At 65.8% G+C, this 224,040-nt stretch carries 212 protein-coding genes, 5 tRNA genes, 3 rRNA genes, 3 pseudogenes and 1 riboswitch (2 of these 224 only partly in view); of the genes and pseudogenes, 110 read left to right on the forward strand and 113 right to left on the reverse strand.

What is annotated here, in order from left to right:
- The 7 genes from HSX14_RS25050 to HSX14_RS25080 all read left to right on the forward strand — a co-directional run.
- Positions 1-1,232, forward strand: partial view of an acyl-CoA synthetase gene (locus HSX14_RS25050; RefSeq protein ID WP_173172809.1) — the 3' portion only. The gene continues 676 nt to the left of window position 1, outside the view; 1,232 of the gene's 1,908 nt are visible here — the last part of the coding sequence; the start codon falls outside the window, past its left edge; its stop codon occupies positions 1,230-1,232.
- A 293-nt stretch (positions 1,233-1,525) separates the two neighbouring features.
- Complete coding sequence (locus HSX14_RS25055; RefSeq protein WP_111263770.1) at positions 1,526-2,464, forward strand: GGDEF domain-containing protein; 939 nt, start codon at positions 1,526-1,528, stop codon at positions 2,462-2,464.
- 74 nt (positions 2,465-2,538) lie between these two features.
- Complete coding sequence (locus tag HSX14_RS25060; protein ID WP_173172807.1) at positions 2,539-3,699, forward strand: dipeptidase; 1,161 nt, start codon at positions 2,539-2,541, stop codon at positions 3,697-3,699.
- Between the two features lie 158 nt (positions 3,700-3,857).
- A complete protein-coding gene (gene rhlB, locus HSX14_RS25065) occupies positions 3,858-5,336 on the forward strand; it encodes an ATP-dependent RNA helicase RhlB (RefSeq protein WP_197970202.1) in 1,479 nt (492 codons plus the stop codon).
- A 273-nt stretch (positions 5,337-5,609) separates the two neighbouring features.
- A complete protein-coding gene (locus HSX14_RS25070; protein ID WP_173172803.1) occupies positions 5,610-6,566 on the forward strand; it encodes an ornithine cyclodeaminase family protein in 957 nt (318 codons plus the stop codon).
- On the forward strand, positions 6,563-7,687 hold the full coding sequence (locus tag HSX14_RS25075) for an NAD(P)/FAD-dependent oxidoreductase (protein ID WP_173172801.1): 1,125 nt from the start codon (positions 6,563-6,565) through the stop codon (positions 7,685-7,687). The genes HSX14_RS25070 and HSX14_RS25075 overlap by 4 nt, the downstream gene beginning before the upstream one ends.
- Before the next feature lie 73 nt (positions 7,688-7,760).
- Positions 7,761-8,402: a helix-turn-helix transcriptional regulator gene (locus HSX14_RS25080; protein WP_173172799.1), complete on the forward strand. Its 642-nt coding sequence runs from the start codon at positions 7,761-7,763 to the stop codon at positions 8,400-8,402.
- Positions 8,403-8,620: 218 nt separating this feature from the next.
- Here the strand turns inward: HSX14_RS25080 and HSX14_RS25085 are convergent, their stop codons facing one another.
- Entirely contained in the window at positions 8,621-9,397 is a 777-nt protein-coding gene (locus HSX14_RS25085; RefSeq protein WP_173172797.1) for an ABC transporter substrate-binding protein, read from the reverse strand.
- Between the two features lie 322 nt (positions 9,398-9,719).
- Between HSX14_RS25085 and HSX14_RS25090 the strand changes: the two genes are divergently transcribed.
- The 3 genes from HSX14_RS25090 (at position 9,720) to HSX14_RS25100 (ending at position 10,625) form a co-directional block, all read left to right on the forward strand.
- Complete coding sequence (locus HSX14_RS25090; RefSeq protein WP_173172795.1) at positions 9,720-9,884, forward strand: hypothetical protein; 165 nt, start codon at positions 9,720-9,722, stop codon at positions 9,882-9,884.
- Between the two features lie 67 nt (positions 9,885-9,951).
- The gene (locus tag HSX14_RS25095; protein ID WP_173172793.1) at positions 9,952-10,203 is read left to right on the forward strand and encodes a type II toxin-antitoxin system Phd/YefM family antitoxin; all 252 of its coding nucleotides are present in this window, start codon (positions 9,952-9,954) and stop codon (positions 10,201-10,203) included.
- A complete protein-coding gene (locus HSX14_RS25100) occupies positions 10,203-10,625 on the forward strand; it encodes a type II toxin-antitoxin system VapC family toxin (protein WP_173172791.1) in 423 nt (140 codons plus the stop codon). The genes HSX14_RS25095 and HSX14_RS25100 overlap by 1 nt, the downstream gene beginning before the upstream one ends.
- Before the next feature lie 5 nt (positions 10,626-10,630).
- Here the strand turns inward: HSX14_RS25100 and moaE are convergent, their stop codons facing one another.
- From moaE to HSX14_RS25130, 6 genes are all read right to left on the reverse strand, one after another.
- Positions 10,631-11,083, reverse strand: a complete 453-nt coding sequence (gene moaE / locus HSX14_RS25105) for a molybdopterin synthase catalytic subunit MoaE (RefSeq protein ID WP_173172789.1) — start codon at positions 11,081-11,083, stop codon at positions 10,631-10,633.
- 2 nt (positions 11,084-11,085) lie between these two features.
- On the reverse strand, positions 11,086-11,334 hold the full coding sequence (locus HSX14_RS25110) for a MoaD/ThiS family protein (RefSeq protein ID WP_173172787.1): 249 nt from the start codon (positions 11,332-11,334) through the stop codon (positions 11,086-11,088).
- 2 nt (positions 11,335-11,336) lie between these two features.
- A complete protein-coding gene (gene moaC / locus HSX14_RS25115; protein ID WP_173172785.1) occupies positions 11,337-11,807 on the reverse strand; it encodes a cyclic pyranopterin monophosphate synthase MoaC in 471 nt (156 codons plus the stop codon).
- A gap of 116 nt (positions 11,808-11,923) precedes the next feature.
- The gene (locus tag HSX14_RS25120; RefSeq protein ID WP_111260092.1) at positions 11,924-13,315 is read right to left on the reverse strand and encodes a PhoH family protein; all 1,392 of its coding nucleotides are present in this window, start codon (positions 13,313-13,315) and stop codon (positions 11,924-11,926) included.
- Positions 13,316-13,646: 331 nt separating this feature from the next.
- Positions 13,647-14,777, reverse strand: coding sequence for a polysaccharide deacetylase family protein (locus HSX14_RS25125; protein WP_173172783.1), 1,131 nt, complete (start codon positions 14,775-14,777; stop codon positions 13,647-13,649).
- Between the two features lie 56 nt (positions 14,778-14,833).
- Positions 14,834-16,000 carry a tetratricopeptide repeat protein gene (locus tag HSX14_RS25130; RefSeq protein WP_228723648.1) on the reverse strand — a complete coding sequence of 389 codons (1,167 nt, stop codon included), beginning with the start codon at positions 15,998-16,000 and terminating at the stop codon, positions 14,834-14,836.
- 326 nt (positions 16,001-16,326) lie between these two features.
- Between HSX14_RS25130 and yaaA the strand changes: the two genes are divergently transcribed.
- The 19 genes from yaaA (at position 16,327) to HSX14_RS25225 (ending at position 37,433) form a co-directional block, all read left to right on the forward strand.
- A complete protein-coding gene (gene yaaA / locus HSX14_RS25135; RefSeq protein WP_173172778.1) occupies positions 16,327-17,106 on the forward strand; it encodes a peroxide stress protein YaaA in 780 nt (259 codons plus the stop codon).
- A gap of 746 nt (positions 17,107-17,852) precedes the next feature.
- Positions 17,853-19,163, forward strand: coding sequence for a GDP-mannose 6-dehydrogenase (gene algD, locus HSX14_RS25140; RefSeq protein ID WP_031288261.1), 1,311 nt, complete (start codon positions 17,853-17,855; stop codon positions 19,161-19,163).
- 116 nt (positions 19,164-19,279) lie between these two features.
- Complete coding sequence (alg8, locus tag HSX14_RS25145) at positions 19,280-20,761, forward strand: mannuronan synthase (RefSeq protein ID WP_173172776.1); 1,482 nt, start codon at positions 19,280-19,282, stop codon at positions 20,759-20,761.
- Between the two features lie 26 nt (positions 20,762-20,787).
- Positions 20,788-21,957 (forward strand): alginate biosynthesis protein Alg44, encoded by a 1,170-nt coding sequence (locus tag HSX14_RS25150; protein WP_111260088.1) that lies wholly within the window; start codon positions 20,788-20,790, stop codon positions 21,955-21,957.
- A gap of 40 nt (positions 21,958-21,997) precedes the next feature.
- Complete coding sequence (algK, locus tag HSX14_RS25155; protein WP_173173116.1) at positions 21,998-23,347, forward strand: alginate biosynthesis TPR repeat lipoprotein AlgK; 1,350 nt, start codon at positions 21,998-22,000, stop codon at positions 23,345-23,347.
- Between the two features lie 10 nt (positions 23,348-23,357).
- Complete coding sequence (locus tag HSX14_RS25160; RefSeq protein WP_173172774.1) at positions 23,358-24,809, forward strand: alginate export family protein; 1,452 nt, start codon at positions 23,358-23,360, stop codon at positions 24,807-24,809.
- 28 nt (positions 24,810-24,837) lie between these two features.
- Positions 24,838-26,397, forward strand: coding sequence for a mannuronan 5-epimerase AlgG (algG, locus tag HSX14_RS25165; RefSeq protein ID WP_173172772.1), 1,560 nt, complete (start codon positions 24,838-24,840; stop codon positions 26,395-26,397).
- Between the two features lie 11 nt (positions 26,398-26,408).
- Positions 26,409-27,839 carry an alginate O-acetyltransferase gene (locus HSX14_RS25170; protein ID WP_173172770.1) on the forward strand — a complete coding sequence of 477 codons (1,431 nt, stop codon included), beginning with the start codon at positions 26,409-26,411 and terminating at the stop codon, positions 27,837-27,839.
- Between the two features lie 14 nt (positions 27,840-27,853).
- Complete coding sequence (locus HSX14_RS25175; RefSeq protein ID WP_173172768.1) at positions 27,854-28,960, forward strand: mannuronate-specific alginate lyase; 1,107 nt, start codon at positions 27,854-27,856, stop codon at positions 28,958-28,960.
- Positions 28,961-29,132: 172 nt separating this feature from the next.
- Positions 29,133-30,689 (forward strand): MBOAT family O-acyltransferase, encoded by a 1,557-nt coding sequence (locus HSX14_RS25180; protein ID WP_173172765.1) that lies wholly within the window; start codon positions 29,133-29,135, stop codon positions 30,687-30,689.
- A gap of 11 nt (positions 30,690-30,700) precedes the next feature.
- Positions 30,701-31,849 (forward strand): alginate O-acetyltransferase, encoded by a 1,149-nt coding sequence (locus tag HSX14_RS25185; RefSeq protein ID WP_173172763.1) that lies wholly within the window; start codon positions 30,701-30,703, stop codon positions 31,847-31,849.
- Positions 31,850-31,935: 86 nt separating this feature from the next.
- Positions 31,936-32,580 (forward strand): alginate O-acetyltransferase AlgF, encoded by a 645-nt coding sequence (locus HSX14_RS25190; protein WP_173172761.1) that lies wholly within the window; start codon positions 31,936-31,938, stop codon positions 32,578-32,580.
- A gap of 140 nt (positions 32,581-32,720) precedes the next feature.
- Positions 32,721-34,166 carry a mannose-1-phosphate guanylyltransferase/mannose-6-phosphate isomerase gene (locus HSX14_RS25195; protein WP_173172759.1) on the forward strand — a complete coding sequence of 482 codons (1,446 nt, stop codon included), beginning with the start codon at positions 32,721-32,723 and terminating at the stop codon, positions 34,164-34,166.
- Between the two features lie 169 nt (positions 34,167-34,335).
- A complete protein-coding gene (locus HSX14_RS25200; protein WP_173172757.1) occupies positions 34,336-34,800 on the forward strand; it encodes a multidrug transporter in 465 nt (154 codons plus the stop codon).
- A 51-nt stretch (positions 34,801-34,851) separates the two neighbouring features.
- Positions 34,852-35,691: an SDR family oxidoreductase gene (locus tag HSX14_RS25205; RefSeq protein WP_173172755.1), complete on the forward strand. Its 840-nt coding sequence runs from the start codon at positions 34,852-34,854 to the stop codon at positions 35,689-35,691.
- 23 nt (positions 35,692-35,714) lie between these two features.
- Entirely contained in the window at positions 35,715-36,056 is a 342-nt protein-coding gene (locus tag HSX14_RS25210) for a hypothetical protein (RefSeq protein WP_173173114.1), read from the forward strand.
- Positions 36,057-36,281: 225 nt separating this feature from the next.
- On the forward strand, positions 36,282-36,575 hold the full coding sequence (locus HSX14_RS25215; RefSeq protein WP_173172753.1) for a hypothetical protein: 294 nt from the start codon (positions 36,282-36,284) through the stop codon (positions 36,573-36,575).
- Between the two features lie 27 nt (positions 36,576-36,602).
- Positions 36,603-37,139 carry a GNAT family N-acetyltransferase gene (locus HSX14_RS25220; RefSeq protein WP_173172751.1) on the forward strand — a complete coding sequence of 179 codons (537 nt, stop codon included), beginning with the start codon at positions 36,603-36,605 and terminating at the stop codon, positions 37,137-37,139.
- A 57-nt stretch (positions 37,140-37,196) separates the two neighbouring features.
- Positions 37,197-37,433 (forward strand): hypothetical protein, encoded by a 237-nt coding sequence (locus tag HSX14_RS25225; RefSeq protein ID WP_173172749.1) that lies wholly within the window; start codon positions 37,197-37,199, stop codon positions 37,431-37,433.
- On the opposite strand, the gene HSX14_RS25230 is transcribed toward HSX14_RS25225, so the two are convergent.
- Both HSX14_RS25230 and HSX14_RS25235 read right to left on the reverse strand, forming a co-directional pair.
- Positions 37,430-37,747, reverse strand: a complete 318-nt coding sequence (locus HSX14_RS25230; RefSeq protein WP_069559401.1) for a cupin domain-containing protein — start codon at positions 37,745-37,747, stop codon at positions 37,430-37,432. The genes HSX14_RS25225 and HSX14_RS25230 overlap by 4 nt on opposite strands.
- Positions 37,744-38,649: a DMT family transporter gene (locus tag HSX14_RS25235; protein WP_142014771.1), complete on the reverse strand. Its 906-nt coding sequence runs from the start codon at positions 38,647-38,649 to the stop codon at positions 37,744-37,746. The genes HSX14_RS25230 and HSX14_RS25235 overlap by 4 nt, the downstream gene beginning before the upstream one ends.
- 150 nt (positions 38,650-38,799) lie before the next feature.
- Here HSX14_RS25235 and HSX14_RS25240 point away from each other — a divergent pair, with 150 nt between their 5' ends.
- On the forward strand, positions 38,800-39,672 hold the full coding sequence (locus HSX14_RS25240; RefSeq protein WP_173172747.1) for a helix-turn-helix domain-containing protein: 873 nt from the start codon (positions 38,800-38,802) through the stop codon (positions 39,670-39,672).
- 656 nt (positions 39,673-40,328) lie between these two features.
- Here the strand turns inward: HSX14_RS25240 and HSX14_RS25245 are convergent.
- Together HSX14_RS25245 and HSX14_RS25250 are read right to left on the reverse strand one after the other, a co-directional pair.
- Positions 40,329-41,285, reverse strand: coding sequence for a PA2778 family cysteine peptidase (locus HSX14_RS25245; protein WP_173172745.1), 957 nt, complete (start codon positions 41,283-41,285; stop codon positions 40,329-40,331).
- Positions 41,285-41,683: a PA2779 family protein gene (locus tag HSX14_RS25250; RefSeq protein ID WP_173172743.1), complete on the reverse strand. Its 399-nt coding sequence runs from the start codon at positions 41,681-41,683 to the stop codon at positions 41,285-41,287. The genes HSX14_RS25245 and HSX14_RS25250 overlap by 1 nt, the downstream gene beginning before the upstream one ends.
- 150 nt (positions 41,684-41,833) lie before the next feature.
- Here HSX14_RS25250 and HSX14_RS25255 point away from each other — a divergent pair, with 150 nt between their 5' ends.
- The 4 genes from HSX14_RS25255 (at position 41,834) to HSX14_RS25270 (ending at position 46,505) form a co-directional block, all read left to right on the forward strand.
- On the forward strand, positions 41,834-42,343 hold the full coding sequence (locus tag HSX14_RS25255) for a sigma-70 family RNA polymerase sigma factor (protein WP_173172741.1): 510 nt from the start codon (positions 41,834-41,836) through the stop codon (positions 42,341-42,343).
- Complete coding sequence (locus HSX14_RS25260; protein ID WP_173172739.1) at positions 42,343-43,305, forward strand: FecR domain-containing protein; 963 nt, start codon at positions 42,343-42,345, stop codon at positions 43,303-43,305. The genes HSX14_RS25255 and HSX14_RS25260 overlap by 1 nt, the downstream gene beginning before the upstream one ends.
- Positions 43,306-43,413: 108 nt before the next feature.
- Positions 43,414-45,957, forward strand: coding sequence for a TonB-dependent receptor (locus tag HSX14_RS25265; protein WP_228723495.1), 2,544 nt, complete (start codon positions 43,414-43,416; stop codon positions 45,955-45,957).
- 224 nt (positions 45,958-46,181) lie between these two features.
- Complete coding sequence (locus tag HSX14_RS25270) at positions 46,182-46,505, forward strand: DUF3509 domain-containing protein (RefSeq protein WP_173172737.1); 324 nt, start codon at positions 46,182-46,184, stop codon at positions 46,503-46,505.
- 22 nt (positions 46,506-46,527) lie between these two features.
- Here the strand turns inward: HSX14_RS25270 and HSX14_RS25275 are convergent, their stop codons facing one another.
- The gene (locus tag HSX14_RS25275; RefSeq protein ID WP_173172735.1) at positions 46,528-47,019 is read right to left on the reverse strand and encodes a phosphate-starvation-inducible protein PsiE; all 492 of its coding nucleotides are present in this window, start codon (positions 47,017-47,019) and stop codon (positions 46,528-46,530) included.
- A 269-nt stretch (positions 47,020-47,288) separates the two neighbouring features.
- Here HSX14_RS25275 and HSX14_RS25280 point away from each other — a divergent pair, with 269 nt between their 5' ends.
- The 3 genes from HSX14_RS25280 (at position 47,289) to HSX14_RS25290 (ending at position 49,435) form a co-directional block, all read left to right on the forward strand.
- Entirely contained in the window at positions 47,289-47,552 is a 264-nt protein-coding gene (locus tag HSX14_RS25280; RefSeq protein ID WP_173172733.1) for a YebG family protein, read from the forward strand.
- 168 nt (positions 47,553-47,720) lie between these two features.
- Positions 47,721-48,605, forward strand: coding sequence for a sterol desaturase family protein (locus HSX14_RS25285; RefSeq protein WP_173172731.1), 885 nt, complete (start codon positions 47,721-47,723; stop codon positions 48,603-48,605).
- Between the two features lie 182 nt (positions 48,606-48,787).
- Complete coding sequence (locus HSX14_RS25290) at positions 48,788-49,435, forward strand: transglycosylase domain-containing protein (RefSeq protein WP_173172729.1); 648 nt, start codon at positions 48,788-48,790, stop codon at positions 49,433-49,435.
- 133 nt (positions 49,436-49,568) lie between these two features.
- On the opposite strand, the gene HSX14_RS25295 is transcribed toward HSX14_RS25290, so the two are convergent.
- Positions 49,569-50,249, reverse strand: coding sequence for a helix-turn-helix domain-containing protein (locus tag HSX14_RS25295; RefSeq protein ID WP_173172726.1), 681 nt, complete (start codon positions 50,247-50,249; stop codon positions 49,569-49,571).
- 807 nt (positions 50,250-51,056) lie between these two features.
- Here HSX14_RS25295 and HSX14_RS25300 point away from each other — a divergent pair.
- A complete protein-coding gene (locus tag HSX14_RS25300) occupies positions 51,057-51,509 on the forward strand; it encodes a BRO-N domain-containing protein (RefSeq protein ID WP_173172724.1) in 453 nt (150 codons plus the stop codon).
- A 287-nt stretch (positions 51,510-51,796) separates the two neighbouring features.
- Here HSX14_RS25300 and HSX14_RS25305 read toward each other — a convergent pair whose 3' ends face one another.
- From HSX14_RS25305 to HSX14_RS25345, 9 genes are all read right to left on the reverse strand, one after another.
- On the reverse strand, positions 51,797-52,900 hold the full coding sequence (locus tag HSX14_RS25305) for a response regulator (protein ID WP_173172722.1): 1,104 nt from the start codon (positions 52,898-52,900) through the stop codon (positions 51,797-51,799).
- Positions 52,901-52,911: 11 nt separating this feature from the next.
- On the reverse strand, positions 52,912-55,581 hold the full coding sequence (locus tag HSX14_RS25310) for a hybrid sensor histidine kinase/response regulator (RefSeq protein ID WP_173172720.1): 2,670 nt from the start codon (positions 55,579-55,581) through the stop codon (positions 52,912-52,914).
- The gene (locus tag HSX14_RS25315) at positions 55,582-56,646 is read right to left on the reverse strand and encodes a SpoIIE family protein phosphatase (protein ID WP_173172718.1); all 1,065 of its coding nucleotides are present in this window, start codon (positions 56,644-56,646) and stop codon (positions 55,582-55,584) included. It lies immediately after the preceding gene.
- A gap of 3 nt (positions 56,647-56,649) precedes the next feature.
- Positions 56,650-57,024 carry an STAS domain-containing protein gene (locus tag HSX14_RS25320; RefSeq protein ID WP_173172716.1) on the reverse strand — a complete coding sequence of 125 codons (375 nt, stop codon included), beginning with the start codon at positions 57,022-57,024 and terminating at the stop codon, positions 56,650-56,652.
- Between the two features lie 9 nt (positions 57,025-57,033).
- The gene (locus HSX14_RS25325) at positions 57,034-58,170 is read right to left on the reverse strand and encodes a PAS domain-containing protein (RefSeq protein ID WP_197970203.1); all 1,137 of its coding nucleotides are present in this window, start codon (positions 58,168-58,170) and stop codon (positions 57,034-57,036) included.
- Between the two features lie 267 nt (positions 58,171-58,437).
- Positions 58,438-59,544, reverse strand: coding sequence for a dihydrolipoamide acetyltransferase family protein (locus HSX14_RS25330; RefSeq protein ID WP_173172712.1), 1,107 nt, complete (start codon positions 59,542-59,544; stop codon positions 58,438-58,440).
- Positions 59,545-59,562: 18 nt separating this feature from the next.
- The gene (locus HSX14_RS25335; protein ID WP_173172710.1) at positions 59,563-60,561 is read right to left on the reverse strand and encodes an alpha-ketoacid dehydrogenase subunit beta; all 999 of its coding nucleotides are present in this window, start codon (positions 60,559-60,561) and stop codon (positions 59,563-59,565) included.
- Positions 60,554-61,648, reverse strand: coding sequence for a pyruvate dehydrogenase (acetyl-transferring) E1 component subunit alpha (pdhA, locus tag HSX14_RS25340; RefSeq protein ID WP_173172708.1), 1,095 nt, complete (start codon positions 61,646-61,648; stop codon positions 60,554-60,556). The genes HSX14_RS25335 and pdhA overlap by 8 nt, the downstream gene beginning before the upstream one ends.
- A 121-nt stretch (positions 61,649-61,769) precedes the next feature.
- Positions 61,770-62,789, reverse strand: a complete 1,020-nt coding sequence (locus HSX14_RS25345) for a Leu/Phe/Val dehydrogenase (protein WP_173172706.1) — start codon at positions 62,787-62,789, stop codon at positions 61,770-61,772.
- 123 nt (positions 62,790-62,912) lie between these two features.
- On the opposite strand from HSX14_RS25345, the gene HSX14_RS25350 reads away from it, so the two are divergent.
- Complete coding sequence (locus HSX14_RS25350) at positions 62,913-63,722, forward strand: SirB1 family protein (protein WP_173172704.1); 810 nt, start codon at positions 62,913-62,915, stop codon at positions 63,720-63,722.
- A 219-nt stretch (positions 63,723-63,941) separates the two neighbouring features.
- Here HSX14_RS25350 and HSX14_RS25355 read toward each other — a convergent pair whose 3' ends face one another.
- The 3 genes from HSX14_RS25355 to HSX14_RS25365 form a co-directional block, all read right to left on the reverse strand.
- Entirely contained in the window at positions 63,942-66,491 is a 2,550-nt protein-coding gene (locus HSX14_RS25355) for a LuxR C-terminal-related transcriptional regulator (RefSeq protein WP_173172702.1), read from the reverse strand.
- Positions 66,492-66,677: 186 nt separating this feature from the next.
- Positions 66,678-68,045, reverse strand: a complete 1,368-nt coding sequence (locus tag HSX14_RS25360; RefSeq protein WP_173172700.1) for a DUF1329 domain-containing protein — start codon at positions 68,043-68,045, stop codon at positions 66,678-66,680.
- 19 nt (positions 68,046-68,064) lie between these two features.
- On the reverse strand, positions 68,065-69,858 hold the full coding sequence (locus tag HSX14_RS25365) for a DUF1302 domain-containing protein (protein ID WP_173172698.1): 1,794 nt from the start codon (positions 69,856-69,858) through the stop codon (positions 68,065-68,067).
- A gap of 293 nt (positions 69,859-70,151) precedes the next feature.
- Here HSX14_RS25365 and HSX14_RS25370 point away from each other — a divergent pair, with 293 nt between their 5' ends.
- From HSX14_RS25370 to HSX14_RS25380, 3 genes are all read left to right on the forward strand, one after another.
- Positions 70,152-70,883 (forward strand): helix-turn-helix domain-containing protein, encoded by a 732-nt coding sequence (locus HSX14_RS25370; RefSeq protein WP_173173112.1) that lies wholly within the window; start codon positions 70,152-70,154, stop codon positions 70,881-70,883.
- A gap of 127 nt (positions 70,884-71,010) precedes the next feature.
- Positions 71,011-72,417: an NAD(P)/FAD-dependent oxidoreductase gene (locus tag HSX14_RS25375; protein WP_173172696.1), complete on the forward strand. Its 1,407-nt coding sequence runs from the start codon at positions 71,011-71,013 to the stop codon at positions 72,415-72,417.
- A 56-nt stretch (positions 72,418-72,473) separates the two neighbouring features.
- Positions 72,474-72,818 (forward strand): cupin domain-containing protein, encoded by a 345-nt coding sequence (locus tag HSX14_RS25380; RefSeq protein WP_173172694.1) that lies wholly within the window; start codon positions 72,474-72,476, stop codon positions 72,816-72,818.
- A gap of 214 nt (positions 72,819-73,032) precedes the next feature.
- Here HSX14_RS25380 and HSX14_RS25385 read toward each other — a convergent pair whose 3' ends face one another.
- From HSX14_RS25385 to HSX14_RS25420, 8 genes are all read right to left on the reverse strand, one after another.
- The gene (locus tag HSX14_RS25385) at positions 73,033-73,803 is read right to left on the reverse strand and encodes a crotonase/enoyl-CoA hydratase family protein (RefSeq protein WP_173172692.1); all 771 of its coding nucleotides are present in this window, start codon (positions 73,801-73,803) and stop codon (positions 73,033-73,035) included.
- 122 nt (positions 73,804-73,925) lie between these two features.
- Positions 73,926-74,837 (reverse strand): SDR family oxidoreductase, encoded by a 912-nt coding sequence (locus HSX14_RS25390; RefSeq protein ID WP_111260043.1) that lies wholly within the window; start codon positions 74,835-74,837, stop codon positions 73,926-73,928.
- Positions 74,838-74,958: 121 nt separating this feature from the next.
- Positions 74,959-75,210: a hypothetical protein gene (locus tag HSX14_RS25395; protein WP_173172690.1), complete on the reverse strand. Its 252-nt coding sequence runs from the start codon at positions 75,208-75,210 to the stop codon at positions 74,959-74,961.
- A gap of 134 nt (positions 75,211-75,344) precedes the next feature.
- A complete protein-coding gene (locus HSX14_RS25400; protein ID WP_173172688.1) occupies positions 75,345-75,875 on the reverse strand; it encodes a DUF1569 domain-containing protein in 531 nt (176 codons plus the stop codon).
- Complete coding sequence (locus tag HSX14_RS25405; protein ID WP_173172686.1) at positions 75,872-76,756, reverse strand: alpha/beta fold hydrolase; 885 nt, start codon at positions 76,754-76,756, stop codon at positions 75,872-75,874. The genes HSX14_RS25400 and HSX14_RS25405 overlap by 4 nt, the downstream gene beginning before the upstream one ends.
- Entirely contained in the window at positions 76,756-77,520 is a 765-nt protein-coding gene (locus HSX14_RS25410; protein WP_173173110.1) for a class II aldolase/adducin family protein, read from the reverse strand. The genes HSX14_RS25405 and HSX14_RS25410 overlap by 1 nt, the downstream gene beginning before the upstream one ends.
- 119 nt (positions 77,521-77,639) lie before the next feature.
- On the reverse strand, positions 77,640-78,326 hold the full coding sequence (locus HSX14_RS25415; protein ID WP_173172684.1) for an LrgB family protein: 687 nt from the start codon (positions 78,324-78,326) through the stop codon (positions 77,640-77,642).
- The gene (locus tag HSX14_RS25420) at positions 78,316-78,696 is read right to left on the reverse strand and encodes a CidA/LrgA family protein (protein WP_173172682.1); all 381 of its coding nucleotides are present in this window, start codon (positions 78,694-78,696) and stop codon (positions 78,316-78,318) included. The genes HSX14_RS25415 and HSX14_RS25420 overlap by 11 nt, the downstream gene beginning before the upstream one ends.
- A gap of 98 nt (positions 78,697-78,794) precedes the next feature.
- On the opposite strand from HSX14_RS25420, the gene HSX14_RS25425 reads away from it, so the two are divergent.
- Positions 78,795-79,685: a LysR family transcriptional regulator gene (locus tag HSX14_RS25425; RefSeq protein ID WP_173172680.1), complete on the forward strand. Its 891-nt coding sequence runs from the start codon at positions 78,795-78,797 to the stop codon at positions 79,683-79,685.
- A 22-nt stretch (positions 79,686-79,707) separates the two neighbouring features.
- Here the strand turns inward: HSX14_RS25425 and HSX14_RS25430 are convergent, their stop codons facing one another.
- Positions 79,708-80,160 carry a flavodoxin gene (locus tag HSX14_RS25430; protein ID WP_173172678.1) on the reverse strand — a complete coding sequence of 151 codons (453 nt, stop codon included), beginning with the start codon at positions 80,158-80,160 and terminating at the stop codon, positions 79,708-79,710.
- Positions 80,161-80,262: 102 nt separating this feature from the next.
- Between HSX14_RS25430 and HSX14_RS25435 the strand changes: the two genes are divergently transcribed.
- Positions 80,263-80,706 carry a PAS sensor domain-containing protein gene (locus HSX14_RS25435; RefSeq protein ID WP_021217027.1) on the forward strand — a complete coding sequence of 148 codons (444 nt, stop codon included), beginning with the start codon at positions 80,263-80,265 and terminating at the stop codon, positions 80,704-80,706.
- Positions 80,707-80,898: 192 nt separating this feature from the next.
- On the opposite strand, the gene HSX14_RS25440 is transcribed toward HSX14_RS25435, so the two are convergent.
- Positions 80,899-81,849, reverse strand: a complete 951-nt coding sequence (locus HSX14_RS25440) for a MerR family transcriptional regulator (protein WP_173172676.1) — start codon at positions 81,847-81,849, stop codon at positions 80,899-80,901.
- 283 nt (positions 81,850-82,132) lie between these two features.
- On the opposite strand from HSX14_RS25440, the gene HSX14_RS25445 reads away from it, so the two are divergent.
- The 7 genes from HSX14_RS25445 to HSX14_RS25475 all read left to right on the forward strand — a co-directional run bounded on the left by HSX14_RS25445 (position 82,133) and on the right by HSX14_RS25475 (position 86,079).
- On the forward strand, positions 82,133-82,702 hold the full coding sequence (locus HSX14_RS25445) for an antibiotic biosynthesis monooxygenase (RefSeq protein ID WP_173172674.1): 570 nt from the start codon (positions 82,133-82,135) through the stop codon (positions 82,700-82,702).
- 206 nt (positions 82,703-82,908) lie between these two features.
- Positions 82,909-83,619 (forward strand): dihydromonapterin reductase, encoded by a 711-nt coding sequence (gene folM, locus HSX14_RS25450; protein WP_043239913.1) that lies wholly within the window; start codon positions 82,909-82,911, stop codon positions 83,617-83,619.
- A 22-nt stretch (positions 83,620-83,641) separates the two neighbouring features.
- Entirely contained in the window at positions 83,642-84,202 is a 561-nt protein-coding gene (gene folE, locus HSX14_RS25455; RefSeq protein ID WP_111260031.1) for a GTP cyclohydrolase I FolE, read from the forward strand.
- 2 nt (positions 84,203-84,204) lie between these two features.
- Positions 84,205-84,576 carry a dihydroneopterin triphosphate 2'-epimerase gene (gene folX / locus HSX14_RS25460; RefSeq protein ID WP_031286921.1) on the forward strand — a complete coding sequence of 124 codons (372 nt, stop codon included), beginning with the start codon at positions 84,205-84,207 and terminating at the stop codon, positions 84,574-84,576.
- 100 nt (positions 84,577-84,676) lie between these two features.
- Positions 84,677-84,970: a DUF1244 domain-containing protein gene (locus HSX14_RS25465; protein ID WP_111260030.1), complete on the forward strand. Its 294-nt coding sequence runs from the start codon at positions 84,677-84,679 to the stop codon at positions 84,968-84,970.
- A complete protein-coding gene (locus tag HSX14_RS25470; protein WP_173172672.1) occupies positions 84,967-85,305 on the forward strand; it encodes a HopJ type III effector protein in 339 nt (112 codons plus the stop codon). Before HSX14_RS25465 ends, HSX14_RS25470 begins: the two co-directional genes overlap by 4 nt.
- A 171-nt stretch (positions 85,306-85,476) precedes the next feature.
- A complete protein-coding gene (locus HSX14_RS25475) occupies positions 85,477-86,079 on the forward strand; it encodes a putative glycolipid-binding domain-containing protein (protein WP_173172669.1) in 603 nt (200 codons plus the stop codon).
- Between the two features lie 105 nt (positions 86,080-86,184).
- On the opposite strand, the gene trxB is transcribed toward HSX14_RS25475, so the two are convergent.
- Positions 86,185-87,141 (reverse strand): thioredoxin-disulfide reductase, encoded by a 957-nt coding sequence (trxB, locus tag HSX14_RS25480; protein WP_173172667.1) that lies wholly within the window; start codon positions 87,139-87,141, stop codon positions 86,185-86,187.
- A gap of 276 nt (positions 87,142-87,417) precedes the next feature.
- On the opposite strand from trxB, the gene cysZ reads away from it, so the two are divergent.
- Both cysZ and HSX14_RS25490 read left to right on the forward strand, forming a co-directional pair.
- Positions 87,418-88,167 (forward strand): sulfate transporter CysZ, encoded by a 750-nt coding sequence (gene cysZ / locus HSX14_RS25485; RefSeq protein WP_173172665.1) that lies wholly within the window; start codon positions 87,418-87,420, stop codon positions 88,165-88,167.
- A gap of 68 nt (positions 88,168-88,235) precedes the next feature.
- Positions 88,236-89,450: a glycosyltransferase family 4 protein gene (locus HSX14_RS25490; protein ID WP_373874637.1), complete on the forward strand. Its 1,215-nt coding sequence runs from the start codon at positions 88,236-88,238 to the stop codon at positions 89,448-89,450.
- Here HSX14_RS25490 and HSX14_RS25495 read toward each other — a convergent pair whose 3' ends face one another.
- The 5 genes from HSX14_RS25495 to HSX14_RS25515 form a co-directional block, all read right to left on the reverse strand.
- Complete coding sequence (locus HSX14_RS25495; protein ID WP_173172661.1) at positions 89,451-90,410, reverse strand: DegV family protein; 960 nt, start codon at positions 90,408-90,410, stop codon at positions 89,451-89,453. It abuts the gene before it with no gap.
- Positions 90,411-90,596: 186 nt separating this feature from the next.
- Positions 90,597-91,706 (reverse strand): NADH:flavin oxidoreductase, encoded by a 1,110-nt coding sequence (locus HSX14_RS25500; protein ID WP_173172659.1) that lies wholly within the window; start codon positions 91,704-91,706, stop codon positions 90,597-90,599.
- A 59-nt stretch (positions 91,707-91,765) separates the two neighbouring features.
- The gene (locus tag HSX14_RS25505; protein ID WP_173172657.1) at positions 91,766-92,356 is read right to left on the reverse strand and encodes a TetR/AcrR family transcriptional regulator; all 591 of its coding nucleotides are present in this window, start codon (positions 92,354-92,356) and stop codon (positions 91,766-91,768) included.
- Between the two features lie 494 nt (positions 92,357-92,850).
- Complete coding sequence (locus HSX14_RS25510) at positions 92,851-93,333, reverse strand: glutathione peroxidase (RefSeq protein WP_173172655.1); 483 nt, start codon at positions 93,331-93,333, stop codon at positions 92,851-92,853.
- Positions 93,334-93,470: 137 nt separating this feature from the next.
- Positions 93,471-93,956, reverse strand: a complete 486-nt coding sequence (locus tag HSX14_RS25515) for an FKBP-type peptidyl-prolyl cis-trans isomerase (protein WP_111260020.1) — start codon at positions 93,954-93,956, stop codon at positions 93,471-93,473.
- Between HSX14_RS25515 and HSX14_RS25520 the strand changes: the two genes are divergently transcribed.
- From HSX14_RS25520 to HSX14_RS25535, 4 genes are all read left to right on the forward strand, one after another.
- A complete protein-coding gene (locus tag HSX14_RS25520; protein WP_173172653.1) occupies positions 93,925-94,254 on the forward strand; it encodes a DUF3565 domain-containing protein in 330 nt (109 codons plus the stop codon). The two genes, HSX14_RS25515 and HSX14_RS25520, sit on opposite strands and share 32 nt — an antisense overlap.
- Entirely contained in the window at positions 94,254-95,438 is a 1,185-nt protein-coding gene (locus HSX14_RS25525; protein WP_173172651.1) for an acetate kinase, read from the forward strand. The genes HSX14_RS25520 and HSX14_RS25525 overlap by 1 nt, the downstream gene beginning before the upstream one ends.
- A 9-nt stretch (positions 95,439-95,447) precedes the next feature.
- A complete protein-coding gene (gene pta / locus HSX14_RS25530; RefSeq protein WP_173172649.1) occupies positions 95,448-97,526 on the forward strand; it encodes a phosphate acetyltransferase in 2,079 nt (692 codons plus the stop codon).
- A gap of 164 nt (positions 97,527-97,690) precedes the next feature.
- Positions 97,691-98,599: a 1-acylglycerol-3-phosphate O-acyltransferase, YihG family gene (locus HSX14_RS25535; RefSeq protein ID WP_173172647.1), complete on the forward strand. Its 909-nt coding sequence runs from the start codon at positions 97,691-97,693 to the stop codon at positions 98,597-98,599.
- 223 nt (positions 98,600-98,822) lie between these two features.
- On the opposite strand, the gene HSX14_RS25540 is transcribed toward HSX14_RS25535, so the two are convergent.
- The 6 genes from HSX14_RS25540 to HSX14_RS25565 all read right to left on the reverse strand — a co-directional run bounded on the left by HSX14_RS25540 (position 98,823) and on the right by HSX14_RS25565 (position 107,834).
- Positions 98,823-99,134 (reverse strand): EthD family reductase, encoded by a 312-nt coding sequence (locus HSX14_RS25540; RefSeq protein ID WP_173172645.1) that lies wholly within the window; start codon positions 99,132-99,134, stop codon positions 98,823-98,825.
- A 143-nt stretch (positions 99,135-99,277) separates the two neighbouring features.
- Positions 99,278-101,413, reverse strand: coding sequence for a putative bifunctional diguanylate cyclase/phosphodiesterase (locus HSX14_RS25545; protein ID WP_173172643.1), 2,136 nt, complete (start codon positions 101,411-101,413; stop codon positions 99,278-99,280).
- Entirely contained in the window at positions 101,394-105,140 is a 3,747-nt protein-coding gene (locus HSX14_RS25550; protein WP_173172641.1) for a response regulator, read from the reverse strand. The genes HSX14_RS25545 and HSX14_RS25550 overlap by 20 nt, the downstream gene beginning before the upstream one ends.
- A gap of 194 nt (positions 105,141-105,334) precedes the next feature.
- Positions 105,335-106,039: a YiaD family glycine zipper/OmpA-like lipoprotein gene (locus HSX14_RS25555; RefSeq protein ID WP_173172639.1), complete on the reverse strand. Its 705-nt coding sequence runs from the start codon at positions 106,037-106,039 to the stop codon at positions 105,335-105,337.
- An 82-nt stretch (positions 106,040-106,121) separates the two neighbouring features.
- Positions 106,122-106,766, reverse strand: a complete 645-nt coding sequence (locus tag HSX14_RS25560) for an MBL fold metallo-hydrolase (protein WP_173172637.1) — start codon at positions 106,764-106,766, stop codon at positions 106,122-106,124.
- 48 nt (positions 106,767-106,814) lie between these two features.
- Entirely contained in the window at positions 106,815-107,834 is a 1,020-nt protein-coding gene (locus HSX14_RS25565) for an AraC family transcriptional regulator (RefSeq protein WP_173172635.1), read from the reverse strand.
- Positions 107,835-107,957: 123 nt separating this feature from the next.
- Here HSX14_RS25565 and HSX14_RS25570 point away from each other — a divergent pair, with 123 nt between their 5' ends.
- Positions 107,958-108,791, forward strand: a complete 834-nt coding sequence (locus HSX14_RS25570) for a metal-dependent hydrolase (protein ID WP_111260008.1) — start codon at positions 107,958-107,960, stop codon at positions 108,789-108,791.
- A gap of 335 nt (positions 108,792-109,126) precedes the next feature.
- On the opposite strand, the gene HSX14_RS25575 is transcribed toward HSX14_RS25570, so the two are convergent.
- Together HSX14_RS25575 and HSX14_RS25580 are read right to left on the reverse strand one after the other, a co-directional pair.
- Positions 109,127-110,068: an alpha/beta fold hydrolase gene (locus HSX14_RS25575; RefSeq protein ID WP_173172633.1), complete on the reverse strand. Its 942-nt coding sequence runs from the start codon at positions 110,066-110,068 to the stop codon at positions 109,127-109,129.
- Between the two features lie 70 nt (positions 110,069-110,138).
- Positions 110,139-110,807, reverse strand: coding sequence for a TetR/AcrR family transcriptional regulator (locus HSX14_RS25580; protein WP_173172631.1), 669 nt, complete (start codon positions 110,805-110,807; stop codon positions 110,139-110,141).
- A gap of 86 nt (positions 110,808-110,893) precedes the next feature.
- Here HSX14_RS25580 and HSX14_RS25585 point away from each other — a divergent pair, with 86 nt between their 5' ends.
- A complete protein-coding gene (locus tag HSX14_RS25585; protein ID WP_373874636.1) occupies positions 110,894-111,748 on the forward strand; it encodes a hypothetical protein in 855 nt (284 codons plus the stop codon).
- Between the two features lie 4 nt (positions 111,749-111,752).
- On the opposite strand, the gene HSX14_RS25590 is transcribed toward HSX14_RS25585, so the two are convergent.
- From HSX14_RS25590 to HSX14_RS25605, 4 genes are all read right to left on the reverse strand, one after another.
- Positions 111,753-114,491 (reverse strand): winged helix-turn-helix domain-containing protein, encoded by a 2,739-nt coding sequence (locus tag HSX14_RS25590; protein WP_173172627.1) that lies wholly within the window; start codon positions 114,489-114,491, stop codon positions 111,753-111,755.
- 148 nt (positions 114,492-114,639) lie between these two features.
- Entirely contained in the window at positions 114,640-116,007 is a 1,368-nt protein-coding gene (locus HSX14_RS25595; protein WP_173172625.1) for a DUF1329 domain-containing protein, read from the reverse strand.
- Positions 116,008-116,033: 26 nt separating this feature from the next.
- Complete coding sequence (locus tag HSX14_RS25600; RefSeq protein ID WP_173172623.1) at positions 116,034-117,941, reverse strand: DUF1302 domain-containing protein; 1,908 nt, start codon at positions 117,939-117,941, stop codon at positions 116,034-116,036.
- Positions 117,942-118,186: 245 nt separating this feature from the next.
- Positions 118,187-119,869 carry a fatty acid--CoA ligase gene (locus tag HSX14_RS25605; protein WP_173172621.1) on the reverse strand — a complete coding sequence of 561 codons (1,683 nt, stop codon included), beginning with the start codon at positions 119,867-119,869 and terminating at the stop codon, positions 118,187-118,189.
- Positions 119,870-120,049: 180 nt separating this feature from the next.
- Here HSX14_RS25605 and HSX14_RS25610 point away from each other — a divergent pair, with 180 nt between their 5' ends.
- Positions 120,050-121,225, forward strand: a complete 1,176-nt coding sequence (locus HSX14_RS25610) for an acetyl-CoA C-acyltransferase (protein WP_173172619.1) — start codon at positions 120,050-120,052, stop codon at positions 121,223-121,225.
- 76 nt (positions 121,226-121,301) lie between these two features.
- On the opposite strand, the gene HSX14_RS25615 is transcribed toward HSX14_RS25610, so the two are convergent.
- Positions 121,302-122,486, reverse strand: coding sequence for an MFS transporter (locus tag HSX14_RS25615; protein ID WP_173172617.1), 1,185 nt, complete (start codon positions 122,484-122,486; stop codon positions 121,302-121,304).
- Positions 122,487-122,575: 89 nt separating this feature from the next.
- Between HSX14_RS25615 and HSX14_RS25620 the strand changes: the two genes are divergently transcribed.
- Positions 122,576-123,358, forward strand: coding sequence for an AraC family transcriptional regulator (locus tag HSX14_RS25620; RefSeq protein ID WP_173172615.1), 783 nt, complete (start codon positions 122,576-122,578; stop codon positions 123,356-123,358).
- 109 nt (positions 123,359-123,467) lie between these two features.
- On the opposite strand, the gene HSX14_RS25625 is transcribed toward HSX14_RS25620, so the two are convergent.
- A complete protein-coding gene (locus tag HSX14_RS25625) occupies positions 123,468-124,097 on the reverse strand; it encodes a LysE family translocator (protein ID WP_173172613.1) in 630 nt (209 codons plus the stop codon).
- Between the two features lie 77 nt (positions 124,098-124,174).
- Between HSX14_RS25625 and HSX14_RS25630 the strand changes: the two genes are divergently transcribed.
- From HSX14_RS25630 to HSX14_RS25650, 5 genes are all read left to right on the forward strand, one after another.
- Entirely contained in the window at positions 124,175-125,140 is a 966-nt protein-coding gene (locus HSX14_RS25630; RefSeq protein ID WP_173172611.1) for a 2-hydroxyacid dehydrogenase, read from the forward strand.
- Between the two features lie 49 nt (positions 125,141-125,189).
- Positions 125,190-126,185, forward strand: a complete 996-nt coding sequence (locus HSX14_RS25635) for a methyltransferase (RefSeq protein WP_173172609.1) — start codon at positions 125,190-125,192, stop codon at positions 126,183-126,185.
- A gap of 163 nt (positions 126,186-126,348) precedes the next feature.
- A complete protein-coding gene (locus HSX14_RS25640) occupies positions 126,349-127,746 on the forward strand; it encodes an amino acid permease (protein ID WP_420803762.1) in 1,398 nt (465 codons plus the stop codon).
- Positions 127,747-127,796: 50 nt separating this feature from the next.
- Positions 127,797-127,916, forward strand: a riboswitch (yybP-ykoY riboswitch).
- A 94-nt stretch (positions 127,917-128,010) separates the two neighbouring features.
- Positions 128,011-128,589 (forward strand): TMEM165/GDT1 family protein, encoded by a 579-nt coding sequence (locus tag HSX14_RS25645; protein ID WP_173173108.1) that lies wholly within the window; start codon positions 128,011-128,013, stop codon positions 128,587-128,589.
- Between the two features lie 113 nt (positions 128,590-128,702).
- Positions 128,703-129,149, forward strand: a complete 447-nt coding sequence (locus tag HSX14_RS25650; RefSeq protein WP_111260954.1) for a ketosteroid isomerase-related protein — start codon at positions 128,703-128,705, stop codon at positions 129,147-129,149.
- A gap of 209 nt (positions 129,150-129,358) precedes the next feature.
- On the opposite strand, the gene HSX14_RS25655 is transcribed toward HSX14_RS25650, so the two are convergent.
- The gene (locus HSX14_RS25655; protein WP_173172605.1) at positions 129,359-130,174 is read right to left on the reverse strand and encodes a M48 family metallopeptidase; all 816 of its coding nucleotides are present in this window, start codon (positions 130,172-130,174) and stop codon (positions 129,359-129,361) included.
- 1,346 nt (positions 130,175-131,520) lie between these two features.
- On the opposite strand from HSX14_RS25655, the pseudogene HSX14_RS31740 reads away from it, so the two are divergent.
- Positions 131,521-131,577: pseudogene (locus HSX14_RS31740) on the forward strand (hypothetical protein); the annotation flags it as partial.
- A 201-nt stretch (positions 131,578-131,778) separates the two neighbouring features.
- Positions 131,779-132,483: a methyl-accepting chemotaxis protein gene (locus tag HSX14_RS31745; protein WP_416367183.1), complete on the forward strand. Its 705-nt coding sequence runs from the start codon at positions 131,779-131,781 to the stop codon at positions 132,481-132,483.
- A gap of 233 nt (positions 132,484-132,716) precedes the next feature.
- Here the strand turns inward: HSX14_RS31745 and HSX14_RS25665 are convergent, their stop codons facing one another.
- Genes HSX14_RS25665 through HSX14_RS25675 form a run of 3 tightly spaced genes read right to left on the reverse strand, consistent with a single transcriptional unit; the run spans position 132,717 to position 133,796 of the window.
- The gene (locus HSX14_RS25665) at positions 132,717-133,331 is read right to left on the reverse strand and encodes an SOS response-associated peptidase (protein WP_173172601.1); all 615 of its coding nucleotides are present in this window, start codon (positions 133,329-133,331) and stop codon (positions 132,717-132,719) included.
- A gap of 22 nt (positions 133,332-133,353) precedes the next feature.
- Positions 133,354-133,614: a putative signal transducing protein gene (locus HSX14_RS25670; protein ID WP_173172599.1), complete on the reverse strand. Its 261-nt coding sequence runs from the start codon at positions 133,612-133,614 to the stop codon at positions 133,354-133,356.
- On the reverse strand, positions 133,614-133,796 hold the full coding sequence (locus HSX14_RS25675; RefSeq protein ID WP_173172597.1) for a CPXCG motif-containing cysteine-rich protein: 183 nt from the start codon (positions 133,794-133,796) through the stop codon (positions 133,614-133,616). The genes HSX14_RS25670 and HSX14_RS25675 overlap by 1 nt, the downstream gene beginning before the upstream one ends.
- A 104-nt stretch (positions 133,797-133,900) precedes the next feature.
- On the opposite strand from HSX14_RS25675, the gene HSX14_RS25680 reads away from it, so the two are divergent.
- Positions 133,901-135,064: a 1-acyl-sn-glycerol-3-phosphate acyltransferase gene (locus HSX14_RS25680; RefSeq protein ID WP_173172595.1), complete on the forward strand. Its 1,164-nt coding sequence runs from the start codon at positions 133,901-133,903 to the stop codon at positions 135,062-135,064.
- A gap of 75 nt (positions 135,065-135,139) precedes the next feature.
- Here the strand turns inward: HSX14_RS25680 and HSX14_RS25685 are convergent, their stop codons facing one another.
- Together HSX14_RS25685 and HSX14_RS25690 are read right to left on the reverse strand one after the other, a co-directional pair.
- Positions 135,140-135,427: a hypothetical protein gene (locus tag HSX14_RS25685; RefSeq protein WP_173172593.1), complete on the reverse strand. Its 288-nt coding sequence runs from the start codon at positions 135,425-135,427 to the stop codon at positions 135,140-135,142.
- Positions 135,428-135,606: 179 nt separating this feature from the next.
- Complete coding sequence (locus HSX14_RS25690) at positions 135,607-136,191, reverse strand: YajG family lipoprotein (protein WP_021222263.1); 585 nt, start codon at positions 136,189-136,191, stop codon at positions 135,607-135,609.
- Positions 136,192-136,361: 170 nt separating this feature from the next.
- Between HSX14_RS25690 and HSX14_RS25695 the strand changes: the two genes are divergently transcribed.
- Positions 136,362-136,598, forward strand: a complete 237-nt coding sequence (locus tag HSX14_RS25695) for a hypothetical protein (protein ID WP_228723496.1) — start codon at positions 136,362-136,364, stop codon at positions 136,596-136,598.
- Positions 136,599-136,940: 342 nt separating this feature from the next.
- Complete coding sequence (mqo, locus tag HSX14_RS25700) at positions 136,941-138,464, forward strand: malate dehydrogenase (quinone) (RefSeq protein ID WP_173172591.1); 1,524 nt, start codon at positions 136,941-136,943, stop codon at positions 138,462-138,464.
- Positions 138,465-138,615: 151 nt separating this feature from the next.
- Here mqo and HSX14_RS25705 read toward each other — a convergent pair whose 3' ends face one another.
- The 3 genes from HSX14_RS25705 to HSX14_RS25715 form a co-directional block, all read right to left on the reverse strand.
- A complete protein-coding gene (locus HSX14_RS25705; RefSeq protein WP_173172589.1) occupies positions 138,616-139,923 on the reverse strand; it encodes a WD40 repeat domain-containing protein in 1,308 nt (435 codons plus the stop codon).
- 100 nt (positions 139,924-140,023) lie between these two features.
- The gene (locus HSX14_RS25710) at positions 140,024-140,311 is read right to left on the reverse strand and encodes a PA4642 family protein (protein WP_111260964.1); all 288 of its coding nucleotides are present in this window, start codon (positions 140,309-140,311) and stop codon (positions 140,024-140,026) included.
- A gap of 63 nt (positions 140,312-140,374) precedes the next feature.
- Positions 140,375-140,896: a hypothetical protein gene (locus HSX14_RS25715; protein WP_173172587.1), complete on the reverse strand. Its 522-nt coding sequence runs from the start codon at positions 140,894-140,896 to the stop codon at positions 140,375-140,377.
- A 129-nt stretch (positions 140,897-141,025) separates the two neighbouring features.
- Here HSX14_RS25715 and dauA point away from each other — a divergent pair, with 129 nt between their 5' ends.
- The gene (gene dauA, locus HSX14_RS25720) at positions 141,026-142,750 is read left to right on the forward strand and encodes a C4-dicarboxylic acid transporter DauA (RefSeq protein ID WP_173172585.1); all 1,725 of its coding nucleotides are present in this window, start codon (positions 141,026-141,028) and stop codon (positions 142,748-142,750) included.
- On the opposite strand, the gene HSX14_RS25725 is transcribed toward dauA, so the two are convergent.
- Positions 142,738-143,208, reverse strand: coding sequence for a WbuC family cupin fold metalloprotein (locus tag HSX14_RS25725; RefSeq protein ID WP_173172583.1), 471 nt, complete (start codon positions 143,206-143,208; stop codon positions 142,738-142,740). The genes dauA and HSX14_RS25725 overlap by 13 nt on opposite strands.
- 4 nt (positions 143,209-143,212) lie before the next feature.
- Complete coding sequence (locus HSX14_RS25730) at positions 143,213-143,770, reverse strand: hypoxanthine-guanine phosphoribosyltransferase (protein WP_173172581.1); 558 nt, start codon at positions 143,768-143,770, stop codon at positions 143,213-143,215.
- A 268-nt stretch (positions 143,771-144,038) separates the two neighbouring features.
- On the opposite strand from HSX14_RS25730, the gene upp reads away from it, so the two are divergent.
- Positions 144,039-144,677, forward strand: coding sequence for a uracil phosphoribosyltransferase (gene upp, locus HSX14_RS25735; RefSeq protein ID WP_021222254.1), 639 nt, complete (start codon positions 144,039-144,041; stop codon positions 144,675-144,677).
- Positions 144,678-144,680: 3 nt separating this feature from the next.
- Complete coding sequence (locus HSX14_RS25740) at positions 144,681-145,958, forward strand: uracil-xanthine permease family protein (protein ID WP_173172580.1); 1,278 nt, start codon at positions 144,681-144,683, stop codon at positions 145,956-145,958.
- A gap of 53 nt (positions 145,959-146,011) precedes the next feature.
- Here HSX14_RS25740 and HSX14_RS25745 read toward each other — a convergent pair whose 3' ends face one another.
- From HSX14_RS25745 to HSX14_RS25755, 3 genes are all read right to left on the reverse strand, one after another.
- Entirely contained in the window at positions 146,012-147,370 is a 1,359-nt protein-coding gene (locus tag HSX14_RS25745; protein WP_173172578.1) for a spinster family MFS transporter, read from the reverse strand.
- Between the two features lie 125 nt (positions 147,371-147,495).
- Positions 147,496-148,521: a ferrochelatase gene (hemH, locus tag HSX14_RS25750; RefSeq protein WP_173172576.1), complete on the reverse strand. Its 1,026-nt coding sequence runs from the start codon at positions 148,519-148,521 to the stop codon at positions 147,496-147,498.
- A complete protein-coding gene (locus HSX14_RS25755) occupies positions 148,518-149,429 on the reverse strand; it encodes a TIGR01777 family oxidoreductase (protein WP_173172574.1) in 912 nt (303 codons plus the stop codon). The genes hemH and HSX14_RS25755 overlap by 4 nt, the downstream gene beginning before the upstream one ends.
- Before the next feature lie 200 nt (positions 149,430-149,629).
- Between HSX14_RS25755 and HSX14_RS25760 the strand changes: the two genes are divergently transcribed.
- From HSX14_RS25760 to HSX14_RS25810, 11 genes are all read left to right on the forward strand, one after another.
- Complete coding sequence (locus HSX14_RS25760; RefSeq protein ID WP_173172572.1) at positions 149,630-150,619, forward strand: NAD(P)/FAD-dependent oxidoreductase; 990 nt, start codon at positions 149,630-149,632, stop codon at positions 150,617-150,619.
- A 193-nt stretch (positions 150,620-150,812) separates the two neighbouring features.
- On the forward strand, positions 150,813-151,778 hold the full coding sequence (locus HSX14_RS25765) for a YbgA family protein (RefSeq protein WP_173172570.1): 966 nt from the start codon (positions 150,813-150,815) through the stop codon (positions 151,776-151,778).
- Between the two features lie 2 nt (positions 151,779-151,780).
- Entirely contained in the window at positions 151,781-152,740 is a 960-nt protein-coding gene (locus tag HSX14_RS25770; protein ID WP_173172568.1) for a MerR family transcriptional regulator, read from the forward strand.
- A complete protein-coding gene (gene phrB / locus HSX14_RS25775; RefSeq protein ID WP_173172566.1) occupies positions 152,728-154,158 on the forward strand; it encodes a deoxyribodipyrimidine photo-lyase in 1,431 nt (476 codons plus the stop codon). The genes HSX14_RS25770 and phrB overlap by 13 nt, the downstream gene beginning before the upstream one ends.
- Positions 154,155-154,577: a nuclear transport factor 2 family protein gene (locus HSX14_RS25780; protein ID WP_173172564.1), complete on the forward strand. Its 423-nt coding sequence runs from the start codon at positions 154,155-154,157 to the stop codon at positions 154,575-154,577. The genes phrB and HSX14_RS25780 overlap by 4 nt, the downstream gene beginning before the upstream one ends.
- Entirely contained in the window at positions 154,574-155,338 is a 765-nt protein-coding gene (locus tag HSX14_RS25785; protein WP_173172562.1) for an SDR family NAD(P)-dependent oxidoreductase, read from the forward strand. The genes HSX14_RS25780 and HSX14_RS25785 overlap by 4 nt, the downstream gene beginning before the upstream one ends.
- The gene (locus HSX14_RS25790; protein ID WP_173172560.1) at positions 155,335-156,582 is read left to right on the forward strand and encodes an NAD(P)/FAD-dependent oxidoreductase; all 1,248 of its coding nucleotides are present in this window, start codon (positions 155,335-155,337) and stop codon (positions 156,580-156,582) included. Before HSX14_RS25785 ends, HSX14_RS25790 begins: the two co-directional genes overlap by 4 nt.
- Positions 156,579-157,379, forward strand: a complete 801-nt coding sequence (locus tag HSX14_RS25795; RefSeq protein WP_173172559.1) for a DUF1365 domain-containing protein — start codon at positions 156,579-156,581, stop codon at positions 157,377-157,379. Before HSX14_RS25790 ends, HSX14_RS25795 begins: the two co-directional genes overlap by 4 nt.
- On the forward strand, positions 157,366-158,637 hold the full coding sequence (locus tag HSX14_RS25800; protein WP_173172557.1) for an SAM-dependent methyltransferase: 1,272 nt from the start codon (positions 157,366-157,368) through the stop codon (positions 158,635-158,637). The genes HSX14_RS25795 and HSX14_RS25800 overlap by 14 nt, the downstream gene beginning before the upstream one ends.
- The gene (locus HSX14_RS25805; protein WP_173172555.1) at positions 158,630-159,139 is read left to right on the forward strand and encodes a DUF2878 domain-containing protein; all 510 of its coding nucleotides are present in this window, start codon (positions 158,630-158,632) and stop codon (positions 159,137-159,139) included. The genes HSX14_RS25800 and HSX14_RS25805 overlap by 8 nt, the downstream gene beginning before the upstream one ends.
- Positions 159,140-159,186: 47 nt before the next feature.
- On the forward strand, positions 159,187-159,510 hold the full coding sequence (locus HSX14_RS25810) for a YkgJ family cysteine cluster protein (RefSeq protein ID WP_111260982.1): 324 nt from the start codon (positions 159,187-159,189) through the stop codon (positions 159,508-159,510).
- Between the two features lie 225 nt (positions 159,511-159,735).
- Here the strand turns inward: HSX14_RS25810 and HSX14_RS25815 are convergent, their stop codons facing one another.
- The 6 genes from HSX14_RS25815 to hemA form a co-directional block, all read right to left on the reverse strand.
- Positions 159,736-160,251 carry an acyloxyacyl hydrolase gene (locus tag HSX14_RS25815; protein ID WP_173172553.1) on the reverse strand — a complete coding sequence of 172 codons (516 nt, stop codon included), beginning with the start codon at positions 160,249-160,251 and terminating at the stop codon, positions 159,736-159,738.
- Between the two features lie 110 nt (positions 160,252-160,361).
- A complete protein-coding gene (gene murI / locus HSX14_RS25820; protein ID WP_173172551.1) occupies positions 160,362-161,159 on the reverse strand; it encodes a glutamate racemase in 798 nt (265 codons plus the stop codon).
- Complete coding sequence (locus HSX14_RS25825) at positions 161,152-161,907, reverse strand: molybdopterin-synthase adenylyltransferase MoeB (protein WP_173172549.1); 756 nt, start codon at positions 161,905-161,907, stop codon at positions 161,152-161,154. Before HSX14_RS25825 ends, murI begins: the two co-directional genes overlap by 8 nt.
- Positions 161,901-162,731, reverse strand: a complete 831-nt coding sequence (gene prmC, locus HSX14_RS25830; protein ID WP_173172547.1) for a peptide chain release factor N(5)-glutamine methyltransferase — start codon at positions 162,729-162,731, stop codon at positions 161,901-161,903. Before prmC ends, HSX14_RS25825 begins: the two co-directional genes overlap by 7 nt.
- 1 nt (position 162,732) lies before the next feature.
- The gene (gene prfA, locus HSX14_RS25835; protein ID WP_173172545.1) at positions 162,733-163,815 is read right to left on the reverse strand and encodes a peptide chain release factor 1; all 1,083 of its coding nucleotides are present in this window, start codon (positions 163,813-163,815) and stop codon (positions 162,733-162,735) included.
- On the reverse strand, positions 163,812-165,086 hold the full coding sequence (gene hemA, locus HSX14_RS25840) for a glutamyl-tRNA reductase (protein ID WP_111260988.1): 1,275 nt from the start codon (positions 165,084-165,086) through the stop codon (positions 163,812-163,814). The genes prfA and hemA overlap by 4 nt, the downstream gene beginning before the upstream one ends.
- A 185-nt stretch (positions 165,087-165,271) precedes the next feature.
- Here hemA and HSX14_RS25845 point away from each other — a divergent pair, with 185 nt between their 5' ends.
- From HSX14_RS25845 to ychF, 9 genes are all read left to right on the forward strand, one after another.
- Positions 165,272-166,999 carry a tetratricopeptide repeat protein gene (locus HSX14_RS25845; protein WP_173172543.1) on the forward strand — a complete coding sequence of 576 codons (1,728 nt, stop codon included), beginning with the start codon at positions 165,272-165,274 and terminating at the stop codon, positions 166,997-166,999.
- Between the two features lie 3 nt (positions 167,000-167,002).
- Positions 167,003-167,620 carry a lipoprotein insertase outer membrane protein LolB gene (gene lolB / locus HSX14_RS25850; protein ID WP_173172541.1) on the forward strand — a complete coding sequence of 206 codons (618 nt, stop codon included), beginning with the start codon at positions 167,003-167,005 and terminating at the stop codon, positions 167,618-167,620.
- A 7-nt stretch (positions 167,621-167,627) separates the two neighbouring features.
- The gene (ispE, locus tag HSX14_RS25855) at positions 167,628-168,479 is read left to right on the forward strand and encodes a 4-(cytidine 5'-diphospho)-2-C-methyl-D-erythritol kinase (protein WP_173172539.1); all 852 of its coding nucleotides are present in this window, start codon (positions 167,628-167,630) and stop codon (positions 168,477-168,479) included.
- 35 nt (positions 168,480-168,514) lie between these two features.
- Positions 168,515-168,589, forward strand: a tRNA-Gln gene (locus HSX14_RS25860).
- A 54-nt stretch (positions 168,590-168,643) separates the two neighbouring features.
- Positions 168,644-168,718: transfer RNA gene (locus HSX14_RS25865), tRNA-Gln, on the forward strand.
- A gap of 87 nt (positions 168,719-168,805) precedes the next feature.
- A complete protein-coding gene (locus HSX14_RS25870) occupies positions 168,806-169,747 on the forward strand; it encodes a ribose-phosphate pyrophosphokinase (protein ID WP_021220434.1) in 942 nt (313 codons plus the stop codon).
- Between the two features lie 107 nt (positions 169,748-169,854).
- Complete coding sequence (locus tag HSX14_RS25875; RefSeq protein WP_173172537.1) at positions 169,855-170,463, forward strand: 50S ribosomal protein L25/general stress protein Ctc; 609 nt, start codon at positions 169,855-169,857, stop codon at positions 170,461-170,463.
- A gap of 34 nt (positions 170,464-170,497) precedes the next feature.
- Positions 170,498-171,082 carry an aminoacyl-tRNA hydrolase gene (gene pth / locus HSX14_RS25880; RefSeq protein WP_111260993.1) on the forward strand — a complete coding sequence of 195 codons (585 nt, stop codon included), beginning with the start codon at positions 170,498-170,500 and terminating at the stop codon, positions 171,080-171,082.
- A 40-nt stretch (positions 171,083-171,122) separates the two neighbouring features.
- Positions 171,123-172,223, forward strand: a complete 1,101-nt coding sequence (gene ychF / locus HSX14_RS25885; RefSeq protein WP_111260994.1) for a redox-regulated ATPase YchF — start codon at positions 171,123-171,125, stop codon at positions 172,221-172,223.
- A 59-nt stretch (positions 172,224-172,282) separates the two neighbouring features.
- Here the strand turns inward: ychF and HSX14_RS25890 are convergent, their stop codons facing one another.
- The 7 genes and pseudogenes from HSX14_RS25890 to HSX14_RS25920 form a co-directional block, all read right to left on the reverse strand.
- Positions 172,283-172,669 (reverse strand): carboxymuconolactone decarboxylase family protein, encoded by a 387-nt coding sequence (locus HSX14_RS25890; RefSeq protein WP_043245635.1) that lies wholly within the window; start codon positions 172,667-172,669, stop codon positions 172,283-172,285.
- Entirely contained in the window at positions 172,662-173,072 is a 411-nt protein-coding gene (locus HSX14_RS25895; RefSeq protein WP_173172535.1) for a MerR family transcriptional regulator, read from the reverse strand. Before HSX14_RS25895 ends, HSX14_RS25890 begins: the two co-directional genes overlap by 8 nt.
- Positions 173,073-173,141: 69 nt before the next feature.
- A pseudogene (locus HSX14_RS25900) lies at positions 173,142-174,481 on the reverse strand (dihydroorotase).
- A 101-nt stretch (positions 174,482-174,582) separates the two neighbouring features.
- Positions 174,583-174,981 (reverse strand): annotated as a pseudogene (hisI, locus tag HSX14_RS25905) (phosphoribosyl-AMP cyclohydrolase); the annotation flags it as partial.
- Positions 174,978-175,847 carry a metal ABC transporter solute-binding protein, Zn/Mn family gene (locus HSX14_RS25910; protein WP_173173104.1) on the reverse strand — a complete coding sequence of 290 codons (870 nt, stop codon included), beginning with the start codon at positions 175,845-175,847 and terminating at the stop codon, positions 174,978-174,980. The gene HSX14_RS25910 and the pseudogene hisI, both read right to left, overlap by 4 nt.
- Before the next feature lie 17 nt (positions 175,848-175,864).
- Complete coding sequence (locus HSX14_RS25915; protein ID WP_043245644.1) at positions 175,865-176,725, reverse strand: metal ABC transporter permease; 861 nt, start codon at positions 176,723-176,725, stop codon at positions 175,865-175,867.
- The gene (locus HSX14_RS25920; RefSeq protein ID WP_173172531.1) at positions 176,725-177,393 is read right to left on the reverse strand and encodes a metal ABC transporter ATP-binding protein; all 669 of its coding nucleotides are present in this window, start codon (positions 177,391-177,393) and stop codon (positions 176,725-176,727) included. The genes HSX14_RS25915 and HSX14_RS25920 overlap by 1 nt, the downstream gene beginning before the upstream one ends.
- Positions 177,394-177,612: 219 nt before the next feature.
- Here HSX14_RS25920 and HSX14_RS25925 point away from each other — a divergent pair.
- Positions 177,613-177,689 (forward strand) — tRNA-Met (locus HSX14_RS25925).
- Between the two features lie 123 nt (positions 177,690-177,812).
- Here HSX14_RS25925 and HSX14_RS25930 read toward each other — a convergent pair.
- Positions 177,813-178,079 (reverse strand): hypothetical protein, encoded by a 267-nt coding sequence (locus HSX14_RS25930; protein WP_173172529.1) that lies wholly within the window; start codon positions 178,077-178,079, stop codon positions 177,813-177,815.
- Positions 178,080-178,717: 638 nt separating this feature from the next.
- On the opposite strand from HSX14_RS25930, the gene HSX14_RS25935 reads away from it, so the two are divergent.
- The 5 genes from HSX14_RS25935 to HSX14_RS25955 all read left to right on the forward strand — a co-directional run bounded on the left by HSX14_RS25935 (position 178,718) and on the right by HSX14_RS25955 (position 183,750).
- Positions 178,718-180,577 carry a 3'-5' exonuclease gene (locus HSX14_RS25935; protein WP_173172527.1) on the forward strand — a complete coding sequence of 620 codons (1,860 nt, stop codon included), beginning with the start codon at positions 178,718-178,720 and terminating at the stop codon, positions 180,575-180,577.
- A gap of 76 nt (positions 180,578-180,653) precedes the next feature.
- A complete protein-coding gene (locus HSX14_RS25940; RefSeq protein WP_173172525.1) occupies positions 180,654-180,962 on the forward strand; it encodes a DUF4031 domain-containing protein in 309 nt (102 codons plus the stop codon).
- 45 nt (positions 180,963-181,007) lie between these two features.
- Positions 181,008-182,045, forward strand: coding sequence for a thymidylate synthase (locus HSX14_RS25945; protein ID WP_173172523.1), 1,038 nt, complete (start codon positions 181,008-181,010; stop codon positions 182,043-182,045).
- Positions 182,017-182,814, forward strand: a complete 798-nt coding sequence (locus HSX14_RS25950) for a hypothetical protein (protein WP_197970204.1) — start codon at positions 182,017-182,019, stop codon at positions 182,812-182,814. Before HSX14_RS25945 ends, HSX14_RS25950 begins: the two co-directional genes overlap by 29 nt.
- The gene (locus HSX14_RS25955) at positions 182,815-183,750 is read left to right on the forward strand and encodes an alpha-glutamyl/putrescinyl thymine pyrophosphorylase clade 3 protein (protein WP_173172521.1); all 936 of its coding nucleotides are present in this window, start codon (positions 182,815-182,817) and stop codon (positions 183,748-183,750) included.
- On the opposite strand, the gene HSX14_RS25960 is transcribed toward HSX14_RS25955, so the two are convergent.
- The 3 genes from HSX14_RS25960 to HSX14_RS25970 form a co-directional block, all read right to left on the reverse strand.
- Positions 183,747-184,838, reverse strand: coding sequence for an ImmA/IrrE family metallo-endopeptidase (locus HSX14_RS25960; protein WP_173172519.1), 1,092 nt, complete (start codon positions 184,836-184,838; stop codon positions 183,747-183,749). The two genes, HSX14_RS25955 and HSX14_RS25960, sit on opposite strands and share 4 nt — an antisense overlap.
- Before the next feature lie 1,578 nt (positions 184,839-186,416).
- Entirely contained in the window at positions 186,417-186,620 is a 204-nt protein-coding gene (locus HSX14_RS25965) for a hypothetical protein (protein WP_173172517.1), read from the reverse strand.
- Positions 186,613-186,885, reverse strand: coding sequence for a DNA-binding protein (locus tag HSX14_RS25970; protein WP_173172515.1), 273 nt, complete (start codon positions 186,883-186,885; stop codon positions 186,613-186,615). The genes HSX14_RS25965 and HSX14_RS25970 overlap by 8 nt, the downstream gene beginning before the upstream one ends.
- Before the next feature lie 166 nt (positions 186,886-187,051).
- Between HSX14_RS25970 and HSX14_RS25975 the strand changes: the two genes are divergently transcribed.
- Both HSX14_RS25975 and HSX14_RS31445 read left to right on the forward strand, forming a co-directional pair.
- Positions 187,052-187,237 carry a DNA-binding protein gene (locus HSX14_RS25975; protein WP_228723498.1) on the forward strand — a complete coding sequence of 62 codons (186 nt, stop codon included), beginning with the start codon at positions 187,052-187,054 and terminating at the stop codon, positions 187,235-187,237.
- A 128-nt stretch (positions 187,238-187,365) separates the two neighbouring features.
- Positions 187,366-187,500: a hypothetical protein gene (locus HSX14_RS31445; protein ID WP_274384325.1), complete on the forward strand. Its 135-nt coding sequence runs from the start codon at positions 187,366-187,368 to the stop codon at positions 187,498-187,500.
- An 81-nt stretch (positions 187,501-187,581) separates the two neighbouring features.
- On the opposite strand, the gene HSX14_RS25985 is transcribed toward HSX14_RS31445, so the two are convergent.
- On the reverse strand, positions 187,582-188,049 hold the full coding sequence (locus HSX14_RS25985; protein WP_173172511.1) for a hypothetical protein: 468 nt from the start codon (positions 188,047-188,049) through the stop codon (positions 187,582-187,584).
- A 200-nt stretch (positions 188,050-188,249) separates the two neighbouring features.
- Here HSX14_RS25985 and HSX14_RS25990 point away from each other — a divergent pair, with 200 nt between their 5' ends.
- The gene (locus HSX14_RS25990) at positions 188,250-190,028 is read left to right on the forward strand and encodes an acyl-CoA dehydrogenase C-terminal domain-containing protein (protein WP_173172509.1); all 1,779 of its coding nucleotides are present in this window, start codon (positions 188,250-188,252) and stop codon (positions 190,026-190,028) included.
- 236 nt (positions 190,029-190,264) lie between these two features.
- Here HSX14_RS25990 and HSX14_RS25995 read toward each other — a convergent pair whose 3' ends face one another.
- The 6 genes from HSX14_RS25995 to HSX14_RS26020 all read right to left on the reverse strand — a co-directional run bounded on the left by HSX14_RS25995 (position 190,265) and on the right by HSX14_RS26020 (position 194,247).
- On the reverse strand, positions 190,265-190,615 hold the full coding sequence (locus tag HSX14_RS25995) for a hypothetical protein (RefSeq protein WP_173172507.1): 351 nt from the start codon (positions 190,613-190,615) through the stop codon (positions 190,265-190,267).
- A 157-nt stretch (positions 190,616-190,772) separates the two neighbouring features.
- Positions 190,773-191,288, reverse strand: a complete 516-nt coding sequence (locus tag HSX14_RS26000) for a hypothetical protein (protein ID WP_173172505.1) — start codon at positions 191,286-191,288, stop codon at positions 190,773-190,775.
- A gap of 22 nt (positions 191,289-191,310) precedes the next feature.
- Positions 191,311-191,649 (reverse strand): hypothetical protein, encoded by a 339-nt coding sequence (locus tag HSX14_RS26005; RefSeq protein ID WP_173172503.1) that lies wholly within the window; start codon positions 191,647-191,649, stop codon positions 191,311-191,313.
- A 63-nt stretch (positions 191,650-191,712) separates the two neighbouring features.
- Positions 191,713-192,156, reverse strand: coding sequence for a hypothetical protein (locus tag HSX14_RS26010; RefSeq protein WP_173172501.1), 444 nt, complete (start codon positions 192,154-192,156; stop codon positions 191,713-191,715).
- A gap of 103 nt (positions 192,157-192,259) precedes the next feature.
- Complete coding sequence (locus HSX14_RS26015; RefSeq protein WP_173172498.1) at positions 192,260-192,694, reverse strand: hypothetical protein; 435 nt, start codon at positions 192,692-192,694, stop codon at positions 192,260-192,262.
- 158 nt (positions 192,695-192,852) lie between these two features.
- Positions 192,853-194,247: an amino acid permease gene (locus HSX14_RS26020; RefSeq protein WP_173172496.1), complete on the reverse strand. Its 1,395-nt coding sequence runs from the start codon at positions 194,245-194,247 to the stop codon at positions 192,853-192,855.
- 455 nt (positions 194,248-194,702) lie between these two features.
- Between HSX14_RS26020 and HSX14_RS26025 the strand changes: the two genes are divergently transcribed.
- Positions 194,703-195,398 carry a hypothetical protein gene (locus HSX14_RS26025; RefSeq protein WP_173172494.1) on the forward strand — a complete coding sequence of 232 codons (696 nt, stop codon included), beginning with the start codon at positions 194,703-194,705 and terminating at the stop codon, positions 195,396-195,398.
- A 125-nt stretch (positions 195,399-195,523) separates the two neighbouring features.
- Here HSX14_RS26025 and HSX14_RS26030 read toward each other — a convergent pair whose 3' ends face one another.
- The 3 genes from HSX14_RS26030 to can form a co-directional block, all read right to left on the reverse strand.
- Positions 195,524-196,357: an AraC family transcriptional regulator gene (locus tag HSX14_RS26030; protein ID WP_173172492.1), complete on the reverse strand. Its 834-nt coding sequence runs from the start codon at positions 196,355-196,357 to the stop codon at positions 195,524-195,526.
- Between the two features lie 110 nt (positions 196,358-196,467).
- Entirely contained in the window at positions 196,468-197,376 is a 909-nt protein-coding gene (locus HSX14_RS26035; RefSeq protein WP_173172490.1) for a DMT family transporter, read from the reverse strand.
- Between the two features lie 4 nt (positions 197,377-197,380).
- Positions 197,381-198,025 carry a carbonate dehydratase gene (gene can / locus HSX14_RS26040; RefSeq protein ID WP_173172488.1) on the reverse strand — a complete coding sequence of 215 codons (645 nt, stop codon included), beginning with the start codon at positions 198,023-198,025 and terminating at the stop codon, positions 197,381-197,383.
- Positions 198,026-198,293: 268 nt separating this feature from the next.
- On the opposite strand from can, the gene HSX14_RS26045 reads away from it, so the two are divergent.
- Positions 198,294-198,641, forward strand: coding sequence for a hypothetical protein (locus tag HSX14_RS26045; RefSeq protein ID WP_173172486.1), 348 nt, complete (start codon positions 198,294-198,296; stop codon positions 198,639-198,641).
- 3 nt (positions 198,642-198,644) lie between these two features.
- Here HSX14_RS26045 and rimI read toward each other — a convergent pair whose 3' ends face one another.
- From rimI to HSX14_RS26080, 7 genes are all read right to left on the reverse strand, one after another.
- Positions 198,645-199,097, reverse strand: coding sequence for a ribosomal protein S18-alanine N-acetyltransferase (gene rimI / locus HSX14_RS26050; protein WP_111264230.1), 453 nt, complete (start codon positions 199,095-199,097; stop codon positions 198,645-198,647).
- A complete protein-coding gene (locus HSX14_RS26055) occupies positions 199,094-199,909 on the reverse strand; it encodes an energy transducer TonB (protein ID WP_173172484.1) in 816 nt (271 codons plus the stop codon). Before HSX14_RS26055 ends, rimI begins: the two co-directional genes overlap by 4 nt.
- The gene (locus HSX14_RS26060; RefSeq protein WP_173172482.1) at positions 199,906-201,456 is read right to left on the reverse strand and encodes a 2-isopropylmalate synthase; all 1,551 of its coding nucleotides are present in this window, start codon (positions 201,454-201,456) and stop codon (positions 199,906-199,908) included. Before HSX14_RS26060 ends, HSX14_RS26055 begins: the two co-directional genes overlap by 4 nt.
- A 157-nt stretch (positions 201,457-201,613) precedes the next feature.
- Entirely contained in the window at positions 201,614-203,935 is a 2,322-nt protein-coding gene (locus tag HSX14_RS26065) for a DUF6160 family protein (RefSeq protein WP_173172481.1), read from the reverse strand.
- 12 nt (positions 203,936-203,947) lie between these two features.
- Entirely contained in the window at positions 203,948-204,538 is a 591-nt protein-coding gene (locus tag HSX14_RS26070; RefSeq protein WP_173172479.1) for a DUF6160 family protein, read from the reverse strand.
- Positions 204,528-205,556, reverse strand: a complete 1,029-nt coding sequence (locus HSX14_RS26075) for a hypothetical protein (protein WP_228723499.1) — start codon at positions 205,554-205,556, stop codon at positions 204,528-204,530. The genes HSX14_RS26070 and HSX14_RS26075 overlap by 11 nt, the downstream gene beginning before the upstream one ends.
- A gap of 2 nt (positions 205,557-205,558) precedes the next feature.
- Positions 205,559-206,599: a DUF6160 family protein gene (locus HSX14_RS26080; RefSeq protein WP_173172475.1), complete on the reverse strand. Its 1,041-nt coding sequence runs from the start codon at positions 206,597-206,599 to the stop codon at positions 205,559-205,561.
- 331 nt (positions 206,600-206,930) lie between these two features.
- On the opposite strand from HSX14_RS26080, the gene HSX14_RS26085 reads away from it, so the two are divergent.
- The 5 genes from HSX14_RS26085 to mksF all read left to right on the forward strand — a co-directional run bounded on the left by HSX14_RS26085 (position 206,931) and on the right by mksF (position 213,362).
- Positions 206,931-207,572 carry a hypothetical protein gene (locus HSX14_RS26085; RefSeq protein ID WP_173172473.1) on the forward strand — a complete coding sequence of 214 codons (642 nt, stop codon included), beginning with the start codon at positions 206,931-206,933 and terminating at the stop codon, positions 207,570-207,572.
- Positions 207,573-207,797: 225 nt separating this feature from the next.
- Positions 207,798-208,406 (forward strand): hypothetical protein, encoded by a 609-nt coding sequence (locus tag HSX14_RS26090; protein WP_021220394.1) that lies wholly within the window; start codon positions 207,798-207,800, stop codon positions 208,404-208,406.
- 183 nt (positions 208,407-208,589) lie between these two features.
- Positions 208,590-209,837: an Mks condensin complex protein MksB gene (mksB, locus tag HSX14_RS26095; protein ID WP_173172471.1), complete on the forward strand. Its 1,248-nt coding sequence runs from the start codon at positions 208,590-208,592 to the stop codon at positions 209,835-209,837.
- Positions 209,827-210,531 (forward strand): Mks condensin complex protein MksE, encoded by a 705-nt coding sequence (gene mksE / locus HSX14_RS26100; RefSeq protein ID WP_111264237.1) that lies wholly within the window; start codon positions 209,827-209,829, stop codon positions 210,529-210,531. Before mksB ends, mksE begins: the two co-directional genes overlap by 11 nt.
- On the forward strand, positions 210,528-213,362 hold the full coding sequence (gene mksF / locus HSX14_RS26105) for an Mks condensin complex protein MksF (RefSeq protein ID WP_173172469.1): 2,835 nt from the start codon (positions 210,528-210,530) through the stop codon (positions 213,360-213,362). The genes mksE and mksF overlap by 4 nt, the downstream gene beginning before the upstream one ends.
- Positions 213,363-213,421: 59 nt before the next feature.
- Here mksF and HSX14_RS26110 read toward each other — a convergent pair whose 3' ends face one another.
- From HSX14_RS26110 to msrP, 10 genes are all read right to left on the reverse strand, one after another.
- Positions 213,422-215,713, reverse strand: a complete 2,292-nt coding sequence (locus tag HSX14_RS26110) for a PqiB family protein (RefSeq protein ID WP_173172467.1) — start codon at positions 215,711-215,713, stop codon at positions 213,422-213,424.
- Positions 215,706-216,329: a paraquat-inducible protein A gene (locus tag HSX14_RS26115; protein ID WP_173172465.1), complete on the reverse strand. Its 624-nt coding sequence runs from the start codon at positions 216,327-216,329 to the stop codon at positions 215,706-215,708. The genes HSX14_RS26110 and HSX14_RS26115 overlap by 8 nt, the downstream gene beginning before the upstream one ends.
- Positions 216,316-216,978: a paraquat-inducible protein A gene (locus tag HSX14_RS26120; RefSeq protein ID WP_173172463.1), complete on the reverse strand. Its 663-nt coding sequence runs from the start codon at positions 216,976-216,978 to the stop codon at positions 216,316-216,318. The genes HSX14_RS26115 and HSX14_RS26120 overlap by 14 nt, the downstream gene beginning before the upstream one ends.
- Positions 216,979-217,380: 402 nt before the next feature.
- Positions 217,381-217,496 (reverse strand): 5S ribosomal RNA (gene rrf / locus HSX14_RS26125).
- Between the two features lie 131 nt (positions 217,497-217,627).
- Positions 217,628-220,519: ribosomal RNA gene (locus tag HSX14_RS26130) — 23S ribosomal RNA — on the reverse strand.
- Positions 220,520-220,753: 234 nt separating this feature from the next.
- Positions 220,754-220,829, reverse strand: a tRNA-Ala gene (locus HSX14_RS26135).
- A gap of 27 nt (positions 220,830-220,856) precedes the next feature.
- Positions 220,857-220,933 (reverse strand) — tRNA-Ile (locus HSX14_RS26140).
- 95 nt (positions 220,934-221,028) lie between these two features.
- Positions 221,029-222,565 (reverse strand): 16S ribosomal RNA (locus tag HSX14_RS26145).
- Together the 16S, 23S and 5S rRNA genes with 2 tRNA genes alongside form the textbook arrangement of a ribosomal RNA operon.
- A gap of 539 nt (positions 222,566-223,104) precedes the next feature.
- On the reverse strand, positions 223,105-223,731 hold the full coding sequence (gene msrQ / locus HSX14_RS26150) for a protein-methionine-sulfoxide reductase heme-binding subunit MsrQ (RefSeq protein WP_173179244.1): 627 nt from the start codon (positions 223,729-223,731) through the stop codon (positions 223,105-223,107).
- Positions 223,731-224,040: the end of a protein-methionine-sulfoxide reductase catalytic subunit MsrP gene (gene msrP, locus HSX14_RS26155; protein ID WP_173179242.1), read on the reverse strand. Its footprint extends 698 nt past the window's final position; only the last 310 of its 1,008 coding nucleotides appear in the window; its start codon lies off the right edge, out of view — the gene reads right to left on this strand; the stop codon is at positions 223,731-223,733. Before msrP ends, msrQ begins: the two co-directional genes overlap by 1 nt.

A 224,040-nucleotide genomic window follows, 5' to 3' on the forward strand; every position in this document is an offset into this window, starting at 1 on the left:
CCGGCGGCACCACCGGCACGCCGAAGCTCGCGCCGCACAGCCACCGCAACGAGGTGGCGATGGCGATGATCCTCGCCTACACCATCAACCTCGGCCCGGGCGACGTGACCCTCTGCGGCCTGCCGCTGTTCCACGTCAACGGCGTGATGGTCACCGGCCTCGCTCCCTTCTTCAGTGGCGCGCAGGTCCTGCTGGCCACGCCCCAGGGCTACCGCAACACCGCGCTGATCCAGAACTTCTGGACGATCATCGAGCGCTACCGGGTGAGCTTCTTCAGCGGCGTGCCCACCATCTATGCCGGGCTCTTGCAGGTGCCCAGCGAGGGCCACGACCTCTCCAGCCTGCGCTACGCCCTGTGCGGCGCGGCACCGATGCCGGTGGAGCTGATCCGCCAGTTCGAAGCCAAGACCGGCCTCACCCTGATCGAGGGCTACGGCCTCACCGAAGGCACCTGCGGCAGCTGCGGCAACCCCAGCGCGGGCGAACGTCGGCCAGGCTCCATCGGCCTGCGCATGCCCTACTGCGAAGTGGCGATCAAGGTGCTCGACGAACAGGGCGCCTTCCTCCGCGATGCGCGGGCCAACGAGATCGGCAACGTCTGCCTGCGCGGCATCACCGTGTTCAAGGGCTACCTGCAGGCCGGCAAGAACGCCGGCATCTGGGTGGATGGCGACTGGTTCAACACCGGCGACCTGGGCCGCATGGACGCCGACGGCTACATCTGGCTCACCGGCCGCAGCAAGGACCTGATCATCCGTGGCGGCCACAACATCGACCCGCAGATGATCGAGGAAGCCCTGCACGGCCACCCCGCCGTGGCCATGGCCGCCGCCGTCGGCAAGCCCGACGAGAAGGCCGGCGAGCTGCCGGTGGTCTACGTCCAGCTCAAGCCCGGCCAGCAGGCCAGCGAGGCCGAGCTGCTGGCCCACGCCGCCGACCACGTGCCGGAGCGCGCGGCGGTGCCCAAGGACGTGTGGATCATCGACGCGCTGCCGGTCACGGCGGTGGGCAAGACCTTCAAGCCGACCCTGCGCCACGACGCCATCCGCCGGGTCTTCGAGCAGGTACTGGCGCCGCTGGCCCCCGGCCTCAGCGTCGAGGTGCGTGCCGACGACCGCCACGGCCAGCTCGCCCACATCCGCGTGCCCGACCTGCACGACCAGCGCCGCTCCGCCCTGGAGCAACGGCTGGCCGGCTTCGCCGTGCGCTACGAGTTGCACCAGGAGGCCTGACGCCTCACGCCCCCGGTGCACGGCCGGGGGCGGAATTCCCCGCAAGGCCCGCCCCAGGGCCTCTGCCGCCCCGCTCGAACGAGACCACTTCCGCAGAAATGCACATTGTCCGACACGATTGCCCGGGAATGTGACGCTGCTACTGTTTCCAAACCACTGGTCGGCCTACCTTGCGCCAAGCATTGAAAGCCGTTGGGGGCGGGCATAAGGTCGATAACGGTTTTCAACGCAAAGACATGGAGTGTTTTGCGATGCCAGCTCACCCAGTTGCTACCCCAGGTCAGATGTAGCCCATGAAGAATGCGCACTGGCAGGCCGATCCACAGCTGCTCGGACGTCAGCGACTGTTCCAGAACGTCGCCGCCAACAACCTGCAGCAGATCCTGCAGGAGTTCGCCGCCTGCGACCTGGAAAAGGGCGAGGTCCTGCTCTCCCCCTTCAACCGCAACCAGTACCTGTACCTGCTGCTCGATGGCCAGTTGCAGGTCTACCTGGGTTCGCTCGACAACCAGCCGATGTCCACCCTGGAAGCCGGTGATTGCGCGGGCGAGATCAGCTTCATCGACAACGACCACCCTTCCGCCTACGTGGTCGCCACGCGCCCCAGCACCGTCCTGCGCCTGCACCGCGAGGCGCTGTCCAAGCTGTTCCAGCAATCGCCGCAGATGATGCAGAACCTCCTGGAGCTGCTCTGCGAGCGCGTGCGCACCGGCAACCGGATCATTCTCGACACCGAGCAGAACGCCAACGTCGACACCCTCACCGGCCTCTACAACCGGCGCTGGCTGGAACACATCTACGAGCGCGAGAGCACCCGCTGTGCCTTCAATGGCCACCCCATGTGCCTGCTGATGCTCGATGTCGACCATTTCAAGGCCTACAACGACCGCCACGGCCACCTGGCCGGCGACTACGCCCTATGCCTGGTGGCCCACACCCTGCGCAACCAGCTGCGGCCCAAGGACAGCATGGCCCGCTTCGGCGGCGAGGAATTCGTCATCCTGCTGCCCGAGATCGCCGTGGAGGAGGCGCGCAACATCGGCGAAAGGCTGCGCATGAGCCTGGAGCAGGTGCCCTCCTTCTATTCGCCGGTGGGGATACTGCCCGGCGTCACGGTTTCCATCGGCCTGACCCAGATGCAGCCCAAGGACGACCTGCAGGACCTCATCGCCCGCGCCGACGCCGCCCTCTATAAGGCCAAGTTGCAGGGGCGTAACTGCCTTAACGGCTAAGCCCTGCTGCAGCGCGGCGAGGGCCTTGCTAGAGTTCCGGGCCACTACAACAACGAAGCCCGGAAGCTCCCTCAATGCGCAAACTCCTGATCCTGCTGGTACTGGTCGTGATCGGCCTGGCGGTGTTCTTCACCTTGCCCAGCGTGCTCGACCGGCGGATGAACAGCGTCGAGTCCCCCGCTCCCTACCCGGCCAGCGAGGCCGCCAACAAACTGCACGAGAAACTGTTCATCGCCGACCTGCACGACGATGCCCTGCTCTGGCAGCGCGACCTGCTGGAACGCCACGACTTCGGCCACAGCGACCTGCCGCGCCTGCTCGAAGGCAAGGTCGCGCTGCAGGTGTTCTCCACCGTCACCAAGACCCCGCGTGGCATCAACTACGACAGGAACGACGCCGACAGCGACAACATCACCGTGCTCGCCATGGCCCAGCGCTGGCCGCCACGCACCTGGAGCAGCCTGCTGGAACGCGCGCTGTACCAGGGCGAGAAGCTCGCCGCGGCGGCCAAAGGCAGCGACGGCAAGCTGGTGCAGGTGCGCACCCGCGCCGACCTCGAGACCTTCATCGCCGCCTGGAAGAAGGACCCGAACCGCGTCGCCGCGATCCTCGCCACCGAGGGCCTGCACCCGCTGGAAGGCAAGATCGAGAACGTCGACCGCCTGTATGACGCGGGCTTCCGCATCACCGGGCTGACCCACTTCTTCGACAACGAGATCGGTGGCTCCGCGCACGGCATGGAGAAAGGCGGCCTGACCCGCTTCGGCCGCCGTGTGGTCGCCCACCTGGAAGAGAAGAAGATGATCATCGACCTGGCCCACGCCTCGCGCGCGCTGATCGACGACGTGCTGGAGATGGCCGAGCGCCCGGTACTGGTTTCCCACGGCGGCGTCGAAGGCACCTGCCCCGGCCCGCGCAACCTCAGCGACGACCACGTCAGGCGCATCGCCGCCACCGGCGGGGTGATCGGCATCGGCTACTGGGAAACCGCCGTCTGCGACACCTCGGTCAAGGCCATCGTCAAGGCCATCCGCTACACCAGCGACCTCGTGGGCGTCGACCACGTCGCCCTGGGTTCGGACTTCGACGGCACCATCCATGCGCCCTTCGACACCACCGGCCTGCCCCAGCTGACCCAGGGCCTGCAGGAAGCCGGCTACAGCGAGGGCGACATCGCCAAGATCATGGGCGGCAACGTCCAGCGCCTGCTCCTGGCGAGCCTGCCCACCGAGTGACGTCCCACGCGCCGCCCCCAGGGGCGGCGCCTCCCTGTAGCGCCGAAAGGCCCGGAACAGAGCGGCTGCCCACGACAATCCGCCAGGGCACTTCGCCGCGATGACATCTTGCTTTACACTGGCGCCCGTTCATTCCTTAACCAATCGACGAGATGACCGTGCTCAAAGCACTCAAAAAAATCTTTGGCAAGGGCGAAGAGCCCGTCTCCGGCGTCGCCCCGACCGCCCCGGCCACCCAGGCCCCGACTCGCACCGAGAGCGAAAAACGCCCCGCCCAGCCCAAGAAGGCGCCGCGCGCCCCGGCTGAAAAACCCGCCACCCCCGCCGCTGCCGAGCAGGCCCCCCGCGCCGAGAAGAAGCCCCGCAGCGACAAGCCCCGGACAGACAAGCCGCGCCGCGAGCGCCCGCCCAAACCGGTGGACACCTGGAAGCTGGAAGACTTCGTGGTGGAGCCGATGGAAGGCAAGACCCGCTTCCACGACTTCAAGCTGGCACCGACCCTGATGCACGCCATCCACGACCTGGGCTTCCCCTACTGCACGCCGATCCAGGCGGGCGTACTGGGCTTCACCCTCAAGGGCCAGGACGCCATCGGCCGCGCCCAGACCGGCACCGGCAAGACCGCCGCCTTCCTGATCTCGATCATCACCCAGCTGCTGCAGACCCCGCCGCCGAAAGAGCGCTACATGGGCGAGCCCCGCGCGCTGATCATCGCGCCGACCCGCGAGCTGGTGGTGCAGATCGCCAAGGACGCCCAGGCCCTGACCAAGTACACCGGCCTGAACGTGATGAGCTTCGTCGGCGGCATGGACTTCGACAAGCAGCTCAAGCAGCTGGAGTCGCGCTTCTGCGACATCCTCGTGGCCACCCCCGGCCGCCTGCTGGACTTCAACCAGCGCGGCGACGTGCACCTGGACATGGTCGAGGTGATGGTGCTGGACGAAGCCGACCGCATGCTCGACATGGGCTTCATCCCGCAGGTCCGCCAGATCATCCGCCAGACCCCGCCCAAGGGCGAGCGCCAGACCCTGCTGTTCTCCGCCACCTTCACCGATGACGTGATGAACCTCGCCAAGCAGTGGACCGTCGAACCGGCCATCGTCGAGATCGAGCCGGAGAACGTCGCCAGCGACACCGTCGAGCAGCACGTCTACGCCGTCGCCGGCAGCGACAAGTACAAGCTGCTCTACAACCTGGTCGCCCAGAACAACTGGGAACGGGTGATGGTCTTCGCCAACCGCAAGGACGAGGTGCGCCGCATCGAGGAACGCCTGACCAAGGACGGCATCAGCGCCGCCCAGATGTCCGGCGACGTGCCCCAGCACAAGCGCATCAAGACCCTGGAAGGCTTCCGCGAAGGCAAGATCCGCGTACTGGTCGCCACCGACGTCGCCGGCCGCGGCATTCACGTCGACGGCATCAGCCACGTCATCAACTTCACCCTGCCGGAAGACCCGGACGACTACGTGCACCGCATCGGCCGTACCGGCCGTGCCGGCACCAGCGGCACGTCCATCAGCTTCGCCGGCGAGGACGATGCCTTCGCCCTGCCGCCGATCGAGGAACTGCTGGGTCGCAAGATCAACTGCGAAACCCCGCCCGCCGAGCTGCTCAAGTCGGTGCCGCGCAAGCACTGATCGCAACGGTCGCGCACAGAAAAGGCGAAGCCCCCGGGCTTCGCCTTTTTCATTTCCGCCCCACACATCAGCAGGCACAGGCCGAGCGGGGCGTAGGGTGGGCCGGGCGGCGCTCCGCTTCAGCCTACCGCCTCTCCTTTCCCCCAAGACACCCTTCCCCTCGCAGATGGAATTTTCACCCAGGCGCCATTTCCTTGCGCCCTGTCGCCCGCCCCTTGCCGATCAAGACAATAAATTCCAATATGGACAAATTGTTTATATCGGAGCCCCACCATGTCCAGCGTCCTCCCCCTGGTCGTCCCTTCTGCCGAAGCCGAACGCCTGCTGCAACGCATCGACGTGCAGGACGCCCTGCGCCGCATGTTCCTCGACCTCGCCGCCGGTGACGCGGTGCAACCGGCGCAGCAACTGGTGGAATTCCCCGGTGGCGGCGACTTCATCAACTACCTCGGCGTGCTGGCCCGCGAGCAGGTCTACGGGGTCAAGACCTCGCCCTACCTGCCGCGCCCGGATGGCGCCGTGGTCACCGCCTGGACCCTGCTGATGTCCATGGCCAGCGGCCAGCCGCTGATGCTCTGCGACGCCGCCACCCTGACCACCGAACGCACCGCCGCCACCACCGCCGTGGCGGTCGATGCCCTGGCCCCGGCCGGCGTCACGCAGCTGGCGGTGATCGGCAGCGGCGCCGTGGCCCGCGCGCATATCCGTCATTGCCTGGCCCTGCGCCCCTGGCAGCAGGTGCGCGTGTACTCGCCACGCCTCCTGCCCGACAGCGAGCGTGCCGAAGGCCTGCGTGCCCTCGACCCGCGCGTGGAAGTCTGCGCCACCCAGGACGCCGCCCTGGCCGACGCCGAGGTGATCCTGCTGTGCACCTCGTCCGCCGCCCCGGTGCTGGACCCACGCCAACTCGGCCGCGCCACGCTGGTCACCTCCATCAGCACCAACGCCCCGCGCGCCCATGAAGTGCCGCCCCAGGCCCTGGCGGAAATGGACGTCTATTGCGACTACCGCGCCACCACGCCCGGCAGCGCCGGCGAGATGCGCATCGCCGCCGAACAGCACGGCTGGAACGTCGACGCACTGCGCGGCGACCTGCCCGAACTGCTCGCCGACCGCGCACCACGCCCCGACTACAGGCGTCCGGTATTCTTCCGCTCCATTGGCCTCGGCCTCGAAGACGTCGCCCTGGCCAACGCGCTCTATCACCTCAAGTGCGAGGAATCGGCATGAACCAGGTGGACTTCATCATCATCGGTGCGGGCATCGCCGGCGCCTCCACCGGCTACTGGCTGTCCCGCCAGGGCAAGGTCGCCGTGCTGGAACGCGAGGAGCACCCCGGCTACCACTCCACCGGCCGCTCCGCCGCGCTCTACACAGTCGCCTACGGGACGCCCCAGGTGCGCGCCCTGACCGGCGCCAGCCGGGCCTTCTTCGACAACCCGCCGCAAGGCTTCAGCGAACACCCCATCCTCACGCCCCGGGGCGAGATGGTGGTGGACTTCAACAACGACCCGGATGAATTGCGCCGCCAGTTCGACAGCGCCCGCGAAAGCGTTCCCGAGGTGCAACTGCTGGACGCCGACCAGGCCTGCGCCCTGGTGCCCGTGCTGCGCCGGGAAAAGGTCTTCGGCGCCATGCTCGACCCCAGCGCCGCCGACATCGACACCGACGCCCTGCACCAGGGCTACCTGCGTGGCATCCGCCGCAACGGCGGCAGCATGCACACCGGCCATGAGGTGCGGGCCATCAGCCGCGAGGCGGACCTGTGGCGCGTCACCACCGGCCAGGGCGAGTTCACCGCGCCCGTGCTGGTCAACGCCGCCGGCGCCTGGTGCGACGGCCTCGCCACCCTCGCCGGCGTGCGCCCGCTGGGCCTGCAACCGAAACGCCGCGCAGCCTTCATCTTCGCCGCGCCGGAAGGCGTCGACAGCCATGCCTGGCCGGCGCTGGTGAGCCTGGACGAATCCTTCTACTTCAAGCCCGACGCCGGCATGCTGCTGGGCTCGCCGGCCAACGCCGACCCGGTGGACGCCCACGACGTGCAGCCCGAAGAGCTGGACATCGCCCTGGGCATCTACCAGATCGAGGAGCACACCCACATGAGCATCCGCCGCCCCGCCCGGACCTGGGCCGGGCTGCGCTCGTTCTTCGCCGACGGCGACCTGGTGGCCGGCTACGACGACCAGGCGCCGGGCTTCTTCTGGGTCGCCGGCCAGGGCGGCTACGGCATCCAGACCTCGGCAGCCATGGGCGAGGCCAGTGCCAGCCTGATCCTGCGCCAGCCGCTGCCGGAACACCTGGGCCGCTTCGGCCTGAATGCGGCGATGCTCTCCCCGGCCCGCCTCAGGTGACGCCCGGCGCGCTTTGCGCCACACTCGCCCGGCCGCGCCAAGGGGGCGCGGCCAAGCCTTTGCGGAGCCTTCCATGACGCCTCGTCCCGATCCGGCATTCGACAACTTCCGGGCCATAGCCGACGGCATCGCCACCCTGTTCTTCCCCCATGCCGAGGTGGTGGTGCACGACCTGCGCACGCAGAAGGTCGCCTACATCGCCAACAACATCTCCAAGCGCAGCATCGGCGACGACGCGGCCCTGGAAGACATGCTTGAGGATGGCGGCGAGGAGCGGAACATCGGCCCCTACGAGAAGCTCAACTGGGACGGGCAGAAGATCCGCTCCGTCAGCACCGTGCTGCAGGACGCCAAGGGCAAGCCGCTGGCAGTGCTGTGCATCAACCTCAACATCTCGCTGTTCGAGAGCGCCAAGGCGGCCCTGGACCTGTTCCTCGCCCCGGGCAAGCTGATCCCCCAGCCCGACGCGCTGTTCCGCGACGACTGGCAGGAACGCATCAACACCTTCCTGCACAACTGGATGCGCCAGCGCCAGCTCGGCCTCAACCTGCTCAGCCGCGAGCACAAGCGCGAGCTGGTCCTGGCCCTGCACGCCGAGGGTGCCTTCAAGGGCAAGAGCGCGGCCAACTACGTCGCCAACGTCCTCAACATGGGCCGCGCCACCGTCTACAAGCACCTGCGCGAACTCAAGGAAGAACCCGAAACCGATATGTAGTGGCGCATTCATTCGCCCAGCGGTGCCGCGCACCGGCCACTCCAGGCGATCTCGAAACCGCCGGGTTGCACCCGACCTACGGCCCACACCCTGTGGGAGCGAATTCATTCGCGATCGGGCTCACCGGCAAACGTTGGGCCTCGCTGCGCTCGGCGCCAACCTACGGGCGCTCCTCACGCCGGAAACCCGGGCGGCGTATCGCACCGCCCCGTTCCACCTCAATCCCCGTAGATGTCGAAGTCGAAGTATTTCGCCTGGATCTTCTGGTAGGTGCCATTGGCGCGCAGGGCGGTGATGGCCGCGTCGAGCTTGTCGCGCAGTTCGGCATCGCCCTTGCGCACGGCGATGCCGGCGCCCTCGCCGAAGTAGTGCGGGTCCTTCAGCACCGGGCCGACGAACTCGTAGTCCTTGCCGTTATCCGTCTTGAGGAAGCCTTCGTTGAGCGGGAAAGCGTCCGCCAGCACCGCATCCAGGCGCCCGGAGAGCAGGTCCAGGTAGATCTCGTTCTGGGTGCTGTAGCGCACCACCTTCACACCCTTGGGCTCGAGCACCTCGGTGGCGAAACGGTCGGTGGTGGTGGAACGCTGGGTGCCGACGGTCTTGCCCACCAGCTGGGCGAAGTCATCGCTCACCGCACTGCCCTTCTTCATCGCCAGGCGCGCGGGGCTGTAATAGTACTTGTGGGTGAAATCCACCGACTTGCGACGCTCGTCGGTGATGGTCATGGACGACAGGATGGCATCCACCTTCTTCACCTTCAGCGAGGGGATCAGGCCATCGAACTCCTGTTCGATCCACTGGCACTTGACCTTCATCTCCTCGCACAGCGCATTGCCGATGTCGTAGTCGAACCCCTCGATCTGCCCTGCCGGGGTCTTGTAGGCGAACGGCGGATAGGCGGCCTCGATCCCCAGGCGCAGGGGCTTGTCGGCGGCGAACAGGCTGGATGCCACGAGGCTCAGGGCGATACCGCCGAGCAGTACGATTTTCTTCATGGTGCGACTCCCGCGATGCATAGCTGGGCCCGCCAGGACGGTGGGCCGGTTCGTGTGGGCGTTGATGGAGGGCAGAGAAGCGCAGCCGGAAGAACTCCAGCCGCCGAGTGGACCGCGATCGAGAAAGGTAGCGTGCATGGCGCAGCCCTGATTTGTACTTATTTGTCCACTCTGGACTTATTCGTACAAATCGTCAATCGCCGTCCAGCTCATTTCCACGCCCCGATGGCCGCGCCGATCCAACGCAAATGACCCGCGTCAGCACGCGGGCGCGCAGCGGCAACTAGTCTGGAATCAGGTCCCGGACGCAATGGAGAACAGCATGGACAACGTGCACATCATGATCGGCCTGCTCGTCGCAGGCTTCCTCATGCTTGGCATCGGCTTCAGCAACCGCGAGAGGGAATGGGGAGTCTGGTTGACAGGCCTGGGCACGGCCTCGATGTTCGCGCCCATCCTATTGAAGATGTACATCGAGCTGGGCTGAGCCTTTCGGACTACGACCAACGAACTCATGTAGTAACATCTCTACATTTCTTCGGAGGACGATTCCCATGCCTACCACCCTCTCCAGCCGCGAGTTCAACCAGGACACCAGCGGCGCCAAGAAAGCAGCCCTGTCCGGCCCGGTATTCATAACGGATCGCGGCAGGCCCTCCCACGTACTGATGAGCATCGAGGACTACCAGGCCCTCGCCGGTCACCAGGCGAGCATCGTCGAGTTGCTGGCCATGCCTGCCGACGCCGAAGTGGAGTTCGACCCGCCCCGCGCCGAGATCAATCACAAGCCGGCGGACCTCGACTGATGTTCCTGCTCGATACCAATGTCGTTTCCGAACTGCGCAAGGCCCGCCAGGGCCGCGCCGATCAAGGCGTGGTCACCTGGGCCGGTTCGGTGAACGCCAAGACGCTCTACCTTTCGGCCATCAGCCTGATGGAACTGGAAACCGGTGTGCTGGGCATCGAGCGCAAGGATGCCGCTCAGGGTGCGCTGCTGCGTACCTGGCTGAACCAGCAGGTGCTGCCCGGTTTCGCCGGCCGGGTACTCGCGGTGGACGCCACCGTCGCGCTGGCCTGTGCGCGCCTGCATGTGCCGGACCGGAAAAGCGAGCGGGATGCGCTGATCGCCGCCACCGCCCTGGTCCATGGACTGACGGTGGTGACGCGCAACCTTGCGGACTTCGAAGGCACGGGCGTGCCGTTGATCAATCCCTGGAGCCAGGGCTGAGTAACTCAGCCTTCCCAGCGCCGCGCCGCCGCCTGGTCGCTGCAGCGCCCTTCGACCCAGCGCGGGCCTTCGGCGGTGTCTTCCTTCTTCCAGAAGGGGGCACGGGTCTTGAGGTAGTCCATGATGAAGTTGCAGGCGTCGAACGCCGCCTGGCGGTGGGCGCTGGCGGTGCCGACGAAGACGATCGGCTCGCCCGGTTCCAGGCGGCCGATGCGGTGGAGGATGTCGACCTTGAGCAGCGGCCAGCGCTGCCGCGCCTCCGTGGCGATCTTCTCCAGGGCCTTCTCGGTCATGCCCGGGTAGTGTTCGAGGAACATCCCGGAAACATCCTGGCCCTCGTTGAAGTCGCGCACATAGCCGACGAAGCCGACCACCGCGCCGACGCCGACGTTGGCCGCATGCAGGGCGTTCAGCTCGGTGCCGGGGTCGAAGGCCGCGGCCTGTACGCGAATGCCCATGCTCAGCCCCCGCTCACGGTGGGGAAGAAGGCGACCTCGTCGCCATCGGCCAGGGCCTCGTCGAGGCTGCACAGCTCCTGGTTGCGGGCGCACATCAGGTTCTGCTCGTCGAGCACCTCCCACACGCCGCCACGGCCCAGCAGGCGGCGGCGCAGGTCATCCAGCTTCGCGAACGCCGGGTCCCAGGCGAGCTGCTCGCCATCGAGGCCGAGCGCTTCACGGTAACGGGCGAAATACTGCACGCGAATCATCTTCACTCCCCGGCCTGGTAATGGCCGCTCTTGCCGCCGAGCTTTTCCAGCAGGCGGACGCTTTCGATGGTCATGCCGCGATCCACCGCCTTGCACATGTCGTAGAGGGTCAGGGCGGCGACGCTGGCGGCGGTCAGCGCTTCCATTTCCACTCCGGTCTGCCCGGCCAGCTTGCAGCGGGCGACGATGCGCACCGCGTCGTCGCCCTCGGCGCTGAGTTCGACCTTGACGCTGGTGAGCATCAGCGGGTGGCACAGAGGGATCAGGTCCGAGGTCTTCTTCGCTGCCTGGATGCCGGCGATGCGCGCCACGGCGAACACGTCGCCCTTGGGGTGGCCGCCGGACTGGATCATGGCGAGGGTTTCGGGGCGCATGCGCACCCGCGCTTCGGCCGTCGCCTCACGGGCGGTCACCGCTTTTTCGGTGACGTCGACCATGCTGGCGCGGCCTTGGGAATCGAGATGGGTCAACACGGCTTGGCTCCTCTGGCGGGCACCACGAAAGGGCCCGCAGGAGGCGGATTGTATACAAATCCCAGGATTATCGAAGGCCTTTCGCCGGGCGGATCGCTCCGCCCGGCGGCCGTTCGTCACATGTGGGTTTCGGCGTATTCCGCCAGCACCGAGCGGGGCACGCCCTGCAGGGTGATGTGCACGCCATGGGGGAAGTCCTTGAAGCGCTCGGTGAGGTAGGTCAGGCCGGAGCTGGGAGCGGACAGGTAGGGGGTATCGATCTGCGCCAGGTTGCCCAGGCAGATCACCTTCGAGCCGGTGCCGGCACGGGTGATGATGGTCTTCATCTGGTGCGGCGTCAGGTTCTGGCACTCGTCGATCAGGATTAGGCTCTGCTGGAAGCTGCGCCCGCGTATGTAGTTGAGGGATTTGAACTGCAGCGGCACCTTGCTGAGGATGTAGTCGACGCTGCCATGGGTGCTCTCGTCGTCCATGTGCAGGGCTTCGAGGTTATCGGTGATGGCGCCCAGCCAGGGCTCCATCTTCTCGGCCTCGGTGCCGGGCAGGAAGCCGATCTCCTGGTCCAGCCCCTGCACGCTGCGGGTGGCGATGATGCGCCGGTAGCGCTTGCTGACCATGGTCTGCTCGATGGCCGCCGCCAGCGCCAGGATGGTCTTGCCGGAGCCCGCCGCACCCGAGAGATTGACCAGGTGGATGTCCGGGTCGAGCAAGGCGAACAGCGCCAGGGCCTGGTAGATGTCACGCGGGCGCAGGCCCCAGGCTTCCTGGTGCAGCAAGGGTTCCTGGTGCAGGTCGAGGATCAGCAGCTCATCGGCCTTGATGCCCTTGATCCAGCCGACGAAGCCCTGCTCGTCGACGATGAACTCGTTGACGTGGACCGCCGGCAGGTTGTCGGTGAGTTGCACGCGGTGCCAGGTGCGGCCGTGGTCCTGGCGGGTCTCCACCTTGCTCACGCGCTCCCAGAACGAGCCGGCCATGGTGTGGTAGCCACGGGAAAGCAGCGAGACGTCGTCCACCAGTTGGTCGGTGTGGTAGTCCTCCGAGTCGATGCCGCAGGCGCGCGCCTTCAGGCGCATGTTGATGTCCTTGGTCACCAGCACCACGGCCATGCCCGGGCGGCGGGTCTTCAATTCCACCAGTTGGTTGATGATCTTGTTGTCGTTCAGGTCTTCGGGCAGCCAGGTGATGGGGGCTGCGCTCTTGCTCATGAGTATCGAGAGGAAGCCGCAGGGGCCGCTCTTTTCCCGCTGGATAGGTACGCCGTGCTCCACTTGCTCGGGCGAGGCCTCGCCCAGGATCTTGTCGATCAGCCGGATGGCCTGGCGGCATTCGGCGGCTACGCCTTGCTTGCCCGTCTTCAGCTTGTCGAGTTCCTCCAGCACGGTCATGGGGATGGCCACGTGGTGTTCTTCGAAGTTGAGGATGGCGTTGGGATCGTGGATCAGAACGTTGGTATCGAGGGCGTAGAGGGTTGGAGCGGTGGGGCGGGCGCGTCCGTGATCATCCATACTCGGTCACCTTCTTGTCGGTCCGGGCGACGGAATGCCATGACGGCTCTCCGCCGAGGAAGGACCACCGTCCCCATCTGGCCGGGTCATGCCGGTCGCCAAGGGAGCCCGAGAAGCAGAGGTGAGGGCCTGGGGCCGCCACCTGTCTTCAGGATTCGGCGGTCTGATTCGTTAATAACCCAATACGGATGACAGAAAAAAGTACTTTTTCACCGCCGGCCGCTTTTTTTTCCAGGCGACGAAAAACCCTTGGCGCCATCCCTGGCCGTCGCTAAAGTCGAAAGTCCTGTCACCGCTCTTCCCGCATTCCGACCGCCCCGGTCACCCTTCCCTACCGATACGCCCGACAATCTTCCCAGGTCAGCCCCGCCGCGCCCGTTTGCGCGTGCAGCCAGGGCACCGCCGTCTGCGCCTTGGCGTGGATGTCGTGGAAGAGGATCACGCCACGCCGCCACAGCAGCATCAGGCTGAGCACGCGCTGGCCGGCCACGTCGCCGCTGATGCGGGCGTTCCAGTCCTGGGAATCGATGTTCCACAGCGCCACGCGCAGCCCCTGCCCGGCGAAGAAGGCGCCGCTGTCGGCCTGGCGCTGGCCATAGGGCGGGCGGAACAGCGGAACGGCCCTGTCCGGCAGCGCCTTGCCCAGCAGCGCCTGCACGCGGGTCACCGAGTCCTGCCACTGATCCCAGCTGGCGTGGGACTTGTGCTCCCAGCCGTGGGAGGCGACGCACTGGCCGGCATAGAGCGCGTTCAGTGCCTCGGGCGAGGTCTTCTGCAGGCGCGCCTGCAGGCTCTGGCCGAGGACGAAGAAGGTGCCGTTGACGCCGTTCTCCCGCAGCCAGGTGGTGATGCGGTCGCTGTGGCCGCCCACCGGCGCCGGGCCATCGTCGAAGGTCAGCAGGAAGTGCCGGTCCGCCAGCTCCTCGCCGTTGCGCTCCTGCGCGGAGAACAGGCCGATCTCGCTGCTGATCCGGGGGAACAGCGCGGCCAGGCGCATCTCTTCGTCGAGGTAGACCTGGTGGAAGCGGCGACTGGCCTCGGCCCAGGCGAAGAAGGGCGAATCCGGCGCCACATCGAAGCGCTTCGCCTGCTCGCGCAGCGCGGCCTCGTCGCTCGCCGGCGGGCAGAAGGGGCTGGCCGCCGAGCAGCCCTGGCTGGCCAGCCGATAGTTATCCACAAGGCGCGCCCAGAAATGCCTGCGCACCGTGTCGATCCCATTGAGGTTGACCGCCTTCAGGTCCAGGCGCCGCTGCCAGGCGCCGGCATCCAGCGTCTCGCTCTGCAGCAGGGCCTGGGCGAACACCAGGATCTCCGCCCGCGAGGCATCGTCGAAGGCCGCCGGGCTGTCCAGCGCGGCGGGCCAGGTGCTGCGGTCGAGGGTGGCGACCGCCCGAGGGCCGGCGGCCTGGGCAGCGCCTGCGCCAAGGGCCAGGACGAGCCCCAGGGAAATGACTCTGAACATGAACCTGCACTCCAATGAAAAACGCGCCCCGAAGGGCGCGCTGGTGTCGGGGAAGATCAGTGGCGATCCTGGACCCGCTGGATCGCCTTGTCGTACACCGGGTTGGCCTTCTGCTCCTTGGCCAGGTGGTAATGGCGCAGGGCGTCGTCGAACTGCTCGGCCTCTTCATAGATGCGCGCGATGTTGTAGTAGGAGCTGGCACGCACGGTGGCCGCGCTGGCACCGCTGGCCAGGGCGATGGCCTTGCGGTTGGCCCAGATGGCCTCGGCGGTGCGGCCGGCCTTCTGGTAGGCCAGGCCCAGGTTGCTGTAGGCCTGGCCGAAGTTGGCATTGAGCTCGATGGCCTGGCGATAGAGGTCGATGGCCTGGTCCAGCTTGCCGTCGTGGTAGGCGGCTTCGCCCTGCTTGTTCAGCGCCTTGGCGTCGCCCTGGGCGGCCTGGGTCACGGCCTGGGCGGCCACGTCCTGGCCATTGCCCAGCAGCGGCTCGATGTCGCCGAGCACGTAGTTGGCGTCCTCGGCCTTGCTGCCTTCGAGGGTGTTGATGTCCTGGAAGTCGCCGTTGCCGGACAGGCGGAACACCTTCCACAGGTTGCCGCGCTGGTCCTTCGGCACGTAGTAGGTGCGCACCAGGGACTGGCCGACATAGACGAAGACCTTGGCCTGGCTGGCCGACAGTGCCTTGGACGACGGGTTGTTGATGTTGGTGAAGTCATGCACCGCGTACACATAGCTCTCGCCGAAGCGCTTCTTGTGCAGGGTGATGGTTTCCGGGCCGAAGCTGTCGGTGTCGTCCACGTCCAGGTCGGCGTCGGTGCCTTCCTTGGCGTCGAAATAGATGTGGTTGCCGGGGAAGGCGATGTGCGAATCGAGGTCCGCCGGGGTCTCGCCCCAGCTCAGCACGATGCGCATGCCGTCCAGGTCCTGCATCACCGGGCTCACCGCGTAGGTCATGCCCTTGCACGGGCACTTGGCGACGAGGTTTGAGTAGCCGGGCTTCTTGATGATCAGCAGGCTGTCGGCGTCGTCGGCGAAGGCGCTGTCCAGCGTCACCTGGCCCTGGGCGTCGGTCTTGCCGCTGGCGGTCTGCGCGCCGTTCTTCTGCACCAGCACCTCGGCGCCTTCGATCTTCTGGTCCTTGACCACGGCGCTGAGCACTTCGATGGGCAACTGCTCGGCCTGGGCCAGGACGGCACCGGAACCCAGCAGCAGGGATAGGGCGATTCTCGAGAGGGTCTTCACTGCGACCTCCTTGTCAAAGTGGATGAGAGGGGGCCGGCGCACGCGCCGGGCGCCGCACTATAGCGCAACGCCCCGGGCGCCGGATGTGATGCGTGGCAACCGGGCAAGGGAAAGGGCTCGGACAACGGTTGGGCTGAAGCCGAACCTGCGGCAGAGCCAAATAGCGATGCCGCCTGTCCCGATGGAGAGCCTGCGCGCAGCGAGACACCGGCCCTCGCGGGACGCACCGACAGCGTCAATCGTCCCCATAGGTGGAGCCCACCGCCGCAAATCCCTAGAATCGCCTCATTCCCGAAGGAGACGAATCGATGCTGCTGGTGATTTCCCCCGCCAAGACCCTGGACTATGAAACCCCGCCGGTGACCCCGCGCCACACCCTGCCCCAGCACCTGGACCACGCCCAGGAACTGATCCAGCAACTGCGCACCCTGGCCCCGAGCGACATCGCCGAGCTGATGCACCTGTCCGACAAGCTCGCCGGCCTCAACGCCGCGCGCTATGGCAGCTGGCACCCGGCGTTCACCCCCGAGAACGCAAAGCAGGCACTGCTGGCCTTCAAGGGCGACGTCTATACCGGGCTCGACGCCGAGAGCTTCGCCGAAGCCGACTTCGACTTCGCCCAGCGCCACCTGCGCATGCTCTCCGGCCTCTACGGCCTGCTGCGCCCACTGGACCTGATGCAGCCCTACCGCCTGGAGATGGGCACCAAGCTGGCCAACGCCCGGGGCAAGGACCTCTACGCCTTCTGGGGTGATCGCATCAGCACCTGGCTCAACCAGGCACTGGCCGAACAGGGCGACGACATCCTGCTCAACCTCGCCTCCAACGAATACTTCAGCTCGGTGAAGCGCAAGGCCCTCGATGCCCGCATCATCGACACCGAATTCAAGGACCTGAAGAACGGCCAGTACAAGATCATCAGCTTCTACGCCAAGAAGGCTCGCGGCCTGATGGCCCGCTACGTGATCAAGGAACGCCTGACCGACCCGCAAGGCCTGAAGGACTTCGACTACCAGGGCTACCGCTACAGCGCCGAAGCCTCCTCGCCGGACAAGCTGGTATTCCTCCGCGACACCCCGCAGGACTGATTTCCCCGCCTCGTTTCCCACCACAACCTGCCATTGGTTGGGCGGCTCCGCTGCGAGTCGTCCAATCGGCGAAGTTTCCTCCTCCCGCCATTTCTGCGCGCCGGCCCGGTGCCATCACCTTTAATCGCCGCTGGAACTAACGTACCGCCTGCCTCACAACTGGCCAGGGAACTTCCGCGCCGTTGCGTAAACAGCGCGCAGGCTCTAGCACGGGCGATAGCGAACTACCGCTGCGCTTGCATCCATTAAATACAGGGAACTTTTTCGGCCCGTTGAAACACCCGAAGTTTGCCATCAAGGTGCAATTACAAATGGCCGTAGTCGATGAATTGCAACAAATCAAATTGATGACGAACGGTAGGAACTATCCGAAAACCCGAACACTCATAACCCCGACGCTTAATTCTTCACGCAATATTTCAGCGTGATTCCAAACTGCCCCCATGTATCGGAATGCTCCGAGGGGGAAGTTGTGCGCCAGAAACGAAACAGGCGAACTAAGAGGAGAAGTTGGACACAGGATCGACTGACAAGAACCAGGGACAAGAGCCAGTAAGGTAATCAGTCCAGGAAACCTTGGAGCCAGCGAATTCACAGGCTCCGCTTCAGGTACCCGCAGTTTCGGTGCCAGGTGTTTGTCATGCCTGCACGCAGCTGAAAGTTACGAATTGAATGTAACGGCTGCAAAACGGAAGTGGCGATTATGCCACCAATTAACAGCGTGCTAAATGGATGAGGTGAATGCGATGCGTATCAGCATCTTTGGTTTGGGCTATGTCGGTGCAGTATGTGCCGGTTGCCTGTCGGCTCGTGGTCATGAAGTTGTCGGTGTAGATGTCTCCACCACCAAGATCGACCTGATCAACAACGGGAAGTCCCCCATCGTCGAACCCGGGCTCGAAGAGCTCCTGCAGCAAGGCCGCAAGACCGGCCGCCTGCGCGGCACCACCGATGTCGCCGCCGCGGTCCGCGACACCGAAGTCTCCTTCATCTGCGTCGGCACCCCGAGCAAGAAGAACGGCGACCTGGAACTGGACTACATCGAAGGCGTCTGCCGCGAGATCGGTTTCGCCCTGCGCGACAAGTCCGAGCGCCACACCGTCGTCGTCCGCAGCACCGTGCTGCCGGGCACCGTGATGAACGTGGTCATCCCGATCATCGAGGACTGCTCCGGCAAGAAGGCCGGCGAAGACTTCGGCGTCGCGGTGAACCCCGAGTTCCTGCGCGAAAGCACCGCGATCAAGGACTACGACTTCCCGCCCATGACCGTCATCGGCGAACTGGACAAGGCCTCCGGCGACCTGCTGGAAACCCTGTACCGCGAACTCGACGCACCGATCATCCGCAAGGAAGTCCAGGTCGCCGAGATGATCAAGTACACCTGCAACGTCTGGCACGCCGCCAAGGTCACCTTCGCCAACGAGATCGGCAACATCGCCAAGGCGGTGGGTGTCGACGGCCGCGAAGTGATGGACGTGATCTGCCAGGACCACAAGCTCAACCTCTCCAAGTACTACATGCGCCCCGGCTTCGCCTTCGGCGGCTCCTGCCTGCCCAAGGACGTGCGCGCCCTCAACTACCGCGCCAGCTCCCTGGACGTCGAGGCCCCGCTGATCGGCTCGCTGATGCGCAGCAACGCCTACCAGGTGCAGAAGGCCTTCGACATCATCGCCGCCCAGGAGAAACGCAAGGTCGCCCTGCTCGGCCTGTCCTTCAAGGCCGGCACCGACGACCTGCGCGAGAGCCCCCTGGTCGAACTGGCCGAGATGCTCATCGGCAAGGGCTTCGACCTGCGCATCTACGACCGCAACGTCGAGTACGCACGCGTGCACGGCGCCAACAAGGACTACATCGAATCGAAGATTCCCCATGTGTCCTCCCTGCTCGACAGCGACTTCGACGGCGTGGTCGGCGATGCCGACATCATCGTCCTCGGCAACCGTGACGAGCTCTTCGCTCCGCTGGCGCAACGGGCGCCCGAAGGCAAGCGCGTGATCGACCTGGTGGGCTTCATGCCCAAGGCGACCAACGCACAGGCCGAAGGCATCTGCTGGTAATCCCGGACACCAGCTTCTAAGCGCAACGCAAGTGATGAACCTCGGGTCGGCGAACAACAAGAAGCCGCGCCCACGCCCGAGGTTTGTCCGGCGCCAACGACGGAATGGATAATCGTATGGACAAGCTCAAGCTAAGCCTCAACGAGGCGGCGGGTTGGCTTTTCTACCTGACGGGCCTGGGGCTGCTCGCACTGGCCCTGCCCAAGTCGGTCTTCGACCCCGACTCCAAGCATTTCCTGCTGCTGATCGGCCTGGTCGGCATCTGGCGCTACTCCATGGGCGGCCTGCATTTCATCCGCGGCATGCTGTTCCTCTATGTGGTCTACCCGCACTACCGGCGCAAGGTCCGCAAGCTGGGCGAAGCGGCGGACCCGTCCCACGTGTTCCTGCTGGTGACCAGCTTTCGCATCGACGCGCTGACCACCGCCATGGTCTACCGCTCGGTGATCCAGGAAGCGATCGACTGCGGCTACCCCACCACCGTGGTGTGCTCGATCGTCGAGCTGTCCGATGAACTCCTGGTCAAGGGCCTGTGGGCGAAGATGAACCCGCCCGAGCACGTCACCCTCGACTTCGTGCGCATCCCCGGCACCGGCAAGCGCGACGGCCTGGCCTACGGCTTCCGCGCCATCTCCCGGCGCCTGCCGGACGAGAACGCCGTGGTCGCCGTGGTCGATGGCGACACCGTGCTCGCCGAAGGCGTGGTGAAGAAGACCGTGCCCTGGTTCAAGCTCTTCCCCAATGTCGGCGGCCTCACCACCAACGAGTTCTGCGAGGTGCGTGGCAGCTACATCATGTCCGAGTGGCACAAGCTGCGCTTCGCCCAGCGCCATATCAACATGTGCTCCATGGCGCTCTCCAAGCGGGTGCTGACCATGACCGGGCGCATGTCGGTGTTCCGCGCCAAGGTCGTGACCGACCCGGACTTCATCGCCGACGTGGAAAGCGACCACCTGGACCACTGGCGCCTCGGCCGCTTCCAGTTCCTCACCGGTGACGACAAGTCCAGCTGGTACAGCCTGATGCGCCTGGGCTACGACACCTTCTACGTGCCGGACGCGGCGATCAACACCGTCGAGCACCCGCCGGAGAAGAGCTTCATCAAGGCCAGCCGCAAGCTGATGTTCCGCTGGTACGGCAACAACCTGCGGCAGAACTCCCGGGCCCTGCGCCTGGGGCCGAGCCGCCTGGGCTGGTTCACCACCCTGGTGCTCAGCGACCAGCGCGTATCGATGTGGACCTGCCTGCTGGGCCTGGCCGTCGCCATCATCGCCAGCATCAAGTACAGCATCGCCTACCTGCTCGTGTACCTGCTGTGGATCGGTCTCACCCGCTTCATCCTCACCCTGCTGCTGAGCGTTTCAGGGCACCACATAGGGCCGGCCTACCCGCTGATCCTCTATTACAACCAGATCGTCGGCGCTCTGGTGAAGATCTACGTCTTCTTCCGCCTGGACCAGCAGTCCTGGACGCGCCAGAACACCAAGCTCAACCGTGATCTCGCCAGCTTCACGCGCTGGTTCAACACCTGGTCCTCACGCGCCATGACCTTCACCGCAACCAGCGTATTCGTCGCCACGCTGATGGCGTTCGTGTGACAGAACTTGAATAGGAAATCCAAGCCATGAATACAGCCGTCAACGTCAATGTGGTGCACGAATCCGAAGCCCAGCGCCAGCACGCCCGGGTCAAGATACCGGCCAAGATCCGCTACCTGGCCAACAACGAACGGGTCGAGCACCGCCTGCTCGACCTCTCCGCCGGTGGCTTCTCCTTCCAGACCGGGCCCAAGCACCGCGCCCAGGTCGGCGACTACCACCAGGGCCGCATGCTGTTCCAGCTGGACAGCCTGACCCTGGGCCTGGACGTCGAATTCCAGGTGCGCACCGTGGACCTGGACAGCGGCCGCGCCGGCTGCCAGTTCCACAGCCTCAAGCCGCGCGACATCGCCACCCTGCGCTACCTGATCAGCGCCCACCTGTCCGGTGAGGTGATCAGCGCCGGCGACATGCTCAACACCCTGCAGCGCGAGAACTTCACCAAGCCGCGCAAGAACGGTGGCAACGGTGGCGGCATGGGCGTGTTCGGCCGCCTCAAGGCGGTGACCTTCAGCGCCGGCCTGTTCATCGTCGGCCTGGCCGCCTTCGGCTTCATCTTCAAGTCCCTGTACGGCCTGTACTTCGTGACCCACGCCGAGTCCGGCATGGTCGCCGTGCCCAGCATGCAGGTCACCATGCCCCGCGAAGGCACCGTGCAGAGCCTGATCGGCGGCGAAGGCACCACCGTGGACAAGGGCGCCCCCATCGCCTCCTTCTCCGCCACCATGCTGGAGATGCTCAAGGGCCACCTGACCGACGACCAGCTCACCCCGGCCAACGTCGAGGAACTGTTCGGCAAGCAGATGAAAGGCACCCTGACCAGCCCCTGCAACTGCAAGGTGGCGCGCCAGCTGGTCGCCGACGGCCAGTTCGCCGGCAAGGGCGACGTCATCTTCGAACTGGTGCCCCAGGACTTCGAAGCCACCGTCAGCGCCCGCTTCCCCTACCGCAACTTTGCCCAGGCCAAGCCCGGCGCCAGCGTCACCTTCCAGGTGGCCGGCGAAGACAGCCCGCGCCACGGCAAGATCATCAGCAGCAGCCTGATCGACAGCGGCCTGTCCTCCGACATCCGCGTGGTGATCCAGCCCGACCAGACCCTGGACAGCAAGCTCGCCGGCCAGCCGGTGGAAGTCAGCATCGACCGTGGCCCGTCCTTCGACTGGATGATCGACCGCGCCCTGGCGGCCGGTTTCTGAGGAGGGACCCGCAGTGGCGACATTCCCATCCCGTTACCTGATGCTCGGCGCCGCGGTCGCGCTGGCCGGCTGTGCCGGCCTGCCCGACCAACGCCTGGCCAACGAAGCGCTCAAGCGTGGCGACACCGCCACCGCCGAGCGCAACTACCGCCAGCTGGCGGACCTGGGCTACGTCAGTGCCCAGGTCGGCCTCGCCGACCTGCAGGTCAACAGCGGTGACCCGGAGCAGATGCGCCAGGCCGAGCAGATCTACCGCCAGGCCATGGACGAATCCCCGCGCGCCAAGGCCCGCCTCGGCAAGCTGCTGGCGCGCAAGCCCGACGCCACCCCGGCCGAGCGCCAGGAAGCGGCCAAGCTGCTGGATGAAGCCTTCAAGGCCGGCGAGCCGAGCAGCCTGCTGCCCCTGGTGATGCTCTACCTGACCTTCCCGCAGGACTTCCCCGGCGTGAACGTGCAGCAGCGCATCGCCCAGTGGCGCGCCGACGGCCAGCCCGAAGCCGAGCTGGCGCAGATCCTCTTCTATCGGAGCCAGGGCACCTACGACCAGCACCTGGGCGAGATCGAGGACATCTGCAAGCGCACCCTGACCCAGGCCGACGTCTGCTACGTCGAGCTCGCCACCGTGTACCAGAAGCAGGGCAAGGCCGAGGAACAGAAGGCCCTGGTCGCCCAGCTGATGAACGGCTACCACGCAGGCGTCATTCCCGCCCAGCGCGTGGACTCGGTGGCCCAGGTGCTGGCCGACGCCGAGCTCGGCGGCAAGCCCGACGAAGGCAAGGCCCAGGAAATGCTCGAAGAGATCGCCCCGACCTACCCCGCCGCCTGGGTCAGCCTCGCCAAGCTGCTCTACGAGTACCCGGGCCTGGGCGACATCGACAAGATGATGGAGTACCTCGACCACGGCCGCGAAGCCGCACTGCCGCGCGCCGAGCTGCTGCTGGGCCGCCTCTACTACGAAGGCAAGCTGCTGCCGCAGGACCCGCGCAAGGCCGAGGAACACCTGATGAAGGCCGCGCCCACCGAGCCGGCCGCCAACTACCTGCTGGGGCAGATCTACATCCGCGGCTACCTCGGCGACATCTACCCGGACAAGGCGCTGGACTACCTGCTGAGCGCCGCGCGCAGCGGCCAGATCAACGCCGACTTCGCCCTCGGCCAGATGTTCGCCCAGGGCAAGGGCATCCAGCCCAACCTGGTCAATGCCTACGTCTTCAGCCAGCTCGCGCTGCCCAAGAATACACCCCAGGCCACCGAACTGGCCCAGGCGGTGGAACAACAACTGCAGCCTGCGGAACGCGCCCGGGCCGAGCAGCTGCTGCGCGAGGAGCGTCAGCTCCGAGGCGCGGCCCTGCAGGACGCCGCCCAGATGCAAGCCATGCAGACCCCTTGAAGGAACCGCTATGAAATTCAATCTCTGGACGAACGCAAGCCTGGGCCTGGGCATGACGCTGATCACCGCGAGCAGCGCCTTCGCCGTGCAGATGAGTGACAAGAACTTCGGCCTCGACATCAAGATCACCGCGCAGTCCGAAGACGACCGCGACCTCGGCACCCAGAAGGGCGGCGACGTCAACGGCATCGGTCTCGACCTGCGTCCCTGGGTCTACGGCCAGCGCGGCGAGTGGAGCGCCTTCGCCATGGGCCAGGCGGTGACCGCGACCGACATCGTCGAGACCGACACTATCGAATCCAGCGACATCGACAGCGAATCCAGCCAGAACAGCGACGGCCGCGAACCCGACAAGAGCTACCTCGCCCTGCGCGAATTCTGGGTCGACTACGCCGGCCTCACCGCCTACCCGGGCGAGCACCTGCGCTTCGGCCGCCAGCGCGTACGCAGCGAAGAAGGCACCTGGTGGGACACCAACATCGAGGCCCTGCGCTGGACCTTCGACACCACCCTGCTGACCGCCAACGTCGGCGTCGCCGAGCGCTTCAGCGAGTACCGCACCGACATCGACGAACTGGCCCCCGAGGACAAGGACCGCCAGCACTTCTTCGGCGACGTCGCCACCCAGTGGATGCCCAACCACTGGGTCGGCCTCAAGCTCCACCACAGCCGCGACAACGGCAGCCTGCCCGACAACGGCGAAGTGGTGGACCCGCTCGACAAACGCTACACCGGCGACCTCACCTGGCTCGGCATCAATGCCGACAACGGCTTCTTCGACCGCCGCTCGCCCGAGACCCTCAACTACTGGGCCCAGGCCACCTGGCTCACCGGCGACATCGACGAACTGAACCAGACCGTGGTCGGCAACGACCGCCTCGCCAACGGCTCGCGCAACGTCGACGTCGACGCCTGGGCGCTGGACCTCGGCCTGCGCTGGAATATCAACGACCAGTGGAAGGTCGGCGGTGCCTACGCCCGTGGCAGCGGCGGTGGCGACGACGACAGCTCCGAGCAGTTCCGCCAGACCGGCATGGAGAGCAACCGCTCCAACTTCACCGGCACCAACTCGCGCATGCACCGCTTCGGCGAAGCCTTCCGCGGCGAGCTGAGCAACCTCCAGGTGGGCACCGCCTTCGCCTCCTGGCAGCTGCGCGAGGACTACGACGCCAGCGTCGTCTACCACCGTTTCTGGCGTGTCGACGACAACCAGGACGTCGGCCAGGCCGGGATCATCGCCCCGCTGGAGGACGGCGAGAAAGACGTCGGCCAGGAGCTCGACTTCGTCGTCACCAAGTACTTCAAGCAGGGCCTGCTGCCCGCCTCGATGGCCGAGCACATGGACGACGCCTCCGCGCTGGTGCGTTTCCGTGGTGGCGTGTTCAAGCCGGGCGATGCCTATGGCAGCGGCACCGACTCGCTGATGCATCGCGCCTTCGTCGACTTCATCTGGCGCTTCTGAGGCCGCCATGCGCGAAGGGAGAACAGCCATGAGAAACCCCATCGGAACCCCACTGCCGCTCAGCGGAGTGGTACTTGGCGCGCTGCTCATCGCAGCGCCCTGGGCCCAGGCCGCCGAACCGGCCAAGGAGCTCAAGGAAACCAAGAACTACACCGTCACCAGCGCGCCGGTGGACCAGCTGCACCTGGACGCGCCCACGCTGCCCGACCTCTCCGGCTATACCGCCCAGGCGGTGGAAGCGAAGATCGACCGCTCGAAACAGGGCAAGGTCGTGGTGCGGCGCATGCTGCAACAGGACGCCCTGAAGGACTTCATCGGCGGCAACGAGCGCATGCGCGAATGGGTCACCCGCCAGCGCGGCATGCCCCAGGCGATCTTCATCGAGGGCGGCCACGTCACCCCCGCCGACATCGCCAAGGCCCTGCCCGACAGCCAGTTCAGCGAGACCGAGCCGGGCGTGTACATCGCCCGCCTGCCCGTGGTGGTGGCCCAGGACGCGAACCTCGAGATCGGCAAGGACACCAAGGACTTCCGCCTCTCCCAGGAGCGCGGCGCCTTCCTGGTCAACGACGGCAAGCTGTTCATCACCGGCACCCGGCTGACCGCCTGGCGCGAGCAGGACAAGACGCCGGCGACCTTCCGCACGCCCGACGAATTCCGCCCCTTCCTGGTCTCCTGGGGCGGCAGCGAGCTGTACATCGTCGGCAGCACCGTCACCAGCCTCGGCTACAACAACTCCAAGTCCTACGGCGTCTCCATCACCCAGTACACCCCCGGCATGCACGCGCGCCTCAAGCGCCCGGAACCCACCGGCTGGCTGGTGGATTCGGAGTTCGTCGACCACTGGTACGGCTTCTACTGCTACGAGGCCCGCGACGTGGTGATCAAGGGCAACACCTACCGCGACAACATCGTCTACGGCATCGACCCGCACGACCGTTCCCACGGCCTGATCATCGCCGAGAACACCGTGTTCGGGACCAAGAAGAAGCACGGGATCATCATCTCCCGCGAGGTGGACGACAGCTGGATCATCAACAACAAGACCTACGACAACAAACTCTCGGGCATCGTCATCGACCGCAACTCGGTCAACAACCTGGTGGCCTACAACGAGGTCTACCAGAACCATGCCGACGGCATCACCCTGTACGAGAGCTCCAACAACCTGTTGTGGGGCAACAAGATCGTCAACAACCAGCGCCACGGCATCCGCCTGCGCAACAGCGTGAACATTCGCCTGTACGAGAACCTCGCCATCGCCAACGGGCTGACCGGCGTGTACGGGCACATCAAGGACCTGTCCGATACCGACCGCGACATCGAGCTCGACCCCTTCGACACCAAGGTCTCGATGATCGTGGTCGGCGGCAAGCTCGCCGGTAACGGCTCCAGCCCGCTGTCCATCGACTCGCCGCTCTCCGTGGAGCTCTACCGCGTGGAGATGCTCGCCCCGAGCAAGTCCACCGGCATCAGCTTCGCCGGCGTGCTGGGCGAGAAACAGGAAGAAATCCTCGACCTCATGGTGCGCCGCAAGAAAGCGGTGCTCATCGACCCCGTCGAAAGCCAGGCCGAACTCCAGGATTGAGGCAACAGATCATGCACAAGAACAGCACCCGTTGGTTCGCCCCCTCCGCCCTGGCCGCCGCCCTGCTGGCCGGCGCCCACACCGCCCAGGCGGCCGAACCGCAGTACAGCGTGCAGCGCACCGGTCCGCTGTGCGCCACGGCGCAGAACCCGAACACCTACAACACCAAGTACCTGAGCTTCTTCACCGCCCTGGTGCAGGCCAAGGACGACTGGTTGTTCCGTTCGCGCAACGACCTGCGCACCGACTTCGGCACCACCCCCTACGGCTACAGCGAGTTCAAGCGCCTGCGTGACGCACTCAAGGCCAAGGGCATCGAGCTGATGGTGGTCTACCAACCCACCCGCGGGCTGATCAACCGCGAGAAGCTGACCGATGAAGAAAAGGCCCGCTTCGACTTCGAGCTGGCGAAGAAGAACTACCTCAAGACGGTGGAAGACTTCCGCAAGACCGGCATCTGGGTCACCGACCTCTCGCCGCTGTTCGACGAGAAGGGCGTGGACACCGACTACTACTTCAAGGCCGACCACCATTGGACCCCGGCCGGCGCCGACCGCACCGCCAAGCTGGTGGCCGAGACGCTGAAGGAGATGCCCGGCTTCGCCGACATCCCCAAGAAGGAGTTCTCCAGCAAGGTCGTCGGCCTGCTGCCCAAGGCCGGCACCCTGCACAAGACCGCCGGCCAGCTGTGCGGCACCACCTACGCCACCCAGTACGTCGACCGCTACGAGACCGAAGCCTCGGGCGACGCCGGCGGCGACAGCCTGTTCGGCGACGAGTCGAACCCGCAGATCGTCCTGGTGGGCACCAGTAACAGCGGCCCGGCGTACAACTTCGGCGGCTTCCTGCAGCAGCACAGCGGCGCCGAGGTGCTCAACATGGCCGTCAGCGGCGGCGGCTTCGACAGCGCCCTGCTGCAGTACATGAGCAGCAAGGAATTCCACGAGAACCCGCCGAAGATCATCGTCTGGGAATTCGCCACCCACTACGACATGGCGCAGAAGAGCTTCTACCGCCAGGCCGTACCGCTGGTCGACAACGGCTGCGAAGGCCGGAAGGCGGTGATGCACAACAAGGTGAAGATGAAGCCCGGCGCCAACGAGGTCTTCGTCAACGGCCAGAACGCGCCGGTGAAAGACATCCGCAGCGGCGACTACCAGGTCGACCTGACCTTCAGCGACCCGTCCGTGCACGAGTCCAAGGCCACCATCTGGTACCTCAACGGCCGCCGCGAGAACTTCAAGATCGAGCAGAGCGACCGCGTCGACACCGGTGGTCGCTATGTCTTCGAACTGCGCGACGACCCCGATTGGCGGGACCTGAACGTCCTCGCCCTGGAAATCCACAGCCCCGAAGAAATGCCGGAGAACCTCAGCGTCGACGTGACCCTGTGCAAGCGACCCGGCAACGGCGGCGACACCCTCACGGCCAAGGCCGAGTGAGGAAGGAGGTCCCCATGAAGCATCCACTCAGCCTGCTCGCACCCTGCCTGCTCGGCGGCTGCCTGCTCGTCGGCCAGGCGAGTGCCGCCGACCTGGTGCCGCCACGCGGCTACTACGCACCGGTGGATATCGACGACAAGAAGCCCGAGGCCTGCAAGGCGCCGCCGCAGCCGTACACGGCCAAGCTCGACTTCCGCAGCAAGTACGAAGGCTCGGACAAGGCCCGCGCGACCCTCAACCCGGAAGCCGAGAAGGCTTTCCGCGAGAAGACCGCCGACATCACCGAGATGGAGCGCGGCGTGAACAAGATGGTCATGGTCTACATGCGCGAAGGGCAGCGTCCGCAGCTCGAATGCGCCCTGCAGTGGATGACCAGCTGGGCCCAGGCCAACGCCCTGCTCAGCACCGAGTACAACCACACCGGCAAGTCGATCCGCAAATGGGCGCTGGGCAGCCTGTCCTCCGCCTACCTGCGGCTGAAGTTCTCCGACAGCCACCCGCTGGACGCCTACAAGAGCCAGACCCAGGTCATCGAATCCTGGTTCTCGCGCCTGGCCGACCAGACGGTGCACGACTGGAGCGGCCTGCCGCTGAAGAAGATCAACAACCACTCCTACTGGGCCGCCTGGTCGGTGATGGCCACGGCCGTCGCCACCAACCGCCGCGACCTGTTCGACTGGTCGGTGGATCAGTTCCGCGTCGCCGCCAGCCAGGTCGACCAGGACGGCTTCCTGCCCAACGAGCTCAAGCGCCGGCAACGCGCCCTCGCCTACCACAACTACAGCCTGCCGCCGCTGGCGATGATCGCCGCGTTCGCCCAGGCCAACGGCGTGGACCTGCGCGAGGAGAACAACGGTGCCCTGCGCCGCCTCGGCGAGAAGGTCATCGCCGGCGTCGACGACCAGGAGCCCTTCGACGACAGGACCGGCGAGGACCAGGACATGGACGAACTGGGGAAACACGCCAAGTTCGCCTGGCTCGAGCCCTGGTGCGCCCTCTACGGCTGCAAGCCCGACACCGTGCAGTGGAAGGACTCCATGGGCCCCTACAAGACCTTCCGCCTGGGCGGCGACATCACCCAGGTCTTCCACCCGAAGAAGGAGGGCGGCAGCGGTAGCTGATGCAGCGCCCTCCCCTTCCGGGAGGCGCCTTTGGGAATCAACCGACCGCGCAGCAGACGCGGCGGCGCAAGGATTTGAACGCCACACCCTGGGGAGGGAATGGCGGGTCGCACACCGGGCTGGAACGTCCGGCGGCGGCCCAGAAAGTTGACGTACAAGTGGAGAGACTCGGATGGTCTTTTCTTCAAACGTGTTCCTGTTCCTGTTCCTGCCGATCTTCCTCGGCTTGTACTACCTGGTCGGGACGCGCTATCGAAACCTGCTGCTGCTCGTCGCCAGCTACGTGTTCTACGCCTGGTGGCGGATAGACTTCCTCGCGCTGTTCGCGGCGGTCACGGTGTTCAACTACTGGATCGGCCTGCGCATAGGCGCCGCCGGGGTCCGCACGAAGACGGCGCAGAAATGGCTGATCCTCGGCGTGGTGGTCGACCTCTGCGTGCTGGGCTACTTCAAGTACGCCAACTTCGGTGTCGACAGCCTCAACGCCATCGTCACCTCGTTCGGCATGGAGCCCTTCGTCCTCACCCACATCCTGCTGCCGATCGGTATCTCGTTCTACATCTTCGAGTCCATCAGCTACATCATCGATGTGTACCGTGGCGACACCCCGGCGACCCACAACCTGATCGACTTCGCGGCCTTCGTGGCGATCTTCCCGCACCTGATCGCCGGCCCCGTGCTGCGCTTCCGCGACCTGGTCGACCAGTTCAACCACCGCACCCACACCGTCGACAAGTTCGCCGAGGGCTGCACCCGGTTCATGCAGGGCTTCATCAAGAAGGTCTTCATCGCCGACAGCATCGCGCCCATCGCCGACCACTGCTTCGCCCTCTCCGACCCGACCACGGGGGATGCCTGGCTCGGCGCACTGGCCTACACCGCGCAGCTGTACTTCGACTTCTCCGGCTACAGCGACATGGCCATCGGCCTCGGCCTGATGATGGGCTTCCGCTTCATGGAGAACTTCAACCAGCCCTACATCAGCCAGTCCATCACCGAGTTCTGGCGGCGCTGGCACATCAGCCTCTCCACCTGGCTGCGCGACTACCTGTACATCAGCCTGGGCGGCAACCGCGGCACCACCTTCCAGACCTACCGCAACCTGTTCCTCACCATGTTGCTGGGCGGCCTGTGGCACGGCGCCAACTTCACCTACATCATCTGGGGTGCCTGGCACGGCATGTGGCTGGCGATCGAACGCGCCCTGGGCGTCGACGCCGCGCCGCGCGTGCTCAACCCGCTGCGCTGGGCCTTCACCTTCCTCCTGGTGGTGATCGGCTGGGTGATCTTCCGCGCCGAAAACCTCGACGTCGCCTGGCGCATGTACGCCGCCATGTTCAGCTTCGGCGAACTGGGCCTCTCCGAGCTCAACCGCGCCCAGCTGACCAGCCTGCAGATCGCCACCCTGGTGCTGGCCTACGTGGTGCTGGCCATCTTCGGCATCCGCCAGTTCTACACCAAGCCCCTGGCCGGTGCGCCCAAGGCCCGTGCCGAGGAACACATCGACGCCAACGGCCCGGCCACCGCCCAGCCGCGCACCCAGCAGGGCGGCGCCAATGACCCGGCGGCCATCGCCTACTCGCCGAGCGGCGGCCTGGTCTGGCAGCAGGCCTGGATGACCCAGCTGCCGATGCTGGCGACCCGCATCGCCCTGCTGGTGCTGTTCGCCGCCTCGATCCTGAAGCTCTCGGCGCAGAGCTTCTCCCCCTTCCTCTACTTCCAGTTCTGAGGAGCGCGATCATGAGCAGAACTGCAAACACCCTCTACATCGTCGTCTTCGCCGGCATGCTGCTGGCCCTGAGCCTGTGGTCCATGCGCGGCATCGTCGGCTTCAGCGTCGCCAAGGAGACCACCGTGCTCAATGGCAAGCTGGCCCATGCCTTCGAGAAGCACTACGACGACCAATTCCCGATCAAGCAGATCGGCACCAACCTCTGGGCGCTGGTGGACTTCGGCCTGTTCGGCGAAGGCCGCCAGGGCGTGGTCATCGGCAAGGACGGCTGGCTGTTCTCCGACGAGGAGTTCGACCCCGTCGCCGACGGCAACCGCCACCTGCAGGAGAACCTGGCGCTGGTCCAGGGCGTGCGCGACGAGCTGGCCAACCGGGGCGTGACCCTGGTGCTGGCAATCGTGCCGTCCAAGTCGCGCCTGTACCCCGAGTACACCGGCGATGCCCGGCCCACCGCCCTGCGCCAGGACCTCTACGCGCAGTTCCGTGGTGCCGCGCGCAAGGCCGGGATCATCGCCCCGGACCTGCTCGGCACCCTGGAGCAGGCCAAGAGCAACGGCCAGGTCTTCCTGCGCACCGACACCCACTGGACGCCCCTGGGCGCCGAGGTGGTGGCCAACACCCTGGGTGAGACCGTGCGCAGTGCGGCGCCGCTCTCGGGCGACGCCCAGGAGTACGTCACCGAGGCGGTGAAGAACGAGGACTACAAGGGCGACCTGACCCGCTTCCTGCCCCTGGACCCGATGTTCGAGAACCTGATGCCGGCCCCCGACAAATTGCAGAAACGCGAGACCCGGGCCGCGGTCGAAGGTGAGGCCAGCGGCGACTCCCTGTTCGCCGACAGCACCGTCCCGGTGGTGCTGGTGGGCACCAGCTACAGCGCCAACCAGAACTGGAACTTCGCCGGTGCGCTGCGCCAGTCGCTGCAACGCGACCTGGTCAACCACGCCGAGGATGGCCACGGCCCGATCCTGCCGATGCTCAAGTACCTCAAGAGCGACGAGCTGAAGGACGCCGCTCCGCAACTGGTGATCTGGGAATTCCCCGAGCGCTACCTGCCCATGCCCAACGACCTCAGCGAATTCGACCCGCAGTGGATCGCCGAGCTGCGCAAGGGCGGCAACCCCGGCGAGCGCCTCGCAGCCACCGCCGCCAACTGAAACCCGGCAGTGAGGGCCCGCCCCGCGAGCCCTCGACGACTGTGGCCCCACCGGGCCATTTCAAGAAAGAAAGATGGAGGAACACCATGAACCGACAGAAGAAACGTAACTGGACGTCGTACGCCTGCGCCATCGCCCTGGGCCTCGCCGCCGTGCATGCACAGGCCGACGAGGGCGGGCTCTACGGGCCCCAGGCACCCAAGGGATCGGCCTTCGTCCGCGCCTACAACGCCGGCAGCAGCGAACTCAGCGTCAACGTCGGCAACACCGCGCTGAACGATGTCGCCCCGCTCGGCTCCAGCGACTTCAAGTTCCTGCCCGCGGGCAACTACAGCGCCCAGGTCGGCGCCACCAACCTGCCGGTGAAACTGGAAGCCGACCGCTACTACACCCTGGTCAACCAGCCGGGTGCCGAACCCAAGCTGGTGGAAGAGCCGCCCTTCAAGAACAAGCAGAAGGCCCTGCTGCGGGTGCAGAACCTCTCCGACGCCAAGCTCACCCTGAAGACCGCCGACGGCAAGACCGCCGTGGTCGAGGACGTGGCCGCCCAGGGCCGTGGCGAGCGCGAGATCAACCCGGTGAAGGTCAACCTCGCGCTGTTCGACGGCACCCGCAAGGTCAGTGACCTCAAGCCCGTCTCGCTGCAGCGCGGCGAAGTCGTCTGCCTCTACATCACCGGCAGCGGCGGCAAGCTCTCCCCGGTCTGGGTCAAGCGCCCGGCCGAATCCTGATGTACCCGGCCCGGGGCTCGCGCCCCGGGCGAACGCTTCGTACCCGCCGCACGAGACAGTGGGACTACAAGACAGAAATCAGTGATCGATGTGATGAGCAACCTATCCACAAACGATGAACGATTCTAGGAGATACACCCATGATTCCTGTGATCCTCTCTGGCGGTAGCGGCTCCCGACTCTGGCCCCTTTCGCGCAAGCAGTACCCCAAGCAGTTCCTGGCCCTGACCGGTGACCACACCCTGTTCCAGCAGACCCTGGAACGCCTGAACTTCGACGGCATGCAGGCCCCGGTGCTGGTGGCCAACAAGGATCATCGCTTCATCGTCCAGGAGCAGCTGGACGCCATCGGCATCACCCCGCAGGCCATGCTGCTCGAACCCTTCGGCCGCAACACCGCGCCCGCCGTCGCCATCGCCGCCATGCAGCTGCTGGCCGAGGGCCGCGACGAGCTGATGCTGGTGATGCCGGCCGACCACGTGCTGGAAGACCAGCGCGCCTTCCAGCAGGCCCTGGCCCTGGCCACCATCGCCGCCGAGAAGGGCGAGATGGTGCTGTTCGGCGTGCCCGCCCTGCGCCCCGAGACCGGCTACGGCTACATCCGTGGCAAGGACTCGGCCGGCAGCCTGCCGGACGGCATCAGCCGCGTCGCCCAGTTCGTCGAGAAGCCCGACGCCGAGCGTGCCCAGCAGTACGTGGATTCCGGCGACTACTTCTGGAACAGCGGCATGTTCCTGTTCCGCGCCAGCCGCTTCCTCGACGAGCTCAAGCACCACGACGTGGACATCTACGACACCTGCCTGCTCGCCCTGGAACGCAGCCAGCGCGACGGCACCACGGTGACCATCGACGCCGCCACCTTCGCCTGCTGCCCGGACAACTCCATCGACTACGCGGTGATGGAAAAGACCCAGCGCGCCTGCGTGGTGCCGCTCTCCGCCGGCTGGAACGACGTCGGCAGCTGGAGCTCGATCTGGGAAGTGCACGACAAGGACAAGGACGGCAACGTCACCAAGGGCGACGTGGTGGTGCACGACAGCCACAACTGCCTGGTGCACGGCAACGGCAAGCTGGTGTCGGTGATCGGCCTGGAGGACATCGTCGTCGTCGAGACCAAGGACGCCATGATGATCGCCCACCGCGACCGCGTGCAGGACGTCAAGAAGCTGGTCAACGAACTGGACGCCCAGGGCCGCACCGAGACCCAGAACCACTGCGCCGTGTACCGCCCCTGGGGCTCGTACGACTCGGTGGACATGGGCGGCCGCTTCCAGGTCAAGCACATCACCGTCAAGCCCGGCGCGCAGCTCTCGCTGCAGATGCACCACCACCGCGCCGAGCACTGGATCGTGGTCTCCGGCACCGCCGAGGTGACCTGTGACGACAAGACCTTCCTGCTCACCGAGAACCAGTCGACCTACATCCCCATGACGGCGGTGCACCGCCTGACCAACCCCGGCAAGATCCCCCTGGAGATCATCGAGGTGCAGTCCGGCAGCTACCTGGGCGAGGACGACATCGAGCGCCTGGAAGACGTCTACGGCCGCAGCGACTCCGTCACCGTGAGCCATGTGACAGCACGCTGAGCCTCCTTCCCCCATCGGGAGGCCCATTCCCCCTGTGCCAGCAGGGGGAATGGCGTGCGCCAACCCAAGGGGGCCCCGCCGGGCCCCCGCGCCCGGCACCTCCACCCAACCGCATCGCCCCGGCGTAATGCGCTAGCATTGAGCCCCTCCAATCCCCACGGGCGTCCCCATGCTGATCGGTGCGATCCTCACCCTGACCTGGCTGATACTGGTCATCCGCCAACCCGCCAAGGCCCTGCCCATCTCGCTGGTCGCCGTGCTCGGCATCGGCCTGGTCGCCGCCTGGGTGCTCTGGGAAGAGCGCGTGGTGGACCGCCAGCTGGCGCTGCTCGACGTCCGCGTCGCCTACGCCCCCGACGCGTGCCCCGCCGACCGCCCGCTGCAGATCCGCGTGCACAACGGCAGCAGCACCACCCTGCTGGACCTCGCCTGGGTGATCCAGGCCTACCGCCCGGGCGACGCCATCAACCTCACCCAGTCGGCCTTCGATGCCGAACGCTCCCTCGGCCCGCCGCGCCTGCAGGCCGGCGCCGACTGGAGCCACTGCCTGCCCGTGCCGCCCCTGCGCAGCGGCTACCGCCCGCAGACCCTGGAGTTCCGCGCCGAGCGATTACATGGCAGATTCGCCGACTGATGCGCGAACCGCCCTGCCTCCATCACAACAAGACCAACAAGGAACCCAGCAATGAGCCAACCCGTCGCCCTCATCACCGGCTGCTCCAGTGGCATCGGCCGCGCCCTGGCCGATGCCTTCAAGCAGGCCGGCTACAGCGTCTGGGCCTGCGCGCGCAAGGCCAATGACGTCGACGCGCTGAACGTCGCCGGCTTCACCGGCGTGCAGCTGGACGTCAACGACGAGGCCGCGGTGGCGCAGCTGGGCGAGCGCCTGCAACGGGAGATCGGCCGCCTCGACGTGCTGGTCAACAACGCCGGCTACGGCGCCATGGGCCCGCTGCTCGACGGCGGCACCGACGCCCTGCGCCGGCAGTTCGAGACCAATGTCTTCTCCCTGATCGGCCTGACCCGCGCCTGCTTCCCCGTGCTGCGCGCCAGTCGCGGCCTGGTGGTCAACATCGGCAGCGTCTCCGGCGTGCTGGTCACCCCCTTCGCCGGCGCCTACTGCGCCTCCAAGGCCGCCGTGCACGCCCTCTCCGACGCCCTGCGCCTGGAACTCGCCCCCTTCGGCATCGACGTGATGGAAGTGCAGCCCGGCGCCATCGCCTCCAGCTTCGGCGCCAACGCCAGCCGCGAGGCCGAGGCCGTGATCGCCGAAGGCTCGCCCTGGTGGCCGATCCGCGACGGCATCCGCGCCCGCGCCAAGGCCTCCCAGGACAACCCCACCCCCGCCACCGAATTCGCCCGCGACCTGCTCGTCGCCGCCCAGCGCCACCCGCGCCCGCGCCTGCTGCGCCTGGGCAATGGCAGCCGCGCCCTGCCGCTGCTCGCCGCGCTGCTGCCCAAGGGCCTGCTGGAGTCGGTGCTGAAGAAACGCTTCGGCCTCGACGTCGCCCTGGAGCGCCCGTGAACGACCCACGCCCCGCCTTCCCGATGCGCTACGCCATCGGCGGCGTCGTGCTGGCGATGGCGCTCAACCTCGCCCTGCGCAGCCTGGTCAAGGTCGGCGGCCTGCTCGCCACCCTGATCATCGCCGGCGCCGTCGCCCTGCTGCTCGCCGGGACCTTCCGCCTCATCCAGCGCCGCGCGCCCAGCCGCGGCGAGGCCTGGCGCATCCTCCTCGGCTACGGAGCCCTGCTCGGCGTCCTCTACCTCGGCCTGCTCGGCATGATGACCCTGCAGGACCAACCCAGCCCCATGGCCGTCTTCCTGTTCTTCCTGCACTACCTCTGCTACCCCGTCCTCGCCTGGCTCACCCTCCTCCCCCGCCGCTGACGCCCCGCCCGTTGGGCCTCGCTGCGCTCGGCGCCAACCTACGACCTCACCGCTGGTGGGTGCTGCTCTTTGCATCCACCAACGGCCTCTTCCCGAGCATCACGGCCTCAGGCTATAAACGCGACCTGCCGGCAAGCCCGTCGGTGGAAAAGGAGCGGCAGGATGCAGGGAAGGCTAGCCGTACCGATATTGGCTACCACGATTCTTACCGGGTGCCATGCCTACATGACCGTAGAGAGCACCATCGACCCTCAGCTGTTCGAACACTCTCATTGCGAATTTTTCATGCGCAGTTCGACAGGCCTGAAATCCTCATCGGAGATCACGCAGCCCGTATTCGTGGATGGAATGCTCACGCCGCCTGACGAAGACATGTACACCGTGAGGGTCGACTGTAAGGCACCGGATGGCACGCTACTCGCCAGCCGGCAGGAAATAACGACATTAGGCGGCTATGGGGCCTCAACGCTGTACATGGGCCTTATCAGCGACACCCAAGATGCACCGGCCCAGCCCTGATAACGCCGTCTCACGAAGGACCACCCCATGCACCTGCGCCCCCTCGAACTGCCACGCGACGCCGAAGCCCTGAGTGCCTTCGAGGCCGGCTACGACACCTCTGTCATCTACCGCGTGGAGCGGCAGGACCTGGCCTTTGCGCTGGTCGAGGAACGCCGCGCCGAGCCCTTTCGCAAGCGCTACGACGCCGGGGGGTTCGCCGAGGATGTGGAGGACGCGGACTTCACCGTCGCCGCCGAAGCCGAGGACGGCAGCCTGGCCGGGTTCGCCTGCGTGCGCCTGGACGAGTGGAACCGCAGCGCCGAGTTGAGCGCGCTGTTCGTCGCGCCGGCCTGCAAGGGCCAGGGACTGGGCCGGCGGTTGCTGGAGCAGGCAACGGCGTTCGCCCGCAGCAGCGGCGCGCGCTGTCTGTGGCTGGAGACCCAGAGCAGCAACCACCCCGCCATCGGCTTCTACCTGAAATCCGGCTTCGCCTTCAGCGGCCTGGACACCGCGCTCTACGACCCGCGCGAGACCGCGCCCGAGGAAGTCGCGCTGTTCTTCAGCCAGCCCCTGGAGACTTGAAAAACGTTGGAACCGTCGCGCTCCCCGCCTCACTAAAAAGAGAACAAGGGGGATCCGATGGACTATCTCGACCTGCTGCAATGGCCGGCCATGCTGGTCACCGTGACCGCCGCCTGGCTGATCGGCTCGAAGACACCCGCCCGGCGCCACATCGGCTTCTGGGTGTTCCTGGCCAGCAACGCCCTGTGGATCGCCTGGGGCCTGCACGCCCACGCCTGGGCGCTGATCGTCCTGCAACTGTGCCTCGCGGCGATGAACCTGCGCGGGGCGAAGAAGGCCGACGAGGCGAGCTAGACGCTGCCTTCGCGCTCCACCACCAGGATGCGCGCCACCCCGCGGGGGTGCGCCACGTGCTCACAACCCGGCCCTGCATGGAACAGGTCGCCCACGCCCAGCAGCACCGCGTGCTCCTCGCCGCCCTCGCGGTAGCGCATCTCCACCTCGCCATCGAGCACCACGAAGACTTCGCTGCCGTCGTTGACGTGCCAGATGTACGGCTGGTCGGTCCAGTGCAGGCGCACCGTGGTGCCGTCGAGGTTGGCGATGTCCAGCGCGCCCCAGGCGCGCTCGGCGGTGAAGTCGCGGCTGCGGACCACGCGCTGGCTCATGCGCGGCTCCCCAGGGGCGCGGCGGCCACCGGCGCCTTCGGCTTGCGGAACACCAGCAGGTTGCCGGCCATCACCAGTACCAGGCCGAGCAGCGCCGGGGCGGTCCAGGCATAGCCTTCGGCGAAGGCCGAGATGTTCAGCGCCACCACCGGGAACAGCACCGTGCAGTAGGCCGCGCGCTCCGGCCCCATGCGCCCGACAAGGGTCAGGTAGGCGGTGAAGCCGATCACCGAACCGGGGATCGCCAGGTACAGCAGCGAGCCGAGGTAGCGCGGGCTCAGGTCCAGGGTGAAGGGCGTGCCGCTGGCCAGGCACCCCAGGGCCAGTAGCGAGGCGCCGTAGAACATGCCCCAGGCGTTGGTGGTCAGCGGCCGGTAGCCGGCCTTCTGCTGCAGGCTGGAGAGCATGTTGCCGGCGGAGAAGCACAGCGTGCCCAGCAGCGCCAGGCCGAGGCCCAGCCAGGTTTCGCGGCTGGCCTGGTGGCCGGCCAGCTCGGGCCAGAACAGCAGCGCCAGCCCGGCCAGGCCCAGGGCGCCGCCGGCCAGCACGTTGGCGGCGATGCGCTGGCCGAAGAACACCCGCGCATTCAGCGCGTTCCACAGGGTGGCGGTGGAGAACACCACGGCGATCAGTCCGCTGGGGATCCACTGGCTGGCGGTGTAGAAGCACATGAAGTTGACGCAGAACAGGCACAGGCCCTGGGCCAGGCAGATCGCCTGCGCGCGGCCGTCGAGCTTCTGCAGGCGGCGGCTGAGCAACAGGATGGCGAACAGCACCACGGCGGCCAGGGCGAAGCGGTAGGCGATGGACACGGGGATCGCCACCTCGCCCATCTGCAGCTTGATGGCGATCCAGGTGGTGCCCCAGATCAGGACGGTGAGCAGGTACAGCGAGAGATTCATGGCGGTCATCCGGGCGGTGCGTCGTGTGGCCAGTCTCCCGCGCAGCCCGTCGGCGCGCTTGCAAAAACTTGCGCTTATCTGCGCCGCCCCGCTGCGTCGCGCGGGCGCCCGCGCTAGCATGAACACCCAAGCCCCGCGGTTGCCCCGAGCATGTCCTCACTCCTGCAGAACCAGGTCTTCCAGTCACTCGCCAGCTCGCCCCATGCCCGTCTTGAGCATGCCGCCGAACTGGGCGATGGCATGGGCGCGGCGCTGTGGAGCAACCACCACGACGCCCGCGACTACCAGGGCACCCGCCTGCACACGCTGTCGTGCTACCTGGCCGGCGGCACCGGCACCTTCCGCCGCGAGCGCCCGGACACCAAGGGCGCCCCGGACAAGCTGTGCATCCTCCCCGCCGGGCACGAGTCCTCCTGGGTGATCAACGGCGAGATCCGCCTGGCGCACCTGTACATCGCCCCGGCGCAATTCGCCCACGCCGCCGTGACCCTGCTGGACCGCGAACCGCGCGAGCTGGAGATGCGCGAAGCGACCTTCCTCGACGACGCCGAGCAGGCCGCACGCTTCCACCGCCTGATCCGCCTGGACTGGAACGAACCCGGCGAGCGCATGCTTACCAGCAGCCTCGCCCACGAGATGCTCGGCCACACCCTGCTCACCCAGGTCGGCCTGCGCCAGGGCCCCCAGCTCAAGGGCGGCCTCGCCCCGGCCGTGCGCAAGCGGCTGATGGACTACATCGACGAACACCTGGCCGAGCCGCTGAGCCTGGGCGAACTGGCGGCCTTCTCGGCGCTCTCGGAATACCACTTCGCGCGGATGTTCCGCGAAAGCTTCGGCCTGCCGCCGCACCAGTACGTCCTCGCCCGGCGCCTGGCCCACGCCCGCCACCTGCTGGCCCGCACCGCCCTGCCCCTGGGCGACGTCGCCCTCGCCTGCGGCTTCGCCAGCGCCAGCCACTTCAGCAACCGCTTCCGCAGCGCGGTCGGTGGCACGCCAGGGGAATACCGGGCGGCGATGGGGTGATGTACACGTAGCTCTCAGGGGGCCCCATCCGCCTCATTCGGCGAGGACTTTCTCCGTAGGGTGTGCCGCGCGCACCGAGACGATCAGGCGAACCTCGCGCCATCAGTTGAGCGATGAAGTGGCGCCGCTGGGCGAATGATTTGGCTATGTCTGCGTTGAGTGTTGCTAGAAGGTTTCGAGCCCAGCTGATTGCTGAGCTCTGCTGATAGTTTTTGTTTCGCCCCCCCCGGGCGAGTCTCTTTTGGCAGTCGCCCCAAAAGAAACCAAAAGGGCTTGCCCCATCATCCGGCCCGACTGCGTCGGGTGCCCTCACTCCATCGTCGCTCCGGGGGCCGGCGCGAAGGGCCATCCATGGCCAGTCGCGCCTCTCGCGGCATCCATGCCACTCGTCCCCCTGCGCAACGACTGCGTTCGGCCTCCTGGAGGGGCGTTGGCGGCTGCTCCAACTTTCTTCGCTCAAATCCTCACATTGCTGTACGCACCAGCCCAGCGTGCACGTGGCGACGACTTTCGTAGATGGGTAGAGCAAAGCGAAGCCCATCGGGAGGGGATGCAGGAAATCCATCGGCATCCAGAAAACACCGTGCTTGAAAGCTTGCCTTGAAACCACAACAGCTAACGCAGAAATAGCCAATGAATTCGCCCCTACAACGAGATCATTGCCCCCCGCATGCCGGCACGGCTTCACAGCGGCCGCCGGCCTTGGCTCCGGCATCCAGCGGCGCGGCCATGCGCGCATCGTCGGGGGCCAGTTGGCGGGCGCAGGCGCGGGCCTGCTCGGCCTGGCCCGGGCAGCCGCGTTCGGCCAGCAGCTCGGAGAGGTTGAACCAGCCCAGGGCGTAGTCCGGCTTGCGGGTGATGCTCTGGCGCAGGGCCTTCTCCGCGCCCTCGCGGTCGCCCTCGGTGTAGCGCGCGTTGGCCAGGGCGAACAACGGCAGGGGCTCGCGGTACCAGTGCCCGGAAGCCGTGAGATAGGCCCGTTCGGCACGCTCGCGCTGGCCGGTCTGCTCGAGGTCGCTGGCGCCCTGCATCCAGGCCTCCAGGCGCGGCTCGGCCGGCAGTTGCTCGGGGGGCAGGGTCACCACCGCCCAGCGCTCGGCGCGCGCCCAGGTGCGATCGAAACTGCGCAGGTCGGTGACCCAGCGCCGTGTGGTGGCCGAACGCAGCACCAGCTCGTCCTTCGCGCGGTCATAGCCGACCACCACCGCGAAGTGCCATTGCGGGTACCAGTCGAGGCCGAGGTTCTGCATCACCAGCACCGGGTTGCCCGCCGCCACCTGGGCCAGCAGGGCATCCAGGCTGGGTTGCAGCGGGTAGACCAGCATGCCGCTCTGCCGCGCCGCGGCCACCAGTTCCAGCTTGAGGCTGCCGCGCCGCTCGGGGAGGTAGACCTTGGGCACCAGCGCCTCCGGCGAGGTCGCCACGCCGCGGTGCACCAGCACCGTGGCCAGCGCCGCCGGGCCGCACTGGTAGTCCTCCTGCGGGTAGAAGGGCACGTCCGCGAGCTCGATGCGCTCGGGCAGCCGCTCGCTCTGCGGGGGCAGCAGCGGGCCGCTGGCGCAACCGGTGAGCAGTACGGCCAGGGCGAGGAGCCCCGGCCGCAGCACGCGCATCAACGGATGCACTTGATGAAGCTGAAGATGTCCGTGGCGCAGAGCATGTCGGTGATGATGAAGATCACCAGGAACAGCACGATGATGCCGACCACGCCGGCACCGGCGGGCTCCTGCTGCAGCTGCTGGTTGAACTGCGCCAGCTCGGCCGGGGTGAGGCTGTTGATGCGCGCCTCCACCTGCTCGCGGGGCACGCCGTATTCCTGCAGCTTCTTCTGCACGTCCTGGTTGTCGAGCATGCCGCGCAGCTGCGCGCGGTCGACCTGTTGCTGCTGTTCCTGCAACGCCTGGGGCGTGCCGATCATGGCGGCCTGGGCCAGCGGCACCTGGGCGAAGAAGGTGAGTTGGCTGGCGACCAGCACGGCGGCGAGGCGGCGATGGGTGGCGGGACTGAGCATGGTGGTTCTCCTGGATCGAGTTGTTGTGATCGATTGACCCGCGCCTCGCTTCCCGGGTTCCACCCGCCGATTGCGCAACGGCCACGGCACAAATAGAATGCGAAGCATTCCTATTTGATCCATCCCCGAATCCCCCTCCCGGAGCCCTCCTTGACCAGCAGCCAGGCCGCCCCCGAGCAGGCGTTGCACAAGCTCTACAGCGACCACAGCGGCTGGCTCCGGCACTGGCTGCAACGCAAGCTCGGCTGCCCGCAGAGCGCCGCCGACCTGGCCCAGGACACCTTCCTCAAGGTGCTGCTGGGGCGCGAGGCGCATCGCATCCTCGAACCCCGGGCCTTCCTCACCACCCTCGCCAAGCGCGTGCTGGCCAACCACTACCGTCGCCAGGACATCGAGCGCGTCTACCTGCTGGCCCTCGCCGCGCTGCCGGAGGACGAGGCCCCCAGTGAGGAAGCACGCGCCATCATCCTGGAGACCCTGGTGGAACTGGACCGCCTGCTCGACGGCCTGCCGCCCCAGGCCAAGAAGGTCTTCCTGCTGGCCCAGGTGGACGGCTGCACCTACGCCGAGATCGCCGAGCAGCTCGGCCTTTCCCTCTCCAGCGTCAAGCGCTACATGGCCAAGGCCGCCGAGCGCTGCTACTTCGCGGAGTACCTCTGATGGCCCTGCGCAAGAGCGGCGAGCCACGCATCGCCCCCGCCGTCGCCGCCCAGGCGGTGCAGTGGCTGGTGGAGCTGCAGGACGGCACGCCCTCGCGCCAGCGCCAGGACGACTGGCAACGCTGGCGCGCCGCCGACCCGGAGCACGAGCGCGCCTGGCAGCGCATCGAGTCGGTCAACCGGGGCCTGCGCGGGTTGAACACCCCCACCGCCCTCGCCGCCCTGGATGCCCCCACCTCGCGCAGCCGACGCGAGGCCCTGAAGCTGCTCACCCTGCTGGTGATCGCCGGTGGTGGCGCCCTGGCGGTGAGAAACAGCGAGCCGCTGCTGGCCCTGCGCGCCGACCAGAGCACCGCCGTGGGCGAGCGGCGCCACCTGACCCTGGACGATGGCTCGACCCTGTCGCTGAACACCGACAGCGCGCTGGACATCCGCTTCGACGCCCGCCAGCGCCTGCTCCACCTGCGCCAGGGCGAGATGCTGGTGGACGCGGTGGACGAGGCACGCCCGCTGCGGGTGGAAACGCCCCAGGGGCTGGTCCTGCTCAATGGCGGTCGCCTTGCCGTACGCCTGCAGGACAGCCGCAGCCAGGTCAGCCTGTTCGCCGGCGATGCCCAGGTGTTCAGCCATGGCCAGCGCCTGGCGCTGCACCCCGGCCAGCGCCTGGACCTCGACGCCCGTGGCAGCGGGGCGGCCCAGGCGGTGGACGAGAACAGCGTGGCCTGGATCAACGGCATGCTGGTGGCCAGTTCCATGCGCCTGGGCGACTTCCTCGCCGAACTCGGCCGCTACCGTCACGGACGCATCGGCTGCGACCCGGCCATCGCCGACCTGCGCCTCTCCGGCACCTACCCGCTGGACCACACCGACAGCATCCTCGCCCTGCTGCCGCGCACCCTGCCGGTGGAGGTGCGCAGCGTCACCCGCTACTGGATCAGCGTGCACCCCAGGGCCGCCTCCTGAGCCGCGCATCGGCCCCGTGAAAAAAATCTCCACCGACCTGAACCTTTTTCCCGGCCTCGCGTGACAGGGAAGGCAGAACCCCCTTTCCCTCTTTCGACGAGTGCCGCCATGAACGCCGACCCGACCCTCCGCCGCTTCACCCGCACGCCCCTGGCCCGCGCCCTGCAACCGCTGCTGCTGGGCCTGAGCCTGGCCGCCGCCGGGCTGCCCGCCATCGCCGGCGCCCAGGATGCGGTGATCGGTGCCGACCAGCGCCAGGCCTTCGACATCCCGGCCGGCGCCCTGGAGCCCGCGCTCAACCGCTTCGGCCGCGAAGCCGGGGTGCTGCTGGCCTTCAGCCCGGAGCTGACCCAGGGCCGCAGCACCCAGGGCCTGAAGGGCGAGTTCGCCGTGGCCGAGGGCCTCGACCACCTGCTCGCCGGCAGCGGCCTGCGCGCCGAGTCCGCCGAAGGCGGCTTCAGCCTGCACACCGCCTCCGACGGCGCGACGCTGGAGATCGACCGCCAGGTGGTGATCGGCTCCCGCGCGCCGGTGAGCATCAGCGAGCTGCCGGGCACCGTGTGGGTGATCGACAGCCAGCAACTGCAGGAGCAGACCAAGGCCGGCGTGCCCTTCAAGGAAGCCCTCGGCCAATTGATCCCCGGCATGGACATCGGTCCCCAGGGCCGCACCAACTACGGCCAGAACATGCGCGGCCGCAGCGCCCTGGTGATGATCGACGGCGTGTCGCTGAACAGCTCCCGGGGCATCAGCCGCCAATTCGACTCCATCGACCCGTTCAACATCGAGCGCATCGAAGTGCTCTCCGGCGCCAGCGCCGTGTACGGCGGCGGCGCCACCGGCGGCATCATCAACATCGTCACCAAGCGCGCCGAGGCGGGCGAGGCGCGCTTCACCAGCGAAATCGGCGTACGCAGCGGCTTCGAGACCCACCAGGACCACGACTGGCGCGTGGCCCAGTCGGTCGGCGGCGGCAGCGAGCAGGTCAAGGGCCGCGTCTCGGTGGCCTACCAGAAGAACGGCGCCGCCTACGATGGCAACGGCGACCAGGTGATGCTCGACATCACCCAGACCGACCTGCAGTACAACCAGGCGGTGGACGTGATGGGCAGCCTGGACTTCGCCTTCGACAACGGCCAGACCCTGAACCTGGGCATGCAGTGGTACGACTCCGGCTACGACGGCGAGAAGGGCGTGAACCTGGGGCGCAACTTCCAGGGCCTGCGTGGCCAGACGCCCTTCGAAGTGGAAGGCGGCGCCAACTTCGACCGCGAACCGCACACCGAGCGCCGGCAGTTCAACGCCACCTGGCACGTGCCGGAAGTGCTCGGCCACGACTTCTACCTGCAGGCCTACTACCGCAGCGAGGAAATGGCCTTCCAGCCCTACCCTTCCATCACCTTCGCCAGCGGCGCCATCGACACCAACCGCTCCTACTATTCCGCCTCGCAGCAGGACACCGACTTCTTCGGCCTCAAGTCCGTGCTGGTCAAGGAATGGGACCGCGTCAGCCTGACCTACGGCGCCGACTTCGAGTGGGAGAGCTTCGACTCCGACCAGGCCCTGTTCAACCTCGATACCGCCGCCAACACCGGCGGGCTGGTGGCCGACGAGTACGCCCGCGTCGGCCGCTACCCGGGCATCGACACCGACAGCAAGTCGCTGTTCGCCCAGGCCAGCTGGAAGGCCACCGACGACCTGACCCTGTCCGCCGGGGTGCGCCACCAGCGCATCGGCAATGACGTCGGCTCCTTCGTCGCCGCCGCCCAGCAGATCCAGATCAGCAAGGGCAACGGCACCAGCGCCGACGCCGTGCCCGGCGGCTCGAAGGACTACCAGGTGGACCTCTACAACGTCGGCGCCGTCTACAAGCTGAGCAAGGCGCAGCAGCTCTGGGCCAACTACTCCGAGGGCTTCGAGCTGCCCGACCCGGCCAAGTACTACGGCCAGGGCAGCTACACCCTGGTGGGCAACCACTGGAGGCTGGGCCGCCACGTCAACGTCGAGGACTCCGCCCTGGACGGCATCAAGACCAAGCAGGTGGAACTCGGCTGGCGCCACTACGCCGACGGCCTGGACGCCCAGCTGGCGGCCTTCTACGCCTGGTCGGACAAGAGCATCACCTACAACCGCACCACCCTGCTGGTGGAGCAGCTGGACAACAAGAAGCGCAACTACGGCCTCGAGGGCCAGGCCACCTACTGGCTGGACGACAACTGGCAGATCGGCACCAGCGCCCTGGCCATCCGCTCCCAGCAGAAGATCGCCCAGCGCTGGCAGAAGCAGGACGTCACCGCCGCCAGCCCGTCCAAGCTCACCGCCTTCGCCGGCTGGCAGGACGGCGAGACCAGCCTGCGCCTGCAGGCGGTGCGCAGCTTCAACCTCAGCGACGACGGCAACGTCCTGGCCAACGGCACTTTCGACGGCAACGACCACAGGATCGACGGCTACACCACCTTCGACTTGCTGGGCAGCCAGGCCCTGCCGGTGGGCACGCTGAACTTCGGTATCCAGAACCTGCTGGACAAGGACTACACCACCGTCTGGGGCCAGCGCGCCCAGGTGTTCTACGGCACCAACGCCACCGCCGACCTGTTCGACTACCACGGCCGTGGCCGCACCTACAGCCTGAGCTACAGCGTCGAGTTCTGAGCCGCCTGGCACCGTACCCGGGCTGAAGCCCGGGACCGGCCTCCCCCGGCAACCCCGGACTGAAGTCCGGGCTACCCCTCATCAGAGTCCTGACCGAACGACCCGGATTTGGCCGTTTGCGACAGGCGTCGTGAAACCGGCTTTCCGTTCGTCCAATGGGATCGAACTTTGCAGAGCCAGCCTCAGTCAATCGCTCCATGCGTCAACAACTCAGGTAGCTCGCCATGTACAACCCCTTTCAGATTCTGACCGACGCCTTCCAGGCCGATTACCGGGTCAACCTCAGCCTGGAGCGCCTGGACGGCAACATCATGCTCACCCTGGCCGATGAGACCGGCGTGGTCGCGCGGCGCATGATCAGCCCCGCGCAGCGCAACGATCCGAAGCGCCTGGAGCGGGTGATCGAAAGCATCCGTTTTGGCATCGCCATCGAAAAAGGGCACAACGTCGGGGAAATGCTCAGCGCCATGACGGGAGGCAAGGCCCTCCCCACGCTGATCGAGCGCCAGCCCGGTCGGGTCACCGGCCCCCTCGCCGTCGGTATCTGAGCGCCCTCACGGGCGCTCGTGCTCAGGCTTCCTCTTCGCCACCGCGCGCCACCTGCAGGCGCCGCCTCGGGTTCACGCTGTCACTGGCCTCCGAGGGGAATCGCGACGAGGCGAAGCGCACCACCAGGATCGACAGCGCCAGTAGCAGGATCGCACCGCAGACATACACGATGCTCTCGTCGGGGCGGTTATGGTGCGAAACGTCGGAGATCAAGAGGCGCGTCAGCGCGGTGATCGCCACGTAGATCAGAAAGCGCACCGGCATGTGGTTGGTCTTGAAGTAGATCCCCACCATCGCCCCCAGCTCCAGGTAGATGAACAGCAGCAGGATGTCATCCACCGTGATGTGCCCCTTCTCCACCATCCCCAGGAATGCCACCACCGCCGCCCAGGCGGTGATCCCCCCGATGGCGAACAGCGCCAGGTAGTGGAAGCTCTCCACCAGCAGGTTGCCCAGCGACTCGGCCAGCCCGTGCACGTTGCCGCGCAGCTCTTCAGCCCATTTGATTTTCACGATCCAGCTCCTCGGTACGTCTTGGTGGCGATGGTGCATCACCGGGATGACGATCCGACCTTGCAGGATGGAGGCCAGCGGTCCCGGCCCAATGAGATGCGCGGGTGCGACCAGACGCCACGGGACAGGTTGTCGCAGGGGCCGACGAGCAGCAGGACGTTGTGGCTGGCATGGCCTATGAATGACATCTGTTGACGGAGAAATCCGACCCATATACTGTACGCACATCCAGTATCTTACAGACCGATTTCAAAGGTGAGAGGTGATGAATGGCCGTCGAAGTGGTGTACCGCAGCAGCCGCGACCCGGAGCGCTTGTTCATGGATAAAGCCGAAGCCGACCGTTACGACAAGATGCTCGAACTGGCCGAGTCCCTGGCCACCGTCCTGCACAAGGCCGTGCCTTCGCTGAGCGAACAGCAGGTCGAGGACCTGGGCATCTACATGGCGCGCAACCGCGACATCTTCGCCCGCGCCTTCAAGAACCAACCCGACGCCCTCGCCGAACTGGACGTCGTCCCCGCCGAGGAATGACCCGAACACCCCTCATTGCAGGCATGCCCGTCCTGCACCGAGCCCGCTGCCCCAGCGGGCTTTTTTTATGCTGCGCGAAAGAACGCGCGGGCAGCTTGCGCCGTTTGTTCAAGCGCCCGGTGGCAGCTCGCCGCCAAGCTGGAGGCTCGATATTCAGGAGCTTCCACCATGCGATCAGTGTTCGCCCGCCTCTACGCCCCCGGTTTTCTCTTCGGCTTCCTCGCCCTGGCCCTGTGGATGAGCGAGCGCCTGCCGCTACCCTGGCTGCTGGCGCTGGTGCCGGTCGCCGTTGCCGCCTCCTTCATCGCGGAAGCCTCGATGCCCTATGAAAGGGCCTGGAACCACAGCCACCACGACCGCCTGCGCGATGCCCTGCACGCCGTGGTCAACGAAGCGCTCAACTGCCTCGGCATCCTGGCGATCCCCCTGAGTGCGGCGCTACTCCCCGACGCCGGGCTCTGGCCCCGTCACTGGCCGCTGGCGCTGCAACTGCTGGCCGCCATCGTCGTCGCGGACCTCGGCATCACCCTCATGCACTACGCCAGCCACCGGGTGGGTTTCCTCTGGCGCCTGCACGCCGTGCACCACAGCGTGAAGCGCATGTACGGCTTCAACGGCCTGATGAAGCACCCGCTGCACCTGGGCTGCGAGGCCCTGGCCGGCACCCTGCCGCTGTTGCTCCTGGGCATGCCCGAACAGGTCGCTGCCCTCCTCGCCCTGGCCATCACCCTGCAGCTGCTGCTCCAGCACAGCAACGTCGACATGCGCCTCGGCGCCCTGCGCCACCTGTTCGCCTGGGCGCCGGTGCACCGCTTCCACCACATGAAGTACGGCCGCGCGGGCGATGTGAACTTCGCCCTGTTCCTCAGCATCTGGGACCGCCTGCTCGGCACCGCCTTCCACAGCGACTACCCCATGCGCGGCGACGACCTGGGCATCGGCAGCCGCCCCGACTACCCCGACGCCTACCTCGCGCAACTGGCCGAACCCTTCCGCGAAAGCACAGGCGAACACCCCGCACCGGAGGCGCCACGGGGGTTGATGCGTTCGTAGGGCGCCGAACTCCGCGTAGGAGCCTGTACAAGGGCAGCGCAGCGGCCCCTGCCCAAAAACGGGCGAATGAATTCGCCCCTACACCGATGCAACCTGCTGCAATGGAGCCCGCCCCGCGATCTGCTTCGTGCCCTATAGAAGCGATCTCCCTTAGGATGCGCACTCGTACACAGGGATGAACGATGCGAACACGAACCTACACACCCGCCTCGATCGCCATGGCCTTCGCACGCTGGCTCCTACAGCTGCTGCTCGTGCTGCTGCTCATACCGGTGGGTGCCTACCTTCTCTTCGTGGTCACCCGTTTCCTGCCAGCCAAGTCAGAGCTGGATGCGAGCCTGGTGCCTTACCGGGGGCCGGAGCCACACCTGCGGATGTTGAGAGGTATCGTCTGGGCAAGCGTCCAGGGCAATCCCGCACGTCCCACCCCTCTTCATTGGTTGGATGGGCCGGACGCAAGGATCACCGGGCAGGTCGCACGCTTCATCACGGCCAAGGAAGACCTCTACCGCTCCAGTCTGTGGCGCCATCTGGACGGCATCGCGTGGCAACTGTCGCTGAATATCAGCTACGACCCCGAGGCGATGGCGGCTCTGTGGAGTGCACAGGTCATCTCACCTGCAGGAAAAGGGATGGAGGCGACCGCCTTGCACTACTTCGAACGCCCTCTTCGCGAGCTGGATTGCCATGACCTGGCGGCTTTGGTGGTGATGGTCCGTGCGCCCAGACACTTCGTCCCAGGCTCGGAGGCTTCGGAGCGTTTCATCCGCGCGGCAGGCCTGGAGGCCGCCTGTGGACAACCGGTAACGGACAGCGCAGACGCATCGTAAAGCGGGTGTCCCCCCGCGAACCCCATGATCACACCGCATGAAAGGTCGCCGTAGGGTGGGCTTCAGCCCACCAACACAGCACCGCGTGGGCTGAAGCCCCCTGCGATTGCTCCGTTCCCCTGTAGGGGCGACTTCAGTCGCCCAGCAGGCGCAGTTGCAGGTTGCCGAGGTTGCGGTCGGCGCGGATGCCGAAGGTGGCGCGCATGGTGCGGGAGAAGTGGGAGGCGTCGGCGAAGCCGGCGCCATGGGCGGCCAGGGTGAGGGACTGGCCTTCCAGCGCCAGGCGCACGGCGAGGCGCAGCCGGCGCCAGAGCACCAGGCGGCGGACCGACAGGCCGACCTGCTCGCCGAACAGCCGCTCCAGCTGGCTCAGAGACAGGCAGGCGCGGTTGGCCAGGGCCTGGGCGCTGACCTTGTCGGCCAGCAGCTCGTCCACCTCGCCCAGGGCCCGTTGCAGGCGAGCGTCCAGCATCGGGCGCGGCGCGGCGAGCAGGCGTTCGGCCAGGGCCTGCAAATCCGGGCCGGCGTCGGCCACCAGCGCCAGCAATGCCTGCGGAGCGAAGGCCAGGGGTTCGGCGTAGACGGCCAGCAGTACCTGCCCAGGCAAGGCCAGCGCGTGCTCGCGCATGGACTCCACCAGCACCGCCTGGCCGACCACCGGCTCGCCCTCCACACGCAGATGAACCTGGGCCTCGCGGGCGAGGAGGACCTGGTGGGCGTAATGGGCATGGGGGCGGGTGTCGCCATTGGCGCCGTCGATCAGGCAGAAGTCGTGGGCCAGCCAGAGGGCGCCTTGCCAGGGGGATTCGATCATCGGGGGACATGTTGTCGGTTGCGGGGTGAACAGCTTCAGGGGGCGAGGCGCCAAGGGCAAGAGCCGGCGGCGATGTCGGGTTGATGCCGTCGATCACGGGGCCTTGTAGGGGCGACTTCAGTCGCCAAGGGCGGCGCAGCGACCCCTGCCCAAAAGCGGGCGAATGAATTCGCCCCTACACCGATGCAACCGGCAGCAATGGCGCTCCGTAGTAGGGTGGGCCGGGCGGCGTTCCGCTTCAGCCCACCAACACAGGCACTGCCGGTTGCGGGGCGGACAGCATTGGGGGGCGGAGGCCGATAGGGCAAGAGGAAGCTGCCGAGCCCAAGCCCATTGCAGTTCGAAGGTCGTCTGCCTAGGGTGCTGTCCTTGTCGATTTGCCTGGCGTTATGGCGGGTCGCGTGAGGAGACCTTCGGGTCTGCCGGTTCCCATCTTGCCGGTTCGCTAACCTCACGCGCTCCGCCTCCTTTCATCGCCATCTTCTGACATGCAAACGGGACGATCTTCCCAGCAGTCCGATTGTTCGAGTGGCACCCCCTCCCTATCCTCCGGCGGTCGCGGTCAATCCCGCGACCGGGCGTTGACGGCCCGAAGAGATGGCGCATCGTGCCCACTGGCACATGTGGAAGGCGGCGTATGCCTTTTTTGTGCCTGCAAACCTCCACATCGCTCAATGGCGGACTGCGCGGGGAGACCCTCAGGTCTGCCGGTCTACATCTCGCCGGTTCGTCAACCCCGCGTGGTCCGCCACCCTTACCTTGACGAAACAGAGTGGCGGCTCCTGTACCCGGAGATGGAGCTTCACCATGCACGGTGCATTTATCCCCCTCACCTTCTACCGCCACAACCGCCCGCTGCGCGCGCTGATGCTGGACAACCAGCCCTGGTTCGTCGCAGAGGATTTCGCCCGTATCCTTGGCATGCAGCATCCGCAGACCCTGCACCGTCGCCTTGGCAGCGACCATGCACGGCGCGTGTTCCTCGCCTGCGCCAGCGGCCTGGAGGAACCGGTGGATGTGATCAGCGAGGCTGGCCTGTACAAGGCGCTGGTGCGCTTCGGCCACCCCGAGAACCCGCACCTGGAGCGCTGGCTCAATCGCCAGGTGATTCCCACGCTGCGCGATGCCCATGCGTGTGACCGCCAGGTGCCGCGTCGCGTGTTGCTGGCCTGGCAGGGCACGCGGGTGGTGATGCTCGACTGGCAGGGGGAACTCTGGGTGCCGCTGGAGGACATGCCGAGTCTGGTGCACCCGGGCTAGGCAGGTCACTTTTGTGGGAGCGGTTTCAACCGCGAAGGCCCGTGCGCCGGGCCTGATCGCGAATGAATTCGCTCCCACGGGGAAGACCCGTACTGCTCGATCCTCCCCGGGCTGAAGCCCGGGCTACGGGCATGCCGGTCTTCTTGTGGGAGCGGTTTCAGCCGCGAAAACTCCGTGCCAAGCCAATCGCGAATGAATTCGCTCCCACGGGGAAGACCCGTGCCGCTCGGTATTCCCCGGGCTACGGGCATGCCGCCTGCTGCGGGAGCGGCCTGGAGCCCCTTGGCCTAGTCGTCGTGGAAGCGCCGGGCGATGTCCTGGAACTGGGGGTGGATGCGGGCGAAGGCGTCGGTGATGTCCGGGTCGAAGTGGTTGCCACGCCCCGCGAGGATGATCGGCACCACGTCCTCGTGGGGCATGGCGGCTTTGTAGCAGCGCTTGCTGATGAGCGCGTCGTACACGTCGGCCAGGGCCATCAGCCGGGCGGAAAGGGGGATATCGTCACCGGCCAGCCCGCTCGGGTAGCCGCTGCCGTCCCATTTCTCATGGTGGTGGCAGGCGATCTCCTTGGCCAGGCGCAGGAACTCCACTTCCACCCCCAGGGCCTCCTCGGCGTGGACGATGGCTTCCTTGCCCAGGATGGGGTGGTTCTTCATCTGGGCGAATTCCTCGGGCTCCAGCTTGCCGGGCTTGAGCAGGATCCGGTCCGGCACGCCGACCTTGCCGATGTCGTGCAGAGGGGCGGACTTGAACAGCAGGTCGATGGTCTTGGGCGTGAGCTCATCCTGGAAGCGCGGGTGGTCGCACAGCTCCTCCGCCAGCAGCTTCACGTAGTGCTGGGTGCGCAGGATGTGGTTGCCGGTCTCGTTGTCGCGGGTTTCGGCGAGGGAGGCGAGGGAGTGGATGGTGATGTTCTGGATCAGCTCGTTCTCCCGGGTACGCCGCTCCACCTCCTGTTCGAGGTAGGCGTTCTGGTTGTAGAGCAGGTCCCGCGCGGTCTTCAGCTCCAAGTGGTTGCGCACCCGGGCGAGCACGATGGCGGGGGTGATGGGCTTGTGGATGTAGTCCACGGCGCCGAGGGCCAGCCCGTGGGCCTCGGCGCTCTCCTCCACCTGGGCGGTGAGGAAGATCACCGGCACGCCGCGCGCCTGGGGGATTTCCTGCAGCGCCTGCATCACCTGGTAGCCGTCCATGTGGGGCATCACCACGTCGAGGAGGATGAGATCCACCCGGGTGCCCGAGGTGAGGATGTCCAGGGCCCGCTGGCCATTGATGGCGACCTTGACCCGGTAGTGGGGCCCCAGCAGGGCGCTGAGCAGCGAGAGGTTCTCCGGCGTGTCGTCGACCACCAGCAGGGTGGGTTTGCTGTCGGGATCCATCAGGTTGAGCATCGAAGGTGACCTCACTCCATATTGAACAGGTCGGGCCTGGCGGCCCGGAGCTGGTGCAGATGTGCCAGGGCATCGGTGAAGCGGAACTGCGTCATGGCCTCCGCCATGGCCGGCGCAGCCCCGCCCAGGGCATCGTCGAGCGATGGCCGGTGCTGCTGGAACAGGGCCAGGGCATCGGCGTCGTCATCGGCCAGCAGGGCCGTCAGCCGTGCCAGCAGGCCGGGCATGTCGGGTGCCTCCTGCCCGGGCGGGGTGGCGTCCTCCGCCGGCAGCAGCGCCTGCAGGCCCTCGGCCAGGCGCTGTTGCAGCTGCACGCCTTCCTCGGCCAGGGGCAGCAGGCCGCCGAGGTCTTCCTGCCCGGCCAGGGCACCTTCGAGCCGGGCGGAGAGTTCCCGCAGCGACTCGGCGCCCAAGGTGGCGGCGATGCCCTTGAGGGTGTGGGCGTGACGGTGCGCCTCCTCCCGCTGGCCGGCCCGCAGGGCGGTGACCAGGTTCTGCATGGGCTGGCTGCCCTGGCGGGCGAAGCTGCGCAGCAGGTCCTCGTACCACTGCCAGTTGTGCATCAGGCGCTGCAGCGCCGTCTCGGCGTTCAGGCCCAGTGCCTTCAGCGGCCCCAGCCACTGCGCCGGCGAGGCCGGTTCCGGGGCCGGCGGCTCGCTCGGCGCCTCGGCCTGGTGGGCGAAGGCGGGAAGCCAGCGCAACAGGGCGGCATAGAGTTTCTCGGGGTCGATGGGCTTGGCGATGTGGTCGTCCATGCCGGCCTCCAGGCAGCGCTCGCGGTCGCCGGCCATGGCATTGGCCGTCATCGCCAGGATCGGGATGCGCCCTCCGCCCTGCTCGCGCTCGCGCAGGCAGCGGGTCGCGGCCAGCCCGTCCATCACCGGCATCTGCATGTCCATGAGGATCAGGTCGACGGGCACCTGGGCGGCCATCTCCACCGCAATGGCGCCGTTCTCGGCCACCACGACGTCGGCGCCGACCAGCCGCAGCAGCCCCTTGGCGACCTGCTGGTTCAGCTCGTTGTCCTCGGCCAGGAGAATCCTCGCGCCGTCGAAACGCTGGGGCACGGGCGGGCCGGCGGTGCGCTGCGGCAGGGAGGTCGCCTGCTGGCCGAACAGGCCGATGAGGGTGTCGAACAGCACGGAGGCGCACACCGGCTTGACCAGCACCCGGTCGAACCCGGCGCCTTCGGCCTCGCGGAACACCTGTTCGCGGCCGTAGCCGGTGACCATGATGCGATGGGGCCGGCTGGTCATGCCGCGCGCGATGAGCCGGCGCCCGGTCTCGATGCCATCGAGACCCGGCATGTGCCAGTCCAGCAGCACCACGTCGTAGGGGCGCCCGTCCTGCTCGGCGGCAGCGATCATCTGCAGCGCCTGCTGGCCCGACTCGGCCGTGTCCACGGCGAAGGTCATGCTGCCGAGCAGGGTGGCGAGGATGTTGCGCGCGCTGGCGCTGTCGTCCACCACCAGCATGCGCCGGCCGCGCAGGTCCAGGCTCGGCAGGTAGCGGGCGCGCCGACGCCCCCGGCCGAGCCGGGCGGTGAACCAGAAGGTGCTGCCCTGGCCCGGCTCGCTGTGCACGCCCACCTCGCCCCCCATCAGTTCCGCCAGGCGCCGCGAGATGGCCAGGCCCAGCCCGGTGCCGCCGTATTTGCGGGTGGTGGAGGTGTCGGCCTGCTGGAAGGACTGGAACAGCCGCTGCTGCTGCTCCGGGCTCATGCCGATGCCGGTGTCCTGCACGGAGACGTGCAGCAGCACTTCCTCCGGCCAGGTCTCCAGGCAGTGGACCTTGACCAGGATCTCGCCCTGCTCGGTGAACTTGACCGCGTTGTTGGCGTAGTTGATCAGGATCTGCCCCAGGCGCAGCGGGTCGCCGAGCAGCAGCGTGTCCAATCGATGGTCGATCTCGAACAGCAGTTCGATGCCCTTGGCCTCGGCCTTCTCTCCCACCAGGGTGGCGAGGTTCTCCAGCACGTGGTCGAGGTCGAACTCGATGCGCTCCAGGTCCAGCTTGCCGGCCTCGATCTTCGAGAAGTCGAGGATGTCGTTGATGATCCCCAGCAAGTGCTGGGCCGAGCGCTGGATCTTGCTGAGGTAGTCGAACTGCTGCGGGTCGAGGGGGCTCTGCAGGGCGAGGTGGGCCATGCCGAGGATGGCGTTCATCGGCGTGCGGATCTCGTGGCTCATGTTGGCGAGGAAATCGCTCTTGGCCCGGGTGGCGCTTTCCGCCAGGACATAGGCCTGCTCCAGCTCCTGGTTCTTGGCCTGCATCAGGGCGAACAGTTCGTCGCGGGAAGGCTCGGCGAACTGCTGGCGCATGCGCTGCTGCAACTCGCCATCGGGCCAGCGTGGCAGCCGGCAGGACAGGGCGAGGCTGTTCTCCGCCAGGACGAGCAGGCGGACGCCGCCCTGCACGGCCCCGGGCAGCGGGGGCTGCAGCGGCTGGTCCGCCGACAGGCCGAGCCCCAGCTCCTGGGCCCTGTCGTCCAGCCACAGTTGCAGGCGCAGGGCGGGTACGGTGGCCGCCAGTTGACGCACCAGCTCGGAGGTGGTGCTCGCCAGCGGCGCCAGGAAGGTGGGGTGCGGGTCGATGCAGGCGAGCACCTGCGCGACCTTGCGCCGGGCCGCCAACGCGGCGGCCGGGCCATCGAGGGTGATGTCGCCGACCACGTGTCGCATCTAGCCGCCCTCGCCTGCCAGCACGCGCAGCACGATGCAGCTCGCATCGTCGGTGCTGCGCCCGCTGTGGGTGATGACCTGGTGGGCCAGTGACGCGGGATCGGCGCCCAGGTCGAGCAGGCCGTCGCGCAGGTTCAGCGTCTCGCTGACCCCGTCGGAATACAGCATCACGACATCCCCGGAATCGATAGGCTGGCGTTGCAGCAAGGGCGTGGGATAGCGCTCGCCGAGCACGCCGTCGCGGGAGACGCCGCGCCAGGCCTCGCGGCCACGCAGGCAGATGCGGGTGTTGCCGATGCCGGCGTAGCTCAGCTCGCCGCGCTCGCCGTTGACCAGCGCCACGCCGGCCGCCGCGCCACGGGTGCCGATGCAGTGCTGGTGCAAAAGCTGCAGCAGGCGGGTGGGCTCCTGCTCCGGGGTCTGCTGCAAAACCGCCTCGAGGGCATGGGCCAGCTGGTGGGCCGAGGCGCCATGGCCGCTGACGTCGATCAGCACCAGCGACACCCCGTCCGGCCCCGCCCGCATGAAGGCCAGGTCACCGGAAACGCGCTCCGGGTGGCAGGGGCGGTTCTCGCTGGCCCATTCCAGTTGCAGGCCCGCCCGCCCCGCGCCCGGCTTCGGCAGGGAGAGACGCGCGGTATTGGGGGCCGGCCCCAGCCACTTGCGCGCCAGTACCTGCGTACCGCCCTCCGGCGGCAGGGTGATGGACAGCTCGGACATCATCCGGCGCACGCCGGGCAGCCCCAGCCCCAGTGTGCCCGAGGTGCTGTAGTGGTCCTGCACGGCCTTGTGCACATCCTCGATGCCGGGGCCCTGGTCACGGGCGACGATGTCGATGCAGGGGCGCCCTTCGGCCTGGTTGAGGGCCAGCGTCACCTCGCCCTTCACCGCGTACTTGAGGATGTTGCTGCCAAGCTCGGACACCACGGTGGAGAGCATCGCGCGGTCCACCTCGGACAGGCCGGCAAGGAAGGGCAGCCGGCGCACCGACATCACCGCCAGGTGCAGGTCCACGTCGTGGCGCAACGGGTAGCGGGCCTCCCTGGCGTCCCGTTCCCCGGCCATGGCCTAGGCCGCTCCCTTGCAGCTGCGCGCGTGGGCCAGGGCGTCGTCCATGTCGATGAAGCAGCGCAACGGCCCGGGGTCGGCATCGGCCAATGCGAGGAAGGCAGCGATCCCGGGATTCAGGCCGACCAGCAGGCAGTTCGCGCCGAGCAGGCGGCACACGTCGGCCACCTTGCGCACTTCCTTGAACTCGTGGTGGTCGAGCAGCGTGACCGCCGAGAAATCCAGCACCACGGCATGCTGGCGCCCCGAGAGCAGGCGTTGCGACAGCACCTGCGTGAAGCGCTGCATGCTCTCGTCGCCCAGATCCGGGCGCATGCTGACGACGATGCAATCGGCGACGTCGGCGATGCCCAGGTCGTTGCTTTCCAGCTCCATGACCGCCTCCTAGAGCGCGGACCCGACTCGCTTGAGGGCGATCTCGAAGGCGTCGCGCAGGGTGGCGGTGGTGCGGATGTCGCCCACCGAGACGCCCAGCTCCACCATGGTCCGGGCGATGGCCGGGGACACCCCGGAGATGATCGCCTCGCAGCCCATGAACTGGGTGGCCTTGGTGATCTTGATCAGCTGGTTGGCGACACCGGTGTCCACCGTGGCGACGCCGGCGATGTCCAGCACGAAGACCCGGGCGCGGGTCTCGGCGATCTTGGTCAGCGACTTGTTCATCACGTCGGCGGTGCGCATGGAGTCGATGATGCCCACCAGCGGCAGGAGGAGGATGCCGTCCCAGATGGGGGTGACCGGGGTGGACATCTCCTGCAGCGACTTGTGCAGCTCCTCGCGCACCCGGGCGGCTTCCTCGGCCTCCTCCATCGCCTGCTTGAGGCGGCGGTTCTGCTCGACCTGGGCGGTGATGTCGGTGGCGAACTTGACGATCTTGCAGGGCTTGCGGTCCAGGTCCAGCACCGGGTTGTAGGAGCCTTGGATCCAGACCTCGTGCCCGTCCTTGGCCACCCGGCAGAACTCGCCGGCCAGGTATTCGCCGCGCCGCAGGGTGTCCCAGAAGGCGCGGTAGTCCGCCGATTGGGCGTAGTCCGGGTCCACCAGGAGGCGGTGGTGCTGGCCCTTCAGTTCCTCCAGCTGGTAGCCCACGGTCTCCAGGAAGCGCGGGTTGGCGTCGAGGATGGTGCCGTCCAGCGCGAACTCCACCTTGCCCATCACACGGCTCAGGGCATTGATCTGGCCTTCGAAGTTGGCGGTGACCTGCTTCTTCTCGGTCAGGTCGATGGCGTATTCGAGGATGCGCTGGGTGCGCCCCTCGGCATCGCGCAGCGGGCAATAGCCGCCACGCAGCCAGACGTCCCGCCCCTGGCTGTCGCGGTAGTGGAGCTCCCCTTCCCAGGCCTGGCCGTTGCGCAGGTTCTCCCAGAGCGCCTCGTAGGCCGGGGCGCGGCTCTCGTCAGGAGGAAGCAGGATGCGATGGGACTGACCGCGGAGGTCGGCCAGGTCGTACCCCGTGATACGGAGGAAGCGTGGATTGGCGTCCAGTATCCGGCCGTCCGGGGAGACCTCCAACCGGGTCATCACCTGATCGACGGCGCCCAACTGGGCCTGAGCAAAGGCAAAAGCAGAAGCAGAAGCAGAGTCGAACTGATCAGAGGAAGCTTGAACGTCCATGGTCTCTCCGAAAGGAAGAGGTGTTGACTCAGGGCTACAGGAGTTATAGCCCAGCGGCAGCGATTGCGAGGGGGCAGCGCCGACCGCCCGACCGGCGCTTCGCCGGGGGCAATGGAACAGGCTCCGGATCGGCGCGCGCGGTGCTCGGTCGCCCCGTCCCTGGGGCGCGAGGGGTCAGGGTTGCTCCAGCGCCACCACCAGGGCCTTGAGGAAGCGCGCGGCCTCGCCGCCGGTGACGGCACGGTGGTCGAAGGTCAGCGACAGCGGCAGGATCGGGTGCACCGCCGGCTTGCCCTCCCAGGCCACCACTTCGTCGCGGATGCCACCCGCACCGATGATCGCCACCTGGGGCGGCACCACCACGGGGTTGGCGTAGCGGCCGAACAGGGTGCCGAAGTTGGACAGGGTGAGGGTCGCGCCCATCATTTCCTGCGGTGGGATGGAGCGCGCCTGGACGTCCGCGCGCAGCCGCGCCATGCCGGCCCTGAGGTCTTCGGCGCTGCGCCCGCCGACATCCCGCAGCACCGGGACGAACAGGCCGTCGGGGGTGTCGACGGCGATGCCGAGGTCGAGCTTGTCGTGCCGGCGGATGGACAGCACGCGGCCGTCGAACCAGCTGTTGAGGATGGGCTCGGCCTCGCAAGCGGCGGCGATGGCCTTGCCGAGGCGGATCAGCGGGTCACGCGCCAGCGCCCAGCGGTGCAGGTCGGCGTCGCCGTAGATCGTCACCGGCACCACCTCGGCGTGGGAACGCGCCATGTTGATCGCCATGCTGCGGCGCACACCGCGCAGGCGCTCGCCACCGAAGCGGTCGCGGGCGCTCTGCGCGGCGGCCTCGACATCGGCCCGGGTGACCAGGCCGTCCGCACCGCTGCCCTGCAGGCCGGCCAGCTCGACGCCCAGCCGTTGCGCCAGCTGGCGCACCGCCGGGGTGGCACGGGGCGCGAGGTGTTCGCGGGTGGACGGCGCGGCGCCGACGAAGAAGACATCGGCGCGCGCATCGCCACCGCCCTCCAGGCGGCCGACCACGGTGCCGGCGTCGCTGTCCTCGCCCTCGTAGGCCAGCAGCGGCTCGCCGACATGGAGGATGTCGCCCTCGCGACCGAACAGCTTGGCCACCACGCCGTCCTGGGGCGCGGGGATGTCCACCAGGGCCTTGGCGGTTTCCACCGAGACCACCAGCTGGTCGGCATGCACGCTGTCGCCGGCCTTGATGTGCCACTCGACGATCTCGGCCTCCTGCAGGCCTTCGCCGAGGTCGGGCAGTTTGAAATGTTTCATGGTCGTCTCCTCGGCTCGTCAGGCGTAGTCCAGCACCCGTTCGCAGGCCGCGAGGATGTCCTCGGGGCTGGGGATGTAGAGCGGCTCCAGGCGGTACAGGGGCGGCGGGATGTCCGGCGCGGTGACGCGCTGGATCGGCGCCTGCAACTCGAGCAATGCCCGTTCGTAGAGGCTGGCGGCGATCTCCGCGCCCACCCCGCAGGAGCGCGGCGCCTCGTGCACGATCACGCAGCGCCCGGTCTTGCGCACCGAGGCTTCGAGGGTGTCGAGGTCCAGTGGCTTGATGCAGGCGACATCGATCACCTCGGCGCTGATGCCCTGCTCCTCCAGGCGCTGGGCGGCCTGCAATGTCTCGTGGACGCTGGCGCCCCAGCTGACGAGGGTGATGTCGCTGCCCTCGCGCAGGGTGAAGCAGCTGTCCAGGGGCAGGCGCTGGCCGTCGTCCACCAGCGGTTGCGGGTTCATCCGGTACAGCCGCGTAGGTTCGAGGAAGACCACCGGGTCCGGGTCGTCGATGGCTGCCAGCAGCAGGCCGTAGGCGCGGGCCGGCGATGAGGGGATGACCACGCGCACGCCGGGGATCTGCGCGAAGATCGCCTCGGTGCTCTCGCTGTGGTGCTCCGGCGCACGGATGCCGGCGCCCATGGGGCTGCGCAGCACCATGGAGCAGCCGAGGCGGCCCCGGGTGCGGTTGCGCATGCGGCTGGCGTGGGACACCAGGTGCTCCATGGCGGCGTAGATGAAGCCGAGGAACTGGATCTCCATCACCGGCTTCAGGCCCTGGGCGGCCATGCCGACGCAGAGCCCGGCGATCATGGTTTCCGCCAGGGGCGTGTCGATCACCCGCTTGAAGCCGAAGGCCTCGCGCAGGCCGAGGGTGGCGCGGAACACGCCGCCGTTGACGCCGACGTCCTCGCCCAGCACGACGACGTTCTCGTCCTCTTGCATGGCGCGGTGCAGGGCCAGGTTGACGGCCTCCAGCAGGGCGCGCCTTTCCAGGGTCACGGGCTTATTCATGGCGGTTCACCTCGCGGCGGGCGGCACGCTCCAGGAGCATTTCGCGCTGCTCGGCCAGGGGTGCCGGCCAACTGGCATAGACATGGTCGATGACGGACTCCACCGGCTGGGTGCCGGCCGACTCGAAGCGCTCCACCGCCGCCTGGACCTCCTTCTGGCACTCGGCGATCAGCGCCTGCTCGCGGCCCTCGTCCCACACCGCATTGGCGGCGAGGTAGGCCTGCAGGCGCTTGATGGGTTCCTCCTGCCAGGCCTTCTTCACCTCGTCGGCGCTGCGGTAGCGGGTGGCGTCGTCGGCGGTGGTGTGGTCGCCCAGCCGGTAGCTGATGCATTCCAGCAGCACCGGGCCCTTGCCGTGGCGGGCCCGGTCCAGCGCCGCGCGCACGCGGTCGTAGACGGCGAGCATGTCGTTGCCGTCCACCTGCTCGCCGGGGAAGCCGGCGCCGATGGCCTTCTGCGCCAGGGTGGCGGCGCCGCACTGGATGCTGCGCGGCACCGAGATGGCCCACTGGTTGTTGTTGACCACGAAGACCATGGGCAGCTGCCAGGCGCCGGCGACGTTGAGGGCTTCGAGGAAGTCGCCCTTGCTGGTGGCGCCGTCGCCGCAGGTGGTGACGGCGACACGGTGCTGACCACGGATCTTGAACGCGGTGGCCACGCCGCAGGCGTGCAGGGCCTGGGTGGCGATGGGCACGCAGAGCGGGAAGTCCTGCGCCACCGCCGGGTCGGCATAGGCGCTGCCGCGTTCGTCGCCGCCCCAGTAGAGGAGGATTTCCTCCATGCGCACGCCGCGCATGAGCTGCACGGCGGTGTCGCGGTAGTAGGGCACCAGCACGTCCTCCTCGCGCATCAGGCTGCCGATGGCTACGCCGATCGCCTCCTGGCCGAGGGTCGGCGCGTAGGTGCCGATGCGGCCGGTGCGCTGCAGGGCCACGGCCTTCTGGTCGAACAGGCGGGTCAGGACCATCTGCCGATAGAGCCGGGTCAGCAGGTTGAAGTCGTCGGCCCAGGCGGGCAGCTCGCCGAGCAGGCGCCCCTCGGGGTCCAGGTGGCGCGTGTAGGGGATGTCGATCCGTGGGTTGTGCATGTCACTCCTCCTCACCTCGTGGGTGCTTCAAGGGTGGCGGCGTTCGTGGCGCCGCATGGGGGACGGTGGGCCGGATCACGGCCCTGGTCCCGGCTCCCGCGACGGGCGCGGGAGGCCCTGCTCAACGGTAGAGCAGGCGCTCCGCCAGGGCATCGGCGACGCGCGCGGGTGAGCGCTTGTCGGCCTGGGCGTGGGCGTAGATTTCGGTCAGGCGCTGACCGATGCGCGACAGGTGCGCGGTGATGGCGGGCAGCTCGTCACCCTTGTGCCTGAGGGCGACGTAGATGAGCCCGCCGGAATTGATCACGTAGTCCGGGGCGTAGAGGATGCCGCGGGCCTCCAGCCCGTCGGCGCTGTCGGCGCTGGCCAACTGGTTGTTCGCCGCTCCCGCCACCGCCGCGCAACGCAGCTGGGGGATGGTCTGCGGGTTGAGCACGCCACCCAGGCCACAGGGCGCGAGGATGTCGCAGGGCGTGGTGAGCAGCGCTTCGCTGGCCACCGGCTGGGCGCCCAACTGCTCCACCGCCAGTTGCACGCGACCGGGGTCGAGGTCGCTGACCAGCAGCTCGGCGCCGGCCGCCACCAGTTGCTCGGCCAGGGCGAAGCCGACGTTGCCGAGCCCCTGGATGGCCACGCGCAGGCCTTCGAGGTCGTCGCTGCCGAGGCGCGCCCGGGCGCTGGCGCGGATGCCGGCGAACACGCCCATGGCGGTGTGCGGCGAGGGGTCGCCGGCGGAACTGGTGCTGGTGACGTGGCGGGTCTGTTGGGCGATGCAATCCATGTCGGCGCTGGAGGTGCCGCTGTCCACCGCGGTGATGTAGCGCCCGCCCAGGGACTCGATCATGCGGCCGAAGGCTTCGAACAGCGCGGCGCGGTTATCCACATGGGCGGGGCGCATGATCACCGCCTTGCCACCGCCCTGCTCGAGGCCGGCGAGCGCGGCCTTGTAGCTCATGCCCTGGGCGAGGCGGATGGCGTCGCGGATGGCGCTTTCTTCATTGGGGTAGGCCAGGTATCGGCAGCCACCCAGCGCCGGGCCGAGCCGGGTGTCGTGGATGGCGATGACGGCACGGAGCCCGGTAACCGGGTCCTGGGCGAGGTGCAGCGCTTCGAGCCGCGCGGCCTCCATCATGCTGAACATGGCGAGCCCCTTGCTGACTTTAGGAGCCAGTATAGGCGTCAGCCGCCGCAGCGGGTCGCCGCCCGCCCACTGGACGAAAATCCAGGGGCCGGCTACAAACCTGAGGCGAACTGGAGATGTCTCATGACCCCGCGCCAACACTGCCTCGCCTGCCTTGAAGCCGACCCGCCCGCGACCCTGGAAGCGGCGTTGTGGATCGCCGCCGAGCATGACCCGGCAGTGAGCCCGGCGACGCTGATGCGCGATGTCGCCGGCCTCGCCCAGCAGGTGGCCGCCGGCCTGCCGCAACTCCCGGCGATGGAGCTGGCGCAACCGCTGTTGCGCCGCCTGAGCGAACTGGACTTCAACGAGGACGACGACCAGCCGCTGCGCCCCCGTGCCGCGCTGCTGGACCAGGTGTTGCTGCGCCGCCGCGGGCAGCCGTTGTCCCTCGCCCTGCTGGCCCTGGAACTGGCCCGGCGCCTGGACGTGCCGCTGGTGGGGGTGAACTTCCCCGGGCACTTCCTGTTGCGCGTGCCCGGTGCCGATCACCTGCTCGACCCCTGCGGCGGCCGCCGCCTCTATACCCGCGACTGCCGCGAGCTGCTGCTGCGTACCCTGGGGCCCAAGGCCGAACTCCAGGCCGGCCACCTGCAACCCTGCGACGCCCGCGAACAGCTGCAACGGCTGTCACGCAACCTGCGCCAGCTGCACCTGCAGGCGGAGAAGCCGCTGGAGGCGCTGAAGGATGCCGAACGGGTGCTGGAGCTCGGCACCGCCAACCTGGTGGACCACCTCTCCCGCGCCGACATCTACAAGCAGCTGGAGTGCCCCCAGGCCGAACGCTTCGACCTGCAACGCGCCCTGCTGCTCTGCGAAGACCCCGCCCAGCGCCTGCTGCTGACCCAGCGCCTGGAGCAGCTGGGACATGCGGCGGCGCCGGCGTTGCATTGACGGTGGCCTGTCGCTTCGGGGCGACGGGTTTCGCTTCGCTCTCGCCATCCTGCGAACTGCGCGCCACCCTACAGAAAGCAGCGGTGGGCTGAAGCCCACCCTACGCCCCCCCTACTCCACCTTGTGCGCTGAGTAGGAAGGGTAGAGCCCCGCGAAACCCATCGTTCCATGGCAAGGGGCTTGACCCCATCTCCCTTCTCCAACGACCACGCGGCCGGACTACATCAAGCCCAGCGCCTTGGCGTGGGCGACCGCCTGGGTGCGGCGCTTGACGCCGAGCTTGCCGTTGATGCGCCGGGCGTGGGTCTTGACGGTGTGCAGGGAGATGAACAGGCGCTCGGCGATTTCCTGGTTGGAGCTGCCCTGGGCGATCAGCCCGAGCACTTCCAGCTCGCGCTGGCTCAACGGGCCACCGGCGAGGCTGTCGTCGGGCGCCTCGCCCGGGTCCATGTCCAGCGCCTTGAGCATGGCCGGCTGGCGCAGCTGCAGCTCGCGCAGGGGCTGTTGCAGGTTGAACTGTTCGGCCAGGGTCAGCCCGTCGCGCAGGGTGGCGGCGGCCTGGGTCAGGTCGCCACCGAGGTATTCGGCCTCGGCCAGGGCCAGGTGGATTTCCACTTCCAGGGCGTGCATGCCGTTCTCCCGGGCCTTGTGCAACTGGCCCAGCAGGCGCTGGCGGGCATTGAAGGCCTCGCCTTCGTAGAGCTCGGCCAGGGCCAGCTGCCACTCGATGCGCGGGATCAGGTCGAGGGTCGCCGGCGGTGGCTGCACCGCGTTCTCGCCACGGAAGTGCCGCAGCACCCGCAGCAGCGCGTGGCGGGCCTGGCCGGCACGGCCCTGCATCAGCAGCAGGCTGCTGCTGACCTGCAGGAGCACGGCTCGGTAGACCCGCTCGGGAATGTGGCGCATCTGCATCAGCCGCTCGGCTTCGCGCAGGCGGTCGAAGGCACGGTCGAACTCGCGGCGGTTGGCGTCCAGCGTGGCCAGGCCGAGGTAGCCGAACAGAGCACGGTAATCGCCGCAGTTGCGCGCTTCCTGCAGCCCGTACTGGTAGTGCTTGCAGGCCTCCTCGTCACGCCCCTGGCGCAGGGCCAGGCGACCGCGACGCAAGGCCAGGCGGCCGAGCAGCGGGCTGGCGTTGCGGCCCTGCCCCATGAGGAATTCCTGGGCGCGTTCGAGTACCGCGTCGGCACGCAGCAGGGCGCCGCGGTGCTCCAGCAGCTGCGAGTGGTCCAGTTCGAGGAAGGCCTCCAGCAGCAGGCTGCCATGGCTGCGCGCCAGCAGCAGGGCTTCGCGGCTCAGTTCCTGGGCGGCGTCCAGGTCGCCGGCCAGCAGCGCCTGCTGGGTGAGGCCGGAATAGCAGATCAGCTTCTGCTCCCAGGCGTCGTCGCCCAGGGTCGCCAACGCCTCGGTCAGGTGCAGGCGCGCGCCGGGGCCGTCGCCCTGCAGGTGGGCGAGCAGGCCGTACTGGGCCTGCCAGTAGGCCACCAGCTCGCGCTGCCGCTCGGCATCGGGCTGGGGCAGGAAGCGGCCCTGTTCGGCGATGCACTGGGCGGCCTCGTCGAGCTTGCCGGAAAACAGCAGCGCACCGGCCAAAAGGCGCAGGGAGTGCGGGGAAACCAGCAGCAGCCCCTCCTCCACTTCCTTGTGCAGGCGCAGCAGCAGGGCGACGTTGCGCCCCTGGAACAGGTGCTGGACGCCGAAGTGCTGCAGCAGGCTCACGGCGGCCTCGGGCTGCTCGGCTTCCAGCGCGTGCTCGGCGGCGGCCTGCCAGTCGCCTTCGGCGGCGAACCACTGGCAGGCGCGCAGGTGCCAGCCGCGCCCGGAATGGGCGTCGCGGTTGCGCATCTGCATCGCCAGCGGGGCGAAGATGCGGAACCAGCCGGGGGCATCGCCCAGGGGCTCGATGAAGCTGCCCAGGGCGTCGAGGTCACGCAGCAGCCGGGCGCCTTCGCCGGGGCCGAAGAGGTGTTCGCACAGGGCGGCATTGAAGCGCGGCAGGTGCGCGAGGGCGAGCCAGGCCTCGGCCTGCTCGGGGCCGAGGCCGGCGAAGAGTTCATGGTCGAGGTAGGCGGCCAGGGTGGCGGAATGGCCGCCGCGCTGCAGCGGGTCGGCGAAGCCCCAGTCCACCGGTTCCAGCAGCGCCATGCGCACCCCGGCGCACCAGCCGCCGGTGCTTTCCAGCAGGCGCGCCGGTGCATCGTTGGGCCAGCCGTGGCGCGACGGTTCCAGCAGCCGGGCCAGCTCCTCGGCCTCCAGCGCCAGGGCGGCGGCGTCCAGTTCCAGCAGCTCGCCGTCGATCAGGAGGCGCGGCAGGTTGCAGGCCGGGCGCCGCCGGCCGCTGATCCACCAGCGCAGCGCCGGGCTGCTGGTGGTCAGCAGGCGGTCGAGGCAGGCATCGAGTTCGGGGTTGGGCTGGCGGCAATAGTCGTCGAGGATGATCCAGCCGGGCGTCGTCCACTGGGCCAGGGCGCGCTGCACGCTGGTTTCGTCCGACTCCTCCAGCCCCATGACCGCCGCGAGGCCGGCACACAAGCCCGCCGGCGAGAGGGCCACGCCTCCCAGCGGCAACCAGTGCACCGAGTGATCGGCCGGGCAGCGCTGCACGCATTCCATCAGCAACACGCTCTTGCCACTGCCGGCGGGGGCGCAGAGCAGGCGCAGGCGCGCCGAGGAGGCGACCAGGGCGTCGCACAGGCGCGGCCGCGGGACATGCAGCGCAGGCAGGCGCGGCAGGTAGGCGTGGGAATCGAAACGGGTCATGGCGGACATGCGGCACGCCTCAGTTGTTCTTGTTCGGGCTGCTCGGGGCGCCAGCCTAGGCCTCTGCGGCGCGCACCTTGAAGGATCATTCAGGGCACTGATCCACGCTCATAAAAAAGGCGGCCAAAGGCCGCCTCGCAAGGGAGCATCACGACAACAAGATAGGTACACGCACATCCCTGTGCGTGTGGGGCATCAGCGCACGCCGGCGTTGCGCAGGGCGGCCGGGGTGTAGTCGGCGGCCTTGCCGACGAAGCCGAATTCGAAGCTGTGCTTCTCTTCGTTCTTCATGCCCAGGGCCAGGTAGCGGCCGGCGATGATGTCGTACAGGGCCTCCAGGGTGTAGGCCGGCACCTGCTGGTTGTAATAGAACTGGGCGTGACCCTCGGCGACGCGCCACAGCTGGCCACGGCCGTCGTAGTGATCGACCAGGGCGACCTGCCAGCTGTCTTCGTCGATGTACATGTGGCGCTTGGCGTAGATGTGGCGCTCGCCGCTCTTCACGGTGGCGACCACTTCCCATACGCGATGCAGCTCGTAGCGGGTCAGGTCCTGGTTGATGTGGCCGGCCTTGATCACGTCGTCGTACTTGAGCGAGGGCGAGTCCAGCTTGTAGCTGTTGTAGGGGATGTACATCTCCTTCTTGCCCACCAGCTTCCAGTCGTAGCGATCCGGGGCGCCGGAGAACATGTCGAAGTTGTCGGAGGTGCGCAGGCCGTCGGAGGCGGTGCCCGGGCCGTCGTAGGCGACCTGGGGCGCACGGCGCACACGGCGCTGGCCGGCGTTGTAGATCCACGCCAGGCGCGGTTCCTTCACCTGGTCCAGGGTCTCGTGCACCAGCAGGACGTTACCGGCCAGGCGCGACGGCGCGGTCACCTGCTGCTTGAAGAACAGCAGCACGTTCTCGCCCTTGCCTGCCGGCAGGTCCGGCATCTCCTGGGGCACGGCCACTTCTTCCTCGAAGCGGATCGGCGTGTAGGAGCCGTTCACCTGGGGCGTGGCCTGGGTGATGATCCGGCGCAGGTTGCCGCCACGGTAGCGGGTGATGTGGTTCCAGATCACTTCCACGCCGTTCTTCGGGATCGGGAAGGCGTAGTAGCGGCTGTCGGCGAAGTTGGCCAGGCCGTTGCCGTCGTTGATCGGCTGCACGGTGACGGCGCTTTTCTTCGCCGCCTCGTTGACCGCGGCGGGTACCGCGACGGTGCGGTGGGTCGGGTAGACCGGGATCTTGTAGGTCTCGGGGTAGCGCTTGAACATCGCCACCTGGCCGTCGGACAGCTTGTCCTTGTACTGGTCGAGGTTGGCGGCGGTGATGGTGAACAGCGGTTTCTCGCTGGCGAAGGGGTCGGCGAGGAAGCCCTTGGCGTCCACCGCGCCGGCGTCCTTGCCGATGCCACCGGTCCACTCGGGAATGCTGCCGTCGGCGTTGCCGGCCTTCTCCGCACCCAGCGGGGTGAGGCTGGTGCCGAGCTTGGCCGCTTCATCGGCGGACACGGCGGCCATCACGTTGGCGGCGAGCAGGCTGAGGACCAGGGCGGTGCTGTGCAGGATCGTCTTACGCATAGTCATGTTCTCTGTTCACTCAGAAGTTCATGCCGAAGCTGAGGGCGAGGAAGTCGCGGTCGACCAGGGTGTTGTACTTGCCACCGAAGAAGTCCGTGTAGCTGAGGCTGGCGGTGTAGGTGTTCTGGTAGTCGGCATCGACACCGATGCTCAGCGCCTTGGCACCCTCGTTGAACAGGCCGTTGGGGCCGTAGCCGTCGACGTCATGGGACCAGGCCACGTTCGGCTTCAGGTTGATGCCGGCGATGACGTTGCTGTAGTCGAGGATGGCGCGGGTGCGGTAGCCCCAGGAGGTGCTGGTGACGAAGCCGTGGGTGTCGCCACCGAAGCCGTAGGCGCCATACACCGAGTCGCGGCCGTAGCGCAGCTCGCGGGCGTTCTCCAGGCCGCCGACGTGCACCACGCCGACCTCGCCCACCAGGGTCAGGCGCTCGGCACCCAGGACCTGGTCGATGAAGTGGGTCAGGGTGGTCTGGGCCTGGGTGATTTCCTTGCGCTTGTAGCCAGTGTTGTCGGCGCCCGGCGCAGTGGCGATCGGCGAGGCGGTGCCGCCGGCGATCGGGTTGACCAGGGCCAGGGTCACGTCGTTGGTGTTGAGCTGGATCGGCGCGTTCGGGCGGTAGCTGATCTCGCCGCTCCAGGCCGTGCCGGTGGGCAGGGTGGTGGAGAAGCTCAGGCCGTAGAGCTGGATGTCCTCGGGGTATTCCAGGTAGTAGCGGCCATTGCCCAGCATGGTGCTCTGCGCCAGGCCCGCCCCGGAGCCGGGGACGATGCCGTTGGCGGTGCCGATGATGCCGGGCAGCGCGGCGAGAGTCGCGGCGCCAGCCGTCTTGGTGCCCACGAACGGCGTGCGGCTGTGATAGTTCATGAAGTACAGGCCGTACTCGGTCTCGTCGCCCAGCCAGCGCAGGGCTGCGCCGAACTGGCCGCTGTCACGGGCGTCGCGGTCGCCGGCCCGGGGCAGGATCACGCCCTCGGAGGTGACGTCGAAGCCCTGGCCGAAGGCGGCGGCGATGGGTTGCAGCGGGGCGATGGCCGGGGAGCCCACGGTGTAGCCGGTTTCGCAGCCGTCGGCAGCCACGTCGCCACCGAAGAAGGTGCCGCAGTTGTCCAGGACGGTCTGGTCCCATTCCAGTTGATAGAAGGCCTCGACGCTGAGCTGGTCGGTCAGGGTCTGGGACAGGTAGAACATGTTGACCGGGATCAGGCCCTCCTTGATCTCCGCGCCGGGGCGGCGGAAGGCGGAGACGTCGACCGGGTTGATCGAGTTGATGCTGTTGCCGATGAAGGTGCTCTCGCCCCAGCTCACCACCTGCTTGCCCACGCGCACGTTACCCGGCAGGTCGGCGATGCTGTAGTTGTGGTAGACGAAGGCGTCGAGCAGTTGGGCGCCGGCGGACTTGGAGCCTTCCTTGCGGTTGTGGTCGCTGATGTCCTTGAACTGGCGGTTCTCGTCCTTCAGTTCGAAGTCGTACCAGTACTTGCCACGGACGAAGACGCCGGTGTCGCCGTACTTCAGCTCCAGGTCGTGGATGCCCTTGAAGATCTTCGAGAAGGTCTCGCCCTTCTTGAAGTTGAGGCGACCGTCGTCACCGGTGGACGACTGGCCCTTGCCGCCGTTCACGGTGCTGACCAGATCCGGGTCGGCGCCGCGCATGGACCAGCTGGCGCCGATGGACAGCGAGGAGTCGAACTGCCCTTCGATCTCGCCGATGTTGAAGTTGACGGCGTGGGCCTGGGTGGCAAATCCCATGGCTACGGCGGCGGCCAGCGCGTGCGGCCGGAAAACTGCGCGCATTGTTGTTTTTGTCATGCGGCTTTCCTGGTTGGTGAAGGAGGAGCACACCCTAACCAGTCACCCGCACAGGCGATAAGCGCACCAAGGAGGGATTCATCCTGTAGCTCGAAAGAGTGAATCCATGCTCTGGAACACTCCTTGCCGGCCCATTATCCGGCGGCGCTATGGCACACCATCGAGAGCATGGATGGAACTTCGGTCTCCCCCTACCCTCGCGGCCAGCGCTTTGGCATCCTGAGCCACTTGCCGATTCCCGAACGACCATGACCGAGCACGATCACGAAACCGCCGCCACCCGCGAAGTGGTGATGCGTTACCACCTCAGCTGGAAGGACCGCGATATCGATGCGGTGCTGGCGCTCTACCACCCCGACGTGGAATACAACGACTACTTCCAGAACCGCCGCCTGCACCTGGCGGAGCTCGGCGACTATGTGCGCGCCACCATGCCCAGCGGGCCGGACGAGTTCCTGGTGCACAGCGACCGCATCCGTGTCGACGGCGACACCGCGTTCATCCAGTACAGCCTGCGCCTGGGCCACAGCGGTACCTTTCGTACCAGCGAGGCCATTACCGTGCGTGACGGCCTGATCTGGCGGATCAACGAATACGCCCTACTGATCCAGGCCAAGGCCGAGCCCGGCGACCGCGTGCAGCGCCCCGCCGCCAGCCGCCTGGGGCTCTCGGCCCGCCAACTGAGCCTGCTGGCGCGGGACCTGGAGGACTACTTCCAGCACAGCCAGCCCTACCTCGACCCGGCGCTGGACCTGCACCAGGTGGCCGCCGCCACCGGCTACACGCGCAACCAGATCTCCTACCTGCTCAACCAGATGCTCGGCCAGAGCTTCTACCAATACGTCAACCAGGCACGCCTGCAGCATCTGCTGGCGCAGCTGGAGCGGGGGCCGGCCTCGCCGCGCATCGACGAGATGGCCTTCGCCGCCGGGTTCAACTCGCTGTCGGCCTTCTACCGCTGCTTCCGCCAGCACACGGGGCTCTCGCCGAAGGCCTACCTCAAGCAGCTGCGCGAGAACGGCTAGGCGCCGCTCGCCGCACCGTGCGCCATTCGCCTGCGCATCGAGTCCCGGCGTGCACGCACGCACGACAACGCCCGCGCCAGCTTCTAGTCTTGCCGCCATCCGAACCTTTCCAACTGGGAGCCCCGCTATGCCGGCCTGGCAATCGATCAGCCTGTGGATGGACCAGCTCGACGAGCCGCTCACCCCACGCCCCGCCCTGGGCGGCAGCCTGGAGGTGGATGTCGCCATCATCGGCGCCGGCTACACCGGCCTGTGGACCGCCTACTACCTCAAGCGCGAGGCCCCCGAGCTGCGCATCGCCATCCTCGAGGCCGAGATCGCCGGTTTCGGCGCCAGCGGGCGCAACGGCGGCTGGCTGATGGGCAACCTGCTGGGCGAGGACCGCGCCCTGGCCAAGCTCTCCCGCGAGGAGCGCCGCGCGTCCTTCGACCTGCTCCACGGCATCCCCGACGAAGTGGCCGAGGTGCTGCAGCGCGAAGGCATCGACTGCGACTACCGCAAGGGCGGCGTGCTCTATTGCGCGGCCCGCTACCCCGAGCAGGAAGTGCGCCTGCGCCAGCAACTGCGCGACCTGCACGCCGAAGGCCTGGGCGAGGACGACTACCGCTGGCTGACGCCGCCCGAACTGGGCCGGCAGATCCGCGTGGCCGGCGCCCTGGGCGGCATCTTCACGCCCCATTGCGCCACCATCCAGCCGGCACGCCTGGTGCGCGGCCTGGCCCGCACCGTCGAGCGCATGGGCGTGCAGCTGTTCGAGCAGAGCCGGGTCACCGACTGGCAGCCCGGGCGCATCACCACCCTGCAGGGCGAGGTGAAGGCCCACTGGGTGGTGCCCGCCATCGAAGGCTATGCCGCCGCCCTGCCCCCTCTCGGTCGCTACCAGTTGCCGGTGCAGAGCCTGCTGGTGGGCACCGAGCCGTTGCCGGAATCCACCTGGGCCGAGATCGGCCTGGAACAGGGCCAGGCCTTCAGCGAGAACAGCCGTCAGGTGACCTACGGCCAGCGCACCGCCGACAACCGCCTGGTTTTCGGCGCCCGCGGCGGCTACCGCTTCGGCGGCAAGCTGCGGGAGAACTTCCAGCTCGACGACGACGAGATCGCCCTGCGCCGCTACCTGTTCGGCGAACTGTTCCCGATGCTGCGCAACGTGCGCCTGACCCACAGCTGGGGCGGCAACCTGGGCATGGCGCGGCGCTTCCAGCCACACATGCTGGTGGACCGCGCCAGCGGCATCGCCCTCTCCGGCGGCTACGGCGGCGAAGGCGTGGGGGCGACCAACCTCGGCGGTCGCACCCTGGCCGACCTGATCCTCGGCCGCGAGACCCTGCTCACCCGCCAGCCCTGGGTGCTGGGCGACGGGCCGCTGACGCGCCTGTCCGCCTGGGAACCGGAGCCCTGCCGCTGGCTCGGCTACAACGCCATCATCCGCAGCTTCGTCCACGAGGACCGAGTGCTGGCCAACCCCCAGAGCGCCCCCTGGCGCCGCGCCCTGGCCAGCCGCCTGGCCGGGTTCATGGAAAGCCTGATGCGCTGAGCCCGGCAATGCCGGCCCCCGCGCACCGACACGACCACCAGACTGGAAGCCCTTGCATGAAAGCCACCCTGCTGAAGAACACCCACGATCTGCAACTCTCCGCGCCGGCGCCGGTACCCGTGCCGGTCGGCGAGCCCGTGCCGCACACCCGCGTGCACTCGGTGGAGCGCACCGACGGCGTGGAAACCGGCGTCTGGGAATGCAGCCCCGGCAAGTTCCGCCGGCAGATCCTCGAGCAGGAGTTCTGCCACTTCACCCACGGCAGCTGCACCTTCACCCCGGACGGCGGCGAGCCCATCGAGATCAAGGCCGGCGACGCCCTGCTGCTGCCCGCCAACAGCCTGGGCGTCTGGGACGTGAAGGAAACCCTGCGCAAGACCTACGTGATCATCAGCCGCTGAGCCCGGCGGCGTGGCCCGGGAGTGCTGCGCGCTCCCGGGCGAATGAATTCGCCCCTACGGGGGAAGCGCCGTGGCAGATGCCAGGCGTAGGATGGAGGTCGCTCTTTACCTCCACCAAGCGAATGCCATCGGTCACACCGAGCCTGCCGATTCGCGGTTGAAACCGCTCCCACGGACGGTGTTCAGCGAATGAATCCGTGCCCACAACCCGCCGTCAGGAAAACTGCCCGTGGCGCCCCTTGCCGCCGCTGAACGCCTGGGCGCCAGCGCGGGTTTCGCCGCTGTGGATAACCGCGAGGCCGCCTTGGAATTCGTTGGCGATGGCCGCCTCGAACGGCAGTTGCCACTGGGCATAGGCGCTGGCGCGGTCGGCGAGCATGCAGCGCTGCGGGAAGGCGGCGATCTCCAGGGCCAGCCGCTGCGCCGCCTCCCGTGCCGAGCCGGGCGGCACCACGCGGTTGGCCAGGCCCATGGCGAGCGCTTCGTCGGCCAGGACCGGGCGGCCGGTGAGGATCAGGTCCAGCGCCCGCCCCTGGCCGACGATGCGCGGCAGGCGCACGGTGCCGCCGTCGATCAGCGGTACACCGAAGCGCCGGCAGAACACGCCGAGCACCGCGTCCTCGGCCACCACTCGCATGTCCGCCAGCAGCGCCAGCTCCAGGCCGCCGGCCACGGCATGGCCCTCGATGGCCGCGATCAGCGGCTTGGCCAGCTGCATGCGGCTCGGCCCCATGGGCCCATCGCCGTCCACTTCCAGGCGGTTGCGCCGCTCGCCGTCCTCGGCCACCGCGCCCAGGTCCGCGCCGGCGCAGAAGGTGCCGCCCGCGCCGGTCAGCACCGCTATACGCGCCTCGTCGTCCGCCTCGAAGGCACGCAGGGCATCGGCCAGCGCCTCGGCGGTGGGCCGGTCGACGGCGTTGCGCACCTGCGGGCGGTCGATGGTCAGGGTGGTAACGGGGCCGTTCTTCTCGACTCGGATGCTCATCGGGATTCCTCGGGTTGAAACGCGGGCATGAAAAAGGCCGGCAAGGTTGCCGGCCTTCAACATAGTGCGGCCCCGGGGAGATGTTCAGCCCGCTGGCGGAACTCCCAAGGAGTCTGGCGGGATCAACCCACGTATTTCTGCAGGTTGGCCATCATTTCCTTCAGCGCTTCGACGTTGTCAGCCGGGTGGGCGGCGCCTTCGAAGTCGCAGATCTGCTTCCAGCTGGCGGCCACGTCTTCGACGCTGAAGCCTTCGCGCGGGTCGAAGCCGGCGCCCAGGCTGCGTTCCCAGCGCACCTTGCCGATCCAGCCGCCGCCCACTTCGAACAGGCCGGAGGTTTCCTGGCACTGCTCGCTGCCGAGGTAGACCACCAGCGGGCTGACCAGCTCGGGCTTGAGCTGCTCGAACACCTGCGGCGGGATCAGGCCTTCGGTCATGCGGGTGCCGCCGGTGGGGGCGATGGCGTTGACCAGGATGTTGTTCTTGCGGCCCTCGATCGCCAGGGTGCGGGTCAGGCCGTAGAGGCCGAGCTTGGCCATGCCGTAGTTGGACTGGCCGAAGTTGCCGTAGATGCCGGAGGTGGACGAAGTGAAGATCACCCGGCCGAAGCCCTGCTCGCGCAGGTGCGGCCAGGCGGCGCGGGTCACCTTGTACGCGCCTTCGACGTGGACCTTGTAGACCAGGTCCCAGTCGGCGTCGTCCATCTTGTGGAAGGTCTTGTCGCGCAGGATGCCGGCGTTGTTCACCACCACGTCGATGCGGCCGAAGCTGTCGAGGGCGGTCTGCACGATCTTGTCGCCGTCGGTGACCGAGTCATGGTTGGCCACGGCGGTGCCGCCCGCTTCGCGGATCTCGGCCACCACGCGGTCGGCCGCCGAGGCGTTGGCGCCTTCGCCGTGGGTGCTGCCGCCCAGGTCGTTCACCACCACCTTGGCACCATGCTTGGCGAACAGCAGCGCATGGGCGCGGCCAAGGCCACCACCGGCGCCGGTGACTATGACCACTTTGTCTTCGAAACGGATCGACTCGCTCATGCAATGGACTCCAGGGCAGTTTTTGGTATCGGCCGAGTTTCCTGCAGCCCGGCCCCGCCCTACAAGGAAGGCAGCGGGCATGAATGGTGGCTGATAACGCCAGGGGATGACTCCGGGGCCGTCACTCGAAGGGCATGAAGATCCGCCCCCGCGGCCGCAGCTTGAACAGCCACCAGCCATGAAAGGTGCAAAGCAGCGTCAGCGCCAGGCAGGACACGAACGCGCCCGCCGCCGCCCACCAGATGCGCGGGCTGCTCTCGTAGTAGCAGCCGTAGAACACCAGGCCGATGCTGCCCAGCAGGAGAAGAAACGCGAGGGGCCGCCCCGGGCCCTGGACGAAGGGGTGCAGCAACACCAGCAGCTTGTACAGCATGGCGATCTCCAGACGCCGGGCACGGGCCCGGCGAAACGTCGTTGAATGGAGTCGCGATGCTAGGAGACCCGGCCAGCCGCGGCTGCCGGGGGATTCCGACAGGGGCTGACGGATGCCTCGGATAATCGACCGCCCTACGCCGGTCGGATCAGGCTCAGGTGGTCGTAGAGGTGCATCACATGGGCCCGGGCGTAGTCCGCAGGGTCCAGCGCGCCATAGGCGAAGTGGTCCCTGAGCTCGCCCCGGTAGCTGGCGAAATCGGCGAAGGCCCGTTGCAGCCGGGCCAGCGCCTGGGCCTGGGATGCGGGCTGGTCGAGGGGCTGGGCCCCCGGAATCGCCTCGTCCAGCGCGTGGCGCATGGCGCCGCGTGTCGCGAACACGCCGAAGGCCAGGGGCCCGACGCTGCCACGGAACCAGGCCGGCTTGAGTTCGGGGTAACCGCTCATGGAGTACTCGATGCTCTGCGCGCAGTGGTTGAACACCTCGGCCGGGCTCCAGCCGCGAACGCTCACCAGCGCCCTGTCGGCCAGGCCCGCCAATACCCGCTGGGCGTCGGCCAGGTCGGTGGCGCCGGGCTGCGCTCCGCGGGGCAGCGCCCAGAAGCCGGCTCCGACACCGGCCACGCCGGCGACGGCGGTCAGTTTCAGCAGTTGCCGGCGCTTCACGAACGCACCTCCAGCCCCTGGCGGAAGGCCAGGTAGTGCTCCAGCACCGCTTCGGGCGCCTCGGTCTGCGGGTAGTGGCCGATGCCGTCGAGCAGCACGGTGTCCGGTTGCGGGATCAGCTCGCGGTAACGCGCCACCATGTGCGCCCCGGAGATCGGGTCCACCGCGCCGTCGATCACCCGCAGCGGCAAACCGCCCTTCTGCATGGCGGCCACCCAGCGGTCGCGCTGCTCGCGCCGTTCGGGGATGTAGCGGATCAGCCGGTGCATGACGCGCGGCCCCTGCTGCTGGGCGATCAGGCTCCAGAAGTCGTCCAGTTCCGCCTCCGAAGGCTGGGTCGCGGGGCCGAACACCTTGCCGAAGTTGGCCCCCAGCTTGGCGCGGGAGAACCCACGGCCGATCAGCGGCCCCAGGGGGCTGAGCAAGAGCTTCTGCACCAGCACCGGGCGGTGCGTCTCGGGGAACAGGCCGCCGTTGAGGAACACGCAACTGCCGAGCACGCAGCGCCCCTCGTGGTGCCGCGCCACCAGCTCCTGGGCGACGCTGTCGCCATAGTCGTGGGCCAGCAGGTGCACCGGCCCGGTGATGCCCAGGTGGCGCAGCAGCGCCAGTTGCAGGTCGGCCTGCTCCAGCAGCCGGTAGTCGTGGCCACGGGGCTTGTCGGAGTCGCCGAAACCGAGCATGTCGCAGGCGATCACCCGGTAGCGCTCGGCCAGCGGACCCCAGATGTAGTGCCAGTCCCAGGAGGCCGTGGGGAAGCCATGGATCAGCAGCAGCGGCTCGCCCTGCCCGGCTTCCCAGTAGCGGATGCGGTGGCGGTGGAACGGCAGGTCGCGTCCCTGGGCGCGCCAGTCGCCCAGGGGGATGCCCGGCAGGGCCATCAGTCGCGGTACCCGGGGTTCTGCAGGTCCAGCTTGCGTAGCAACGCCGGCCAGGGCAGCGCGCCGCCCATGCCGGAGGAGGTCTTCATCACGCCGGCGATCATCGCCCGGGCGCCGTCGAGGATCTGCCGCGGGATGTGGATGAGTTCGGCGCCGCCGCTCTGGGCCATCACCTGGATCTCGCAGGCGCGCTGCAGGGTGAACATGCCGAGGAAGGCGTCGGCGATGCTGCCGAAGGCGGTGAGCAGGCCGTGGTTGGGCAGGATCAGGAAGTTGGCGTTGCCCAGGTCGGCCTGCAGGCGGGCCTTCTCCTCGTGGTTCAGCGCCACGCCTTCGTACTGGTGGTAGGCCAGGCTGGCGAGCACGAACAGCGACTGCTGGGACAAGGGCAGCAGGCCCTGCTTCTGCGCCGAGACGGCGATGCCGGCGGGGGTGTGGATGTGCAGCACGCAGGCGGCGTCGTGGCGCACCTCGTGCACGGCGCTGTGGATGGTGTAGCCGGCCGGGTTGATGTCGTAGGGGCTGTCCATCAGCTTGTTGCCGGCCAGGTCCACCTTCACCAGGCTGGAGGCGGTGATCTCGTGGAACATCAGCCCGTAGGGATTGATCAGGAAGTCCTCGGTGCCCGGCACCTTGGCGGAGATGTGGGTGAAGATCAGGTCGTCCCAGCCGTACAGGGCGATGAGCCGGTAGCAGGCGGCGAGGTCGACGCGGGTCTGCCACTCGGCGGCGGAGACCTGGTCCTTGACGGAGTTCGGGTGCAGGGGTTGGGCAGCGGTCACGGCGATCACCTCGGTTCTTGTTGTGTGCGATGACCCAGGAGTCTAGCGAGGGTGCGGCGATCCGATAGTCGCCTTGGCAGCCAACCGAATGACCGCAGGAGTCAGAGCAGCAACGCCACCACAGGCGCGGCGAAGAGGTTGAGCAGGCCCATCAGCACCATCACCAGGCCGGCCACGGTGCCCTCCTCGCGGCCCACCTCCTGGGCCCGGCTGACGCCCGCGCCGTGGGCGCCGACGCCGAACAGCGCACCCCGTGCCAGCGTGCTGCGCAGGGGCAGCCAGCGGATCAGCAGGCTGCCGGCCAGGGCGCCGAAGACGCCGGTGATCATCACGAACACCGCGGTGAGCTCCGGCACGCCACCCAGCCCCTGGGCCAGCGGCATGGCGAAGGGTGTGGTGATCGAGCGCGGCACCAGCGACAGGCTCACCGAGCTCTCCAGGGCCAGCGCGTGGGCCAGCCACCAGGAACTGGCGATGGCGACGCTGCTGCCCATGAGCATGCCCAGGGACAACGCCGGCCAGTGCCGCGCCAGCAGGGCGCGCTGCTGCCAGATGGGCACGGCGAAGGCCACGGTGGCCGGGCCGAGCAGCAGCATCAGCCAGTGGGTGGCGCCGGAATACTCGGCGTAGCCGGTGTGCAGCGGCACCGCCACGGCGAGCAGCAGCGCCGGCACCAGGATCAGCGGCGACAGCAGGTAGCGCCCGCTGCGCCGATACAGCCAACGGCTGAGCAGGTAGCCGCCCAGGGTCAGCGCCAGCCAGAACCAGGACATGGGCTCAATGTTCACGGCTGTCGCTCCAGCGGCAGACGAATTCGACGGTCAGTGCGGTGGCGAGCATCACCAGCAGGGTGCTGGCGCCTATCACCAGGAGGATGCGCCAGCCCTCGCTGCGCAGCAGGGCGCCGTAGTCCAGCAGGCTCATCAGGGCGGGGATGAAGAACAGCAGCATCTCCGCCATCAGCAGGCCGGCGCCCAGTTGCAACGCGGCCGGCTGCACCCGGCCGCTGGCGAAGGCGGCGAGCAAGAGACCGAGGCCGATCACCCCGCCCGGAATCGGCCAGGCGAGCCAGGTGGCGATCTGGCAACCGAGGACGTAGAGGCCGATGAGCACGGCGAGCTGCAGGCAAAGGCGGGAAAGGTGCACGAGACGAGGCATGGCGGGCGACTCCGGGACTGGTCACCAGCTTAGGGCGGCGCCTATCATCCCAAAAGCGAATTGTTCGACTTGCAGCCATTCGAAACTGGAATACTTCAATGGAATTCAACCAGCTCCGCAGCTTCGTCGAGGTCGTCCGCCAGGGCGGCTTCACCCAGGCCGGGCGTGCCCTGCATGCCACCCAGTCGACCATCAGCAAGCAGGTCGCGCAGTTGGAACAGCGTCTCGACGTGCAACTGCTCGAACGCAACGGCCCGCACCTGCGCCTCACCGAGGCCGGCGCGCTGGTGCTGCGCCGCGCCGAGGAGATGCTGCGCCTGCGCCAGGACCTGCAGAGCGAGCTGCACGACCTCAGCCAGCTGAAACGCGGCGAGTTGCGCCTGGGCCTGCCGCTGCTGGGGGGCGAGGTGCTGTTCGCCGAGCTGTTCAGCGAATACCGGCGGCGCTACCCGAACATCAACGTGCACCTCGCCGAGGGCGGCAGCAAGCTGCTGGAGCAGGCCATCCTGCAGGGCGATCTGGAACTCAGCGGCAGCCTCACGCCCACCGATCCGGCGTTCGACCACCAGCCGTTCTGCAACGAGCCGCTGGACGTGCTGCTGCCGGCCGACCACCCGCTGCACGACCAGCAAAGCCTGGCCCTGGCGCAGCTCGCCGACTCGGCCTTCCTGCTCTACCAGCAGAGCTTCACCCTCAACGACCGCCTGCTGCAGGCCTGCAAGCAGGCCGGCTTCACCCCGCGCGAGGCCGGGCGCAGCGGCCAGGCGGATTTCCTCGCCGCGCTGGTGGCGGCCGGACAGGGGGTGGTGCTGCTGCCGCGCATCGTCGCCCGCCAGCTGGAACGGCCGGGGATCATCCGGCTGCCCCTGCGCGAACCGGACCTGCGCTGGGACATCGCCTTCGTCTGGCGACGCGGCGGCTACCTGTCGAAGGCGGCGCAGGCCTGGCTGGCGTTGTTGCGTGAGAAGGGACCGCTGGCCAGGCCCTGACCGAGCCGTGGCCGCGGAAGGATCAGGCGCCGCGCAGGGCCTGGATGAGCCCGGCGATCCAAGGCTCGGCGTCGACTTCGGGGGTCACGGTCTCGCTGGAGTCCACGCGCAGCATCTCCACGACTTCACGGATGCCCAGCTCGGCGTAGAGCTCGCGCACCTGCTCGCCACCCCCGCAGAACAGGTCGTAGCTGGAGTCGCCCAGGGCCAGCACGGCGCCGGGGCGGCCACGCCAGTCGGGGAGCTGGTCACGGATGCTGTGGTAGAGCGGCAGCAGGTTGTCCGGCAGTTCGCCCATGCCGGTGGTCGAGGTCACGGTGAGGAAGGCGTCCGGGGCGAAGGCCTTGAGCTCGTCGAGCCCCATGTGGGCCTTGTGCCAGGCCTCGAAACCGGCGGCCTTGAGCAGGCGCTCGGCATGGCGGGCAACTTCTTCGGCGGTGCCATAGACCGACCCGGAGAGAATGGCGACTTTCATGACAACTCCTGAAACGTTGGCAAACGGCGCGCATTATGCCGCAAGTGGAAAGCCTGGGCCGATGTCTTAGAATCTCGGAGCCACCGAACCGAGAGCCACTACATGATCAACGCCAAGCTGCTGCAACTGGTGATCGATGCGTCCAACGACGGCATTGTCGTCGCCGAGCAGGAGGGCGAGGACAACATCCTCATCTACGCCAACCGCGCCTTCGAGCAACTCACCGGCTACGCCCGCGACGACATCCTCTATCAGGACTGCCGTTTCCTGCAGGGAGAGGACCGCGACCAGGTCGCCCTCGCCGCCATCCGCCAGGCGATTCGCAAGGGCGAACCGTGCCGGCAGATCGTGCGCAACTACCGCAAGGACGGCAGCCCCTTCTGGAACGAGCTGTCGATCACCCCCGTGTTCAACGAGGGTGACCAGTTGACCTATTTCATCGGCATCCAGAAGAACGTCACGCCCGAGATCGAGGCACGGCAGCGTGTCCGCGAGCTGGAGGCGGAAGTGGCGGCCTTGAAGGCGGAGCTGGCGGCCAAGGGCTGAGCTGCCGAGCCGGAACGAGACGCCCCGCGCGAGGCGGGGCGTCTTGTGGGAATAAAAGACCGGCGGCCGAAGAGGAACAAGGAGGGGGACGCGTTGGCGGCCGGTTGCGCAGTTGGAAGGCTCACCACCAATTCTTGTACATAAAATAGATTTGTACAGGAATCGCATCGAAAATTTTTAGACCGCGTCGAATCAGGTGTCCAGGTGCCCCGCGAGGAACTGCGCCAGGCGCCGCTGCATCGAGCGGCCGTCGCTGCCCAGGCAGGCGACGGGCGAGCCATCGAGGCTGTCCCCCAGGAGGTACGCCGCCTCACCGGCCAGGGCCAGGGGGCAATCGAGGGTCAGGGCCAGACGTGACAGGCGGCTGGCCGCATCGTCCTGCGGCGGGTGGTTGGAGAAGAGCACCAGCGCCTGGGGCCGCATCTTCTCGCAGACCAGCGCCAGCTCCTGGAGGGGTTGCTCGAGCCCCAGGACGCTGACCGCCACCTCATCGCTGCCCATCAACAGGCCGGCCACCAGCAGCTCCAGTTCGCGGCATTCGCCGGGAATGGGCGCCAGCAGCACACGGTCATCGGCGAGATTGCGCGCCAGCTGCAGGCGCTGCAGCACCCGCGCGCGCAGGAAGGCGTCGAGGAAGGCCCATTCGCTGGCCGCGCCGTATTCATCCTGGCGCAGCAATAGGTCGCGCCACACCGGCATGAGGACATCCTGGAACGCCACCGGGACCGGGTAGGTGGAGAACACCTGGCCGTAGAGACGCTCCACGCCCGCTTCGTCGAAGCTCGCCAGGACCCGGCGCAGCTGCGCCTGGAGTTCGACCCACTCGGCGCTCGCCACGCCCTGGTAGGCCGGCACCGCCGGTGCCTTGGCCTGGGCGCTGCGGGCCAGGATGGTGCCCACCTTGCTCACCGCGACGCCGCGGTCCATCCAGGCGAGGATGTTGCGCACCGCCTCGATGTCGGCGAAGGAATAGAGGCGATGGCCGCTGTCGGTGCGGGTCGGCTTGATCAGGCCATAGCGTCGCTCCCACGCACGCAGGGTGACCGGGTTGACGCCAGTGAGGCGGGAAACCTCGCGGATGGGGAACAGTTCTTCCTGCTGCATGGCGATATCGGCCTGAGGGGCGGCGGCGGGTTCGATCATGATCGGCTGCGGTGGATGGACGATGCGGCTGAGTTTAACCCAGCACGGGCCTTACGCTCGAATGCATGTCTGACGGGCGGGCGCACCAGCCTGGTGCGATGTGCGCCAGCCGACGCGGCGCCAGCGACCGGCTGTCCGCCTGCAACCCGCGAGGAGACGTACCCCTGGAGATTTTTGGCGAATCCGGAATAATCCTTGCCTCTTCGAATACGCAGCCCATCACCCCGGGCTGCGTTTCGCGCCCCGCCTACCCGGCCGGGTGCCCGTTCAGTGGAGATACACGATGTCTGCCGACCCCGTCACCCTCATGGTGGCGCGCCGCGTTTCCCGCGAGCGCTATTCCGATTTCATGGCCTGGCTGCGCGAAGGCGAGCAACTGGCTGCCGACTTCCCCGGCTACCTCGGCTCCGGCGTGCTCGCGCCGCCTCCTGAAGACGACGAATTCCAGATGATCTTCCGCTTTGCGGACGAGTCGACCCTGTCGGCCTGGGAGCACTCCGCTTCGCGCCGCGCCTGGCTGGAGCGCGGCGCCGGCCTCTTCGAGCAGCCCCATGAACACCGCGCCCTGGGCCTGGACGCCTGGTTCGGCAGTGCCGATCGCCGCCCGCCACGCTGGAAGCAGAGCGTGGCCATCTGGCTGGCGTTCTTCCCGGTGTCGCTGGGTTTCAACCTGTGCTTCGGTCCCTGGCTGGCCGACCTGCCGCTGGTCCTGCGCATCTTCCTCAGCACCCTGGCGCTGACGCCGCTGATGACCTACTGGTTCATCCCGCTGTCCACCCGCCTGCTGGCCCTCTGGCTCAACGCACCCGCCCCCCGCACCCGCCGCCCGGGCGCCACCGCTCCCTCGCGATAACGTCACAAAGGTTGTACAGGCACAACACCTGTACAACCACGAAACGCGCCCACCTTCTCTATAACCCCACATAAATCAAGGCCTTGACTGAAATAGCAGTCGGAATTCGTATTTTTGGGGCGCCAACAATTGTACAAATACGGGCATCTGGTATAAGTTTTCAGCATTCCGCCCTCCCCCGGGCATCGTCCTGCCTCGAGGCCCCCATGAGCCCTTCGGCCGCTCCCATCCTGATCACCGGCGCCAGCCAGCGCGTGGGCCTGCATTGCGCCGAGCGCCTGCTGGACGACGGCCAGCCGGTGATCATCAGCTACCGCACCGAGCGCGATGGCGTGCACCGACTGCGTGAGCGCGGGGCCTGCGTGATCGCGGCGGACTTCTCGGACGAAGCCGGGATCCTCGCCTTCATCGAACGTCTCAAGGCCGCCACACCGCACCTGCGGGCCATCGTGCACAACGCCTCCGACTGGCTCACCGAAGCCCCCGGCCACGAAGCCGAGGCCTTCCAACGGATGTTCAGCGTGCACATGCTGGCGCCCTACCTGATCAACCTGCACGCCGAGGCGCTGCTGCGCCACGGTGGTCCGGCCGACATCGTCCACATCAGCGACGACGTGGCGCGCAAGGGCAGCGAGAAGCGCATCGCCTACTGCGCCAGCAAGGCCGGGCTGGACAACCTCACCCTCTCCTTCGCCGCCCGCTACGCCCCGGCCATCAAGGTCAACGGCATCGCGCCGGCGCTGGTGATGTTCAACGACAACGACGACGCGGCGTACCGCGAGAAGACCCTGGCCAAATCCGCGCTGGGCATCGAGCCGGGCGCCGAGGTGGTCTACCAGGGCCTGCGCTACCTGCTGGACAACCCCTACGTCACCGGCACCACCCTGACACTGAACGGTGGCCGTCACCTCAAGTGAGGCGGCCGCGAGGAAACCATCGATGAGCGAACAACTGCCCCACCATTACCGGGAAATCCTTCTCGGCCTGGGCGAAGACCCGCAGCGCGAAGGCCTGCTGGACACCCCCAAGCGCGCCGCCAAGGCCATGCGCTACCTGTGCCACGGCTACGAACAATCGCTCGACGAGATCGTCAACGGCGCGCTGTTCGCGTCCGACAACGACGAGATGGTCATCGTGCGGGACATCGAGCTCTATTCCCTCTGCGAGCACCACCTGCTGCCCTTCATCGGCAAGGCCCATGTGGCGTACATTCCCACCGGCAAGGTGCTGGGGCTGTCCAAGGTGGCGCGCATCGTCGACATGTTCGCGCGCCGGCTGCAGATCCAGGAGAACCTGACCCGGCAGATCGCCGAAGCGATCCGAAGCGTGACCGGCGCGGCCGGAGTGGCCGTGGTCATCGAGGCCCAGCACATGTGCATGATGATGCGTGGCGTGGAGAAGCAGAATTCGCAGATGCTCACCTCGGTGATGCTCGGCGCCTTCCGCGAGAGCTCGACGACCCGTCACGAATTCCTGCAACTGATTGGACGGAGCAAGTAACAATGCCGCGACTGGAGCCCGGAATGGCGCGAATCCGCGTCAAGGACCTGCGCCTGCGCACCTTCATCGGGATCAAGGAAGAAGAGATCCTCAACAAGCAGGACGTGCTGATCAACCTGACCATCCTCTACCCCGCCGTGGAGGCCGTGGAAGGCAACGACATCGAGCACGCGCTCAACTACCGCACCATCACCAAGGCGATCATCCGCCACGTCGAGGAGAACCGCTTCGCCCTGCTGGAGCGCCTGACCCAGGAGATCCTCGACCTGGTCATGGCCAACCCCAGCGTGCGCTACGCCGAAGTGGAAGTGGACAAGCCCCACGCCCTGCGTTTCGCCGAGTCGGTGTCCATCACCCTCGCCGGCCACCGCTGAGGCAACCCCTTGATGCCCGGCCGCTCGCCGGGCATTGCCGCAGCCGCGAGCCACTCTTATCATCCCGGCGCACCCGCCACCCGAGCCCAGGAGTACTGCGATGAACGAGCAAGAACGCCTCGAACTCGAAGCCGCCGCCTTCCGCCAACTGGTCCAGCACCTGCGCAGCCGCCCGGACGTGCAGAACATCGACCTGATGAACCTCGCCGGCTTCTGCCGCAACTGCCTGTCCAAGTGGTACAAGGCCGCCGCCGACGACCTCGGCGTCGAAGTCACCCCCGACCAGGCCCGCGAAGAGGTCTACGGCATGCCCTATGCAGACTGGAAGGCCAAGTACCAGAAAGAAGCCAGCGCCGAGCAGCAAGCGGCCTTCAACAAAGCGAACAAAGAATGACCCTGATCGATTTCCGCGCCCGCCTGCGCAGCGGCCAGCACGCCTTCGCCGACACCCTGGCGTTCATCGCCGCCGGCTACGACTACCAACCCACCGCCTTCGCCAACGGCAAGGTGGAGAACGCCGCCGGGCAGAACGAGGGCTCCTGCAAGACCCTCGGCCTGGCCCTGCTCGAAGGCCTCGGCCTGGAAGAGGCGCTGCTGGCCTTCGGCGAGCACTACCGCGCCGTCCTGGCCACGCCGCAAGGCAGCGACCACGGCAACATCCGCGCCCTCATGGAAACCGGACTGGCCGGTGTCCGCTTCGACGGCGAACCGCTCAAGCGCAAGGCCTGAGGCGGTGCCGGGCAGCGCTCCGGGCTGCTGCTCATCTGTCAGAGAAAGCTGACATACGTCACAAAGGGAACAACGTATCCTGCGCGACGTAACGGGAACACCAGGGACGGTGTCCTACGCATATACGCCCGTTGTGCGTTCCCCTTCCCGTGCAGTTTCGGAGTCGCATGGATGCAACAGACCCTCGTTTGGAAACCCTGGACCAACCCCGGCATCGAGAACCTGCGCCTGCATGTCGACAGCGCCGGTATCCACGCCAGCAGCCACCTCATGCTCAGTGCCGGCGGACAGAGCTTCGCCGCCACCTACGTGCTCGACTACGACCCCTGCTGGCGCTTCCGCAGCCTGTGGATAAAGGTCGACAACCATGGCCAGGCCAGCCTGCGCCTGCAGCGCGACATCCGTGGCCAGTGGCGCCTGGACGGCCAGCCGCGCGGTGACCTCGACGCCTGCCAGCAGGTGATGCTCTCCGCCAGCCCCTTCACCCATACGCCGATCCTGCAGCGCAGCGCCCTCGAATGCGGCCAGAGCGAGGAGGTGCAGATCGCCTTCATCGACCTGCCCAGCCTCGCCGTGCAGGCTCGCAGCCAGCGCTATCAATGCCTGCGCCGGCAAGCGGAACAGACCCTCTACCGTTGCGAACCCCAGGGCCGGCACAGCACTGAACTTGCCCTCGACCCCAACGGCCTGGTGCTCAAGGCCAGCGACCAGTTCCTGCGCATCAGCGCCCGCACCCTGAGCCTGGACGAATTGCCCATCAGTACCCTGGTGTGAATCCCGCGCCATGAAAAAGCCCCGCCGAAGCGGGGCTTTTTGTTCACGAGGATGACGTGCACCCTAGGTTGGCGCCGAGCGCAGCGAGGCCCGACACCTGGACAGTCACACTCCTCGGACCTCGTCGAGATACCGCTCCACATCCAGCGCCGCCATGCACCCGGCACCCGCCGAGGTGATGGCCTGGCGATACACGTGATCGGCCACGTCGCCCGCCGCGAACACGCCGGGGATGTTGGTGGCGGTGGCATTGCCGTCGCGGCCGCCGTTGACCACCAGGTAGCCGTCGCGCAGGGCCAGTTGCCCGTCGAACAGCGAGGTGTTGGGCGTATGGCCGATGGCGACGAACAGGCCGTCCACCTTGAGTTCGTCGGCACTGCCGTCGTTGTTGCGCAGGCGCACGCCGGTGACGCCCATGTCGTCGCCCAGCACCTCCTCCACCTGGGCGTTGAGCTTGAGCACGATGCGGCCTTCGGCGATGCGTGCCTTGAGCTTGTCCTGGAGGATCTTCTCGGCACGGAAGGTCTCGCGGCGATGCACCAGGGTCACCCGGCTGGCGATGTTGGCCAGGTACAGCGCCTCCTCCACGGCGGTATTGCCACCGCCCACCACCGCCACTTCGCGGTTGCGGTAGAAGAAGCCGTCGCAGGTGGCACAGGCGGACACACCCTTGCCCATGAAGCGCTCCTCCGACGACAGCCCCAGGTAACGGGCGCTGGCGCCGGTGGCGATGATCAGCGCGTCACAGGTGTAGGTGCCGCTGTCACCGCGCAGGGTGAAGGGCTTGCCGGCGAGGTCCACGGCATTGATGTGGTCGAAGACGATCTCGGTCTCGAAGCGCTCGGCGTGCGCCTGCATGCGCTGCATCAGCGCCGGGCCGGTGAGGCCGTGGGGGTCGCCGGGCCAGTTGTCGACTTCGGTGGTAGTGGTCAGCTGGCCGCCGGCCTGCATGCCGGTGATCAGCAGCGGCTTGAGGTTGGCACGCGCGGCATAGACGGCCGCGCTGTAACCGGCGGGGCCGGAGCCGAGGATGATGACCCGTGAATGGCGCGTGGCGGACATGACTGACACCTCGTGAAATAAAAGGAGGTCACTGCGGGCACTTGGGGAAGGCTTTGGAAGTGCAGCGACCTCGCGAACCGCCGGGGCCGGCGGGATGAGCGCCCGGGCCCCGAAATTGCTGGCAAGGCTATCGGGCGCCACCCGGGCACGGAAATATGCATTCCTTATCCCGACCATAGGGCGGTCCTATCGCTGGATGGGAAGCGCGACGCAGCCGCTTTTACCGGTCACGCAAAGCCGGTAAGGTCGCGCCATGTCCACCCTCTGGAGTCCTCGATGCCCGCCCCCGCCCTGTCCGGCCCGCAATACCTCGGCGAAGGCCTGAAACTCATCCTCAGCCCCGGCCTGCGCCTGTTCGTGCTGCTGCCGCTGACGCTCAACCTGGTGCTGTTCATCGCCCTGATCGGCTTCGCCATGCAGCAGTTCAGCGGCTGGGTGGATGCCTTCATGCCCAGCCTGCCGAGCTGGGCGAGCTTCCTCGAATACCTGATCTGGCCGCTGTTCGTGATCCTGGTACTGCTGCTGGTGTTCTTCAGCTTCACCATGATCGCCAACATCATCGCCGCGCCCTTCAACGGCTTCCTGGCCGAGAAGGTGGAAGTGGTGGTGCGCGGCCAGGACGACTTCCCCCCCTTCAGCTGGGCCGAGCTCACCGCCATGGTGCCGCGCACCGTGGGACGCGAGCTGCGCAAGCTGGGCTACTTCCTGCCTCGGGCCATCGGCCTGCTGATCCTCAGCTTCATCCCCGGGGTGAACCTGGTGGCGACGCCGCTGTGGTTCCTCTTCGGCGTGTGGATGATGGCCGTGCAGTACATCGACTACCCGGCGGACAACCACAAGCTCGGCTGGAACGAGATGCTTGCCTGGCTGCGCGAGAAGCGCTGGCAGAGCCTGGGCTTCGGCGGCTCGGTGTACCTGGCGCTGCTGATCCCCTTCGTCAACATCGTGATGATGCCCGCCGCCGTCGCCGGGGCCACCCTGTTCTGGGTCCGTGAAGGCGGCGAGAAGGCCCTGCCGCAGGCCTGAACCACCCCGCCCCGGCCGCTCGCGCCGGGGCTGTCACCCAGCCGTCATACAAATTTCACACTGGCTACATGGCGCTGATCGACACTGCATCCATGAGCCTGCTGCCCCTGAACATCTCGCTGATCAGCGAAACCTTCCTGCCGGAGATCAACGGCGTCGCCAATACCCTGGCGCGCCTGTGCGACGGCTTGCGTGCCCGTGGCCACCGCCTGCAACTGGTGCGCCCGCGCCAGGCTTGCGACCAGGGGGTCAAGAGCAGCGACGAGCTGCTGCTGGTGCGCGGCTGGCCACTGCCCGGCTACCCCGGCCTGCAATGGGGCCAGTCGAGCCTGCACAAACTGCTCGCGCGCTGGAAGCGCAAACGCCCGGACGTGCTCTACATCGCCACCGAGGGCCCGCTCGGCCTCTCCGCCCTGCGCGCCGCGCGGCGCCTGGGCATCCCGGCGATCAGCGGCTTCCACACCAATTTCCAGCAGTACACCGGGCACTACGGCGTCGGCCTGCTGACCCGCCTGATGACCAACTACCTGCGCTGGTTCCACAACGCCTCGCAACTCACCCTGGTGCCCAGCGCCAGCCAGAGCGAGGAACTGCGGCGTCGCGGCTTCGAGCGCCTGGCGCTGCTCTCGCGCGGCGTCGACGGCCAGCTGTTCAACCCGGCCCGGCGCTGCGCCGCATTGCGTGAATCCTGGGGCCTGGGGCCGGACGACATCGCCGTGCTGCACGTGGGCCGCCTGGCGCCGGAGAAGAACCTCAAGCTGCTCGGCCCGACCTTCCGCGCCCTGCAGCAGGCTTATCCACAGAAGACCATGAAGCTGATCCTGGTGGGCGACGGGCCGCAGCGTGCGCAACTCCAGGCGGAGCTGCCGGACGCCCTGTTCCGTGGCCTGCAGCGGGGCGAGGAGCTGGCCAGACACTACGCCTCCAGCGACCTGTTCCTGTTCCCCAGCCTCTCCGAGACCTTCGGCAACGTGGTGCTCGAAGCCCTCGCCTCCGGGCTCGGCGTGGTGGCCTTCGACCAGGCCGCGGCGGCGCAGCACATCCGCCACGGGCACAACGGCGCACTGGCGATGCCGGATGTACCGGTGACCTTCAGCGATGCCGCCTGCTGGCTGCTGGAAGACAGCGAGACCCTGCGCCGGGTGCGCCTGAACGCGCGCCAGCATGCGGGCCGCCAGGGCTGGGAAGCGATCATCCAGCAGTTCGAGCAGCACCTGCACAACGTCCACAAGGCGCCGCCCGAGCCCCAGACGGCACCGGGGCTAGACCGCCTGCAGCGCTGATCAGCCGAAGGGACGGGGCGGCGCGGCGAAGGCCAGGCTCAGGGCGCCCTTGCCCAGGTTGATGGCCCCGGTGGGGCTGAGCATCGCCACCTGCAGGTTCACCTCGCGCTGGGCGCAGGTCGCCTCCAGCTGGGCGAACCCCGGCAGGTCGCGCACCACCGACAGGTCACCCGCATAACTCAGGCACAGCTGCGGCGCCAGCAGCTCGCCGGCCAGTACCTGGGCGGTGGCGTGGGCCAGCAGCTTCTCTGCCGCGCGTTCGAAGCTCGGCGCCAGCGAAACGGGCTTGTCCTCGCCCTGCTGCACGCTGATCACCGGTTTCACGTCCAGCAGCGAGCCCAGCCCCAAGGCCGCGCCGCGCATGCGGTCGAGCAGGCCGCCGCGCTCACCCTTCTGGAAGCCGCGCCGGCGCAGGTGGCCGAGGTCGTCGGCGATGAGGAAGGTGCAGACGCTTTCCGACAACTGCTCCAGGCGCGCACGCACGGCGCTCGGGTGGGCGCCACCGGCGAGCAGCCGGGCCGCCTCGGCTGCGAGCACGGCACTGCCGGCGAACATGCTGCGGCCATCCACCACGCGCATGGCGAAGGGGCTGTTGAGGCCGGCCTCGGCACGGCGCTCACGGTAATGCTGGAGCAGGCCGAAGGAGGCCTGGGTGGCGTGCTCGAAGATCGAGCTGCGCAGGCTGGAGATGGTCAGGCAGATGACGTGGTCGTAGGCGGTCACCAGCTCTTCGAGGAACCACTGCTGCATCTCCGCCACCGACAGCGCATCGCTGTGGTCCTCGGGGGCGACGCTGGCCAGCTGCTCGGCATAGAACTGCCGCGTGGCTTCCGGCACGCGACGGTCCACCAGGGCGTCCCGCCCCAGGTGGATACGGATCGGCAGCACACGGATGCCGTGGGCGGCGAGGAATTCCTGAGGCAGGTCACAAGTGGCATCCACTACCAGTCCAGTGCGCATGACGACTACTCCTTCGGCCGGTGAACCGGCGCTTGTTGTGATGTTCGCGACCATGCGCCTTCCACCCGGCCAAGTCAGCCCAACCGATTGAGGGTTCGACGGGATATCGCGAGGCATAAAAAAGCCCCGCACGAGACGGGGCTGGAAATGGGTGCGCCGGCCAGGCCGGCGCACCGGGGGTCATGCTCAGACCAGGCTGGTCAGGGCGTCGCGGCTGAACGGCAGGATGTCCTGCATGCGGCCTTCGCGGACCTTGGTCGCCCAGTCCGGGTCCACCAGCAGGGCGCGGCCCACGGCCACCAGGTCGAACTCCTCCTTGTTCAGGCGCTCCAGCAGGCCTTCGATGTTGGCCGGCTGGGCGACCTTGTCGGTCTTGACCATGAACTGCAGGAACTCGCCATCCAGACCGACGCTGCCGACGGTGATGGTGGGCTTGCCGGTGAGCTTGCGGGTCCAGCCGGCCAGGTTGAGGTCGGAGCCGTCGAACTCCGGCTCCCAGAAGCGGCGGGTGGAGCAATGGAAGATGTCCACGCCGGCATCGGACAGCGGCTTGAGGAAGGCGCCCAGCTCCTCGGCGGTCTGCACCAGGCGGGCGGTGTAGTCCTGCTGCTTCCACTGGGAGAAGCGGAAGATGATCGGGTAGTCCGGGCCTACGGCCTCGCGCACGGCCTTGATCACCTCGATGGCGAAGCGCGAGCGGTTGGCCAGGCTGCCGCCGTAGCCGTCGGTGCGCTGGTTGGTGCCTTCCCAGAAGAACTGGTCGATCAGGTAGCCGTGGGCGCCGTGCAGTTCCACGCCATCCATGCCGATGGCCTTGGCGTCACGCGCAGCCTGGGCGTAGGCGGCGACGACCTCGTCGATGTCCTGCTGGGTCATGCCGTGGACCACCACCTGGCCGTCCTTGAGCTTCTCGCTGGGGCCGTAGCCGGGGACGCTGGCGTCCGGCTCGGTGCCCAGGCGACGGACGTTACCCACGTGCCACAGCTGCGGGACGATCTTGCCGCCTTCGGCGTGCACAGCATCGACCACCTGCTTCCAGCCGGCCAGGGCGTCCTCGCCGTAGAAGCGCGGGACGTGGGGGTAACCGTTGGCGGCCTGGTGGCCGATGGTGGTGCCTTCGGTGACGATCAGGCCGACGCCGGCCGCGGCACGGCGGCGGTAGTACTCGACCACCTGCTCGGTGGGCACGCCGCCCGGGGAGAAGGAGCGGGTCATGGGCGCCATCACCACGCGGGTCGGCAGCTCCAGGGCGCCGAGGCGGAAGGGGGCGAACAGGGCGTCTACGGATGCGGTCATCGGGGTCTCCTGATTCCGGCCAAGTGACCGGTCGTCTCGTTTATGGGCTTTTTAGGGCGTCACACCCGCAGCAGGCGCTGCAGGCGGGTCATGAAATCCAGCAGCGGCCGGGCGCCGGCACCGACCTTGAGGCGGGTGAGCACGCCCTGCCAGGCGTTGGCGATGAAGCCGGCGAGGTTGGCGCAGTCTTCGTCGGCCGGGAGCTCGCCGGCACGCTGGGCCTCTTCCAGGCAGGCCTGGAGGATGTCCGCCGAGCGCTGCAGGATGGCGTCCACCTGGGCACCGATGGCCGGCGACAGTTCGGCCATCTCGAAGCTCAGGCTGCCGATGAAGCAGTGGTATTCCAGCTTCTCGTGGCGGGTGAAGTGGCTGACCAGTTCACCGTAGTAGTCGAGCACCCGCTGGCATGGGCTTTTCGCCGGGTCGGAGAGCGCCTGGGCATAGCGCTCCAGTCGCGGCGCGTAGAGGTAGTCCAGCGCCTGCAAGGCGAAATCCTCCTTGCTGGCGAAGTAGTGGTAGAAGGACCCCTTGGGAATCCCCGCCGCCTGGACGATCTCCTGCACACCGGTGCCGTGGTAGCCCGAGCGGGTCATCACGCCGGTGCCCTTGGCCAGGATCAGGTCACGCTTGTCGAGTCGGATGCTGTTCATGGCGGCGAGCATATGACCGGTCGTCTCGCTCGGCACAGCACTATTGATCAGGGTGATTTTGGGTCAGAAAGCAGGCGCGGCTTACCCGAGGGTAATGCCCTGTCGTTGAGGTAATCAGGTGCGGGCCGATCGCGAACGAATTCGCTCCCACAAGGGCGACGGCGCTGCGCACCGCTTGGCGACTGAAGTCGCCCCTACAAAGGCCCCCAGCCGTCACGGACATGACCGATGTGTAGGGTGGAAGTCGCTTTTTACTTCCACAAGGCGGAGTTGGGGGATGCGCCGTGGATTGGCCGTAGGGCGGGTAAAACCCGCGAAGAAGTGGGCAAGGAGTTGTCGGGTTGCACCCGACCTACGCACTGGGCCAGAAGAGCGGTGGGCTGAAGCCCACCCTACGAAGAGCGTTGCAGCCCTGGCTCGGAGACCGGGAAATGGTGGATGAGAAGAGCGCCATCCGCCCTACACAGGTCCCACCGTCGAGCAGGGGGAACGACTCAACCCAGCGCCTTCTCGATGGCCAGCACCAGCGCGGGATCATCCGGGGCGGTACGCGGGGAGAAGCGTGCCAGCACGCGGCCGTCCTGCCCGACGAGGAACTTCTCGAAGTTCCAGGTGATGTCGCCGGGGAACTCGGCGCCCTCTCCCGCCAGCAGGCGATACAGCGGATGACGCCCCGGCCCGTTGACCTCCAGCTTGCTGCCCAGCGGGAAGCTGACGCCGTAGTTGAGGCTGCAGAACTCGCGGATCTCGTCCTCGCTGCCCGGCTCCTGGCCGGCGAACTGGTTGCAGGGCAGGCCAAGCACGGTGAAGCCCTTGTCGCGGTATTGCTGGTAGAGCTTTTCCAGCCCGGCGTATTGCGGTGTCAGCCCGCACTTGGAGGCTACGTTGACCACCAGAACCACTTGCCCCTTGTAGGGCGCCAGAGGCAGCTCCTGACCGTCGAGGGCACGCAGGTTGAGGTCGTGGAATGCACTCATGACAAACTCCTGGATCGTCGCAAGGGGAACAACGCAGCGGGACAAAAAAGGCGCCCGTAGGCGCCTTTTCGGTTGATCAGAGCTTAGCAGCCCAATGGCGACAGAGCGTTGCCGCAAGTCGCCTGGCCGCTCGCCGATCAGTGGTGGTGACCGCCTTCGCCATGGATATGGCCGTGGGCGATCTCTTCGGCGTTGGCTTCACGCACGTTGACCACTTTCACGTCGAAGTTCAGGCGCTGGCCGGCCAGCGGGTGGTTGCCGTCGACGGTCACGTCGTCGCCGTCGATGTCGCGGATGGTGACGATCTGCATGCCGCCGTCCGGGCCGGACGCATGGAACTGCATGCCGACTTCCAGTTGATCGACGCCTTCGAACATGGCGCGGCTCAGGGTGGCGACCAGCTCGGCGCTGTATTCGCCGTAGGCTTCCTCGGGCTCGATGGCGACCTTGATCGCATCACCGGCCTGCTTGCCTTCCAGGGCCTTTTCCAGGCCGACGATGATGTTGCCGGAACCGTGCAGGTACACCAGCGGAGCGCCGCCAGCGGAGCTGTCGATGACCTCACCGGCGTCGTTGGTGAGCGTATAGTCGATGGAGACAGCCTTGTTGGCGGCAATCAGCATGGTGCGAGACCTTTTGGAGAAGATTGAAGAACGTGCAAGTCTAACTGCCAAGTCGGCCGATTGCGACCCGAAGGCTGACGGACGGATCGTACGCTTGCTTGACTTCCGCCAGGATGACGAAGGCCACTGGGTGGCAGTCTTGTCCTGCGGCCACACCCAGCACCTGCGCCACCAGCCGCCCTGGCAATCGCGCGCCTGGGTGCTGGACCTGGCACAGCGCGAAGCACGGCGCGGGCAGCCCTTTTCCTGTGGCTGGTGCGCCCGTGGCACGGACCCCGAAACTACCAAGGAGCAATGATGCCCTCACGCAACATTCTGGTGATCAACTGTGGCAGCTCGTCGATCAAGTTCGCCCTGGTCAGCGAGGCCCATTCGCAATTCCCCCTGTTCGGCATCGCCGAGCGCCTGGGCAGCCGCGACGCCGAACTGCGCTGGCAGCGCGGCGGCGACAAGGACAGCCTGATGATCCCCAACGGCGACTACCGCGTCGCCCTCTCGCAGTTGCTCCCCCTGGTGCAGGCGGCCACCGGCGGCAAGCTGCACGGCATCGGCCACCGCGTGGTGCACGGCGGCGAGCGCTTCACCTCGGCGCAGCGCCTGGATAGCGAGGTGATCGCCGCGATCCGCGCCATCGCTCCCCTCGCCCCGTTGCACAACCCGGCGGCGCTGCAGGGCATCGAGGCGGCCATGAGCGTCTACCCGCAATTGCCCCAGGTGGCGGTGTTCGACACGTCCTTCCACCAGAGCCTGCCCGAGCACGCCTACCGCTACGCTGTGCCGGAACACCTCTACCGCGACCACGGCGTGCGCCGCTACGGGTTCCACGGCACCAGCCACCGCTACGTCAGCCACCGCGCGGCGGAGATCGCCGGGCTGTCCATCGGCGACAGCAGCTGGCTCAGTGCACACCTGGGCAATGGCTGCTCCACCTGCGCCATCGTCGACGGCCAGAGCCGCGACACCAGCATGGGCCTGACGCCCCTCGAAGGCCTGGTGATGGGCACGCGCAGCGGCGACATCGACCCCAACCTGCACGGCCACCTGGCCAGCACCCTGGGCTGGAGCCTCGAAGAGATCACCCGCGTGCTCAACAGCGAGAGCGGCCTGAAGGGGCTGTCCGGGCTCTCCAACGACATGCGCGCCCTGGAACAGGCCCGCGAGCAGGGCCACCCCGGCGCCACCCTGGCCATCGAGGTGTTCTGCTACCGCCTGGCCAAGAGCCTCGCGGCCATGAGCTGCGCCCTTCCCCAGCTGGACGGCCTGATCTTCACCGGCGGCATCGGCGAGAATTCGCCGCTGATCCGCAGCAAGACGGTGACGCACCTGAAGCTCTTCGACCTGGCCATCGACAAGGAAGCCAACGCCCGCTGCATCCGCGGCATCGCCGGCCCGATCCACAAGTACGGTCATACGCGCATCCTCGTGGTCCCGACCAACGAGGAGCGGCAGATCGCCCTCGACACCCTCGCCCTGCTCAACTAAGGCGGCTCCATGCATACATTCTTCATCGCCCCCACCGGTTTCGGCGTCGGCCTCACCTCCATCAGCCTGGGCCTGGTGCGTGCCCTGGAACTGGCCGGCCTCAAGGTCGGCTTCTACAAACCCATCGCCCAGCCCCACCCGGGCGATCGCGGCCCCGAGCGCTCCAGCGAACTGATCGCCCGGACCCACGGCCTCACCCCGCCCAAGGCGCTGGAGCTGTCCCAGGTCGAGCGCATGCTCGGCGACGGCCAGCTCGACGAGCTGCTGGAAGAGATCGTCAGCCGCTACCAGCAGGCCGCCGAGGGCAAGGACGTGGTGATAGTCGAGGGCATGGTGCCCACCCGCCACGCCAGCTACGCCGCACGGGTCAACTTCCACCTGGCCAAGAGCCTCGACGCCGAGGTGATCCTGGTCTCGGCGCCGGAGAACGAGACCCTCACCGAGCTCTCCGACCGCATCGAGATCCAGGCCCAGCTGTTCGGCGGGCCGCGTGATCCGAAGGTGCTCGGGGTGATCCTCAACAAGGTGCGCGAGGCCGACTTCGCCCAGCAGATCCGCGAGAACTCCTCGCTCCTGCGCAGCGACGACTTCCGCCTGCTCGGCTGCATCCCCTGGGAAGACGAACTGAACGCCGCGCGCACCCGCGACGTGGCCGACCTGCTCGGCGCCCGGGTGATCAACGCCGGCGACTACGACCAGCGCCGCGTGCAGACCATCGTCCTCTGCGCCCGCGCCGTACCCAACACCGTGCCGCTGCTCAAGCCCGGCGTGCTGGTGGTGACCCCGGGCGATCGCGACGACATCATCCTCGCCGCCAGCCTCGCCGCCATGAACGGCGTGCCGCTGGCCGGCCTGCTGCTGTGCAGCGACTTCCCGCCGGACCCGCGCATCATGGAGCTGTGCCGTGGCGCCCTGCAGGGCGGCCTCCCGGTACTCGCCGTGGCCACCGGCTCCTACGACACGGCCACCAACCTCAACCGCATGAACAAGGAAATCCCGGTGGACGACCGCGAGCGCGCCGAGAAGGTCACCGCCTTCGTCGCCCGCTTCCTCGACCAGGACTGGCTGCGCGACCGCTGCGGCACCCCGCGCGAGCTGCGCCTCTCGCCCCCGGCCTTCCGCCACCAGCTGGTCAAGCGCGCGCAGCTGGCCGACAAGCGCATCGTCCTGCCCGAGGGCGCCGAACCCCGCACCGTGCAGGCCGCCGCCATCTGCCAGGCGCGGGGCATTGCCCGCTGCGTGCTGCTGGCCAAGCCCGAGGACGTGCAGGCGGTCGCCGTCGCCCAGGGCATCGTCCTGCCCGAGGGGCTGGAGATCCTCGATCCCGACCTGATCCGCCCGCGCTACGTCGAGCCCATGGTCGAGCTGCGCCAGGGCAAGGGCCTCAACGCACCCATGGCCGCCGCACAGCTGGAGGACAGCGTGGTGCTGGGCACCATGATGCTGGCCCTGGACGAAGTCGACGGCCTGGTCTCCGGCGCCGTGCACACCACCGCCAACACCATCCGCCCGGCCCTGCAGCTGATCAAGACCGCGCCCGGCTACAAGCTGGTGTCCTCGGTGTTCTTCATGCTCCTACCGGAGCAGGTGGTGGTCTACGGCGACTGCGCGGTGAACCCCGACCCGAGCGCCGCCGAGCTGGCCGAGATCGCCCTGCAGAGCGCCGACTCCGCCGCTGCCTTCGGCATCGAGCCCAAGGTGGCGATGATCAGCTACTCCACTGGCGACTCCGGCAGCGGCGAGGAAGTGGAGAAGGTCCGCGAGGCGACCCGCCTGGCCCGTGCCGCGCGCCCCGACCTGCTGATCGACGGCCCGCTGCAGTACGACGCCGCCGCCATCGACAGCGTCGGCCGGCAGAAGGCGCCCAACAGCCCGGTGGCCGGCCACGCCACGGTCTTCGTGTTCCCCGACCTGAACACCGGCAACACCACCTACAAGGCGGTGCAGCGCAGCGCCCAGGTGATCAGCGTCGGGCCGATGCTGCAGGGCCTGCGCAAACCGGTGAACGACCTCTCCCGTGGCGCCCTGGTGGACGACATCGTCTACACCATCGCCCTCACCGCCATCCAGGCGGCGACCCGAAGCTGAGCACCGCGCCCGGCGGGTGGCCGCGCTGCCCGACCGGGCGGTCACCCTTGCCGCTTGCAGTTCAGTGAACAGGCGTTAACCTGTGCCACCACTGGCCCCGCCGCGTGCGCGGCATCCCCTCAACAGGGCGGCACAGACCGCCCGGAAACGAGGTCCCGACCTTCATGCTGAGCTTTCTTCCCGCCTTCGTTCGCGGCGTACTCGCCTCCCTGCTGCTGGCGCTCAACACCCTGTTCTGGTGCTGGCCGCTGTTCGCCGTCACCCTGCTCAAGCTGATCCTGCCGTTCCGCCCGGCGCGCCTGGCGCTGAACTGGGTGGTGAACTTCATCCACGAAGCCTGGGTGACCTGCAACAAGGGCTGGATGAACCTGGTGCGCGATACCCGCTGGAAGGTGGAAGGCCTCGACGGCCTCGACTACCAGCACTCCTACCTGGTCACCAGCAACCACCAGAGCTGGGTGGACATCCTGGTGTTGCAGTACGTGCTCAACCGCCGCATCCGCCCGCTGAAGTTCTTCCTCAAGCAGGAACTGATCTGGGTCCCGGTGATCGGCCTGTGCTGGTGGGCGCTGGAATTCCCCTTCATGAAGCGCTACTCCAAGGCCTACCTGGCCAAGCACCCGGAGAAGAAGGGCAAGGACCTGGAAACCACCCGCCGCACCTGCGACAAGTTCCGTGACAACCCGGTGGGCATCTTCAACTTCCTCGAAGGCACGCGCTTCACCGAGGGCAAGCACCGCGAACAGGCCTCGCCCTTCAAGTACCTGCTCAAGCCCAAGGCGGGCGGCATCGCCTTCGTCCTCGACGCCATGGGCGAGCAGATGCAGGCGCTGCTCAACGTCACCATCCACTACCCGGAAGGCAACCCGAGCTTCTGGACGCTGATGGCCGGCGAAATCCCCGAGGTGATCGTGCGCATCCAGGCGATGCCGATTCCCCAGGAATTCATCGGCCGCAGCTACGACCAGGACGAGAACTACCGCAAGACCTTCCAGCTCTGGGTCAACCAGCTGTGGGAAACCAAGGACGCCGAGCTGGAGCAGCTGCACCGGCAGTTCCCGCCGAGCCGCTGAGGCATCGCCCCGGAACGCGAAAAGCCCGCCTATCGGCGGGCTTTCTCGTCGTGGATACGTCTGTTCGATGGTCTCCGCGTTCGCGGGAGTGGCAGGCCATGCGGAGCATCCCGCAACACCGTCATCCCCGCGCACGCGGGGACCCACTAAAAGCCCCGCGCGGCAGACCGAGCCCGGCTCCGCTGGGCCTCGCTGCGCTCGGCACCCACCTACGGGGCCTGTCTCAGCCCGACAGCACCTCGTCCACCTGCAGCAGCGGGGCGATGTTGGTGTAGCGCGGGATGTCCTCGTTGATCGCCTGGCCGTTCTTGCGCAGTGTCGCCTGCAGGCTGTCGATGGACTTGATCCAGATGTTGGCCAGGCACAGGAAGGGCGCGGCCGAGCCATCGCCGGAAGCGAGCCCCTTGCGCACTTCGACCCTGACCAGGTTGTCCCCCAGCATCTCGCTCACCATGGGGATGTGCGTCTTGAGGTAGTAATCGAAATCGAAGGTGCCGCCCTCGTTGTTCGGATAGGCCACAAACAGGCAATACATGGGAAAACTCCTTGGGTTGGCCGGCTGCACGGGCGCGCCGTGGGGCAAGTGTAGGACGCCCCATGAGGGGCGCTTGCCATCATTTGGTCGTAGTCGCGGATGGGCATGTGGGCGGCGCCCGCGCCGGGCGCCGCGCCTTGGCTTCAGCTCTGCGGCTTGAAGCTCGCCCAGTCCACCTGCAGCGGGAAGTTCTCCGCCTTGGCCACCGGCAGCCCGGGGGAAACCAAAAAGCCCTGCATGATCGAGCAGCCATGGTCGATCAGCCAATCGCGCTGGGCCAGGGTCTCCACCCCCTCGGCGATGACCTCCAGGCCCAGGTGGCTGCCCAGGTCGATGATGGTGCTGACCACGGCGGCGTCGCGCGGCGACTCCAGCATGTTGGAGATGAACAGCCGGTCGATCTTCAGCGTGTCCAGCTCGAAGTGGCGCAGGTAGGCGAGCGACGAGTAGCCCGTGCCGAAGTCGTCGATGGCGATGCGCACGCCCAGCTCGCGCAGCTGGCGCAACTGCTCGCGGGTGTTATCCAGGTCCTGCATCAGTGCGCTCTCGGTGACCTCCACCTCGATCTGCGACGGCTTCAGCCCGTGCGTCACCAGCACCTCACGCAGGGCGTCCACCAGCGTCGGCATGCCGAACTGCACCGGGCTGAAGTTGATGCTGATCACCAGGTCCTCGCCGAAACGCTCGCGCCACTGGGTGCACTGGCTGACCCCCTGTTCGAGGATCCAGTCGCCCAGGCGGTTGATCAGCCGGGTCTCCTCCAGCAGCGGGATGAACACGTTCGGCGCGACCGTGCCGGCGACCCGGTGCTCCCAGCGCAGCAGCGCCTCGAAACCGCGCAGGCGACCGCTGTCGAGGTAGATCTGTGGCTGGTAGACGAGCACGAAATCATCCTGCTCGATGGCGTTGCGCAGGCTTTCCTCCAGCATCAGCCGCGACCGGGCGCGGCCATTCATCTCCGGGGAGAAGAAGCGGTACTGCTGGCGCCCGGCGCGCTTGGCCTCGTACATGGCGATGTCCGCGGCGCGCAGCAGGCCGTCCACCGTCTGCCCGCACTCGGGGAAGCAGGCGATGCCGACGCTGGCGCCGAGGGTGATGTCGATGCCGTCGATGCGGTAGCGCACCGAGACCAGTTCGATCAGCTTCTCGGCCACCCGCGCCGCGTCCTCCGGGTGCTCCAGAGAATCGATCAGCGCGGTGAATTCGTCGCCCCCCATGCGCGCGAGGATGTCGTAGGGGCGCAGGCAGGTCTTGAGCTGCTCGGAGACGCGCCGCAGCACCTGGTCGCCGGCATCGTGGCCGAGCGAATCGTTGATGCGCTTGAAGCCATCGAGGTCGAGATAGAGCACCGCCATGCGCTTGCCACTGCGCTCGATGCGCGCCAGTGCGGCGTCCAGGGCCTGGTGGAAACCGCGGCGGTTGAGCAGGCCGGTGAGCGCATCGGTGATGGCCTGGGATTCCAGCTGCGCGTGCAGCTGGCGCACGGTGGACATGTCCAGGCTGATCACCACCATCGAGCGCTGCGCCCTTGGCAGCGGCGCGCAGGACAGCGCCACCGGCAGGGTGCTGCCGTTGAGGGTGTTGAGCACCGCGTCGTGCAGGCGATAGGGCTCGCCGCGCTTCCAGTGGCGATAGAACTCGGAGAGGCGCCAGTCGCCGACGATCTCGGGACTGGCGATCAGCGAGAGGAAGCTGCCGCCCTCCAGGTCGGTGACCGAGCCCTGCAGCATCAGCGCCATGGCCGGGTTGGCGAAGTTGACGATGCCGTCCTCGCCGACCACGAGGATGCCCTCGGCGGCGTTCTCCAGCACCGAGGCGTTGAACGCGCGCGCGCTGTCCAGCTGCTGGGTCAGCTGCAGCAGGTCACGGCGGTTGCGCTCGTGTTCCAGCAGGGACTGCACCTTGTGCCGCAGCACCTGCGGGTCGAAGGGCTTGAGGATGAAGTCCACCGCGCCGCTGGCGTAGCCGCGCAACACGGCTTCCTGGGTATGGGCGATGGCGGAGATGAAGATGATCGGGGTGTAGCGCGTGTGCGGGCTGCCGCGCATCAACCGGGCGACCTCGAAGCCGTCCATCTTGGGCATCTGCACGTCGAGCAGCACCAGCCCCACCTGCTCCTCCAGCAGCACCTGCAGGGCCGCCTCGCCGGAATCGACGGTGCGCACGTCCCAGGTGGAGTCTTCCAGCACCGCCTCCATGGCGGCCAGGTTCTCGTGGCGGTCGTCGACCACCAGGAGGATGTTCTCGGGCCCCTTGAGCTTAGGCAGTGGCTGCGTCATTGCTGCCTCCGGATACGTCCAGCCAGCGATGGAGCAGGTCGATCAGTTCCTGGCGGCTCACGGGCTTGGCCAGGTAGTCGTCGGCACCTGCGGTAATGCATTTCTCCCGGTCACCCTTCATCGCATGGGCCGTGAGCGCGATGATCGGGATGTTGCAGCCGTGCTCGTCCTTGAGCAGGCGGGTTGCGGTGTATCCGTCCATGTTGGGCATCGCCATATCCATCAGAATCAGGTCGAAGGGTTCACGCTGGTAACACTCGATGGCCTCCAGGCCATCCCGCGCGGCGCTGACTTCGAGGCCGACCTCGTCCAGCAGCGCACTGAGCGCATAGATATTGCGTACGTCGTCATCCACCAGCAGCACCCGCAGGCCATGCAGCGAAGTACGCCCCGCGCTGCCCGGCGCCTCGCCCGCCAGGGCACGCACGCTGCCGAGGAATCCCTGGACCGCCGAACCGAGCTCCCGGAGGTCATCACCCGACTTGCGCACCACCACCGCCGAATAGCGGCGCAGGCGCTGCAGGCTCTGCAAGGTGACGTCCACCCCAGTGTTGATCACCACTCGCGAGTCAGCCAGCGGACGCTGTCGATCGAGGCTGTCGAGCAGGTCGAAACCGTCCTGGTCGGGCAGGTCCAGGTCCACCACCAACGCGGAGAAATTCCCGTCCGCGTAGGCCTGGCGCGCCCCCTCGGCGCTGCTGGTGGCGGTCACGGAGAAGCCCAGCTCTTCCAGGTGGTCGCGGTAGTGATCACGTTCGATGGCGACGTCCTCCACCAGCAGCAGGCGATGTGGCTCCGGCGGCGCGCTGGCCTCCAGGTCATCGAAGACCCGCTCCAGGTCCTCGCGTCCGATGGGTTTGACCAGGTAATGGGTGGAATCGTCCAACCAATCGGTCGGCTGCGGCACGCAGGAGATGATGTGCACCGGCGTGGTGCGGTGCAGAGGCTGGCTGCGCAGGCGGCGGAAGATCTGCCAGCCGCTGACGTCGGGCAGGAGGATGTCGAGGATCACCGCCGCGAAGCGCTCCTGTTGCAGCAGGGCGACGGCCTGCCGACCGCTGCCGCAGAGCACCGTGGCGTAGCCGTGGCCCTGCGCGGCCTCGGCGATGACGCTGGCGAAGCCGCCGTCGTCCTCGACGATGAGCACCGCCGGCCCCTCGCCGGCGCGCACCGGCCCGTGCTCGCCGGGGGCGTCCTTCTCCTCCTCGATGGCGACCGCCACCGGCAGCTCGACGATGAAGCTCGAGCCCTGCCCCGGCTGGCTGACGATGCGGATCTCGCCGTCGAGCGCGAGCACCAGCTGGCGGGTGATGGCCAGGCCCAGCCCGGTGCCGCCGAAGCGCCGGCTGGTGGAACCGTCGATCTGCTGGAAGGCCTGGAAGATGCGCTCGTGCTGTTCGGGCGGGATGCCGATGCCGGTGTCGCGCACCGTGAAGCGGATGATCTCGCGGCCATCGCCGTCGGTCCTGTCGACCAGGCCGATGCTGAGCTCGACCTCGCCCTGCTCGGTGAACTTGAGGGCGTTGGACAGCAGGTTGCGCAGGATCTGGTGCAGGCGCACCCGGTCGCTGTGGATGACCCGCGGCACGCCCGCCTCCACCTGGGTGATCAGGCGCAGGGCCTTGATCTCGGCCATCGGCCGCAGGCTGGCGTCCAGCTCCACCAGCATGTCCTGGACGTTGAGCGGCTCCAGCTTGAGCTGCATCCGCCCGGCCTCGACCTTGGCCAGGTCGAGCACGTCGTTGATCAGTTGCAGCAGGTCGCTGCCGGCGCGGTGGACGATATCGGCGTGGCGGGACTGTTTTTCGGTGAGGTTGCCGGCGCTGTTCTGGCGCAACTGGTCGCTGAGGATGAGGATGCTGTTGAGCGGCGTGCGCAGCTCGTGGGACATGTTGGCGAGGAATTCGGACTTGTAGCGATTGGCCAGGATCAGTTGCTCGGCCTGGTCACGCAGGCGCTGCTCGGCGGCCTTGCGCTCGCTGATGTCGATGACCACCGCCTGCACCCAGGTCTCGCGGCCGCTGCGGATCGGCGACAGGCCGACCTCGAGGGGGATCATGTGGCCATCGCGGTGCTGGCCGAACAGCTCGCGGTTGTTGCCCATGCGGCGCGGCTCGGGGTTGCGCTGGAAACCCTCGCGCAGCCCTACGTGGGCCTCGCGCAGGGCCTCGGGCAGCAGGCGTTCGACGGTGGCGCCGAGCAGCTCCTGGCGGCTGTAGCCGAACATGTGCTCGGCCTGGCGGTTGACCATGACGATGCTGCCGCGCAGGTCCACCAGGATGATGGCGTTGGGCGCCGCCTCCACCACCAGGCGGAAGCGCTCCTCGGCGGTGCGCCGCGCCTGCAGGTCCATCAGGTTGATCAGGTAGCGCGTGCCGTCGCGCTGCTGCAGCGAGGTCAGGCTCAGGGCCACCAGCCCCTGGCTGCCATCATCGCGCTGGCTGACGAACTCGGCGGCACCATCGCCATCGCCCTCTCCCCGCAGGCGCTCATCGTCGAGCGTCTCCAGGCGCGGCAGGAAGCGGCGCACGCGCTGCCCGGACAGCAGCTCCGACTCGCAGCCGAGCAGTTCGCCGGCACTGCGGTTGGCCATTTCGATGCGCCCCTGCACGTCGCACAGCAGGGTCGCCACCGGCAGGCGCTCGACCAGGACGCGCAAGCGCTCCTCCCGCTCGCGCAAGAGTGCCGAAGCCTGGTCGCTGGCGCTCAGCTCACGCTCGCGCAGGTAGAGATAGCCCCCCACCAGCAGGGACAGCAGCACCACGGCGGCGAGCCCAGTCCACAGGCTGTAGCTGAGCCGACCGTCGACCAGCAGCGCCTCGTATTCGGGGGTGCTGCTCAGGGTCATCATCCAGGTGCGGCCGAACAGCTGGAGCTGGCGCCGTTCCTCGAAACGCGGCGGCGGGCCGCCGTCGTCGGCCGCCGCGAGCAGGGGGACCTGGGCTTCGACGTCGCTGAGGCCGACGCGGTACAGGCGTCCCCGGTTGCCGAGGATGCCTTCTACCAGGTCGTGCAGGCGGAAGGCCCCGGCCACCGCGCCGATGAAGGCCTCGCGCCGCTCCTCCACCGTGGTGACCGGCGCGTCGGGGCGGTACACGGGCATGTACAGCAGAACGCCGCTCTGCTGGTCCTGTTCGGTTTCCTGCTTCAGCCGCACGGGGCCGCTGAGGCGCGCATCGCCACTCTCCCGGGCCGACTGGATGGCCTGGGCACGCACCGGCTCGCTGAGCATGTCGAAGCCCAGGGTGCGGCGGTTGCGCCAGTCCAGCGGGCTGGTGTAGTCGACGATCAGGTACTCATCGCGCGGCCCGGGCGGGAACACGCGGAAGTCGCGGCGGCCATCGGCCTGGGTGGAGCCGACGTAGTCATTGAGCTCGTCGCCCCTGAGGAAGCGACTCCAGGCCAGGGCCTGGATGCCGGGGTAGCGGTCCTGGAGGTGCAGCTGGTCGGCCGCCTTGGCCCACTCGTCCGGTTGGACGTCGGAGCTGCCCACCAGCAGGCCGGACATCCCCCGCAGCACCATTTCGTAGGCACTCATGCGGGTCGCGAGGCGCTCGGCGATCTCTTCGCTTTCCAGGCTGAAACGCCGCTGGTACTCCGCCTGGTGGCTGCTTTCCAGGGACAGCCATTGCCACAGCACCAGGCCCCCGAGCCCCACCAGCAACGCCAGGGCCACAGCCAGGGGCAGCCAGGGTTTCCTCGCGGAGGTGCCGGTTCGCTCGTCCATGCATGCTCCTGTCCGTTCCTTCTCCGGAGGCGTGCTTTTCCTGAGCCTCCAACCGGCCAAACGGGGCGCGTGAGGCGCCCTGTTTCGGCAGTCTAGTCAGGAATCTGCAGCATGGCCTTGCGCCAGCAGGGAGACGACGGACGGCATCAAACGACAAGGCCCCCGAATGGGGGCCCTGCACGCGAGCGGTGGGATCAGTAGCCCTGTTGCTGGGGCACCTGGGCGTTGGGCAGCGGGGTCAGCTTGATCTCCACGCGACGGTTCTGCGAACGGCCGGCCTCGGTGGCGTTGCTCGCCACCGGCTGGTCCGGGCCCATGCCGCGCGAGCTCAGGCGGGCACCGTTGACGCCCTGGGCCATCAGGTAGTTGGCCACGCTCTGCGCGCGCAACTGCGAGAGGTTGACGTTGTACTGGTGGCTGCCGGTGCTGTCGGTGTGGCCGACGATCTCGATGCTGTTCTGGTCGTACTGCTTGAACGAGTTGGCCAGGTTGTTCAGCGGCGTATAGAAGTTGCTGGCGATGTCTGCCGAGTTGGTGGCGAAGGTGATGTTGCCGGGCATCACCAGATTGATGTTGTCGCCCTGGCGCTGCACCTGCACGCCGGTGCCTTCCATGCTGCGACGCAGCTCCGCCTCCTGCCGATCCACGTAGTAGCCATAGCCCGCGCCAGCGGCGCCGGCCACAGCGGCGCCGATCAGCGCCCCCTTGCCACGCTTGTCGTGGTTGATGGCAGCACCGGCGACGGCGCCGGCCAACGCGCCCAGGCCGCCGTAGGTGGCGGTCTTGCTCATGCCCTGGCGGGGCGCCTGGCCCTGGTTCTCGTAGGGGTTCTGCGAAGCACAGCCCGACAGCAGGGCGACGGCGGTAGCGGCGATGATCAGGCGACGCGTGGTGAACATGGACTTTCTACTCCTGAATTCTCGTCAGTCCCGATGGACTGACGACGATTAGAGCATGGCCCATGCTGGAAATTCCGTGGCCTCAGGCACGGATGAACGGGTTTTCGCGCATCTCGTCGCCCAGCCGGGTGTCCGGGCCGTGGCCGGTGACCACGGTGGCTTCCTCATCGAGGCTGTAGAGGCGCTGGCGGATGGAGCGCTCGATGGTGGCGTAGTCACCGCCCCACAGGTCGGTGCGGCCGATGCCACGGCGGAACAACGTGTCACCGGCGATCAGCAGGCGCGCCTCGGGGAACCAGAAGCTCATGGAACCCGGCGTGTGCCCGGGGGTGTGCAGGGCCACGCCGCAGCCGCAGGCCAGTTCCTCGTCGTCGGCCAGCCACTGGTCGGGCGCCGGCACCGGCTTGTAGGGCACGCCGAACATGCGGCACTGCATCTCCAGGTTGTCCCAGAGGAACTGGTCGTCCTTGTGCAGGTGCAGGGTGGCGCCGGTGGCTTTCTTCAGCTCGCCGGAGGCCAGGAAGTGATCCAGGTGCGCGTGGGTGTGGATGATGCTGACCAGCTTCAGGCCGTGGGCCTCCAGCCGCGCGATGATCTGCTCGTGATTGCCGCCCGGGTCGACCACGATGGCCTTCTTGCTGATGGGGTCGCCGATCAGCGTGCAGTTGCACTGCAACGGGCCGACGGGGAAGGTCTCGCGGATCAGGGTGGGTTGCGCTGTGGTCATTGCCGGTCCTCCAGGCCAGGTCGCCGGCCTCTGTGCGGGCCGGTCGGATCAGGGGTCAGCACGATAATCGCTGGGCAGCTTGCCCGTCCATTTCTTGAAGGCGCGGCGGAAGTTGGAGGGGTCGCTGAAGCCCAGCAGGCTGGCGATCTCGAACAGCGGCAGGTGGGTGGTGGTGAGATATTGCAGGGCCAGGCCCTTGCGCACCTCGTCCTGCACCTGCTGGTAGCTGGTGCCCATGGACGCCAGGTGGCGGCGCAGGCTGCGCCCGCTCGTGTGCAGCGAGCGCGCGGCGCTGTCGAGGTCGGGGAAGTCGCCGGGGCGGGCCAGCAGCAGGCGGCGTACCCGGGTCAGCAGGGCGTCCTGCACGTCGAGGGTGGCCAGCAGCGCCTCGCATTGCTGCTCGCACATCTGCACCGTCGCCGGGTTGGCCAGGGCCATGGGGCGGTCGAGGTAGTGCTTGGGCAGGGTCATCCAGTGGTAGGGCTGCTCGAACTCGACCGGGGCGCCGAACACCTCGACATAGCGCGCGGCGTAGGCCGGCGCCGGGTGCGCGAAGCCCACGCGCAGGCCGTGCAGCTCCTCACCCAGGAGAAAGCGGGCGATGGTGCAGAAACTGGTCATCAGCCCCTCCCCGGCGAAACGCCCGAGGGGCCCCATGGGGAAGGATTCGACGGCACGCATCTGCAGGTCATCGCCCTGCTCCACCAGCTCCAGTTCGTAGGCGAGGCCCAGCACCCGGTAGTACTTCATGGCGAACTGCAGGGCACGCCCCAGGTTGGCGCTGGAGAGCACCGCGTAGCCGAGGATGCCGTGTGTGGAGACGTTCAGCCGCTGGCCGAGCACCAGCCCCAGTGCCGGCTCGTTGCACAGCACCAGGGCGGCGCTGGCCAGGAGGTTGAAGTCGATGAAGGACAGGCGGCCATTGGGGCTCTGGAGGATTTCCGGTCGCACCCGGGCCTGGGCGAGCAGGGTTTCGCGGGCTACGCCCAGCTCTTCGGCGAGGGCCAGCAGCGCCTCGGCATAGGCGACGGGCACCAGTTCGGCAGAGAAGGTCAGCGGTTGCTTCATGAGTATTCTTGTTGTCGGCCGTGGCCAGATATGACCCGATGATTGGCAGAAGATAACCTTGTCCGACAAAACCCGGCAAGCCAAAGTTGGAGCGTGGTTTCTGCATAGACTCAGGGAGTCCCCATGACCAGCACGACCCCAGAAGGATTGGTAATCCGACCGCGACACATGGATTTCGACCTACCCAATCCGCTGCCGCGCCACTGGCACAGTGGCAATGCCTTCAAGACCCACCTGTTCGACGCCATGTCGGTGCTCTTCCCCGATGGCGAACGCTTCTTCATCGACTCGGTGCGCAACTTCCGCGAGGAGATCACCGACCCGGTGCTCAAGGAGCAGATCCGCGGCTTCATCGGCCAGGAAGGCCACCACAGCCGCGAGCACCTGGAATACAGCAACCGCCTGCGCGACCTCGGCTACGACATCGGCCGCATCGAGCGCCGCGCCCAGGCGCGCATCCGCTACACCCAGAAGAAGTTCTCCAAGCGCCGCCAGCTGGCCGCCACCGCGGCCCTGGAGCACATCACCGCGATCATGGCCGACGGCCTGCTGAAGAACCCCGAGCACATCGCCGGCGCCCACCCGACCCTGGCCCGCCTGTGGCGCTGGCACGCGCTGGAGGAAACCGAGCACAAGGCGGTGGCCTTCGACGTCTACAACCAGGTCTGCGGCAGCCGCAAACTGCTGCGCCGGGCGATGATCATGGGCACCTTCTTCTTCATGCTCGACACCCACCGGGGCCTCATCCACATGCTCAAGCGCGACGGCCTGCTGTGGAACTGGCGCGTCTGGCGCGACGGCCTGAGCTGGATGTGGGGCAAGAACGGCATGTTCCGCCAGTTGATCCCGGCGTACATGGACTTCTTCAAGAAAGGCTTCCACCCCTGGCAGCACGACAACCTCGAACTGCTGCACAAGACCCGCGAGGAATTCGACGGCGTGCCTGCGGCGGCGTGATTCCTCGGTGTTAACGCTACGGCCCTTCGGGGCCGTTTTCGTTTTGGAGGTGGAAGGGCTTCGCGAGCAGAGCTCGCTCCTACGGGTAGGCCGTGCCTACAAAAAGCTCGAAGCCCCGTCGTAGGGTGTGCTGCGCGCACCGGGAAGGTGGAGCGCACATTCATCCAGAACCAGGCGAAGACGTTGGAGCAGAGAGAGCGGTGGCTGAAGCCCACCCTACGCCCACCCCGCCCACCCCACACCATCCTGTGATTCTGCGCCCACGGAAAAACGCTGCTCACCGGGAAGTTATCCACAGCCGGGAGCAGCACTCGGTCGAGCATCGCTAGCGGGCGTCAGCCCTGCAGGAAGCGCAGCGCATCCGCAGCCGTCTGCTCGGGGATCTCCTCCATGGGGATGTGCCCGACGCCGGGGTAGGTACGCACCTGGATGCCCGGCAGGTCGCGCTGCCATAGCGGTACATGCTTGGGCGAGATCCAGCGGTCGCGCTCGCCCCACATCAGCAGGGTCGGCGCCTTGATCGCGGCGACGCGCTGGCCGGTGCCTTCCAGTTCGTCCTTGTTCACCTTCAGCAGCACGCGGAAGATTTCCATCATCGCGCGGCGATTGCCCGGGCGGCGGCTCAGGTCGTAGTAGCGATCGACGACGCCGGGCTTGATCCGCCCGGGCTCGCCATAGACTTCCTTGATGCCCTGGGCGATCAGCGCGCGCGGCATCCACATCGGCATGGCCACGGTGGAACCGGGCAGCGCGGCGGAGGCGATCATCCAGGGCACCTTGCGCATCTGGTAGCCGGCCGGGTCGATCAGCACCAGTTTTTCCACCCGCGAAGGCTGTGCCAGGGCGAAGTTCCAGGCGATGTAGCCGCCCAGGGAGTTGCCGGCGATGGAGGCCTTGTCGATACGCAGGTGGTCCAGCAGCAGGCCGAAGATGCGGATCATCCGCTCGCCGGAATAATCGCCATTGCGCTTGGGACCGGTGAGGCCGAAGCCGGGCACGTCGAAGCGGATGATGCGGTAGTACGGGGCGAAGGCCTGCACCCAGCCGTCCCAGGTGTGCAGGGACGCGACCACGCCATGGATCATCACCAGCACCGGCTTGTCGCGGCTGCCTTCGTCACGGTAGTGGACGTTGAAGCCGTCCAGCTCGATGAAGCGCGAGCCGCTGTCGGGGCTGGCGTAGCGCGCCTTCAGGCGATCCAGGGGCAGGGAGCCGAAGCCCAGGCGGGAGAACCCGACCGCGAGCGGTGGCGACATCGGCAGGCTGGTAGCGGACATGCGGGCACCTCGTGATTGTTATTGTCGAGGGCCTTATCAGATCACGGGGTCGCGCGCCCCGCGCCCCAACCTAGGTAGAGCGTGGATGCAGGGCGGCGATCAGGAGGTCGCCCAGCACCGTGCGGGCGTGTTCGATGCGCTGGCGGCTGGCGGCACCGCCGAGCAGGTCCATGGAAGCGGCCTCCAGGGCCCAGATCAGCGCGCGGAAGGTCAGCGGGTCCACCACCTGGCCGGTGGCCTGGAGGCGTTCGGCGAGCAGCGCGGCCATTTCCAGGTGAGCGCGCTGGCGGTGGGCGGCCAGGGGCGAGTCGGTGCGCATGGCCTCTTCCTGCATGAGGCGGATGATCGGCCCCACGGCCAGGTGGTAGTCGAAGAAGCAGCGCACCATGTCGCGCAGCCAGGCCTCGTCGCTGCCGGCGGCGGCGCGCATGCCGCGGAAGCGGTTGAGCAGCAGCACCACGGCGGTCTGGTAGATGCTTTCCAGCACATCCATCTTGCTGGAGAAATGCTTGTAGAAGGTACGCCGCGATACCTGCGCGGCTTCCAGCAGGTCGTTCACCGTGGTCTCGCCGATGCCCTTGCGGGCGAACACCGGGATGGCCGCCAACTGGATATTGGTGCGCAGCAGGTGCCCCACCAGCGGGCCTTCCGCCTCGGCCTGCTGGCGCGCCACGGCGCCATAGCCGCCGAGGTCCTCGAACACCGCGAAGATCGCCCCGCGCTCGCTCTCTTCCACCATCCGTCCCCCAACCAAGGCGCGGGTGACGGCACGCCACGGCCCCGTTACTCTTGGCGCGCCCCTTCCCGCTGGAATCTTCCGTGCCGATGAAGCTATCACGCCGCCTGCCGTGGCCGCTGGCCATCCTTTTGCTGGTCCTGGCGCTGCCCGCGTCGACCGCCGAGCTGTTCTACCTGGGGCAGAAGATTCCCGACATCCAGCGCCCCTGGAACAGCCACGACTACCAGCAACTGATAGAAGCGCTGGACAAGGTCGACCGCACCCAGGTCAACGCCCTGCCCCGGCGCAGCGGCGAATTCACGGGGCCCATCTACACGCGCATGGTCAGCGAGGAGAACTTCAAGCCGCAGCTGAACATCTACGCGCCCCTGGAGCTGCGCCAGAACGAGGCGCGCGAGGTGCTGTTCCGCCTCAAGGAGCTGATGCGCCTGTACTTCGACTTCAAGGCCGCGCAGCAACCCTATGGCGCCGAGGCGCTGGGGCTGATGAGCTATTCGATGCGCCAGCAGGCGATCCTCTTCACCCTCACGGTGGAGTTCTGGATGACCCTTTCGGAGAGCGAGCAGAGCAAGCCGGTGCGCCTGCAGGGCCTGCAGGAAACCAAGGAGGCGGCGGCGATGCTGACGTCCAGCGCACTGGACTACCTGGGGCTGACCAGGCAGTTCAACCGCGAGGACCTGGTGCTCTATGCCGCCGAGCTGGGCAAGCAGATGCCGGAGCTGTTTATCCACCTGCGCAGCGATGTGCGCGCGCAACTGATGGCGCGCGTGGGGGAGCTGGCGGAAAAGCACCCCTACGCGGAGGTGCGCAGCAGCATGGCCGACCTGCTGCCGGTTCTGGCGGCCATCCAGCAGGACGTCGAGCAGCAGTTGGCCAAACCCGTGCCGGCCGGCAAGCCGAAGCCGGCCCTGGATCTCTCCGCGCCTGCGCCGCTGCCGTAGCGGTTCAGCGCAACAGGCCGAGGGCCTTGGCCCGCGCCACCGCCTGGGTGCGTCGTTCCACCCCGAGCTTGCCGTTGATGTGGCGTGCGTGGGTCTTGACCGTGTGCAGGGAGATGAACAGCCGCTCGCTGATCTCCTGGTTGGAACAGCCCTGGGCGATCAGTTGCAGCACCGCCAGCTCGCGGGTGCTCAACGCATCACCGCCGGCCAGTGGCGCCTCGCTGGCAGCCGGCGCTTGCGCTTCCGGCAACAACGCCAGCAATGCCGCAGCCTCAGGGGCCGAGCGCACCAGCAGTTGCTCGCGCAGCCAGGGGCCCTGGTGCGACAACAGCTCATGGAAGGGCAGCAAGGCGCCGCCGGGCAGCGACTCCAGGGCACTGCCCAGCAATGCGAGGGCGTCCTTGTCGCGCCCTCCGACACGCAGCAAGTGCGCCAGGTGCAGTTGCGCCACCTGGGCCATGAGCGCGCCGCCACTTTCCTTGGCCCGCTGCACCAGCGCACGCAGACGCCGTTCGGCCTCGCCGCTGCGCCCTTCGATCCGGGCCAGGGCGGCCTGCTGCAATTCGATGTGCAGCGGCAGCTGCGGATGGAATTCGGGGGCAGCGGCGGCCTGCTCGCCGCTGTAGGTTTCCGCCAGGCGCGAAAGCCAGGCCGAGGCCAGTTCGACCTGCCCCTGCACCAGCCAGAGTTCGCACTTCACCAGGGTGACCATGGCCAGGTAGTACACCGGCGGCACGTCCCAGATGTGCATCAGCCGCTCCGCCTCGGCGAGCAGGGCGAAGGCTGCCGACAGGCGCCCTTCACGGCCCTCCAGGCTGGCCAGCACGCTGTAGCCGATCAGCAGGCTGATGTCGCGGCAGGCACGCGCCTCGGCGATCCCGGCCAGCAGGCGGCTGCGCGCGGCCTGGGGCTGCAGGCGTACGCAGAGCAGGTAGCCCTCGTAGATCATCAGCCGCGCACGGGCGGCGTAGAAGCGCTGGGACGGCAGGCCACTCAGGCGCTCCTGGCCCTGGTGCACTTCCTCCAGCGCGCGAAGGATCTCGCCACGGGCCTGCAACACCCGCGCGCGGTCGTAGTGGGCCAGGGCCTCGAACAGCGGGTTGCCGATGCGCTGCGCCAGCTCCAGCGCCTCGCGATTGAGGCCACGGGCGCGCCACAGGTCACCCCGGGCGACGGCGATGTTGGCAAGGGTGGACAGGCACAGCAGGCGCTGGCCGTAGCGCTCCTGGGACAGGGCGGTGAGCGCCTCGGCGCAATGCCGCTCGGCGAGGACGATGTCGCCACGGCCCCGGGCGATGACGCCGCTCAGGGCCAGCCACTGGGCGATCAGGCCCTGCTGCGTCTGGGCGTTGGGTGCCGGCAGGAAGCGCGCGAGCTGGGCACCCAGCTCCTCGGCGGCGTCCAGCTGGCAGGCCAGGGCCAGGGCCATGCTGTAGAGCATGATCAGGCGCGGCGTGCTCACCAGCAGGCTGTCGGGCAGGTCCATCTTCCAGCGCAGCAGCATGGCGATGTTCTGCTCGGCCAGCAGTTGCTCCTCGGAGAGGTTCTGCACCAGGCTGGCGGCCACGTCCGGCTGGCCCGCGCGCAGGGCCTGCTCGATGGCTTCGTCCAGCAGACCCTGGGCGCTGAACCAGCGGCAGGCACGCAGGTGCAGGCTGGCCAGGGGAATGGTCGCGGCGTGGGCCGGGCGGGCCCGCAGCAGGTCGGAAAACAGGTGGTGGTAGCGGAACCAGTGGCCGTGCTCGTCCAGCGGCACCAGGAACACCTGGTGGGCCTGCAGGTGCTGGAGGATGCCGGCGCTGCCGTGCCCGTCGCGCACCGCGTCGCACAGCTCGGCGCAGAAGCGGTCGAGGCAGGCGGTCTCATAGAGGAAGGCCTGCACCTCGGCACTCTGCCGGTCGATCACCTCTTCCAGCAGGTATTCGCGGATCAGCCCCTCGTCACCGTGGGGGCCGCGCGCCAGGGCATGTGTGTCGCCCTCGTCCTGGCTCGCCAGCAGCCACAGGCGCAGGCCGGCAGCCCAGCCCTCGCTGCGCTGCAACAGGTTCTCCAGGTGCGCGCCATCCAGGCGGGCGCCCTGGGCCTGGAGCAACGCGGTGCTCTCGGCGTCGGTCAGGCGCAGGTCGTGTTCGTTGAGTTCCACCAGCTGCCGCGACAGGCGCAGGCGCGCCAGGTGCCAGTCGGGACGCTGGCGGCTGGTGACCAGCAGCACCAGGCCCTCGGGCAGGTGGTTGAGGAAGAATTGCAGGCAGCGGTCGAGCACCGCGCCCTGGGCCAGGTGGTAGTCGTCGAGCACCAGCAGCAGCGGTTGCCGGCGATCCAGGCGCTGGCCGAGTTCGTCGAGCAGGCCGTCGAGCCACTCCTCGAAGGCGAAGGGCTGGTGGCGCTGGCGCATCTTCAGCAGGCCCATGGCCTCTTCGCCCATGCCCGGGAAGAACTGGCGCAAGCCATCGAGCAGCCGTTCAAGGAAGCGCCCGGGGTCGATGTCGCGTCGCCCCAATCCCAGCCAGAGCGCCTGCCAGCCATCCGGCAGGCCCTCGCAGAACTCGATGGCGAGCGAGCTCTTGCCGAACCCGGCGGGCGCGCTGACCAGCAGCAGGCGTCCCCCCAGGCCTGCGGCCAGGCGGTCGCACAGGCGCGGGCGCGAAAGGTGCCCGGCCGGCAGCGGGGGACGGAAAAAGCGTTCGCCGGCTACCGGGACGGCAGCGGGCGCAAAGGAACGCGAACTGGATAGATCGGTCATCAACCCGGCTTCTAGGAATGGTTATGCCGCGGGGGCGTGAGCGCTGAGGCAGCCTAGCCTTTCGGTCCGCCCATTTGTAGTCCCTTGGGAAAGTACAGACAAGAAAAAGCCGGCCCGAAGGCCGGCTTGTTTACGCGGTATTACAGGATCAACGGACGCCAGCCTGACGCAGGGCCGCCGGGGTGTAATCGCTTTCCGAAGCGCTGTAGTTGAAGTCGTAGGACTGTTTCTCCTCGTTCTTCATGCCCAGGGCTAGGTAGCGACCGGACAGCAGGTCGTACAGGGTTTCCACGGCGTACCAGGGTACTTGCTTGTCGTAGTAGTACTCCGAGTGGGCCTCGGCGACGCGCCACAGGGTGCCACGGCCGTCGTAGTGGTCGATGGCGGCGGCTTGCCAGGTGTCCTCGTCGATGTAGAAGTCACGCTTGGCGTAGATGTGGCGCTCGCCGGCCTTCAGGGTCGCGACAACGTGCCACACGCGGTGCAGCTCGTAGCGGGTCAGGTCCTGGTTGATGTGGCCGGCCTTGATGATGTCGGCGTACTTCAGCTTCGGCGAGTCCAGGCGGTAGCTGTTGTAGGGGATGTAGATCTCCTTCTTGCCTTCCAGCTTCCAGTCGTAGCGGTCCGGCGCACCGTTGTACATGTCGAAGTTGTCGGAGGTGCGCAGGCCGTCGGCGGCGGTACCCGGGCCGTCGTAGGACACCTGCGGGGCGCGGCGGACGCGACGCTGGCCGGCGTTGTACAGCCACGCCAGGCGCGGCTCCTTCACCTGGTTGAGGGTCTCGTGCACCAGCAGCACGTTACCGGCCAGGCGCGACGGAGCGGTCACGCGCTGCTTGAAGTAGAACAGCACGTTGCTCGGCTTGCTCGGGTCGTAGTCCTTCAGCTTGTCGCGGAAGGTGAACTCGTCCTGGAAGTAAACCAGGCTGTAGGAGCCGTTCGGCTGCGGGGTCGCCTGGGTCACCAGGCGACGCACGCTGCCGCCGCGGTAGCGGGTGATGTGGTTCCAGATCGCTTCCAGGCCGTTCTGCGGGATCGGGAAGGGGTTGGCGGTCTTGAAGTTCTCGAGGCCGTTACCACCCTCCACCAGCTTGGTGTTGGCCGCATTCTCCTTGGCCGCCGCGATCACGTCCGCCGGTACGGTGGCCGTCCGGTGGGTGGTGAACACCGGCATCTTGTAGGTTTCCGGGTAGCGCTTGAACATCGCGTACTGGCCGGGGGTCAGCTTGTCCTTGTACTGCTCGACGTTCTGCGCGGTGATGGTGAACAGCGGCTTCTCGCTGGCGAAGGGATCGGAAACGAAGCCCTTGTCGTCCACCGGGCCGGCGTTCTGCGGCAGGCCGCCGGTCCACTCGGGGATGGTGCCATCGGCATTGCCGGCCTTCTCCGCACCCAGCGGGGTCAGGGTGGAGCCGATCTTGGCCACCTGGTCGGCCGGGGCCGCCGCCATGACGGCGGTGGCCAGCAGGGACAGCGCCAGCGCACCGGTTTGCAGAAGAGTTTTTGTTGTTTTCATTGTGATTCCTTGTCTTCCGGAGCCGCTTAGAAGTTCATGCCGAAGCTGAGCGCGAGGAAGTCGCGGTCAGTGTTGGTGTTGTAATCACCGCCAAAGAAATCGGTGTAGGCCAGGCTGGCGGTGTAGGTGTTCTGGTACTCGGCATCCACACCCAGGCTGACCGCCTTGTTGCCTTCGTTGAATACACCGTTGGGGCCGTAGCCATGAACGTCATGGGACCAGGCGATGTTCGGCCTCAGGTTGATACCTGCGAACACATCGTTGTAATCCCATACGGCACGGGCGCGGTAACCCCAAGAGTTGCTGGTAACGAAGCCGTCGTCTTCGCAGTACTTGGTGAGATTCTTGGCAGTTGCGCTACCAAGGGTGCTCAGGTTGAGCGCGCGGCACTGGTTATTCGGCAGCGGGCCAGGGCCATATACCGGGTCACGGCCGTACCGAGCGGTGCTCGTACTTTCAAGACCACCGACGTGAGTGAAGCCGACCTCGCCGATCAGAGTCAGGCGCTCGGCCCCCATTACCTGATCAAAGAAGTGGGTAAAGGTCGTCTGGAGCTGACTGATTTCCTTGCGGCGATAGCCATGCTGAACGGTGTCAGGACGACCGGTAAGAACCGACGCGCTGGGGTTCAGAGGAGACAGGCCAGAATAAAGAATGTCAGTCGTGTTCAGTTGCACCGGAGCGTTCGGACGGTAGCTGAACTCACCGCTCCACGCCGTACCTGTGGGCAACGTGGTAGAGAAGCTCAAGCCATAGAGGCGAATGTCTTCCGGGTACTCCATGAAGTACTTGCCGTTACCCGCGACGACAACGGGGAGCAGCGTAGGAACCAGGCCAGCCGGGATGCCAGCCCCAACCAGAGCAGCGCCGCTGTACGCACCGGCAGGGGCACCGATGCCACTGAAGATCGGCGCACGGCTGTGGTAGTTCATGAAGTAGGCACCGAACTCGGTGTCTAGAGCTTCGGAGAAGTAACGAAGCGCTGCACCCCACTGCCCACTGTCTCGCGCATCCTCGTCCCCTGCTCGACGTACGACAGCACCTTCGTCGGGGCTGCCCCACTGAACGCCACGGGACTGAAGGATATTGATGATGCCGGTCTGCTGAGCCGGAGTCAGACCCGCTCCCGCCAGAGCAGTGCGCAAACCGTTCCTGGTACGCAGAACCGCAAAGTTGCTATCGCAACCATCCGCAACGACATCGGGCTGAGCGAAGAAGGTGCCGCAGTTATCCACAACGGTCTGATCCCACTCCAGTTGATAGAACGCTTCAGCTGAAAGGTTCTCGGTCAGGCTCTGGGACACATAGAACATGTTGACCGGAATCAGACCCTCTTTCACTTCCGCGCCAGGACGGCGGAAGGCGGAGACGTCGATCGGGTTGATGGAGTTGATGCCGTTCTGAATGAAGGTGCTTTCACCCCAGCTCACCACCTGCTTGCCCAGACGTACGGAGCCCGGCAGGTCGGCGATGTTGTAGTTGTGGTAGATGAAGGCGTCGAGGATCTGGCCACCGGAAGACTGCGCAGCCTCTTTGCGGTTGCTGTCGTCGATGTCCTTGAACAGGCGGCTCTCGTCCTTCAGTTCGAAGTCGTACCAGTACTTGCCACGGACGAAGACGCCGGTGTCGCCGTACTTCAGCTCCAGGTCGTGGATGCCCTTGAAGATTTTCGAGAAGGTCTCGCCCTTCTTGAAGTTCAGGTGGGAGTCGTCAGAGGTCTGCGACAGGCCGTCACCGCCGTTGTTCACACCGATCAGGTCCTTGTCCGCACCGCGCATGGACCAGCTTGCACCGACGGACAACGAGGAATCGAACTGCCCCTCGATCTCGCCGATATTGAACGTTACGCCGAATGCCGGGGCGGCGAGAGTGGATGCGAGGCTGACGGCCATTGGCAGTCGGGCCAGGCGCCAGAACGGTTTTCTTGTTGTCATCGACGCTACTCCATGTGTGTTTTTTTGTTATGGATTGGTGCGGACTATAGCCAGGAGGTAGTAGTGCTTGATCCCTCTAAAGTGTGATTTGCAGTCCGGCGAGCACTCTGGCCCGCAGGTTTGCAGACTAGCCCGATCTGGCGATTGGTAAAGCCGGGGGTGAGCTGGCGCGGAGCCAGCAATAAACAAGCCAAGCGTTTGCTTGGTAGACAGGCCGGGCCTTGTAGGACCCGGCCTACAGCGGCTCAAAGAGCGGAGAGGAAGGTGCTACCCGTGGCCTGCCACTGGGCGATATCGACGCGGATGCGTTTCTTGTCCAGTTTGCCGACGCTGGTCTTGGGAATTTCAGTAACAACGGCGATCTGGCTGGGAATGGCCCATTTATTGATGTGACCTTGCTCTACGAAAGGCTTGAGGTGCTCCTTGAGCGCCTTGGCGTCCAGGGCCTGGCCTTCACGCAGCACCAACAGGGCGAAGGGGCGTTCGCCCCACTGCGGATCGGGCACGCCGACCACCGCCACTTCGCGCACCGCCGGGTGCCGGCTGACCAGGTCCTCCAGCTCCAGGGAGGAGATCCACTCGCCGCCGGTCTTGATCACGTCCTTGATGCGGTCGCGGATGTCGATGAAACCCATGCTGTCGAGGGTGGCGACGTCGCCGGTGTGCAGCCAGCCACCTTCCCACAGCTCCAGGCTCTTCTCCGGCTCGCGGAAATAGCCCTGGGTCAGCCAGGGCGCACGCAGCACCAGCTCGCCCTGGGATTCGCCGTCGGCGGGAAGGAAGGCGCCCTCGGCGTCGATGACCGCGGCATCCACCAGCGGCACCGGCACGCCGGCCTTGATGCGGTAGGTGGTGCGCTCATCCTCGCTGCCGGCCAGCAGTTCGTCGTTCATGTGCGCGCAGGAGATCATCGGGCAGGTCTCGGACATGCCGTAGGCGGCCGTCAGGTGGATGCCGCGTGCCTTGGCCGCGTCGTACAGCGAGCGGTTCAGCGAACTGCCGCCGATGATCAGCTTCCAGCCACCGAAGTCCACGCCCTGCGCGGCCTTGGCGTTCATCACCATCTGCAGGATGGTCGGCACGCAGTGGGAGAAGGTGACCTTCTCGCGACGCCACAGCTCCACCAGCAGCTCGGGGTCGTAGCGGCCGGGGTAGACCTGCTTCACCCCCAGCATGGTCGCCACGTAGGGCACGCCCCAGGCGTGCACGTGGAACATCGGGGTGATGGGCATGTAGACGTCATCGTTGGCCATCAGCCGCGGGCTGTGCACCGAGCCCATCATGCTGGCCATGGCCATGGTGTGCAGCACCAGTTGGCGGTGGGTGAAATACACACCCTTCGGGTTGCCGGTGGTGCCGGTGGTGTAGAAGGTGGTGGCCAGGGAGTTCTCGTCGAAATCGGGGAAGTCGTAACGGGTGGAGGCCCCGGCCATCAGCGTCTCGTACTCGCCGACGAGGTTCGGCAGGTCGGCGCTCTTGTCGGCCGCGTCGGTCAGCAGGAGGGTCTTCTCGACCGTGGTCAGCTGGCCCTCGATGGCCTTGTAGATCGGCACGAACTCGCTGTTGACCAGCACGAAGCGGTCCTCGGCGTGGTTCATGGTGTAGAGGATCTGGTCCGGTGAGAGGCGGATGTTGATGGTGTGCAGCACCGCGCCGATCATCGGGATGGCGAACATGCACTCCAGGTAGCGGTGGCTGTCCCAGTCCATCACCGCCACCGTGTCACCCGCCTTCACACCGGCCTCGGTGAGCAGGTTGGCGAGCCGCGCGACGCGCTCGTTGAAGGTCGCATAGCTGTAGCGGACCAGATCGCGGTAGACGATTTCCCGGGTCTTCTCGTAGCGGCTGCCGGAAAGCAGCAGGCCTTTGATCAGCAAGGGATACTGGTAGGCGTTGTCGGCCGGTTTGATGACTCGGGTCTGCACCATGGAAATGCACCTGCGCGCGAGGATGTAGTTATTGATTTCCCAGCACTCTAGGGCGCTGCGTCCAGGCATAAATCAGTCAAAAGAATGATTTGTACGTGACCCTTTGGCCACTTTCGGTCACGAGATAGAATCGACCCCATCGGCCAGTCTCGGCCCATCACCCGAAGAGGTAGGAACAAGATGTCTGAGATCGTAATCGTCAGCGGCGCCCGCACTCCGATGGGCGGCTTCCAGGGCAGCCTCGCCGGCGTATCCGCCGTCGACCTGGGCGCCCTGGCGATCCGTGAAGCCGTGGCCCGCGCCGGTATCGACGCCGCCGACGTGCAGGAAGTGATCATGGGTTGCGTGCTGCCCGCCGGCCTCAAGCAGGGCCCGGCCCGCCAGGCGTCGCTGAACGCCGGCCTGCCCGCCGCCACCGGCTGCACCACCATCAACAAGCTCTGCGGCTCCGGCATGAAGGCCGTGATGCTGGCCCACGACCTGCTCAAGGCCGGCACCAACAGCGTCATGGTCGCCGGCGGCATGGAGAGCATGTCCAATGCTCCCTACGTGCTGGAGAAGGCCCGCACCGGCCTGCGCATGGGCCACGGCGAGATCAAGGACCACATGTTCCTCGACGGCCTGGAAGACGCCCGCACCGGTCGCCTGATGGGCTCCTTCGCCCAGGAGACCGCCGACAAGCACGGCATCATCCGCGAGGAGATGGACGCCTACGCCATCGAGTCCCTCAAGCGTGCCCAGGCCGCCATCGCCGAGGGTGCCCTCGCCGCCGAGATCGTCCCGGTCACCGTCACCACCCGCAAGGGCGAGACCCTGGTGAAGGACGACGAGCAGCCGCTGACCGCCAACCTCGACAAGATCCCGACCCTGCGCCCGGCCTTCCGCAAGGACGGCACCATCACCGCCGCCAACGCCAGCTCCATCTCCGACGGCGCCAGCGCCCTGGTGCTGATGACCGCCGAGGAAGCCCAGCGCCGTGGCCTCAAGCCCCTGGCGAAGATCGTCGGCCACGCCACCCAGAGCCAGGACCCGAGCGAATTCACCCTCGCCCCCATCGGCGCCATGACCAACCTGTTCAGGAAGACCGGCTGGAGCAAGGACGACGTGGACCTGTTCGAGATCAACGAAGCCTTCGCCATGGTCACCATGCTCGCCATGCGCGAACACGGCCTCGACCACGCCAAGGTCAACGTCTACGGCGGCGCCTGCGCCCAGGGCCACCCGGTGGGCTCCACCGGCTCGCGCATCATCCTCACCCTGATCAACGCCCTGCGTAACAAGGGCGGCAAGCGCGGTGTCGCCTCGCTGTGCATCGGCGGCGGCGAAGCCACTGCGGTGGCGGTGGAACTGCTGTAACCCGCCCGCGCAGCCAACCAAAAGGGGCTCCCGGACCAACGTCCGGGAGCCCCTTTTCATTCCGCCCGGACGCGCCTCAGGCGGGCACCGCCTTGGGCGCGTGGGCCGGCGTCCTCGGGAAGGCCAGCGCCGCCGCGAAGGTCAGCGCACCGAACACCGCCAGCACCAGGTACAGCCCCACCAGCCCATGGCGCGGTTCGATGAAGGCGATCATCGGGATGGCCGCCGCACTGGCGCCGAAGGACAAGAAGTAGCGCAGCGCGAAGACCCGCGCCTGCCACTGCGGCGCGACGAAGTTCGCCACCATCGCATCGTTCACCGTCACCTGGCCGAACACCGCGAACATGAAGGCGGCGCCCAGGGCGATCACCGCCCAGCCATCGGCATAGGCCATGGCCACCAGCAACGGCCCCTGGCAGAGGGTCATCACCACGAACGGCAGCTTCAGGCTGTAGCGATCCAGCACGCGGCCCATCAGCAACTGCGCCACGGCACCGAAGGCGTAGGCGATGCTGACCACGATGCCGAGGCTTTCCGGCGAGGCGAACAGGTCCACCAGGCGCTCCTGGAACAGCTTCGGGTAGGTCATGGTCGAGGCATTGAAGATCACCCCGCCGGTGGCCGTCACCAGCGCCAGCACACCGAACACCAGGCGCATCGACACCTGCCCCGCCCCGCCAGCCCGATGGGTGCCGGCCGCTGCGACGGGAGACGCCTCGTCCCGCACGCAGAGGGCGAACCACACGCCAATGGCCACCGACAAAGCGCCCGGCAGGATGAACGCCGCGCGCCAGCCGAAATGCGCGGTGAGAAAGCCCGTGACCAGCGCCGAGAACGCCACGCCCAGGTTGCCCCACATGCCGTTGATGCCGATTTCGCGACCACGGTTCTGCGCATGGGCCACCAGCATCGCCGTGCCCACCGGGTGGTAGATGGCGGCGAACACGCCCATCAGCGTCAGCCCCGCCACCAGCATCGGCGTGCTCTGGCTCAGCCCGGTGAAGATCGCCGCGCCGCCGATGCCGAGGAAGAACGCCAGCATCATGTGCCGGCGGCTCCATTTATCCCCCAGCCAGCCGGCCGGTAGCGAGCAGGCCCCGAAGGCGATGAAGCCGCCGAGGGACAACCCGATCAGTTCGGCGTACGACAGCTCGAAGGTGGCGGTCATGCCCAGCACGGCGGCGGGGAAGATGAGCATGAACATGTGGTCGATGATGTGGGCGGCGTTGACGAAGCGGATGACGGTACGCGGTCGGTTCATGGCAGTTTCGCTGCTGTTTGGTTGTTGTGGACCGCCATGCTAGGTTGGCCGCCCAGCCACGTTCTGCCAAAAAGATCATCGGATCGGCCATGTTCATCGACCATCTGCCCCAGGGCCGGATCGGCGCCGTCGCCCTCGACTACCCCGACGGCGCCCATGTCGACCTGCACCTGCACAGCCAGGCGCAATTCCTCTACGCGGCGCAGGGGCTGATGCGCCTGGTCACCGAGGCCGGCGCCTGGGTCATCCCGCCGACCCGCGCGGTGTGGATCCCACCGGGCATCGAGCACCAGATCTTCATGTCCGGGCAGGTGCAGATGCGCACCCTCTTCATCGCCGCCGAAGCCGCACCACCGAGCCTCGATGCCTGCTGCGTGCTGGCGGTACCGCCGCTGCTGCGCGAGCTGATCCTGCGCCTGGTGGCGCTGGAGGCCGGCGATACCGATGACGAACACCGCAGCCTGGTGCAGCGCCTGATCCTCCACGAGATCGCCGCCCTGGAGCGCATGCCCCTGCACCTGCCGATGCCTCAGGATCGTCGCCTGCAAGCCATCTGCCTGGAGCTGCTGGAAACCCCGGAGAGCACCCGCACCCTCGACGACTGGAGCCTGGAGGTGGGCGCCAGCACCCGCACCCTGAGCCGGCTGTTCGCCCAGGAACTGGGCATGAGCTTCAACGACTGGCGCCAGCAGCTGCGCCTCACCGAAGCCCTGCCGCGCCTGCTCGCCGGGCACGGCGTGCAGCAGGTCGCCCACGACCTGGGCTACGGCAGCGGCCGCGCCTTCAGCGCCATGTTCCGCCGCCTGCTGGGGGAAAACCCGAGGGAATACGTGGCCAGCCTGGGGTTGCTGGCGACGCTGGAGAAGGAGTGAGAAGAGCCCGGATTGAAGTCCGGGCTACGGGGTTGGACGTAGAGCGGTGAAGGGCTTCGCGAGCACAGCTCGCTCCTACGGGGAGCACCCTGCGTTGCGGTGCAGCCCGTTACTTCATCGAGGTGAACGCCAGCTTGACCCCGAGCCCCACCAGCACGGCGCCCATCAGCCGGTCGAACCAATGGCCCATGCGGGCGAAGCCGCTGCGCACGCGCTGCTGGCTGAACAGCAGCGCCACCAGGCAGAACCAGATGGCCGTGGCGCAGGCCAGGTAGAGGCCGTAGCCGGCCTGGATGGCCAGCGGGGTGTGCGGATTGATGACCACGGTGAACAGCGAGAGGAAGAACAGCGTCGCCTTGGGGTTCAGCCCGTTGGTGATGAAGCCGGTGACGAAGGCCCCGCGCGGGCTGCGCTCGGCGGCGGTCGGCTCGGCCTCGGTGGCCATCGGGTCGGCCGGCTTGGCGCGCAGCGCCTTGATGCCGATGTACAGCAGGTAGGCCGCTGCCAGCCATTTCAGGGCATTGAACGCCACGATGGATTGGGAAACGATCAGCCCGATCCCCAGCAGCGAATAGGCCACATGGACGAAAATGCCGGTGCCCACGCCGATCGCCGTCCAGGTGCCGGCACGGCGACCATGGGCGACGCTCTCGCGTACCACGATGGCGAAATCCGGGCCGGGGCTGGCCACGGCCAGCAGGTGGATCAAGGCAACGGTGAGGAATTCCGCCCAGTACATGCGACCTCCTGAGAATGGGTTGAGCTGATAGGCTGGCAACCTTACGCCTACATCTGCCTCGGAAAAAGGTACAGCTGATGACCAACAGCCTCCGCGCGGTCTTCCTCGACCACGCCTCCCTCGATCTCGGCGATCTCGACCTCACGCCATTGCGCCAGCAGTTCGCCGAACTGGAGCTGCACGACCAGACCGGCCACCGCGATGTCGTCGGGCGCCTGCGCGGCGCCCAGGTCGCCATCAGCAACAAGGTGACCATCGATGCCGCCGCCATCGCCGAGCTGCCGGATCTGAAGCTGATCCTGGTCAGCGCCACCGGCACCAACAACATCGACCTCGCCGCCGCCCGCGCCCGTGGCATCACCGTCTGCAACTGCCAGGGCTACGGCACCCCGTCCGTGGCCCAGCACACCCTGATGCTGCTGCTCAACCTGGCCACCCGCTTCGTCGACTACCGCGAAGCCGTACGCCAGGACCACTGGCAGAAGGCGACCCAGTTCTGCCTGCTGGACTTCCCCATCGTCGAACTGGAGGGCAAGACCCTCGGCCTGCTCGGCCACGGCGAACTGGGCAGCGCCGTGGCGCGCCTGGCCGAAGCCTTCGGCATGCGCGTGCTGCTCGGCGCCCTGCCCGGCCGCCCGCCTCGCGCCGACCGCCTGCCCCTGGCGGAACTGCTGCCCCAGGTGGACGCCCTGACCCTGCACTGCCCGCTCAACGAGCACACCCGCAACCTGATCGACGCCGAGCAACTGGCGCTGATGAAGCCGGGCGCTTTCCTGGTCAACACCGCGCGCGGCGGCCTGGTCAACGAGCACGCCCTGGCCGACGCCCTGCGCAGCGGCCACCTGGGCGGTGCCGCCACCGACGTGCTGACCCAGGAGCCCCCGAAAGACGGCAACCCGCTGCTGGCCGTGGACATCCCGCGCCTGATCGTCACCCCGCACAACGCATGGGGCAGCCGGGAGGCGCGCCAGCGCATCGTCGTGCAGATGGCGGAAAACCTCGAGGCCTGGCTGAAGGAAACGCCTCGCCGCACGGTCAGCTAAGGCCTACAAGATTCTGATAAAATTCGCGGCTTTTATCAGGATCTACCCCATGGACCCGCGCAGCGAAGTACTGCTTCGACAGGCCGACCTGTTCCTCGGCCCGCTGCTCCTGGCGGGCCTTCCCGCCGACGACCTGCTGGGCGAACTGCCCCAGGCACGCGGCTGGACCTGGCACGCCGGTGAGCAGGCCGCCCTGGACGCCCGCTTCCCCGGGCGTTGCGAATTCACCGTCAACGCCCCCGACGCCCCCTTCGAAGCCGCCGTGCTGTTCCTGCCCAAGTCCCGCGAGCTGACCGACTACCTGCTCAGCGCCCTGGCCGCGCGCCTGCCCGGCAAGCCGCTGTACCTGGTGGGCGAGAAGCGCGCCGGCATCGAACGCGCCGCCCGCCAGCTGGAACCCTTCGGCAAGCCGCGCAAGCTCGACAGCGCCCGCCACTGCCAGCTGTGGCTGGTGCAGGTGGAGCAGGCACCGGCGACCCCGGACCTGGAGGCCCTGGCCCAGCGCTACAGCCTCGAACTGGCCGACGGCCCGCTGCAGGTGGTGAGCCTGCCCGGCGTGTTCAGCCATGGCCGCCTGGATCGCGGCAGCGCGCTGCTGCTGGACAACCTGGCCAAGCTGCCCACCGGCAAGGTGCTGGATTTCGGCTGTGGTGCCGGGGTGCTCGGCGCTGCGCTCAAGCGACGTTATCCACAGAGCCAGCTGGTGCTGCTGGATGTCGACGCGTTCGCCGTCGCCGCGAGCCGCCTGACCCTGGCCGTCAACGGCCTGGATGCCGAAGTGATCGCCGGCGACGGCATCCACGCGGCGCCCAAGCTGCTTTCGGCCATCGTCAGCAACCCGCCCTTCCACCAGGGCGTGCACACCGACTACCAGGCCAGCGAGACGCTGCTGCGCGAAGCCGGGCGCCACCTGCTGGTGGGGGGTGAACTGCGCCTGGTGGCCAACAGCTTCCTCAAGTACCAACCCCTGATCGAACAGGCGTTCGGCGGCTGCCGCACCCTGGCCGAAGGGGAGGGTTTCCGCATCTACAGCGCCCGCCGCTGACAGGCGGGCACCCGCGCACCCTTCATACTCGAGCGGCACCCGATAGCCGCAACACGCCCGGCGAAGAACCGGGCATCTGGAGTTTTTCTTGACTGACCTCGACACTGCCGCCCCCACTGCCAGCAGCGGCCTGCACCGTTCGCTGAAGCCACGCCACCTGAACATGATCGCCATCGGCGGCTCCATCGGCACGGGCCTGTTCGTCGCCTCGGGCGCCACCGTGGCCAACGCCGGCCCGGGCGGCGCCCTGCTCGCCTACGCGTTGATCGGGGTGATGGTGTACTTCCTCATGACCAGCCTCGGCGAAATGGCCGCGCACATGCCGGTTTCCGGCTCGTTCAGCACCTATGGCAGCCGATTCGTCGACGATGGCTTCGGTTTCGCCCTGGGTTGGAACTACTGGTACAACTGGGCGGTGACCATCGCCGCCGAACTGGTGGCCGCGCAGCTGATCATGAGCTTCTGGTTCCCAGACACCCCGGGCATCTATTGGAGCGCGCTGTTCCTGGCGCTGATGTTCCTGCTCAACGTCATCTCGGTGAAGGGGTTCGGCGAAAGCGAGTTCTGGTTCGCGCTGATCAAGGTGGTCACGGTGGTGATCTTCATCGTCATCGGCCTGGCCACCATCTTCGGCGTGATGAGCGGCATGGAATCCCCAGGCTTCAGCAACTTCACCCAGGGCGATGCGCCCTTCGTCGGCGGCCTGCAGGCCATGGTCGGGGTGGCGATGATCGCAGGCTTCTCGTTCCAGGGCACCGAGCTGATCGGCATCGCCGCCGGCGAATCGGAGAACCCGCGCAAGAACCTCCCCATCGCCATCCGCCAGGTGTTCTGGCGCATCCTGATGTTCTACATCCTGGCGATCTTCGTGATCGGCATGCTGATCCCCTACACCGACCCGAGCCTGCTGCAGAACGACGCCAGCGACATCAGCGTCTCGCCCTTCACCCTGCTGTTCGAGCGCGCCGGCTTCGCCGCGGCCGCCGGGGTGATGAACGCGGTGATCCTCACGGCCATCCTCTCGGCCGGCAACTCCGGGATGTACGCCTCGACGCGGATGCTCTACACCCTCGCCATGCAGGGCAAGGCGCCGCGCCTGTTCGCCCGCGTCTCCGCCAGCGGCGTGCCGCGCAACGCCCTCTACGCCACCACCCTGGTGGGCGCGCTGTGCTTCTTCACCGCCGCCTTCGGCGAGTCGACCCTCTACACCTGGCTGCTCAACACCTCGGGCATGTGCGGCTTCATCGCCTGGCTGGGCATCGCCATCTCCCACTACCGCTTCCGCAAGGGCTACCTCTTGCAGGGCGGCCGCCTCGAAGACCTGCCCTACCGCGCCAAGCTGTTCCCCTTCGGCCCGCTGTTCGCCTTCGCCCTGTGCCTGGTGATCACCCTCGGGCAGAACTACGAGGCCCTGGTGGGCGAGCGCATCGACTGGGCCGGGCTGACCGCCACCTACATCAGCCTGCCGCTGTTCCTCGCCATCTGGTTCGGCTATCGCCTGAAGAACGGCAGCCGCACCGTGCGCTACGCCGAGATGGACGTGCGCGCCACGGACAGCTGACCAACAGCGCAACGGCGGGCTTGCCGGGCACGCCCGCCTTGTGCAAAATGCGCCCCGTCCTAGGGGAGTAGTCTCCCGCGAGCGCCCTGCTCGCCAGGCACGCGTCAACATACTTGGTCCACAGACCATGGCGCGTGCGACCCAAGCCTGCCTAGACAGGCCAGCGGTTTGACAAGACCTATGACACACACAACCTGACCCGGGGCGGGCAGATTGCGTGTGTCATGGTGATTAGTCGACCCGCCCCCCGTAGGAACCCTGATGCTGGAATCCCTGTTCGTCCCCACACTGATCGTCGCCCTGGCGGAAATCGGCGACAAGACGCAGCTGCTCGCCCTGCTGCTGGCCGCGCGCTTCCGCAAGCCCTGGCCGATCATCTGGGGCATCGTCGCCGCCACCCTCGCCAACCATTTCGCCGCCGGCGCCGTGGGCAACTGGGTCGCGAGCTTCTTCTCCGCCGCCACCCTGAGCTGGATCCTCGCCGCCTCCTTCGTCGCCGTGGCCCTGTGGACGCTGGTTCCCGACAAGCTGGACGACGACGAGGAATCCGGCCTGAAGAAATACGGCCCCTTCCTCACCACCCTGATCGCCTTCTTCCTCGCCGAGATGGGCGACAAGACGCAGGTCGCCACGGTGATGCTGGCCGCCCAGTACCCGCACTTCATCCTCGTGGTGGCGGGCACCACCCTGGGCATGCTGCTGGCCAACGTGCCGGTGGTGCTGGCCGGCAACTTCGCCGCCGACAAGCTGCCGCTGACCCTGATCCGGCGCCTGGCGGCCGCCGCCTTCGGTGCCCTGGCCCTCTACGCCGTGTACAAGGCGCTGACCCTCGGCGCGGCCTGAGCCGCGTCACCGGCCTGACGCCAGTTCGCTGGCGTTTCGGCCAATGGCAGCGCCGCGCCAACTGGTAGATTCCTCGCCCTACTGCCGGCCCGGCCAGGGAGGAGGAAAAGCAGATGACGTCGACCGACGACCGCAAGCGCGTGGCGCGCCAGCATATCGACCTGTCCTGGAACAAGGGGCGCGTGGCGCTGGCCGAGCAGCTGCAGAGCAAGGACTTCCTCTACAAGAGTTCGTTCATGCCCGGCCCGCTGGACGGCGAGGGCTACCGCGAGATGGTGCTGAAGATCCGCGATGCCATGCCCGACCTGGAAGTGGTGGTGGAGGAGTGCATCGCCGAGGACAGCCACGTCTTCACCTGGTGCACCCTGATCGGCAGCATCCACAAGCCGGCCCTCGGCTACCCGCCCAGCGACCGCATCCTCAGCATTTCCGCCATGGCCTTCTGGACCTTCAACAGCCGGGGCGAGGTGCAGGAGATCTGCACCATGTTCGACATGGAAAGCTTCCGCGCCCAGCTCGGCCTGAGCAATCGCGCCTACGCGGAAAAAGCCCTGCCCTGATCCGCCCTCCGCCGTAGCCCGGGCTTCAGCCCGGGACGCCCCGCCCGACGCGCTCAGAGATAACCGTTCTCACCGAACCAGCGAATGGTCCGAGGCCGGTGGCGCCAAGGACTGCGATCTTCACGGGAAAGCCTCGATCCAAAGCACGCCGCCTGCGTTATGCAGGCGGCGGCGAGCAGTCTAGGTCGGCCTTTCCAGGCCCGCCAGCGTCACTTGCCCTTGGCTTGCTGGTAGAACGGCATGACCTTGGGAATGGCCGCCTGGAGGGAGGCGATACGCGAGCTGGAGGACGGGTGGGTGCTCATGAACTCCGGCGGTGCGCCTTCGCTGGCCTTGCTCATCTTCTGCCACAGGCTGATGGCGGCGTTGGGGTTGTAGCCGGCGCGGGCGGACAGCTCGAGGCCGATCAGGTCCGCCTCGTTCTCGTTGGCGCGGCTGTTGGGCAGGGTCATCAGGTATTCCACGCCGGTGTTGGCCAGTTGCAGACTCTCGTTGCCTGCCCCCAACAGTGAACCCAACTGGGTCCCCATCTGCACGGCATAGGCCTTGGACATCGCCTCGCGGCCGTGCTCGCGCAGGGCGTGGGCGATCTCGTGGCCCATCACCGCCGCCAGCTCGTCGTCGGTGAGCTTGAGCTGATCGATCAGGCCGCTGTAGACGATGATCTTGCCGCCCGGGCCGCAGTTGGCGTTGAGCTCCTCGCTGTCGATCACGTTGGCTTCCCAGGCCCAGCTGCCGGCATCGGGACGGAACACCGTGGTCTGGGCGATCAGCCGCTTGGCGATGGCCGAGACGCGCTTGGCGTCCGCGCTGTTCTTGTCCAGCACGCCCTGCTGCGAGGCCTCGGAAAGGGTCTGCTGGTAGGACTGCGCGTACATCTGGTTGACCTGCTGCTCGGACAGCATGCTGAACATGTACTGCTTGCGCTCGACGCCGACCGCACCGCCGCTGGTGGTGTTGACCGCCTGGCATCCCGCCAGCAGCAGGGGCAGCGCAAGGCTGCCGATGATGTGAGACTTCGCCACTGTGACTCTCCTTTGAAAACTGCGCCGTACTCTATGCCTGCGCCACGACCCGGAGCAACCGCATCCCTTGCCATCCAGCGACTTGCGTTCTTTTCTTGTGAAGCAGGCTCATGCTTCGGCGACTGTCGGCCGATATGCCATGGACACAGGCTGTACCTGAGACTCCGGGAGTTCCCATGAAATTCAGATCGATCCAGTTTTCGGTCGCGACGCTGGCCGGCGCCAGCGTGCTCGCCGTGGTTGTGGCCCTCGTGCTCTATGCGCTGTTCGCCGGTGCACGCACCCAGGAGCTGGTACAGACACGCACCCAGGCGCTGCTGGAGCAGATCATCAGCGAACGCCTGATCAGCCTGGCCGCCTCCCAGGTCGCGGACATCCAGCGCGAACTGGCCTACCCGATGACCGTGGCCAGCAGCCTGGCGCAGACCAACGCCCTGGCCGGCGAGACCGACGAGAGCGGAGCCGTGGCGATGGACAGCAGCCGCCCGGAGATGATCAACCTGCTGCACCACATCCTCGCCAACAACCCCAAGCTGCTGGACGCCTATATCGGCTGGGAACCCAACGCCTTCGGCGAGGATGCCAACTTCGTCAACCAGAAAGGGCATAACGCTGTCGGCCGCTTCATTCCCTGGTGGTACCGCGACGCCAGCGGCAAGCTGGTGATGGACGTGCTGGGCGATACCCTGGAAAGCGTCAAGCCGCTGCCCACCGGCGTGCGCGAAGGCGAGTACTACCTCTGCCCGCGCGACACCAAGCGCCCCTGTGTGATCGACCCGGCGCCCTACGACATGGGCGGCAAGATGGTGATGCTGGCCTCCTTCAACGCACCGATCCTGGTCAAGGGCCAGTTCCGCGGCATCGCCGGCGCCGACCTCTCCCTCGACTTCATCCAGCAACTGCTCACCAGCGCCAACCAGAAACTCTATGGCGGCGTCGGCGAGATGGCCCTGCTCTCCAGCAACAAGCGCCTAGTGGCCTACACAGCCGACGCCAGCAAGCTCGGCGAGCCGGCGGACCGGGTGCTGGGCAGCGCCGTGGCGGACAACCTGCGCTCCCTCCAGGGCGACCAGCCCGCCTACGAGATCGATCGCGACAGCGGCCGCATCCTGCTGCTGGTGCCGTTCAAGGTGGCCGATACCGATGCCACCTGGTACCTCAGCCTGAACATGCCGCTGGAAACCGTCATGGCGGACCTGCACAAGCTGGAAAGCGACCTCTCCAGCCAGCGTGACGAGGACATCTTCGGCATGACGGTGGTGGGCCTGCTGATCGCCGCCCTCGGCCTGGTGGTGATCTGGTTCGTCGGCTTCGGCATCGCCAGCCCGCTGCGGCAGATGGTGACCATGCTCGACGACATCGCCCAGGGCGAAGGCGACCTCACCCGCCGCCTGCACTCCGATCGCGCCGACGAGCTGGGCTCCATCGCCAGCGGCTTCAACACCTTCCTGGCCAAGCTGCAGTCGATGATCAGCCAGGTAGTGAGCTCGGTGCAGAAGGTCAGCGACTCCTCGGAGCACACCGCCGACATCGCCATCCGCACCAACCAGGGCGTGCAGAAACAGCTGGCGGAGATCGAGCTGGTGGCCACCGCCGTCCACGAGATGACCGCCACCGCACAGGACGTGGCGCGCAACGCCACCCTCGCCGCCGAGGCCGCCAGCCATGCCGACCAGGCCGCCAACCATGGCAAGCGCATCGTGCAGAGCACCACCGAGGCCATCACCGCCCTGGCCGGCGAGATCAGCCGCGCCGTGGGCGTGGTGCAGAACCTGGCCAAGGACAGCGAGAACATCAACGCCATCCTGGTCGCCATCCGGGGCATCGCCGAGCAGACCAACCTGCTGGCGCTCAATGCCGCGATCGAAGCCGCCCGCGCCGGCGAGCAGGGCCGAGGCTTCGCCGTGGTGGCGGACGAGGTGCGCAACCTGGCGCAGAAGACCCAGCAGGCCACCGAAGAGATCCAGACCATGATCCAGCAGCTGCAGCAGGGCACGCGGGACGTGGTCAAGGTGATGCAGGACAGCCAGGACAAGACCGACACCAGCGTGCAGTCCGCCAGCGAGGCGGCCCATGCGCTGGAATCCATCACCCAGGCGGTGTCGGTGATCAACGACATGAACACCCAGATCGCCAGCGCCGCCGAGGAACAGAGCGCGGTGGCCGAGGACATCAACCGCAACGTCACCAACATCGGCCAGGTGGCCAACGAAGTGGCCGGCGGCGCCGACGAGGCCTCCCAGGCCAGCGCCGAGCTGACCAAGCTGGCCGAGCAGCAGCGCCGGTTGATCAATCAGTTCAGGGTGTAGCGCTTCAACCCGTGCATGGGGCGGGTTCATTCGCGAATGAATTCGCTCCCACCGGCTCTTCCCCGCCACCACGCCTGTAGGGGCGACTTCAGTCGCCAAGGGCAACGCAGTTGCCCCCTTCCCTTCGCCTGTCCCGCATGAGTCCGATGAGCAGCCCTGCGGGCTGCCGGGCGAATGAATTCGCCCCTACAAGGCACGCCCTGTAGCCCGGGCTTCAGCCCGGGAAGATTCGATCACGCGGGCGTCAGGCACTCCGGCCCATCCAGCTTGGGGTCGTTGACCAGGGTGGCCAGCGCCCGCTCACGCAGGGGGGGCGAGGCCGCGGTGAGCATCGCGCGCAAGTCGTCGGGGGCCGTGTCAGCGGCCAGCCAGGCCTGCTGGCCGGCCTCGTCCAGTACCAGCGGGCGGCGCAGGTCGGCGGCGGGGCGGGTGATCATCGCCAGGCTCAGGTACTCGGCATCGCCCACCGGAAAGGGCTCCCAGAGCGCGGCGAAATGCAGCAGCGAGGTCTCGCCGCTGACCCAGTACGGCCGCTTGCGCACGCCACGCCATTCATAGAAGCCGTTGGCAGGGATCAGGCAGCGGCGCTGCCGGAAGGCATCGCGGAACATCGGCTGCTCGACCAGGGTTTCGGCGCGGGCGTGGGCGGGGGTCTTCGAAAGGTCGGTGAGCCAGGCCGGGGTCAGGCCCCAGCGGGCCAGGTCCAGGCGGCGCTCGCCGGCCTGCTCGCGCAGCATCAGCACCCGTGCGCCGGGCGCCAGGTTCCAGTGCGGCTGCTGCTCGGCGGGGAAGCCGGGCAGCGCGGCGAAAGCGGGCGACCAGCGAAACAGGGCGAAGCGTCCGGACATGGGGCGAGGGGCTCGGGCAGGTTCAGCACAGCAGGGCGCCGGGGTAGCTGTCGGGCTCGTCGCCCGGCACGGGTTGCGCGGCATTGTACGCGGCGATCAGCAGCCGTGCCCGGTCGGCGTCCTCGTCCTCCACCAGCAGGCCCAGCAGCCCCATCAGCGGCAGTTCGCCGATACCGCCCAGCAGGTGCCCGCCCGCCAGGTGGGCCTCGACGCCCTCGCTGGCGAGCATGCCCAGGAGCAACTGCGCCTCGATCAGATCACCCGGCTCGTAGATGCGCTGCATCAGTCGTCCTCCCGGCCTACGTCCAGGCTCCAGTCCTCGCCATCGGTGGCCAGCGCGAAGACGATGGGCCGGCAGCACACCGGGCAATCCTCGATGTACTGCTGGTCGCCTGCGGAAAGGTCGAGGACCGCTTCCACCGGTTCGCCGCAATAGGGGCATTCATAGGCCTGGGTTTCCAGCATGCGAAACTCCCGTGTGACTTGGGCGTATAATCGCCGGTCTATTTCAGGCCCCGTGATTCGGGGCTCCACCCTTATCTCCAGCCGCAGCACAACAAGAGAACACGATGGGCGAATTCGAAGCCATCCGACCCTACGACGATGCCGAGGTGGCCGAGGTGCTCGCGCGCCTCTCCGCCGACCCGGCCTTTCTCGGCGCCCTCACCCGTTTTCGTTTCCCCCGCCTGGCAGGCCCGCTCGGCTGGCTGCTCAAGCCTGTTATAGCTCATCGCCTGCGCCGCGAGTTCCATGGCATCGCCTCGGTCACTGCCCTGCAGGACAAGATCGAACCCTATGTCGACCGCACCATCGAGCGCGCCACCGACGGCGTGACCTACTCGGGCGTGGACAAGCTCACGCCCGGCAGCCCTTACCTGTTCGTCGCCAACCACCGCGACATCGTCATGGACCCGGCCTTCGTCAACTACGCCGTGTACCACGCCGGGGTGCCCACACCGCGCATCGCCATCGGTGACAACCTGCTGCAGAAGCCCTTCGTCAGCGACCTCATGCGCCTGAACAAGAGCTTCATCGTGCACCGCAACCTGGCGGGCCGGCGCGAGAAACTGGCGGCCTTCCAGCTGCTGTCCGCCTACATCAACCACTCGATCCGGGTGGACGGCCAGTCGATCTGGATCGCCCAGGCCGAGGGCCGCGCGAAGGACGGCGACGACCGCACCGATTCGGCGATCCTCAAGATGTTCCACATGAGCCGCAAGGACGAGCCCTTCGCTTCGGTGATCCACGACCTGCACGTGGTGCCGGTGTCGATCAGCTACGAATACGACCCCTGCGACCTGGCCAAGGCTCGCGAGCTCTACATCCGCGCCACCACCGGCAGCTACGAGAAGGCGCCGGGCGAGGACGACACCAGCATCGCCCTGGGCATCACCGGCTACAAGGGCCGGGTACACATCGCCTTCAACGACGAGATCCGCGAGGACATCGGCGACGCCAAGCTGCTGGCCGCGGAGATGGATCGCCGCATCCTCGGCGGCTACCGCCTGTTCCCCGTGCACTACCTGGCCTACGCCCTGTGGAGCGAGCGCGACCCGGCGCTGGCGGTGCCGAAACTGGAAAGCCTGTTCGGCAACGACGAGATCGCCCGCGCCCGCGCCGAATGGCAGAAGCGCCTCGATGCGTGCCCCGAGGAACAGCGCCCCTGGCTGGTGTTGCAGTACGCGACGCCCGTGCGCAACCAGTACCGCATCAAGGCCGGCCTGCCGCTCTGATCGTTGCGCGCAATGCAAAACGGCGACCCCAGGGTCGCCGTTTTCATGTGCATCGGGGCGCTGCCCGCGATGGCCTCAAAGCTGGGTGCTGGCCCAGGAAACGCCCAGCGCCACCGCCAGGCTGAAATAGCCGAAGGCATAGAAGAAGCGGTTGAGCCGCAGGGTGGACTCGTCCGGCATCAGCGCTGGCTGCGCCACGCCCTCCAGTTCGCTGTCGGCGGCCAGGCGGCCGGCGACACGCTGTTCGCGCAGGCGGGTGGCGACCAGCAGCCAGGCGCCGACCAGGGCGAAGAACAGCGCCAGGGCGTTGACCACCTGATGGGGATGGGCGAGGTAGGCAGACCAGAGGTCCTGCAGGGACATCTTCAACTCCGAGCAGGCGCGGCCTGCGAGGTGGAAATGCGGCCGCGCGGGGAGCGGGCCATCCGGATTCGGCGGCGAGTCTACCCGAGCACCCCGCCTCCCTGCTGCGTTTCCGACGAATCGCGCGGGCAAGAAAAAGCCCGGCGCGAGGGCCGGGCTCCTTCACAGCGGGTAGTGCCTCACTGCGCCAGCATCTGCCCGATGGTCGGGTCCTTGAAGGCGCGGGTCAGGGCATCGCTGAGCACACCGGAAACCAGCTTGGTGTTGGTTTCCTGGTTCGGCGCGGTGCCGAACTGCTGGGCCAGCGACGCGCTGTAGCGGCCGCTGTAGCGACGGCTGGCGTTCTGCACGTCGACGCGGAAGGTGGCGCTGATATCGGCCTTGGTCACGTAGACGCCTTCCTTGGGCGACTGGTACTTCAGGTCGGCCAGGGTCAGGGTCAGCTGCGGCGCATTGAAGGCATTGGGCGAAGGCGTGAAGCCCAGCAGGCGCACGGCGGCCTCGGCCTCGGTCTGCAGGCGCGGCAGGATGTCCTGGCCCTGGACGGTGATGTTGCTGGTGTCCGCATAGAGGCCACCACGGGTGCCGAGCACCGGGGAAGAACGGCCGTCGGCGACGCGAACCACCACCGGCTGGCCTTGGCCGACGGGGGTCAGCGGGCCGGTGAGCTTGGGTTGCGGGCTGAGTTGTTGCGGGCTGAGGGCACAGCCGACCAGGGTCAGGCTGAGGCCGGCCAGCAGGCCGAGCAACGCGCGATTCAGCATGCTTGTTTCTCCAGGTTGGACGCGGAAGGCCGGGAGTATAACCAGCCGGCACGCCTACTGACAGAGCGCTGGCAGTGGCCTGGAATCAGACCGCCGGGAAGCTTGCCGGGTTCCTGTAATGCCCTTGTCACGCGGGGGTGGGATAAAGCGGCGTACCCAAGGAGAAAGCCATGATGATGTTGCTCTGGTCCCTGTTCGCCCCCCGCGCCAAGATCCGCTGCTTCGCCCTGCTCGACGACAAGGGCGCCTGCCTTGGCTTCCATCAGAGCGCCGAAGCCCCCGCCCGTGGCAACTGGGTCGAGGTCCGCGAGCCGCGCCTGTCCTGGATCGGCCAGCCTCTTCCGACCGCCGCCCCGCTCAAGCGGGTCGTCCGGCAGGCACGCGGAGCGCGAGCGTTGGCGGCCTGACCGATGGATGAATAAAAGTCACGTACAAACGCTCATTTCCCCCGATTTCTTCGCTACAATCGCCCCCCGATTATAAGGTCGTCTCCTGATCGGGCCTCGCAACACCGGCCGATGCACTCGCTCGGCACCCGCACAGCCCCACAGAGAGCCGTCCACTTTCGCGCTGCCATTGCTGGCCTGCCGCACCTTCCGCCCGAAATGCAGATTCTTTTGCATGGACGCAGCGCAACTCCGCGCTGATGGAAGCGGCCTGCCCCCGGTAGGCGATTCTTTTGAGGTTCACGTCTCCAAAAGAGCGTGAGATGACGGTTTTTCACTACTTCACGAGAGAGTGGCGAGCAAATGGCGCAAGACGATTACCAAGCAGTGGACGTGTTGCTGGTCGGGGCCGGCATCATGAGCGCCACACTGGCGGTCCTGCTGAAGGAACTCGATCCGGGCATCAAGCTGGAAATCGCGGAACTCCGCGAATCCGGTGCCATCGAGAGCTCCAACCCCTGGAACAACGCGGGTACCGGCCACGCCGGCCTGTGCGAGCTGAACTACACCCCCCAGGCCGCCGATGGCTCCATCGACATCAAGAAAGCGGTCCTGATCAACACCCAGTTCGAAGTCTCCAAGCAGTTCTGGTCCTACCTGAGCGGCAAGCAAGGCTTCGGTTCGCCGCGTGACTTCATCAACTCCGTGCCGCACCTGTCCTTCGTGCGCGGCAAGGACATCCCCTTCCTCAAGACGCGCTTCGAGGCCATCACCAAGCACCACGCCTTCGCCCATATGGAGTACTCGGAAGACCGAGCCACCCTGGCCGAATGGATGCCGCTGATGATGCCCGGCCGCCCCGCGGACGAAGCGGTCGCCGCCACCCGCGCGGCCAATGGCACCGACGTCAACTTCGGCGCCCTGACCAACCAGCTGCTGCAGTACCTCGCCACCCAGGCCGATACCCGCGTCAGCTACTTCCAGAAGGTCACCGACCTCAAGCGCACCGACGAGGGCTGGAAGGTCAGCATCAAGAACACCCAGAGCGGCGCCAGCCGTGAAGTCTCCGCGCGCTTCGTGTTCCTCGGCGCCGGCGGCGGCGCGCTGCCGCTGCTGCAGCTGTCGGGCATCCCGGAAGGCAAGGGCTTCGGCGGCTTCCCGGTGAGCGGCCAGTGGCTGCGCTGCGACAACCCCGAAGTGGTCAAGCACCACCAGGCCAAGGTCTACAGCCAGGCCGAAGTGGGCGCCCCGCCGATGTCCGTGCCGCACCTGGACACCCGCGTGGTCGACGGCAAGAAGTCCCTGCTGTTCGGGCCCTACGCCGGCTTCACCACCAAGTTCCTCAAGCACGGCTCCTTCCTCGACCTGCCGCTGTCGGTCCGCCCGAGCAACCTCGGCCCGATGCTGGCCGTGGCGCGCGACAACATGGACCTGACCCGCTACCTGATCAAGGAAGTGATGCAGTCCCAGGAACAGCGCCTCGATGCCCTGCGCAAGTTCTACCCGGAGCTCGATCCGGCCGACTGGCGCCTGGAAGTGGCCGGCCAGCGCGTGCAGATCATCAAGAAGGACGCCAAGAAAGGCGGCATCCTGCAGTTCGGCACCGAGCTGGTGGCCGCCGAGGACGGCAGCATCGCCGCCCTGCTCGGCGCATCGCCGGGTGCCTCGGTGACCGTCTCGATCATGCTCAACCTGATCGAACGCTGCTTCGCCGAGCAGGCCCGCTCGGCCGAGTGGAGCGCCAAGCTGAAGGAAATCTTCCCCGCCCGGGAGAAGGAACTGGAAGCCGACGCCGAGCTCTACCACCGCGTCAGCCAGGAGTCGGACGCCCGCCTGGGCATCGCGACCGCCAAGCCGGCCGAAGCCAGCGCCGCCACCGCGGGCTGAGCTTCAGCGCCATGAAAGAACCGCCCCTCGGGGCGGTTTTTTCGTTCCGGGCCGGACCTCCAGGCCATGTGGGAGCGGTTTCAACCGCAAAGGTCCGGGCACGGACCCGATCGCGAATGAATTCGCTCCCACAAGGACCGGCTGACAATGATCACCAGGCCAGCGGTGTTTCCTCGCCCTTCCAGAACAGCCAGCGCCGGCGTTCGTGGTGTTCGCCGGTGCCGATCTGCCACTCCGGACGGCCGACATCCAGGTCGATGATGGCGATGATCCCGGCGTAGCTGGAGGCCACCAGGGTGCGGCCATCGGCGGAGAGGTCGATGGCGCAGAGGGTCGAGCCGAGGAAGTGCTGCCAGACGGGGTTACCCGCCGCGTCGACGCAGCGCAGGTAGCCGTAGGCATCGCCGAGGATGAAGCGATCGCCCCGGGAGGCGCCGGCGTAGACCCGTGCGCCCGCCTCCACCAGCGTCACCCCGTCCACCTCCTCGTAGTAGTCCGAATCCAGCCCTGGCGCGCGGGCCAGGTCCACGGCGATGGTGCCGCCGTTGTAGAAATGACAGGCGTTGAAGGCGACGCTGCGGCCATCGCCGCTGAACAGCGCGAAGTGCGGGTACTCGCCATGGGGGCCGATGGCCGCGACCGGCTGCAGGTCGGCATCGAACAGGTGGTGACGTCCGTCCTGGGCGCCCACCGCGATCCACCGGCCATCGGCCGATACCGCGCCGTGCTCCATGCTCAGCCCCGTGGAATAGGGCGGGTCGTAGTCGGTGGCCTCGGCGTATTCCCGGAGCGATGCGTTGTCCGGGTACAGGCGGCGCGCGCCTTCCTGTTCCAGCACGAAGATGCCGGAGCCGCTCACCAGCAGCACCCGGCGGCCGTCCGGGAAGGGCTGCAGCCGCGTGGGGCGCGGCGTCTCGGCAAAGGCTTCCAGCTCCACGCCCTCGGGCGCGTCCTCATCGCCTCGCGGCCAGGGGCATCGCAGCACCACCGGGCCGTCCCAGCCATCACGCACTTCCACATCCGTTTCCCGCGCCAGCGCGTAGAAACGGCGGTTGGGGCAGGCCCCGAAGAAGGCCAGCCCCGGTACATCCTCGACCCGATCACCGACGATGCGCACCACCCGCCCCGGCTCCCAGGTGGCGCCGATGCGCGCGACGATGGAGCCATCATCGAGCAGCGCCAGCAGGGGGATCGCCTGGCCCTTCTCGTCGAGCACCTCGTTCAGCGGCGCATGGGCCGGCGGCCAGGTCGCCTGCAGCCCGTCCAGGCGGCCGCTGCGGTTGGCCTCGCGCAGCGCCTCCAGCAGCGCCGGGACCAGCTTCTCGCGCCCGGCGGAGCTGGGTTCGTCGCCCACGTTGTCCCAGCCCTCGCGCAGGCCCTTCTCGATATAGGCATTGATCGCGCGGGCATAGGCGATGGTCTGCCGCTGCCAGTGTTGCGATGCGTCTTCCTTGCTCATGTGCACCTCCTCGTGCGTGCGCTGGGTCACTGTTTTCGCCAGGCCCAGAAAAGCAGAAACCCGCTCGAAGGCGGGTTCCTGTGGATGGGTTCTTGCCGGATCAGCCCCGGGCGGCCTGGACCGCCTCGATGTAGGGCTCGGCCAGGCGCTGGTCCTTGATCAGGGCGATGAAGTCGTTGCCCTGGGCGTCCTTGGCCGCGAGGTCGTAGCCGGCCTCGAGGAAGAACTGCAGGAAACGCTCGAAGTCGTCGATGCGCAGGCCGCGGTAGGCCTTGACCAGCTTGTGCAGGGACGGCGGCGTGTCGTCGGCCGGCTCCACCTCGAGGAACAGCTTGATCGAGTCCTCGGTGATTTCTTCGCCGATCACCTGCTTCTTGTCTTTGCGCATCGCTCACTACTCTCTGGCCGGAACACACGGGGCCCGAAGTTTACCCCCGCAGGCCGACGCGGCTCAACGCAGGCGTACGGGCCCCTGGTGCAGGTCGGCCCAGACATGGCCATTGGGGTAGGCGGCGAACTGGCAGAACACCGCGCCGTTGCGCAGCAGGTCGAGCACCGCGCGGTACTGGGACTGTGGATAGTGCAGCGTCAGCTTGCGGGCGACCTCGTCGTAGGTCGCCTTCTTCAGGCTCTTGCCATCGACCTCGAAATCGATCTGCACGTCGACCGCCTCCGAGCCCTTGCCGACCGTCTTGCCTACGGGCGTGGCACGCAGCTGGATCAGCATCGGCGTGGTGATCGGGATCGGCTGCTGGTTGGACTGGCGCTGGTTGCCCAGGGTGACGCGGTAGCTGACCACCTTCAGCAGCAGCACCTGTTCGGGCTGCTCCTGGCGCAGGCCCTGCTCGTCCGGCGGCAGGAACTCGGCGTGCAATTGCGTGGCTGCGCCCTTGGGCGCCTCGCCCGGGGCGGCGGCCAGGGGCAGGCTGGCAGCGAGCAGGAGGACGGCGGCGAAACGGCTACGGCGAGACATCGGCAACTCCCGGTACGAACGAGCGCAGCACTCTAGCACGGGCTCCCGGCCCAAAGTCATTGGACTCAGGTCAAGGTGCCTGGCGCCGTGCAGCCCTTATACTCGGTGCCTTCCGCCGAGGAGCCCGCCATGTCATTGCCCCTGCCGCCCTTGTTCGCCGCCCTGCGCCAGAGCCTGCGCAGCGGTTATTCCTGGAGATCCCTGCGCAACGACCTCGGGGCCGGGCTGACGGTGGGCATAGTCGCCATCCCGCTGGCCATGGCCCTGGCCATCGCCGTTGGGGTCGCCCCGCAGCACGGCCTCTACACGGTGCTGGTGGCCGCCCCGCTGATCGCCCTCACCGGCGGCTCGCGCTTCAACGTCTCCGGCCCCACCGCCGCCTTCGTGGTCATCCTCCTGCCGATCACCCAGCAGTTCGGCCTCGGCGGCCTGCTGCTGTGCACCATGATGGCCGGGACGATCCTCATCGCCATGGGCCTGGCGCGCTTCGGCCGGTTGATCCAGTTCATCCCCTACCCGGTGACCCTGGGCTTCACCGCCGGCATCGGCATCGTCATCGCCACCCTGCAGGTCAAGGACCTGCTGGGCCTGCAGCTGGCGCACCCGCCGCAGAACTACGTCGAGCAGATCGGCCTGCTGGCCCGGGCGCTGCCCGGTGCGCACCTGGGCGATGCGCTGGTGGCCCTGGCCTGCCTGGGCGTCCTGCTGGCGTGGCCGCGCCTGGTGCCCAAGGTGCCGGGGCACCTGGTAGCCCTGGCGGTCGGCGCCCTGCTGGGCCTCGCCCTCGAACGCATGGGCCTGCCGGTGGCCACCCTGGGCGAACGCTTCACCTACGAACTGGACGGCGTGGTGCACCCGGGCATCCCGCCGTTGCTGCCGAGCTTCGCCTGGCCCTGGCAACTGCCAGGGGCCAGCGGCGCACCGCTGGTGCTGTCCTTCGAACTGGTGCGTCAGCTGCTCGCGCCGGCTTTCGCCATCGCCATGCTCGGTGCCATCGAATCGCTGCTCTGCGCCGTGGTTTCAGACGGCATGGCCGGCACCCGCCACGACCCCAACGCCGAGCTGCTGGGCCAGGGCCTGGGCAACCTGGTCGCCCCGCTGTTCGGCGGCATCACCGCCACCGCCGCCATCGCCCGCAGCGCCGCCAACGTGCGCGCCGGCGCAGTCTCGCCCATCGCGTCGGTGATCCACGCCGGCGTGGTGCTGCTGGCGATGCTCCTGCTCGCGCCGCTGTTCAGCTACCTGCCGATGGCGGCCCTCGCGGCATTGCTGCTGATGGTGGCGTGGAACATGAGCGAGGCGCGCCACGTCGCCCACACGCTGCGCATCGCCCCCCGCAACGACGTGCTGGTGCTGCTCACCTGCCTGGTGCTGACGGTGCTCTTCGACATGGTGCTGGCGGTCGGCGTCGGCCTGTTGCTGGCCGCCGGGCTGTTCATCAAGCGCATGAGCGACCTGACCGATGCCCTGCCGCTGCCGCCGCGCTTCCACCAGGCGCTGGACGGCCTGCCGGAACAGGTGATGCCCTACGTGATCCGGGGCCCGCTGTTCTTCGGCGTGGCGGAGAAGGCATTGAGCGTGCTGCGCCGGCTCAACCCGCAGGTGAAGGTGGTGATCGTCGAGATCAGCGCGGTGCCGCTGCTGGACATGACCGCCCTGGCAGCCATCGAGAATCTGTTGGCCGACTACCGCAGGCAGGGGATCGGCCTGGTCCTGGTGGGCACCACCTCGCGGGTGCGGCTGAAGCTGCGCCGCGCCGGCATCCTCCGCGAGGAAGGGCGCCTGGCCTATGTGCGCGACCTGGAGCAGGCGCGCGCCAAGGCCCTGCGCTGGCTGGAGCCTCAGTCGAACTGAGCGCGCATCCAGGCCAGGTAGTCGGGGGCGGCGGGCTCGCCTTCGCGTGGCGCCCAGGGTGCGAACTCAGCCTCGACGAGCGCGCGATAGGGGCCGGCCTTGCATTCGAAGAGCAGGCTGTCGGCCTCCAGCACCACCAGGGCGTGGAACTGCCCGGGCGGGAGATCGACACCGACGCATTCGCCGCCGGCAACCAGTTCACGGGTCGCCTCCAGGGTGCCGTCGTCGGCGAACAGCAGCAGGCCCAGGCGGCCCTTCAGCACCAGCAAGGTCTCGGCCTTGTCGGCAGAAAGATGGCGATGGGGCGCCAGGTAGGTGCCGGGCTGCAGTCCCACCGCCATTCGGTGGCAGGGCTCTTCCATCGCGTGGAAGTTGTGGTGCAGCCGCTGGCGCGGGCTGGCCGCGGCCCCTGCGGCCAGTTCGGCGAACAGCGACTGGTCGAGGAAGCGCGCGGCCACGGGTTCAGAGCCCCTTGACGGCGAAGATGCCGGCGGCGTTGCGCCAGTAGCCCTTGTAGTCCATGCCGTAGCCGAAGATGTAGCGATCCACGCAGGGCAGGCCCACGTAGTCGGCCTTCAGGTCCGGGCGGGCCTTGCGGTCGTGGGTCTTGTCGATCAGCACGGCGGTGTGCACGTGGGCGGCGCCGGCGTGCTTGCAGAAGTCGATGATGGCGGCGAGGGTGTGCCCTTCGTCGAGGATGTCGTCGATGATCAGCACGTCGCGGTCGATGAAGGAGATCTCCGGCTTGGCCTTCCAGAACAGCTCGCCGCCGCTGGTTTCGTTGCGGTAGCGGGTGGCGTGCAGGTAGGACAGCTCCAGCGGGAAGTTCAGCTTCGGCAGCAGCTTGCCGGCGAAGATCAGGCCGCCGTTCATCACGCAGAAGACCACGGGGTTGCGCTCGGCCAGCTCGCCATTGATGGCGCCGGCGATCTGGTCGATGGCGGCTTCGACCTGGGCATCAGTGTACAGGCAGTCGGCTTCGGCCATTACCTGGCGGATGTGGGCGAGATCGGCGGGCATGGCTTTTCCTCTGTTTTTGAGCGGCGTTGGCCCTGGCTTCCCGTGGGAAGTTGATCGGGGCGTCAAGATAAAAGTCGGCAAAGGTACTCATCCGCCTGTCCGGGAGCAAGTCCCGCCGGACGAGTGTCGAGGATAGTTTGTCGCAGCCCCGCAGGCCTCGTCACTCAACGCCCTGAAGGTCGCGCGACCGGCCAGTCAGTCACGACATGGCACGGGCAATGCTTTAATCTAACGCAATTTTTTTGCCAGCCCGCCGGAGTAACACCCCATGCCTATCCGAGAGATCCGCCACCCGCTGATCCGCCACAAAATCGGCCTGATGCGCCGCGCCGACATCAGCACGAAGAACTTCCGCGAACTGGCCCAGGAAGTGGGCGCCCTGCTCACCTATGAAGCGACCAACGACCTGCCCCTGGAAAACTACGAGATCCAGGGCTGGGCGGGCCCGGTGCAGGTCGAGAAGATCGCCGGCAAGAAGATCACCGTGGTGCCGATCCTGCGCGCCGGCATCGGCATGCTCGACGGCGTGCTCAGCCTGATCCCCGGCGCCAAGGTCAGCGCGGTGGGCGTGGCCCGCAACGAGGAAACGCTCGAGGCGCACACCTACCTGGAGAAGCTGGCCCCCGAGATCGACGAGCGCCTGGCGCTGATCATCGACCCGATGCTGGCCACCGGCGGTTCCCTGGTCGCCACCATCGAGCTGCTCAAGCGCGCCGGTTGCAAGGAGATCCGCGCCATGGTGCTGGTGGCGGCACCCGAAGGCATCAAGGTGGTCAACGACGCCCACCCCGACGTGATGATCTTCACCGCCTCGATCGACGAGAAGCTCAACGAACACGGCTACATCATCCCGGGCCTGGGCGATGCCGGTGACAAGATCTTCGGCACCAAGCAGAAGGACACCTGATCCATGAGCGACGACTACAACGATCCGCTCTGGCGCCAGGTGCTGTCCGGCGCGCAGATGCTCTTCGTGGCCTTCGGCGCCCTGGTGCTGATGCCGCTGATCACCGGCCTGGACCCGAACGTGGCGCTGTTCACCGCCGGTGTCGGCACCCTGCTGTTCCAGCTGGTGACCGGGCGCCAGGTGCCGGTGTTCCTGGCATCGAGCTTCGCCTTCATCACCCCCATCATCCTCGCCAAGGGCCAGTTCGGCCTGGCGGCGACCATGGGCGGCGTGGTGGCGGCGGGCTTCGTCTATACCTTCCTGGGCCTCGCGGTGAAGATCAAAGGCACCGGCTTCATCGACCGCCTGCTGCCCCCGGTGGTGATCGGCCCGGTGATCATCTCCATCGGCCTGGCCATGGCCCCCATCGCCGCCAACATGGCCATGGGCAAGGCCGGTGACGGCACCGAGCTGATCCCCTACGCCACCGCCATGTGGATCTCCATGCCCGCGCTGCTGACCACCCTGGTGGTGGCGGTGTTCGGCAAGGGCATCTTCCGCCTGGTGCCGATCATCTCCGGCGTGCTGGTGGGCTTCGCCCTGTCGTTCTGGTTCGGCGTGGTCGACACCACCCGGATCGTCGCCGCGCCCTGGCTGGAGCTGCCGGCCTTCACCGCCCCCGAGTTCAACTGGCAGGCCATCCTGTTCATCGTCCCCGTGGCCCTGGCTCCGGCCATCGAGCACATCGGCGGCGTGATCGCCGTGGGCAGCGTCACCGGCAAGAACTACCTGAAGACCCCGGGCCTGCACCGCACCCTCCTGGGCGACGGCCTGGCCACCTCGGCCGCCGGCCTGTTCGGCGGCCCGCCCAACACCACCTACGCCGAAGTCACGGGCGCGGTGATGCTGACCAAGAACTACAACCCGAAGATCATGACCTGGGCGGCGGTGTTCGCCATCGGCCTGGCCTTCATCGGCAAGTTCGGCGCCATCCTGCAGAGCATCCCGGTACCGGTGATGGGCGGCATCCTCTGCCTGCTGTTCGGCTCCATCGCCGCCGTGGGCATGAACACCATGATCCGCCACAAGGTCGACCTGGCCGAGGCGCGCAACCTGGTGATCGTCTCGGTGACCCTGGTGTTCGGCATCGGCGGCGTGCTGATCGGCACCGGCACCGGCCCGGACGACTTCGGCCTCAAGGGCATCGCCCTCTGCGCCATCGTCGCCATCGCCCTCAACCTGATCCTTCCCGGCCACGATGCCTGGAAGCACAAGGCGGCGGACGACGCGCCGGACATCTGAGTTCCACGCCAATAAAAAGCCCCGCAATCGCGGGGCTTTTTCATGGGAGCCGATCAGGCATCCGCCAGCTTGGCTGCCGGCACCGGGCTCGGCGCCACCCAGTGCTTCAGGCGCTCGACGCTCTCGCGGTACGGCTTGAGGCCCACCCACAGCAGCACCACCGAACTGAACACCGCCAGCGAGGTGACGATCAGCAGCGAATAGCGCAGCGCCTTGTCGTCGGCGAACACATAGTCGGTGACCAGCGCCACGGCGGTGGGGCCGAGGCCCAGGCCGATCAGGGTGATGACGAACAGGTAGATGGCCGAGGCCTGGCCGCGCATGGAGTTGGGCATGATTTCCTGGATCGCCGCCGGCGCCACGCCGAAGGGCATGCTGAGGAAGAACACGGTCGGCGCCATCAGCACGGTCACCCAGTTGTCGTTGTCCAGCAGCGGGAACACCAGCACCAGCGGCAGCGCGCCGAGAGCGGCGATGAGCCCGACCCGCATATTGGCGTCGCAGCGCCCGCGCTTGGCCATGCGGTCCGCCAGGCGACCGCCGAAGACGATGCCGAGGCAGCCGAACACCGCGACGATGCTGCCGTAGACCACGCCCACATGGCCGGCATCCCAGCCGTAGGTGCGGATGAAGAAGGTGGGGATCCACGCCGCGCTGCCGTAGCCGGCGAAGGCCAGCCCGGCGAAGCCGAAGTTGTGGCAGAGCACGGTGCGGCGGTTGGCGCGGATGTAGCGCCCCACTTCCGCGAAGGGCACCGCGACACCGGCCCCGACGCCGCGCCGCGCCGGCTCGCGCACCGCCAGCATGAGCAGGGTGAAGAGCACGCCGGCACCGCCGAGGATGAGGAAGATCAGCTGCCAGGGGCGCACATCCCCCAGCAGCGGCAAGTGCACCTCGCCCTGGGCGGAGGCGAACTTGATCACCAGCCCGCCCAGCAGGAAGGCCAGGCCCGAGCCGAGGTAGACGCCCATGGAATAGACGCTGATGGCGGTGGCGCGGCGCTCCTGGGGGAAGCTGTCGGCGATCAGCGAATAGGCCGCCGGCGACAGCGCCGCCTCGCCCACGCCCACGCCGATGCGGCAGACGAGGAACTGCCAGTACAGCTTGGCCATGCCGCAGGCGGCGGTGGCGGCGCTCCAGAACAGCACGCCGATGGCGATCAGACCGCGGCGACTGCGGGTATCGGCCAGGCGCCCGAGGGGGATGCCGCAGACGGTGTAGAACAGCGCGAAGGACAGGCCCATCAACAGGCTCATCTGCGTGTCGCTGATGACCAGGTCGCGACGGATGGGCTCGACCAGCAGGTTGAGGATCTGCCGATCGATGAATGACAGCACGTAGGCCACCATCAGGATGGCGACGGTGGTCCAGGCTCGCAGGCCCGAGGGATAGCCATTGTTGTTGTTCTGCATGGGCTCTCCTCGGCGCCGCCGGTGCGGCGCACGACGGTGGAAGGAGCGCCCAGCTTAGGTGCAGACGAGATGGGGCAGCGGCCTTATAGGCCAGGCGAATGCCCGGGCTGTCCCCGGGCTGATGCTCAGAGCAGGCGCTGGGCCTTGCCGGAAAGGCTGGCCAGGGCCTCGGCCCATTGCGGGTGGTCGTTCATGCAGGGCACCAGCACCAGGTCCTCGCCGCCAGCGGCGATGAACTGCTCGCGACCGCGATCGCCGATCTCCTCCAGGGTCTCGATGCAGTCGGCGACGAAGGCCGGGCACATCACCAGCAGTTTCTTCACCCCCTGGGCCGCCAGTTCGTCGAGGCGGGTTTCGGTGTAGGGTTCGATCCACTTGGCGCGCCCCAGGCGCGACTGGAAGGACACCGACCACTGCCCCGGCTGCAACCCCAGGCGCGCGGCGAAGCCTTCGCTGGTGCGGTAGCACTGGGCGCGGTAGCAGCGGGCGAGCACCTGGCCCTCGGCACGCTGGCAGCAGTCCGCGCCCTTCAGGCAGTGGCTGCCACTGGTGTCGGCCTTGTGCAGGTGGCGCTCGGGCAGCCCGTGGTAGCTCATCAAGAGGTGATCGAAGCCCTGCTCCAGGTGCGGGCGGGCGCTGGCCGCCAGGGCATCGAGGTACTCGGGCTGGTCGTAGAAGGGGTCGAGCACCTGCACCTGAAGCTTGAGGCCGTGGGCGGCGATGACCCGGCGCGTCTCCTGCTCGACGGTGGTGGTGGTGCTGTCGGCGAACTGCGGGTACAGCGGTGCCAGCGTCACGCGCCTGACACCCTGGCGCACAAGTTCCTGCAGGGTGTTCTCGATGGAGGGCTCGCCGTAGCGCATCGCCAGGGCCACCGGCCCGTGGGGCCAGAACGGCTGGGTGGCGGCCTGCAGGCGGCGGCTGAGAGCGACCAGCGGCGAGCCTTCGGGCCACCAGATGGAGGCGTAGGCATGGGCCGACTGCGCCGGGCGCTTGATCAGGATCAGCGAGACCAGCAGGCGACGCAGCGGCCACGGCAGGTCGATGACGTAGGGGTCCATGAGGAACTGGTTGAGGTAGCGACGCACGTCCTCCACCGAGGTGGACGACGGAGAACCCAGGTTGGCGAGCAGCAGCGCGTGATCAGTCATGCAACGTCCTTAGGCCTCAGCACATCGGCGAGCGCCGTATCCAGATCGGTGAAACGAAAGGTGAATCCCGCCTCCAGCAAACGCGTCGGCAAGGCGCGCTGGCCACCCAGCAGGAGGATCGACATCTCCCCCAGCAACAGGCGCAGGGCGAAAGCCGGGGCCGGCAGAAAGGCCGGCCGACCGAGCGCGCGGCCCAGGCTGCGGGTGAAGTCACGATTGCGCGCGGGGTGCGGAGCGCACGCATTATAGGGACCGCTGGCCCCCTCCTGATGCAAAAGAAAATCCATCGCGGCGATTTGATCCTGCAGGTGGATCCACGGCATCCACTGGCGGCCACTGCCCAGGCGCCCGCCCAGGCCGAGGCGGAAGGGCCGGAGCATGTCCCGCAGGAAGCCATCGCGCTCGGCGAGCACCAGGCCGGTGCGCAGCAGCACCACGCGGATGCCCAATGCCTCGGCACGTTGCGCCGTCTCCTCCCAGGCGATGCACAGGGCGCTGGCGAAATCGCCGTTGCCGGGAGCCGAATCCTCGCGCACCTCGCGCTCGCCGGCATCGCCATACCAGCCCACCGCCGAGCCGGACAACAGCAGCGCCGGGCGTTGCTCGCGGGTCTCGAGCCAGGCCAGCAGGCGCTCGGTGAAGGCGACCCGGCTGTCGAGGATCTTCGCCTTGCGGGCGCGGGTCCAGAGCCCTCCGGCCACCGGCTCGCCGGCCATGTTGACCAGGGCGTCCAACGGGCCGTCACCATAGTCATGGACACTGCCGATGGCTCGCACCGCGGGCCCGCACAGCCCGGCCACCCGCTGCGGCGTGCGGCTGAGCACGGTGACCTGGTGGCCCCGCCCGCTCCACAGCCGGCAGAGCTCGCGACCGATCAGGCCAGTACCGCCGGTCAGCAATATGTGCATGGCATCCTCCTCGCATAGTGCTAAGTGGAGATATCGCCCTAGTCTGAATCAAGACAGGGCACGGGTTGAGTCCGCCATGGTCACACCTTTATGAGCGGCACTCGAATTGGAACCGATAGCCCTGTACAACGCAACAAAAGTGTATAGGTTTATCGAACACCTGATCAGCAGTCGCCACAGCACAAGGTAAAGAGGTAACCATGAGCACTCCCATCGCCATCATCGGAACCGGCCTCGCGGGCCTTTCCGCCGCCCAGGCGCTGCATGCCGCCGGGCACGCCGTGCAGCTCTTCGACAAGAGCCGCGGCAGTGGCGGTCGTATGGCCAGCAAGCGCAGCGACGCCGGTTCGCTCGACCTCGGCGCGCAGTATTTCACCGCCCGCGACCGCCGCTTCACCGAAGTCGTCCAGCAATGGCGCGACCGCGGCTGGGTCGCCGAATGGACGCCCACCCTGTACAACTTCCGCAACGGCGGCCTCACGCCCTCGCCGGACGAGCAGGTGCGCTGGGTCGGCACGCCGCGCATGAGCGCCATCACCCGCGCCCTGCTCGGCGCCTTGCCGGTCAACTTCGCCTGCCGCATCACCGAGGTCTTCCGTGGCGAGCAGCACTGGGGCCTGCAGGATGCCGAGGGGCAGAGCCACGGGCCCTTCAGCCACGTCATCATCGCCACCCCCGCGCCCCAGGCCACGGCCCTGCTGGCAGCGGCCCCCAAGCTCGCCGGCGCCGCCGCCAGCGTCGCCATGGAGCCCACCTGGGCCGTCGCGCTGGCCTTCGAGCGGCCGCTGGATACCCCGGTGGAAGGCTGCTTCGTCCAGGACAGCCCGCTGGACTGGCTGGCCCGCAACCGCACCAAGCCCGGTCGCGAGACCACTCTCGACACCTGGGTGCTGCACGCCAGCAGCGCGTGGAGCAAGCAGCACCTGGACCTGCCCAAGGAGGCGGTGATCGAGGAACTGCATGGCGCCTTCGCCGAACTCATCGGCTGCGCGGTGCCGGCCCCCGTGTTCAGCCTGGCCCACCGCTGGCTCTATGCACGGCCGGCCCAAGGCCACGAATGGGGCGCACTGGCCGATGCCGACTTGGGCCTCTACGCCTGCGGCGACTGGTGCAGTTCCGGCCGTGTGGAAGGTGCCTGGCTGAGCGGGCAGGAAGCCGCGCGGCGCCTGATCGAACACCTCGGTAGATAGCCCCCCGCGCCAGGCCGAACACCCCGGGGCCTGGCGCACATCCCCCCTTCCCAACCCCTCCCCTGGCCCTGGCCGACTCCGATCCCTCGCAAAAACCTGTACACGGCATTTGACTTGTACAACTACATGCCTAAGATGGAATTACCTGTACAGAAATATCGCTTTGTACAAGAAAAAATCCGAGGCCCTCTTCATGTCACAGGACGCCCCTGCACACCCCAAGCCCCGGCTCGGCATCAGCGCCTGCCTTCTCGGCGAGCCGGTGCGGTTCAATGGCGGTCACAAGGAGTCCCGCCTGTGCAGCCGCACCCTGGCCCGCTATTTCGACTTCGTGCCGGTCTGCCCGGAAGTCGCCATCGGCCTGGGCACGCCGCGCGAGGCCATTCGCCTGGTCGGTGATCCGGCGATGCCGCGCGCCGTCAACCGCGACGGCTCGCGTGACCTGAGCGAGCCGCTGACCGCCTACGGCGAGCGCATGGCCGGGGAACTGGACGACCTGTGCGGCTACATCTTCATGCAGAAGTCCCCCTCCTGCGGGCTGCACCGCGTGAAGGTCTACCAGGCCAATGGCATCCCTGCCGAGGAAGGCGGGCGCGGCCTGTTCACCGAGGCGTTCTGCAAGCGCCACCCGGAGCTGCCGGTGGAAGAGGAAGGCCGCCTCTGCGACCCGGTGCTGCGGGAGAACTTCCTCACCCGCGTATTCGCCTGCGCGCGCTGGCGGGCGCTCTGCGCCAGCGGCCTGACCCGTCGCGGCATCCTCGAATTCCATGCCCGCTACAAGTACCAGCTGATGGCCCACGACCCGCAGCAGTACCACGCCCTCGGCCGCCTGCTGGGCGATATCGGCAAGCACGCGCCGGAGAAATTCGGCCCGCCCTACTTCCGCCAGCTCATGGCCGCCCTGGCCCGCTGCGCCACCCGGGGCACCCACAGCAACGTGCTGCAGCACATCAGCGGCTACCTGAAGGGCAGCCTGGGCCGGGACGAGAAGGCCGAAATGCAGCGCCTGATCGAGCAGTACCGCAACGGCATCGTGCCGCTGGTGGTGCCGCTGACCCTGCTCAAGCATCACTTCGCCCGCCATCCGGATCCCTACATCGCGCAGCAGGCCTACCTGCAGCCGCACCCCGAAGACCTCAGCCTGCGCAACGCCATCTAGCCATGGACGAACACGACGACACCCCACTCGACGGCGATTTCCAGGAAGCCCTGGCCCGCGGCCTGCTGCCCATCCGCGACGTATCGCGACTCACCGGCGTCAACCCGGTGACCCTGCGCGCCTGGGAGCGCCGCTACGGCCTGGTGCTGCCCCAGCGCACCGCCAAGGGCCACCGCCTCTATGCGCCCGAGCACGTGGCGCGCATCCGCGCGGTGCTCACCTGGCTCGACCGCGGCGTCCCCGTGGGCCAGGTGAAAGGCCTGCTGCGTGGTGGCCAGCATGCCGCCCTGGCCCCCTCGTCGCTGTGGGACGAGCAGCGCCACCAGTTGCTGGAAGCCATCGCCGCCCTGGCCGAACGGCGCCTCGACGAACGCTTCAACGCAGCGCTATCGATCTACCCGCCGCTCACCCTCTGCCTGCAGTTGCTGCTGCCCTTGCTCGAGACGCTGGAAGAGCGCTGGCGCGATGCCTACGGCGCGCGCCTGGAGCGGGTGTTCTTCAACGCCTGGCTGCGCAGCAAGCTGGGGGCCCGCATCTACCACAACAACCGCCAGCATGGCGGTGCCCCGCTGCTGCTGCTGAACCCCTGCGAGCACCCCATGGCGCCCGGCCTGTGGCTGAGCGCCTGGCTGGCGAGCAACGCCGGTTGCGCCGTGGAGGTACTGGAATGGCCGATACCACCGGCCGAGCTGCCCCTGGCCGTCGCCCGCCTCGAACCCCGCGCCCTGCTGCTCTATGCCGAGCAGGCCCTGAACGGCACCAGCCTGGCCCGCCTGCTGGCCGACCCCGGTTGCCCGCTGGTGCTGGCCGGGCCCGCCGTGCACATCCATCAGCGCGAGCTGGAGGAGCTGGCCAGCCAGGGCATCCGCCCCCATCTCGCCGACGACCCGGTCGCGGCCCTGCAAACCCTGACCAGCCTCGGACTGCTGGGCAGGCATGAGGATCTTCCATGCGCCAATTGATGTGGTTCCGTTGCGACCTTCGCGTTCAGGACAACACCGCCTTGTCCGCCGCGATGGCAGCCGGGCCGACCCTCGCTCTCTACCTGATCACGCCCGGGCAGTGGCTGGAACACGACGACGCCCCCGCCAAGGTGGACTTCTGGTTGCGCAACCTCGTCGCGCTCCAGGCCGAGCTGGCACGCCTGAACGTGCCGTTGCTGGTGCGCCACGCCGAGCACTGGGACCAGGCCGCGGAAGCCGTCGCCCGCCTCTGTCATGAACACCAGGTCGGCGCCGTCCACGTCAACGAGGAGTACGGCATCCACGAGAGCGCCCGCGACGCGGCGGTGAAGGCGCGGCTGCAGGCGGACGACGTGCGCCTGCGCAGCCACCTCGACCAGCTGCTGTTCAAGCCCGGCAGCGTGCTGACCAAGAGCGACGGCTACTTCCAGGTCTTCAGCCAGTTCCGCAAGGTCTGCTATGCACGGCTGCACGCCGCCCTGCCCGCCTGTGCGCCGGCGCCCGCCGTGCAGGCCCCGCTGGAGATCGAGGGCGACGCGATCCCCGCATCGGTCCAGGGCTTCGCCACCCCCGCCACCCCACTGCTGGCACTCTGGCCGGCCGGCGAGGCACATGCCCTCCAGCGCCTCGAAGCCTTCACCGACCAGCAGATCGAGCACTACCAGGACCAACGCGACTTCCCCGCCCGCCCCGGCACCAGCCAGCTGTCGCCCTACCTCGCCGCAGGCGTGCTGTCGCCGCGCCAATGCCTGCATGCCGCGCTGCGCAGCAACCAGGGCGAGTTCGAATCGGGCAACGCCGGCGCCGTCACCTGGATCAACGAGCTGCTCTGGCGCGAGTTCTACAAGCACATCCTGGTGGGCTACCCGCGCGTCAGCCGGCATCGCGCCTTCCGCCCCGAAACCGAGGCGCTGCGCTGGCGCGACGCACCGGAGGAGCTGCACGCCTGGCAGCAGGGGCGTACCGGCATCCCCATCGTCGACGCGGCGATGCGCCAGTTGCTGGCCACCGGCTGGATGCACAACCGCCTGCGCATGGTGGTGGCCATGTTCCTCACCAAGAACCTGCTGATCGACTGGCGCGAGGGCGAGCGCTGGTTCATGCGTCACCTGATCGACGGCGACCTGGCCGCCAACAATGGCGGCTGGCAGTGGAGCGCCTCCACCGGCACCGACGCAGCGCCCTACTTCCGCATCTTCAACCCGGTCAGCCAGTCCCAGCGCTTCGACCCGCAAGGCGTGTTCATCCGCCAATGGGTGCCGGAGCTGGCCGGCCTGGACGCCAGGGACATCCACGACCCGGCCGCCCGTGGCGGGCTGTTCCTGCCGGCAGGTTATCCACAGCCCATGGTCGACCTCTCCTCCAGCCGCGACCGTGCCATCGCCGCCTTCCGCAACCTGCCCAAGGTGGCCGCATGAGCGCCTTCCTGCACCGCTTCGCCGAGGACTTCGCCCGCCTGGATCGCGACAACCTCGCGCTGCTCGACACGCTGTACAGCGAGGACGCGCAGTTCACCGACCCGCTGCACCATGTCGAAGGCCTGCCCGCCATCCGCCAGTACTTCGCCGGGCTCTACGAGAACGTCAGCGACCTGAGTTTCCGCTTCCATGGCCACGACCCGGTCGGCGAGGGCGAAGGCTACCTGCGCTGGACCATGACCTACCGCCACCCGCGCCTGGACGGTGGCCGCCCCATCGCGGTCGAGGGCTGCTCGCACCTGCGCTGGGGCGAGCGGGTGCATTACCACCGCGACTACTTCGATGCCGGCGCGCTGCTCTACGAGCATGTGCCACTGCTGCGCGGCGCCATCGCGCTGCTCAAGAGGCGACTGGGATGAACACGACCCGACGTATCTGGCTGACCGGCGCCAGCAGCGGGATCGGCGCCGAACTGGCCGAACTGCTGCTCCGGGACGGGCACCGGCTCGCCCTCAGCGCCCGCCGCAGTGGCCCCCTGGAAACCCTGCAGCAACGCTTCCCCGAGCAGGTGCTGCTGGTGCCGGGCGACCTGACCGACGCCGCCCAGGTCACCGCCATGGGCGAACGCATCGCCCGGCACTGGGGCGCGCTGGACTGCGCGATCCTCAACGCCGGTACCTGCGAATACCTGGAGGCCGGGCAGTTCGACGCCGACCTGGTCGAGCGCGTGGTAGCGGCCAACCTGCTCGCCCCGGCGCGCTGCATCGAGGCCGCCCTGCCCCTGCTGCGCAAGGGCGAACGGCCGCACCTGGTCGGCGTGGTCAGCGCCGTCACCCACTTCGCCCTGCCGCGCGCCGAAGCCTATGGTGCCTCCAAGGCCGGCTTGCGCTACCTGCTGGAATCCCTGCGCGTGGACCTGGCCCACGAAGGCCTCGACGTCACGCTGGTCAGCCCAGGCTTCGTCGACACGCCGCTGACCCAGCGCAATGACTTCCCCATGCCCATGCGCTGGTCGACGCAACGCGCCGCGCACCACATCGTCCGGCGGCTCGAGCAGCGGCCGCTGGAAATCGCCTTCCCGGGCCCCTTCATCCTCGCCCTGCGCCTGCTCGCCCGGCTGCCGGCGCGGATGCGCCTGGCCCTGGGCCGACGCCTGGCCCGTAACGGAGCTCCCCAATGAAAGTCGCCATCATCGGCAGCGGCATTTCCGGTCTCACCTGCGCCTGGTTGCTGGCCCGCCAGCACGACATCCAGCTGTTCGAAGCCAGTGACTGGATCGGCGGCCACACCCACACGGTGGACGTGCACCTGCACGGGCGTGACTACGCCGTGGACACCGGCTTCATCGTCTTCAACGACTGGACCTACCCCAACTTCATCCGCCTGATGGAGCGCCTGGGCGTGGCCAGCCAACCCACCGAGATGAGCTTCTCGGTGCACGACCCGGCCAGCGGCCTGGAGTACAACGGCAACAACCTCAACAGCCTCTTCGCCCAGCGGCGCAACCTGCTCTCGCCGGGCTTCTGGGGCATGCTGCGGGAGATCCTGCGCTTCAACCACGACGCCCAGGCGGACCTCGACGCGGGCCGCATCAACCCCGCCATCACCCTCGGCGACTACCTGCGCCTGGGCGGTTATGGCGAGCGCTTCCGCGATCACTACCTGGTGCCGATGGGGGCGGCGATCTGGTCCATGCCGCTGGAAGACATGCTGGCCTTCCCGCTGCAGTTCTTCGTGCGCTTCTTCAAGAACCACGGCCTGCTCTCGGTCAACGACCGCCCGCAATGGCGGGTGATCAGCGGGGGCTCGCGCAGCTACGTGGCGCCACTGACGGCCAGCTTCGCCGACCGCATCCGCCTGTCCTGCCCGGTGACCCGGGTCGAGCGCGACGCCGAGGGCGTGACCCTGCACAGCGCCGCCGGCAGCGAGCGCTTCGACAAGGTGGTATTCGCCTGCCACAGCGACCAGGCACTGGCCCTGCTGGCCCAGCCGAGCGCGACCGAGGCCGAGGTGCTGGGCGCCCTGCCCTATGCCGACAACGAGGTGGTGCTGCACACCGACACGCGCCTGCTGCCGAGCCGGCCACTGGCCTGGGCCAGCTGGAACTACCGCCTGGGCGGCCCCCGCCAGCGCCCGGCGGCCGTGACCTACAACATGAACATCCTCCAGGGCATCCAGGCGCCGGAGACCTTCTGCGTCAGCCTCAACCAAGGCGAGGCCATCGACCCCGCGCGCGTCCTCGCCCGCTTCAGCTACGCCCATCCACAGTTCAGCCTCGAGGGCGTCCGCGCCCAGGCGCGCTGGGAGGAGATCAACGCCAAGCAGCACAGCTACTTCTGCGGTGCCTACTGGGGCAACGGCTTCCACGAGGATGGCGTGGTCAGCGCCCTGCGCGTGGCCCGCGAGTTCGGGGAGTCCCTGTGAACAGCGCCCTCTACAGCGGCTGGGTCAGGCACCGGCGGCACGAGCCCCGGGCCCACGCCTTCCGCTACCGCATCGGCCTGCTGTACCTGGACCTGGACGAACAGGAGCAGGTGCTCGGCCTCTCTCCGCTCGCCGGAACGGGGCGTTTCGCGCCCTTCGCCTTTCGCGAGCGCGACTTCCTGCCGCAGTTCACCCGCTCCGGCATGCGCCTCGCCGAGGCCGTGCGCCAGCGCGTCGGCGAGGCCCTGGGGCGGCGCCCCGAAGGCGCAATCCGCCTGCTGGCCCAGGCGCGCAGCTGGGGGCTGGCCTTCAACCCGGCGACCTTTTTCTACTGCCATGACGCCGAGGGACGGCTGATGGCGATCCTCTGCGAGGTCACCAATACGCCCTGGCGCGAGCGTTACCACTACGTGGTGCCGGCGCAGGGCGAGGGGCACCAGCGGGTGCGGGTCGACAAGGCCTTCCATGTCTCGCCCTTCCTGCCCCGCGAGCTGGAGTACCGCATGGCTTTCAGCCCGGTGGGCCAGCGCCTGGCGGTGCACATGGAGGACTGGCAGGGCGAGACGCGACTGTTCGACGCGACCCTCGACCTGGAGCGCTGCGAGCTCGACCGCGCCAGCCTGCACCGCTACCTCGCCACCTTTCCCTGGATGACGGCCAAGACCGTCCTGGGCATCTATTGGCAGGCCCTGCGCCTGCTGCTCAAACGCCTGCCACTGTTCTCCCACCAGGCGGCAGACGGCGCCTACCGCGTCGCCACCACGCATTCGAAGGAGCGTATCCATGAAGAGCCATAGCCTCGGCGTCAAGCCGGGCCTGTTCAGCAATACCGGCCTGGCCGGCGGTCTGTTGCGCCGACTGGTGCTGGCCCAGCTGGAGCGCCTGCGCCACGGCCAGCTGACGATCCTGGAAGATGGCGAGGAGCGGGTCTACGGCGACGCACAGGCCGAGCTCCGGGCGCGTATCGAGGTGCAGGACCCGGCTGTCTGGCCGCTGGTGGCGGCCAACGGCTCCATCGGCTCGGGCGAGGCGTACATCCATGGCTACTGGACGACGCCGGACCTCACCGCAGTGATCCGCGTGTTCGTCGCCAACCTCGATGTGCTCGACGGCATGGAGCGCGGCCTGGCATCGCTGGGGCGCCCGCTGGTGCAGGGCCTGCACTGGCTCAACCGCAACACCCGGGCCGGCTCGCGGCGCAACATCGCCGCCCACTACGACCTGGGCAACGACCTGTTCGAGCAGATGCTCGACCCGACCATGATGTATTCCGCCGCGCAGTTCGCCAGCCCCGACCAGGGCCTGGAGCAGGCCCAGCTGAACAAGCTCGCGCGCATCTGCCGCAAGCTCGAACTCAAGCCCGACGACCACCTGCTGGAGATCGGCACCGGCTGGGGCAGCATGGCGCTCTACGCCGCCACCCACCATGGCTGCCGGGTGACCACCACCACGCTGTCCCGCGAGCAGTACGAATACACCTGCCGGCGCATTGAGGAACAGGGCCTGCAGTCGCGGGTCACCGTCCTGCTGCAGGACTACCGCGACCTCGATGGGCGCTTCGACAAGCTGGTCTCGATCGAGATGGTCGAGGCCGTCGGCCATCGCTTCCTGCCCACCTACTTCAGCCAGTGCGCGCGCCTGCTGAAAGACGACGGGCTGATGCTGCTGCAGGCCATCACCATGCGCGACCAGCGCTACGAGCAAGCCCGGCGCAGCGTCGACTTCATCCAGCGCTACATCTTCCCCGGCGGCGCCCTGCCCTCGGTGCAGAAGATGCTGGAGGTGATCACCCGCGACAGCGACATGAACCTGCTGCACATGGAGGACTTCGGCCTGCACTACGCGCGCACCCTGCGCCACTGGCACGACAACCTGCGCGCGGCGCGGGGCCGCCTGGAACAGCTGGGCTACGACGAGACCTTCTACCGGCTCTGGGAGTTCTACCTGTGCTACTGCGAGGGCGGTTTCCTGGAGCGCGCCATCGGCACCGCCCAGTTGCTGCTCGCCAAGCCGGGCGCCCGTCCCTCCCCGCTGCTCGGCCAATTGGATGCCTAGGCGCCTGGCCAATGCGGTGCTGTTCCAGGCGGGCTGGTTCGCCTGCCTGTTCGCCGCCGACCAGCCACTCCTGCTGCTGGTGGCGCCGGCGATCCTGGCGCTGCATTTCCTCTGCATCGGCAGCTGGGCCGAGGACGGGCGCGTGGTGATCGCGGTGGCGTTGCTCGGCAGCCTGCTGGACTGCCTGCTGCTCAACCTGGGGCTCTTCGACTTCGGCCATGGCGGGCGCCTGATCCCGCCCTGGCTGGCGCTGCTCTGGGCGCTGCTGGGCACCACGCTGAACCACTGCCTGGCCTGGACCGCGCGCCCCGTGTGGCTCGCCGCCCTGCTGGGCGCCATCGCCGGGCCCTTGTCGTACCTGGCTGGCGCTCGCCTGGCGGGGGTCGGCCTGCCGTTCGGCACCCTGCCCAGCCTGCTGGTGCTGGCCCTGATCTGGGCGGCGCTGCTGCCGTCGTTGCACCAGCTGGCCAGGCGACTGAGACGCCCCGCGCCGGGCAACTGATCGGCCGGCCCCCCGTGCCGGGCGCCTTTGCCGTAGACTGCGCGCCCATGAATTCCTCGCACATCCCCCTCAGGCAATTGCCTGCCACCCCCGCTGTCACCTGCTCCACCTGCGCCGCCTGCTGCTGCCAGCTGGAGGTGATGCTGATCACCGACACCGGCGTGCCCGAACGCTTCATCGAGACGGATGAGTGGGGCGGCGACGTCATGGCGCGCCTGGACGACGGCTGGTGCGCCGCGCTGGACCGCGACACCATGCTTTGCAGCATCTACGAGAACCGCCCGCTGATCTGCCGCGAATTCGAGATGGGCGAGGCCGATTGCCTGGAAGAACGCCGGGGCATCGACAGCGCCTATGGGCGCGCGGTCTGACCGGCACCTGGCACCTGGGATGGCTCCGGGCTGAAGCCCGGGCTACGCAAATGACGCGAAAGCGACAGGTCGTCGAGACCGCATCGCGAATGAATTCGCCCCCACAAACATCGCTCCTGGCACCGCTGGGCGAATGAATTCGCCCCTACGGAAATGCCACCCGGCGATTTATCCACAAGCATAAAAAAACCGGGCGCCAGGCCCGGTTCTTCGTGTCGCTCGCGCTTAGAAGGAAACGCGGTAGTGCAGGCTGTAGGCCTCTACCCCATCGTTCGGCTGCTTGATGCCGGCGTTGGAGTAGTGGATGGCACGGATGCCGACTTCCTGGTTGCTGAAGCGCAGGCCGGCGCCGATGCGGTCTTCGAACTGGAAGGAGGAGCCCAGCTCGTTGTTCTCCAGTTCGGTGTTGGCGAACAGGGCGACGCCGATACCGGCTTCGACATAGGGCTTCACGGTTTCGCCGGCGAATTCGTAGACGAATACCGGGGCGAAGGAAATGCTGTGGTTGCTGGAGGTCTCGTCGCCATCCCAGTAGGTGTAGCCCGCATCCCAGTAGCCGGTCAGTCGACCCACGTCGGTCTGGAACCAGCTGCTGGAGAAATCGAACTGGGTAGCGAGGCGGTAGACCATGGTCGATTCGCCAGTCTGACCAACATCGAGAGAAACATCCGCAGCCTGCGCCGCGACACTCTGCCCTACGCAAACGGCCGCAATCGCGACCATAGAGAACAGTTTCTTCATGGAAACTTCCTTATTCAGACTTAATCGACAGTTTAAAACGTACGAATTGGAGCGATTATAGATACGTTTGGACTAAGAGAAAGACGGCTACCAGCAAGTTCAAGGTTTTTTTAAAAGCCGAGATCCGCCACGCAAACAGCCTCGTCACCCCAGAGTTTCGGCAGCACATTCTGCAGTGCCGAAGGCTCTCCACTGCTCCAGAAACGACAGCCTTGCGCCGGCCCGCGCGCCAGCAGTCCGCGCGCCTCGAGCAGCCGTTGCAGCTGCCGCGCCACGGCCGCGCCGGTGTCCACCAGGCGCACCGACTCGGGCACCATGCCGGCCAGCAACGGGCGCAGGAAGGGGTAATGGGTACAGCCGAGGATCAGCGTGTCGCAGCCCTCGGCCAGCAGCGGCTGCACGTAGCTCCAGAGCAGCGCACGGGTCGCCTCGCCATCCAGCTCACCCGCCTCGATGCGTTCCACCAGGCCCGGGCAGGGCTGGGTGACCACGCGCACGTCATTGGCGAAGCGATCGAGCAGGGCGGCGAACTTGGCGCTCTTGAGGGTGCCGGTGGTGGCCAGCACGCCTACCACGCCGGAACGGGTGGCGGCGGCGGCGGGCTTCACCGCCGGCTCCATGCCGACGATGGGCAGCTGTGGATAACGCTCCCGCAGGTCCGCGACCGCGGCCACGGTGGCGGTGTTGCACGCCAGCACCAGGGCCTTGGCGCCCTGCTCCAGCAGGAAGCGGGTGATCGCCAAGCTGCGCTCGCGAATGAACTCCTGGCTCTTCTCGCCGTAGGGGATATGGCCACTGTCGGCCACGTACATCAGGGATTCACTCGGCAGCAACGCGCGGATTTCGCGCAGCACCGACAGGCCGCCGACGCCGGAGTCGAAGACGCCGACGGGAGCCTGGTCAGGCATGCGCGTTCCCGCAGACGCTACAGCCCGGGTCGCGCTTGACCCGCAGTTCGCGGAAGCGGCCGCCGAGGGCGTCCACCAGCAGCAGGCGGCCGACCAGGGGCTCGCCGAAACCGGCCAGCAGCTTGAGCGCTTCGAGGGCCTGCAGGCTGCCGACCAGCCCCACCAGCGGGCCGACCACACCGGCTTCGCTGCAGGTCAGCTCGGCTTCGCTGCCATGGCCGTAGAGGCAGTGGTAGCAGGGGCTGTCGTCGCGGCGCGGGTCGAACACCGAGAGCTGGCCTTCGAGGCGGATCGCAGCGCCGGACACCAGCGGCTTGCGCGCGGCCACGCAGGCGGCGTTGACCGCCTCGCGAGTGCCGAAGTTGTCGGTGCAGTCGAGCACCAGGTCCACGGCTGCGACGGCCTCGGCCAGGGAGTCGACGTCCAGCGCGGCTCGGTGCGGCACCAGGCGCACCTCGGGGTTGAGCGCGGCGAGGCGGGCCATGGCCGAGTCGACCTTGAGCTGCCCGACGCCGTGGCTGTCGTGGATGATCTGGCGCTGCAGGTTAGTCAGGTCGACGCTGTCGAAATCCGCCAGGTGCAGTTCGCCGACGCCAGCGGCAGCCAGGTAGAGAGCGACGGGCGAACCGAGGCCGCCGACGCCGACTATCAGTACGCGAGCCGCCTTCAGGCGCAGTTGGCCGTCGACGTCGATCTGCGGCAGGAGGATCTGCCGGCTGTAACGCAGGAGTTCTTCGTCGCTCAGCATGGCAGCCGCCCCAGGCTGATGCGATCGTGGCCGCCGAGGTCGCGGCGGCTTTCCACCGCCTCGAAGCCCTGGCGGGCCAGCAGTTCGCGCACGGCGGCGGCCTGGTCGTAGCCGTGCTCCAGCAGCAGCCAGCCACCGGCATTCAGGTGAGCGGGTGCCGCGCTGACGATCAGGCGGATGTCGTCCAGCCCGTCGGCGCCGGAGACCAGGGCGCTGGAGGGTTCGAAGCGCACATCGCCCTCGTCCAGGTGCGGGTCGCGGGCGGCGATGTAGGGCGGGTTGCTGACGATGAGGTCGAAGCGCTCGGCGCCCAGGGTGGAGAACCAGTGGCTCTCGCGGAATTCGACGTTGTCCAGCTGGAGCCGCACGCGGTTGCGTTCGGCCAGGGCCACGGCGTCGTCGATACGGTCGACGCCGATCAGGCGCCAGAGCGGGCGCTCGCAGGCCAGCGCCAGGACGATGGCACCGCTGCCGGTGCCGAGGTCGAGCACGCGGGCGGGGGCCGCCGGCACCAAGGCCAGGGCGGTTTCCACCAGCAGCTCGGTATCGGGACGGGGGATCAGGGTGTGCGGAGCGACTTCCAGGTCCAGGCTCCAGAAGCCCTGGCGACCGAGGATATAGGCGACCGGCTCGCCGTTGCGGCGGCGCGCAAGGTAGCTCGCGTAGAGCTCGGCAGCCTCACCGCTGACCACGCGCTCGGGCCAGGTGTGGAGGAAGCTGCGCGGCTTGCCCAGGGCGGCGGCGAGCAGCAGCTCGGCGTCCAGGCGGGCGCTTGGCGAGTCCGGCAGGCGGGCCTCGCTGAGCAGGCTGGCGATGATGGTCACGTCAGTCCCCCAGGGCGGCCAACTGGTCGGCCTGGTATTCGGCGAGCAGCGGTTCGATGACCGACTCGACACTGCCGGCGAGTACGTCGTCCAGCGCGTAGAGGGTCAGGTTGATGCGGTGATCGGTGACCCGGCCCTGTGGATAGTTGTAGGTGCGGATGCGCTCGGAACGATCCCCGGAGCCCACCAGCAGCTTGCGGGTCTCGGAGATTTCCTTGTGGGCGGCGGCTTCCTGCTGGTCGTTCAGCTTGGCCGCGAGCCAGGCCATGGCCTTGGCGCGGTTCTTGTGCTGGGAGCGCTCTTCCTGGCACTCGACCACGATCCCGCTGGGGATGTGGGTGATGCGCACGGCGGAGTCGGTCTTGTTCACGTGCTGGCCGCCGGCGCCGGAGGAGCGGTAGGTGTCGATGCGCAGGTCCGCCGGGTTGATCTCGATGGCGGCCTGTTCGTCCGGCTCGGGGAGCACGGCGACGGTGCAGGCGGAGGTGTGGATGCGGCCCTGGGATTCGGTTTCCGGCACCCGCTGCACGCGGTGCGCGCCGGACTCGAACTTGAGCTTGGCGTAGACGTTGTCACCCTCGACACGGGCGATCACCTCTTTATAGCCGCCGTGTTCGCCCTCGTTCTCGGAGAGGATCTCGACTCGCCAGCCCTGGCGCTCGGCGTAGCGCGAGTACATGCGGAACAGGTCGCCGGAGAAGATCGCCGCCTCGTCGCCACCGGTGCCGGCGCGGATCTCGAGGAACACGTTGCGGCCGTCGTTGGGGTCCTTGGGCAGCAGCATGCGCTGCAGGCGGGCCTCCAGCTCGACCAGTTGCTCGCGGGCCTGGGCGACCTCTTCCTCGGCCATCTCGCGCAGGTCCGGGTCGCTGTCCTTGAGCAGCGCCTGGGCGCCCTCGAGATCGGACTGCACCTTGCGGAACTCGCGGAAGGCGAGGATGACCGGCTCGACCTCGGCGTATTCCTTGGAATAGGCGCGGAACTTGGCCTGGTCGCTGATGACTTCGCCATCGCCGAGCAGGGCCGTGAGTTCCTCGAAACGGTCCTGGAGGATGTCGAGCTTCTTGAGCAGTGACGCTTTCATTGGGCTTGCTTGTCCGTGCCCTCGTCGAGGGCGAAGAGTTCCTGGGCCACGGCGAGCGCGTCGAAGCGGCCGTCGGCGGAGAGTTTTTTCAGCTGCACGCTGGGCGCGTGCAGCAGCTTGTTGGTGAGGCCACGGGCGAGCTGGGCCATGACGTCCTCGGCGGAGCTGCCGTTGGCCAGCATGCGCTGCGCCTTGGCCAGCTCCTCGTCGCGGGTGCGCTCGGCCTGCTGGCGGTAGGCGCGCAGCACGTCCACCGCAGCCAGCTCGCGCAGGCGCTGCATGAACTCCTGCACGCCGCTGCCGACCAGCTCCTCGGCGGCCTGGGCGGCGCCCTGGCGGCTCTTGAGGTTCTCGGCGACCACTTCGTGGAGGTCGTCGACGGTATAGAGGTAGACGTCGTCCAGCTCGCCGACCTCGGGCTCGATGTCGCGGGGAACGGCGATGTCGACCATGAAGATCGGCTTGTGCTTGCGCTGCTTCAGTGCGCGCTCGACCGCCCCCTTGCCGAGGATCGGCAACTGGCTGGCGGTGGAGCTGATGACGATGTCGCTGTTGACCAGCTCGTCGGGGATATCGGCCAGCAACACCGCGTGGGCACCGAACTGCTCGGCGAGCATGCTGGCGCGCTCCAGGGTGCGGTTGGCGACGACGATGCGCTTCACGCCCTGCTCGTGCAGGTGGCGGGCGACCAGGGTGATGGTCTCGCCGGCGCCGATCAGCAGCGCCTGGCTGCGGTGCATGTCGGTGAAGATCTGCTTGGCCAGGCTGACCGCGGCGAACGCCACGGAGACCGGGTTCTCGCCGATCGCGGTATCGGTGCGCACGGTCTTGGCGGTGCTGAAGGTGGCCTGGAACAGGCGCCCCAGCAGCGGGCCGACGGTGCCGGCCTCACGCGCCACGGCGTAGGCGGACTTCATCTGGCCGAGGATCTGCGGCTCGCCGAGGACCATGGAATCGAGCCCCGAGGCGACGCGCATCATGTGGCGGACGGCGGAGTCGTCCTGGTGCACATAGGCGCAGGCGCGCAGTTCTTCGAGGCTGAGGTTGTGGTAGCCGGCGAGCCAGGCGAGGACCTCGTCGGCGGAAACCTGGTCCTGCTCCAGATACAGCTCGCTGCGGTTGCAGGTGGAGAGGATCGCCGCCTCGCGACTGGGGGTGAGGCGACACAGCTGCTGCAGGGCCTCGACCAGTTGCTCGGGGGTAAAAGCCACGCGCTCACGCACATCCACGGACGCGGTTTTGTGGTTGATACCGAGGGCAAGAAAGGCCATGCAGGGTCGCTAACGAAATCAGGAGGCGCGCAATTGTCCTCCTTCGACAGATTGAGAACAACCACCGCTCGCTATTGTCACAATCACCATGAACCCGCCCGACAATGTATCGGCCCTTGCCCCATGGGCTTGCCCAGCCGCTTGTGTCATGATGCTCCGACCGCAGGTTAGTCGCCTTTTCCCCTATGAATAAATCCTTCGCGTTGCTGACCGCCCTCCTGCTCGTCGGCGGTTGCCAGACCCTGGCCCCTTCCTCCCCGGACGGTACGCCGCCGGTGGAAGACACCAGCCAGGCGCCCGAATCCAAGCCGGAAGTCTATGGCTCCTTCAGCCGCGACACCCTGTTCGCCCTGCTCTCGGCCGAAGTGGCCGGGCAGCGCAATCGCTTCGATATCGCCCTCGGCAACTATGTACAGCAGGCCAATGCGACCCAGGACGCCGGCGTAGCCGAACGCGCCTTCCGCATCGCCGAGTACCTGGGTGCCGACCAGGCCGCGCTGGACACCGCGCTGATCTGGGCGAAGAACGCCCCGGACAACCTCGACGCCCAGCGCGCCGCCGCCGTACAGCTGGCCCGAGGCGGCCGCTACGACGAATCCATGACCTACATGGAGAAGGTGCTGCAGGGCCAGGGCGACACCCATTTCGACTTCCTCGCCCTCTCCGCCGCCGAGACCGACCCGGACACCCGCGCCGGCCTGCTGCAGAGCTTCGACCGCCTGCTCGCCAAGTACCCGGACAACAGCCAGCTGGTGTTCGGCAAGGCCGTGCTGCTGCAACAGGACGGCCGCACCGAAGAAGCCCTCGCACTGCTGGAGGACATCCCTTCCGACGACCAGCAGATCCCGCCGATCCTGCTGCGCGCGCGCCTGCTGCAGAGCCTCGACCGCACCGACGAAGCCCTGCCCCTGCTGCAGAAGGGCATCAAGCAGCACCCGGACGACAAGCGCCTGCGCCTGACCTACGCCCGCCTGCTGGTGGAAGAGAACCGCCTGGACGAGGCCAAGTCCGAGTTCGCCGGCCTGGTGCAGCAGTTCCCCGATGACGACGACCTGCGCTTCTCCCTGGCGCTGGTGTGCATGGAGGGCGAGGCCTGGGACGAAGCCCAGGTCTACCTCGAGGAACTGGTCGACCGCGGCAGCCATGTGGATTCCGCCCACTTCAACCTCGGCCAGGTCTACGAGAAGCGTGGCGACAAGGAAAGTGCGCTGATCGAGTACGGCCTGGTCGGTGCCGGCAACGACTACCTGCCGGCCCAGTTGCGCCAGACCGAGATCCTGCTCGACGCCAACCGTCCGGACGAGGCCGCCGCGCACCTGGACAAGGCTCGCGAGGCGCAGCCCGACTACGCCATCCAGCTGTACCTGATCGAGGCCGAAAGCTTCGCCGAACGCCAGCAGCCTGACCGCTCCTGGAAGGTCATCCACCAGGGCCTGCAACAATTCCCGGACGACCTCAACCTTCTCTATACGCGCGCGATGCTCGCGGAGAAGCGCGGCGACCTGGCGCAACTGGAGCGCGACCTGCGCTTCATCCTCGAGCGCGAACCGGAAAACGCCATGGCGCTCAATGCCCTCGGCTACACCCTCGCCGATCGCACCACGCGCTACGAGGAAGCACGCCAGTTGGTGGAGCAGGCTCACCAACTCAAGCCGGACGACCCCGCCATCCTCGACAGCCTCGGCTGGATCAACTTCCGCCTGGGCAACATGGACGAGGCCGAGCGCCTGCTGCGCCAGGCCCTCAAGGAATTCCCCGATCACGAAGTGGCGGCCCACCTGGGCGAAGTGCTCTGGACCCGCGGCAAGCAGAGCGAAGCGCGCGAAGTCTGGTCCGAAGCCCTCAAGACCCAACCCGACAGCCCGATCCTGCGCGGCACCCTGCAGCGCCTGACCGGCTCCGAGACCCTCTGATCCATGCGTCTACGTTCACTGTTAGCCGCCGGCGCGCTGCTCCTGCTCACGGGCTGCGCCGGCCTCACCTCCCACGAGACCGTTGAAGGCCAGGGCGACCCGGCCCAGTGGAAAGCCCACAAGGAACAGGTCGCCGCCCTCGACGGCTGGCAGATCGCCGGCAAGGTCGGCATCCGCGCACCGAAGGATTCCGGCAGCGGCACGCTGTTCTGGCTGCAACGCCGCGACTACTACGACATCCGCCTCTCCGGCCCGCTGGGTCGTGGCGCCGCCCGCCTCACCGGGCACCCGGGCGCCATCACCCTCGAAGTGGCCAACCAGGGCCGCTACGAGGCCGAGTCTCCCGAGGCCCTGCTGGAAGAACAGCTGGGCTGGCGCCTGCCGGTTTCCCACCTGCAATGGTGGGTGCGCGGCCTGCCCGCCCCGGACAGCAAGAGCCGGCTGACCCTGGACGGCAAGAGCCACCTGGCGCGCCTGGAGCAGGACGGCTGGCAGGTCCAGTACCTCAGCTACGTAGAGCAGAACGGCTTCACCCTGCCCGAGCGCATCAAGCTCAAGGGCGCCGATCTCGACGTCACCCTGGTGATCAAGGACTGGCAACCGCGCCAGCTCGGCCAGTAGGCACGCCATGCAGGACGCACAGCTGATCCTCCCGGCTCCGGCCAAGCTCAACCTCATGCTCCATATCCTCGGCCGCCGCGCCGATGGCTATCACGAGCTGCAGACCCTGTTCCAGTTCCTCGAACACGGCGACGAACTCGGCTTCGCCCTGCGCCAGGATGGTGAGATCCACCTGCGCACCGACGTGCCCGGCGTGCCCCATGACAGCAACCTGATCGTCCGCGCCGCCAGGCGCCTGCAGCAGGAATCCGGCACGTCTCTCGGTGCCGACATCTGGCTCGACAAGCGCCTCCCCATGGGCGGCGGCATCGGTGGCGGCAGCTCGGACGCAGCGACTACCCTCCTCGGCCTCGACCACCTGTGGCAGACCCACCTGGGCGAGGATCGCCTCGCCGAACTGGGCCTGGCCCTGGGCGCCGATGTACCGGTATTCGTACGCGGGCGCGCCGCCTTCGCCGAGGGCGTCGGCGAGCGCCTGCAGCCGGTCACCCTGCCCGAACCCTGGTTCCTCGTCGCCGTACCGCAAGTCTTTGTCAGCACAGCAGAAGTTTTCACCGATCCCGAGTTGACACGGAATACGCCGCCCATTAATCTTCGCAGCCTTCTTGAGGGGGGCGGTCGTAATGACTGTCAGCCGGTGGTCGAGAAGCGTTACCCGGATGTTCGTAACGCGCTGATCCTGTTGAATAATTTCACAGCAGCTAGACTGACCGGCACTGGAGCTTGTGTGTTTGGGAGCTTCCCAAACAAGGACGATGCTGATAAAGTCGCCCGCCAACTTCCAGCCACTCTGCCGAATTTCGTCGCGCGAGGAAGCAACGTCTCGATGTTGCACCGCAAGCTCGGAATCCTGGCTTGAAAGAAGTGTTGCAAGTCCTCCGGTTATACCGATACAGGGGCGTCGCCAAGCGGTAAGGCAGCAGGTTTTGATCCTGCCATGCGTTGGTTCGAATCCAGCCGCCCCTGCCATAACCCTCCAAGGGTTCGGTACAACAAGGTCTTGCAAAGAAAGTTGAAACAGATAGGGGCGTCGCCAAGCGGTAAGGCAGCAGGTTTTGATCCTGCCATGCGTTGGTTCGAATCCAGCCGCCCCTGCCATACACGAGAAAGCTGTTCAAAAAGCACCCGTGCATTTTGAACAGCTTTTTATTCATCAGGTCCACCCTCAGCCGGCAGGTACTGCGCGTGTCCAAGATGATGGTCTTCACGGGGAACGCCAACCCCGATCTGGCGCGTCGCGTCGTACGTCAATTGCACATCCCCCTCGGTGATGCCTCCGTAGGCAAGTTCTCCGACGGCGAGATCAGCGCTGAAATCAACGAGAACGTTCGCGGTAAGGACGTCTTCCTGATTCAGCCCACGTGCGCGCCCACCAACGACAACCTGATGGAACTGGTAGTGATGGCTGACGCCTTCCGCCGTTCCTCGGCGTCCCGTATCACTGCAGTGATCCCCTACTTCGGCTATGCCCGCCAGGACCGCCGCCCGCGTTCCGCTCGCGTGGCGATCAGCGCGAAGGTAGTGGCCGACATGCTCACCGTGGTCGGCGTCGACCGCGTGCTGACCGTCGACCTGCACGCCGATCAGATCCAGGGCTTCTTCGATATCCCGGTAGATAACATCTACGGCTCCCCCGTTCTGGTGGATGACATCGAAGACCAACGCTTCGACAACCTCATGATCGTCTCCCCGGACATCGGTGGCGTGGTGCGTGCTCGCGCCGTTGCCAAGTCCCTGGGCGTCGACCTGGCGATCATCGACAAGCGTCGTCCCAAGGCCAACCAGTCCGAAGTCATGCACATCATCGGTGATGTGGATGGCCGTACCTGCGTTCTGGTCGACGACATGGTCGATACCGCCGGCACCCTCGGCCATGCCGCCAAGGCCCTGAAGGACCACGGCGCCGCCAAGGTCTACGCCTACTGCACCCACCCGGTGCTGTCCGGCCGTGCCATCGAGAACATTGAAAACTCCGTGCTGGACGAGCTGGTGGTGACCAACACCATCCCCCTGTCCGCCGCGGCACAGGCCTGCTCGCGTATCCGCCAACTGGATATCGCGCCGGTCGTGGCTGAAGCGGTCCGCCGCATCAGCAATGAGGAATCGATCAGCGCGATGTTCCGCTAAGGACATCCCTGACGAAAACGCCCCGCTCCGGCGGGGCTTTTTTGCCTAACCGCCCAAGATGCTGGTCGCAAGCACTCGGGGCGGTTTGGCTATTTTGGAGAAACGTAATGACTGATTTTGCCCTGAATGCCGAAGCGCGTTCCGACCTGGGGAAAGGTGCGAGCCGCCGCCTGCGTCGTAATGCCAACCTGGTTCCCGCCGTGATCTACGGTGGCGAGAAAGCCCCGGAATCCGTAAGCCTGCTGGCCAAAGACCTGGCCAAGCTGCTGGAAAACGAAGCTGCCTTCAGCCACGTGCTGTCCCTGAACGTTTCCGGCAAGACCGAAACCGTTCTGATCAAGGCCCTGCAGCGTCACCCGGCCAAAGGCTTCGTACTGCACGCTGACTTCCAGCGCGTCGTCGCCGGCCAGAAACTGACCGCCCACGTGCCCCTGCACTTCCTGAACGAATCGACCGCCGTTGGCGTGAAGACCGGTGGTGGCGAGATCTCCCACACCATCTCCGAAGTCGAAGTCTCCTGCCTGCCGAAAGACCTGCCGGAGTTCATCGAAGTCGACCTGGCCAAAGTCGAACTGGGCCAGATCGTTCACCTGTCCGACCTCAAACTGCCGAAAGGCGTTGAGCTGGTCGCACTGGCGCACGGCAACGACCTGGCAGTGGCCAACATCCACGCCTCCCGCGTTGTGAAAGACGAAGAAGAAGGCAAAGCCGAGTAATCACTACTCGCCAGCCTGAGGAAGGGCCCCTGTCGTGACTGCCGTACAACTGATCGTCGGCCTGGGTAATCCAGGCCCTGAATACGACCAGACCCGGCATAACGCAGGGGCCCTTTTCGTTGAGCGCGTGGCGGACAGCCAGCGCGTCAACCTATCCCTCGACAAGAAGTACTTCGGCCTCGTTGGCAAGTTCAGCCACCAGGGCCGCGACGTTCGCCTGCTCATCCCCACCACCTACATGAACCGCAGCGGCCAGTCCGTGGCGGCGCTCGCCGGCTTCTTCCGCATCCCGGTCGACGCGATCCTGGTGGCCCACGACGAACTCGACATGCCTCCCGGCGTCGCCAAGCTCAAGCAAGGTGGCGGGCACGGCGGGCACAACGGGCTGCGCGACATCATCGCCCAGCTTGGCAACCAGAACGGTTTCCACCGCCTCCGGCTCGGCATCGGCCACCCGGGGCACAGCAGCCTGGTCTCCGGCTTCGTCCTCGGCCGCGCACCGCGCAGCGAACAGGAAAAGCTCGACTCCAGCATCGACTTCGCCCTCGGCGTGCTGCCGGAAATGCTCGCAGGTGACTGGACCCGCGCGATGCAGAAGCTGCACAGCCAGAAGGCCTGATCACACCTCTTTCATCGCCAATCGGCCCGAGGGACATAGCATGGGATTCAACTGCGGCATCGTCGGCCTGCCCAACGTCGGCAAGTCCACCCTGTTCAACGCCCTGACCAAATCCGGCATCGCGGCGGAAAACTTCCCCTTCTGCACCATCGAGCCGAACAGCGGCATCGTGCCGATGCCCGACCTGCGCCTCAACGCGCTGGCCGAGATCGTCAAGCCCGAGCGCGTGATCCCCACCACCATGGAATTCGTCGACATCGCCGGCCTGGTTGCGGGCGCCTCCAAGGGTGAAGGCCTAGGCAACAAATTCCTCGCCAACATCCGCGAGACCGACGCCATCGCCCACGTCGTGCGCTGCTTCGAAGACGAGAACGTCATCCACGTCTCCAACAGCGTCGACCCCAAGCGCGACATCGAGATCATCGACCTCGAACTGATCTTCGCCGACCTCGACAGCTGCGAGAAGCAACTGCAGAAGGTCGCGCGCAACGCCAAGGGCGGCGACAAGGACGCCCTGGCGCAGAAAGCCCTGCTGGAAAAACTCATCCCCCACTTCAGCGAAGGCAAGCCCGCGCGCTCCCTGCTGAAAAACCTGGGTGACGACGAGAAGCGCCTCGTCCGCGGCTTCCACCTGCTCACCAGCAAGCCGGTGATGTACATCGCCAACGTCGCCGAGGACGGCTTCGAGAACAACCCGCACCTCGACGTGGTCCGCGCCATTGCCGAAGAAGAAGGCGCCATCGTGGTACCGGTCTGCAACAAGATCGAAGCCGAGATCGCCGAACTCGACGACGGCGAAGAGAAGGACATGTTCCTCGAAGCCCTGGGCCTCGAAGAACCAGGCCTGAACCGCGTGATCCGCGCCGGCTACGACCTGCTCAACCTGCAGACCTACTTCACCGCCGGCGTGAAGGAAGTACGCGCCTGGACCGTGCGCATCGGCGCCACCGCCCCGCAGGCCGCTGCCGTGATCCACACCGACTTCGAGAAAGGCTTCATCCGCGCCGAAGTGGTCGCCTATGACGACTTCATCCAGTTCAAGGGCGAAGCCGGTGCCAAGGAAGCCGGCAAATGGCGCCTGGAAGGCAAGGAATACATCGTCAAGGACGGCGACGTGATGCACTTCCGCTTCAACGTCTAAGCCCTCCCCCGCTTCACCCGAAGCCCCCTGCGGACCTGCTCCGCCGGGGGCTTCGTGCTTCAGGCCGCCTCGCCCCGCTGCTCGAACACCTCCCGCGCCACCGCCAGGCCGTTCAGCGCGGCCGGGAAGCCGGCGTAGACGGCCATCTGCATGATGGTCTCGATGATCTCCGTGCGGCTGGCGCCGACGTTCAGCGCGCCGTGCACGTGGACCTTCAGTTGCGGGGCGGCGTTGCCCAGGGCAGTCAGGGCCGCCACCACGGCGATCTCCCGGCTCTTCAGGTCCAGCCCCGGGCGGGAATAGATGTCGCCGAAGGGGAACTCCACCAGGTAGCGCGCAAAGTCCGGGGCGATGCCCGCCAGGCTCTCCACCACCCGCTCACCGGCCTCGCCGTCGATCTCCTTCAGTTTCGCCAGCCCACGCTGGTAGCGGCTCTCGTCATTCATGTGCGTTGCCCTTCTCGGTTGATGGCTCCAGTGCCAGGGCCTGCTCGCACGCGCGGTAATGCTCGATCTTCGCGTGCAGCGCATCGGCGGCCTGGCGCATCGCCTCGATCTCGGCCAGGACCTCCGCAAGGTGGCCCTCCAGCATCTGGCGACGCGCCGGCACCGTCGGGTCCCCGGCGCTCCTCAGCGCTGCGAACGCCTCCATCTTGCCGATGGGCATGCGGGTCGTGCGCAAGCGCAGCAGGAACTCGATCCAGGCCATGTCCGAAGCCGCGTAGCGCCGCTGCCCACCCGGCGCCCGGCCCACCGGGGCGATGAGCCCGATGCGCTCGTAATAACGCAGGGTGTGAGCCGTGAGCCCGGTACGCCGGGCGACTTCGTCGATGCTGAGATGAGGTTCCATGAGGCGATCCTAGAAGTTCGAGCGCGCTCTAAGTCAACCCTTTGCCGGCACTGCGTCAAGCACTGCCCCTCAGCGCCTTCGAAAACGCAGGGGCAGCCCCTGGCAATCCTCCCCGAAGCGCCCCTGGTGCCAACCCAGTTGGCCCGACACCAGCGTGGTGCGCACCGCGTGACGGAAGGTGCGGCCCTGGAACGGCGTCCAGCCGCATTGCGCGTGGATCGGGTCCGCCTCCACCGGCCGGGGCTCGGCCAGGCGCTCCACCAGCACCAGGTCGGCCCAGTAGCCCTCGCGCAGGTAGCCGCGCCGCTCGACGGAGAAGCGCTCCGCCACCGCGTGGCTGGTCTTGTGCACCAGCTGCGTCAGCGGCAGCAGCCCGTCGGCCACCAGCTCCAGCAGCGCCGGCAGGCTGTGCTGCACCAGCGGCAACCCAGCGGGCGCCTGGGCGTAGGGCCGGGTCTTCTCCTCCCGGGTGTGGGGCGCGTGGTCGCTGCCGATCACGTCCAGCCGCCCGTCCAGCAAGGCCTGGCGCAGGGCATCGCGGTCGGAGGGCGCCTTGATCGCCGGGTTGCACTTGATCAGGTGGCCCAGGCGCGGGTAGTCGCGGTCATCGAACAGCAGGTGGTGCACGCACACCTCGGCGGTGATGCGCTTGCCCGGCAGCGGCCCGGGGCTGAACAGCTCCAGCTCCCGCGCCGTGGTGATGTGCAGCACGTGCAGGTCGGTGCCGAAGCGACGGGCCAGCGCCACCGCCCGGCTGGAGGAGCGGTAGCAGGCCTCCGCATCGCGGATCAGGGATGCGCGTCGGGCGGGATGGCGTCGCCGTAGCCGGCTGCCCATTGCGCCTCGCGCTCGCGGATGCGCGGCGTGTCTTCGCAGTGGGCCAGCAGCAGCGTCGGGCAATCGCGGAACAGCCGCTCCAGGGACGCCTCGTCGTCCACCAGCAGGTTGCCGGTGGAGGCGCCCATGAACACCTTCACCCCCGCCACCCGCTCCGGGTCGAGCCGGGCCACGGTGTCGAGGTTGTCCCGGCTCACACCGAAGTGAAAACCGTAGTTCACCGACGAACAGGCCGCCGCGCGGCGCTCCTTCGCCGCCAGCGCCTCCAGGCCCAGGGTCGGCGGCTGGGTGTTGGGCATGTCCATCACGCTGGTCACGCCCCCGGCCAGCGCCGCGCGGGACTCGCTGAGGAAGGTGCCCTTGTGGGGCGCGCCGGGGTCACGGAAGTGCACCTGGTCATCGATCATCCCCGGCAGCAGGTACTGGCCGTTGGTGTCGATCACCCGCACATCCGGCCGGGCGCTGATGCTGCAGTCGATGCGCTCGATACGGCCGTTGTGCACCAGCAGGTCGGCCTCCCACTCGCAGCCTTCGTTGACCAGGCGGGCATTGCGGATCAGCAGGTGGTGCATGGCTGGAACTCGTTCTGCAGGGCCTGGTAGCCGGGCCCCAGGTCGATGGGGACAAGGGCCACCTGTTCGGACGGGTGGGCCGGCGCGCCAGGCTCGGGCGACGCGCACGTCACCCGCAACCCCGCGCCGGAGAGCTGGTTGTAGAAGCACGAGCGGCGCCCGGTGTGACAGGCCGGGCCGGCCTGGTCCACCTGCAGCAGCAGCGCATCGCCGTCGCAATCCAGGTGGGCGCTGACCAGGTGCTGCACATGCCCGGAGGTGTCCCCCTTGCGCCACAGGCAGCGGCGCGAGCGCGACCAGTAGCATGCCCGCCCCTCCTCCAGCGTGGCCCGCAGGGACTCGGGGTTCATCCACGCCAGCATCAGCACCTCGCCGCTGTCGTACTGCTGGGCCACGGCGGGGATCAGCCCATCGGCACGCCAGGGAATGGCCGCCATCACCGCCTCCAGATCCCGCCCGGTGCCGGCCGGGCTCCGCTCCAGTTGCAGCCAGAAGCTCATGGCGCCAGCGCCTGCAGCAGCCGCTCCACGTTCTGCCGGTACATGCCCAGGTAAGTGCTGGCCGGGCCCTCGGCCGCCAGCGCATCGGAATACAGCGTGCCGCCCACCCGCGCGCCGGCCTCCTCGGCGATCTGCTTCACCAGCCGCGCATCGCGGATGTTCTCCACGAAGATGGCCCGCACGCCCTCCGCCCGCAGCTGGCGGATCAACCCCGCCACCTCGGCGGCGGAAGGCTCGGCCGCATCGCTCACGCCCTGGGCCGCGAGGAACTGCAGGCGCCACTCCTGGGCGAAGTAACCGAAGGCATCGTGGCTGGTCAGCACCCGGCGCCGCTCCGGCGGCAGCGCCATCAGGCGCGGGGCGATGCTCTGGCGCAGCGCCCCCAGGCGGCCCAGCCAGGAGTCCCGCCGCGCCTCGAAGGCCGCCGCGCGGGCCGGCACCAGTTGCACCAGCGCCTGGGTGATGTTGCGCGCGTAGATCTCCGCATTGCCCAGGCTCTGCCAGGCATGAGGGTCCACCAGACGCTGGTCGTCCTCCAGCACCGTCATCGGCACCACGCCCTTGCTCGCGTCGATGCGCGTGCCGCGCGCCTCGCCGTTGGCCAGCAGGCGCTCCAGCCAGGGCTCGAAGCCCAGCCCGTTGGCGATCACCAGGTCCGCCTCCAGCACCGCCCGCACCTGGGTCGGAGCGGGCTCGAAGACATGGGCATCGGCATCCGCCCCCACCAGGTTGGTGAGCTGGATGTCGTCCCCGCCGATCTCGCGGGTGATGTCCGCCAGGATGCTGAAGGTGGTCACCACCCTCGCCTTCTCCGCAGCGGACAGTGAAACGGGCAGGCACAGCAACAGCACAACGCACAGGCGCATGAACATGCGGGGGCTCCTCAACAGGGCACGGGAAGGGGCGCGCGTCGCAGCAAGCCGTGGACCGGCCCGACGAACACCGAAATCAGGTAAGCGAGCCCCGCCAGCAACACAATGCAGGGCCCGCTGGGCAGGTTGGCGTGGAACGACAGCAACAGCCCCAGCCACACGCAGCTCGCGCCGATGCCCGCCGCCGTCAGCAGCAGCACCGGCAGGCGCCGGCTCCAGAAGCGCGCGGCAGCGGCCGGCAGCATCATCAGCCCCACCACCATCAACGCACCGATGGCGTGGAAGCCGGTCACCAGATTGAGCACCACCAGCGCCAGGAACAGCGCATAGGCCGGCGCCCCGAAGCGGCTCACCCCACGCAGGAACACCGGGTCGAAGCTGTCCCACAGCAGCGGGCGGTAGATCAGCGCCAACAGCGCCAGGCTCGTGCCGGCCACTGTCAGCATGCTGCGCAGCGTCTCGCCGTCCACCGCCAAGGCCGAGCCGAACAGCAGGTGCAGCAGGTCGATCCGGCGCCCGGCCAGCCCCAGCAACAGCACACCGCCCGCCAGGGAAATGGGGTAGATGGCCGCCAGGCTCGCATCCTCCCGCAGGCCGGTGCGGCGGGTGATCCACGCCGCCAGCCCGGCCATGCCCAGCCCCGCCACCAGCCCGCCGAAGGTCAGCGCCGGCAGGCTCAGGCCGAAGAACCAGAACGCCAGCGCCGCACCGGGCAACACCCCATGGGAAATGGCATCGCCGATCAGGCTCATGCGCCGCAGCATCAGGAACACCCCGAGCGGCCCCGCGCTGCACGCCAGCGCCACCCCGCCCAGCAGCGCCCGCTGCAAAAAGGCGAACTCCGCAAAGGGTTGCCAGAGCGCCGCGAGCATCAGGCCACCTGCTGGCGGGCCGACGCCGGCAGCAGCACCCGGCTGGCGCCATGACGGCAGCCGTCGGCGCGGATCAGCAGGCAGCGCGGCAGGCGCTCGCGCACCGCCTCCAGGTCATGGCAGACCACCACTTGCGTGCGTCCCTCCCGCTGCCAGCGGGCGATGCGCTGCCAGAGAATCGCCTGGCCCTCCACGTCCAGCGCCGCGTCGGGTTCGTCCAGCAACAGCAGCGGCGCGTCCATCAGCTCCAGCCGCGCCAGCAAGGCCCGCTGCAACTCCCCGCCGGAAAGCGCCAGCAGCGGCTGGTCGGCCAGCGCCTCCAGCTGCCAATCCGCCAGGGCCGCCTCGCAGCGCCGGCGCCGCTCCACCCGGCTCAAGCGACTGCGCCACAACCCCGCCATCGCCAGCTCCCCCAGGCTGAGGGGGAACTGCCGGTCCAACGCCTGTTGCTGCTGCAAAAAGCCCACCGCCCCCAGGCCCGCCGCCCCGACGCTCACCCGCCCCGCCAAGGGGCGCTGTAAACCGGCGATCACCCGCAGCAGGCTGCTCTTGCCGCACCCATTGCGCCCCACCACTGCCGTGAGGCTGCCGGCCGGCAACGCCAGGGAAAGCGGCGGCGCCAACGGCCGCGCAGGCGGCCCCCATTGCAAGGCATCGAACTGAAGCATCGTCAGGTCCAGGGCGTGGGAGAAAGGGCTGTAGGAAACCGCAAATGTTATAAAGTAACAAATCGCGCTTCACAACCCATTTCCCCGCGCACGCCCCCTCCCCTTTTCCAACCCGAACGCCAACCGCCACCCACCGCTAAGCGGTTGATCGCCCTTTGAAAAATTCTGAAAAGTGGGGTTGACAGAGGCAGGAAGCGAGAGAATAATGCGCGCCACGTTGGCTACGTAGCTCAGCTGGTTAGAGCATAGCATTCATAATGCTGGGGTCCGGGGTTCAAGTCCCTGCGTAGCCACCATACAAAACAAAGGGTTAGCTTCGGCTAACCCTTTGTGCTTTCTGGGGTGTTCATTTCTTGACGCTCCCCTGCCCGCCTCCCTGCACCACGCCCTCCCTCTGATTGCTCTCACCGCAGCGGCCCTCATGCTGCGCCGCCCTTCCCTGGCTCCCCGCTCTGGCACACGCCCCCGTCAACAGCACCGATTGTTGGATCCCGTGACCACAAGGCCTGAATCGTGCGGATGGTGGAAAGGAAGACCTCGCTGGGAAAACGCTCACGGCATTGACCATCGATGGTCATGAAGAACGCTTCCTCATACACCCCCGCCATGGGCAGAACTACGCCGACGATGTGCTTGCAGCACCAGATCGGCGCCTCGCTGTCGTCCCACACCAGTTCGACGAGCACCGTCTTGCCGATGTAGCCGATAGCCGTGTCCGAATCGATTCCACCTGACCGGTGGATCAGCCCGCCCCTTACCGAAGCAGACCTGAAATCGGAAGTACACGAATCGGGTAGCAGGTAAGGGCAGCAATGGTGTGCCGAAGATTTAGGCGAGCGGGATGACCTAAAGCAAGTGAGCATCATTGGCATGGATCGCTTGGCCCGTGAGACGCCCATTGGCTCCAATAGATGGCACATCGTGCTTTACAACAAAGACATACGGATCAGCACCGTTGAGGTAGAAGAACTCAGCAGGCTCTTCCCTGCCTACCGTTGGTGGTTGATCAGTGGAGAGGTAGCGCCAGAGATAGGGCAGACCAGCCCTGGATACGATGAGGCATAACGAAACTTGACCACTCCAGACGCAGGATAGCGATCACTGAAGCAGCAGCAATGCGTTGGCTCGCCCGCAGGAAGTGAGTCAGGTACGAGACAGGCACTGGAGATGCGACTTTCTGGTTACTTGGTTTTTGGTCGAAGGGCATTGATGATGGCGCTTTGAGAACACAGAATAGTCCGGGCGGCCGAGGCCTCGTCCCAGTGTTTCAACAACGAGCTGACTGCTTCATTAGTCAGTCAGCAGTACCAAGGAAGGTGCCGTGATGGCTCTGTTTTTCCCTACTCGCTCGACTTGTCGCTTCGATAGCCCAGGCGAACGTCGCCTAGCTGAGCGCTTAGATAAGAAGCTAAACGACGATTTCCTATGCTGGTTTAACGTCCCTGTTGGCCCGAAGGCACTCCAGCCAGATTTCGTAATTCTGCATCCGCAGTGGGGCCTTTTAGTCCTAGAAGTCAAAGATTGGAGGCTCGATACCATCCAATCGATGGACAAAGGGACCGCACAGATTATCGACAATGGTTCTCTCAAAAAAGTAAAGAACCCCCTCACCCAGGCTCGGGTATATGCGCTTGAAGTAGTGATGGCGCTTCAAAAAGACCCAGAATTGAGACAGCCACTCGACACTCCTTATGCTGGAAACCTCGCAATACCATGGGGTTTTGGAGTGGTGCTGACATCCATTACCCGCAAGCAGTTCGAACAAACCGAACTTGCAGCAGTAATGGACCCAAAGAAAGTTCTGTTTCAGGACGAAATGACCGAATCGGTTGAGCCCAATGAGCTGCATAAAAAGCTTACTGGAATGCTTCCCCCGGTGTTCAGGTGTAACTTGTCGAAGTCTCAGATCGACAGAATTCGGTACCACCTATTCCCTGAAGTCAGAGTTAATAGCGAACCCGGTCAGTTTGGGCTTTTCGCTGAAACTGAAGCTCCTCTACCCGATCTCATTAAAGTAATGGATCTACAGCAAGAGCTATTGGCTCGATCCATGGGAGAAGGACATCGAGTAATTCATGGAGTAGCTGGTAGCGGAAAGACAATGATTTTAGGCTACCGCTGCGCTTATCTAGCCTCCGCAACTAGCAAACCCATATTAGTACTTTGCTTTAATCGTTCGTTGGCCGGCCGACTTAATCAAGTCATGAGCAACAAGGGGTTGAAAGAAAAAGTAGTGGTGCGTAGTTTTCACGCTTGGTGCCGAGAGCAACTAACTGCTTCTGGCATTCCCCTTCCAGAAAAATGCGCAATTAACGAAAAAATGAACAAATTTGTTCAGCTCACTATTAGCGCTGTTGAGGAAGGCATAATATCGAAGGAACAGTACTCAGCCGTATTAATTGATGAGGGACATGACTTCGAACCCGACTGGCTAAGGCTAGCCGTAAAAATGGTAGATAGTAGAACAAACTCGTTACTGCTTCTATTTGATGACGCCCAGTCGATTTACCGAAGCAAAAACAGCAAAGAGCGTCTCGGCTTTACATTTGCAAGCGTTGGAATTCAAGCACCAGGAAGAACCACTGTCTTAAAGCTCAACTACAGAAATACAGCTGAGACTCTAGCCGTTGCGAAAGCATTATCTACAGATCTACTAGCAGAGAAAAGTGGATCCGAAGAGTCAATTCCAACAATCGCCCCCGAAAGTGCAGGCCGTCGTGGAAAGGTCCCAGAGCTGCTGAGATTCCAATCTGAAGAAGCTGAATGGAACTGTATTACTGAACGAATAAAAGATGCACAAGGACAAGGCAGACAACTTAGCGACATAGCGATTATTTACCGATCTCAGTCGCATGGCGTGAGAGCTGAAGAAGTGCTCCGACGTGAAGGGATTCCATTCTCCTCCGGCCTCTCGCAAAAAGGCAAGGGAACTTTATACACAGACAGAGACACCGTAAAAATCATAAGTATGCACTCGAGCAAAGGCCTTGAATTCGGGGTAGTTTTTATTCCATCAATGCAAAGCATGCCCCAGAACGATACTGATGAAATAGATGAGGCACGCTTAGCTTACGTAGCCATGACACGAGCCACAGAATATTTAGTGATGACGCACAGTAAAGACTCAATATTTACAACGCGCATTCAAGAGGCTATAGAACGTGCATCAAGGCAAAAACAATGAACTTTATCTTCTTAAATTCATTAGTGCCAAACAATGAAAAATAAAACCAATTCTAGCAGCTCAACCTAAGGATCCCATGCCAGTCTACGTAGATAATGTGAGAATTAAATGGCGGGGCAAGGAATGGTGCCACTTAGTAGCCGATACTCTTGATGAGCTACATGAGTTTGCGAGCTCGCTAGGACTAAAAAGGAGCTGGTTTCAGCACTCAGCGTCCTATCCTCACTATGACATTACAATATCAGCAAGAAAAAAGGCCTTACAGCTGGGAGCACACCAAGGAAGTCGCGAAGTGATTATTCAATGCGCTAAGAGCCTGAAAAGCCAGTATGAATTTTCTTTGCCCAAAGAAAAAATAACAAGCCCTCAACTTAGTTTACTGTAATACACACTGACAGCACCACACCAAGGCAGGTATAAGGGGCAAGCCGTGTATGTAAAAGAAGAAACTCTAGACGACCTACTAAACAACATATACACAAAGCTTCTGAAAAAGAAAGAAAAAATCACTGCAACAAAAGGCAGCTTCAAAGAAATAACAGGTGCCCTTCTTCATATAAAACGCCCACGCGCACGACTAAGCCGAGCCGAGGGAAAAGGAAAATTATTCAGCTGCCTTGGTGAGCTTGCTTGGTACCTGTCAGGGTCCAAAGATCTTAAATTTATAACTCATTATATTCCTCTATACAAAAAAAGCTCTGACGACAGAAAAACAGTATATGGGGGATATGGCCCAAGACTGATGGGAGCTGGCAAGAATAACCAGCTAAAAACAATAATAAAAATTCTATCTGAAAAAAATACGTCACGACAAGCTGTAGTACAGCTCTTTGATGCAAAGGATATATTAAAACCTCGAAAAGACATACCTTGCACCTGCACTCTTCAGTTCTTAGTGAGAAAAGAGAGGCTACATATGTTTACCTCAATGAGGTCAAACGATGTGTATCTCGGGCTTCCGCACGATGTATTTGCATTTACCATGATACAAGAATTACTTGCCCGCTCATTAGGATGTGAGATCGGAGAATATAAGCATTACGTCAGCAGCCTCCATCTTTACGAAAAAAATTTTGAAGAGGCAAAATCCTACATTAACAGTGGCTTTCAACAAACAATTGAAATGCCGGAGATGCCCAAAGGAGATCCTTGGTCAAGCATTGAAGCCCTCCTAGATGCTGAGCAAAGAATAAGAGCAGGCGAAGATATAGACGCTGAAAGCTTAAGCCTGGATCATTACTGGCTAGACCTCATAAGGATTTTACAATTTTTCCGATATACAAAGCATGAAGATGAAAGCAGTAAAATCGAGCCTATCCTTCATGCGATGAAAAGTAATGTATATACGGCTTACCTTGAAAAAAGAATGTTGGAAAAGTCTCCAACCACTATCATAGCTCCCGCACAACTAGAAATTTTGCTTTCCCCAAAGGCAGAAAATGAAGTCTATAATTCGAGAATTAATTAACCTCCTTAACAACGACAGAGTTATTTCTTCTGATGCGATGACATGGGGGGCTCCAATACCTTCATTTGGCGCCCCATCTATTGCGCATATAGCAACGCTAGGATTGAACCCCAGCGATAAAGAATTCCTCGACAACTCCGGAAAGGAAATAAACGGTGAGCTACGGAGATTTCACACACTGAAGTCACTTGGAATTGTTAACTGGGAGCAGTTAACAGACCATCATATAGAGCTTATCGAGAGCTCATGCACTGATTACTTTCTAAGAAATCCATATAACAATTGGTTCAGATCACTAGATAGCATCATAAGCGGTACATCAGCTTCGTACTACAACAAGCTATTCCATGCAGTGCACTTAGATTTAGTTCCTTTCGCTACAAACTCCAAGTGGGCCAATTTAAAAAACAGCCAAAAAAACACGCTCTTGGAACTATCGGGAAATTCTCTCGGAAAGATAATAACAGGCACTCCTATCAAAATAATAATTCTCAACGGAAGTACCGTAGTTGAAAACTTCGAAAAGATATCCAAAACAAAATTAGTTCCAGAGTACATTCCAGACTGGGACCTCACACGCGCCGGAGCCCCAAGTGTTAAAGGAATATCATATAGCGGCGTTGTTACAAATATCTCTAACATAGGGCTAGATCATCCAATTCTAGCACTTGGATTTAATCACAATATTCAAAGCAGCTTCGGCGTCACTCTAAAAGTAAGAAACTCCATAAGAGATTGGATTACCGCACAGTCAATGAGGGGACTCTAAATGCGAGAAAGAGACAAAGAAAAAGCAAGAGAACTAGAAGAAAGATTAGAAAATTTTTCTAAGAACATCAGACCGCTACCTGGAATTGAGCCCCAAGAGAATAGACAGGTACTAATAGACCAGCTAATAGATAGCATTAGAAGAATAAAATATGTTGAAGCCATACGACAAAGGCGTCTAAGCCCACTTAGGAGTGATGCCAATAGCGAAATATTTGACCCAATAAAAGCAGCTGTATTACATGCGCAAAGTGGAAATATTGAGGAGGCAAGTTGGCTGATATTCCTAGCAACCCACTTTGGAAAAAGCAGCCAAGACGGCTGGGCGCTGACTCAAGCATTTTACAATGCTCTAGGTCAAGGCTTCGTCTGGAGCTGGGAGAGGGTCGCATATAATCCTGAAGCAGTACTTGAATGGCTAGCAAGGAACTACCCAGAATTCGCTCTAAGAGGCTATCGCTTCGGCAACCACAGAAAGTACGAAACGATGAACCCCGCAAAGAATGGCTTCACCGGATTAGCTCTGAGAAGCTACGTAAACTGGATTCTCAGCAATAAGTCCCACGCCGAGACATTTAATCAAGCTATCGAGAAAAGCCAAGGAAACTCGAAAAATGCATTTCGCCAACTATATAAATCAATGAGCTCTGTTTCTCGCTTTGGAAGAATGGGGAAATTTGACTATCTAACGATGATAGCAAAAATTGGGATTGCGAACATTGAGGCCGACTCCACTTATATGGGAAATGCTACCGGCCCATATGATGGAGGCAACCTGCTATTTTCAGGAAAGGCAAACGCCAGCATACCAAGAAAAACACTTGACAACTGGCTGATTGAATTAGACGAAGAGCTTGGCGTCGGAATGCAAGTATTAGAAGACGCACTTTGTAACTGGCAAAAATCCCCCGGAAAATACACTAGATTCCGAGGTTAGTCAGTCCCCTGCCAGCGATACCTAATTTTCAAATTTTGCATATGATTTGGCTTTATAATCCCTTGGTGCTGTAACTGTCCGACCACAATACCAGGGGATACTCCCAGTTTTCGCGAAAACCGTATAATCGCTCTTAAGTTATTTTTAAGTGACGGTAGCTCAGCAGCATATTCAGGCGGAATTAGAAAATTCTGAGAGAAGGTATTTGCTTCATTTTCACGATCATCACTGACAACATCAGCCCCCTCAACGAAGACTGAATCCTCACCATGCAATATCAAGTGACCGGCTTCATGGAAGAATGTAAACCAAAAGTGATCGTCTGATAGATATCTGAAGCTCAACATTAGAAGTGCTTTATCAGCAGATAGAAATTTTGTAGCCCCACTTGCCTGACATCCACTTGGGGTTCTAGCTATAACAACGGCGACACCGCACTGAGCACAAATTCTCTGTAACTCAGGAAGAAAGACAGAAGGATCATCTTCTAATGTTAGGCGGCGAATCTCCGAAAGCGATGACAAAAATCTCTCTCGATCCCACTGCGCACAATCTAAAAACTCTGCCTCAGTTTCGCATTGTTTAATCCAAGCGGCTACTGCTCCGAGTTGAGGACTAAAAGCTTGCGAGGTTCGAAATTTAGCCAAGTCAGGAGTACTTCGATATATTTCTCGCCATGCAGCCACATTATTAACATCAAAAAAGCTGAGGCAATTAATTAGATTCCTAGCGGGCGACCGAGTTTTAGGAATCCAACCATATTTCTGCATACTCGAAACTGGCAGCTCAGCTAACCACTGACTATCATCTTCAGAAAGCGGCTGATTCATTACCTCTAAAAAATCGACGTACTGCTGCTCTCTTCTTAACCAAAACCCCGGAGAGGCTCCTAGGACTTCAGAAAGCCGCGAAGCTAACTGCTCAGTTATTCGCACATCTCCCTTAATTAAAGAGTCTACATATCCTTGACTCCCACCTAACATCTCTGCAAAATCAGAAAAGCCAATCCCCTTCTCTAATAAAACGTCTGAGATAGTGTCACCAGGTGGATATATGGCTCCATGCCTAAACTTTGAGACTTCAAGCATCTCTAGATATCTCCACAAGCTTAATCCTACGCACCATCTGCCAGTTTACATTACCATGCACGTCTGTGGGCATTTTTTGATCAACGGCACAAAATAATGCTGAATACCCTTCAGAGAGCGCGATAGAGAAGGACCCTGGAGGAATTCTTGACAGAAAATCTAATGTAACGGGAAGATCGAACAGGTCGTCGGCTGCACAAATATCGTCAATTCTCCGGTGGAGTGTCCGGACTACTGCGAGAGGAAAGTGTCGCTTTGCAACAGACTCTTTCTCGCAAATATTTCTGAGCTTTTTATCTGAATAAGAAATATCTAGCGACATGCAAATATCGCCCTATCAGATACTTTCTCAACGTGATGAAATGGCACACTCACTCCTTCGAGAAGCCACATAGCAAGAGGCCACTACCGTAACGCATGTAAAGCCCGAGGTAAAGCTCAGTTGTCACTTAGAGTGCGACGTCACCGACCCAGCTACCTTACGTGCGGCACCTACACATACATCCGCTAGTTTGGGTGATTCCCCTCTATCAGCAAGATCATTCAGCCCCTGAAGTGCAACAGACTAGGCCTCCTTTCAACGTTGCCCTCAGCCTTAAGTAAAAGGTAGGTATTTGGCTTCGTTACACACCTGCTTCTGTGATATCCAAACGGTTTCGAAAATCTAAGTGCCCCGTAAACGGTATGGGTATAGACCAAAACTGAGCCTTACTTGTTTCGGCAAGCGCTCAAGATACCTCCCCATTAGGCAGATTGCGCTTTGCCTCGCAAGCTCTGAAACTTCCCGAATGAAGGCTAGCGACGTAGTTGGACTAACCAATTTGTGCTGCTAGGCTAGAGCTGGCCATGGCATGCGCTTTTCATCAGGTACCGCCCGCCTTGGCCGTTCATCCGGATCCTTTGAGGGGCGTGACGAGATAGGAAATCCAAGATCGGGGTGACTACATTGGAGGATTTTCCCGAAAATCTGTGGTCCTGTGAGGTTGGCATTAGGCTAGAAGCCCCGAGTCATGCGTCTTTAGGTAGCAATAGGTCGCCCCTCACATAATTCATAATGCTGGGGTCCGGGGTTCAAGTCCCTGCGTAGCCACCATACAAAACAAAGGGTTTAGCGAAAGCTAAGCCCTTTTTTATTTGCCTCGAAAATTTAATGGTTCGATGCCCCTCATCACTCGCGATGGCGCGTGAGTGGACGGCCTGGATGCAGGCGCATCAGGGAGATGCCAGAAGTCTGGATCAGTTTTCTGACTTGGTAGCGCACGTCCTGCAGTGACGAGGCGGTAACTCCAGATCCGCGCCGCATGAGGAGAAGCGTCGGTTCATCTCACTCCCCAACTGTCGGCCCCCTTCCCTGCCCGGCCACCCTTGCGGCTTCCGAGCGAAGGTCTCGCGCAGGTAGAGGCCGGCAGGTAACGCCAAGCCCCAGCGCCCCCGAACATCGACCCAGGGTGCGCGTGCCCTCAGCGTCACGACAGGTACCGCATGCAGTGCTCCCGTGGACGACGACACAAGCAGGCAAAGCAGGCGCAACTCCCTGCGCCCGCGAAGCTTCCGAACATTGCCTTTCATGAGTCTCCATCACCCCCGGCCCTGTCGCTGGGCAAATGCATTCAGGCCCAATTGGTCGATTCGTCGCAGCGCCGCGGCTTCGTAGGCACCCGTGTCATGCAGCGCATCCACGTAACCGGTAAAGCGCATGAACTGTGCGAACGCACGATCCGGGTCCGCGTAGCGGATGATCCGCAACAGAATCAGCAACTGGTGGACGGTGGTCTTATTCATTCGCGTAGTCCCCTGCGCTGAAGACCGTCTTGCCCTGTTCCAGGTCGCTGCGAATGCGATGGAGATTGATCACCCGACGACGCCCGATCTTCACGGTGGGGATCGTTCGGGTCTCGACCCAGCCGCGCACCACGTCCTCGGTGATCTCCTCGATGCCGCACATTTCAGCCAGCACCTGCTGCGTGCAAAACGGCGCACAGCGGAAATCGTTCATTCGCTCGGGCCTTGCGCCCTTGCTGAACCTCACTACTCCAGACTGTTCCATACAGACACCCTATAATCGGCCACTCTAAGCCATCACGAGTAATAGATACTCAAAGCAATCTAGGGCACTGTTACTTTCGAGTAAAGGTTACTCAAGCCGAGAAAACTCAATGGATGCTGTAAGAAACAGAGCACTTCAACTGATTCGGGCTGTAGGACCGAAGCACTTGAGCGAGCTTGGTGGGAAGAACTACGAGCGCTGGCGCAATATCAGCGGCGGCAAAATCAGGATCAGCACAGAAGAAGTGGGCATCCTGGCCGAGGCTTATCCACAGTTCGCGCTCTGGCTGATCTCCGGGCGCACGGAGCCCGAGAACGGGCACATCAGCCCGGATAGCGCGCCCTCTGCGTGACCCGCATGAGCGAAGGCATCACCCAAAGGGCGCTCCAGTTGCTTGAGATGGCTAGCATCAAGGCCCTGACCGAGGCAGGGAGCACGGAATACGTGCGCTGGTAGAACATCAAGCGCGGCCGCGCGCGGATGGGTGCCAATGAAATCGAGATTCTCGGACGCGTTTATCCCCAATACCGCTGGTGGCTGATCACCGGCGAGGTGAAGCCGGACCAGGGGCAGACCAGCCCCGAACACGACGGCCTAATCGCCCCGCCCTCCTAGGCCTAGCGCCGCGTTTCACCTTCCCCGCTCGGTGCCAACCTCATGCGGCGCCGGGTCCTTCTCTCTCCTGATCCCCCGGCTTCACTCCTGCCCTCCCCCGCTGCGCGCGGCCAACTGCTCATGCAGGGACCACGCGACGGCGTAGGGCTGCTCGCGCCGGCTGAGGGCGTCCCCTGCCTGTTGCCAGCGCGCTTCATCCAACCCGCTGCGGGCGATTTCGTGGGCGAGTGCATCGATCTGCCGTCCGAGCGTGCTGCCCAGGCCGGCGGTGACGGACAGGGGCAGGCCGAACAGCGGCCGCCCGATGAAGGCGGGGTAGCGCTCCTCCGGCACGTCCAGAGCGGTGGCCTGGATGCCCAGCAGGACGACACGGCCCTCGGCATCCACCACCTCCGGAGCGTACGAGCCGCCATCGCTCAGGGCCCAGCCGTCGAGGCGCTGGAGGGGGTAGGCCAGGCGGGGAACCTGGGTGAGGTAGAGGTAGCCGGCGCCTGCGGCACTGGCGGCGAGCGCCAGGGTGAGTGAGGTGATCCATAACGCGCGTTTCATCGAGGCCTCCCTGCACGTGGACGAAGCCTACAGGGCGCGGGGCATGGCTGGCCAAGGCGGCTCGTCGAGGCGCTGAAAGCGGAACTGGCCGGTCATCCCCCCGGTGGGAAAAAGTTGAACAAGCCTGTTGCGTAAACTTATACGCAGCAGTAGAAAAGCTGTACAAATATATTCAATGTACAGCTTTAGAGGACTCCACCATGCCGGCCTACCGCGCGCCGCTCCGCGACATGCGCTTTGTGTTCGATGAAGTACTCGATGCCTATACGCACCTGCAGGCGTTGCCGTCCCAAGGGGAATTCGGCGCGGACCTGGGCAGCGCGATCCTCGACGAGGCGGCGCGCCTGGCTGAGGGCGTGCTAGCCCCGCTGAACAGCTCGGGCGACAAGGAAGGCTGTCATTACGACCCGGCGACCCGCGCGGTGAAGACGCCCGCCGGGTTCCGCGAGGGTTACCGCCAGTTCGCCGAAGGCGGCTGGACGGCGTTGGCCTGCCCCACCGAGTTCGGCGGCCAGGGCCTGCCCCATGTGCTGAACATGATGGTGGAGGAGATGGTGTGCTCGGCGAACCTGTCGCTGGGCATGTACCCGGGCCTGACCCACGGCGCCATCAATGCCCTCTCCGCCCACGGCACCCGCGAGCAGCAGGAGGCCTACCTGCCGAAACTGATCAGCGGTGAGTGGACCGGCACCATGTGCCTGACCGAGCCGCAGTGCGGCACGGACCTGGGGCTGATCCGCACCCGCGCCGAACCCCAGGCGGACGGCAGCTACGCGCTGAGCGGCACGAAGATCTGGATCACCGGCGGTGAGCACGATCTGGTGGAGAACATCGTCCACCTGGTGCTGGCCCGCCTGCCCGACGCGCCGGCCGGGGTGAAGGGGATTTCGCTGTTCCTGGTGCCCAAGTTCCTCGCCGATGGCAGCCGCAATCCGGCCTTCTGCGGCGGGCTGGAGCACAAGATGGGCATCAAGGGCTCGGCCACCTGCGTGATGAATTTCGAGGGTGCCAAGGGCTGGCTGATCGGCGAGCCCCACAAGGGCCTGCGCTGCATGTTCACGATGATGAACTCGGCACGCCTGATGGTCGGCATGCAGGGCCTGGGCATTGCCGAGAACGCCTACCAGATCAGCCTGGGCTTCGCGCGTGAGCGCCTGCAGAGCCGCTCGCTGAGCGGGCCGAAGGCGCAGGACAAGCCGGCCGACCCGATCCTGGTGCACCCGGACGTGCGGCGCATGCTGCTGCGCCAGAAGGTGATGATCGAGGGCAGCCGCGCGCTGGCCTACTTCACCGGCCTGCATCAGGACATCGCCCACGACCACCCGGACGCCGAGGTGCGCCAGCAGGCGGACGATCTGGTGCAGCTGCTGACGCCGGTGGTGAAGGCCTTTCTCACCGACGAGGGCTTCGCCTGCGCCAACGAGGGCCTGCAGGTGATGGGCGGCTCGGGCTTCACCGAGGACTGGGGCATCGAGCAGCTGGTGCGGGACTGCCGCATCACCCGCATCTACGAAGGCACCAACGGCATCCAGGCGTTGGACCTGGTGGGCCGCAAGCTGGCCCTGGGCGGTGGCCGTGCGGTGCGTGGCTTCTTCCAGTTGGTGGGTGAGTGGCTCAAGGCCAACCCCGAGGCGGCCCACGTGGCCAAGGTGGACAAGGCGCTGCGCCAGTTGCAGCAGGCGACGATGTGGCTGGCCACCGAAGGCATGAAGGACCCGGAACAGGCCGGCGCCGCCGCCACGCCCTACCTGCGTCTGTTCGCGCTGACCGCGCTGGCCTGGCTGTGGGCCCGCATGGCTCAGGTGGCCCAGGCCAAGCTGGACGCCGGCAGTGAGGAGAAGACCTTCTACAGCGCCAAGCTGAAGTCCGCCGACTTCTACATGACCCGAACCCTGACCGAGACCGACGGCCTGCTGGCCGAGGTGATGGCAGGCAAAGCATCCCTGATGGCGTTCAACGAGGACGAGTTCGCCGCATAGCCAACCCTACCCCTCCGTATGCGCACGCCGGCAATCCCTCCCTTTTTGATTGCCGGTTTTTTTTGCCTGGAATTGGGTCGGCCCGCAAGGTAGCGCCAGGCGGGTTGGGCAGTCGTAGGGTGGGCTTCAGCCCACGCCGTCTGCCGCTGGTGGGCTGAAGCCCACCCTACAAGGCTGGCAATCCTCCAGCCAGAAAAAAGCCCCGCGTTCGCGAGGCTCTCTCCTTCCATCTGTTTTCAGCGAATCCCGACGCATTCCCTGTAGCTACTAGCTGTCGAGACAACATCCTCTTTACGGGTGTAGGTCTCCGGGGCACGCCCCAAAATACGTCCCTCACAGATTTCCTTGTAGTTCGAGTACTTGGAGAGGCAATCACTGGAGCTACGAGTCGAATCTCCATTGCAGAGCTGGCGAGAAAGATCATTGACCCCGAAGATCACCTCTGCCTTGGTGACAGGAGCTGACTCGACTTTCTTGAGCAACGCTTGATAGCTATCCACGGCCACCGGAGTCGCAACGGCGTAGTGGTTTGTGTAGTAGTAATATCCGGCACCAGCGATGGCGATGAGGAGGATCAGGTTTTTCATTTGATATCGTCCCTGAGAGCGATGAAAGCGCGCGAGAGTAATAAAGATCGCCACGTATGTACATCTGCTGCCCCCCGCCGTTAGCACCAAATAAAAACCTGGCCTGAGAGTCTTTTCAAGCTACCAGGACAGCGGTTTATCTCGTTACAAGCTGGCACTACTCATCGGGGTGGCGCAGCCTGATGCCATCGATCAAATAGCCCGCCTTCCATCTCCTGATCTGCACATCGTACAAGCCGCGTTTAGGTATCGTTCGGAACTGCTCCTCTCCGATACACAGGTACTGCCTCCCCAACAACTCTGCGTCTCCATAGACTCTGAGCTTGCAAGAGCAGATCGTCCTATGGCGCTCTTTCGTCAACTGAGCGACGATCACACTGTCAGTACCCAACAATCTGGTCGCAAGCCCGAACGAGCCATTGATAATGATGGCGTTGACAACCCCGAAAACTATGAACGGGCCGGCCACCACTATTACGCATTTTTTTAAAGAACCCTCATTGAAAGCCGCCGGCCATCCCCACAGAAACAACAGCGAGTAAAAGAGCAAAGAGACGAGCGTCGCCACGACCACCGATACGATCAATACCACCCGTTTCAAATCGTTATCTGGCACAAATTTTTCGGACAAGCCGTAGTACAGCAGACAAACAAAAAGGATAACGAAGAACATCAACCCCTTTCGCATACAGTGGTCAGCCCCGCTTATTCATCGAACCCACATGCTTGATAGCGGTGTCCAGGCCAAACCACAAAGACAAAGGCCCCGCTACAAACATGGCTGGAAGGACCAAGAACAATCCATGACCAACCAGCGCTGTAATTTCGACTGAACCAGCGTAGCAGCCATGTATGTTCTTGGTATTGCCCTGGCAATCGAAATAACCGTAGGCCCAAGTGCCTAGCCACCAACCCGACACCGTATAGAAAATAGGTAAAAATGACAGGAGATAGCGATGAAACCAGCCCAGCCGACTGCCGCGCCAAAGCAATATGGCCGGACATCCTAGAACCACAGCAGCAAGCAACAGCATAGAGACCCTACTAAACATTTAGCCCCCAAGGGCTCAGAAAGAATTAAGTCCAGTGCTCACTTACTAGGCATGGTATAGCCGATCCAGAAGAATACGTAATGCCATCCACAAAGCCATTGGCACGCTCAGATAGAAAGCCATGGCAAACGCATAGTGAAACAACATATTCACAACAGTCATCCAAAGCCCATCATTGATATGCCTGACCAAGCTGGCAGGCCCTACTGTGGCAAGGGCAGCGACAAGGTAGTAACCGAGCAATCTGGCCTTTGACCTCGCACACAATGAAATAGGCAACAATGCAAGCAAAGCAATATAAGAGCCCGCAAACATAGAATAGGGAAGTGAACCAGCCCAACCTGGCAGATGTACAACCTTATTAAAGAGAAATAGATCGGGATAAGCCAACGCAGAAATAGACAATAAGACACATGAAAGCAGCAGCGCGAAAGTCTCCAACGAATACTCGCTTCCCCAGATACTTATTTTCCTTTCCCGAAAATTCATATAATGTCCCTATCACCAGTTCTAGACTAAAACCCAGTGGCCTCTTGCAACACTTCGCCCTGCAACGGCAAAGCATAAATACCGGCCTTTAAGTTACTTTCCGCTAAGTTCGATTACTACCCTTCCCACTCGCCACTATCCCGCCAAACCCCACCCCCGCCACCATCACCGGCAACGCCGCATACCCCAGCACCTCGATCGCCATCTCCAGGCTCGTGTAGGTGCTCCAGCTCGCTACCCGGTTATCGAAGACGCTGATGTCCACCAGGTACCACGCAAGCATCGCCAGCACGGTGGCCAAGGTCACCCTGAGCAGGCGGTAAGTGATGCGCTTGCCGAGCCAGCGGGCAAGCAGCAGGAACGGGATGAGCACCAGCGCATGCACCAGCAGCTCCTCGGCCAGCGAGTAGTGGCCCATGTCGGAAGGCAGGTTGCTGGCGAAGGGCGCGAGGGCCCAGAGGCCCTGGAGTACCGTGCCGGCGATGAAGAGAAGGCTGGTCGCCAGTAGCCGGCCAGCGCTGCGCAGTCCGTTGCTCAAGAGGTGATCCGTCCTGTGGATAAGGTGCGCATTGTATGCCGTGGACGGAGAAGATGCCGCCAAGGCGTTCGCGAGCAGAGCTCGCTCCTACGGTGCAGAGCCGCCCAAATGAAAACACCCCGAACCAGTCGGGGTGTTTGGGTGCATCAGCGTGACGATCAGGAAGCGAGATCGCCCACCGCGTTGTCCGCTTCGAACTTGGCCTTGAGGTTGAGCACCTTGTACAGCACGGTCAGCAGCACGAGGAATGCCGGGCCGATGTACAGGGCGATGCGGGTTTCCTCGAAGAAGGCCATCAGCACCACCACCAGCACCAGGAAGGCCAGGGCGAGGTAGGAGCTGAGCGGGAACAGCCACATCTTGAACTGCAGCTTGCCCTGCTCGGCCGCGCTCAGGCTGCGGCGGAACTTCATCTGCGCGAGCAGGATCATGGCCCAGGTCCAGATGGCGCCGAAGGTGGCGATGGAGGTGACCCAGACGAACACTTTCTCCGGTACCAGGTAGTTCAGCAGCACGCCCAGCAGCAGGGCGAAGATGGACAGCAGCAGCGCATTGCGCGGTACGCCGTTACCCGAGGTGCGGGCGAAGGGCTTGGGCGCCTGGCCGTGCTGGGCGAGGCTGTAGAGCATGCGGCCGGTGCTGAAGATGCCGCCGTTGCAGGAGCTCAGCGCCGCGGTGATGACCACGAAGTTGATGATGCCGGCGGCGGTCTTGATGCCGAGGCGTTCGAAGGTCATGACGAAGGGGCTGCCCTGGGTGCCGATCTCGTTCCACGGGTAGATGGACATGATCACGAACAGCGCGCCGACGTAGAACAGCAGGATGCGCCAGAACACCGAGTTGATGGCGTTGGGGATGGTCTTCTGCGGGTTGCGCGCTTCACCGGCGGTGAGGCCGATCATCTCCACGCCGAGGTAGGCGAACATGACCATCTGCAGCGACATGAGCACGCCCTGGATGCCGTTGGGCATGAAGCCGCCGTGGCTCCACAGGTTGCTGATGCCGGTGGCGATGCCGCCATTGCCGATGCCGAAGACGATCATCCCGGCGCCGGCCACGACCATGGCGATGATGGTGACGATCTTGATCAGGGCGAACCAGAACTCGAACTCGCCGAAGGCGCGCACGGTGATCAGGTTGATGGTGCCCATGCTCGCCAGGGCCAGCAGGGCCCAGACCCAGCGGTCCACGTCGGGGAACCAGATCTGCATGTAGATGGCGACGGCGGTGATCTCGGCGACGCAGGTCACCAGCCAGAGGAACCAGTAGTTCCAGCCGGTGAGGAAGCCCGCCAGCGGGCCAAGGTAGTCCTGGGCGTAGCGGCTGAAGGAGCCGGCCACGGGGTTGTGCACGGCCATCTCGCCGAGGGCGCGCATGATCACGAGGATGGCGAGGCCACCGATGATGTAGGAGAGCATGATGGCGGGACCGGCCATCTGGATCGCCTTGGCGGAGCCAAGGAACAGGCCGACGCCGATGCAGGCGCCGAGGGCCATGAGGCGGATGTGCCGCTCACCCAGGCCGCGTTGCAGTTCATGTTCGCTGGTGGACATGTGAACCTCTTATTTTTGTAAAAGGGCTGGCGCCCGCCGAGGGATAACCCGGCGGGGCTGACTGTTGTTTCCGGTGACCGGGTCGCGGGACCGGAAAGCAGAAGTCGCCCGTTCGGCAGCAAAGACAAGGCAGGCTTTGTCGGCCGGATACGGACGGTTGGCTGTTGTATAGAGGGGGCACCGAGGGGGCAATGCGACAATCGGCTTCCGGGTTAAAACAGCTGAATCTGCCGCGCGAACTATACAGGGCGAGAAAAATAACTTCGATGCGACCTTCTGACAGGCGGAGTCGTTCTGGTACGGCGGTTCTTGGAGCGGAAGAAGTCGGTGCGGCGGGTTCCTGGCCGTTTCGCCAGGAACGGCCAGCGTGATGGGTTGGCCCAATCTGAATGACCAAGATTGCGGAAGCAACAGGACAAGGTGATCCTGCAAGCCCTCATTCAAGGATGAAGCGAATGACCCGCGCCATTGCCCTGCTAGCCGCTCTACTGAGCTGCTTTCCTGCCTGGTCCAGCAATGACCACCTTGATCCGATCGAGCGAGCAGATCGATCAGTGGCTCTTGAGCAAGCCAGGCGATATGTCTTTCGACAGGCGTTTGAGGAAGGCACGCTGTTCAATACCATCCTCAGTCCCGCCCTATCCCTGGAGTCCGTTGCCGGAGTCGCAAAGCACGGGACTGTCACGGAAGCGTTCGTGCTGATCCCAAGTACGGACGTACGTTTCTCCTTGAGGCTTCAACAATACGAAGCCGAGAAGGATGCATCCCGCCGCGCAATGCTGATCTCGACACCAAAACTCTATGAGCAGGTACGCGCAACCACACCCACTGATTATCGAGAGATCAAGATCACACGCATCGCCCGTCCGTTGACGGAAGCGAGGGCCCTGGCGCTGAGCGAGATCTGGAAGGAAGAACTGGCGGGAACTCGTCCCCGGAGCGATAGCGAACTGACTCTGGACGGCTACAGCATGTATTTCTTCATGCCCTCGCCCAGTGGCGAATGGCTCTCGGGCACGCTCTCGAATCCCGGCGAGGGATCCAGGATGGAAGCCTTGGGCCGGCTTGGCTGGGAGCTGCGGCAGTATGCAGAAGGCAAGATCAACGAGCAGGAGCTGAACCAGGGCATCACCGCATATCAAGAGCGCTAACTGAAGCCCTGAGTCGCGGGCTGGCGCTGAGCCCAGTGGAGCCAGGGCCGAGCCGCAGCGCGCGCTCCCAGCACCAACCAGGGGTCCGGCGAAGGCGCTGCACCGCCCCGCCGGGTTCCCTCGTCCTACTTCAGCAGCATGCAGATGCAGGTCTGCAGTTGCGCGGGCGGGGTGGTGCGGGGGTCGTTCATGTACATCTCGAACATGGGGAAGTTCGCCGGTTCATGGCCGCTGGTTGGCAGCCATTGCGAAAACATCCAGCTGTAGGGCTTGTCCATCTCGTTGTACGGACCGGTGTAGGTCAGTACGGCGCAGCGACCGGCGGGGATTTCGAAGCGCAGCAACTCGTCGCCCAGCACGGCATCGGGGGCCACCGGGACGCCGGCCATCGAGCGCAACTCATGGGCGGGTACCTGGGCGGGGTCGTCCAGGTAGACGCCATAGCCGATCGAATCGGGCAGGGCGATGCCGCGTGTGGCGGCGAGCATGAAGACGCGGGCGAACTGCGGGCCGATTTCCTGGTAGCTGCCGCGATGGGCCAGGGCGGCCAGCGTCACGGCGGGGCGGGTTTCGATCTTGATGGGGTACATGCCGAGCTCCTTGGGGTCGAAGGGACGGGAGCGGGCCGTGCGGTAGCGCCCTGGCGGGATGCCGAAGGCGGTGCCGAATGCCCGGTTGAACGCCGCGTCCGACCCATAGCCGGCACGCTGCGCCACATCACGCAAGGAAGCCTCGGGATTGCCCAGTGCCACTGCCGCGCGGTGCATGCGGATGCGCTGCACCGTGGCGTTCACCGTCTCCCCCATCAGGGCGCGGTACACCCGGTGGAAGTGGTAAGGCGAAAGGCAGGCCAGGTCCGCCAGCCGGTACAGGTCCGGGTCGGCGTCCGGGTTGCGGGCCAGCCAGTGAAGGACGGGTTCCAGGCGCTGGCCATAGTGGTTCAGGGTCTCGGGCTTCATGCGGTCTCCTCGGAGCGCACTGTAGCGACGGCGGTTTTGCAGATTTTGCGCTTTTTATGGGCCAGGGCTGAAGCCGCCTGTGCACGCTCAGCCTGGCCCCGCCGGCGTGCCTACCTGCCGCGTTGGCGCGTGCCCAGCAGCAGGCCGGCGAAGATCATGCCGCCGCCCACCCAGTGATAGCCCTGCAGGGCCTCGCCGAGGATGAGGAAGCCGAGGATCGCGGTGAACACGGGCATCAGGTAGTTGGTCAGCGAGGCCTTGGCCACGCCGAGTACCGCGATGCCGTGGTTCCACAGCAGGTAGGCGATCAGTGAGGCGAAGGTGCCTGTGTAGCCGATGGCGGCCAGGTTGCGCAGGCTCGGCTCGAAATGGGCGCCACTGGCCAGTTCCAGCAGATAGAAGGACAGCAGCAGCGGCACGCCGCAGAGCGCCAGCGCACCGAGGAAGGCCAGCGGCGGAATGCCCTGGAACCAGGCCGCCCAGCGCCGTTGCAGCAAGGTGTAGAGCGCCCAGTCGAGCACCGCCAGCAGCATGATCAGGTCGCCCGGGTTGAAGCTCAGGCTGGCCAGCGAGGCCAGGCTGCCGCGGCCGATCAGCACCAGCAGCCCGAGGATGGCCACGGCCATGCCCAGCCAGGCGCGACGCGTGGGCCATTCGCCCAGCAACAGGCCGGCGCCGATGAAGGTGGCCAGCGGCAGGCAGGTGTTGAGCAAGGTGAGGTTGATCGCCACCGTGGTGCGCGCGGCGCAGTAGAGCAGCACGCTGTAGGTGCTGATGCCCAGCGCCGCCACCAGCACCAGGCGCCAGCCGGCGTGACGCACGGCGGCGCGGTGCTGCCAAAGCGGGCGGGCGACGAAGGGCAGGAGGATGGCCAGGGCCAGGCTCCAGCGCCAGAAGGTCAGGGCGATCGGCGGGATGTCGTCATGGAAGGCCCGCGCCACCAGGGCGTTGCCGGCCCAGCAGGCGCTGGCCAGCAGCAGCCCGGCCCAGGCCAGTGCCGGGGCCCGTGTGTCGCTCATGGCCTCAGGACTCGCCGAGGGGGCGCAGGCGGTATTGCGGGGGAAGTTGCTCGATGCCGCTGACGGTGACGTTGAGGTTCTTCCAGCGGCCGTCCTTGATGCCGTAGATGCAGCCGTGCACGGACAGCTCCTGCCCACGGTGCCAGGCATTCTGGACGATGGTGGTGTGGCTGACGTTGGCCACCTGCTGCATGACGTTGAGCTCGCACATGCGGTCGACGCGCTCTTCCTCGCTGCTGAACTGCGCCAGGTGCTCGCGCTGGTCGTAGTAAAGGTCGCGGATGGTGCGCAGCCAGCCGTCGATCAGGCCGAACTGCACGTCCTGCATGGCCGCGCGCACGCCACCGCAGCCGTAGTGGCCGGTGACCAGGATGTGCTTCACCTTGAGGACGTCCACCGCGTACTGGACCACCGACAGGCAGTTGAGGTCGGTGTGCAGCACCACGTTGGCGACGTTGCGGTGGACGAAGAGGTCGCCCGGCAGCATGCCGACGATCTCGTTGGCCGGCACGCGGGCGTCGGAGCAGCCGATCCACAGGTATTCGGGCACCTGCTGCTTGGCCAGCTTCTCGAAGAACTGAGGGTCGCGCTCCTTGATGTTCTCGGCCCAGCGGGCGTTGTTGTCGAACAGCTGCTGCAGGTCGCTCATCGGTCCAGTCCTCATTCTCGTGGCCGCCGCACCTTACGGAGGGTGCAGGGCTTTGACAAGCGCCCGCCGCGCACCGTCACAGGGGATCAGCCCAGCGCCGCAAAGCCCAGAGGCTGCTGGGCGCCCTTTTCCCCGGCGAACGTTCGAGGTACCAGAAATCGGAAAGTGGCCGTGGATGCCGGGCTTGGCGACGGATCGGGGCAATTCGGGGGAATCTTTCCGTGTGGTGGCCGTCCACTTTTCATAGCCACAGCGTGGAGGCCCCGCCATGAGCCAGCCAGACCCGACCCGCAACAACCCCGCGACGGACGAGGAGCACGACCCCAAGGCCCCGGAAAAATCACTGACGGAGGCGCCTTCCGGCGATGCCCTGGTGGAGGAATTCCCGCCCCGCCAGCTGCGCGAGGCCGGCTTGACGCGGGGCGGCACGCCGCACCCGCCGAAGGATTTCGACCTCTCGCCGGAGGAATTGCTGGAAGACGAGACCGACGAGCCGCTGGGCAAGCCCGGCCCCCGCGGCACGCTGTCGCGGGACTTCGACCTCAGCGTCACCGACGAGGATGAAGAAGAGCCACGCGAGCAAGAGCAGCCGCGCTACGCCCGGCGTGCCCGCTGAGCCTCAGTCCAGCAGGGTGCAGGCCATCACCAGGGCATCTTCACGCCCGGCGACCGCCGGGTAGTAGCCCCGGCGCCGGCCGATCTCGTTGAAACCGTAGCGCTCGTAAAGCCGGTAGGCCGACTCGTTGCTGGCGCGCACTTCGAGGAAGCATTCGCCGGCCTTGAGTTCCCGCGCGCGCTGCATGAGGTGCTCCAGCAGGCGCAGGCCGAGGCCACGGCCCTGGTTCTCGGGCTTGACGGTGATGTTGAGCAAGTGGGCTTCGTCGATGATCACATTGATCACCCCGTGGCCGACCTGCTGGGTGCCTTCGAACATGATCCAGCAATCGTAGGATTTCAGGCCATCGGCGAAGATGCCGCGCGTCCAGGGGTGGCTGAAGGCGGCGTATTCGATCTTGAGCACGGCATCGAGGTCCGCCTCGGTCATCCGGCGGAAGGAAACGGCATCGGTCATTCAGCGGATTTCCAGCGTCGCGTCACCCGGCGCATGGCCTGCCAGAGCTCGGCCTTGCGTTGCGGTTCGTCCATCAGCAGTTCCAGCCCGGGCACGGCCCAGGCGGCGCCCAGGCCTTCGACCTGGAGTTCGCGCCCGTAGGCATCGGCGTCGGCTTCCCCGGCGAAACGGATCGCCGGCAACCCCACCAGCCACAGGCAGCTGCACCCGGCGCCCTCCTCCATGCGCGCCGCGACGAAGCCCTGGAGGAAATCACGGGCGGCGTCGGGCCCCTGGTCCATGTTGCCGCGCACCAGCAACGGCCAGCGCACCGGCTCGCCGATGAGCTGCGGCGCATCCGGCAGGCCGGCGGCGCGCAACAGGTCCTTGAGCAGCAGGTAGGCCGGGTCGCGACTCTGGAAGCCTTCGCCGGTGGGCAACTCGACCAGCAGCAGGCAGCTGCCGGCACGCAGCAGCTGCAGGGAAAAACGCGGCGGCGCCACCGGAGCGGCTTTCACCGGCTCCAGGGTCGCCTCGGCGGTGGGCTCCGCCGCAGGCTCGGGAACGGCCACGCGTGGCGTGGCCCCCGGGCGCGGCACTTCGATCTTCGGCCGACTGGGTGCCTGCACCGGGGCCTCGGCACCAGCCGGCGCGGCCTGGGCAGGGGCGCTGGCCGGGTTCGGCACCCGGGTCGGTTCGGGTTTCGGCGCGGCCTCGGGCTGCACCAGCAACTCGGGGCGCGAAGGCGCGGCGAAGGGCAATACCGTGCGCGGCAGCCAGGTGGCGACCTGCATGGCATCGAGATAAGCGCGGCGACGGAGCTCTTGGATCAAACGTCAGCTACCTGTGGATGGGCTTTGCGTACGCCGGCCTGCATGAGGTTCAGCGCGTTGAGATAGGCCTTGGCGGAGGCGACAACTATATCGGTATCGGCACCGTTGCCGTTGACGATTCGTCCGGCTTTTTCCAGGCGCACCGTCACTTCGCCCTGGGAGTCGGTGCCCTGGGTGATGGCGTTGACCGAATACAGCTGCAGGTTGGCGGCCGAGGCGGCGAGGCTTTCGATGGCCTTGAAGGTGGCATCCACCGGGCCGGAACCCTGGGCGCTGGCCTCGCGCTCGGCGCCATCGATGCTCAGCACCAGCCTGGCATGGGGCACCTCGCCGGTGCGTGAGCTGACGTCGAGGTGGACCAGGCGGAAGTGCTCGGGAGCCTCTTCGCCCAGGCTGTCGGAGACGATGGCCTGGAGGTCTTCGTCGAAGATCTCGTGCTTCTTGTCGGCCAGCACCTTGAAGCGGGCGAAGGCGGCGTTCAGCTCGGCCTCGCCGGGCAGCTGGATGCCCAGCTCCTCCAGGCGGGTGCGGAAGGCGTTGCGCCCGGAGAGCTTGCCGAGGGAGAGCTTGTTGGTGTGCCAGCCCACCGACTGCGCGGACATGATCTCGTAGGTCTCGCGGTGCTTGAGCACGCCGTCCTGGTGGATGCCCGACTCGTGGGCGAAGGCGTTGGCGCCGACGATGGCCTTGTTCGGCTGCACCGGGAAGCCGGTGATGCCGGAAACCATGCGCGAGGTGGCGAGGATGTGCGGCGTGTCGATGGTGGTGTGCACGCCGAGGATGTCGGCGCGGGTCTTGATCGCCATGACGATCTCTTCCAGCGCGGCGTTGCCGGCGCGCTCGCCCAGGCCGTTGATGGTGCATTCCACCTGGCGCGCGCCCACCGCCACCGCCGCCAGGGAGTTGGCCACGGCCAGGCCCAGGTCGTTGTGGCAGTGCACGGAGAACACCGCCTTGTCGGCATTGGGGATGCGCTGCAGCAGCTGGCGGATGGCCTCGGCGTACTGGTGCGGGATGGCGTAGCCGACGGTGTCGGGGATGTTGATGGTGCGTGCGCCGGCGTCGATGGCCGCCTCGATGATGCGGCAGAGGAAGTCGATCTCGGAGCGCCCGGCGTCCTCGCAGGAGAACTCGACGTCCGCGCAGAGATTGCGTGCATGACGCACGGCGCGCACGGCCTGCTCCACCACCTGGTCCGGCTGCATGCGCAGCTTGTACTGCATGTGGATGGGGCTGGTGGCGATGAAGGTGTGGATGCGCCCGGCGTTGGCGCCCTTGAGGGCTTCGGCGGCGCGCTCGATGTCCGCCTCGACCGCACGGGCCAGGCTGCACACGGTGCTGTCCTTGATGCTGTCGGCGATGGCCTTGACCGCCTCGAAGTCCCCCGGGCTGGCGATGGCGAACCCTGCCTCGATCACGTCGACACGCAGCCGCTCCAGGGCCTTGGCGATGCGCAGCTTCTCCTCCCGGGTCATGGAGGCGCCGGGGCTCTGCTCGCCGTCGCGCAGGGTGGTGTCGAAAATGATGACGCGATCGTTGTTATTCATTGTGGTCACTCCTCATGTCCCCACCGGGGGTGCGGCCGGGGCGCTGGCTAAAGACGCCGCGGCTTGTGGCCGCGACGACGGATGACGAATTGTGGCGCGAAATGCGCGAGGCGGGAAGGCGCGGGCGGCGCACGGAAGGCGCCGCCGGGCGGGCGGTTCAGTTGATCGGAGTGGCGGTGAGGTTGGCGCGGATATCGGCGTTCTGCAGCTTCACCCCGTACATGGAGGTGACGGCGCCACCGGTGGGGTGAACGTGCTGGATGCGGTCGATGTTCACTTCCTTGAAGTGGATGCGGCCGTTGACCGCGAAGCCCAGCGGGTCGGGGGTGACGGCGGTGCAGGTGCTGCCGTTCTTGTTGCAGACCTTGGTCGGCGCGACGTCGAGGTTGAGGTCGGCGTTGAGGCCGTAGGTGTTGGCGTTGGGGTCCTTGGGGTTGCCGTCGGAGGTGTAGAAGTTATCCACAACCAGTTGGCTGCCGGTGCCGTTCACGCCGTTCACGCGATCGGTCTCGAGGATCACCTGGTTGCGCTTCTCGTCGGTGGCCACGCCATTGACCGAACTGTCGATGGTGGCGTCACGCACATAGACGTTCTTCAGCTTGACCGAGACGCCCTCGTTGCCACGGTCTTCCCAGCGGCCACCGCTGGCGGAGCAGGCACCCGCGGTGGAACCGCTGCCGCCGACGCAGAGGGCGCCGGCACCGCCGGAGCTGAGCGCCAGGGTGGAGCCCTGCTCGTAGCGCTTGAGCACCAGGCGACCGAGGCTGGTACCGGTGGCGCGGTCGCCCCAGCGCAGGTCGGCGACATCGAGGTTGGACCAATAGGTGCCCTTGCGCAGCTCGACGCCGTTGTTGCTGACATCCACCGAGCCGTCGCGGAAGTGCATGTCGTAGCGGGTGCCCGAAAGCCACAGGCCCTTGCCGGTCTCGTCCACGGTGATGGCGGCGCGGGCATCGGTGATGAAGAAGTCGGCGTTGTAGCTGATGCCCGAGCCGCTGCTGCCGCCCGGCTGCAGGGTGAGCTGGCCGTTGAGGGTGAAGTCGTAGGCGGGGAAGATTTCCATCAGCACCAGCAGCTCGGTGCCGCCCTGCAGCGGCGCGGTGGCGCTGCCCACGCGCAGGCCATCGAAGCTGTAGCTGCCCTTGACGTTGTTCAGGCCCAGGCGCAGGCCGTCGAAGTGGCCGTTGTAGCTGCCCTTGCTCATGTCGGTCTGGGTGCCGGCGTAGCACGAGGTGGACGCGCCGGCCGCGCAGCTCTTTGTGATGTCCAGGGTGACCTGCCCGGTGCCGTTGGTGCGCAGGCCGCTGAACCACATGCTGTTGCCGTTATCGGTGAGCGAGACCGAGCTGTTGGCCATGTTCCAGCTCAGGTCGGCGGTGATGCCCTTGAGGCCGGAGTTGGGGTCGCCGCCGGGGCGAAGCTTGAAGACGTTCTTCTTCGCGCCGTCGTCGACGAAGTTGAGGTCGATGCCCAGGCTGCCGAGCTTCTGGTTGGTCGGATTGCCGATGATCAGGCCGCCCAGGGTGGCGTTGAGCTTGAGGTCGGCGAAGGCGACCTGGACGAAGCTGCCGTTGCCATCCTGCATCAAATCGAGGGTCAGGCCGGCGAGGCTGCGCAGGGTGCCGGAGAAGTTCTCGGCACGCAGGATGCCTTCGTCCTGGTACTGGAACAGGCTGTTGACGATGTTCACGTCCGGCCGGATGCGCAGGCCCGAGCCGCTGGCGCCGCCGCTGGAGAGGCTGACGCTGCCGCCCAGGCGCAGGTCCATGTTCAGCTTGCCGAAGCTCTTGCTGGCGTTGGGGTCGCGCAGGTCCGGCGCATCGGGCGTCGCTGGCAATGCGCCGGGGTCGCCGTGGGCGAGGTCGAGGCCAATGCCGTTGATGGCGGCGACGAAGCGCGAGTTGCCGAGATCGAGCCGCACCGCCTGGCCATCACCACCGCTGACGATGTCGATGTAGGCGTTGTTCAGGTAGGCGTCGAGGCTCATGCCCTTGACGATCAGGTCGAAGCCGTTGTCGCGGTAGTAGAAGGTGACATCGGAAAGCGAGAGCCGGCTGTCGTCCACCGAGATGCCGGTCACGCCGCTGGCACCACCGCCCTTGATCTTCAGGGTCGCGCCCAGGGTGTAGAAGGCGCGCAGGGCACCGAAGCTCTTGCTGCTGCCGCCCATCTCGATGTTGTTGACGCTGAGCGCCTGGGCGCTGCTGGCGTGCTCGATCTGCAGGCGCTGGTTGACCACGTCCACCTTGGTGGTGGAGGTGATGCTGGACCCACTGCGCGGCTGGTTGCTGACGCCACGCAGGTTGAGGCTCTGGCCATCCTCGCTGTAGCTGATGTTGCTGGCCGACCAGCCGGCACTGGTGGTTTCCAGGCTGATGCCGTCCTGCCCGGTGACGTCGGACAGCGCCGTGTCATCCAGCGCCTGCATGGCCTGGGCCAGGGGGCTGAGGAGTACCGCGAACAACGCTACTGCACGCATCGCCTGCTCCTTTTACTTGGGGAAGACCAGCACGCTGCCCTGCATGCGGATGTCGCCATCGATCTTCGCCGAGAAGATGTTGGTCTGCTGGAAGGTGGCGTCACCGCCATTGGCCGTGGTGCCCACCTTGTTGCGCCAGCCGCCCTGGTTGGCGACGGCGAAGGCGAAGCTGCCGTCCTTGAAGCGCACGTTGTTGGGCAGGCCCAGCTCGATCACGTCCTGGTTGAAGCCGGCGGCGCTGTCGTTGATCAGCCGGGTGCGCAGGGTCAGGCCCTCGAAGCTGAACACGCCCTTGAGGTTGTCCAGCACGTACCAGCCGCCGGCCGCCTCGGTGCGGATGGCGATGCGCATCCCGCAGCTTTCCGGCGTGGCGGCGCCGGCGGTGGCGCAGCTGCGCTCGCCGATGGTCCATTGCGCGGCGTTGTTGGTGGCCGGGGTACTCCAGAGCACGCCACCGCCCTTGTTGATGCTGAACTCACCGGAGAGGTAGACCCCGCCCTGCCCGCTCGTGGCGCTGAGGTCGGCGTCGGCCATGGGCTTGAGCTCGGCCTGCGCGCAGCCGGCGGCAAGCAGAAGGGCCAGGGGGAGCACTCTAGAGGTCATGGCTGGTCACCTTCAGGTAGTTGATGCTGAGGCCGCCGATCTCGTTGTAGCCGAAGTTGTAGCCACCGGTACTGAAGTTGCCGGTACCCGTCTTGAGGTTGTTGATGATGATGCTGGTGCGCGGCGCGTTGGCGTAGAAGTCGTCCGCCAACGCCTGCTTCTGGGCGGCAGTGGTGCCGGACGCGGTCGGGTTCTGCAGTTCCAGCACGAACTGGCCGTTGCTGCTGACGTCGAACAGCAGCGGCTGGCTCTTGCCGTAGCCCAAGGCGACAGTGGCGTAGGCGCCGCTCATGAAAAGGGTGCGGTCACGCTGCTGCTCGGCGGTGGTGCAGTTGGTGCTGCCGGCGGCGCAGGACATCAGCTGGATGCTCTTGGCGAACAGGTTGATGCGCATCTCGCCGACCATCTGGCTCTTGGCCTTGTCGCCCCAGATGCGCAGGTAGGAGCCGTCCATGGCCAGCTCGGCGATATCCAGGTTGAGCACGTCGGTGCGCCCGGCGGCGACCTGGAAGTCGAAGCGGATGCCCAGGTCGACCTTCTCCGTGGCGCGGCTGGAGCAGGTGTTGCCGCCGGTGGAGTAACCGCTGATGCAGGCCGAGCCACCGGTGGTGAGGCGCTCGGGGAACATGAACTCCAGCACCGAGACGCCGTTGGGGGTGGTCTGCACCCACTGCCCGGCATCGTTGAGGGTACGCAGGGTTTCGCCACGGGCCAGGTTGAGGGCGAAGGGGTGGTCCAGGCGGCCGATGGTCACGGCATTGAGATTGGCGCCGTTGTTGCTGCCGATGGCGCCTAGATAGAACTCCTTCACCGAGATGGGCACGTTCTGCCCGCTGGCGTTGTTGATGTCGTTGAGGGTGATGGTGGCGTTGCTGGCATCCAGCAGCACCTTGTCCAGCACGAAGCCGATGCCGGCCCCATCGACGCTGGACAGCTCCTCGTCATCCAGCGCCTTGAGCTCGGCCTGGGCGGCGGTTGCCGCCAGGGCGAGCAGGATCGCGATCGAAGTCCGGACCATGATCAGCATCCCTTGGTGGCGGACCCCAGGCAGGTGTCCTGCCGGGGAATACCGTTGAAGGCCTGGTTGAAGTCGATGTTGATCGGGGAGACCAGGTTGCCGTTGGCGTCGCGATACTTGGGCATGTTCATGAAGGCGCCCTTGAGCGCGGTCATGAAGGCGTTGCTGTCCATGTCACGCCAGGCCACGTCCTGGGTCTGCAGGGAGATGAAGAAGCCCTTGGCGGCTCCCTCCATGTTGGCCATGTTGCTTGTGTTGCCCACCGGCAGCGATTGGAACTGAGACAGATTGAAGCAAGTCTGGATACCGAGAATGCTGCAGTTGTTCGAAGCAAAGGCCCCCAGCAATGCGTCAGTCCAACCTCCCGCACACCCCGACGTGCAGTTGAGACCGTCACCGTTCTTGATCCCCGCCATCGTTCCTCGTACCGGATCGAGGTTCCCCCCCGAAGTCACCAGGTTGGCATCCGCCTCTACGACGCTGGACGTGTAGACCCCCGCAAGGAATAGCGCCGTTTGCTGTACGAAGTTCGACTTATCGTAGATTGCCTGCCCTGTCCCCTTGATATGCACAGGAATGTTCCCGGTCAGACTCTGGATATCCCCGGACAGCACGCCCTTGGCCTCGCCGAAACCGATGCGCACGCCAACCACCTTGTTGCCGGAGTAGGCCAGTTCGAGGAAGGGATTGGAGATGCGGAACGGGTTGATCGAGCCGTCGGCGTTGACGGTACCGAGGGCGAAGTTGTTGATCAGGATGTCCGACGAGCCGGCGATCTCGCCGGGGCGAGTCACGCTGTCGTTGTACTGCCCGAGCTGCAGCTTCTTCATGTTCAGCTGGGTATCGACATCGACGCCCAGGTTGATGCGGGTGTAGTTGATCCCGGCGTTGGCATCGGTGGTCAGGTTGATGAACGCCTGGCCGGTGACGTTGGAAAGCTCCGCGTCATCGAGAGCCTCCATGCGAGCCTGGGCCGAGGTGGCCAGCAGGCTGGCGGCGAGCACGAGGAAAAGGCGTTTGGCGGGACTGCGGGTCAGGCGCATGGCGAGTTCCCTCTTATTCTTATAGTGGCGACCGAGCATCAGCGGCTCGATTCCGTGATGCCACTATAGGGAAGCACCTGCCATTGCGGCCCGACCCATAGGCGGGAAAAAGGTGGTTTTTTCGATGTTCGTCCTCGGCTCGCCGTTGCGGTTGTTACCCAAATCCACACCACCGCATGCCCCCCTAGCTTCAGGTTGGTCGGCAAGGCGATCAGACTAGGCGTCCTGCCCGCCAGCCTTTGGATAGCTGGGCGCAAAGCGGGGTAACTGCTCAACTACCGGCTCCAGACAACAAGGAGTCGTTGCAATGTTGAAATTCCGGATTCTCCCCATGGCCCTGGTTTCTTTCGGCCTACCACTAATGGCTGCAGCCGATGGCCAGACTGAGCTTGAGCAACAGCTCAGTTACATGAAGGGCGAATTCACTCCAATCCCCCAGGTAAAAGCCAGGGCCAAGTTATTTGGGCGTCAGGCAACTCTCCTTACAACATCGCTCAGCGGCACACTAATAGTCGGTAAAGCCATTACCTATGACAGCGCCAATCACACGCCCTATAACGAAGAGCCTAGGGATTCCACGACCTTCAACATGGTAGTGGCAGGCTATATGCCGTCCCCTGCAATAGGCTCGGTTAGCTTGAGCGGAGTCAGTACGCTGGCCTTTGCCCGCGTAGTAAAACTGTTCAACACGCCTCCGGTGCCGGAAGCAGACCTGATTTGTAATTTGTTCATGACGTCCAGCGAAGATGTTCAAGGCGTGAACATTGCCGGCACTTACCTTCCTCTGACCAAAGTCGGCTCGTCAGTTAAAAACGGTACAACTCATTACAACTACCAGGCAGTTGCCTTGGATACCGTCACTCCCAACTACCCTCAATACTTCCGCGATGAACACGCCTTCTGCACCACGTTCGAATCCTTCAACAACACCTATCCCAATGGCGCCAACGTGCCGGTGACCCTAACCCCGTAAGCGAACCAGACGCCTATCTTCACAGGTGCGCATGGGCCCATCTCATGCGCACGTGCCCGTGCAATTTCCTTCATCCGTCCGACAAGTGACCATCCTCGTCAGATTGCGACCGCTCTAGAATGTCGAGTGTGAGCTGGAGCACGCTTCCGGCCCCATTCCAAGCCCTTGAATTGACTGGCATGTTTTCTGCCTTGCTACACGGCAGATGCCGTATTGACCGAGTCCATGAACGCCAACTCCAAAGCCGATTCCGATTCACACTGGGACGAATTGCAGAACCAGAGCGACCTCGCCTGGGACCTGGATGCCATCACCGACCGCCAGCAGGCGATCGACTTCCTGCTGCGCTTCGAAAACCGCCTGTGCGTCTATTCCGGCTATGTCGAGAAGCTCTACAGCAACTACAGCTTCGTGGTGCCGGAGGAGGAGCATGGCAGCATCACCATCCTTCCCGACGAGCAGGCCTGGCACGACACCTTCAACGAAATCCCGCCCGAGGCGGTGGAGCCCACCGGCATCCACATCCTGCCCGGCGAGACCATGGGCTATTCGGGGCTGTACCTGAAGATCCCCGGCGAGCACCGCCTGGCCGCCTCCCGCGAGCTGCCGTTCCAGGAGGGCCTGAAGCTGCTGATCCAGCGCTACCAGGCGAAGAACGACCACTTCCTGCCGGTGCTGGTGAAGGGTGACCTGCGCGAGTACGAGGCGCGCATGCCCTCGCTGCACCTGCACCGCATCAATACCGAGCGCCTGGGCCATACCTCGCAGCTCAACGTCAATGCCATCAAGGCCGCCATCGCCGATCACCTGATCGGGCTGTTCCGCCAGAGCTGACCCTTCCCCAGACCCGGGCGCCCAGCGGATTCCCGCATGCGCGGGCATCACCTGGCCGGGCAACCGTTCACCCGGCACGCCGCCATGCGAACCAGCCGTCCTTTGATCAGCTCGGGCTGAGTCGAGCCGGCGGTCATGCAGTACAATCGCGTCTTTTTCCTCAGGCAGGGACCGTCTCCCACGATGATCGAACCCAAACGCGTTTTGCGCGCCCTCGCCGAGCACTGGGCGCTGCTGGAGCCGCTGTGCGAGCGCTTCGACGCCGGCACGCTGAGCCTGGCCGAATTGCGCCTGCAGCTCGGGGCCCAGTTGCCGGAGGGCACGCCCACGGACATCACCGCGTTGCTCGACCAATGGATCCGCCTGGACATCCTGGTGCCGGTGGCCAAGAGCCCCAACCGCTTCGAGCTGAACGCCCAGATCCACGACTTCCTCGCCTACCTGCGCCGTGAACACCGCCTCGGCCTTTGCCTGGAGATCGAGGCCTACCTGCGTCACCTGGAGCGCCTGGCCGGCTACATCCAGGAAGCCTTCGAGATCCGCGACGGCAACGACCTGGCGCGCCAGCTGCGCCTGCTCGACATGCGCGTGCGCGATGTCTTGAAGAAGCTCGACAACGACGAGCAGGCCCTGGTGGCCGTGGCCGAACGGGCCAAGACCAGCGACCGGCAGATCCCGCTGCGCCAGCGTTATGCCGAGGTCCTGGCGACCTGGGATGAATACGTCGAGCCGATGATCCAGCTGGTTTCCGCCGATGGCGCGTTCGAACAGGGCGTGCGCCGGGTCGAGCAGGTGCTGCTCAAGCTGCTCGGCGAACAGCAGCGCCTGGGCCAGCTGGTCGACGACGACCTGCTGCTGCGTACCCATGCGCGCATCCTGGAGATGCAGACCACCGCCCAGCTGACGCTGCGCAAGGCCCGTGAACTGCTGCTGCCGTTGCGCGAAGAAGCGCGCCGGCACAACGCGGTGACCCGTGGCGCCGCCCTGGCGCTCTCGGTGATCCGCAAGAAGGGCCTGGACGCCGTTCCGCAGTCCGCCCTGCCGCTGTTCACCCGGCCGCAGAGCACCTTCCTCGGCAGCGCCTCGCAGGTGGAAGCCTACGTCTACGCCCTGGCGCGTTTCGAGCCCAAGCCCGCGCACTTCCCCAAGGCCTCCGGGGGCCGTCGTGGCGAAGCACCGCGCGCGCCGCGCACCGCCCGGGAAATGATCGACCGCTGCGAACAGGCCCTGCCGCTGCCGGACCTCATGGCCTGGCTGCTGGAGCAGGAGCCGGAAGGCGCCACCGACGAGCTGCTGTACTGGTTCTCCCGCCTCTCCCGCGAAAGCCGCTTCCAGCGCGACCGCCTGGAACGCCGCGACTACCTCACCGCGGAGCATCAGGTCAGCCTGAGCTCCTTCGCCCTCATCAAGAGCGAAAAACATGCATCTTAATCTCACCGAAATGACCCAGCTCTCGGCCATCTTCCGCGAGCTGTTCAAGGGCTATCACCTCTCGCGCAGCGAGCCGGAATGCTACGCCCAGCTGTCCACCATGCAGGACCAGTACCGCGCCCTGTTCAAGGCGCTTGGCTTCGAGCTGGTGTGCGACCCGCGCGGCTTCTACTACTTCGTGCCCGAGCAGATGGGCGCCCAGGTGAACAAGACCGCCCAGCGCCTGGCGCTGTTCACCTTCATCCTCGTGGAGCACCTGGCCGACCAGGGCCGCGACCCGCTTTCCGTGCTCGATGGCGGCTCTATCGGCCGCGACGAGCTGCCCGCGCTGCTGGAGAAGTACCGCGACCTGTTCCTGCAGGCCGAGGTGACCACCCATGAAGAGCTGGAGGAGAAGGTCATCCGCCGCCTGACGCAGCTCGGCTTCGCCGAGGACAGCAACGGCGTGTACCGCTTCCTGCCGCCCATGCACCGCTTCCTCGACGTGTGCCTGGCCGTGCAGCACGACCGCGACCTGGCCGCCAACCTGCACAGCAGCGACCTGGCCCTGCCGGCGCCGGTGCTGATGGATGACGACGGCGAGGAGCCGATCGTCTCGCTGGAGGTCGAGGAGCCGGCCGCCGCTGAATCCGAAGAAGACGCCCTGGCACGAGCCATGGCCGAAGAGCGCGCCGCGCAGGAGATGGACGCATGAGCCAGGAACGCTACGGCATCCGCCGCTTCGCCCTGCTGAACACCGCCGGCTACAGCCTCGGCCTGTTCCCGCTGGAAACCCCGCTGTCGGTCTACGGCGCCAACAACCTGGGTAAATCCGCGTCGATCAACGCGCTGCAGTTCCCCATCCTGGCGCGCATGTCGGACATGAGCTTCGGCAAGTACAGCCTGGAGCAGTCACGCAAGTTCTACTTCGCCACCGACACCAGCTACATCCTGGTCGAAGTCTCCCTGCCCCACGGCCCTCATGTGATCGGCGTCGCCGGCCGCGGCCCGGGCGGCGGCTTCGGCCACCAGTTCTTCGCCTACCAGGGCAGCCTGGACCTGGATCACTACCAGAAGAACGGCACCTGCCTGCGTCAGCGCGAGCTGTTCAACAACCTCGAGCGCGAAGGCATCAAGGCCTACGAGCTCAAGCCTGACGAGCTGCGCCGGCTGCTGGTGGGCGGGCACACGTCCATCCCGCTGGACCTGACGCTGATCCCGCTGCGCTCGACCAGCGAACAGAGCCTGAAGACCTTCCGCTCGCTGTTCATCAACCTGCTGCACATGCGCGAGATCACCGCGGCCAAGCTCAAGCAGCTGTTCCTCGATGCCTTCGAGCACAGCCTGCGCTCCGGCAGCGTCGACTACATCGCCGCCACCGAGGAAGCCTTCCGCGACGTGCGCCGCATGGAGCAGGACTACCAGGCGCTGGTGGCCGCCGGCCCGCTGGTGGAGGCGCTGTCCAATGGCGTGGCCCAGCGCGAGATCCTGCGCGGCAAGCTGCATCGCCTCTCGCCCCTGCTGGATAACCTGCTGGGCACCTGGCACGACTACTCCGGTGCGCGCCGCGAGGAACTGGTGATCCAGGCCGAGCACTACCGCAACGAGCAGGACGGCCTGCAGCACGAGCAGCGCGGCGGCACCCAGGAGCTGATGCGCCTGGAGCGCGAGATCAGCGAGATCCAGCGCTGGCTCGGCGAGCTGGCGGTGCTGAAGAACCGCTTCGCCCTGGTGGACGACGTCAAGGTGCTGGAGCAGCAGCTGCTGGCCGCCAAGGACGCCCATGACGAGCTCGCGGGTGCCCTGGCGCAATCCCGTCAGTTCTCCTCGGAAGACCTGGACGAGCGCCTGCGTGACCTGGAGAAACGCCTGAAGTCGGTCAAGCAGCAGCTCGACCACGCCGACAACAACAGCTACTCGCGCCTGCGCGAGGAGTTCTCCCAGGCCGATGTCGACCGCCTGATGCGCCTGTTCAACGGCCAGCTGTTCAGCCTGCCGCTGGGTGAGAAAGGCATCCAGCTGGATGATGAGGACGCCTGGGTGAAATCCCTGGAAGCCATCCTCGATCGCTTCAAGGGCGAGCACTTCCAGGTGCCCGGCCTGGATATCGACCTGTCCCACATCGAGCCGCCGGCCTTGCAGGCCCTGGCCGACCGCGCCGCCCTGCGCGACCAGAAGGATCGCCTGGAGCGCGAGCTCAAGCAGCTCAAGACCCAGCAATCGGTCGCCGCCGACCGTGCCGCGAGCAAGGCCCAGGCCGAACAGCTGTACCAGGCCGTGCTGGATGCGCAGAAGGCCCTGGAGGACTTCCGCAAGACCCAGACGCTGTCCGCCGAGGAAGCCGGCAAGCTGGAGTTGCTGGCCCAGCGCGAAGCGGCGCAGGACGACCTGAAGCGCTCCAGCGACGCCTTCACCGAACGCGTCCAGCAGCTCTCTGCCAAGCTGCAGCTGGTGGGCCGCCAGCTCGCCGACCTGGAAGCCAAGGAGCGCACCCTGGAAGACGCGCTGCGTCGCCGCCAGCTGCTGCCGGCCGACCTGCCCTTCGGCACGCCCTTCACCGACCCGGTGGACGACAGCATCGACAACCTGCTGCCGCTGCTCAACGACTACCAGGACACCTGGCAGGCGCTGCAGCGCATCGATGGGCAGATCGAGGCGCTGTACGCCCAAGTGCGCCTGAAGGGCGTGGCCAAGTTCGACAGCGAGGACGACACCGAGCGTCGCCTGCAGCTGCTGATCAACGCCTACGCACACCGCCAGGACGAGGCCCTGACCCTCGCCAAGGCCCGCCGCGCGGCGGTCACCGACATCGCCCGTACCCTGCGCAACATCCGCAGCGACTACGACAACCTGGAACACCAGCTGGCGCTGTTCAACCGCGAGATCAACAAGCGCCAGGTGTCGAACCTGCAGAGCTTCCGCATCGTGCTGGCGCCGAACAAGGATGCGCTGCGCCACATCGACCAGATCATCCACAGCGCTGGCCAGTACGAGGAAGGCGAGACCCTGTCGGTGTTCGACCTGTCGCAATCCTCCGAGCAGGACGCGAAGAACGAGGAGGCCAAGGAGTACCTGGCGCGCCTGGTCGCCGCCAACGGCAACCAGCTGGGCCTGAAGGACCTGTTCGAGCTGGCCTTCGAGATCACCAAGGTGCATGGCCAGCCGATCATCCACACGGACATCGATGGCGCCGCCTCCAACGGCACCACCATGACCATCAAGGCGCTGACCAACATGTACCTGCTGCTGCACCTGATGGACCGCGAGCAGGCCGGCCGCATCCGTCTGCCCTACTACCTGGACGAGGCGGCGGACATCGACGAGCGCAACCAGCAGGCGCTGATCGAGACCAGCGCCCAGTTGGGCTTCACGCCCATCCTGGCGTCGGTGAAGCCGCAGGTTTCGGCCGACGTGGCCATCGACCTGGAAGGTGGCAGCGGCCCCAACGGCATCTACATCGACGAGGCGGACTGGAAGTTCATCAAGCGTCGCGAGCAGCCCAGCCGGCAGGCACCTGCCGCGAGCGAGGAAGCCGAGCCGGCGTGAGTCGAAGCCGCAGAAAAGAAAAAGGGCCGCAGATGCGGCCCTTTTTCATGCGGGGTGGATCATTTCTCGAGGGTGATCTTCGGCGCCCACTTCAGCCATTCCTCGTTGAGTTCGTCATGCAGGGCGAAGGTCTGCCCGGGAATGGCCGGTGCGCCCATCTGGTCGTTGTCCGGGGTGGCGAAGGCGATGCCACCCTCGATCAGCGCTTCCAGTGATTCGGTACGTACCTTCACGCCCTTGAACAGGCCGGCGTCGATGCCCACGCCGCTGGCGTTCCAGAAGCGCGTGCCGCTGCGCACCAGGGAGGCGTAGCGCGGCTCGATGAGGACGTGGATGAGGACGCGGTCGGCGGTCTTGCCCAGTTCGAAACGCACCACCTTGCCTACCGGTACTTCGCGGTAGCTGACCACCACGCCGGGCTTGATGGAGCCGCGGCGAGCGGTGCTGAGGACGATACGCAGGCCTTCCTCGCGGGCGATGACCGACGGCGGCTCGGTGAGCGCGGTGAAGGTGGTCTGCAGCGGCCCCTTGGCGGAGGCGGGCTGCACTTCCAGGTACTGGCCGCTGACCAGGGTATCGAGGTTGGCGGTGCGCACCAGGCCGAGCTCGGGCTTGACCACCCAGAACTGGCTGCCGGCGCGGGCAATGCGGTCGGTGGCTTCGGTGATGCGCGCGCTGACCACGACGCCGGCTAGGTCATCGGCCAGGGCGATGCGTTCGACGCTGCCGACATCCAGCCCCTTGAAGCGCACCGGCGTGCCTTCGCGCAGGCCATCGGCCTGCGGCATGCGGATTTCGATCACCGTGCCCTTGCCGAGGGCGAGGTTCTCGTTGTCGTAGAGGGTGAAGCGGCGCGGCTTGGTCACCGGCGTGGCCTTGGAGTCGGGCGTGCTGAAGGAGATGCCACCGGCCAGCAGGGTCTGCAGCGACTCGCTCTTCACCTCGACGCCCGAGAGGCCGCCCTTGATGCTGACGCCGCTGACGTTCCAGAAGCGGGTCGATTCGTTGACCAGCTTGGCGAACTCCGGCTCGATGTGGACGCCGACGACGACGCGCTGTTGGTCACGGGAGAGCTGGTAGCTCTGCACGCTGCCCACGCGCATCTGCTTGTAGAGGATGGGGCTGCCGACATCGAGCGAGCCGAGCTTGTCGCTGGTGAGCACCAGGTGCAGGCCGGGGGCGTCGGTGTTCAGCGGCGGTGCCTTCGGCCGGGCGGTGAACTCGCGGGTGGGGGTGCCGCTCTTGGCGAAGCGCACGGCGATGTAGTTGCCCTTGACCAGGGCCTCGATGCCGCTGATGCCAGCCAGGGAGATGGAGGGCTTGACCGTCCAGAACTCGGTGCCTTCGACGAGGAACTCCTCGGTGCGCGGCTCCATGGTCAGCTCGGCGGTGGCGCCGGCGAAGTTCTTGTCCATGTCGAGCTTCTTGAGGGTGCCGACCTGGACGCCGTTGTACATCACCGGGGTGTTGCCCGGGTTGAGGCCGCTGACGTCTTCCATCCGCAGCATGACCTTGAGGCCCGCCTCGGCCGCCTCGAAGCCGTCGTAGAGGCGGAAGGGGATGGTGGAGTCGGTGGGCGGGCTGTCCTGCCGGTTCTCGGGCGTGGCGAAGGCGATGCCGCCGGCGGCCATGCTGAGCAGCGACTCGGTGCGGATCTTCACCCCGGACAGGCCGGCGGTGACGTTGAGGCCGCTGGCGTTCCAGAAGCGCGTGTGCTTGCGCACGAGCTGGGCGTAGGGCTGCTCGATGTGCACCTTGATCTCGACGGTGCGCTGGTCTTCGGCCAGTTGGTAGCTCTTCACCTGGCCGACCTGGATCTGCCGGTAGTAGACGGGGCTGCCCTGCTCCAGGGAGCCGAGGCGCTCGGCCTTGAGGGTGAGGTGCAGGCCGGGCAGGTTGTCGGAGAGCGGCGGCGGCTCGGACAGCGCGTGGTACTTGCGCTCGGGCTCGCCCTTCACCGGGTCGATGGCGATGTAGATGCCGGAGACCAGGGTCTCCAGGCCGGTGACGCCTGCGAGCGATACACGCGGACGCACGAGCCAGAAGCGGGTTTCCTTGCTCAGGTAGGGCTCGGCCTCCTTGAGCACTTCGACCGTGGCGACGACGCCATTGATGTCATCGCTGACGTGCAGGTCGGTGACCTTGCCGACCTGGATGCCCTTGTACATGAGCTGGGTCTTGCCGACCTGGATGCCTTCGCCGTTTTCGAAGTAGATCTTGATGTCGATACCGGCGTCGTTCATCGACTTCCAGCCCAGCCACAGGCCGATGCCCAGGGCGATCAGGGGCAGGACCCAGATGGCGGACCAGTTGGTGGTTTTCTTCGTCTTGGGCTTTGGCAGGTCAGCCATTCTCGTCGTCCATATCGGTGTTGTCCCAGATCAGTCGGGGATCGAAGGTTACTGCGGCGGTCATGGTCAGGACCACAACACTGGCGAAGGCGGCCGCTCCGGGGTTGGCCTCGATGCTGGCGAGGTTGCCGAAGTTCACCAGCGCCACGAGGATGGCGATGACGAAGATATCGAGCATGGACCAGCGGCCGATCCATTCGATGAAGCGGTACATGAGGATGCGCTGGCGCGCCGACATCGGCTGGTGCCGCTGTACGGAATACAACAGCAACGCGATGCCGACGAGCTTGAAGGTGGGCACGAGGATGCTTGCGGTGAAGACCACGAGGGCGATGGGCAGCATGTCGGCGTGGATCAGCTCGATCACGCCTTCCATGATGGTGGAGGGCGAGCCGTTGCCGAAGAAGTTGACCGTCATGATCGGCAGTACGTTGGCCGGGATGTAGAGGATGGTGGCGGTGAGCAGCAGTGCCCAGGTGCGGATCAGGCTGTTCGGCCGGCGCTCGTGGAGGCGCGAGCCGCAGCGGGTGCAGCAGGGCGCGTCGTCGTCCTGATCGGGACGGTTCAGCTGGTGGCAATCGCTGCAGACGAGGATGCCGGCATCAAGCGCTCTCACTGGCATGACCTCCGGCGTCGAGGGAGTCCCAGACCTGGTGCGGTGACATGGTCACTTCCAGCCAGACCTGGGACAGCAGCAGGCCGATGAAGCAGGCGAGTCCGATCCCTAGGTGCAGGTCGGCCATGTCGATCAGCTTGACGATGCTGACGAGGATGCCCATGAGGTAGACCTCGAGCATCCCCCATTCGCGCATGTGGTGATACAGGCGATAAAGGTACAGGCCGAGCCCCTGCATCACCTGCCAGCGGATGCACAGCAGCACGACCAGTTGGCAGAGCAGCTTGAGCAGCGGGATGACCATGCTGCAGAGGAAGACCAGGACGGCCACGCCATCCATGCCACTGTGATAGAGGCCGAGCACGCCGCTCCAGATGGTGTCCTGGGTGGTCTGGCCGAGCAGGTTGAGCTTCATGATCGGCAGGAAGTTCGCCGGGACGTAGAGCATCAGGGCCGTCAAAACGAGGGCAAGGGCACGGCGCTCCATATGAGCGCGGTGGACGATGATCTCGTAACCACAACGGGGGCAGCAGGCCTTGTGCTCCTCTTCGACGGGCTGGCGATGCATCAGCAGGTCGCACTCTGGGCAGGCAACCAACTCCTCAAGGGGACGTTCGGACAACGGGCGGGGATCGGCCGAGTCAGGCATACAGGGGGCTCATGTGAATTCGCGCCTATTCTAGACGAGCGCAGCCGCAAAGGGTCTGTCTGACTGTGACCCGATTTGCCATTAACAGGTTCGAAACAGGCTGGGAATGCCAGCCTGAATATATCGGTAGCCCGGACTTCAGTCCGTGGACTCTTTCAGGGCTGAGAGCGGGTCAATGAAGCGATCGCGGCAGGCACCGGCATGGCAGTCCTTCGGTCTGCCCGCTGCCCAGGCACATCGCCGTGGCGCTACACGCGATGCCATGGCGCACCGGATGGATCGCAATGCCCGCACTTCGAGCGGTGCCCGGCGTTACAGGTGCCCCTCATCAGCCGGCCGATTTTCTCAGGCGCAAAGTCAAACCCCCGACCTTCTTGCGAAGGTCGGGGGTTTGGTATAGGTGCTTGACGATGACCTACTCTCACATGGAGAAACTCCACACTACCATCGGCGATGCATCGTTTCACTACTGAGTTCGGGATGGGATCAGGTGGTTCCAACGCTCTATGGTCGTCAAGCAATTCGGTTGGGGTATCGTCTGGGACGCGACCCCGAATGGGTATGTGATAAGGCTTTGCAAGTTCTGGCCAATTTTCGGCTAAGTCGACTTCACCTTATAACAACAATCGTCAGATTGTTTGGGTGTTATATGGTCAAGCCTCACGGGCAATTAGTATTGGTTAGCTCAACGCCTCACAGCGCTTACACACCCAACCTATCAACGTCGTAGTCTTCGACGGCCCTTTAGGGGATTCAAGATCCCAGTGAGATCTCATCTTGAGGCGAGTTTCCCGCTTAGATGCTTTCAGCGGTTATCTCTTCCGAACGTAGCTACCCGGCAATGCCACTGGCGTGACAACCGGAACACCAGAGGTTCGTCCACTCCGGTCCTCTCGTACTAGGAGCAGCCCCTCTCAAATCTCAAACGTCCACGGCAGATAGGGACCGAACTGTCTCACGACGTTCTAAACCCAGCTCGCGTACCACTTTAAATGGCGAACAGCCATACCCTTGGGACCGGCTTCAGCCCCAGGATGTGATGAGCCGACATCGAGGTGCCAAACACCGCCGTCGATATGAACTCTTGGGCGGTATCAGCCTGTTATCCCCGGAGTACCTTTTATCCGTTGAGCGATGGCCCTTCCATACAGAACCACCGGATCACTAAGACCTACTTTCGTACCTGCTCGACGTGTCTGTCTCGCAGTCAAGCGCGCTTTTGCCTTTATACTCTACGACCGATTTCCGACCGGTCTGAGCGCACCTTCGTACTCCTCCGTTACTCTTTAGGAGGAGACCGCCCCAGTCAAACTGCCCACCATACACTGTCCTCGATCCGGATGACGGACCAGAGTTAGAACCTCAAGCATGCCAGGGTGGTATTTCAAGGATGGCTCCACGCAGACTGGCGTCCACGCTTCAAAGCCTCCCACCTATCCTACACAAGCAGGCTCAAAGTCCAGTGCAAAGCTACAGTAAAGGTTCACGGGGTCTTTCCGTCTAGCCGCGGATACACTGCATCTTCACAGCGATTTCAATTTCACTGAGTCTCGGGTGGAGACAGCGCCGCCATCGTTACGCCATTCGTGCAGGTCGGAACTTACCCGACAAGGAATTTCGCTACCTTAGGACCGTTATAGTTACGGCCGCCGTTTACCGGGGCTTCGATCAAGAGCTTCGCTTGCGCTAACCCCATCAATTAACCTTCCGGCACCGGGCAGGCGTCACACCCTATACGTCCACTTTCGTGTTTGCAGAGTGCTGTGTTTTTAATAAACAGTCGCAGCGGCCTGGTATCTTCGACCGGCATGGGCTTACGGAGCAAGTCCTTCACCCTCACCGGCGCACCTTCTCCCGAAGTTACGGTGCCATTTTGCCTAGTTCCTTCACCCGAGTTCTCTCAAGCGCCTTGGTATTCTCTACCCAACCACCTGTGTCGGTTTGGGGTACGGTTCCTAGTTACCTGAAGCTTAGAAGCTTTTCCTGGAAGCATGGCATCAACCACTTCATCGTCTAAAAGACGACTCGTCATCAGCTCTCAGCATTAAGCGCCCGGATTTACCTAAGCACTCTGCCTACCACCTTAAACTTGGACAACCAACGCCAAGCTGGCCTAGCCTTCTCCGTCCCTCCATCGCAGTAACTAGAAGTACAGGAATATTAACCTGTTTCCCATCGACTACGCTCTTCAGCCTCGCCTTAGGGACCGACTAACCCTGCGTCGATTAACGTTGCGCAGGAACCCTTGGTCTTTCGGCGTGCGAGTTTTTCACTCGCATTGTCGTTACTCATGTCAGCATTCGCACTTCTGATACCTCCAGCAAGCTTCTCAACTCACCTTCACAGGCTTACAGAACGCTCCTCTACCGCATCACTTACGTGATACCCGTAGCTTCGGTGTATGGTTTGAGCCCCGTTACATCTTCCGCGCAGGCCGACTCGACTAGTGAGCTATTACGCTTTCTTTAAAGGGTGGCTGCTTCTAAGCCAACCTCCTAGCTGTCTAAGCCTTCCCACATCGTTTCCCACTTAACCATAACTTTGGGACCTTAGCTGACGGTCTGGGTTGTTTCCCTTTTCACGACGGACGTTAGCACCCGCCGTGTGTCTCCCATGCTCGGCACTTGTAGGTATTCGGAGTTTGCATCGGTTTGGTAAGTCGGGATGACCCCCTAGCCGAAACAGTGCTCTACCCCCTACAGTGATACATGAGGCGCTACCTAAATAGCTTTCGAGGAGAACCAGCTATCTCCGAGCTTGATTAGCCTTTCACTCCGATCCACAGGTCATCCGCTAACTTTTCAACGGTAGTCGGTTCGGTCCTCCAGTCAGTGTTACCTAACCTTCAACCTGCCCATGGATAGATCGCCCGGTTTCGGGTCTATTCCCAGCGACTAGACGCCCTATTAAGACTCGCTTTCGCTACGCCTCCCCTATTCGGTTAAGCTCGCCACTGAAAATAAGTCGCTGACCCATTATACAAAAGGTACGCAGTCACCCAACAAAGTGGGCTCCCACTGCTTGTACGCATACGGTTTCAGGTTCTATTTCACTCCCCTCTCCGGGGTTCTTTTCGCCTTTCCCTCACGGTACTGGTTCACTATCGGTCAGTCAGTAGTATTTAGCCTTGGAGGATGGTCCCCCCATATTCAGACAAAGTTTCTCGTGCTCCGTCCTACTCGATTTCACTTCTAAGATCCTTTCGCGTACAGGGCTATCACCCACTATGGCCGCACTTTCCAGAGCGTTCCGCTAAAATCAAAGAAGCTTAAGGGCTAGTCCCCGTTCGCTCGCCACTACTAAGGGAATCTCGGTTGATTTCTGTTCCTCAGGGTACTTAGATGTTTCAGTTCCCCTGGTTCGCCTCTTGCACCTATGGATTCAGTACAAGATACCTAGGTTATCCTAGGTGGGTTCCCCCATTCAGAGATCTCCGGATCAAAGTCTGTTTGCCGACTCCCCGAAGCTTATCGCAGGCTACCACGTCTTTCATCGCCTCTGACTGCCAAGGCATCCACCGTATGCGCTTCTTCACTTGACCATATAACCCCAAGCAATCTGGTTATTGTCTCTAACGTGAAGACGACATTCGCCGAAAATTCGCGCTTGAACTCGCAAATTTTACCTTGACTTGATTAATCACCAGTGAAAGAGATTAATCAGTCTACTTCTATCACATACCCAAATTTTTAAAGAACGGTTCTGGCGCAAAGACCAGAAATCAATGCCATTCTCAAGGCACTCATTTCTGAGCTTTCAGCGATTTCAGAGTGGATGGTGGAGCCAAGGAGGATCGAACTCCTGACCTCCTGCGTGCAAAGCAGGCGCTCTCCCAGCTGAGCTATGGCCCCTCGAAGACCTGCCACGCCCATGACAATTGGTGGGTCTGGGCAGATTCGAACTGCCGACCTCACCCTTATCAGGGGTGCGCTCTAACCAACTGAGCTACAGACCCAATCGTCTTACTCTCGGGTCTAACAACCCAATCGCTTTTCGCAAGTGAATCAAGCAATTCGTGTGGGAGCTTATGAAGAAGCTGATGTCTTCGATTAAGGAGGTGATCCAGCCGCAGGTTCCCCTACGGCTACCTTGTTACGACTTCACCCCAGTCATGAATCACTCCGTGGTAACCGTCCCCCTTGCGGTTAGACTAGCTACTTCTGGAGCAACCCACTCCCATGGTGTGACGGGCGGTGTGTACAAGGCCCGGGAACGTATTCACCGTGACATTCTGATTCACGATTACTAGCGATTCCGACTTCACGCAGTCGAGTTGCAGACTGCGATCCGGACTACGATCGGTTTTATGGGATTAGCTCCACCTCGCGGCTTGGCAACCCTTTGTACCGACCATTGTAGCACGTGTGTAGCCCTGGCCGTAAGGGCCATGATGACTTGACGTCATCCCCACCTTCCTCCGGTTTGTCACCGGCAGTCTCCTTAGAGTGCCCACCATAACGTGCTGGTAACTAAGGACAAGGGTTGCGCTCGTTACGGGACTTAACCCAACATCTCACGACACGAGCTGACGACAGCCATGCAGCACCTGTGTCTGAGTTCCCGAAGGCACCAATCCATCTCTGGAAAGTTCTCAGCATGTCAAGGCCAGGTAAGGTTCTTCGCGTTGCTTCGAATTAAACCACATGCTCCACCGCTTGTGCGGGCCCCCGTCAATTCATTTGAGTTTTAACCTTGCGGCCGTACTCCCCAGGCGGTCGACTTATCGCGTTAGCTGCGCCACTAAGATCTCAAGGATCCCAACGGCTAGTCGACATCGTTTACGGCGTGGACTACCAGGGTATCTAATCCTGTTTGCTCCCCACGCTTTCGCACCTCAGTGTCAGTATCAGTCCAGGTGGTCGCCTTCGCCACTGGTGTTCCTTCCTATATCTACGCATTTCACCGCTACACAGGAAATTCCACCACCCTCTACCGTACTCTAGCTCAGTAGTTTTGGATGCAGTTCCCAGGTTGAGCCCGGGGCTTTCACATCCAACTTGCTGAACCACCTACGCGCGCTTTACGCCCAGTAATTCCGATTAACGCTTGCACCCTTCGTATTACCGCGGCTGCTGGCACGAAGTTAGCCGGTGCTTATTCTGTCGGTAACGTCAAAACAGCAAGGTATTAGCTTACTGCCCTTCCTCCCAACTTAAAGTGCTTTACAATCCGAAGACCTTCTTCACACACGCGGCATGGCTGGATCAGGCTTTCGCCCATTGTCCAATATTCCCCACTGCTGCCTCCCGTAGGAGTCTGGACCGTGTCTCAGTTCCAGTGTGACTGATCATCCTCTCAGACCAGTTACGGATCGTCGCCTTGGTGAGCCTTTACCTCACCAACTAGCTAATCCGACCTAGGCTCATCTGATAGCGCAAGGCCCGAAGGTCCCCTGCTTTCTCCCGTAGGACGTATGCGGTATTAGCGTTCCTTTCGAAACGTTGTCCCCCACTACCAGGCAGATTCCTAGGCATTACTCACCCGTCCGCCGCTGAATCATGGAGCAAGCTCCACTCATCCGCTCGACTTGCATGTGTTAGGCCTGCCGCCAGCGTTCAATCTGAGCCATGATCAAACTCTTCAGTTCAATACTGCTTGGGTTTTGAGAAAACCCTAAACCTGGCTCAGCAATCGCAAATAAACTCTCGAATTCACGAGTGTTACTTGTGTTGCTGATAATCAGTCGACTATCAGTCTTACATCACAAGCACCCACACGAATTGCTTGATTCAAGTTGTTAAAGAGCAATTTCGATCAAGTCTTTCGTCTCAACCGAGGCCGCGCATTCTACAGCAGCCTTTCTTTCTGTCAAGCTGTTTTTCGAAGAATTTTTTCTTTCTACTCAACAACTTGCGCTTCAGTGATTCTTTCGCTTCACATCAGCGGGAGGCGAATTCTACAGCGTTCAAACTCGCTGTCAACACCTCTTTTTCAGTTTCTTCCGGAGTCATCCGAGCGAAACTGGCGATGCCTTAACCAGCCTGGCACCACCCTTCCACCGCACCGATCAAACCTTGGCCTGACCACCCTCCAATTACTTAACCTTTTGATTTACAAGAGATTTTTCTTGGATTCCGCTGTGGAAGTGGTGCGCATTATAGGGATACGAAACGGCACGTCAACACTTTATTGAAATCTTTTCGTCATCTTGTCTGTAGGGCCCGAGAACAGGCGCGGAAGCCTCCTCGAAACCATCGGCATCCGAAGCGCCAGGAGAATACCTCCAGCGATTGCATAGCCGGCCCATTCCGCCATGTCCGCGCGTACGACCCAAAGCATATGCAGCAAGGCCAGCCCAAGGATCGGATAAATGAGCCGATGCAATAGCTTCCAGCGCTTGCCAAGTCGACGAATGCTGAAGCGGTTCGACGTCACGGCCAGCGTAAGCAACATTGTGAAGGCCAGTGCACCGACAATAACGTAGGGGCGCTTGCTCAGATCCTTCGTCAACTGACCCAGGTCCAGCCCAAGCAGAAACACCGCGTAGGCACTGATATGTAGAACTGCATAGGTAAAGCACCAAAGCCCCAACTGCCGGCGCACTGCAATCCAGCCGCCCCACCCCGTCAGTTTCTGCAACGGGGTCATACCTAGCGTGATGAATAGCAGCCAAAGCGCCCCCAGACCAAGTTGATCGACCAGAGCCTTCCCCGGATCAGGCCCCAGATCGAAGATCCAGGCTTGGTAAAGCCACAGGGAAGGCGGAACCATCGCCGACAGGAAAACCACGACACGCCACAACCGATAACGCATCAGTAGAACTTCCGAAGGTCGAGACCGCTATACAGAGGTGCGACCTCGTCATAGCCATTGAACATGCGTGTCGGGATCACATTGGGGCTGAACAGGCCACTGGGGAGGCGACGCTCATGCGCCTGGCTCCAACGGGGATGGTCCACTTCCGGATTCACGTTGGAATAGAAGCCGTATTCGTCAGGGGCGATAGTCTCCCAGGTTGTCTTGGGCTGATCGGCCACAAGACTGATGCGCACGATGGACTTGATGCTCTTGAACCCATACTTCCAGGGCACGACAAGACGCAGGGGCGCACCGTTCTGGTTG

This window comes from Pseudomonas tohonis (genome assembly GCF_012767755.2).
GTDB lineage: Bacteria > Pseudomonadota > Gammaproteobacteria > Pseudomonadales > Pseudomonadaceae > Metapseudomonas > Metapseudomonas tohonis.

What these genes read in the sequence shown, in the direction of transcription:
- HSX14_RS25295 (WP_173172726.1), bottom strand. Translation starts at nt 50,249, where the DNA reads ATGATCGAATCCCCCTGGCAAGGCGCCCTCTGGCTGGCCCACGACTTC.
- HSX14_RS25390 (WP_111260043.1), bottom strand. Translation starts at nt 74,837, where the DNA reads ATGAGCGAGTCGATCCGTTTCGAAGACAAAGTGGTCATAGTCACCGGC.
- HSX14_RS25280 (WP_173172733.1), top strand. Translation starts at nt 47,289, where the DNA reads ATGGCCGTCGAAGTGGTGTACCGCAGCAGCCGCGACCCGGAGCGCTTG.
- HSX14_RS25730 (WP_173172581.1), bottom strand. Translation starts at nt 143,770, where the DNA reads ATGCCCGCCGATCTCGCCCACATCCGCCAGGTAATGGCCGAAGCCGAC.
- HSX14_RS25515 (WP_111260020.1), bottom strand. Translation starts at nt 93,956, where the DNA reads ATGCTGATTGCCGCCAACAAGGCTGTCTCCATCGACTATACGCTCACC.
- HSX14_RS25110 (WP_173172787.1), bottom strand. Translation starts at nt 11,334, where the DNA reads ATGATTCGCGTGCAGTATTTCGCCCGTTACCGTGAAGCGCTCGGCCTC.
- HSX14_RS26090 (WP_021220394.1), top strand. Translation starts at nt 207,798, where the DNA reads ATGAACGCCAACTCCAAAGCCGATTCCGATTCACACTGGGACGAATTG.
- HSX14_RS25365 (WP_173172698.1), bottom strand. Translation starts at nt 69,858, where the DNA reads ATGACAAAAACAACAATGCGCGCAGTTTTCCGGCCGCACGCGCTGGCC.
- HSX14_RS25200 (WP_173172757.1), top strand. Translation starts at nt 34,336, where the DNA reads ATGCTGATCGGTGCGATCCTCACCCTGACCTGGCTGATACTGGTCATC.
- HSX14_RS25190 (WP_173172761.1), top strand. Translation starts at nt 31,936, where the DNA reads ATGAACCGACAGAAGAAACGTAACTGGACGTCGTACGCCTGCGCCATC.
- HSX14_RS25055 (WP_111263770.1), top strand. Translation starts at nt 1,526, where the DNA reads ATGAAGAATGCGCACTGGCAGGCCGATCCACAGCTGCTCGGACGTCAG.
- HSX14_RS25590 (WP_173172627.1), bottom strand. Translation starts at nt 114,491, where the DNA reads ATGACCGATCTATCCAGTTCGCGTTCCTTTGCGCCCGCTGCCGTCCCG.
- HSX14_RS25355 (WP_173172702.1), bottom strand. Translation starts at nt 66,491, where the DNA reads ATGTCCGCCATGACCCGTTTCGATTCCCACGCCTACCTGCCGCGCCTG.
- HSX14_RS25230 (WP_069559401.1), bottom strand. Translation starts at nt 37,747, where the DNA reads ATGAGCCAGCGCGTGGTCCGCAGCCGCGACTTCACCGCCGAGCGCGCC.
- HSX14_RS25740 (WP_173172580.1), top strand. Translation starts at nt 144,681, where the DNA reads ATGAGCGACGACTACAACGATCCGCTCTGGCGCCAGGTGCTGTCCGGC.
- HSX14_RS25305 (WP_173172722.1), bottom strand. Translation starts at nt 52,900, where the DNA reads ATGCTCAACCTGATGGATCCCGACAGCAAACCCACCCTGCTGGTGGTC.
- HSX14_RS25805 (WP_173172555.1), top strand. Translation starts at nt 158,630, where the DNA reads ATGCCTAGGCGCCTGGCCAATGCGGTGCTGTTCCAGGCGGGCTGGTTC.
- HSX14_RS25890 (WP_043245635.1), bottom strand. Translation starts at nt 172,669, where the DNA reads ATGAATGACGAGAGCCGCTACCAGCGTGGGCTGGCGAAACTGAAGGAG.
- HSX14_RS25360 (WP_173172700.1), bottom strand. Translation starts at nt 68,045, where the DNA reads ATGCGTAAGACGATCCTGCACAGCACCGCCCTGGTCCTCAGCCTGCTC.
- HSX14_RS25510 (WP_173172655.1), bottom strand. Translation starts at nt 93,333, where the DNA reads ATGAGTGCATTCCACGACCTCAACCTGCGTGCCCTCGACGGTCAGGAG.
- HSX14_RS26070 (WP_173172479.1), bottom strand. Translation starts at nt 204,538, where the DNA reads ATGACCTCTAGAGTGCTCCCCCTGGCCCTTCTGCTTGCCGCCGGCTGC.
- HSX14_RS25475 (WP_173172669.1), top strand. Translation starts at nt 85,477, where the DNA reads ATGCAACAGACCCTCGTTTGGAAACCCTGGACCAACCCCGGCATCGAG.
- HSX14_RS25895 (WP_173172535.1), bottom strand. Translation starts at nt 173,072, where the DNA reads ATGGAACCTCATCTCAGCATCGACGAAGTCGCCCGGCGTACCGGGCTC.
- HSX14_RS25550 (WP_173172641.1), bottom strand. Translation starts at nt 105,140, where the DNA reads ATGGACGAGCGAACCGGCACCTCCGCGAGGAAACCCTGGCTGCCCCTG.
- HSX14_RS25210 (WP_173173114.1), top strand. Translation starts at nt 35,715, where the DNA reads ATGCGCTACGCCATCGGCGGCGTCGTGCTGGCGATGGCGCTCAACCTC.
- HSX14_RS25495 (WP_173172661.1), bottom strand. Translation starts at nt 90,410, where the DNA reads ATGCGCACTGGACTGGTAGTGGATGCCACTTGTGACCTGCCTCAGGAA.
- mksE (WP_111264237.1), top strand. Translation starts at nt 209,827, where the DNA reads ATGCATCTTAATCTCACCGAAATGACCCAGCTCTCGGCCATCTTCCGC.
- HSX14_RS25815 (WP_173172553.1), bottom strand. Translation starts at nt 160,251, where the DNA reads ATGAAGAAACTGTTCTCTATGGTCGCGATTGCGGCCGTTTGCGTAGGG.
- HSX14_RS25640 (WP_420803762.1), top strand. Translation starts at nt 126,349, where the DNA reads ATGATCGCCATCGGCGGCTCCATCGGCACGGGCCTGTTCGTCGCCTCG.
- HSX14_RS25095 (WP_173172793.1), top strand. Translation starts at nt 9,952, where the DNA reads ATGCCTACCACCCTCTCCAGCCGCGAGTTCAACCAGGACACCAGCGGC.
- folM (WP_043239913.1), top strand. Translation starts at nt 82,909, where the DNA reads ATGAGCCCTTCGGCCGCTCCCATCCTGATCACCGGCGCCAGCCAGCGC.
- HSX14_RS25330 (WP_173172712.1), bottom strand. Translation starts at nt 59,544, where the DNA reads ATGAAACATTTCAAACTGCCCGACCTCGGCGAAGGCCTGCAGGAGGCC.
- HSX14_RS25585 (WP_373874636.1), top strand. Translation starts at nt 110,894, where the DNA reads ATGAAGCTATCACGCCGCCTGCCGTGGCCGCTGGCCATCCTTTTGCTG.
- HSX14_RS25075 (WP_173172801.1), top strand. Translation starts at nt 6,563, where the DNA reads ATGAACCAGGTGGACTTCATCATCATCGGTGCGGGCATCGCCGGCGCC.
- HSX14_RS25265 (WP_228723495.1), top strand. Translation starts at nt 43,414, where the DNA reads ATGAACGCCGACCCGACCCTCCGCCGCTTCACCCGCACGCCCCTGGCC.
- HSX14_RS25445 (WP_173172674.1), top strand. Translation starts at nt 82,133, where the DNA reads ATGTCTGCCGACCCCGTCACCCTCATGGTGGCGCGCCGCGTTTCCCGC.
- HSX14_RS25810 (WP_111260982.1), top strand. Translation starts at nt 159,187, where the DNA reads ATGAATTCCTCGCACATCCCCCTCAGGCAATTGCCTGCCACCCCCGCT.
- HSX14_RS25920 (WP_173172531.1), bottom strand. Translation starts at nt 177,393, where the DNA reads ATGCTTCAGTTCGATGCCTTGCAATGGGGGCCGCCTGCGCGGCCGTTG.
- HSX14_RS26110 (WP_173172467.1), bottom strand. Translation starts at nt 215,713, where the DNA reads ATGGCTGACCTGCCAAAGCCCAAGACGAAGAAAACCACCAACTGGTCC.
- HSX14_RS25910 (WP_173173104.1), bottom strand. Translation starts at nt 175,847, where the DNA reads ATGCGCCTGTGCGTTGTGCTGTTGCTGTGCCTGCCCGTTTCACTGTCC.
- alg8 (WP_173172776.1), top strand. Translation starts at nt 19,280, where the DNA reads ATGGACAAGCTCAAGCTAAGCCTCAACGAGGCGGCGGGTTGGCTTTTC.
- HSX14_RS25395 (WP_173172690.1), bottom strand. Translation starts at nt 75,210, where the DNA reads ATGCTGTACAAGCTGCTGGTGTTGCTGCACCCCTTCGTCCAGGGCCCG.
- HSX14_RS25560 (WP_173172637.1), bottom strand. Translation starts at nt 106,766, where the DNA reads ATGACCACAGCGCAACCCACCCTGATCCGCGAGACCTTCCCCGTCGGC.
- HSX14_RS25440 (WP_173172676.1), bottom strand. Translation starts at nt 81,849, where the DNA reads ATGATCGAACCCGCCGCCGCCCCTCAGGCCGATATCGCCATGCAGCAG.
- HSX14_RS25420 (WP_173172682.1), bottom strand. Translation starts at nt 78,696, where the DNA reads ATGCCTCGTCTCGTGCACCTTTCCCGCCTTTGCCTGCAGCTCGCCGTG.
- HSX14_RS25780 (WP_173172564.1), top strand. Translation starts at nt 154,155, where the DNA reads ATGAGCGCCTTCCTGCACCGCTTCGCCGAGGACTTCGCCCGCCTGGAT.
- HSX14_RS25290 (WP_173172729.1), top strand. Translation starts at nt 48,788, where the DNA reads ATGCGAACACGAACCTACACACCCGCCTCGATCGCCATGGCCTTCGCA.
- HSX14_RS25375 (WP_173172696.1), top strand. Translation starts at nt 71,011, where the DNA reads ATGCCGGCCTGGCAATCGATCAGCCTGTGGATGGACCAGCTCGACGAG.
- HSX14_RS25405 (WP_173172686.1), bottom strand. Translation starts at nt 76,756, where the DNA reads ATGGCCCTGCCGGGCATCCCCCTGGGCGACTGGCGCGCCCAGGGACGC.
- HSX14_RS25690 (WP_021222263.1), bottom strand. Translation starts at nt 136,191, where the DNA reads ATGCTGAATCGCGCGTTGCTCGGCCTGCTGGCCGGCCTCAGCCTGACC.
- HSX14_RS25915 (WP_043245644.1), bottom strand. Translation starts at nt 176,725, where the DNA reads ATGCTCGCGGCGCTCTGGCAACCCTTTGCGGAGTTCGCCTTTTTGCAG.
- rimI (WP_111264230.1), bottom strand. Translation starts at nt 199,097, where the DNA reads ATGACCGATGCCGTTTCCTTCCGCCGGATGACCGAGGCGGACCTCGAT.
- HSX14_RS25605 (WP_173172621.1), bottom strand. Translation starts at nt 119,869, where the DNA reads ATGGTGCAGACCCGAGTCATCAAACCGGCCGACAACGCCTACCAGTAT.
- HSX14_RS25325 (WP_197970203.1), bottom strand. Translation starts at nt 58,170, where the DNA reads ATGACCCGGTTGGAGGTCTCCCCGGACGGCCGGATACTGGACGCCAAT.
- HSX14_RS25300 (WP_173172724.1), top strand. Translation starts at nt 51,057, where the DNA reads ATGCACGGTGCATTTATCCCCCTCACCTTCTACCGCCACAACCGCCCG.
- HSX14_RS25745 (WP_173172578.1), bottom strand. Translation starts at nt 147,370, where the DNA reads ATGCAGAACAACAACAATGGCTATCCCTCGGGCCTGCGAGCCTGGACC.
- HSX14_RS25100 (WP_173172791.1), top strand. Translation starts at nt 10,203, where the DNA reads ATGTTCCTGCTCGATACCAATGTCGTTTCCGAACTGCGCAAGGCCCGC.
- HSX14_RS25875 (WP_173172537.1), top strand. Translation starts at nt 169,855, where the DNA reads ATGACTGATTTTGCCCTGAATGCCGAAGCGCGTTCCGACCTGGGGAAA.
- HSX14_RS25120 (WP_111260092.1), bottom strand. Translation starts at nt 13,315, where the DNA reads ATGGATGATCACGGACGCGCCCGCCCCACCGCTCCAACCCTCTACGCC.
- trxB (WP_173172667.1), bottom strand. Translation starts at nt 87,141, where the DNA reads ATGTCCGCCACGCGCCATTCACGGGTCATCATCCTCGGCTCCGGCCCC.
- HSX14_RS25545 (WP_173172643.1), bottom strand. Translation starts at nt 101,413, where the DNA reads ATGACGCAGCCACTGCCTAAGCTCAAGGGGCCCGAGAACATCCTCCTG.
- HSX14_RS25755 (WP_173172574.1), bottom strand. Translation starts at nt 149,429, where the DNA reads ATGCACATATTGCTGACCGGCGGTACTGGCCTGATCGGTCGCGAGCTC.
- mqo (WP_173172591.1), top strand. Translation starts at nt 136,941, where the DNA reads ATGGCGCAAGACGATTACCAAGCAGTGGACGTGTTGCTGGTCGGGGCC.
- HSX14_RS25985 (WP_173172511.1), bottom strand. Translation starts at nt 188,049, where the DNA reads ATGAAACGCGCGTTATGGATCACCTCACTCACCCTGGCGCTCGCCGCC.
- cysZ (WP_173172665.1), top strand. Translation starts at nt 87,418, where the DNA reads ATGCCCGCCCCCGCCCTGTCCGGCCCGCAATACCTCGGCGAAGGCCTG.
- HSX14_RS25215 (WP_173172753.1), top strand. Translation starts at nt 36,282, where the DNA reads ATGACCGTAGAGAGCACCATCGACCCTCAGCTGTTCGAACACTCTCAT.
- HSX14_RS25620 (WP_173172615.1), top strand. Translation starts at nt 122,576, where the DNA reads ATGTTCATCGACCATCTGCCCCAGGGCCGGATCGGCGCCGTCGCCCTC.
- HSX14_RS25525 (WP_173172651.1), top strand. Translation starts at nt 94,254, where the DNA reads ATGCCCTCACGCAACATTCTGGTGATCAACTGTGGCAGCTCGTCGATC.
- HSX14_RS25465 (WP_111260030.1), top strand. Translation starts at nt 84,677, where the DNA reads ATGAACGAGCAAGAACGCCTCGAACTCGAAGCCGCCGCCTTCCGCCAA.
- HSX14_RS25625 (WP_173172613.1), bottom strand. Translation starts at nt 124,097, where the DNA reads ATGTACTGGGCGGAATTCCTCACCGTTGCCTTGATCCACCTGCTGGCC.
- HSX14_RS25350 (WP_173172704.1), top strand. Translation starts at nt 62,913, where the DNA reads ATGACCCCGCGCCAACACTGCCTCGCCTGCCTTGAAGCCGACCCGCCC.
- mksF (WP_173172469.1), top strand. Translation starts at nt 210,528, where the DNA reads ATGAGCCAGGAACGCTACGGCATCCGCCGCTTCGCCCTGCTGAACACC.
- HSX14_RS25060 (WP_173172807.1), top strand. Translation starts at nt 2,539, where the DNA reads ATGCGCAAACTCCTGATCCTGCTGGTACTGGTCGTGATCGGCCTGGCG.
- HSX14_RS25940 (WP_173172525.1), top strand. Translation starts at nt 180,654, where the DNA reads ATGCCAGTCTACGTAGATAATGTGAGAATTAAATGGCGGGGCAAGGAA.
- lolB (WP_173172541.1), top strand. Translation starts at nt 167,003, where the DNA reads ATGCGTCTACGTTCACTGTTAGCCGCCGGCGCGCTGCTCCTGCTCACG.
- HSX14_RS25800 (WP_173172557.1), top strand. Translation starts at nt 157,366, where the DNA reads ATGAAGAGCCATAGCCTCGGCGTCAAGCCGGGCCTGTTCAGCAATACC.
- HSX14_RS25435 (WP_021217027.1), top strand. Translation starts at nt 80,263, where the DNA reads ATGATCAACGCCAAGCTGCTGCAACTGGTGATCGATGCGTCCAACGAC.
- HSX14_RS26000 (WP_173172505.1), bottom strand. Translation starts at nt 191,288, where the DNA reads ATGTTCTTCGTTATCCTTTTTGTTTGTCTGCTGTACTACGGCTTGTCC.
- HSX14_RS25650 (WP_111260954.1), top strand. Translation starts at nt 128,703, where the DNA reads ATGACGTCGACCGACGACCGCAAGCGCGTGGCGCGCCAGCATATCGAC.
- HSX14_RS25790 (WP_173172560.1), top strand. Translation starts at nt 155,335, where the DNA reads ATGAAAGTCGCCATCATCGGCAGCGGCATTTCCGGTCTCACCTGCGCC.
- algG (WP_173172772.1), top strand. Translation starts at nt 24,838, where the DNA reads ATGAGAAACCCCATCGGAACCCCACTGCCGCTCAGCGGAGTGGTACTT.
- HSX14_RS25785 (WP_173172562.1), top strand. Translation starts at nt 154,574, where the DNA reads ATGAACACGACCCGACGTATCTGGCTGACCGGCGCCAGCAGCGGGATC.
- HSX14_RS25320 (WP_173172716.1), bottom strand. Translation starts at nt 57,024, where the DNA reads ATGGAGCTGGAAAGCAACGACCTGGGCATCGCCGACGTCGCCGATTGC.
- HSX14_RS31745 (WP_416367183.1), top strand. Translation starts at nt 131,779, where the DNA reads ATGACCGCCACCGCACAGGACGTGGCGCGCAACGCCACCCTCGCCGCC.
- HSX14_RS25540 (WP_173172645.1), bottom strand. Translation starts at nt 99,134, where the DNA reads ATGTATTGCCTGTTTGTGGCCTATCCGAACAACGAGGGCGGCACCTTC.
- HSX14_RS25205 (WP_173172755.1), top strand. Translation starts at nt 34,852, where the DNA reads ATGAGCCAACCCGTCGCCCTCATCACCGGCTGCTCCAGTGGCATCGGC.
- folX (WP_031286921.1), top strand. Translation starts at nt 84,205, where the DNA reads ATGCCGCGACTGGAGCCCGGAATGGCGCGAATCCGCGTCAAGGACCTG.
- HSX14_RS25665 (WP_173172601.1), bottom strand. Translation starts at nt 133,331, where the DNA reads ATGTCCGGACGCTTCGCCCTGTTTCGCTGGTCGCCCGCTTTCGCCGCG.
- HSX14_RS25505 (WP_173172657.1), bottom strand. Translation starts at nt 92,356, where the DNA reads ATGAACAGCATCCGACTCGACAAGCGTGACCTGATCCTGGCCAAGGGC.
- HSX14_RS26065 (WP_173172481.1), bottom strand. Translation starts at nt 203,935, where the DNA reads ATGCGTGCAGTAGCGTTGTTCGCGGTACTCCTCAGCCCCCTGGCCCAG.
- HSX14_RS25760 (WP_173172572.1), top strand. Translation starts at nt 149,630, where the DNA reads ATGAGCACTCCCATCGCCATCATCGGAACCGGCCTCGCGGGCCTTTCC.
- HSX14_RS25490 (WP_373874637.1), top strand. Translation starts at nt 88,236, where the DNA reads ATGGCGCTGATCGACACTGCATCCATGAGCCTGCTGCCCCTGAACATC.
- HSX14_RS25225 (WP_173172749.1), top strand. Translation starts at nt 37,197, where the DNA reads ATGGACTATCTCGACCTGCTGCAATGGCCGGCCATGCTGGTCACCGTG.
- HSX14_RS25995 (WP_173172507.1), bottom strand. Translation starts at nt 190,615, where the DNA reads ATGAAAAACCTGATCCTCCTCATCGCCATCGCTGGTGCCGGATATTAC.
- HSX14_RS25765 (WP_173172570.1), top strand. Translation starts at nt 150,813, where the DNA reads ATGTCACAGGACGCCCCTGCACACCCCAAGCCCCGGCTCGGCATCAGC.
- folE (WP_111260031.1), top strand. Translation starts at nt 83,642, where the DNA reads ATGAGCGAACAACTGCCCCACCATTACCGGGAAATCCTTCTCGGCCTG.
- HSX14_RS26020 (WP_173172496.1), bottom strand. Translation starts at nt 194,247, where the DNA reads ATGTCCACCAGCGAACATGAACTGCAACGCGGCCTGGGTGAGCGGCAC.
- HSX14_RS25170 (WP_173172770.1), top strand. Translation starts at nt 26,409, where the DNA reads ATGCACAAGAACAGCACCCGTTGGTTCGCCCCCTCCGCCCTGGCCGCC.
- hemA (WP_111260988.1), bottom strand. Translation starts at nt 165,086, where the DNA reads ATGGCCTTTCTTGCCCTCGGTATCAACCACAAAACCGCGTCCGTGGAT.
- HSX14_RS25710 (WP_111260964.1), bottom strand. Translation starts at nt 140,311, where the DNA reads ATGCGCAAAGACAAGAAGCAGGTGATCGGCGAAGAAATCACCGAGGAC.
- HSX14_RS25845 (WP_173172543.1), top strand. Translation starts at nt 165,272, where the DNA reads ATGAATAAATCCTTCGCGTTGCTGACCGCCCTCCTGCTCGTCGGCGGT.
- moaE (WP_173172789.1), bottom strand. Translation starts at nt 11,083, where the DNA reads ATGGGCATTCGCGTACAGGCCGCGGCCTTCGACCCCGGCACCGAGCTG.
- HSX14_RS25950 (WP_197970204.1), top strand. Translation starts at nt 182,017, where the DNA reads ATGAAGTCTATAATTCGAGAATTAATTAACCTCCTTAACAACGACAGA.
- mksB (WP_173172471.1), top strand. Translation starts at nt 208,590, where the DNA reads ATGATCGAACCCAAACGCGTTTTGCGCGCCCTCGCCGAGCACTGGGCG.
- HSX14_RS26025 (WP_173172494.1), top strand. Translation starts at nt 194,703, where the DNA reads ATGACCCGCGCCATTGCCCTGCTAGCCGCTCTACTGAGCTGCTTTCCT.
- HSX14_RS25715 (WP_173172587.1), bottom strand. Translation starts at nt 140,896, where the DNA reads ATGTCTCGCCGTAGCCGTTTCGCCGCCGTCCTCCTGCTCGCTGCCAGC.
- upp (WP_021222254.1), top strand. Translation starts at nt 144,039, where the DNA reads ATGCCTATCCGAGAGATCCGCCACCCGCTGATCCGCCACAAAATCGGC.
- HSX14_RS25345 (WP_173172706.1), bottom strand. Translation starts at nt 62,789, where the DNA reads ATGTTCAGCATGATGGAGGCCGCGCGGCTCGAAGCGCTGCACCTCGCC.
- HSX14_RS25090 (WP_173172795.1), top strand. Translation starts at nt 9,720, where the DNA reads ATGGACAACGTGCACATCATGATCGGCCTGCTCGTCGCAGGCTTCCTC.
- HSX14_RS25185 (WP_173172763.1), top strand. Translation starts at nt 30,701, where the DNA reads ATGAGCAGAACTGCAAACACCCTCTACATCGTCGTCTTCGCCGGCATG.
- HSX14_RS25220 (WP_173172751.1), top strand. Translation starts at nt 36,603, where the DNA reads ATGCACCTGCGCCCCCTCGAACTGCCACGCGACGCCGAAGCCCTGAGT.
- HSX14_RS25965 (WP_173172517.1), bottom strand. Translation starts at nt 186,620, where the DNA reads ATGAATAAGACCACCGTCCACCAGTTGCTGATTCTGTTGCGGATCATC.
- HSX14_RS25245 (WP_173172745.1), bottom strand. Translation starts at nt 41,285, where the DNA reads ATGCGCGTGCTGCGGCCGGGGCTCCTCGCCCTGGCCGTACTGCTCACC.
- HSX14_RS25555 (WP_173172639.1), bottom strand. Translation starts at nt 106,039, where the DNA reads ATGTTCACCACGCGTCGCCTGATCATCGCCGCTACCGCCGTCGCCCTG.
- HSX14_RS25070 (WP_173172803.1), top strand. Translation starts at nt 5,610, where the DNA reads ATGTCCAGCGTCCTCCCCCTGGTCGTCCCTTCTGCCGAAGCCGAACGC.
- HSX14_RS25615 (WP_173172617.1), bottom strand. Translation starts at nt 122,486, where the DNA reads ATGAACCGACCGCGTACCGTCATCCGCTTCGTCAACGCCGCCCACATC.
- HSX14_RS25270 (WP_173172737.1), top strand. Translation starts at nt 46,182, where the DNA reads ATGTACAACCCCTTTCAGATTCTGACCGACGCCTTCCAGGCCGATTAC.
- HSX14_RS25250 (WP_173172743.1), bottom strand. Translation starts at nt 41,683, where the DNA reads ATGCTCAGTCCCGCCACCCATCGCCGCCTCGCCGCCGTGCTGGTCGCC.
- HSX14_RS25195 (WP_173172759.1), top strand. Translation starts at nt 32,721, where the DNA reads ATGATTCCTGTGATCCTCTCTGGCGGTAGCGGCTCCCGACTCTGGCCC.
- ychF (WP_111260994.1), top strand. Translation starts at nt 171,123, where the DNA reads ATGGGATTCAACTGCGGCATCGTCGGCCTGCCCAACGTCGGCAAGTCC.
- HSX14_RS25825 (WP_173172549.1), bottom strand. Translation starts at nt 161,907, where the DNA reads ATGCTGAGCGACGAAGAACTCCTGCGTTACAGCCGGCAGATCCTCCTG.
- HSX14_RS26010 (WP_173172501.1), bottom strand. Translation starts at nt 192,156, where the DNA reads ATGAATTTTCGGGAAAGGAAAATAAGTATCTGGGGAAGCGAGTATTCG.
- HSX14_RS25260 (WP_173172739.1), top strand. Translation starts at nt 42,343, where the DNA reads ATGGCCCTGCGCAAGAGCGGCGAGCCACGCATCGCCCCCGCCGTCGCC.
- HSX14_RS25335 (WP_173172710.1), bottom strand. Translation starts at nt 60,561, where the DNA reads ATGAATAAGCCCGTGACCCTGGAAAGGCGCGCCCTGCTGGAGGCCGTC.
- HSX14_RS25385 (WP_173172692.1), bottom strand. Translation starts at nt 73,803, where the DNA reads ATGAGCATCCGAGTCGAGAAGAACGGCCCCGTTACCACCCTGACCATC.
- HSX14_RS25570 (WP_111260008.1), top strand. Translation starts at nt 107,958, where the DNA reads ATGACCAGCACGACCCCAGAAGGATTGGTAATCCGACCGCGACACATG.
- HSX14_RS25520 (WP_173172653.1), top strand. Translation starts at nt 93,925, where the DNA reads ATGGAGACAGCCTTGTTGGCGGCAATCAGCATGGTGCGAGACCTTTTG.
- HSX14_RS25430 (WP_173172678.1), bottom strand. Translation starts at nt 80,160, where the DNA reads ATGAAAGTCGCCATTCTCTCCGGGTCGGTCTATGGCACCGCCGAAGAA.
- HSX14_RS25500 (WP_173172659.1), bottom strand. Translation starts at nt 91,706, where the DNA reads ATGACCGCATCCGTAGACGCCCTGTTCGCCCCCTTCCGCCTCGGCGCC.
- pdhA (WP_173172708.1), bottom strand. Translation starts at nt 61,648, where the DNA reads ATGCACAACCCACGGATCGACATCCCCTACACGCGCCACCTGGACCCC.
- HSX14_RS25565 (WP_173172635.1), bottom strand. Translation starts at nt 107,834, where the DNA reads ATGAAGCAACCGCTGACCTTCTCTGCCGAACTGGTGCCCGTCGCCTAT.
- HSX14_RS25960 (WP_173172519.1), bottom strand. Translation starts at nt 184,838, where the DNA reads ATGCTTGAAGTCTCAAAGTTTAGGCATGGAGCCATATATCCACCTGGT.
- algD (WP_031288261.1), top strand. Translation starts at nt 17,853, where the DNA reads ATGCGTATCAGCATCTTTGGTTTGGGCTATGTCGGTGCAGTATGTGCC.
- HSX14_RS25970 (WP_173172515.1), bottom strand. Translation starts at nt 186,885, where the DNA reads ATGGAACAGTCTGGAGTAGTGAGGTTCAGCAAGGGCGCAAGGCCCGAG.
- HSX14_RS31445 (WP_274384325.1), top strand. Translation starts at nt 187,366, where the DNA reads ATGGGTGCCAATGAAATCGAGATTCTCGGACGCGTTTATCCCCAATAC.
- HSX14_RS25180 (WP_173172765.1), top strand. Translation starts at nt 29,133, where the DNA reads ATGGTCTTTTCTTCAAACGTGTTCCTGTTCCTGTTCCTGCCGATCTTC.
- HSX14_RS25670 (WP_173172599.1), bottom strand. Translation starts at nt 133,614, where the DNA reads ATGCAGCGCATCTACGAGCCGGGTGATCTGATCGAGGCGCAGTTGCTC.
- HSX14_RS26030 (WP_173172492.1), bottom strand. Translation starts at nt 196,357, where the DNA reads ATGAAGCCCGAGACCCTGAACCACTATGGCCAGCGCCTGGAACCCGTC.
- HSX14_RS25175 (WP_173172768.1), top strand. Translation starts at nt 27,854, where the DNA reads ATGAAGCATCCACTCAGCCTGCTCGCACCCTGCCTGCTCGGCGGCTGC.
- HSX14_RS25680 (WP_173172595.1), top strand. Translation starts at nt 133,901, where the DNA reads ATGGGCGAATTCGAAGCCATCCGACCCTACGACGATGCCGAGGTGGCC.
- HSX14_RS25610 (WP_173172619.1), top strand. Translation starts at nt 120,050, where the DNA reads ATGTCTGAGATCGTAATCGTCAGCGGCGCCCGCACTCCGATGGGCGGC.
- murI (WP_173172551.1), bottom strand. Translation starts at nt 161,159, where the DNA reads ATGCCTGACCAGGCTCCCGTCGGCGTCTTCGACTCCGGCGTCGGCGGC.
- HSX14_RS26045 (WP_173172486.1), top strand. Translation starts at nt 198,294, where the DNA reads ATGAGCCAGCCAGACCCGACCCGCAACAACCCCGCGACGGACGAGGAG.
- HSX14_RS25235 (WP_142014771.1), bottom strand. Translation starts at nt 38,649, where the DNA reads ATGAATCTCTCGCTGTACCTGCTCACCGTCCTGATCTGGGGCACCACC.
- HSX14_RS26120 (WP_173172463.1), bottom strand. Translation starts at nt 216,978, where the DNA reads ATGCCTGACTCGGCCGATCCCCGCCCGTTGTCCGAACGTCCCCTTGAG.
- HSX14_RS25600 (WP_173172623.1), bottom strand. Translation starts at nt 117,941, where the DNA reads ATGACAACAAGAAAACCGTTCTGGCGCCTGGCCCGACTGCCAATGGCC.
- HSX14_RS25240 (WP_173172747.1), top strand. Translation starts at nt 38,800, where the DNA reads ATGTCCTCACTCCTGCAGAACCAGGTCTTCCAGTCACTCGCCAGCTCG.
- HSX14_RS26075 (WP_228723499.1), bottom strand. Translation starts at nt 205,556, where the DNA reads ATGGTCCGGACTTCGATCGCGATCCTGCTCGCCCTGGCGGCAACCGCC.
- HSX14_RS25370 (WP_173173112.1), top strand. Translation starts at nt 70,152, where the DNA reads ATGCGTTACCACCTCAGCTGGAAGGACCGCGATATCGATGCGGTGCTG.
- HSX14_RS26080 (WP_173172475.1), bottom strand. Translation starts at nt 206,599, where the DNA reads ATGCGCCTGACCCGCAGTCCCGCCAAACGCCTTTTCCTCGTGCTCGCC.
- HSX14_RS25990 (WP_173172509.1), top strand. Translation starts at nt 188,250, where the DNA reads ATGCCGGCCTACCGCGCGCCGCTCCGCGACATGCGCTTTGTGTTCGAT.
- HSX14_RS25380 (WP_173172694.1), top strand. Translation starts at nt 72,474, where the DNA reads ATGAAAGCCACCCTGCTGAAGAACACCCACGATCTGCAACTCTCCGCG.
- can (WP_173172488.1), bottom strand. Translation starts at nt 198,025, where the DNA reads ATGAGCGACCTGCAGCAGCTGTTCGACAACAACGCCCGCTGGGCCGAG.
- phrB (WP_173172566.1), top strand. Translation starts at nt 152,728, where the DNA reads ATGCGCCAATTGATGTGGTTCCGTTGCGACCTTCGCGTTCAGGACAAC.
- pta (WP_173172649.1), top strand. Translation starts at nt 95,448, where the DNA reads ATGCATACATTCTTCATCGCCCCCACCGGTTTCGGCGTCGGCCTCACC.
- dauA (WP_173172585.1), top strand. Translation starts at nt 141,026, where the DNA reads ATGTCATTGCCCCTGCCGCCCTTGTTCGCCGCCCTGCGCCAGAGCCTG.
- HSX14_RS25630 (WP_173172611.1), top strand. Translation starts at nt 124,175, where the DNA reads ATGACCAACAGCCTCCGCGCGGTCTTCCTCGACCACGCCTCCCTCGAT.
- prfA (WP_173172545.1), bottom strand. Translation starts at nt 163,815, where the DNA reads ATGAAAGCGTCACTGCTCAAGAAGCTCGACATCCTCCAGGACCGTTTC.
- HSX14_RS26005 (WP_173172503.1), bottom strand. Translation starts at nt 191,649, where the DNA reads ATGCTGTTGCTTGCTGCTGTGGTTCTAGGATGTCCGGCCATATTGCTT.
- HSX14_RS25595 (WP_173172625.1), bottom strand. Translation starts at nt 116,007, where the DNA reads ATGAAAACAACAAAAACTCTTCTGCAAACCGGTGCGCTGGCGCTGTCC.
- HSX14_RS25285 (WP_173172731.1), top strand. Translation starts at nt 47,721, where the DNA reads ATGCGATCAGTGTTCGCCCGCCTCTACGCCCCCGGTTTTCTCTTCGGC.
- HSX14_RS25685 (WP_173172593.1), bottom strand. Translation starts at nt 135,427, where the DNA reads ATGTCCCTGCAGGACCTCTGGTCTGCCTACCTCGCCCATCCCCATCAG.
- HSX14_RS25160 (WP_173172774.1), top strand. Translation starts at nt 23,358, where the DNA reads ATGAAATTCAATCTCTGGACGAACGCAAGCCTGGGCCTGGGCATGACG.
- HSX14_RS25535 (WP_173172647.1), top strand. Translation starts at nt 97,691, where the DNA reads ATGCTGAGCTTTCTTCCCGCCTTCGTTCGCGGCGTACTCGCCTCCCTG.
- HSX14_RS25635 (WP_173172609.1), top strand. Translation starts at nt 125,190, where the DNA reads ATGGACCCGCGCAGCGAAGTACTGCTTCGACAGGCCGACCTGTTCCTC.
- algK (WP_173173116.1), top strand. Translation starts at nt 21,998, where the DNA reads ATGCTCGGCGCCGCGGTCGCGCTGGCCGGCTGTGCCGGCCTGCCCGAC.
- HSX14_RS25470 (WP_173172672.1), top strand. Translation starts at nt 84,967, where the DNA reads ATGACCCTGATCGATTTCCGCGCCCGCCTGCGCAGCGGCCAGCACGCC.
- HSX14_RS25770 (WP_173172568.1), top strand. Translation starts at nt 151,781, where the DNA reads ATGGACGAACACGACGACACCCCACTCGACGGCGATTTCCAGGAAGCC.
- HSX14_RS25580 (WP_173172631.1), bottom strand. Translation starts at nt 110,807, where the DNA reads ATGGTGGAAGAGAGCGAGCGCGGGGCGATCTTCGCGGTGTTCGAGGAC.
- HSX14_RS25425 (WP_173172680.1), top strand. Translation starts at nt 78,795, where the DNA reads ATGGAATTCAACCAGCTCCGCAGCTTCGTCGAGGTCGTCCGCCAGGGC.
- HSX14_RS26035 (WP_173172490.1), bottom strand. Translation starts at nt 197,376, where the DNA reads ATGAGCGACACACGGGCCCCGGCACTGGCCTGGGCCGGGCTGCTGCTG.
- HSX14_RS25935 (WP_173172527.1), top strand. Translation starts at nt 178,718, where the DNA reads ATGGCTCTGTTTTTCCCTACTCGCTCGACTTGTCGCTTCGATAGCCCA.
- HSX14_RS25150 (WP_111260088.1), top strand. Translation starts at nt 20,788, where the DNA reads ATGAATACAGCCGTCAACGTCAATGTGGTGCACGAATCCGAAGCCCAG.
- HSX14_RS25125 (WP_173172783.1), bottom strand. Translation starts at nt 14,777, where the DNA reads ATGTTCAGAGTCATTTCCCTGGGGCTCGTCCTGGCCCTTGGCGCAGGC.
- HSX14_RS25955 (WP_173172521.1), top strand. Translation starts at nt 182,815, where the DNA reads ATGCGAGAAAGAGACAAAGAAAAAGCAAGAGAACTAGAAGAAAGATTA.
- HSX14_RS25085 (WP_173172797.1), bottom strand. Translation starts at nt 9,397, where the DNA reads ATGAAGAAAATCGTACTGCTCGGCGGTATCGCCCTGAGCCTCGTGGCA.
- ispE (WP_173172539.1), top strand. Translation starts at nt 167,628, where the DNA reads ATGCAGGACGCACAGCTGATCCTCCCGGCTCCGGCCAAGCTCAACCTC.
- HSX14_RS25695 (WP_228723496.1), top strand. Translation starts at nt 136,362, where the DNA reads ATGATGATGTTGCTCTGGTCCCTGTTCGCCCCCCGCGCCAAGATCCGC.
- yaaA (WP_173172778.1), top strand. Translation starts at nt 16,327, where the DNA reads ATGCTGCTGGTGATTTCCCCCGCCAAGACCCTGGACTATGAAACCCCG.
- msrQ (WP_173179244.1), bottom strand. Translation starts at nt 223,731, where the DNA reads ATGCGTTATCGGTTGTGGCGTGTCGTGGTTTTCCTGTCGGCGATGGTT.
- HSX14_RS26085 (WP_173172473.1), top strand. Translation starts at nt 206,931, where the DNA reads ATGGCCCTGGTTTCTTTCGGCCTACCACTAATGGCTGCAGCCGATGGC.
- HSX14_RS26060 (WP_173172482.1), bottom strand. Translation starts at nt 201,456, where the DNA reads ATGAATAACAACGATCGCGTCATCATTTTCGACACCACCCTGCGCGAC.
- HSX14_RS25080 (WP_173172799.1), top strand. Translation starts at nt 7,761, where the DNA reads ATGACGCCTCGTCCCGATCCGGCATTCGACAACTTCCGGGCCATAGCC.
- HSX14_RS25705 (WP_173172589.1), bottom strand. Translation starts at nt 139,923, where the DNA reads ATGAGCAAGGAAGACGCATCGCAACACTGGCAGCGGCAGACCATCGCC.
- HSX14_RS25675 (WP_173172597.1), bottom strand. Translation starts at nt 133,796, where the DNA reads ATGCTGGAAACCCAGGCCTATGAATGCCCCTATTGCGGCGAACCGGTG.
- HSX14_RS25575 (WP_173172633.1), bottom strand. Translation starts at nt 110,068, where the DNA reads ATGTCCGCTACCAGCCTGCCGATGTCGCCACCGCTCGCGGTCGGGTTC.
- HSX14_RS25310 (WP_173172720.1), bottom strand. Translation starts at nt 55,581, where the DNA reads ATGCGACACGTGGTCGGCGACATCACCCTCGATGGCCCGGCCGCCGCG.
- hemH (WP_173172576.1), bottom strand. Translation starts at nt 148,521, where the DNA reads ATGACTGATCACGCGCTGCTGCTCGCCAACCTGGGTTCTCCGTCGTCC.
- HSX14_RS25315 (WP_173172718.1), bottom strand. Translation starts at nt 56,646, where the DNA reads ATGGCCGGGGAACGGGACGCCAGGGAGGCCCGCTACCCGTTGCGCCAC.